This is a genomic window from Gardnerella sp. C0026F2 (genome assembly GCF_056590715.1).
Genome location: NZ_JBWPWR010000002.1, coordinates 461,372 through 663,959 on the forward strand (window position 1 = coordinate 461,372; position 202,588 = coordinate 663,959).

At 41.3% G+C, this 202,588-nt stretch carries 163 protein-coding genes, 7 tRNA genes and 1 rRNA gene (1 of these 171 only partly in view); 76 read left to right on the forward strand and 95 right to left on the reverse strand.

Annotated features, from left to right (window positions below):
* The 6 genes from AC1EK3_RS04525 to AC1EK3_RS04550 form a co-directional block, all read right to left on the reverse strand.
* A protein-coding gene (locus AC1EK3_RS04525; protein WP_480033109.1) for an Abi family protein crosses the window boundary here: on the reverse strand, positions 1-196 show its 5' end (the start). Its footprint begins 758 nt before the window's first position; only the first 196 of its 954 coding nucleotides appear in the window; the start codon lies at positions 194-196; the stop codon falls past the left edge of the window.
* Between the two features lie 235 nt (positions 197-431).
* Positions 432-1,508 carry an FAD:protein FMN transferase gene (locus AC1EK3_RS04530; RefSeq protein WP_480033108.1) on the reverse strand — a complete coding sequence of 359 codons (1,077 nt, stop codon included), beginning with the start codon at positions 1,506-1,508 and terminating at the stop codon, positions 432-434.
* A 30-nt stretch (positions 1,509-1,538) separates the two neighbouring features.
* A complete protein-coding gene (locus AC1EK3_RS04535) occupies positions 1,539-2,789 on the reverse strand; it encodes a Fic family protein (protein ID WP_480033107.1) in 1,251 nt (416 codons plus the stop codon).
* 380 nt (positions 2,790-3,169) lie between these two features.
* A complete protein-coding gene (locus AC1EK3_RS04540) occupies positions 3,170-4,156 on the reverse strand; it encodes a Fic family protein (RefSeq protein WP_480033106.1) in 987 nt (328 codons plus the stop codon).
* A 237-nt stretch (positions 4,157-4,393) separates the two neighbouring features.
* Positions 4,394-5,116, reverse strand: a complete 723-nt coding sequence (locus AC1EK3_RS04545; protein ID WP_480033105.1) for a Fic/DOC family protein — start codon at positions 5,114-5,116, stop codon at positions 4,394-4,396.
* 28 nt (positions 5,117-5,144) lie between these two features.
* Positions 5,145-5,327 (reverse strand): antitoxin VbhA family protein, encoded by a 183-nt coding sequence (locus AC1EK3_RS04550; RefSeq protein WP_480033104.1) that lies wholly within the window; start codon positions 5,325-5,327, stop codon positions 5,145-5,147.
* A 467-nt stretch (positions 5,328-5,794) separates the two neighbouring features.
* On the opposite strand from AC1EK3_RS04550, the gene AC1EK3_RS04555 reads away from it, so the two are divergent.
* Positions 5,795-7,078: an ATP-binding protein gene (locus AC1EK3_RS04555; RefSeq protein ID WP_480033103.1), complete on the forward strand. Its 1,284-nt coding sequence runs from the start codon at positions 5,795-5,797 to the stop codon at positions 7,076-7,078.
* A 698-nt stretch (positions 7,079-7,776) separates the two neighbouring features.
* On the opposite strand, the gene AC1EK3_RS04560 is transcribed toward AC1EK3_RS04555, so the two are convergent.
* The 9 genes from AC1EK3_RS04560 to AC1EK3_RS04600 form a co-directional block, all read right to left on the reverse strand.
* Positions 7,777-8,091 carry a F0F1 ATP synthase subunit epsilon gene (locus AC1EK3_RS04560; protein WP_032835331.1) on the reverse strand — a complete coding sequence of 105 codons (315 nt, stop codon included), beginning with the start codon at positions 8,089-8,091 and terminating at the stop codon, positions 7,777-7,779.
* A gap of 2 nt (positions 8,092-8,093) precedes the next feature.
* Positions 8,094-9,581, reverse strand: a complete 1,488-nt coding sequence (gene atpD, locus AC1EK3_RS04565; protein ID WP_415683210.1) for a F0F1 ATP synthase subunit beta — start codon at positions 9,579-9,581, stop codon at positions 8,094-8,096.
* A 6-nt stretch (positions 9,582-9,587) separates the two neighbouring features.
* Positions 9,588-10,592, reverse strand: a complete 1,005-nt coding sequence (locus AC1EK3_RS04570; protein ID WP_004574170.1) for a F0F1 ATP synthase subunit gamma — start codon at positions 10,590-10,592, stop codon at positions 9,588-9,590.
* 3 nt (positions 10,593-10,595) lie between these two features.
* Positions 10,596-12,257, reverse strand: a complete 1,662-nt coding sequence (gene atpA, locus AC1EK3_RS04575) for a F0F1 ATP synthase subunit alpha (RefSeq protein ID WP_012913755.1) — start codon at positions 12,255-12,257, stop codon at positions 10,596-10,598.
* Positions 12,258-12,273: 16 nt separating this feature from the next.
* Positions 12,274-12,855 (reverse strand): F0F1 ATP synthase subunit delta, encoded by a 582-nt coding sequence (locus AC1EK3_RS04580; RefSeq protein ID WP_415683547.1) that lies wholly within the window; start codon positions 12,853-12,855, stop codon positions 12,274-12,276.
* A gap of 99 nt (positions 12,856-12,954) precedes the next feature.
* The gene (locus AC1EK3_RS04585; protein ID WP_480033102.1) at positions 12,955-13,497 is read right to left on the reverse strand and encodes a F0F1 ATP synthase subunit B; all 543 of its coding nucleotides are present in this window, start codon (positions 13,495-13,497) and stop codon (positions 12,955-12,957) included.
* A gap of 60 nt (positions 13,498-13,557) precedes the next feature.
* Positions 13,558-13,791: an ATP synthase F0 subunit C gene (gene atpE / locus AC1EK3_RS04590; protein ID WP_004105752.1), complete on the reverse strand. Its 234-nt coding sequence runs from the start codon at positions 13,789-13,791 to the stop codon at positions 13,558-13,560.
* Positions 13,792-13,881: 90 nt separating this feature from the next.
* On the reverse strand, positions 13,882-14,736 hold the full coding sequence (gene atpB / locus AC1EK3_RS04595; protein WP_480033101.1) for a F0F1 ATP synthase subunit A: 855 nt from the start codon (positions 14,734-14,736) through the stop codon (positions 13,882-13,884).
* Between the two features lie 223 nt (positions 14,737-14,959).
* Complete coding sequence (locus AC1EK3_RS04600) at positions 14,960-15,991, reverse strand: homoserine O-succinyltransferase (protein ID WP_480033100.1); 1,032 nt, start codon at positions 15,989-15,991, stop codon at positions 14,960-14,962.
* A gap of 155 nt (positions 15,992-16,146) precedes the next feature.
* On the opposite strand from AC1EK3_RS04600, the gene AC1EK3_RS04605 reads away from it, so the two are divergent.
* Positions 16,147-16,220 (forward strand) — tRNA-Met (locus AC1EK3_RS04605).
* Between the two features lie 100 nt (positions 16,221-16,320).
* On the opposite strand, the gene AC1EK3_RS04610 is transcribed toward AC1EK3_RS04605, so the two are convergent.
* Genes AC1EK3_RS04610 through AC1EK3_RS04620 form a run of 3 tightly spaced genes read right to left on the reverse strand, consistent with a single transcriptional unit; the run spans position 16,321 to position 20,244 of the window.
* The gene (locus AC1EK3_RS04610; RefSeq protein ID WP_480033099.1) at positions 16,321-17,346 is read right to left on the reverse strand and encodes a tetratricopeptide repeat protein; all 1,026 of its coding nucleotides are present in this window, start codon (positions 17,344-17,346) and stop codon (positions 16,321-16,323) included.
* A gap of 41 nt (positions 17,347-17,387) precedes the next feature.
* Positions 17,388-18,452: a DUF8094 domain-containing protein gene (locus tag AC1EK3_RS04615; RefSeq protein ID WP_419398835.1), complete on the reverse strand. Its 1,065-nt coding sequence runs from the start codon at positions 18,450-18,452 to the stop codon at positions 17,388-17,390.
* Positions 18,445-20,244, reverse strand: a complete 1,800-nt coding sequence (locus AC1EK3_RS04620; RefSeq protein ID WP_480033098.1) for a hypothetical protein — start codon at positions 20,242-20,244, stop codon at positions 18,445-18,447. The genes AC1EK3_RS04615 and AC1EK3_RS04620 overlap by 8 nt, the downstream gene beginning before the upstream one ends.
* A 79-nt stretch (positions 20,245-20,323) precedes the next feature.
* Between AC1EK3_RS04620 and AC1EK3_RS04625 the strand changes: the two genes are divergently transcribed.
* Positions 20,324-21,313, forward strand: coding sequence for an FKBP-type peptidyl-prolyl cis-trans isomerase (locus AC1EK3_RS04625; RefSeq protein WP_415687104.1), 990 nt, complete (start codon positions 20,324-20,326; stop codon positions 21,311-21,313).
* 111 nt (positions 21,314-21,424) lie between these two features.
* On the opposite strand, the gene nucS is transcribed toward AC1EK3_RS04625, so the two are convergent.
* The 24 genes from nucS to AC1EK3_RS04745 form a co-directional block, all read right to left on the reverse strand.
* Complete coding sequence (gene nucS / locus AC1EK3_RS04630; protein WP_415687513.1) at positions 21,425-22,132, reverse strand: endonuclease NucS; 708 nt, start codon at positions 22,130-22,132, stop codon at positions 21,425-21,427.
* A gap of 36 nt (positions 22,133-22,168) precedes the next feature.
* On the reverse strand, positions 22,169-23,602 hold the full coding sequence (locus AC1EK3_RS04635) for an amino acid permease (RefSeq protein ID WP_480033203.1): 1,434 nt from the start codon (positions 23,600-23,602) through the stop codon (positions 22,169-22,171).
* 239 nt (positions 23,603-23,841) lie between these two features.
* Positions 23,842-26,595, reverse strand: a complete 2,754-nt coding sequence (locus AC1EK3_RS04640) for an ABC transporter permease (protein WP_480033097.1) — start codon at positions 26,593-26,595, stop codon at positions 23,842-23,844.
* A gap of 13 nt (positions 26,596-26,608) precedes the next feature.
* On the reverse strand, positions 26,609-27,310 hold the full coding sequence (locus AC1EK3_RS04645) for an ABC transporter ATP-binding protein (protein ID WP_004105770.1): 702 nt from the start codon (positions 27,308-27,310) through the stop codon (positions 26,609-26,611).
* A gap of 109 nt (positions 27,311-27,419) precedes the next feature.
* Entirely contained in the window at positions 27,420-28,040 is a 621-nt protein-coding gene (locus tag AC1EK3_RS04650) for a DUF5701 family protein (protein WP_004574183.1), read from the reverse strand.
* A 52-nt stretch (positions 28,041-28,092) separates the two neighbouring features.
* Positions 28,093-29,160, reverse strand: a complete 1,068-nt coding sequence (locus AC1EK3_RS04655; RefSeq protein ID WP_480033096.1) for an aspartate-semialdehyde dehydrogenase — start codon at positions 29,158-29,160, stop codon at positions 28,093-28,095.
* 101 nt (positions 29,161-29,261) lie between these two features.
* Entirely contained in the window at positions 29,262-29,831 is a 570-nt protein-coding gene (locus AC1EK3_RS04660; RefSeq protein WP_004105778.1) for an ACT domain-containing protein, read from the reverse strand.
* A gap of 63 nt (positions 29,832-29,894) precedes the next feature.
* Positions 29,895-30,659 carry an aspartate kinase gene (locus AC1EK3_RS04665; RefSeq protein ID WP_480033095.1) on the reverse strand — a complete coding sequence of 255 codons (765 nt, stop codon included), beginning with the start codon at positions 30,657-30,659 and terminating at the stop codon, positions 29,895-29,897.
* A gap of 129 nt (positions 30,660-30,788) precedes the next feature.
* Complete coding sequence (recR, locus tag AC1EK3_RS04670) at positions 30,789-31,397, reverse strand: recombination mediator RecR (RefSeq protein WP_004105782.1); 609 nt, start codon at positions 31,395-31,397, stop codon at positions 30,789-30,791.
* A gap of 6 nt (positions 31,398-31,403) precedes the next feature.
* Complete coding sequence (gene dnaX, locus AC1EK3_RS04675) at positions 31,404-33,809, reverse strand: DNA polymerase III subunit gamma/tau (protein ID WP_480033094.1); 2,406 nt, start codon at positions 33,807-33,809, stop codon at positions 31,404-31,406.
* Positions 33,810-33,914: 105 nt separating this feature from the next.
* Positions 33,915-34,319, reverse strand: coding sequence for an Rv3654c family TadE-like protein (locus AC1EK3_RS04680; protein ID WP_004574187.1), 405 nt, complete (start codon positions 34,317-34,319; stop codon positions 33,915-33,917).
* The gene (locus AC1EK3_RS04685; RefSeq protein ID WP_480033093.1) at positions 34,316-34,696 is read right to left on the reverse strand and encodes a TadE/TadG family type IV pilus assembly protein; all 381 of its coding nucleotides are present in this window, start codon (positions 34,694-34,696) and stop codon (positions 34,316-34,318) included. The genes AC1EK3_RS04680 and AC1EK3_RS04685 overlap by 4 nt, the downstream gene beginning before the upstream one ends.
* Positions 34,697-34,725: 29 nt before the next feature.
* On the reverse strand, positions 34,726-35,001 hold the full coding sequence (locus tag AC1EK3_RS04690) for a DUF4244 domain-containing protein (RefSeq protein WP_421785470.1): 276 nt from the start codon (positions 34,999-35,001) through the stop codon (positions 34,726-34,728).
* Between the two features lie 138 nt (positions 35,002-35,139).
* A complete protein-coding gene (locus AC1EK3_RS04695; RefSeq protein WP_480033092.1) occupies positions 35,140-35,787 on the reverse strand; it encodes a type II secretion system F family protein in 648 nt (215 codons plus the stop codon).
* Between the two features lie 3 nt (positions 35,788-35,790).
* The gene (locus AC1EK3_RS04700; protein ID WP_480033091.1) at positions 35,791-36,366 is read right to left on the reverse strand and encodes a type II secretion system F family protein; all 576 of its coding nucleotides are present in this window, start codon (positions 36,364-36,366) and stop codon (positions 35,791-35,793) included.
* A gap of 29 nt (positions 36,367-36,395) precedes the next feature.
* Positions 36,396-37,472, reverse strand: a complete 1,077-nt coding sequence (locus AC1EK3_RS04705; protein WP_480033090.1) for a TadA family conjugal transfer-associated ATPase — start codon at positions 37,470-37,472, stop codon at positions 36,396-36,398.
* Complete coding sequence (locus AC1EK3_RS04710; RefSeq protein ID WP_480033089.1) at positions 37,459-38,634, reverse strand: CpaE/TadZ family protein; 1,176 nt, start codon at positions 38,632-38,634, stop codon at positions 37,459-37,461. The genes AC1EK3_RS04705 and AC1EK3_RS04710 overlap by 14 nt, the downstream gene beginning before the upstream one ends.
* Positions 38,635-38,757: 123 nt before the next feature.
* Entirely contained in the window at positions 38,758-40,125 is a 1,368-nt protein-coding gene (locus AC1EK3_RS04715) for a ClC family H(+)/Cl(-) exchange transporter (protein ID WP_415683195.1), read from the reverse strand.
* 39 nt (positions 40,126-40,164) lie between these two features.
* A complete protein-coding gene (locus tag AC1EK3_RS04720) occupies positions 40,165-40,575 on the reverse strand; it encodes a fluoride efflux transporter FluC (protein ID WP_480033202.1) in 411 nt (136 codons plus the stop codon).
* A complete protein-coding gene (locus AC1EK3_RS04725) occupies positions 40,575-41,078 on the reverse strand; it encodes a fluoride efflux transporter FluC (RefSeq protein ID WP_480033088.1) in 504 nt (167 codons plus the stop codon). Before AC1EK3_RS04725 ends, AC1EK3_RS04720 begins: the two co-directional genes overlap by 1 nt.
* A 95-nt stretch (positions 41,079-41,173) precedes the next feature.
* Positions 41,174-42,475, reverse strand: a complete 1,302-nt coding sequence (locus AC1EK3_RS04730) for an adenylosuccinate synthase (RefSeq protein WP_480033087.1) — start codon at positions 42,473-42,475, stop codon at positions 41,174-41,176.
* 117 nt (positions 42,476-42,592) lie between these two features.
* Positions 42,593-43,648 (reverse strand): class II fructose-bisphosphate aldolase, encoded by a 1,056-nt coding sequence (gene fbaA / locus AC1EK3_RS04735; protein WP_119527269.1) that lies wholly within the window; start codon positions 43,646-43,648, stop codon positions 42,593-42,595.
* A 147-nt stretch (positions 43,649-43,795) separates the two neighbouring features.
* Positions 43,796-44,137, reverse strand: a complete 342-nt coding sequence (locus tag AC1EK3_RS04740; protein WP_415683193.1) for a chorismate mutase — start codon at positions 44,135-44,137, stop codon at positions 43,796-43,798.
* Positions 44,138-44,150: 13 nt separating this feature from the next.
* Entirely contained in the window at positions 44,151-44,612 is a 462-nt protein-coding gene (locus AC1EK3_RS04745) for an Lrp/AsnC family transcriptional regulator (protein WP_119527272.1), read from the reverse strand.
* Positions 44,613-44,910: 298 nt separating this feature from the next.
* Here AC1EK3_RS04745 and AC1EK3_RS04750 point away from each other — a divergent pair, with 298 nt between their 5' ends.
* Positions 44,911-46,116, forward strand: coding sequence for a pyridoxal phosphate-dependent aminotransferase (locus AC1EK3_RS04750; RefSeq protein WP_480033086.1), 1,206 nt, complete (start codon positions 44,911-44,913; stop codon positions 46,114-46,116).
* 108 nt (positions 46,117-46,224) lie between these two features.
* Here AC1EK3_RS04750 and rho read toward each other — a convergent pair whose 3' ends face one another.
* The 7 genes from rho to gatC form a co-directional block, all read right to left on the reverse strand.
* Complete coding sequence (gene rho / locus AC1EK3_RS04755; protein ID WP_480033085.1) at positions 46,225-48,195, reverse strand: transcription termination factor Rho; 1,971 nt, start codon at positions 48,193-48,195, stop codon at positions 46,225-46,227.
* 338 nt (positions 48,196-48,533) lie between these two features.
* Positions 48,534-50,153 (reverse strand): NAD(P)/FAD-dependent oxidoreductase, encoded by a 1,620-nt coding sequence (locus tag AC1EK3_RS04760; RefSeq protein ID WP_119527280.1) that lies wholly within the window; start codon positions 50,151-50,153, stop codon positions 48,534-48,536.
* Between the two features lie 91 nt (positions 50,154-50,244).
* Complete coding sequence (locus AC1EK3_RS04765; RefSeq protein ID WP_004105898.1) at positions 50,245-50,559, reverse strand: DUF2469 domain-containing protein; 315 nt, start codon at positions 50,557-50,559, stop codon at positions 50,245-50,247.
* Positions 50,559-51,467: a GNAT family N-acetyltransferase gene (locus AC1EK3_RS04770; protein ID WP_421790374.1), complete on the reverse strand. Its 909-nt coding sequence runs from the start codon at positions 51,465-51,467 to the stop codon at positions 50,559-50,561. The genes AC1EK3_RS04765 and AC1EK3_RS04770 overlap by 1 nt, the downstream gene beginning before the upstream one ends.
* Before the next feature lie 255 nt (positions 51,468-51,722).
* Complete coding sequence (gene gatB, locus AC1EK3_RS04775) at positions 51,723-53,222, reverse strand: Asp-tRNA(Asn)/Glu-tRNA(Gln) amidotransferase subunit GatB (protein WP_480033747.1); 1,500 nt, start codon at positions 53,220-53,222, stop codon at positions 51,723-51,725.
* Positions 53,223-53,255: 33 nt separating this feature from the next.
* On the reverse strand, positions 53,256-54,797 hold the full coding sequence (gene gatA / locus AC1EK3_RS04780; protein ID WP_480033084.1) for an Asp-tRNA(Asn)/Glu-tRNA(Gln) amidotransferase subunit GatA: 1,542 nt from the start codon (positions 54,795-54,797) through the stop codon (positions 53,256-53,258).
* A gap of 3 nt (positions 54,798-54,800) precedes the next feature.
* The gene (gatC, locus tag AC1EK3_RS04785) at positions 54,801-55,097 is read right to left on the reverse strand and encodes an Asp-tRNA(Asn)/Glu-tRNA(Gln) amidotransferase subunit GatC (protein WP_391496148.1); all 297 of its coding nucleotides are present in this window, start codon (positions 55,095-55,097) and stop codon (positions 54,801-54,803) included.
* Between the two features lie 495 nt (positions 55,098-55,592).
* On the opposite strand from gatC, the gene vly reads away from it, so the two are divergent.
* From vly to AC1EK3_RS04805, 4 genes are all read left to right on the forward strand, one after another.
* Positions 55,593-57,143, forward strand: a complete 1,551-nt coding sequence (gene vly / locus AC1EK3_RS04790; protein WP_421790378.1) for a cholesterol-dependent cytolysin vaginolysin — start codon at positions 55,593-55,595, stop codon at positions 57,141-57,143.
* A gap of 164 nt (positions 57,144-57,307) precedes the next feature.
* Positions 57,308-58,495, forward strand: coding sequence for an ATP-binding cassette domain-containing protein (locus AC1EK3_RS04795; RefSeq protein WP_415683187.1), 1,188 nt, complete (start codon positions 57,308-57,310; stop codon positions 58,493-58,495).
* On the forward strand, positions 58,492-59,622 hold the full coding sequence (locus AC1EK3_RS04800) for a hypothetical protein (protein WP_480033083.1): 1,131 nt from the start codon (positions 58,492-58,494) through the stop codon (positions 59,620-59,622). Before AC1EK3_RS04795 ends, AC1EK3_RS04800 begins: the two co-directional genes overlap by 4 nt.
* Positions 59,623-59,771: 149 nt before the next feature.
* Positions 59,772-61,985, forward strand: coding sequence for an ATP-binding cassette domain-containing protein (locus AC1EK3_RS04805; RefSeq protein WP_480033082.1), 2,214 nt, complete (start codon positions 59,772-59,774; stop codon positions 61,983-61,985).
* A 195-nt stretch (positions 61,986-62,180) separates the two neighbouring features.
* Here AC1EK3_RS04805 and AC1EK3_RS04810 read toward each other — a convergent pair whose 3' ends face one another.
* The 6 genes from AC1EK3_RS04810 to clpB form a co-directional block, all read right to left on the reverse strand.
* Positions 62,181-63,155 (reverse strand): ABC-2 transporter permease, encoded by a 975-nt coding sequence (locus AC1EK3_RS04810; protein WP_103013765.1) that lies wholly within the window; start codon positions 63,153-63,155, stop codon positions 62,181-62,183.
* Positions 63,152-64,144 (reverse strand): ATP-binding cassette domain-containing protein, encoded by a 993-nt coding sequence (locus AC1EK3_RS04815; protein ID WP_004136505.1) that lies wholly within the window; start codon positions 64,142-64,144, stop codon positions 63,152-63,154. Before AC1EK3_RS04815 ends, AC1EK3_RS04810 begins: the two co-directional genes overlap by 4 nt.
* A 146-nt stretch (positions 64,145-64,290) precedes the next feature.
* Positions 64,291-65,097, reverse strand: a complete 807-nt coding sequence (locus AC1EK3_RS04820) for a TrmH family RNA methyltransferase (protein ID WP_103013764.1) — start codon at positions 65,095-65,097, stop codon at positions 64,291-64,293.
* A gap of 64 nt (positions 65,098-65,161) precedes the next feature.
* Positions 65,162-66,010: a hypothetical protein gene (locus AC1EK3_RS04825; protein ID WP_480033081.1), complete on the reverse strand. Its 849-nt coding sequence runs from the start codon at positions 66,008-66,010 to the stop codon at positions 65,162-65,164.
* A 57-nt stretch (positions 66,011-66,067) separates the two neighbouring features.
* Positions 66,068-67,408, reverse strand: a complete 1,341-nt coding sequence (locus AC1EK3_RS04830; RefSeq protein WP_415683183.1) for a DNA recombination protein RmuC — start codon at positions 67,406-67,408, stop codon at positions 66,068-66,070.
* A 159-nt stretch (positions 67,409-67,567) separates the two neighbouring features.
* Positions 67,568-70,162 (reverse strand): ATP-dependent chaperone ClpB, encoded by a 2,595-nt coding sequence (gene clpB, locus AC1EK3_RS04835; protein ID WP_480033080.1) that lies wholly within the window; start codon positions 70,160-70,162, stop codon positions 67,568-67,570.
* 339 nt (positions 70,163-70,501) lie between these two features.
* On the opposite strand from clpB, the gene AC1EK3_RS04840 reads away from it, so the two are divergent.
* Positions 70,502-71,317, forward strand: a complete 816-nt coding sequence (locus AC1EK3_RS04840) for a fumarylacetoacetate hydrolase family protein (protein WP_480033079.1) — start codon at positions 70,502-70,504, stop codon at positions 71,315-71,317.
* 38 nt (positions 71,318-71,355) lie between these two features.
* Here AC1EK3_RS04840 and AC1EK3_RS04845 read toward each other — a convergent pair whose 3' ends face one another.
* The 3 genes from AC1EK3_RS04845 to AC1EK3_RS04855 form a co-directional block, all read right to left on the reverse strand.
* On the reverse strand, positions 71,356-72,168 hold the full coding sequence (locus tag AC1EK3_RS04845; protein ID WP_480033078.1) for a YggS family pyridoxal phosphate-dependent enzyme: 813 nt from the start codon (positions 72,166-72,168) through the stop codon (positions 71,356-71,358).
* Positions 72,169-72,203: 35 nt separating this feature from the next.
* Positions 72,204-73,280 carry a glutamyl-Q tRNA(Asp) synthetase gene (locus AC1EK3_RS04850; RefSeq protein WP_480033201.1) on the reverse strand — a complete coding sequence of 359 codons (1,077 nt, stop codon included), beginning with the start codon at positions 73,278-73,280 and terminating at the stop codon, positions 72,204-72,206.
* Positions 73,281-73,460: 180 nt separating this feature from the next.
* Entirely contained in the window at positions 73,461-74,195 is a 735-nt protein-coding gene (locus AC1EK3_RS04855) for an MIP/aquaporin family protein (protein WP_480033077.1), read from the reverse strand.
* Between the two features lie 639 nt (positions 74,196-74,834).
* Here AC1EK3_RS04855 and AC1EK3_RS04860 point away from each other — a divergent pair.
* Entirely contained in the window at positions 74,835-77,072 is a 2,238-nt protein-coding gene (locus AC1EK3_RS04860) for an RNA degradosome polyphosphate kinase (RefSeq protein WP_047923630.1), read from the forward strand.
* Between the two features lie 313 nt (positions 77,073-77,385).
* Here AC1EK3_RS04860 and AC1EK3_RS04865 read toward each other — a convergent pair whose 3' ends face one another.
* Entirely contained in the window at positions 77,386-78,834 is a 1,449-nt protein-coding gene (locus AC1EK3_RS04865) for a Sau3AI family type II restriction endonuclease (protein ID WP_480033076.1), read from the reverse strand.
* Positions 78,835-78,943: 109 nt separating this feature from the next.
* A complete protein-coding gene (dcm, locus tag AC1EK3_RS04870; protein WP_480033075.1) occupies positions 78,944-80,218 on the reverse strand; it encodes a DNA (cytosine-5-)-methyltransferase in 1,275 nt (424 codons plus the stop codon).
* A 586-nt stretch (positions 80,219-80,804) separates the two neighbouring features.
* On the opposite strand from dcm, the gene AC1EK3_RS04875 reads away from it, so the two are divergent.
* From AC1EK3_RS04875 to upp, 4 genes are all read left to right on the forward strand, one after another.
* On the forward strand, positions 80,805-82,430 hold the full coding sequence (locus AC1EK3_RS04875; protein ID WP_480033074.1) for an ATP-binding protein: 1,626 nt from the start codon (positions 80,805-80,807) through the stop codon (positions 82,428-82,430).
* Positions 82,431-82,522: 92 nt separating this feature from the next.
* On the forward strand, positions 82,523-83,656 hold the full coding sequence (locus AC1EK3_RS04880) for an NUDIX hydrolase (RefSeq protein WP_480033073.1): 1,134 nt from the start codon (positions 82,523-82,525) through the stop codon (positions 83,654-83,656).
* 46 nt (positions 83,657-83,702) lie between these two features.
* A complete protein-coding gene (locus tag AC1EK3_RS04885) occupies positions 83,703-84,356 on the forward strand; it encodes a thymidine phosphorylase (RefSeq protein ID WP_415687551.1) in 654 nt (217 codons plus the stop codon).
* 300 nt (positions 84,357-84,656) lie between these two features.
* A complete protein-coding gene (gene upp / locus AC1EK3_RS04890; RefSeq protein WP_004114100.1) occupies positions 84,657-85,295 on the forward strand; it encodes a uracil phosphoribosyltransferase in 639 nt (212 codons plus the stop codon).
* A gap of 133 nt (positions 85,296-85,428) precedes the next feature.
* Here the strand turns inward: upp and AC1EK3_RS04895 are convergent, their stop codons facing one another.
* The 6 genes from AC1EK3_RS04895 to ftsY all read right to left on the reverse strand — a co-directional run bounded on the left by AC1EK3_RS04895 (position 85,429) and on the right by ftsY (position 94,096).
* Positions 85,429-86,226, reverse strand: a complete 798-nt coding sequence (locus AC1EK3_RS04895; protein ID WP_480033072.1) for a type 1 glutamine amidotransferase — start codon at positions 86,224-86,226, stop codon at positions 85,429-85,431.
* Positions 86,227-86,231: 5 nt separating this feature from the next.
* Positions 86,232-87,650: a DUF1727 domain-containing protein gene (locus tag AC1EK3_RS04900; protein ID WP_480033071.1), complete on the reverse strand. Its 1,419-nt coding sequence runs from the start codon at positions 87,648-87,650 to the stop codon at positions 86,232-86,234.
* Positions 87,651-87,665: 15 nt separating this feature from the next.
* Positions 87,666-89,126 (reverse strand): replicative DNA helicase, encoded by a 1,461-nt coding sequence (dnaB, locus tag AC1EK3_RS04905; RefSeq protein WP_032835455.1) that lies wholly within the window; start codon positions 89,124-89,126, stop codon positions 87,666-87,668.
* A gap of 65 nt (positions 89,127-89,191) precedes the next feature.
* Complete coding sequence (locus AC1EK3_RS04910; protein ID WP_480033070.1) at positions 89,192-90,553, reverse strand: MATE family efflux transporter; 1,362 nt, start codon at positions 90,551-90,553, stop codon at positions 89,192-89,194.
* 419 nt (positions 90,554-90,972) lie between these two features.
* Positions 90,973-92,754 carry an ammonium transporter gene (locus tag AC1EK3_RS04915; RefSeq protein WP_480033069.1) on the reverse strand — a complete coding sequence of 594 codons (1,782 nt, stop codon included), beginning with the start codon at positions 92,752-92,754 and terminating at the stop codon, positions 90,973-90,975.
* Between the two features lie 160 nt (positions 92,755-92,914).
* Positions 92,915-94,096 (reverse strand): signal recognition particle-docking protein FtsY, encoded by a 1,182-nt coding sequence (gene ftsY, locus AC1EK3_RS04920; RefSeq protein ID WP_480033068.1) that lies wholly within the window; start codon positions 94,094-94,096, stop codon positions 92,915-92,917.
* 187 nt (positions 94,097-94,283) lie between these two features.
* Here ftsY and AC1EK3_RS04925 point away from each other — a divergent pair, with 187 nt between their 5' ends.
* Together AC1EK3_RS04925 and AC1EK3_RS04930 are read left to right on the forward strand one after the other, a co-directional pair.
* Entirely contained in the window at positions 94,284-94,544 is a 261-nt protein-coding gene (locus AC1EK3_RS04925; RefSeq protein ID WP_004105832.1) for a glutaredoxin domain-containing protein, read from the forward strand.
* 71 nt (positions 94,545-94,615) lie between these two features.
* Positions 94,616-94,688 (forward strand) — tRNA-Lys (locus AC1EK3_RS04930).
* A gap of 429 nt (positions 94,689-95,117) precedes the next feature.
* Here the strand turns inward: AC1EK3_RS04930 and AC1EK3_RS04935 are convergent.
* The 5 genes from AC1EK3_RS04935 to AC1EK3_RS04955 form a co-directional block, all read right to left on the reverse strand.
* Complete coding sequence (locus AC1EK3_RS04935) at positions 95,118-96,416, reverse strand: extracellular solute-binding protein (RefSeq protein ID WP_480033067.1); 1,299 nt, start codon at positions 96,414-96,416, stop codon at positions 95,118-95,120.
* Between the two features lie 60 nt (positions 96,417-96,476).
* Entirely contained in the window at positions 96,477-97,892 is a 1,416-nt protein-coding gene (locus tag AC1EK3_RS04940; RefSeq protein ID WP_480033066.1) for a DUF4032 domain-containing protein, read from the reverse strand.
* Positions 97,893-98,140: 248 nt separating this feature from the next.
* Entirely contained in the window at positions 98,141-99,268 is a 1,128-nt protein-coding gene (locus AC1EK3_RS04945) for an ABC transporter ATP-binding protein (RefSeq protein ID WP_004105828.1), read from the reverse strand.
* Between the two features lie 383 nt (positions 99,269-99,651).
* On the reverse strand, positions 99,652-100,632 hold the full coding sequence (locus AC1EK3_RS04950; RefSeq protein ID WP_480033065.1) for a DsbA family protein: 981 nt from the start codon (positions 100,630-100,632) through the stop codon (positions 99,652-99,654).
* Positions 100,633-100,772: 140 nt separating this feature from the next.
* Positions 100,773-102,632 (reverse strand): serine/threonine-protein kinase, encoded by a 1,860-nt coding sequence (locus AC1EK3_RS04955; RefSeq protein WP_480033064.1) that lies wholly within the window; start codon positions 102,630-102,632, stop codon positions 100,773-100,775.
* 165 nt (positions 102,633-102,797) lie between these two features.
* Between AC1EK3_RS04955 and AC1EK3_RS04960 the strand changes: the two genes are divergently transcribed.
* The 4 genes from AC1EK3_RS04960 (at position 102,798) to AC1EK3_RS04975 (ending at position 106,516) form a co-directional block, all read left to right on the forward strand.
* A tRNA-Thr gene (locus tag AC1EK3_RS04960) sits at positions 102,798-102,874 on the forward strand.
* Positions 102,875-103,320: 446 nt separating this feature from the next.
* Complete coding sequence (locus tag AC1EK3_RS04965; RefSeq protein WP_480033063.1) at positions 103,321-104,808, forward strand: aggregation-promoting factor C-terminal-like domain-containing protein; 1,488 nt, start codon at positions 103,321-103,323, stop codon at positions 104,806-104,808.
* A gap of 55 nt (positions 104,809-104,863) precedes the next feature.
* Complete coding sequence (rsmA, locus tag AC1EK3_RS04970) at positions 104,864-105,760, forward strand: 16S rRNA (adenine(1518)-N(6)/adenine(1519)-N(6))-dimethyltransferase RsmA (protein WP_480033200.1); 897 nt, start codon at positions 104,864-104,866, stop codon at positions 105,758-105,760.
* Between the two features lie 129 nt (positions 105,761-105,889).
* Complete coding sequence (locus tag AC1EK3_RS04975; RefSeq protein ID WP_415683165.1) at positions 105,890-106,516, forward strand: LytR C-terminal domain-containing protein; 627 nt, start codon at positions 105,890-105,892, stop codon at positions 106,514-106,516.
* A 57-nt stretch (positions 106,517-106,573) separates the two neighbouring features.
* Here the strand turns inward: AC1EK3_RS04975 and AC1EK3_RS04980 are convergent, their stop codons facing one another.
* Positions 106,574-108,046: a CCA tRNA nucleotidyltransferase gene (locus tag AC1EK3_RS04980; protein WP_480033062.1), complete on the reverse strand. Its 1,473-nt coding sequence runs from the start codon at positions 108,044-108,046 to the stop codon at positions 106,574-106,576.
* A gap of 42 nt (positions 108,047-108,088) precedes the next feature.
* Between AC1EK3_RS04980 and AC1EK3_RS04985 the strand changes: the two genes are divergently transcribed.
* From AC1EK3_RS04985 to trxB, 5 genes are all read left to right on the forward strand, one after another.
* Positions 108,089-108,865, forward strand: a complete 777-nt coding sequence (locus AC1EK3_RS04985) for an NUDIX hydrolase (RefSeq protein ID WP_480033199.1) — start codon at positions 108,089-108,091, stop codon at positions 108,863-108,865.
* A complete protein-coding gene (locus AC1EK3_RS04990) occupies positions 108,816-111,239 on the forward strand; it encodes a DUF6049 family protein (RefSeq protein ID WP_480033198.1) in 2,424 nt (807 codons plus the stop codon). Before AC1EK3_RS04985 ends, AC1EK3_RS04990 begins: the two co-directional genes overlap by 50 nt.
* On the forward strand, positions 111,236-113,032 hold the full coding sequence (murJ, locus tag AC1EK3_RS04995; protein WP_480033061.1) for a murein biosynthesis integral membrane protein MurJ: 1,797 nt from the start codon (positions 111,236-111,238) through the stop codon (positions 113,030-113,032). Before AC1EK3_RS04990 ends, murJ begins: the two co-directional genes overlap by 4 nt.
* A gap of 166 nt (positions 113,033-113,198) precedes the next feature.
* Positions 113,199-115,418, forward strand: a complete 2,220-nt coding sequence (locus AC1EK3_RS05000; protein ID WP_480033060.1) for a protein kinase family protein — start codon at positions 113,199-113,201, stop codon at positions 115,416-115,418.
* 35 nt (positions 115,419-115,453) lie between these two features.
* Positions 115,454-116,395, forward strand: a complete 942-nt coding sequence (gene trxB / locus AC1EK3_RS05005; RefSeq protein WP_480033059.1) for a thioredoxin-disulfide reductase — start codon at positions 115,454-115,456, stop codon at positions 116,393-116,395.
* 122 nt (positions 116,396-116,517) lie between these two features.
* Here the strand turns inward: trxB and AC1EK3_RS05010 are convergent, their stop codons facing one another.
* Both AC1EK3_RS05010 and AC1EK3_RS05015 read right to left on the reverse strand, forming a co-directional pair.
* Positions 116,518-117,870: a ParB/RepB/Spo0J family partition protein gene (locus AC1EK3_RS05010; protein WP_480033058.1), complete on the reverse strand. Its 1,353-nt coding sequence runs from the start codon at positions 117,868-117,870 to the stop codon at positions 116,518-116,520.
* Positions 117,870-118,841 (reverse strand): ParA family protein, encoded by a 972-nt coding sequence (locus tag AC1EK3_RS05015; protein ID WP_480033057.1) that lies wholly within the window; start codon positions 118,839-118,841, stop codon positions 117,870-117,872. Before AC1EK3_RS05015 ends, AC1EK3_RS05010 begins: the two co-directional genes overlap by 1 nt.
* A gap of 185 nt (positions 118,842-119,026) precedes the next feature.
* On the opposite strand from AC1EK3_RS05015, the gene AC1EK3_RS05020 reads away from it, so the two are divergent.
* Complete coding sequence (locus AC1EK3_RS05020) at positions 119,027-119,152, forward strand: hypothetical protein (protein WP_480033056.1); 126 nt, start codon at positions 119,027-119,029, stop codon at positions 119,150-119,152.
* Positions 119,153-119,618: 466 nt separating this feature from the next.
* On the opposite strand, the gene rsmG is transcribed toward AC1EK3_RS05020, so the two are convergent.
* From rsmG to rpmH, 6 genes are all read right to left on the reverse strand, one after another.
* Positions 119,619-120,329 carry a 16S rRNA (guanine(527)-N(7))-methyltransferase RsmG gene (gene rsmG, locus AC1EK3_RS05025; RefSeq protein ID WP_480033055.1) on the reverse strand — a complete coding sequence of 237 codons (711 nt, stop codon included), beginning with the start codon at positions 120,327-120,329 and terminating at the stop codon, positions 119,619-119,621.
* A 138-nt stretch (positions 120,330-120,467) separates the two neighbouring features.
* Positions 120,468-121,022: a Jag family protein gene (locus AC1EK3_RS05030; protein WP_415687574.1), complete on the reverse strand. Its 555-nt coding sequence runs from the start codon at positions 121,020-121,022 to the stop codon at positions 120,468-120,470.
* A 136-nt stretch (positions 121,023-121,158) separates the two neighbouring features.
* Positions 121,159-122,172: a membrane protein insertase YidC gene (yidC, locus tag AC1EK3_RS05035; RefSeq protein ID WP_480033054.1), complete on the reverse strand. Its 1,014-nt coding sequence runs from the start codon at positions 122,170-122,172 to the stop codon at positions 121,159-121,161.
* A complete protein-coding gene (gene yidD, locus AC1EK3_RS05040; RefSeq protein WP_004119706.1) occupies positions 122,172-122,492 on the reverse strand; it encodes a membrane protein insertion efficiency factor YidD in 321 nt (106 codons plus the stop codon). Before yidD ends, yidC begins: the two co-directional genes overlap by 1 nt.
* Positions 122,493-122,530: 38 nt before the next feature.
* Positions 122,531-123,028 carry a ribonuclease P protein component gene (gene rnpA, locus AC1EK3_RS05045; protein WP_480033053.1) on the reverse strand — a complete coding sequence of 166 codons (498 nt, stop codon included), beginning with the start codon at positions 123,026-123,028 and terminating at the stop codon, positions 122,531-122,533.
* Between the two features lie 21 nt (positions 123,029-123,049).
* Positions 123,050-123,184: a 50S ribosomal protein L34 gene (rpmH, locus tag AC1EK3_RS05050; RefSeq protein ID WP_004106067.1), complete on the reverse strand. Its 135-nt coding sequence runs from the start codon at positions 123,182-123,184 to the stop codon at positions 123,050-123,052.
* Between the two features lie 427 nt (positions 123,185-123,611).
* Here rpmH and dnaA point away from each other — a divergent pair, with 427 nt between their 5' ends.
* From dnaA to AC1EK3_RS05085, 7 genes are all read left to right on the forward strand, one after another.
* Positions 123,612-125,186 (forward strand): chromosomal replication initiator protein DnaA, encoded by a 1,575-nt coding sequence (dnaA, locus tag AC1EK3_RS05055; protein WP_480033197.1) that lies wholly within the window; start codon positions 123,612-123,614, stop codon positions 125,184-125,186.
* Between the two features lie 429 nt (positions 125,187-125,615).
* On the forward strand, positions 125,616-126,740 hold the full coding sequence (dnaN, locus tag AC1EK3_RS05060; protein WP_480033052.1) for a DNA polymerase III subunit beta: 1,125 nt from the start codon (positions 125,616-125,618) through the stop codon (positions 126,738-126,740).
* Between the two features lie 98 nt (positions 126,741-126,838).
* Positions 126,839-128,140 carry a DNA replication/repair protein RecF gene (gene recF / locus AC1EK3_RS05065; RefSeq protein WP_415687578.1) on the forward strand — a complete coding sequence of 434 codons (1,302 nt, stop codon included), beginning with the start codon at positions 126,839-126,841 and terminating at the stop codon, positions 128,138-128,140.
* The gene (locus tag AC1EK3_RS05070) at positions 128,140-128,607 is read left to right on the forward strand and encodes a DciA family protein (protein ID WP_391496116.1); all 468 of its coding nucleotides are present in this window, start codon (positions 128,140-128,142) and stop codon (positions 128,605-128,607) included. The genes recF and AC1EK3_RS05070 overlap by 1 nt, the downstream gene beginning before the upstream one ends.
* 180 nt (positions 128,608-128,787) lie before the next feature.
* A complete protein-coding gene (gene gyrB, locus AC1EK3_RS05075; RefSeq protein ID WP_391496115.1) occupies positions 128,788-130,863 on the forward strand; it encodes a DNA topoisomerase (ATP-hydrolyzing) subunit B in 2,076 nt (691 codons plus the stop codon).
* A gap of 69 nt (positions 130,864-130,932) precedes the next feature.
* A complete protein-coding gene (gene gyrA, locus AC1EK3_RS05080) occupies positions 130,933-133,563 on the forward strand; it encodes a DNA gyrase subunit A (RefSeq protein WP_415687580.1) in 2,631 nt (876 codons plus the stop codon).
* A 245-nt stretch (positions 133,564-133,808) separates the two neighbouring features.
* Positions 133,809-134,378 carry a DUF3566 domain-containing protein gene (locus AC1EK3_RS05085; RefSeq protein ID WP_391496432.1) on the forward strand — a complete coding sequence of 190 codons (570 nt, stop codon included), beginning with the start codon at positions 133,809-133,811 and terminating at the stop codon, positions 134,376-134,378.
* An 85-nt stretch (positions 134,379-134,463) separates the two neighbouring features.
* On the opposite strand, the gene mscL is transcribed toward AC1EK3_RS05085, so the two are convergent.
* Both mscL and AC1EK3_RS05095 read right to left on the reverse strand, forming a co-directional pair.
* Positions 134,464-134,874 (reverse strand): large conductance mechanosensitive channel protein MscL, encoded by a 411-nt coding sequence (gene mscL, locus AC1EK3_RS05090; RefSeq protein ID WP_415687582.1) that lies wholly within the window; start codon positions 134,872-134,874, stop codon positions 134,464-134,466.
* 63 nt (positions 134,875-134,937) lie between these two features.
* The gene (locus AC1EK3_RS05095) at positions 134,938-135,633 is read right to left on the reverse strand and encodes a phosphatase PAP2 family protein (protein WP_391496113.1); all 696 of its coding nucleotides are present in this window, start codon (positions 135,631-135,633) and stop codon (positions 134,938-134,940) included.
* A gap of 155 nt (positions 135,634-135,788) precedes the next feature.
* On the opposite strand from AC1EK3_RS05095, the gene AC1EK3_RS05100 reads away from it, so the two are divergent.
* From AC1EK3_RS05100 to pknB, 7 genes are read left to right on the forward strand one after another with little or no spacing between them, the layout of a single operon-like run.
* A complete protein-coding gene (locus tag AC1EK3_RS05100) occupies positions 135,789-136,490 on the forward strand; it encodes an FhaA domain-containing protein (RefSeq protein WP_004119721.1) in 702 nt (233 codons plus the stop codon).
* A gap of 33 nt (positions 136,491-136,523) precedes the next feature.
* Positions 136,524-137,060 carry an FHA domain-containing protein FhaB/FipA gene (locus tag AC1EK3_RS05105; protein WP_116442549.1) on the forward strand — a complete coding sequence of 179 codons (537 nt, stop codon included), beginning with the start codon at positions 136,524-136,526 and terminating at the stop codon, positions 137,058-137,060.
* Between the two features lie 3 nt (positions 137,061-137,063).
* Positions 137,064-138,728, forward strand: a complete 1,665-nt coding sequence (locus tag AC1EK3_RS05110; RefSeq protein ID WP_415683152.1) for a PP2C family protein-serine/threonine phosphatase — start codon at positions 137,064-137,066, stop codon at positions 138,726-138,728.
* A complete protein-coding gene (locus tag AC1EK3_RS05115) occupies positions 138,725-140,206 on the forward strand; it encodes an FtsW/RodA/SpoVE family cell cycle protein (RefSeq protein ID WP_391496111.1) in 1,482 nt (493 codons plus the stop codon). Before AC1EK3_RS05110 ends, AC1EK3_RS05115 begins: the two co-directional genes overlap by 4 nt.
* The gene (locus tag AC1EK3_RS05120; RefSeq protein ID WP_480033051.1) at positions 140,199-141,665 is read left to right on the forward strand and encodes a peptidoglycan D,D-transpeptidase FtsI family protein; all 1,467 of its coding nucleotides are present in this window, start codon (positions 140,199-140,201) and stop codon (positions 141,663-141,665) included. Before AC1EK3_RS05115 ends, AC1EK3_RS05120 begins: the two co-directional genes overlap by 8 nt.
* Complete coding sequence (locus tag AC1EK3_RS05125; protein WP_480033050.1) at positions 141,662-142,624, forward strand: serine/threonine-protein kinase; 963 nt, start codon at positions 141,662-141,664, stop codon at positions 142,622-142,624. The genes AC1EK3_RS05120 and AC1EK3_RS05125 overlap by 4 nt, the downstream gene beginning before the upstream one ends.
* The gene (pknB, locus tag AC1EK3_RS05130) at positions 142,621-144,624 is read left to right on the forward strand and encodes a Stk1 family PASTA domain-containing Ser/Thr kinase (protein ID WP_480033049.1); all 2,004 of its coding nucleotides are present in this window, start codon (positions 142,621-142,623) and stop codon (positions 144,622-144,624) included. Before AC1EK3_RS05125 ends, pknB begins: the two co-directional genes overlap by 4 nt.
* A gap of 402 nt (positions 144,625-145,026) precedes the next feature.
* Here the strand turns inward: pknB and AC1EK3_RS05135 are convergent, their stop codons facing one another.
* Together AC1EK3_RS05135 and AC1EK3_RS05140 are read right to left on the reverse strand one after the other, a co-directional pair.
* Positions 145,027-146,133, reverse strand: a complete 1,107-nt coding sequence (locus AC1EK3_RS05135) for a class E sortase (protein WP_415683149.1) — start codon at positions 146,131-146,133, stop codon at positions 145,027-145,029.
* A 45-nt stretch (positions 146,134-146,178) separates the two neighbouring features.
* Positions 146,179-146,934 carry a DUF881 domain-containing protein gene (locus tag AC1EK3_RS05140; RefSeq protein ID WP_391496106.1) on the reverse strand — a complete coding sequence of 252 codons (756 nt, stop codon included), beginning with the start codon at positions 146,932-146,934 and terminating at the stop codon, positions 146,179-146,181.
* Positions 146,935-147,011: 77 nt separating this feature from the next.
* On the opposite strand from AC1EK3_RS05140, the gene crgA reads away from it, so the two are divergent.
* A complete protein-coding gene (gene crgA / locus AC1EK3_RS05145; RefSeq protein ID WP_004106118.1) occupies positions 147,012-147,404 on the forward strand; it encodes a cell division protein CrgA in 393 nt (130 codons plus the stop codon).
* Between the two features lie 61 nt (positions 147,405-147,465).
* On the opposite strand, the gene AC1EK3_RS05150 is transcribed toward crgA, so the two are convergent.
* Together AC1EK3_RS05150 and AC1EK3_RS05155 are read right to left on the reverse strand one after the other, a co-directional pair.
* Positions 147,466-148,779, reverse strand: coding sequence for a THUMP-like domain-containing protein (locus tag AC1EK3_RS05150; protein WP_480033048.1), 1,314 nt, complete (start codon positions 148,777-148,779; stop codon positions 147,466-147,468).
* Positions 148,780-149,035: 256 nt separating this feature from the next.
* Complete coding sequence (locus tag AC1EK3_RS05155) at positions 149,036-149,740, reverse strand: rhomboid family intramembrane serine protease (RefSeq protein WP_480033196.1); 705 nt, start codon at positions 149,738-149,740, stop codon at positions 149,036-149,038.
* A 161-nt stretch (positions 149,741-149,901) separates the two neighbouring features.
* Between AC1EK3_RS05155 and AC1EK3_RS05160 the strand changes: the two genes are divergently transcribed.
* Positions 149,902-150,111 (forward strand): hypothetical protein, encoded by a 210-nt coding sequence (locus AC1EK3_RS05160; protein ID WP_004106126.1) that lies wholly within the window; start codon positions 149,902-149,904, stop codon positions 150,109-150,111.
* A gap of 208 nt (positions 150,112-150,319) precedes the next feature.
* Here AC1EK3_RS05160 and AC1EK3_RS05165 read toward each other — a convergent pair whose 3' ends face one another.
* The gene (locus AC1EK3_RS05165) at positions 150,320-152,809 is read right to left on the reverse strand and encodes a glycogen/starch/alpha-glucan phosphorylase (protein WP_415687052.1); all 2,490 of its coding nucleotides are present in this window, start codon (positions 152,807-152,809) and stop codon (positions 150,320-150,322) included.
* Between the two features lie 237 nt (positions 152,810-153,046).
* On the opposite strand from AC1EK3_RS05165, the gene AC1EK3_RS05170 reads away from it, so the two are divergent.
* Positions 153,047-153,463: a sterol carrier family protein gene (locus tag AC1EK3_RS05170; RefSeq protein WP_421784858.1), complete on the forward strand. Its 417-nt coding sequence runs from the start codon at positions 153,047-153,049 to the stop codon at positions 153,461-153,463.
* Between the two features lie 116 nt (positions 153,464-153,579).
* Here AC1EK3_RS05170 and AC1EK3_RS05175 read toward each other — a convergent pair whose 3' ends face one another.
* Entirely contained in the window at positions 153,580-153,960 is a 381-nt protein-coding gene (locus tag AC1EK3_RS05175; protein WP_415683145.1) for a DUF3073 domain-containing protein, read from the reverse strand.
* Between the two features lie 145 nt (positions 153,961-154,105).
* Between AC1EK3_RS05175 and trpS the strand changes: the two genes are divergently transcribed.
* The gene (gene trpS / locus AC1EK3_RS05180; RefSeq protein WP_415688941.1) at positions 154,106-155,197 is read left to right on the forward strand and encodes a tryptophan--tRNA ligase; all 1,092 of its coding nucleotides are present in this window, start codon (positions 154,106-154,108) and stop codon (positions 155,195-155,197) included.
* Between the two features lie 98 nt (positions 155,198-155,295).
* Here trpS and AC1EK3_RS05185 read toward each other — a convergent pair whose 3' ends face one another.
* Positions 155,296-157,017, reverse strand: coding sequence for a threonine/serine exporter family protein (locus AC1EK3_RS05185; RefSeq protein WP_480033047.1), 1,722 nt, complete (start codon positions 157,015-157,017; stop codon positions 155,296-155,298).
* A gap of 206 nt (positions 157,018-157,223) precedes the next feature.
* On the opposite strand from AC1EK3_RS05185, the gene AC1EK3_RS05190 reads away from it, so the two are divergent.
* The 13 genes from AC1EK3_RS05190 to AC1EK3_RS05250 all read left to right on the forward strand — a co-directional run bounded on the left by AC1EK3_RS05190 (position 157,224) and on the right by AC1EK3_RS05250 (position 171,074).
* Positions 157,224-159,980 carry a phosphoenolpyruvate carboxylase gene (locus AC1EK3_RS05190; RefSeq protein WP_415687048.1) on the forward strand — a complete coding sequence of 919 codons (2,757 nt, stop codon included), beginning with the start codon at positions 157,224-157,226 and terminating at the stop codon, positions 159,978-159,980.
* A 227-nt stretch (positions 159,981-160,207) separates the two neighbouring features.
* Complete coding sequence (locus AC1EK3_RS05195; RefSeq protein WP_480033046.1) at positions 160,208-160,867, forward strand: carbonic anhydrase; 660 nt, start codon at positions 160,208-160,210, stop codon at positions 160,865-160,867.
* Between the two features lie 55 nt (positions 160,868-160,922).
* Entirely contained in the window at positions 160,923-162,017 is a 1,095-nt protein-coding gene (locus AC1EK3_RS05200) for a permease (protein ID WP_415687046.1), read from the forward strand.
* Complete coding sequence (locus tag AC1EK3_RS05205; RefSeq protein WP_415687045.1) at positions 162,014-162,784, forward strand: TIGR03943 family putative permease subunit; 771 nt, start codon at positions 162,014-162,016, stop codon at positions 162,782-162,784. Before AC1EK3_RS05200 ends, AC1EK3_RS05205 begins: the two co-directional genes overlap by 4 nt.
* A 76-nt stretch (positions 162,785-162,860) precedes the next feature.
* Positions 162,861-164,156, forward strand: a complete 1,296-nt coding sequence (locus tag AC1EK3_RS05210; RefSeq protein ID WP_480033045.1) for a hemolysin family protein — start codon at positions 162,861-162,863, stop codon at positions 164,154-164,156.
* A gap of 57 nt (positions 164,157-164,213) precedes the next feature.
* Positions 164,214-164,693, forward strand: a complete 480-nt coding sequence (locus AC1EK3_RS05215) for a Dps family protein (RefSeq protein ID WP_012913682.1) — start codon at positions 164,214-164,216, stop codon at positions 164,691-164,693.
* A 126-nt stretch (positions 164,694-164,819) separates the two neighbouring features.
* Positions 164,820-164,893, forward strand: a tRNA-Ile gene (locus AC1EK3_RS05220).
* Between the two features lie 27 nt (positions 164,894-164,920).
* Positions 164,921-164,993 (forward strand) — tRNA-Ala (locus tag AC1EK3_RS05225).
* Positions 164,994-165,232: 239 nt separating this feature from the next.
* On the forward strand, positions 165,233-165,490 hold the full coding sequence (locus AC1EK3_RS05230) for a hypothetical protein (protein ID WP_480033044.1): 258 nt from the start codon (positions 165,233-165,235) through the stop codon (positions 165,488-165,490).
* Positions 165,491-165,784: 294 nt separating this feature from the next.
* Positions 165,785-168,082, forward strand: coding sequence for a heavy metal translocating P-type ATPase (locus AC1EK3_RS05235; protein ID WP_480033043.1), 2,298 nt, complete (start codon positions 165,785-165,787; stop codon positions 168,080-168,082).
* A gap of 325 nt (positions 168,083-168,407) precedes the next feature.
* Positions 168,408-169,886, forward strand: a complete 1,479-nt coding sequence (locus AC1EK3_RS05240) for an FAD-dependent oxidoreductase (RefSeq protein ID WP_480033042.1) — start codon at positions 168,408-168,410, stop codon at positions 169,884-169,886.
* Positions 169,887-169,982: 96 nt separating this feature from the next.
* Positions 169,983-170,870: a M48 family metalloprotease gene (locus AC1EK3_RS05245; protein ID WP_480033041.1), complete on the forward strand. Its 888-nt coding sequence runs from the start codon at positions 169,983-169,985 to the stop codon at positions 170,868-170,870.
* Between the two features lie 130 nt (positions 170,871-171,000).
* Positions 171,001-171,074: transfer RNA gene (locus AC1EK3_RS05250), tRNA-Gly, on the forward strand.
* A 283-nt stretch (positions 171,075-171,357) separates the two neighbouring features.
* Here AC1EK3_RS05250 and AC1EK3_RS05255 read toward each other — a convergent pair.
* Entirely contained in the window at positions 171,358-172,536 is a 1,179-nt protein-coding gene (locus AC1EK3_RS05255) for a lipase family protein (RefSeq protein ID WP_480033040.1), read from the reverse strand.
* A gap of 361 nt (positions 172,537-172,897) precedes the next feature.
* Between AC1EK3_RS05255 and ahpC the strand changes: the two genes are divergently transcribed.
* The 3 genes from ahpC to AC1EK3_RS05270 all read left to right on the forward strand — a co-directional run bounded on the left by ahpC (position 172,898) and on the right by AC1EK3_RS05270 (position 176,224).
* Positions 172,898-173,461, forward strand: coding sequence for an alkyl hydroperoxide reductase subunit C (gene ahpC / locus AC1EK3_RS05260; RefSeq protein ID WP_004119771.1), 564 nt, complete (start codon positions 172,898-172,900; stop codon positions 173,459-173,461).
* A gap of 135 nt (positions 173,462-173,596) precedes the next feature.
* Entirely contained in the window at positions 173,597-175,270 is a 1,674-nt protein-coding gene (gene ahpF, locus AC1EK3_RS05265) for an alkyl hydroperoxide reductase subunit F (protein ID WP_480033039.1), read from the forward strand.
* A gap of 51 nt (positions 175,271-175,321) precedes the next feature.
* On the forward strand, positions 175,322-176,224 hold the full coding sequence (locus tag AC1EK3_RS05270) for a LysR substrate-binding domain-containing protein (protein ID WP_480033038.1): 903 nt from the start codon (positions 175,322-175,324) through the stop codon (positions 176,222-176,224).
* A 163-nt stretch (positions 176,225-176,387) separates the two neighbouring features.
* Here AC1EK3_RS05270 and trpB read toward each other — a convergent pair whose 3' ends face one another.
* The 3 genes from trpB to AC1EK3_RS05285 all read right to left on the reverse strand — a co-directional run bounded on the left by trpB (position 176,388) and on the right by AC1EK3_RS05285 (position 182,036).
* Positions 176,388-177,581 (reverse strand): tryptophan synthase subunit beta, encoded by a 1,194-nt coding sequence (gene trpB, locus AC1EK3_RS05275; RefSeq protein ID WP_004106157.1) that lies wholly within the window; start codon positions 177,579-177,581, stop codon positions 176,388-176,390.
* Positions 177,582-178,163: 582 nt separating this feature from the next.
* Positions 178,164-178,745, reverse strand: a complete 582-nt coding sequence (dcd, locus tag AC1EK3_RS05280) for a dCTP deaminase (protein WP_004119774.1) — start codon at positions 178,743-178,745, stop codon at positions 178,164-178,166.
* A gap of 300 nt (positions 178,746-179,045) precedes the next feature.
* Positions 179,046-182,036, reverse strand: coding sequence for a cation-translocating P-type ATPase (locus AC1EK3_RS05285; protein ID WP_480033037.1), 2,991 nt, complete (start codon positions 182,034-182,036; stop codon positions 179,046-179,048).
* A gap of 228 nt (positions 182,037-182,264) precedes the next feature.
* Here AC1EK3_RS05285 and rlmB point away from each other — a divergent pair, with 228 nt between their 5' ends.
* Positions 182,265-183,257 (forward strand): 23S rRNA (guanosine(2251)-2'-O)-methyltransferase RlmB, encoded by a 993-nt coding sequence (rlmB, locus tag AC1EK3_RS05290; protein WP_480033036.1) that lies wholly within the window; start codon positions 182,265-182,267, stop codon positions 183,255-183,257.
* A 2-nt stretch (positions 183,258-183,259) separates the two neighbouring features.
* Positions 183,260-185,050 (forward strand): ABC transporter ATP-binding protein, encoded by a 1,791-nt coding sequence (locus AC1EK3_RS05295; RefSeq protein WP_480033035.1) that lies wholly within the window; start codon positions 183,260-183,262, stop codon positions 185,048-185,050.
* 150 nt (positions 185,051-185,200) lie between these two features.
* Here AC1EK3_RS05295 and AC1EK3_RS05300 read toward each other — a convergent pair whose 3' ends face one another.
* Entirely contained in the window at positions 185,201-187,018 is a 1,818-nt protein-coding gene (locus AC1EK3_RS05300) for a S1C family serine protease (RefSeq protein ID WP_480033034.1), read from the reverse strand.
* Positions 187,019-187,203: 185 nt separating this feature from the next.
* Here AC1EK3_RS05300 and tgt point away from each other — a divergent pair, with 185 nt between their 5' ends.
* The 12 genes from tgt to AC1EK3_RS05360 all read left to right on the forward strand — a co-directional run bounded on the left by tgt (position 187,204) and on the right by AC1EK3_RS05360 (position 200,777).
* Positions 187,204-188,529 carry a tRNA guanosine(34) transglycosylase Tgt gene (gene tgt, locus AC1EK3_RS05305; RefSeq protein WP_480033033.1) on the forward strand — a complete coding sequence of 442 codons (1,326 nt, stop codon included), beginning with the start codon at positions 187,204-187,206 and terminating at the stop codon, positions 188,527-188,529.
* A gap of 75 nt (positions 188,530-188,604) precedes the next feature.
* Positions 188,605-188,687, forward strand: a tRNA-Leu gene (locus AC1EK3_RS05310).
* A 175-nt stretch (positions 188,688-188,862) separates the two neighbouring features.
* A complete protein-coding gene (locus AC1EK3_RS05315) occupies positions 188,863-189,633 on the forward strand; it encodes an alpha/beta hydrolase (protein ID WP_480033032.1) in 771 nt (256 codons plus the stop codon).
* A gap of 81 nt (positions 189,634-189,714) precedes the next feature.
* Positions 189,715-190,170 (forward strand): nucleoside deaminase, encoded by a 456-nt coding sequence (locus tag AC1EK3_RS05320; RefSeq protein ID WP_480033031.1) that lies wholly within the window; start codon positions 189,715-189,717, stop codon positions 190,168-190,170.
* 390 nt (positions 190,171-190,560) lie between these two features.
* The gene (locus AC1EK3_RS05325) at positions 190,561-191,571 is read left to right on the forward strand and encodes a LacI family DNA-binding transcriptional regulator (protein ID WP_480033030.1); all 1,011 of its coding nucleotides are present in this window, start codon (positions 190,561-190,563) and stop codon (positions 191,569-191,571) included.
* Between the two features lie 218 nt (positions 191,572-191,789).
* A complete protein-coding gene (locus AC1EK3_RS05330; protein WP_480033029.1) occupies positions 191,790-193,283 on the forward strand; it encodes a sugar ABC transporter ATP-binding protein in 1,494 nt (497 codons plus the stop codon).
* A gap of 171 nt (positions 193,284-193,454) precedes the next feature.
* Positions 193,455-194,456, forward strand: a complete 1,002-nt coding sequence (locus AC1EK3_RS05335) for an ABC transporter permease (RefSeq protein ID WP_480033028.1) — start codon at positions 193,455-193,457, stop codon at positions 194,454-194,456.
* A gap of 264 nt (positions 194,457-194,720) precedes the next feature.
* A complete protein-coding gene (locus AC1EK3_RS05340; RefSeq protein WP_480033195.1) occupies positions 194,721-195,659 on the forward strand; it encodes a D-ribose ABC transporter substrate-binding protein in 939 nt (312 codons plus the stop codon).
* A gap of 293 nt (positions 195,660-195,952) precedes the next feature.
* Positions 195,953-196,348: a D-ribose pyranase gene (gene rbsD, locus AC1EK3_RS05345; protein ID WP_101885802.1), complete on the forward strand. Its 396-nt coding sequence runs from the start codon at positions 195,953-195,955 to the stop codon at positions 196,346-196,348.
* A gap of 46 nt (positions 196,349-196,394) precedes the next feature.
* The gene (locus AC1EK3_RS05350) at positions 196,395-197,441 is read left to right on the forward strand and encodes a ribokinase (protein ID WP_480033194.1); all 1,047 of its coding nucleotides are present in this window, start codon (positions 196,395-196,397) and stop codon (positions 197,439-197,441) included.
* A gap of 242 nt (positions 197,442-197,683) precedes the next feature.
* The gene (locus AC1EK3_RS05355; protein ID WP_004119821.1) at positions 197,684-198,652 is read left to right on the forward strand and encodes a ketopantoate reductase family protein; all 969 of its coding nucleotides are present in this window, start codon (positions 197,684-197,686) and stop codon (positions 198,650-198,652) included.
* 214 nt (positions 198,653-198,866) lie between these two features.
* On the forward strand, positions 198,867-200,777 hold the full coding sequence (locus AC1EK3_RS05360) for an alpha-glucosidase (protein ID WP_480033027.1): 1,911 nt from the start codon (positions 198,867-198,869) through the stop codon (positions 200,775-200,777).
* Here the strand turns inward: AC1EK3_RS05360 and AC1EK3_RS05365 are convergent, their stop codons facing one another.
* Entirely contained in the window at positions 200,778-201,548 is a 771-nt protein-coding gene (locus AC1EK3_RS05365; protein WP_480033026.1) for an SIR2 family NAD-dependent protein deacylase, read from the reverse strand.
* A gap of 535 nt (positions 201,549-202,083) precedes the next feature.
* Here AC1EK3_RS05365 and AC1EK3_RS05370 point away from each other — a divergent pair.
* Positions 202,084-202,230 (forward strand): hypothetical protein, encoded by a 147-nt coding sequence (locus tag AC1EK3_RS05370; protein ID WP_162861153.1) that lies wholly within the window; start codon positions 202,084-202,086, stop codon positions 202,228-202,230.
* Positions 202,231-202,422: 192 nt separating this feature from the next.
* Positions 202,423-202,588: ribosomal RNA gene (locus AC1EK3_RS05375) — 16S ribosomal RNA — on the forward strand; the annotation flags it as partial.

Consider the following 202,588-nt stretch of genomic DNA (forward strand, 5'->3'; position numbering starts at 1 on the left):
AGTAGTTGCAGTCATACAGCATACTTTTTAAATTATTTTCATCAGTAACTACTAATTCTCGAGTTTTCATGAGTTGAATCATATCGTCAATAGATTTTGGAGGCTTTGAATTAGCTGAAAAACAAGAAGAACCCCCAGGTTTGAGCACTGTTAGTAGGCTTAGGGGGCTGCTATTACTGGCAAGTTTAGCAAACATTTCTTACCTCCTCAATCTCTTCGGCGAGTCTCACTAGAAATGTAATTTATGTAAATTCTAATACTAAATACGCATTTATAGTTTGTTTTACATAAATTGTGCATAACCACATTACGCACGCTTGAAGGTGAGGAGCTGATCGCGATAGGACTCGTATTGTTTGCGTCTAGCTTCGATTTCTGCAGGCAAGTTAGCTCGCATAGTCATTATTGGGCATTAGTTAGCATCGCCAGCATTAGTCCGCAAAAAAGTGCGATGGGAAGGCAGACGTTGCGCGAACTTGGCAATCCGCGCGATTGGGCAGCATTACAGCAAACTCAGCGCTTGTAGTTTGCACGATTTTTTGCAAATCGCTTTCTTGCGATACGAACAACGCAGTTGCGAGCGCATCAGCGTAAGCAGTTGGAAAAGCGCAAGTTTTAGTAGGAACGTAAGTCCAGCTTGCAGAAAGTTTTTGCGAAGGAGTCCCATCTAAAGCGTTAATTAAGTGAGTTGCAATTAAATTAGATTCAAAAGCATTAGATGCAAGGCAATTTGCGTCTTTTACTTTCCAGCGTCTTCTTGCACTAGACGAAGCGCACAACGCTCCGCTTGCAATTGATGCCACTCCAACTGCTTGCGTTGCATCAAAAGGATTTTCCAGCGCAACTTTTATTTGATAATCTTCCTCGCTAAAACAAACGCGCATATCACCGCCAGCGTTTACCAAAAAATCAAAATCCGCATGCGAATCACTATTCGCAGTCGAATCACTATTTGAAAGCGAATCGCCACTAAGCTCCTCTTTAATAATCTGCGTTACAAGATCTACAAAATAACCCTTCCCAGCTGCCCCAAAATCAAGCTGCACTGGCTGATTTATGTGAAGCGTTGTTCTGCCGCTATCTTGCGAAATATCTGCCCACGTAAATGGCAGAGCGCGGCGATATTTGCTCCAATTGCCACTGACACTGACACTATCCTTGCTCGCAGTGCCAGCCGACTCCGGAACGAATTGCACAGAATTATCGTATCCAAGTGCAAGCAAATCCGCACCAACGCAAGCATCAAAAGCGCCGTGCGTTGCAGCATAAAACTCTTCATAAATCGCAAAAAGCGGCTGCGCCCACGTTGGAAACTCAAAATCGCCGCCATGCTCCGCACAAGCCATACGCGAAACAAGCGAATCCGCACGAAAACGCGAAAGCACCGATTCATACTCTTCAACAAAAGCTCGAATCCGCTGCTCAACGTGCTGCGGAATCGGCTTGCTGCTAGAGATAATAATCCCCGTGCCAAGCGCGCGCTCAATCGCCATTACATTCCTAAACATCACTTGCCTCACGCAAAAACATCACTTGCCTCACGTAAACATTTCATTCGCTTTTTTAGAAAGCTCATACCGAATAGGGCGTTCACCAATAGAATCAACCATTCCAAGCTCAATCAAACCGTTAAGCGCGCTCACAATCTTTCTCTCACCAACCTGCTCATCAATTGCGTTTCCAACGTATTCGCTTAATTGCTTGCGAGTCATTGGAGTTGGATTATACGAAAAAAGCTTATTTTGCAACAAAATGGTCATAACTTCGTACTGCACTTCAGAAATCGCTGTTTTTTTGGAAAACTTGAACAGCTTATTCATGCAGTAAAGGGTCTGTTTTAATTGCAAAATAATATTGTTTAACACTTCGTTCTGTGCTTTTTTAATATATTTCAACATTGTGCAGCAAAACATAGTTAAATCATTGCAATTAAACAGCTCCTGCGCTTTGGAAAAAGCAGCATAGTATCCAGATTTTTCTGCATAAATTATAGAGCTTAAGCTCAAAATTGTTGGCATTGAAAGCTGCTCATGCAATTGCAAGGCAAGCAAAAACCGCCCAGTTCTGCCGTTCCCATCATAAAACGGGTGCACGCTCTCAAAAGCATAGTGGCACATGCACGCTTTAATAAGCGTTGGGACTTTGTTGCTATTCATCAAACTCAATAACTCAGTTAAGTGCTCCTGAATTTCAGTTTCGGTTGCATCTCCATTGTGTATTACATTATCTGCACCATCACGAATACTTACTTTTCCCTTCCTAAAAATCTCACCATCTGGAATATAGCCTGATTCTAATTCACCCTGCATAATACTGTTGTAGATTTTTCGTATATCTTGCAAGGTTTGTGGAATCGAAGTGTCACATTCATTTGAATCTGCAAGCTCAAGAAAAAGCTTAGTAAATTCACTAAAACGCGTATGCTTATTCTGCTCACTCGCAGCATCAAGTGCTTTGGAAAGCTCTTTTCTAGTACTGTGAACGCCTTCAATAATGTTGGTATTTTGCACTTCTTTTGCAATAAGTTGCATTAAATACTCGCGCTGAGCAAACCGCGGCAACCTGCTCCACGCTTTTTCAACTGCTTTTTCAGTATTCGCAATATCATTCATATACGTTACAAGATCCGTTACGCACGTTGCAAAAATCTCATGCGCGTCAAATATGATTCCAGAACGATACGTTGCAGGATTATCAATGCGCAAGCGATATTCTTCTTCCGCAATATCGCAAGGTTTTGCATTACTTTTAGACATTGCAACTATCTTGCGTATTGTTTTGTAATCCATAATGCAGCTCCGTTTATGTTATTGCGTTTACGTTATTGCGTTTACGTTATTTAGGATTTTGTAGTAATGTCTTGCAATGTTTTGCTTGCGATATTTTTGCTTGCAATATTTTGCTTATGCGCAAATAACGCATTTATCAAAAAATGATTGCATAGCTAACGTAAAAATCTATTCTATACCGACATTTTGGCAAAATGAAGGCATAGCGAGTAAAAAACATTCGTCTATACCGACATTTTTAAAAAATAGCAGCATAGCACGCAAAATATATTCGTCCATACCGACATTTTCGCAAAAAAGCACCATAGAAGCATTAGCAGCATCGGCAGCATAACGCAATAAACACAACCCAACAAACCGAACACAACAAATAGAACGCGTTACAGCCCAAAAAGGTTCAACAGCGCGCGTAACATATCTTGACCATCATAGCAAGTTTCAACTAGGAATCCGCGCTCATTACTGTATTCTTTGAGACCGCGATAATAGTAATATTTCTTTCGATCCTCAATAATAAATGGCACGATATTATGCTTTAAGCATTCCTTAAAAGCAATCAAACGCCCAACTCTGCCATTTCCATCCTGAAATGGATGTATACGCTCAAACCTGTAATGAAAATCAACTATATCTTCTAGCTGCAAATCAGTTTTAGCAAGGTATTCTGCCAACAACCTGCCAATCTCCTCATGCACTTTTTTCGGATCGCAAGTTTGCACACCACCTACAACATTCGCACGCAACTTGTAGTCACCCACACGAAACCAAGGCAAAAGCTCGTCGCTTGTTCCGCGTTTAAGTAGCAAATGTAAATGCTTAATTATGTCTTCACTAAGAGGCTCTTCAGCAACATCAATGCAGTAATCAATCGCGCGAAAATGATTCACTGTTTCAACAATGTCGTCAACCCTAATACCTGTACTAGCATTTGCACCAGCAGATACACCTTTATTTTCGCTTTTGTTTTCACTTTCACTTGCGCCACCGCCGTCCACTTTTTCTTCGGAACCTATAGTGTTAGTTTCAAAAATTCGCCTAGTTTGATCTTCACTTAGCTGACTGCCTTCAATATGATTCGAGTTGTATGTCATTCGAATTTGAAGCTCGTGATAAATTCCACCCGGTATACGATGCTCCTTCTCTTCCCTAAGTCTTTGCAAAATAGGGTTATCAGAGATTACGCGATACAATTCGCTAGGCTTGCATTGTAAATAGTTGCTGATTTTCGCAATTACTGAATTTGATAGTTTTTCGCCTTTTGAGATTTTTGCAATCGTACGAGAAGAAATATGCAGTTCGGCTGCTAACTGAGATTTTTTAACGCCTTTTTCTTGTAGCCTGTTGTTAAATCCCGTGTAATCATACATTTTAACGGTTCTCTTTCTTCTGCCTGCATAGTTTTAATTGAGATAAATCATGACGAATCTAAATACTCACGCACTAAAATCTTTACTTATTTTCCCATAATCAACATCAAAAGTAAAGATAATTGCGATTTTACGCACGCAAAAGTAAAGATTCGCAAAACTATAAGCAAAAAGAAAGGGCATTCGCGCGCGAACGCAAGCAGGAAAACAAACAAGCGAACGCGACGAAAGCACTAATCAATCTATGCCGTAACGCGTTTTATACGCAGCGTAATCCTTATCTTGCAAAACACTAGCCACATTAGGCGCGTATTCGTATTCTTCTTCAACAAGATGCGCAAACTGCTGTTGAGCTAAAAGCTCAACATTCAAAGGCTTTGTAATAATGTGAAACATGTCTTCAAGAAGCTTAGTATCGTTAGCATCTTTAGCCTGGATTGAAGCTTCGTCGTTAACACGCTGCGTTATTAATCCCCAATCGAAATGGTATCCAGCATCTCGCGCAACTATATCCCAAAAAACGCGTTGCGTTCTACCATTGCCCTCACGAAATGGGTGTAAAACATTAAAATTATTGTAATTTACACTTAGCTTACTAATAAACTCGTCAATAGATAAACCTTGCAATAAATTATCATTTTTAAGCGTTTGCTCACAGTAACGAATCCCAGCACCCATGTATTCAAGCGGATGAAACGGCTCGCCACCGCCCTTAGACATGTCAATAGTGCGAATCTGACCAGCCCAATCGTAAACATCCTGGAAAAGATAATGATGAATCCACTGCAATTGCTTAACAGTTCCTTCTGCATGCGGCAAGTTTTCATACAACTTATAGCTACGAACTGAAACTAAATCGTTTTCAAAGAAATCAAGATCTTCCTGAGTTTGTACATTCAGTTTGTTCTTAAGCACTCGCGTATGAGGAATAAGATATGGGTCAAAAACTTCATCAACCATCATTAATCCTTAAACAAGTTAAGATTGATTATTCCAGACCGTAACGCTTACGAGTTAGAGATATAAGCTCATCAGCACTTATAGAACCTCGAATATATTTTCTTGTATCAGCCAAGCATGCAGAAGAAACCATGCCTCCTTCTAACTTTGCTGAAGATAATGCTATTGCAACGTTTTCTAGTCGGAACTTTTGCGTTTCTTTATCAATCATTTCTTCTCCCTGCCAACACACGCACCCAAATCAAAAATAACTACGCACTATTTTACTATTAGCAACGCATTTTGATTACTGCATATTTGGTTACAGCACGCTTTAGTTACAGCACGCTTTAGTTACGGTACATTTTACTTACAGCACAGTCTGCGATTTGACGAATCCACACAATTACAACAAGCATCGGCAATACCACACCACTCATTTCGTCGTAAGCAACGCAGCAGTGACATGCGCGCAAAAAGAAAGAGCCTTCGCGTGCGAGCGCAAGCAAGAAAACAAACAAACGCGCGCGAACGCAAATAGGCACTTACTTTCAAAAGTTAAAAAATATTACAGTTTTGAAAGTGAAAATGATATAATACTTTCAAAAGTAAAATAAAATTAAAGTTTTGAAAGTAGAAATACCTGTTTGCTTTCAAAAGTGAAAAATACTACGATTTTGAAAACGAAAGGCGATTGCAATGAAACTCATTGAGAGAACAGATTACTTAAATCGCCTAAAGCGCGTTAAAGGCACGCCAGACATAAAAATCATTACTGGCATTCGACGCAGCGGAAAATCGGAGTTGCTGCGCGCTTACCGCACGTATTTAGAAAATACCTACAGCAATCAAAGTAGCAAACTTTACGCGTCAGCAAAACATGCGCAACTTCCAAACGCACTACAGCAACAAGATAACTCAAACAACCAAGAACTTAACATAATCAGCATCGACTTTAATAACCTAAATTATGAAAATCTGAAAAATTACAAAAGCCTTTTTGCACACGTTGAAAGCCGTTATATACCAGATGCTTACAACGTTCTCATGATTGACGAAGTACAATTATGCCCAAAATTTGAGCTTGCGATTAATAGTCTTCACAATAGCAATAAATACGATATTTACTTAACGGGATCCAACGCATTCTTACTTAGCTCGGATCTTGCAACACTATTTAGTGGAAGATTTATTGAGATACCAGTATTCCCATTTAGTTTTGCAGAATATTGCGAATACTTTGAAATAACAAGCAACTTTAACGATGCTCTACAAAGGTATTTGCAACAGGGCGGACTTGCCGGCTCATACGTTTACGCAAACCAAGACGATGCTGAAGCGTACATAAAAAACGTGTATACAACTCTTGTTAAACGCGATTTAGTAGACAAATACGCAATATCGGAAGTGTCACTTCTTGACTCAATATGCGAATTTTTAATGGATAATATTGCAAATCTCACAACCGCAAACAATGTAAGCTCAATACTTAAGCAGAATCAGATTGAAACAACTCACATAACTGTTGGCAATTATCTAAAATATTTATGCAATGCATTCATGTTTTATAAAGTAAAACGCTACGATATTCGCGGCAAAAAATACTTAGAAACAAACGAAAAATACTATTTAGCAGATACTGCACTTCGCTACGCAATTCTGAGCACTCGCAACATGGATTATGGAAGAGCATACGAAAATATTGTGGCACTTGAGCTTATGCGAAGAGGGTACTCAATTTACGTTGGTAAACTTTATCAAAAAGAAGTAGATTTTGTGGCAGTAAAGGCGAGCGAAAAGCTTTATATTCAAGTTTCAGACAATATTAGTGACGATGCAACGTTGGAGCGCGAACTTTCGCCACTAAAAGCAATAAAAGACTCTTACCCTAAAATCCTGCTTGCAAACACTCGCCACGATTCTTACGACATTGAAGGAATCCGCGTAATAGACATAGCACAATGGCTGCTTAACGCAAACTGAGCACAACGCGAATGATATTGCATGTAGCTCACACAAAAATCCGCAAAACACAAAAGAAAAGGGCCTTCGCGTGCGAGCGCAAGCAAGAAAACAAACAAACGAACGCGAGCGCAAATAGGCACTCACTTTCAAAAGTGAAAAAATATTACAGTTTTGAAAGTGAAAATACGCATCTATTTTCAAAAGTGAAAAATACTGCATACTACGATTCTGAAGACAAAATTAACGATGATTCCAAATTGGAGCGCGATACTGCTAGTATCGCCAACACAATCCCAAAACTCAAACCAAAGCCTAAACGCAAACCAAACCAAAACCAAGGCTCAAACCAAAACCAAGGCTCATAACAAACCTCGCACCACTGCGCGGCAGAAACTGTGCAGCTGTGTAAAGAAACGGTCGTTTGCGCGCCAAAAAACGGCAGAAACTTTACAGCGGCGTAAAGAAAAAGTCGGCTACGCACCCACAAACGGCAGAAACTTTACACGCGTGTAAAATAAAGGTCGTTTGCACGCGAAAAAACGGCAGAAACTTTACGCGCGTGTACAGAAAAGGTCGGCTGCGCACCAAAAAACGGCAGAAACTTTACAAGCGCGCCAAAAACAAAAGGCAGGAGCTTGGATATCCAAACTCCTGCCCTGAAAGAGATTACTTAACTTGCGCAAGTTTATAAACTTACATAAGCAACAAAAGCAACCTTAAATCACCTTAGCGTTAGGCAGCACGTTGCCGTCTTTATCAACGTTACAACTATGCTCAACAGCAATAGTAATATGATCAGAATCAACAGAGAAGAAGCCGTCTGTCACTTTAAAAACGTGACGCACACCCTTCAAATCGTCAACCTTCACAAAACCGTGATCAATCAACGCAAGCACAGCCTCATGTCCAGGAAGCACGCCCATTGCGCCATTCACAGAAGGAATAACCACAAACTTGGCGTCACCTTCCCAAACAGGATGCCTGGCTGCCACCACACTAACGTGCAGCGATTTTACTTGCTTCTCCGACATAATCACGCACCAAACTCTTGCTGCATATCGTGCCAACGACGCTCAAGATCATCAATGCCACCGATACCAGAGAATGCCTGCTCAGGAATCTCATCGTAAACACCATCGCAAATGCGAGTGAATGCCTCAATGGTTTCGTCTGCTGGCACATAAGAACCTGGACGACCAGTGAACTTTTCAGCCACATAGAAGTTCTGACCAAGGAACTGCTCAATCTTACGAGCGCGGCTCACAGTAGTCTTATCTTCCTCACCAAGCTCATCGATACCAATCAAAGCGATGATGTCCTGAAGCTCCTTGTTACGCTGCAAAATAGCCTTAACGCGGTTTGCGCAATCATAATGAGCCTGACCAACGTAACGCGGATCCAAAATTCTAGAAGTAGAAGTCAAAGGATCCACAGCTGGGTAAATACCCTTAGCTGCAATATCACGTGAAAGCTCAGTAGTTGCGTCCAAGTGCGTAAAGGTAGTTGCAGGTGCAGGATCAGTGTAATCATCTGCAGGAACGTAAATAGCCTGAAGTGACGTAATGGAATGGCCGCGTGTAGAAGTAATACGCTCCTGCAATGCGCCCATTTCATCTGCCAAGTTTGGCTGGTAGCCAACTGCGGAAGGCATACGACCAAGCAGCGTGGAAACCTCAGAACCAGCCTGAGTAAAGCGGAATATGTTATCGATGAACAGCAACACATCCTGATTCTGCACATCGCGGAAGTACTCAGCCATAGTCAAAGCGGTAAGAGGCACACGAAGACGAGTCCCAGGAGGCTCATCCATCTGACCAAAGACAAGCGCTGTTTTCTCCAAAACGCCAGCATCAGCCATTTCACCAATCAAATCGTTACCTTCACGGGTACGTTCGCCAACGCCAGCAAACACAGACACACCACCGTGATTCTGTGCAACGCGCTGAATCATTTCCTGAATCAACACAGTTTTACCAACGCCTGCACCACCGAACAGACCAATTTTACCGCCCTGAACGTAAGGGGTAAGCAAATCGATAACCTTAATACCAGTTTCGAACATCTGAGTCTTAGACTCAAGCTGATCAAAAGCAGGTGGGTTACGGTGAATTGGCCAACGCTCAGTTACTTCAATGTGCTCGCCAGGCTTAGCATTCAAAATGTTGCCTGTAACATCGAACACGTGACCCTTAGTAATGTCACCAACAGGTACAGAAATTGGGCCGCCAGTATCTCGCACTAAAGCACCACGAACCAAACCGTCAGTAGGCTTTAAAGCAACTGCACGCACAGTCGAATCACCAAGGTGCTGCTCAACTTCCAGCGTGATCTCGTGAACGGTATCACCTTCCGTGTTACCAACGGTAGCAATATCGACTTTGAGAGCATTGTAAATATCCGGCAGATAGCCGACCGGGAATTCAACGTCAATCACGGAACCCTGAACGCGGGTTACGCGACCAGCTGTTGGATCGACCTCCTGCTCAGCTTCTGGAGGCGCTGTGGTCTGATTTTCAGCCATATGCTCCTAATCCTCCTCATTATTCAGCGCATCAGCGCTGCCGATAATCTCGGTAAGTTCTTGAGTAATGGATGCCTGACGAGAAGCATTAAGCTTTCTTGTCAAATCATCCACCAAATTGCGGGCGTTATCTGTAGCCGTATGCATAGCGTTCTGTCTGCTTGCCGTTTCGGAAGCAGCAGAAGTAAGTAAGCACTCGTGAATACGAGACTGAATATACTTCGGCAAAACAGCATCCAATACTTCATCCGGGCTTGGTTCGAAGCAATACTCCACAGCTTCTGGATTGCTGCGGCTCACTGCTTCTTCACGAGCCGAAACTGCGCTCGTAGACGACAATGCTGCTGAAGGACCAGAAGCTGCTTCATAGTCAGGACGATGCATAGAAAACTCTTCACCGTCCTTCAAAGGAACCAGCTCAACTGGCAGCATGCGTAACGTACGAACTTTTTGCCTCACCATATTTATAAATTCAGTGAACACAATATACAGTTCCGAAACTCCGCCTTCTGCTTCCGGCGTCATATAAGCGTCCATTAAAGTATCGGAAATCTTTTCAGCAATAGTAACGTCAGGATGGTCAGTAGAACCTTCCCAAGTACCTGCCACATCGCGATTGCGATACTTGTAGTAAGTTGCACCGCGTCGACCGTACACGTACAGTTCTGCATGCTTACCTTCTGCATCGAGTTTTGCAAGAAGTGCTTCAGTCTCACGAATAATCGAAGACGTAAACGCACCTGCCATACCACGATCAGAAGTAAGAGCTAAAACTGCTACGCGATTGCCGGCATGCTCTTTACCAAAAATAGGATGCTTAATATTTGCTTCGTGATGAGCTACCAACGCCTGCACGGCATCGAAAATTGCGTCACTATAAGGCTTAGCATTAAGCGCAATATCACGCGCTTTAGCGATATGAGAAGACGCAATCATTTCCTGAGCCTTAAAGATTTTACCCAAAGACTGTGTGGAAATAATTCTCGATTTCAATGCAAGTTGGGAGGACATACGCTACTTCCCCTCAGGCTCGCGACTGTCTGCTTTTGGCTTAGCTACAAGCTGTTCCTTCTCAACAGGAGCAGGGTTTTCAGCCGGCGGCAAAGAATCCTTTACAATCAAAGGCTTGCCAGCAGATGTCTTAAACGTCCTACGGAAATCATCAATGGCTGCATCAAGCTTGGCTTCAGTTTCCTTAGTGAAGTCTTCAGTATCGCGAATTACTTGCAAAATGTCGGTTCCTTTATCCAAGTAATCCAACAATTCGCTTTCGAAACGCAACACATCCTTCACAGGAATATCGTCAAGCTTTCCATGAGTACCAGCCCACACGGAAACAACTTCTTGCTCCATTGCTCGAGGAGAGAACTGCTTCTGCTTAAGTAGCTCAGTCAAACGAGCACCGCGAGTAAGCTGCGCCTTTGAGGCTGCATCCAAATCAGAAGCAAACATTGCGAAGGATTCCAAAGACTTGTAACGAGCCAAGGAAATCTTCAACATGCCGGAGACTTTCTTCAAAGCCTTAGCCTGAGCTGCGCCACCAACACGAGACACGGAAATACCAACGTCTACTGCTGGACGCTGACCCGCGTTGAACAAATCAGACTGCAAGAAAATCTGACCATCGGTGATAGAAATCACGTTGGTTGGAATGTATGCAGAAACATCGTTTGCCTTGGTTTCGATAATTGGAAGACCGGTCATAGAACCGCCACCCAAATCGTCAGAAAGCTTAGCACAACGTTCAAGCAGACGAGAGTGCAAGTAGAACACGTCGCCTGGGTAAGCTTCACGCCCAGGTGGACGACGCAAAAGCAAGGAAATTGAACGGTATGCTTCTGCTTGCTTCGACAAATCATCGAAAACAATCAAAACGTGCTTACCGTTATACATCCAGTGCTGACCGATTGCAGAACCAGTGTAAGGTGCAATGTATTTAAAACCTGCAGAATCAGAAGCTGGGCTTGCCACGATTGTGGTGTACTTCATAGCTCCTGCTTCTTCAAGGCTTTGACGCACTGAAGCAATAGTGGAACCCTTTTGACCGATTGCTACATAAATGCAGCGAACCTGCTTTTTTGGATCTCCAGTTTCCCAGTTAGCACGCTGGTTAATAATCGTATCTATTGCGATTGCAGTCTTACCTGTTTGACGGTCACCAATAATCAACTGGCGCTGACCACGACCTATTGGCGTCATTGCGTCAATAGCCTTCAAACCAGTAGACAATGGTTCATCGACTGGATGACGGTGAATAACGTCTGGAGCCTGGGCTTCAAGAATACGACGCTCACTGCACTCAATCGCACCCAAACCATCGATTGGATTACCCAACGGATCCACAGTACGACCAAGATAAGCGTCACCAACCGGCACAGACAACACTTCGCCCGTGCGGTATACTTCCTGCCCTTCCTCAATGCCTGTAAAATCGCCGAGAATAACGACGCCGATTTCGTGTGCATCAAGGTTGAACGCAAGACCCAAGGTATCGTTCTCGAATGTGAGCAGCTCGTTTGCCATGCAGCCGGACAATCCAGCTACGTGCGCAATGCCGTCACCAGCCGTAACAACATAGCCAACTTCTTGCGTTGGCATGTCGGTAGGCTTATACGAGTCAACAAACCCGTCGAGTGCCTTGCGTATCAGGGCGGGATCAATAGATAGTTCCGCCATAATTCTCCTTAATTTACTACTTCACTGCCTGTGTCCAAGCACCATTTCGTGCAGAACGCTGCAACTGCTTAAGCTGCATCAACATGGTGCGATCGGTTATTTGATCACCGATTTGTATACGCATACCACCAAGCACGTTTGGATCCACAATTGGGTTAATGTATGCACGATGACCCAACTTATCGCTGTAGATTTCAATCAAACGCTTAATTTGCTTATCTGTAAGCGGCTGAGCAGTAGTGACTGTAACCAATGTTTCTCCAGCTTCACGCTCAAATCCTGACCAAGCACCACCGAAGCTACCGGTTTTACCGCTTTCGGCACCTCCGTGCCAAGTTCCTACTAGATAATGCATAATGCGCAATACAACAGGGTGCGCCTTACCTCCAATAAGCTCGTCAATAAGGCGAGACTTATCTTCCGAAGACCTATTCGGATCAGTAATCGCATCAGAAAGCTCAGGATACTTATCAATCATGTCCATCATTGACGAAAGCTCGTCCGAAATGCGCTGCGCTTCATCGTGCGCATCTAAGATGGCCTGAGCAAGCGAAGAACGCGACAAACTATCGTTTGCTCGCGATGCCTTTTCTGGCATTCTTACCTCCTCGTTTCTGTAAAAAACGAAGTAATGCAAATAATACAAAATGAAATAACCGTAATTTTATTTTGCGATTATTCAGTTTTGCACATTACTTTACTTGCTTTGATCCGAATTTTTAGTGTCTCCAACTTCATCGATCACATGATCAATAATCTTGGAGCTGACGGTATCGTCATCCAATTTGGATGCAAGAATCTTGCCAGCTAAAGCTGCTGCAAGAACCGACACCTCTCCTTGGAGGCTGGACATGGCATGCTTATGCTGAGCCTCAATAGAATGCTGCGCTTCACTGATAATCTTCGCAGCATCTTTCTCTGCACGCTGTCTTGCTTCATCAACAATCTTGGAAGCTTGTGCACGAGCCTCTTCACGAGTCTTTGCAGCATCAGTTTGAGCTTGGGTGAGTTCTTCTTCCATCTGGCTCTTTAACTCATCAGCTTCACGCCGAACGTTTGCTGCTTTGGCCATTCCGCCTTCAATTTTTTCTGCACGCTCGTCGAGAATTGCCTGGAATTTAGGCGTAACGAACTTGTAGAAAAACGCTGCAAGAATAACTAAAATAACCAGCGACCATATAACGTCGTAAGGCTCCGGCAAGAACAACGCCAGTTTATTAGTTTCGGCTGCATATGCCATGGCTTGTCCTTTCTATTCTTTCAACACTTGTATGCGTTAGAACGAGTTGTTTCGTTCGGTTCAGCTTCCCATAATGTAAGCAACGAATCCGAGCAAGCCCAGAACCTCAATGAATGCCAAGCCAATAAACATGAACAACTGAATACGGTTGCCGACCTCTGGCTGGCGTGCAGTGGATTCCATAGCCTTGGACACAACCATTGCCATTCCGATAGCAGGGGAAAGAGTAGCAACGGCAAAGCCGAGAATGCTAAGGTTGCCCGTCAATCCTGCGAGAGCGATGATACTATTCATTGGTTTCCTTTCTTTAGGAACAGTAACCAGTTATAAACCCTAAGATTATTAAACCTGACTTATCTGTTTGCTTTAATTAGTTTTACCTATTTACGCAATAGCAACAGCAGATTTTTCTTCTTTCTCGGGGTAACTCTCCGAAATATATACAGATGCAAGAACGGTAAAAATAAACGCCTGCAAGCCTGCAACTATTATTTCGAATACTGTAAACAGAATGCCACCAAGCAGCCATAATGCACCGCCTAAGGCAAGGAGTTTATTGCTGGAATCCACCACAAAGAAGTTGGTGAATACTAAACAAGTGGCCACCAGCAAATGGCCAGCAATCATATTCGCAAACAAACGGATTGTAAGCGAAAGTGGTCGCACAATCAACAATTCCAGAAGCTGCAATGGCGTAAGAATAAAGTAAATTAGCCATGGCACGCCTGCTGGGAACAAGGATTCGCGGAAGAACGTTAGGAATCCTTTTTCTCTAATTCCAGTTATTAAGTATTGGCATACAACCCACAAAGCAAATACCATCGGACAAGCAATGGTTGCGGTTGCAGCCATATTTAATCCTGGAATAACTGAGCAAAGATTAAAGAAAAATATTGTTATAAAAAGAGTTGTTATCATTGGCACATAACGCTTGCCGCGCCCTTCGCCAATCATTTCGTAAACGATGTTATAGCGCACAAAATCCATCAAAATTTCAAGCACGCTTTGGAATCTGCCCGGAACAACTTTTGCTCGCATAGCACCAATGCCAAAAATAATCATAACGATTACGGCCATGATAAGACGCACCATAACAATGCGATTCATGGCAAATGGAGTGCCTTGGAACAAAATTTCTGGAGGCAAAAACTCATTAATATTAGGTAGCTCTGGTCTATTCGAAGCTACAGTAGAAGCTACAGTTGTGGTCTTCTGCAAAACATCAACCATCACATCCATAAGTGCCTCCTTATAGCAATTCGTTCACACGCCTAAATTCAGTGCCGCTCACTCGCATACTCAATTCAATCATTCTTGCGGCATATATATCAACTAGATCATATGTTTCATATTTCGTAAGGCGCGGGGCACGAAACGAAAAATATATCTAACTGCTGATTGTACTCTTTGCTTGTACATAATTACGCAACTAATTACGCAACTAATTACGCAACGTCAAAATTTATTTGTTCATACCGTACCTAATGCCTTCAAATGGATAAAAATTATCGGAGCGCGGAGAAGCTGGCTCATGCCTTATAGAACGTTCAGTTCCAAGCCTTCCAGCAGTTCTTAAATGAGGAATATCAGAAAGATTGTAAGGCGTAGTTTCGTACACCCAATTAAGCCAGTTGCGCCAAAGCAAATTCGCGTGTGCGCGCCAAGAAAATAGCGGCTCTAATTTTGGATCATCATTAGGGAAATAGTTGTAAGGGAATGGCACGTTGCTCAGACCTTTTAACATGTCACGTTCATATTCCTGCGCAAGAGTCATTTTGCTGTATTCCCAATGTCCTAGCGCAAAAACTTCAGAAAAATCACGCGTAGCAACTAAGCCCGGACCAGATTCGGGACCATACGTAAGAATTTGTAAACGCTTATCTGCAGAAATACTGTCAACATCAACACTCGCTATTCTAGAGTGTGGTTGTAAAGCGATTTCATCAAAACCATTTGTAAGAAAACAGTACTCATCCTGCAAATATTGCGGGAACACACCAAAAACTTTTTTGCTGAGAACATGCTTTTTTATGCCATATCGATAGTAAAGCGCACCCATTGCGCCCCAGCACAAATACATTGTTGAGAAAACGTGTGTTGATGCCCAGTCAAGGATTTGCGTAAATTCGTGCCAGTAGTCGACATCCTCAAATTCCATATGCTCAACAGGAGCTCCCGTCACAACAAATCCGTCGTAATAGTTGTTACGCAGTGCGTCAAGATTTTCATAGAATTTTACTAAATGATCAGCGCTAACATGCGTTGATACATGCGTAGAAGTTTTCATAAAATCGACGTCGACTTGCAAAGGAGACTTAGAGATGAGTCTCAAAAGCTGAGTTTCTGTCTCGATTTTTTTGGGCATAAGATTCAAAATCAACAAACGAAGTGGTCGAACATCCTGCTGTTCTGCTTCTGGGCGCTCCAACGCAAAAATTCGCTCAGCATCTAATATGCTTCGCGCTGGCAATCCTTCAGGAATCTTAATAGGCATGTGTTTATTATACTCCACACTTGTTTATGTTTATTGTGTCTATGTCACTCATGTGCACGAATCGTAAAATTCTAACCAAATACAGTAAGACACGCCCGAAAGTTGACAAATTTAAATTTGCACCTATCGTAGATAGAGCTGCTAAAAGTAGCCGACGCGGGGTGGAGCAGCTCGGTAGCTCGCTGGGCTCATAACCCAGAGGTCCATGGTTCAAATCCATGCCCCGCTACTAAAGCCAAGAATCACACAAATTTCTCACGATTGTTGTGGTTCTTGGCTTTTTTGTTTAATACTACATAAGTCGCCAAAAATGCATCATCGCGCAACAATCAATAAAGAAGAATTGCAAGACGGCGACGAGCACGAGCAAGACGCTCATCATCCGCAGGAAGCATTGCAAAATACTCAAGCATACGAGAACGAATAGCATCCGCATCGCTCTTATGACCAGCTGCAAGGAAGTCAAGCAGTCTCCCGAAAGCGTCATCAATATGACCGTCAATCATATCTACATCTGCTACTGCAAGCTGCGAATCTAAATCATCCTGATTATCGCCAGCAGCCTTTCTAACAGCAGCAACATCAGTATTAGTATTACGCGAAAGCAGCAAAGCCTTTGCATGCTCACGCGACGCAAGCACATCATGAGGATCTGCTTCCATTACTTTTGCATACTCGCGTGCAGCACCTTCATAATCACCCTTCATAGCAAGCGAATGAGCTTGCTCATGAGCAGGCGGAACACTCTCAACAGAATTATTCTCGGAACTATCTTGATCTGCGTCTTTAGATACTTCAGACTTTTCCTCAACTGACGCCTCCACAAAAGGAGCAGTTCCAGCAACGCCCGAGCGTTCAGCAACCTGAACCAATTGCGGCAAAATAGTGCTACAAATCTGCTGTAATTCCTCGTCGCTAGGTAAACCTTGCACAATAGGCATAGGACGCCCACCAATTAAACCGTAAATTGCAGGAAGCTGCTGCGCTTGCAAAGCTTGAGCAATACTTGGGCTTTCATCAGAGTCAATACGAGCTAACTGCATGCGACCGTCAAGCGCGTTAACGGAATCCGCTAATTTCTGCGCAACATCATAATAGGCTTCGTCACTAGCTTGCCAAAGCAAAATAACAATTGGGAAACTTACGGACGTTTGCACCATCGCTTGAAAAGACTGCTCATTAACATCGATTACATAGCCGCCAGCTTTTGGAGCAGAAGAACCAGTAGAGCCCGATGCAGCTTTAGCAGCTTGCTTAGCTTGAGCTTCTACGCGACGCTTTACACCTTCTAAATCTACAGCCCCAGCAAGCGAAAATCCGCCAGGATTCATGCCTTGCGCTTTGCTACTCACCATTTTTCCTCTTTTCCAAGCACACTAAATTGTACTTACAAAATTTATAAAGCTTCTACTTTAATAGGCTGACGCTCAGCACCAACAGGAATAATCTTCATATGAGAACTAGCTGGAGGAACTACTAGAGCAATAACATTTACATAAGTTACTCGCATAGTACCTTTTGCTTTACCGTCGCCAAATAATGCTTTTTCTTCATCAGAAGCAGGACGAGATTCACGCCCTTCGCCAGCTTTACGAGTCCACACAGAATCTATGCGAGCAACAACCAAATCGCTTCCATCGCTTGAACGCATAATGCTTATCTGTTTGAGATTTGGCGTAAAGACTTGTTCTTGGGAGCCTTTATTTCGCTCCATTCCAGCTTGCACTGCTTTAGAAAGTTCAACTAACTTTTTACGCAAATAATCGTCAGCAAAATGCTTTGCATACTTGCTGTTTTCACCATTTTGTAAAACGTCAGCGTACGCAGCTACTGCTTCGTCTGGAGTCATCACCAAACCAGTATCGTTAGATTTACCCATTGAAGAACCAATACTTGGCACAGCAAATTTAGGAAGATGCACTCCAGGGAATAAGCGAGCGACAGCCCAAAGTTTGTAATTCGAACGCGCTCTCTGTTGACGTAAAACTAGCAGACGTTTTGACTGCTGATCTTTAGTAGTAGTTGTAATAGTCATTAAATCTCTTGGCCAACCAGAATTAGTTGGCACAATGGTTTGTGCAGCTTCACGCGGAATAGTGGTCTTAGGATCTAAGTTCCCAGTTTTCTTTGCAATAGTGAGCTCGCTCGTGCGAATGTCAAGAGCAGGTCCAGAAACTGCTTTAGATAATGAATCCACATCTTTTTCGTCGTTTGCTTTTTCTAGCTCACGAAGCAAACCTAAGCGGATATCTTTTTCTTGAAGCATAGTCAAATTAGGTAACTCTTGACTACTGCGCGCTTCAGCAGGTTTCGGCACCTGCCCATCGCAAGCAGATAATCCAGTTACCATAACCGTTGATACAACACATGCTATTAATGTGACTATATTGTTGCGCAATACGCCTCTATTTTTACTTTTTACGCGGTGAATATCGACATTAGTATTACGCATTTTACTCATTTCCTCGCTCACTTGAAGAATTACCGCGGTAGCCTTTCACATTTTTTCTGTAGCGACCGTTACCGCCGTCTCCTCTAAACCCATTTCGTTTTATGCGAGACTGCTTATCGTTGCTATTTTTAGACGAATTTTGACGTTTATCCGATTCTGAGTTGCGATAGTTTTCGCGATCATTAGGCTTTTTCTTAGTAGATTCATGCGAAATCTTGCTACTAATATCTGAAGGCTTAGCCGTTTCCAAACGTTTCTTTGCAAACTTTTCAGAATTATTAGCATTGTTTCTATCATTCTGACGGTTACGTCTCTTGTTATTCTGCTGAGCATACTTATTTTGCTGCTGACGCTTATCCTTATGTTCGTTCAGATTATCGCTATATGACGCTTTTGCATAAGATTTTTTCTTATTTCGCGGAGTCTTAATATTTTGAGAATTTCGCTTATATTGCTTATTCTCTGGATTTTCTGATTCTGTTGGATTTTCAGAATATTTCGCATTTTCTGCATCTTCCGCGTTTGCAGAATCTTCCGCGTTTCCTGAATCATCCTGATTTTGTAAATCATTAAGCTCATCATCAGCATTATCTAAGTCATCTAAATAAGAATTATCGTCATGCTGTTGCATAAAGCGCGCAGCAAACGCAAGCATTTCATCTTGCGCAATAACAGTAGTTTCAGCCAAAGAATCAGTAGATGCAACTGCTGTAGAAGCAGACGCAACACGAGTTATTTGCATACCATTTGAGTCGCCACTTTGCATTGAATCTTTACGACGACGTGCATGAGTCCCATGCCTTGCGTGACTTCCAGAATCCTTCTTACGACGTTTGTGACCGAAAATACCAGACATAGTTCCAGAAATCGCCTCAGCAAAGGTAACTTCGTCACGCTGCGCAGACTTTACTGTCAACGCTCCTGAACGGCTAGCTATTAATTGCTTATTACGACGACGATGCGGAGCCATTGCAAAAATAGTTGCAGAAAGTATAGCTAATCCTGCAAAAAGCGCTCCTACAAAATATAACGGCGTTGCAAAATCTGGAATTTGATTACGACGCCACCGAAATTCTACGGAAGCTTCTGGTACATTATCCCCCAAATCAATTAACAAAACACGTCTAGCAGCCTGCGAGCGCAGTGTAGAAGAAGACGCATCATGACTATTTGACTTACTAGAGCGAGTGCCTGATTTAGGCATTGTGCCGTTTGCAACAGCATGATCATACGACGCAGAACCAGAAGATTGAACATAATCTGCAGTATTTATTGCCAATTTCGCTAAACCAAGCTGGCACGTAACTATAGGCCATAAATTAGATTCTTGGAACTTTACGTCAGGATCTTTAATGTCAACAGAGCCTTCCGCTTGCATAGAGGCTCTACCAGACATTTCAGAAACCGAAAGATTATTCCAATCGCGCAAACCAGTAATTCTTTGTACTGGAGAACCTGCCACCCAGCCTCTTACGTCTTTTATTAAACCTACGGCAACACAAATAGGCTTACGCGTATGCAAAGCAGCAACACTAATACGAACCCTGTTATCTACAAGATTCAAAACACCAGGATCAGTGACAATATAACGAGTTCCAGATACTTTAGCGTACGCAATAACCACGTTGCTAGGCTTCCAAAATGTTGCGTTAGCAACACCGAGAACAACACTTAATACTGCAAGCAAAGCAAAAAATGGAGCTACAACGCCGCGCATGATTTTACTGCGCAAAGTGAGCCGTCGCATTGGTCGTCGCATTGGTCGTCCTTCTGTATCAGAAGCATCTTCTATATTTGTCATAACGATACTATTCTACAATCTTTTAATATTACTTGCATGTTTTGATGTAAAAATCAGCGTCAGGCGGTAATGTGAGGCTATGAAAAAAATCACAACATTAGGACAAAAATCTCTTTTACTTCGCACTTTCGCAACTATTAGCGCAATAGCAATGTGCGTAGTGCTCGCTTCATGCGCAGAGAGTTCCAACAACAAAAACAATTTAATTGATGAGAACGCTCAAAAAGCTGGAATGCAGTTGATGGAAGGCATAAGCGCATCTGGAGAGCTTGGAAAAAAGCCTAAAATAACGCTGAAAACGCCTGTAAAAGTAAATCAAAATACTTACGCCGTTTTGCAACGAGGCAACGGAGAAGCAATTGAAGAAGGCGATCGTGTATGCTCTCAGGGCATTGTGTTCGACTCCAAAACCGGTAAAGAACTTATGAATACTTGGGAAAAAGGCAAAGTTGATTGCTCAATTTACATTAGTAAAAATTCTACAAGCCGCCCATATTACGCTTTGATTAAAGGCAAGAAAATTAATACGACTATTGCTTTGGGCGTAAGTGGAGGATATAAAAATCCTTCATATATTATGGTTCTTACAATGGTTTCGCGATCAAAGGCTATAACTAGAGCAACAGGCAAAGCTGTTGCGAATATTCCTGCAAATTTGCCGAAAGTAACTCTTGATAAATCTGGAGCCCCAAGCTTAGATACAAATAACTACGTGCCAGACGGAAAGCTTGTTTCTCAAACTTTGATTGAAGGAACCGGCAAAGAAGTAACTGCAAAAGACACAGTTTCCGCTCATTACACTGGCTGGACTACCGATAAAGACGGCAAACTGCATCAGTTTGATTCTTCTTGGATTCGCGGCATACCTGCAGACTTCCAACTTGCTGGAGGAGTAATCCCTGGTTGGACTAAAGGCTTAACTGGAAAGAAAGTCGGTTCCCAAGTTCTTTTGGTAATCCCACCAGAAGATGGCTACGGCAAAGAAGAAAAGAAGGACGCGCGCGGAAACGTAACTATTCCTGCAAACGCCACACTTTACTTTGTAGTCGATATTCTCTATGCTTCGTGAGATTTGTGAATTTTGCAAACTGTTGCAAAATTAACTAGCGATTCATAAATAACAAACCCCTCCTTCCCGAGGGGTTTTTACATATTTAGAACACATATTTAGAACACATATTTAGAACAGACGAAGATCGTTGGACTCAACTCCACGCATTTCATCGTAATCCAATATTAAGCAAGTAAATCCACGATCCTCAGCCAAAACGCGAGCTTGCGGACTAATAGTTTGCGCTGCAAAAATACCTCTAACCGGCTTAAGTAACGGATCTCGATTCAGCAACTCACAATAACGCGTAAGTTGCTCAACGCCGTCGATACCGCCATGCCGCTTAATCTCAATAGCAACATGTACACCATCCGCGTCTTGAGCCATAATATCCACTGGGCCGATAGCCGTAGGATACTCACGGCGCACCAACGTGGCACCATCGCCGATTCGTTCAATCTGCTCAGCCAAGTAGCGTTGCAAATGATCCTCAACACCATCTTTAACCAAGCCAGGGTCCTCACCCAAATCGTAAGTATTATCGCTATAAACATGCTCAAGCGAAATCATAAGCAAATCATCGCTTTTAGCGGCAGCAACACGCAAAATACAGCCATCTACAACAATGCCAGCATCAGATTCATCGCTATCTTCTTTGCGCAGAACACGCATAGTACAAGGAGCTACCATCCAATTAAGAGGTTTATACGCACCAAGCTCAGAAAAGATAAGTACGCTGCCATCTGCTTTAATAAGCAACACTCGCTTCGCTAAAGGAAGCGTGGCATTTAATCTACCTGTATATTCTGCACTGCAATCCGCAACAATAATTCGCACACAGCAAGCATAACAGAAATCAAGTAAAGAAGTACTCTACTTCCCCAATGCTTCAGCTAAATCGCGATTCTGCCAATGCTGATGCAAAGCGCAATATCCGCCGAACAATACGAGCCACACTAATCCGCCAATTGCAGAAGCTCGCGTATCGTCGCTAATAAACAAAGTCACATACACAAAAACAAAGAACGCTATAGTAATAGAATTCAAAAGCTTGTAATGCGGCATAACGAAGCCGTCTGGCATAAAATCAGCAGATTCACGGTACTTACGATGCGTAACCATAATCAAAATGTAAATCATGATTATTACTGCAGAAGAAGCAGAAGCAAACAAAATAAACGCGCCATGAATGCCAGGAATCGAATTAATAATTGGCGAAAGAAGAATTAAAGCAGACGAGAACAAAATCGCGCGAGCAGGAACCTTAGTGCGCGAAACCTTACGCAACTTGCCCAAAAGAGGCGAAGGAGACTCAAGAGCGATCTGATACATGTGGCGACCAGCAGAATATAGCAAAGAATTAAGCGCAGAAGATGCAGCCGTAATAACCACAAAGAACACAAGCGCAGAAGCCCAATGCAATCCCGCATACTGGAACACCATAATGAATGGTGACATAAATACGCCTTCTGCATTCGTAGCCTTAAATTGCTGCCATGGCACAATAAGCATAATCGCTATAAGAGCGCCGACGTAGAAAACCAGGACGCGCACAATAATCTCGTTAATAGCCTTTGGCAAAACCTGACGAGGATTCTTAGTTTCCGAAACAGTCACACCAACAAACTCAATAAGCTGGTACGCGTAAAACACCATTTGGAAGCTCATCAAGAAAGAAAGCCATCCGTTTGGCATAAGCGAGAAATTATTGAAAATATTATCTAATCCAGCGTGACCAGCAGGACTCATTACGCCACCATGCAAAGGAGTTGCAGAGTAATGGTAACCAATTAAAGCCATAACTACGGCTGTAACAATAAGAGCAACAATTAGCGTGATTTTAATCATTGAGAACCAAAACTCAGTTTCCCCAAATAGCTTTACAGCTACCAAATTTATGCACACTAAAGCCGCTAAAAATACTACTTCTATAAGCCATTTCCAATGACTTACGTCAATATCGAAAGTTTGGAAGAATGTGACGCAATACGTACTAACTGCCGTAATTTCGCTCATACCAATAAGTACAAGCACAAACCAATACGACCATCCGGCAAAATTACCCCAACCTCTGCCAAGATAACGCGTAATAAAACTAATAAAAGTATGTTGGTTTGGATCCTTGTACATTAGCTCACCAATGCCACGCATCAGCAGGAACATAATCAAGCCCACAATAATGTAAACGAATACAATACTCGGACCTGTTAAGCTAATTGATTTTCCGGAACCAAGGAACAAACCTGTTCCAATTGTGCCGCCAATAGCAATAAATTGCACATGACGCTTGGTAAGACTACGCTCCATTTGGTTTGTATTGCTACTTGCATTTTCTTGCGCAGATACGCTAGAAGATTGGCTTGAAGATTGATTATGAGAAGATGTGCTATTGTGCGTCTCTGCAGATTCTGTTTGCTTAGAACCTACATTAATGTCACTATTCACAGTCTCACTCATTATTACAACTCCGTTCTTTAGTAGCCACGAATTTCCAATTTTATAGGGAACCCTTAACTATTCATTTACGTATTCCACAATTCGCGCAACTATTCCACGCTTTTAAGCGAGCTTACTGGATCTATGCGGTCCAAAGCTGGGTTGGTAGCCCATTGCACAATTAACGCAAAAATTAGCGTCGCAACGCCAGCAATGCAATAGCTTAAAGGAGCTACTTCAACTTCAAAATACAAAGATGGCATACGAAGCGCGCTAGTCAACAATCCTGCAATAAACCTTCCTAATGGCAATCCAACTGCAATGCCGATAACAGTTAAAGTAAGCATTTCTTTATGCACATAGGAATGAACTTCTCTACGATAAAAACCAAGAACTTTCAGCGTAGCCATTTCGCGAGTACGTTCCGAAATATTAGTACTTGCAAGAGTAAAAAGCACAGCCAAAGCCAAGCCAGCAGCCAAAGTTACGATTAAAGCAACAACAGCATTCATAAGATCAAAACTAAAAGCATGCTTCATACGCGTAATATTCATAACAGCAAGCACACCGTCACGTTCAGAAACATTGTCTGCATATTTAATTTTATTATTATCGCTACCGCGCAAACGCAAAATTAACGCATTATGTTTCAAAAGCTTACTGTTTTCGCCATTAAACAAACGTTCGTAGCAACGTTCAGTCATGTAAATATTAGAACCAATAAGATTACGAACAATAGCTTTAACTTTAACCTTCGCACGCTTAAAACTAGTATTCGTCACATTAATTTCGCTACCACGAGTAATGTCCAAAGATGCAGCAGCGCTTTGAGAAAGCAACGGACCTTCATCTGTAAGTTTAATAGTTTGCAAATTATTGTTCACATCCTGCAAATTTACAAGATGAGACAAAGCTTTTGTGTCTTTTACAACAATAAACTGCACGTTTTCGGCATCCTCAACATGATGACTATGCGATTTATTTGATTGATTTTTAGCTATTTCTCCAGAGCCCACGTAAGCCGGAAGCATCGTTTCCACTTTATTATTTGACTTGTCTTGCTCAACGCTTTTCTTCATATTTTGGAAAGATCCTGGAGCCGAGATAGAAATCATATCGTATCGATAAATTCCCTCGTATTGGCGAATACCCAAGGTAGCAACAGTATCGTTCAAAGCAAGACCGCAAACAATAAGCGCAGTACAACCGGCAACTCCACCAATAGTCATGCACAATCTGCCTTTAAATCGCGCCAAATTGCGGACAGTAACCTTATTCAAGAAACTCATTCGTTTCCAAATCCAAGGCAACCTTTCAAGAAGAACGCGAGAACCAGCTTTTGGAGCTTTTGGCCTTAACAAAGCTGCAGGAACTTGCCTTGTTTCTCGCCAACTAACAACGATTGTGCATATTGCAACAGGAATCACAAATGCTAGCACACACAAAGAGCCATATAGCCAGTCATACTTCAAACTAACGTCTGGAACAGCGTATAAACCATGCAAGATTTTTAGTAAAAGCGAAGGGATTGCAAGAAAACCCATAATATCGCCAATTCCGCCGCCAACAAAGCACGCGAATATTGCGAAGAAAGCATGTCTTGTTACTGCAGTAGAACGACCGTATCCCAAACTTAAGTATGTGCCAATAAGCCCTCGCTCTTCTTCAACCATACGAGCCATAGCAGTTAAACTCATCATCATTGCTACAACAAGAAATACTGCTGGGAAAGCGTATCCAAGCGACTGTATTGAAGCAACGTCAGAACGCAAACTCGCATAACTATCGTTAGCTATGCGAGTAGATATATGCCATTGAGCTTGAGGAACACGTTTTTGAATCTCTGACTTAATTTGTTTACGAATTTGCTTTTTTGCTTGCTCTTTAACAAAATTTGGAGCGCGCTGAAGCCTAGGATCATTTGCAATAATATTTTTTAATTCTAAATTAACTTGTTCGTCGATAATTTGATTACGTCGAGCTGTTTCGCGTTTAGATTTCACGCGTTCTTGAATCTGTTCAGACGCATCGTCGACAATGCCACGATAATCTTTAGAAAAAACATTGACACGTTGAGCATCATTCAAACGCACCGATATTGCTGTATACGGCAAGCTAGTCACGTTATCAGGAGCAGCAGAAGTAAATATTGGGTATCTAGACGTCACAGAGTTACGAAATGCTTTAGATTGATAGCCATCAGGATTGTTTAAATCGTTGCTATCTAGCACGCTACCAGTTATGCGCAAACGATAAGTTTTAGACTTTGAATGAGAAGAACCAAGACTTCCAACGCCCGCATTTTGCTGCATATTGACTACTATCACATTGCCAATGCTCAATCCACTGTCGTGTAAAAATCGCTGAGTTACAACAGCTTCACTATTATTTTTAGGCATGTTGCCCTTAAGCAAATGCAAACGATTAAGATTTTTTTGCGATTCTACATAATGCACGAAATTCATTGCGTATGAAGACTTTGCATCATCTGTTGCGTGCGCTGTTGCTTTCCAAGAACGCTCTGCTTCAACTTCACTCACACTTGGCAACGCGCGTAATGCTGCAACATCGTCTTTAGTTAAACCAAGAGTAGATACGATTTGCAAATCATAAGCATGCAATTTCGCATACATATCGTTAGTAGCGAGAAACATGTCGTTGCAGCCTGCATAAATACCAGTCATAACAGCGACGCCAAGCATTGCAATAACCGCAAGAACGCAAAAGCGGCGCCATTCGCGAACCCACATTCTAATTGCGCTAATAAATACTATTGGCAGCAACGAATGCATGCGCTTAGCTTCACTGCCATTATTGGCATTTTTATTATTAGATTGCTTTGAAACTGCTGCTACTTTCCGCATAACAACCACCTAATCACCACTCAATATCGGCAATAGCCATAGGATGTTCTTGCACAGTTTCGTCTACAACTTTTCCAGAACGGAAACGAACAACTTTGTGAGCCATCGGAGCAATGGCAGCATTATGAGTAATAATCAGCACTGTCATGCCTTCAGTTCGGCAAATATCTTGCAATAATTGCAATACTGCCTTACCTGTTTCATAATCCAAAGCACCAGTAGGCTCGTCACATAGCAATAGTTTAGGTTTTTTAGCAAGAGCGCGCGCAATAGATACACGTTGCTGCTCACCGCCAGAAAGTTGCGCTGGGAAATTATGTAGCCTTTCTTTCAAGCCAACATCAATAAGCGTTTGAGCAGGGTCAAAATGATCTGCACAAATTTGCGAAGCTAACTCTACGTTTTCAAGAGCAGTTAAATTTGGAACTAAATTATAAAATTGAAAAACAAAACCAATGTCTTCTCTGCGGTAGCGAACCAAATTACGACCTTTTAGCTTAGTAACATCGCAATCGCCAACAACAACACGGCCGCTTGTTGCAGTATCCATACCACCCAAAATATTTAATGCTGTAGTTTTTCCCGCGCCAGATGCACCTAAAATTACTGTAAGCTCACCGCTTTGTGCAGTAAAACTGGCATCATCTAAAGCTCGCACAGCACCAGAGCCTGATGGGTATTCTTTCACTACATGATCAAAAGTTATATATGCCACAACGCACCTTCACAATATGAGAAACTATAAAAAATCAACTTCTATTTATTCGTATTATCTACCGTTATATTTCGTACTATTTTACTAAATGAGCGCAAAATTTGCTAACTTACTTCAGCGACGACACTCCACATCTTTCCATGCAATACGCATTACCAAGCCAAGTATGACGAGAATTTGGCCATACAGCACCTAAACGCGGAGCACATTGGCTCATCCATATACTTGGCACACGCCCATCTGCGCTTTGTGAACCAAGCAAATTAAATCCATTCTTGCTTTCAAGCCAATCTGGATGCTGTGTTGCAATAGCAAGCCCTTCCTCAAGAGTAAGAGGCAAACGTTCATCAGAATCAATAAGCTTACGAGCAACATCAGGCTCTCGATTCAAATACGATGAGCCAGTATGTGGATCGACGACTATATAGAACGGACCTTCAGGAAACTCATACCCGTCTTTAGGGAGAAAACTTATGATATCTCGCGGAGGCATAGTGGTGAATCCAGCCATGCGATTAATACTCGTACGAGAAATCAACGATTCAGGCGAAACTAATTCACGCGTAGGAACCAATAAAATATTCGCACCTAAACTACTATTTTCAAGCGCACACAATATAGGATTTGCCAACTTACGAAAAGCATCGGCACTCATATCAGCCACATCTGGATACCCAAGTGCCACTATACGATCGAGTTGCTGCTGTATTTCTTCAGATGCTATTGACATAATTCCAGTTTACGCAAAATCTTACATAATCGCGAGCGCAATATAACCATAATTAGTTTAGGAAATTACGTTTTTTAGCAATAATTTCAGCCAATTGCACAGCATTCAATGCTGCACCTTTTCGCAAATTATCGTTAGTGATGAAAAGTGCCAATCCCTTATTTCCATCTACTGCTTGATCTTGCCTAATTCTGCCAACATAACTTGCAGATTTTCCTGCCGCTAGCTGAGGAGTAGGAATATCGTTAAGCTCAACTCCCGGAGCATCGCTCAATACTTCGCGAGCCATGTCTGGAGTTACATCATGCTCAAACTCAGCGTTTACGCTCATGCCGTGACCAGTGAAAACACCTACGCGCACACAAGTACATGATGCTGCAAGATTTGGCAAATGCAAAATCTTACGGCTTTCATTGCGCAATTTTTGTTCTTCGTCAGTTTCTTCAGACCCGTCATCGACTATTGAACCGATAAAAGGCACTACATTAAAAGCAATAGTACGAGCAACTTTTGTAGGCTCAGGGAAATCTATTGCACTACCGTCGAAAACGAGTTTATCTGCTCCTTGGTTTAATGCAGCTTGTGCTTCGTTCATGAGTTGCAAAGCACCGGCTCGACCGGCGCCAGAAACAGCTTGGTAAGACGAAACAATTAAACGTTTTAATCCAAAAGCATCAGCGAGCGGCTTTAATACAGGCATACAAGCCATAGTTGTGCAATTTGGATTTGCTACTATTCCTCTTGGAATAGTATCTAAATCTTCAGGGTTTACTTCCGCAACTACCAAAGGCACATCGTTATGCATACGCCATTGCGAAGAATTATCTACTACAATTGCGCCAGCTTCAGCGAATTTCGGAGCCCAAATTTTTGAAGTTCCGCCGCCTGCAGAAAAAATAGCTATGTCAATTCCGTGCAAATCTGCTTTTTCTACATCTTCTACGACTACGTCTTTGCCACGATATTGCAAAACTGTGCCAGCAGAATGAGCGGAAGCCATAAAACGTAAATCTTTTATTGGAAAATCGCGCTCGTCAAGCACTCGACGCATTACCATACCAACTTGGCCAGTTGCGCCAAGTACTGCCACGTTCACGCCTTTTTCGTTGATAATTGTCATCGAGACTCCCTTAAAAGTAAGCACGTATAATTTCTACAGTTTTTACAATTCTACAACTCAAATAATTTAGTTAATTTAATAATTTAATAATTTAAATTGCTTCAGCGCCCGCTTCCGCCGTACACTACTGCTTCAACTTGGCTTGCGTCCAAACCGTAAGCAGTATGCAAAGCACGAACAGCTTCATCAATTTGTTCAACAGGAACCATGGCAGCAATACGAATTTCCGAAGTAGAAATCATCAAAGTATTTATACCATGTTCACTTAGCGCAGTGAAGAAGGTAGCAGCCAGACCTGAATGTGTTTTCATACCAACGCCAACAACAGCTACTTTTCCTACTACTGGAACGACATCCATAGAAGTAAATTTCAATTCATCATGCGCTTCTTCTAGAACTTTACGGACTGCTTCCATTGACGCTCCTGGAGCAGTAATAGAAATATCTGCTGTGCCAGTAGAAGCACTTGCTTGCGCAATCATGTCAATATTTACATTTGCTTTTGCAAGAGTTGTAAATACTTTCGCAGCCATGCCAGGAATATCTGGAATACCGCGAACCGTAATCATTGCCTCACTGCGATCATGAGCAACGCCAGAAATAACAGGAGTTTCCGGACCTAAATCAGGAAATAAATCGCCCATAGTAGAAAGAATATCGTGGTTTACCATTGTTACCGCCTTTAAGCTCGAAGATTATTTGACATTATCTATTAATATTTAGTTTTGTATTTTCTAACTCAGATTAGGCAAATCGTTCGGATTAATATTATTTGGAACTATAAGCGTTCCATTCCTATGTGAGAATGAACTTCTAACATGAAGAGGCATACCAAAACGCTGAGCGTACTCAACACAACGCAACGCAAGCACGCGCGAACCGCAAGATGACATTTCAAGCATCGAATCATAATCGATTACAGGAATACGTTTTGCAGTTGGCACAATACGTGGGTCTGCAGTAAATACTCCATCTACATCCGTGTAAATCTCACATATATCAGCACCTAAAGCAACCGCAAGAGCTACAGCTGAAGTATCAGAACCACCTCTACCAAGAGTCGTGTCATCTCCAACTTCGTTAATTCCTTGGAACCCGGCAACAATTGCAACACTGCCTTTGCTAAGAGCTCTTCTGACACGATCAGGCTTAACCGCACGAATATGCGCAGCTCCAAACTGAGTATCTGTCATAAATCCAGCTTGCGAACCAGTAAAAGAATAAGCATGAGATCCTTGAGCATGAATAGCCATTGCAAGCAAACTCATAGAAATTCGTTCGCCTGCTGTCATAAGCATATCCATTTCGCGAGCAGGAGGATGAGTATTTACACTCATTGCTTGATCAATTAAATCGTCAGTTGTATCTCCCATTGCTGAAACTACAACAGCAACATCATTGCCTGCTGCTTTTGTAGAAAGAATGCGTTTGGCAACACGTTGTATGGAATCTGTATCCGCTACAGAAGAACCACCGTATTTCTGTACGATAAGCGACAATTTTTACCCCTTGCTCATGTCAATATTGATAAACGCACAGGATATGCCAAATAATGGCTTCAATATCAGACTACCAACTATGCCCTATTTATTGATAATGACTTGTGCGCATAAAAACAATATTCAAAATTACACAGATTGACGACCAGAAAATGCACGACCTAAAGTGATCTCATCCGCATACTCTAAATCTCCACCAACAGGTAATCCACTTGCCAGGCGAGTGACTTTAATTCCTAGAGGATCGAGCAATCGAGCCAAATACGTAACAGTCGCTTCACCTTCTATATCAGGATCAAGCGCAAGAATAATTTCTTGAACTTTTGCATCTTTAAGACGTTCAAGTAATTGCGTAATTGCTAAGTCCCCCGGCCCAACATTTGCCATTGGGTTAATTGCACCACCAAGAACATGATAAACACCTGAATACTCATGAGTTCGCTCAATACTCATAATGTCTTTAGGTTCTTCAACTACGCAAATTTTGCTATGATCACGCCGAGGATCTGCGCATACTATGCAAGGGCTCTGCTCACATACATTTCCACATACATCGCAAAAACGCACACTTTCTTTCATGTTATTAATTGCGTCTATTAGTTCTTGAACATCTTTATCCGAGGAAGAAAGTAAGTAAAACGCAATACGCTGAGCGCCTTTAGGTCCGATCCCTGGAAGCTTTGAAAATGCTTCAATTAAGCGACCAATTGCTCCATCATATGACGATGAATTATGCACTGTAAACTACTCCTCTTGCTTTTTCTTAACGCTCGTAATCGCATTTTTAGGATTTTTAGGATCAGTGGAAGCAAATTCTTCAACAGATTTAACTTCAAAAATTTGTTTAAGCTCATCAGTGCTTACAGATGTTGCTGATTCTAATGAAGCATCATCCATTGAACATTCGTCAGCAGTAGCTCCATTCGTAGGAGAAACAGTAGTCTGAATTGATTCAGCAGACAATTCTGAAGTATTAGTTGCATTCTGAACTTGAGTTTGTAGTTTAGCTTGATCCAAGACACCAGAAATAGCTTCATCTCGGTTATGAGAATGCGAACTCTTCTGTATTTTAATCTCGTCATCATGATTCATAGGCTCATCTTCAATAGAAGAGTCTTTAGAAGAAGACTCTTCAGAAGAAGAGTTTTCTGGCATTGCAATCACATCAGACATAGGCATAGACGACATGTCTGCCCAAACATCATCATCCGCATTCGCAACATCACTTAACTCATCCGCAGTATTTTCAGAAGCTACTGATGCTGCGGAGCCATCAGCGCCACTAAAACCCGAAGATTCTTTTTTAGTAGGATTTTTATTTATTCCGCTGCTATCAGAATCAGTTTTATTACTAAAACCAGCAGATATACCTGTTTTACGCAATAAAATATCGCGCTTAACTTTTGCAAGCTTCTGCGGATCCATTCGAGCAACAGATTCTACTTGTTCACCATTAGCAGCAACTGGTGCAGGAGCAATCATTACTTGCGCTCCAAATATCTCATGCACTTCATTCATTACTACTTTTGGCACTTTTTGGCCATCATATGGAGAAGTAGTGCATACTGCGAGCGCAAACGCATGCTGACTCATAGGCTCATTAAAAGTCAAAATAAGACGCTGTCGACCTGATTGTGCTGAAGTAAGTTGCACTGTAGGAACATACTCACGAGTTACATATTCACGTACGTCATCAGGCAATTTTGAAACTACTTTATCCCACATTGCATCGGTATCCATGGAATCATTCTTTGAATTAGCATTATGCGCATCGTTCAAAAACGCTTTTTTAGATTCCATTTCTTTTGTGTTTGTAGTAGATTGCGTTTCTGCTTTAGCAATAGGCGATGCTGTAGCTTCAGAAGGTAGTGAAGAATTTGAAGTACTATTATTCTCACTATCTGCAGAAACATATTTCTTATTGCTTGTAGAACCTACAAAATGAGCACCAGAAGATACTTGATTTTGAATACTCTGCTTAGAAGTGGAAATATTTTGTTGTTGCACGTTATTGATGCGCAAATTAGTTGCAACAGTATTTGAAGTTTCGCTGTCTGCAAGCAAACGAGCAACTAAAATTTCCAAATTCATGCGAGGAGAAATTGCACTAGCCATTGCACTTAAAGCATCATTAATTGTTTGAGCCATACGTGCTAAATCATGCAATGTCATGCTTGCAGATTGCTTATTCAATATTTCCAAATCTTCTGGAGAAACATCATTAAGTAAGCTTGAAGCCGCTTTAGGACCTGCAGATACCATAAGCAACAAATCACGAACTCTACCTAATAAATCTTCTACAAACTTACGAGTATCGTAGCCTCCAACAATAACGCGACGAACTACATCGTATATCGAAGCACCATCATGATTAATAAGATCATCAATGAATTCGCTAATCAATGAATTAGGCGTAAAACCTAATAAAGCAACCGCAGAATCCAAAGAAATTGAACCATCAACAGCACCCACCATAAGCTGATCGAGCACAGATAACGTATCTCGCATTGATCCCGCACCGGCTCGCATAACAAGGCGAAGGACTCCCGGCTGTGGCAGAATACCTTCCTTTTTGCAAATATCTTCAAGATATGGAGACATTACCTCTGGAGGCACAAGCCTGAAAGGATAATGGTGTGTACGCGAGCGAATAGTGCCAATAACTTTATCCGGCTCAGTGGTAGCAAAAATAAACATTACGTGCTCAGGCGGCTCTTCTACAATCTTAAGCAAAGCATTAAAACCTTGCTGTGTAACCATATGAGCTTCGTCGAGAATAAAAATCTTATAACGGTCACGAGCAGGAGCGAAACCAGCACGCTCACGCAACTCTCTAGCATCATCGACACCGTTATGGCTTGCAGCATCAATCTCTACAACGTCGATAGAACCTGCACCGCCAGTAGCTAAATCTTTACAGCTTTGGCACTCTCCGCATGGGTGCGAAGTTGGTCCTTTTTCGCAATTAATGCAGCGAGCTAAAATTCGCGCAGAACTTGTTTTACCGCATCCACGCGGACCAGAAAATAAATATGCATGCGTTATTTTCCCTTGGTCTAATGCTCTAGACAAAGGTATGGTAACCTGATCCTGCCCAATAACACCATCAAACGTGTCAGGACGATATCTACGATACAGTGCAAGTGCCATGTTTCCTAACCTACCGCGACCTAACTATTTCCCCGATATATCTTAGTTAAGACTATCAGCAGCCGCCACCCGACTGCTGATATTTATATTCGTTTTTGCTACTTACTACTTATTGCAATCTTCTAGTCCTGCTCTAGCAGAAACTTCCACGTTAGAAGCAAATGGAATATTCAGCCCAACAGAAACACGAACAGTTACATCATTACTAGTAGAGTTGCAAGATTTCAAAAAAGCATTGCTTGAAGCAACAGTACGCGCAACAACCTCACACGCATTATCCTCCATCCTTTGCAACGCAGAAGCACCAGATAAAGCAGCAGAAGTTGCAACAGCATAAGCTTGATGTTTAGCTCCGAGAACATTACATAAAATAGCAGAAAGCACTAGTATTGAGCAGACTGCGATCACTAGCATAATGCCAAGCATAGTGCCAGAACCGCAGTCAATGCCCTTACATCGCTTATGAATGAAATTTATTGAATGCTTCACAAAATTCTTGCGCCTACTCATACTAAAACCTGGTTTACATGACTTTCCACTAGAGGCGGCAAAATATGAAGAGGATCAGGAATAAGAGGACATTTAACAACAATATTTGCCATATTATTGCTACGACTTATTTTCACCGACGCTCCTTGACCTGCGACTGACTGCACAATACTTGCGACAGCTTTATCGTCCTTATGAGTCACAAGATAATACGCAACTTGCGCAGCAGCATCATGACAATTCATAGCACATACAACTGCTCTACCTATGCCAATTAATACAAATAACAGCATTAATGCACAAGGCAAAACAATAGAAAATTCAGCAGTTACCGTCCCTCTGTCATAATCACTAATTTTGCGCAACAACCTTTTGCACACAATAACTTTCCGCATCATAAGCTCATTTCATCCGCTAAAGCATGCCGTTAGCCGATTTTCAATGCTTTTTTAACTAAATTTGTCAACGTTGTGCGAACCGTATCTGATTTCAAAATAGCAACTAGCAGTGCAGCAAAACCAGTAGCAGCAATAATAACTACTGCATACTCAGCTGTTACTGCTCCAGAATCCTTATTTTTAAGACAGTCAGAGTACAGTTTTCTTTTTTGACACAAACATGACTCAATATTCACTAATTGTTCATTTACTTGAAGCATAGACACAGAGCATCGTGCAACAAGTTTTTGCATTATCCCAACCATCATCTTGTACCTTTCACTTCAAACTATCCGAAATTTTCGGATAGAAATATTATTACAACTTGTTTTGCGAATGAAAATAAAAAAATTGCATTGTGGATAAAAGCTAATTTATTTTTCTAGAAATTTATTTTTAAAAAGCTAGCGCATAAGTGACATAACTGTTGGCAAAATTCCTATGCATATAAAAGACGGCAAAAAACATAATCCAACAGGAAGCAGCAATCGCACAGACAACCTAGAACTTTCTTGTCTAGCAATATTGGCCATATTCCTCTCATAATGTTGAGCAAGTGCAGACAATACAGGAACTGGAGATGAGCCATAACACCATGATTCTTTTAAAGATGTCATTAACCATCTAGCTAATATTTCTGAAGAATCTAAGTTTTTACGATTAGTAAATTTTGATTTATTTTCTAATTCAAAGTTATCTTGTTTAGTATAAGTAGAAGACCATGCTTCATGCCACGTATCCCCTGCAAGTAAAGCATTGGAAACAGAGCAAAGCCACATGCCTTGACCACAAGGAAACACTTGTCCAACAGCACTAAGAGCCCTAGTAATAGCAACACCACTACGAAGTGAAACAATAACCATATGTAAACCAAGAAGAGGATCTACATATGAAACTTTTGAATTACGCCATTCGTATTTAACTAGCATAATTTTACTGTTAAAGCGCATACGATTATCTAATGAATCGCACTCTAATTTCAAACTCACCCATTGCCAAACAATTACAACAAACAATGGGATGATAAACAAAAGCTGCTTTGTGGATTCCATAAATCATCCTTCCAGCGAAGCAGCATCCATTGAATGCTGAGATATTTGCAACATAGAACTAACCCACGCCAAACCCAATCCATAACATATTCCACCTATTGTTAATAAAATCCATCCATTTACTGTTGTAATTAACATCAAAATAGGATGCCCACCCAGTAATTCACCAGCAAAAAGAGCCAAAATAGGTAGAGCAGTAAGTAATTTTATTGTTGCTTTTGGCATTGCAGCTACGTCAGCACGTAAATCTTCTGCACGCTTCTGAGCATGATATGACGCTGCCGTAGCTTCCACACATTCTGCCATAGCGCAACCAAGAGTATTACTCAATTCATATGAAGCCATAAGACTTTCAGAAACAGTATGTATATGTTTTTCAAGCTGACGACATTGAGTCTTATTCATATTGCAGTTCTTTGGAAAACAACGTTCATAAAGCCATTTATAAATAATTTTTGTATTAACTGCACTACTGCAAATACATTTTTGAGACTTAGAGTCACTGTGAACAATCATTGCAAAAGTAGAACCAGAACGTAATGCAGCAATCATTCCAGCAAGAACTTCTTCAATATCCATTTTTACGCTCCAAGCAACACAATCGACTACTAATTATCTGAACTGTCAACACATACGCTTGCCATATTTTCGGGAAGATTCCAATAATTTGAAAACTTAACCCATGCAGGCAAAAATTTCATGACAATACTGCCGTCAATTCCACAAGATAATTGCAAAACTGGAACGCCACACAGCAACGAAGCGCTAGAAGCGTATTGCAAAATACCGAGTTCTTTGATCATTCGACGCCCGTTAGAGGATCTCTCTACATGAATAACAACATCGAATGCTCCTGCAGCTAAAGCACATAAAGCTGCAGGCTCCAACCCAGCCAATAACCCTAATGCCATAAGACGAGCGGGAACTTTTTCTATTTCATCTGCATGAAGAGTTGTCATTCCACCCTTATGCCCAGAAGTAAATACTCTCAACAAATCAGCAATTTCTTCCCCACGACATTCACCAAGAATAATGCGATCCGGACGCATTCTTAATGTTGCTTTTACTAATTGAGATAACCCAATTTCTCCTACACCTTCTACATTTGCCTCTCGCGCACTTAACGAAACATGATTTTGTGTCAACTCGCCAAGCTCTCTAATTTCTTCAACAGATACAATACGATCTTCGCAATCAGCAGCAGCCAACAAAGCCTTCATAAGTGTAGTTTTCCCAGATCCAGTACTTCCAGTGATCATTATATTTGCTCGCTTTTTAACTAGAACTCTTAGAATACAAGACAATTCTTTTGGGAACATGCCTTGATCACTCAAAGAAACAAGATCATAACGATTAACTGAAGGAAAACGAATTGACAATGCTGCTCCTTGAGATACAAGTGGTGCTAAAACAGCATGTATGCGAATGCCAGAAGCACTTGAAGCATCAGCAATAGGACACGCATCATCCAGTCTTTTTCCTAATTGTGCACAAAGCCATACAGCATATTCTCTTAACAAAGCAGGGTTGTTAAGCGGAACTCGAGTTGCGCGTTCCTTAAGACCTTGCCCACAATCTACCCACACACGACCGGACTCACTTACAACCATGTCTGTGACTCTTACGTCATTGGCGAATCCCTGCAAAATCCCAAAATCGATATCACGAATATTATTTACGATCATATTTACCTCTTGAATATTTCGAACGACGATATTGCGAACGACGATATTTAGTTACAGCATTTTTTGTATTTGATATAACATCTCCAATAAGCCAATTATTTATGCGTTGCATGGTTTCCTTCATTGAAGATGGCACATTTCGAATACCGTAGCCCCCTATAATGTCGGTGTACATGCGAGCATCGTGTTGCAATGAACCAAGAAATGTAGTTGATAAATATTCAGAAGCTTCATCGATACTTAAAACATAAGATTTTTGCGTTAAACCACGAGGAGACAATCCAACAACAGCAAATTTGTTGAACTTTACGCCAGAATCACACAAAGTATCTAATTTTTGTAGCAACGCTCTAAACCTTGCCAAATCAAGAACAGATAGCTCAACAGCAGCAAGAGTTGCACTGTCAATAAATTGCGGAATATTACGGTAAGACTTCATAGCAGTCTCGCCAGAACCTATATCTACAATAACTACATCAACAGCATCAGCTAAACCTCTAATAGCAGCCTCTAAAACCCAAGGTTCAGGATATTTACCATGCCATGGAGAAAATGCTAAAACATCCACATTGTCCCAATGCAATAGCTCATTGCGCAACACATAGCCATCGCATCTACCTAAGGGAGCATCAACTTCTTGCAACCTGCGGCCTTCATCTGATTCCAAACCAAGCAGAACGTCTAAACCGCCATGAGTTAAATCAGCATCTACAAGAGCAACACTATGGCCTTGTTCACTTATATAGCGAGAAAGAATAGATAGAGAAGTGCTTAGCCCAATGCCATCTGCAGCAGACATTCCAACCAAAATATTTTTAGGCAATGGATCTAAAAAATCACGCGCAATAAGATTATCTTCTTCAGCATTATTGAACATACGAGATTTATGCTTAATAGAAATATCTTGCGAGCGTTCAGTATTTTGAAAACTCCCCACATCTTGAGAACTCTTAGGCAAAAGAGTCATAACAGTATGATCGTCAGCTATACATGGCGCAATTTTTACACCATTAGACGCAGATTCGTATATAGATTTATCTGCAACTTGAGGAGGATAAACATAACGTTTAACATCTCTAAATGCGCCTACAGCTTCGCCATTGTTATAATTCTTATCAATCTGCTTAACGCCAATTGATTTATTGTTTACACTCATATTCATACTCATGCGCCTATTGAAACGCATACAGCAATGAGTTTTCAACAATATTCATGCAATGTGGTTAAAAGCTCAGGAAATATTAAGAATAAGCAAATATTGCACAAAAATTATCTATAAAAACATCTATTTTACAGAATTTACAGATGGCAATACTAAATCTTTATTAACTTTCATATAGCGTTCAAGTAACTCACCATAAATTGGCTTAGTTTTTAGAATATCTGAAATAAGCAATGCAATAAATGCAGAAGCTGCAACTGGGAGCGTATGAATCATAGTTCCAGACATTTCAACAGTAAGCAAAATCGAAGTGAGTGGAGCTTTTACAGATGCAGACAACGTGCCAGCCATAACGCAAACTGCAAACACAGATACAAATTTTGTATCAATGCCAAATGCTGAAACGCTAGTAATCCAGCGCGCAGCAACACCACCTGCGAGCGCACCTACTGCAAGAATAGGCATAAAAATACCGCCGGGAGCGCCACAGCCAAAACTTGTAGAAGTAAACAACACTTTTGCCACAAATAGCAAACAAAGCATTGCAAGACTTGCTTTTCCATATTCAGAAAGTCGCACTAAATTAGATCCGCCACCAAGAACTTCAGGCAGGAACAAGCCAACTGGTATTGCAATTAAGCAAGCAATAGCAACAGGCATCCACTTTGGCAAATATCCGTATAATGTTTGCAAACCAAGTAACGAACGATTCATTATTGAGCCTACAAAACCTGCAAAAATACCAAGAGGAATAATCCAAATATGCAAATTCATTGGCAAATCTGGGATCTGACCAAAATCAAGAACTGGACGCAATCCGAAACAAGTTTGCGAAACAAAATCAGCACATAAAGCAGCTGCAGCAGCTCCTATAAGAACAATTGAAGTTAAGCCGTGCTGAATCTCCTCCATAGCAAACATAACTCCAGAAAGTGGCGCAGAAAACGCAGCAGATAAACCGGCTGCAGCTCCAGCAGTTACCACATAATGCTCTTTAATATCGTCACGCCTACCTTTACGGAAAATTCGAGACAACATCTGAGCGCCACATGCACCTATTTGAATAGATGGACCTTCACGTCCAAGAGACAATCCAAATAAAGAACCAAGTAAACCGCCAACAAAACGCACTGGCAGAATCGTGTGCCATCGCATATTCAAACCGCGATTAACATATCCCACGACTTGAGGAATACCACTTCCAGAAGCCATACTTTCTTTACGACTCATCCAGCCAATAATTAGACCTGCAATTACAGCAAAAATTAAGCATGGTAAAATCCACCATACGTTATGCCGTATTTGTAAATACATCCAACGCGCAAAATCCGTACCGTATTCAATACCAAGCCTGTAAGAAGCTACTAATGAACCAGAAACAGCGCCGACAAATATCCCAGCTAATATTACTTTCCAACGAAGCTGGCAAAAAGTTTTTGATAGTTGCTTTAACTTATTACTCAAAAATCTCAATGCATTCTTAAACTTCACTACAACTCGATTCTGCGCACAACACTTAACTTCTAAATACTAAATTACGTACAGTAACAATATTTGCGAAACAATATACCCAACAGAAGCAGCAAAGAATGGAACAATAAGTTCTGCAAAAAGCAAGAACACTCCATCTTTTATGCGCTTTCTTTGAATAAGATCCACGCCTTCAAAAATTGCAGTAGAAAACGTGGAAAATCCACCCAAAAATCCCAAAATCATCAAATAAGCAAAACGTACTCCACATATTGCAGCTGCAACCATAAAAACATTAGACACAACACCTATAGCAAATGAAGCAACGCAATTGATAAATAGCGTTGCAACTGGAACTTCGCTTTTATGAGCAGCTGAAATTTTTTTAGTCATTGCGCATCTTAAAACAGCACCTAAACCGCCAAAAAAGCAAGGCAAAATAAACATAATAAAAACGTATAAAGAATTCATCACTTCATCACCTTAGTATTAGCTTCTGCAACAGATCGACTTTGCTTTTTGTTAATGCAATTCGCAATTCCTGTTCCAACCCAATTACCAACAAAAGCCATAAAAACGCCAAAAAGCAGCGAAAAAAGCATGCCCAAAACAACAAGCGTCATGCGTGGAGCCATAAAAGACATTGCACTTTCAAACGCGAAAGTAGACATAGTCGACAATCCGCCACAAAAGCCTGTTCCTAGCGCATATTTATACAAAGTTTGCTTTTCTTGCGTTAAAGCTTTAACAGATATTGCAGTAACAAGAGCAAAAATAAAGCATGCAATCATATTTGACAAAAAAGTTCCTAAAGTAAGCTGACCAAATATAAATGATTGTCCGTCTACTTGGTGAATCGTGTGCGCATAAGAAGAAATTACTGCGCGCACGAAAGCTCCACATGTACCACCAATAAAAACTAAAAAGTATAATCGACAATTATTTGTTTTATTTTTTCCGCTTGTTTTACTCATTTTCACTCTTTTTGAAATTACCGTCATAAACCAAAACGACACTCCCAATCGAGAAGTGCCGTTTTGATAAGTTGATCATAAAATGATAAACAATTTCAGTCAGTTAGTGAGTGAACACTAATGATATGATCACGCTGCGGACCAGTTCCAATAGCAGAAATACGGCAATGAGAAAGCTCTTCCAAACGCTTTACATAACTTTGCGTATTTTGAGGCAAATCTTCAAACTTATGAATTTGAGAAATATCCTCATTCCAGCCTGGAAGCATCTCGTATACTGGTTTCGCAGAAGCAAACAATGCTTGATCTACAGGCATTTCTTCCATACGCTGAACTGTTCCATCAGACAAAGTCACATCATAAGCTACGCAAACTGGGATTTCCTTCAAACCAGTCAAAACGTCAAGCTTAGTAAGAACAATATCCGTCAAACCATTTACGCGAGTTGCATAACGGCTTACTACAGAATCAAACCATCCACAACGACGAGGACGACCAGTTGTAACACCATATTCATGACCTTGCTCACGCAACCAGTCACCCTGCTCATCCAAAAGTTCAGTTGGGAATGGACCTTCACCAACACGAGTAATATAAGCTTTCGCTACTCCAATTACGCGCGTAATACGAGTAGGTCCAACACCAGTACCCGTGCAAGCGCCACCAGCAGTAGGGTTTGAAGAAGTTACAAATGGATAAGTGCCATGATCGACATCAAGCATTGTTGCTTGTCCACCTTCAAACAGCACAGTCTTGCCATTGTCCATTGCTTTATTCAATACTAATGAAGTATCAGCAACATATTTCTTCAAACGTTTGCCAAGCTCCACAAGTTGAGCAGTAACTGCATCAATATCAATAGGATGTTGATTATAAAGTTTTACAAGCATTTGATTCTTTTGATGCAAACTTGCTTCAACTTTGTCGCGCAAGTGATCAGCATTAAATAAATCATGCACTCGAATACCAACACGATTAATTTTATCCGCGTAAGTAGGTCCAATACCACGACCAGTCGTGCCGATCTTGTGTTTGCCAAGAAAACGCTCAGTTACTTTATCAATAACTCGATGATACGGAGTAATAACATGCGCAGCTTCACTCACAAGCAAGCGAGAGCAATCTACACCGCGAGATTCCAAAGCGTCAATTTCTTCAAGCAATACCTCTGGGTCAACAACAACACCATTACCAATTACAGGCGTAACATTAGGGCTGATAATTCCGCTTGGAAGTAAATGTAAAGCATAAGATTTATCGCCAACAACAACAGTATGTCCGGCATTATTACCGCCATTAAAACGTGCGACAATATCAACCTTTGAACCAATTAAATCTGTTGCCTTGCCTTTACCTTCGTCACCCCATTGAGCTCCAATAAGCACAATACCAGGCATGCCGCACCTCCATTTTTGAGCTAACGCTGCTCAAATAAGCACAATTCTTACCTGTTAAGACTATCTCTATGCCCCTACCGAATAAGAAAAAGAAATATATAAAATTAAAAAATTTTATTATTTCAGTGCTTTACCAGCAGAACCTAACTGCACACAAGCTTCTACTACACGCTGAGCCATAGCTTTTTCGGCTTCACGACCCCAAGATCGAGGATCGTATAACTTCTTTTCGCCAACTTCTCCGTCTATTTTAAGAACAGAATCATAATTGCTGAACATGTGACCAGCAATTGCACGAGTAAAAGCGTATTGAGTGTCGGTATCTATATTCATTTTAATTACGCCGTAACGCACAGCTTCAGCAATCTCTTGAGCAGTAGAACCAGATCCGCCATGAAATACAAGCAGGAACGGCTTTTTAGAAGCACCAAAGGTGCGAGTATCACAAATATTTTGATAGTTCTGATATACGGTTTTTTGAATTTCTTGCAATAATTTAGGATGCAATTTTACAACGCCAGGCTTATACGCTCCGTGAACGTTGCCAAAAGTAAACGCTGCCATATACCTACCGCGCTCACCCAAGCCAAGCTTATCTACAACGCGCAAAGCATCTTCAGGCGTAGAATATAATCTTTCGTCAATATCAGCACGATGCCCGTCTTCTTCTCCGCCAACAGCACCAATCTCAATTTCAAGAATTGTGCGAGATTTTTGTGAAGCATCAAGCAACTGTTCTGCAACGTCTAGATTATGTTGCAAAGGCACTGTTGAACCATCCCACATATGCGACTGGAATAACGGTTCTTCGCCTTTTTTGACTTGTTCTGCTTCATAAGAAATTAGTGGCTTAATCCAATCATCTAAATATTGCTCAGCACAATGATCTGTATGAAGCGCAATAGTAATATTAGGATATTGGGCTGCCACTTCGTGTGCAAACTTTGCAAATGCTATTGAACCAACAACACGATTATTGAGAGATTGACCTGAAAAATAAGCAGAACCACCGACAGAAACTTGAATAATGCCATCAGATTCAGCTTGAGCAAATCCCTGCAAAGCTGCATTAAGAGTTTGCGTACTAGTAACATTGATAGCAGGGTATGCGTAGCCACCTCGACTTGCAGCATCAAGCATATGCGCATAACGTTCAACAGTTGCAATAGTCATACTTGTATTATCCGCCTTTATTACTCAGATAGCCACGCATATGCACAAAAACATTACATACCGATATGCGAAAATCTATCTTCAAAATCTACAAACTGATTGTGATTTTATATTTCAACGCAATTAAAATAAAAGAAATATCTAATCTCAAGACTGCATTTGCTTATGACGTTTCTTAGCCTCAGTAACAACAAACTCGTGATATTTCAATGCAATCGAAGAATCCAACCCGGCATTTTCCGCAATATTTAGCAAACTTTCTATTTGCTGTTGCTCTCTTTTAGAATCCTCAGGAGCGAATCCAGCTTCGGCTTTCAACTCACCAATTCGTTTCGTAGTTTTAAACCGCTCAGCAAGCAGCGCAATTATTGCATTATCAAAATTATCAACAGATTGACGCAACACGATAATCTCTTCGGCAGCAACTTTGCAACATGTCGTAAGTGATGTATCGTGCGCGTCAACCGTTGTTTCAGAAAAATCACACATATTAAAAAGGCATTTAATCGAAATATGTTTGCAAAACCATAGTTGTTTCTGTACTGACAGGAACTATGCGATGAATGGTATTAATAAGTTCTTCTAATTTGCTTGGCGTAGCAACACGCACTACCAGCATAAAACTTGGACTACCAGTAATCGAATAGCAAGCTTCAATACCAGAAATATCACGCAATTTATTAGGTATTGTAGCTTCCTGACCAAAATCAAGCGGTGTAACAGATACAAATGCACTTACCGGTAAACCACGACGCTCATAATCAATTAATGCGCGATAACCGGTAATAACACCTTTACGCTCAAGCTTTTGCACTCGAGATTGAACTGCAGAAACAGACAAACCCGAAGCCTTCGCCAAACGAGTTAACGTCGCTCGACCATCATGTTCGAGAATATCAACAATGATTGCATCAGTTGAATCCATAGCTATACTAGCTTCAGCTTTATGAGGATTTCCAGCCATACGTCCTCCATTCTCCAGTCGACGCTGAATCGAGAATCCAAAACGAATCTATGTAGCGCCACATTGCAGTCACTTTCATGGTACAGTATTTTTTACAGAAAAAGAACAAATTTATTCAAAAAATGATAAAAAAATACAAATTATTACGTTAAAAATAATTTTTTCTTTTAACTTCAGCAGGAATAGTGTTGTACAATTCGCATAATAAGCGTATAAACGAAACCTATACATTTAAAAATTATTCTTATAAAACAAAGCAAAATTAAAATCGAAGCAAACAATCAAAAAGGAGCACAGCATGGCAAAAGTAGCAAAACATGCAATTTCAATACCTCGTTCAGGTATTAGAGATGTATTTGACCGTGTAGAACAAATACCAGACGCTATTTCACTATGCCTAGGAGAGCCAGGCGAAACTGCTTCCTCACACATTGTTGAAGCTGCATGTAACTCATTACGAGAAGGAAAAACAAAATATACAGACGTTTTAGGCATACCAGAATTTCGCAAGGCAGCTGCAAATTATACGAATAGAGTAAAAGGTCTAAACTACAACGCAGACACAGAAATTCAAGCCGTTGACGGCGCTACTATTGGATTATATTTAGCTATTAAATCAGTAATAGATCCTGGAGATGAGGTTATTATTCCATCTCCATACTTCACATCGTACGATGCAGAAGTTCTAATGTGCGAAGGAATTCCAGTAACTGTAGACCTTAAACCAGAACATGGAATGCATATTAATGCAGAAGAAATACGTAAAGCTATATCACCACGCACTAAAGCCATCATTATAAATTCTCCATGCAACCCAACCGGTGCTGTAACAACCGCAGAAGAACTCGAAGAAGTTGCAAAATTATGCCAAGAATTTGATCTTTGGGTAATTTCTGACGAAGTCTACCATCCATTCGTATTCGCAAGCAATCCAGAAACTGAACCTTGCGGAAATGCTGTAGCACCATCTATTGCAGCAGCTGAAGGTATGCACGAGCGAACTATTATTGTAGAAAGTTTATCGAAAACTTATGCAATGACAGGCTGGAGAATTGGATATATTCTTGCACCAAGCCAAGTTATTGAGCAAACAAGCAAAATTGCAGAAATGATGCATTCTTCTGTAAATTCTACAGCACAATATGGCGGAGTAGCTGCATTGACAGGTCCGCAAGATCACGTGCGCGAAATGAGAGAAGAGTATCGTGCAAAACGTCAGCTTGTTATAGACGGATTGGCAAATTGCAATGCATTACGTCTTATAGAGCCTCAAGGTGCATTCTACGTTTTTGTTGACGTTCGACCAACTGGTTTAAGTTCAGAAGAATTTAGCAAAAAACTTTTAGATGAAGAAAAAGTTGCTGTTGTGCCAGGAGAAGCCTTTGGCGCAGAAGGAAGCGGATTCGTGCGACTATCTTACGCTGGAAAAGCAGAAGAACTTAAAGAAGGCGTAGCTCGAATGAGCAAATTTGCACTTGTGCAACAAGCTTTACATGCTGCATAAGGTATTAGTTATTAATAAATATATAAATATAAATAAATATAAATAAAATTATTGCCCCTTGGTAGATAATCCAAAGGGCAATAATTTTAATTCCTTACGAAATAAAAACTACGCAACAGTCGTAGAAGGAGAATTATTCGTAGCAGTTCCAGTTTGTTGAGTTATAGCAGTTAAGAAATCACGATTTGAAGCAGTTTTCTTCAATCGAGGAATCAAAGTCTGATACGCTTGCTCTGCCTCAAGACCACCAAAGAGACGGCGCAAACGATAAATAACTGGCAAATCTGCAGCTGGAGTAATTAACTCCTCGCGACGAGTTCCAGAAGCATTAATATCTACAGCCGGGAAGAGACGCTTATCAGCCAAATCTCTACTCAAGCGCAATTCCATATTTCCAGTGCCCTTAAACTCTTCGAAGATTACTTCATCCATCTTAGAGCCGGTTTCAACCAATGCAGAAGAAATAATCGTCAAAGAGCCGCCGTCTTCAATATTTCGAGCAGCACCGAAGAACTTCTTTGGTGGGTACAACGCTTGAGCATCAACGCCACCGGAAAGAATACGACCAGAAGCAGGAGCTGCAATATTGTAAGCTCTAGCCAAACGAGTCATAGAATCAAGCAAAACCACAACATCCTGACCAAGTTCAACCAAACGCTTAGCGCGCTCAATAGCAAGCTCAGCAACAGTAGTATGATCCGTTGCTGGACGATCAAATGTAGAAGAAATCACTTCACCTTGCACAGTGCGTTCCATGTCGGTAACTTCTTCTGGACGCTCATCGACAAGCACAACCATAAGATGCACTTCAGGATTATTTGTAGTAATTGCATTCGCAATATTCTGAAGAGTAATGGTTTTACCAGCCTTTGGCGGCGACACAATCAAACCGCGCTGACCTTTACCAATTGGGGCAACTAAATCAATAACACGTCCCAACATGCGATTCGGAGTAGTTTCTTGCTTCAAACGCTCCTGCGGATATAACGGCGTCAACTTAGCAAATTGCGGTCGAGACTGAGCTTCTTCAACGCTCATTCCATTAATGCTATCGATTGTTTGCAAAGGAACAAACTTTTGACGCTGATTTCGACGATCGCCTTCGCGAGGAGCACGAATGGAGCCTTGAACTGCATCACCCTTGCGTAAGCCATATTTTTTAATTTGGCTCATTGAAACATAAACATCGTTAGGACCAGGCAAATAACCAGAAGTGCGAACGAATGCGTAAGATTCTAAGACATCAACAATTCCAGCTACTGGCACGAGCTCTTCCTGAGGCTCTTCACGACGAGGCTCGCGTAAATCATGCTCTTCGCGAGCATCGCGCGCATCACGTGCATCGCGATCAATACGAACGTTGCGATCGTTACGATCTTGGCGCTCTCCACGCTCAGCACGACGTTCATCGCGATCTTCACGTTCTACTCGATCCATGCGTTCTGAACGATTTTGTCTATCTGAATAATCCGAACGAGACTCATCGTAATCACGCGCACGACCACGCATACGGCGCTGGAAACGATCAGCACGATTTTGCTGTTCTTCTCTATCAAAGTCACGAGAAGCTACACGCTGACGACGCGGCTCACCATCTGCATGAGAATCTTCACCTGGCAATGTTGCCAAAATTTGATCCAACTCATGCGAATCCATGCCATCTTCTCTACGATCGCGATTATCATCACGATCTTCTGAGGAACGACGACGCTGGAATGTATTATTACGATTCGCATCGCGTCGATAATTTTTATTCCCAAAATCTTCTTCGTCTCTATAGCGACGATCTGAAGTAGTATTTGGAACCAAAACTTCTAACGCTTCTAAATCACTATTGTCTTTCGATGATTCAGCATCTTCTATATCTGTACTAGTATCTGCAGTTTTATTAGCATTCACAACATCACGAGGAACACGAACACTTACACCTGCAGGCGCTTCTCCCCCATTACGAGCAGCCGTCAGTGTAGCCACCAACTCAGGCTTACGCATTGTAGATGTTCCACGCAAACCCATTTGTTTCGCAAGATCTTTCAATTCTGAAAGCTTCATTTTTTCAAGATTCTGGCCTGTTGCCACAATTTTACCTTTCCTTAACTCACACGGAATAGAGCCCCGGCAAGTCTTTACATGGAAGATTACGGAAAAATCCGTCACGAACTCGTTGCTATTTCATAACAATTCATATGTACATAACAACGAACATTATGTATGCTACTACAGCTATACGACGCTGTACAACGCGACGCGCCATAGTATTTAGTATTTTTATTACAATTTTTATAAAGCTTTTAAAGCGATATTAGAATAAACAAAAAGCGCCAATAACATGGGCAATGCCCAGTATTATTGACGCTATATCGCTAAATTATTTGCGCTTTAAAATCAAACGCTCAAATTTATACGAGAATTAATTACTACTTCTTTTCGTGATACGACTTTTCAGTGTTAACAGACCACACGTTCTTCTTAGAAGTTTCTCCAGTTCGGATATCTTCTACAGCCTCAATAGCAGTTGCCATTGAATGATCTTGGTTATTATAACGATGCTGTCCATTACGACCAACGCAATACAAATTACCGAAGCCATCAAGATAATCAATCAATTCAGGCATCTGAGCGTATGTGTCAAAGTAAGCAGGATATGCCTTTGGAACTCGCTCGCGGTGAGAATCAAGAACGTCTTCTTCACCATTGATAACCTGCATACGAGTCAACTCGTCAATAGCCATCTTGCGAGCATCATCATCACTCATATTCCAGAAGTCGTCGCCTTCTTCGCAGAAGTACTCAAGACCGATCCAAACAGTATTATCAACATCCTTAACGAGATATGGGCTCCAGTTGTTGAAGATTTGCAAACGTCCGACTTTATATCCAGGATCCTGCACGTAAATCCAGCAATCAGGAACAATAGGAGGATTGCCAAGCGTTGGAATAGTGGTAGTATTACGCAGACGCACGCGCTTAACAAGCAAGCCTACAGTCACAAAATCGCGATAAGGCAAACCTTTGGCAACGCGTTGCATTTCTGCTGGAACTTCAGCCTTTTCGTCACCATTTGCACCCTGCTCAAGAGCAGCTACCAAATCCTTAATTGGCATAGAAGATATAAACTGGTCGGCGTGCAATTCTGAACGCTCTCCATTTGCATCTTCAACTACAACACTGGAAATCTTTCCGTCCGCTTGCTTAATAGCAACTACCTTTGCGTCTGTGCGCACAGTAGCACCGTTTTCGCGGCAACGACGCTCAACCGTTTCCCATAACTGACCAGGACCAAGCTTTGGATACCAGAATTCCTCAATTAATGAGGTTTCTACTTCCTTCTTCTTGCCTTTTTTCTTAGGGAAAAGCTTGGAAAAAGCGTTCTTCAATACTTCCACAATGCTCAAACCCTTAACGCGCTGAGCACCCCAATCGGCAGAAATCTGGCTTGGATGCCTACCCCAAAGCTTCTCTGTATAGCCCTCAAAGAACATGGAATAAAGCTTCTTGCCGAAACGATTAATGTAGAAGTTCTCGAGATTAGTTTCTGGCAACTTGTGAATCATAGACCACAAATAGCTGAAGCCAACCTTCATTGTCAAAATAAAGCCCATAGAGCGCAAGGTTGCTGCAGAAAGAGAAATTGGATAATCAAAGAAATGATGATTCCAGAAAATACGAGAAACGCGATGACGCTTCAACATCACTTCATCTTCAACTTCAGGATCAGGTCCACCTGCTTCCAAATCGTGATGACGACCAAGCTTTTTATCGTCATATGAAGGCGCACCCTGTAGAGGCAGCATTTCACGCCACCACTGCATAATACGGTCATCTTTTGAGAAGAAGCGATGACCGCCGATGTCCATACGATTGCCGTTATACTTCACAGTACGCGAAATACCGCCAAATTCACGCGTGGCTTCGAGCACTGTTACATCGTAGCGGCTAGATCCGCCATCCTTAACGAGTTCCCAGGCTGCCGTCAACCCTGCCGGACCACCACCAATAATTACCACAGATTCCTTTGGGGATTGTGTATCCGTCACTTGTCCTCCATCTTAATACGCCAAATTTTTACGAAAACACTTTGCGTGCTAGGTAAGCAATTTCTATATATCCTTATTGAGCATACGCGCATCACGCGATAGATTCAGGAATGTCAATGTCTGTTTTCTGTACTTCTTCAACATTTACATCTTTAAAAGTCACTATTCGTACATTTTTAACAAAACGCGAAGGGCGGTAAACATCCCATACCCAAGCGTCCGTAAGTTGAACATCAAAATAAACATCCTGACCCGCTGAACGCACATTAAAATCGACTTTATTAGCTAAATAAAATCGTCGCTCTGTTTCTACAACATAAGTAAAAAGCTTAATAACATCACGGTATTCTTTGTATAACGCAAGTTCTGCATCGGTTTCATAGTTGTCGAGATCTTCGGCGCTCATTACTTACCTTCCGTATTACGATTGCGTCCACGACCTATAATGCGCCACCAAGCTTTTTTTGATGAACTTCCTTCAGAGACGTTTGCATTGTACGGCCATGCTTCATCAAGATTATCACGATGCACAGGTATAGCCACAGAATGCTCATGCGCGCTCAAAGCTTCAACTACACCAGGATTTTCTTCAATAACGTGTAAACCAAACGCATCTAGCGAGCGAATTGCATCATATTCATCTACAAGAGTGTCCATTACAACAAAATCTTGATATTTTTGATTTTGAGCATCCCATAATGCGTCGCGCGCAGTGCCTGTTTTTACAAATCCAAGAGATTGATACACAGAAAGTGAGCGAGTATTAGTTGCCGGAACTCCCACCCAAATTCTATGCAACCCTAGACCAGTTGGCTCTGATGCAAAAGCATAAGTCATAACTCTAGGCATTGCGTCGCGCGAATAGCCTCTTCCTCGATAATTTTTGCCTAAAACAACTTGAATTCGAGCACTGCGAGACCATCCGTCAATATCTATAAGGAAAATCATGCCAATAATGTCGCCAGAAGTGTTATTTGAATCATCCAAAACATCAGGAACAATCGCCCACGCAATAGTGTGACGCAATTGAACATCGCCAGCAAAACGACAAGATTCAGAAGGATTTTCGCCAATAAGACTATCTTTAGTCCATTGCATTGAGCTTTCAACCCACGAATGAACCATAGAACGCTCTGAATTAGCATCCTTTCCAGTAATAACTGCAGCACCATCAAATGCGCACAAATCATCCATTCTTTGAAAATCATCGCACGTAGCTGGACGAAGGTGCGCCATCTCTCCACGAATTTGAGGAATTACTATAGATTTTGGTAACTCGCGAGAGTTAATAACACCATCATTGGTTTGTTGCATAGTCACCTACTTGTATTGTGCCTTTGAAAATTAAGCCCTTCGCATAATTCTCATGTCGCATAATATATGATAATCCAGAAGACGAAAAATGCCTCACAATGTTGATAAATAGTAAATTCTGCGCACCTGCTACACAAACAAATCTGATTTGAGCATGTAGCAAGTACGCAGCACTTACTTTGAATATTGATTACGCTTTTGCATTTATACATTGGCGTTATCAAATATTAAATTTTTCAGCTTTTACAGCACTTTTCAGCCTTTGATTTTTGCCATCACAATCTTAGTAACAGCCTTAGCATCAGCCTGACCTTTAGTTGCACGCATAACAGCGCCAATAATTGCACCCATCGGCTTCATATTTCCAGCCTTAAGCTTTTCTGCAACTTCAGGATCAGCAGCAAGAGCAGCGTCAACAGCAGCTTCCAAAGCGCCGTCGTCGTTCATAACCTTGAATCCGTGCTTCTTAACAACTTCATCAGGCTTACCCTCGCCAGCCAAAACGCATGCAACAGTTTGCTTAGCGAGCTTATCGTTAAGATTGCCGTCTGCAATTAGCTTTTCAACTTCAGCCACGTCTTGCGGAGTAATAGGCAATTCTTCCAAAGTCACGCCACGAGTGTTTGCTTCGCGAGCAAGCTCACCAAGCCACCACTTCTTAGCACCTGCAGCACTTGCGCCAGCCTTAACGGTTTCTTCAACCAAATCAAGAGCATCCGCGTTCAAAATATCGCGCATTTCAAGATCGCTAATACCCCATTCGCTTTGCAAACGGTTACGGCGCTCGCGAGGCATTTCCGGCATTTCTGACTTCATACGCTCAATATGCTCTTTAGTGATATGAAGCATAACCAAATCAGGATCTGGGAAGTAGCGATAATCGTCAGCATCCGACTTCACACGACCGCCAGCAGTAGTCTGAGTTGCCTCATCCCAGTGACGAGTTTCCTGCAAAATCTCGTTGCCTTCGCTCAAAATAGCAGCCTGACGACGAATCTCATATTGCAGCGTCTTTTCAATACCGCGGAATGTGTTCACATTCTTAGTTTCTGAACGCGTACCAAATGGATCGGTTGGCTTTCTGCGGAGCGAAACGTTCACGTCAGCACGCATATTGCCCTGCTCCATACGAGCGTGGGAGATGTTGAGAGCGCGAACAATATCGCGAATAGCACGCATATAAGCACCAGCAATTTCTGGAGCGCGGCTACCTGCACCTTCGATTGGCTTAGTTACAATCTCAATTAAAGGCACGCCTGCGCGATTGTAATCAACCAAAGAATGATTTGCGCCTTCAATACGACCGTCAGCACCACCAACGTGAGTATTCTTACCAGCGTCATCCTCAATGTGAGCACGCTCAATCGGCACGCGGAACACAGTGCCATCTTCAAGCTCGACATCCAAGTAACCGTTGCCATTAGTAGGCTTATCGTACTGGGAAATCTGGTAATCGCGAGGCATATCTGGGTACAAGTAGTTCTTACGAGCGAACTGGCTCCACTCAGCAATTTCGCAATGTAAAGCCAAACCGAGCTTAATTGCATAATCAACTGCAGTCTTGTTTACAACTGGCAAAGAGCCTGGCAAACCAAGGCTTACAGGAGTTAGCTGAGTATTTGGCTCACCGCCAAAAGATACTTCTGCTGGGCAGAACAGCTTCGTACGAGTGCAAAGCTCAACGTGAGTTTCCAAACCGAATACTGGATCGAATTGCTCAACAGCATCGGCATATTTCATAAGTTTTTCAGCCATTAGATATCCTTCTTACTTAAGCTTTACTTCACTTTACTTAGCCAATGAATCGAGCCAACCAGCTTTAAGCGACTTCCAAATTGGACCGCCCCACTGCTCTTCGAGCGCTGCTTCCAACGCTGCTGCAGGCTTGTACATCTTTTCATCATGGCATTGCGGAGCAATAATCTGAATGCCAACAGGCAAACCGTCGTCGCTTAAGCCAGCTGGGAGGCTCAAAGCAGGAACTCCAGCCATGTTTGCAGGAATTGTAGCAATATCGTTCATGTACATAGAAAGTGGATCATCCATCTTCTCGCCAAACTTAAATGCCGTTGTAGGGCTTGTTGGAGAAACAAGAACATCTACTTTCTTAAACGCTTCTTCGAAATCGCGAATAATAAGCGTACGAACTTTTTGCGCAGAACCATACCAAGCATCGTAGTAGCCAGCGGAAAGTGCGTAAGTGCCGAGAATAATACGACGCTTTACTTCGTCACCGAAACCAGCTTCACGAGTTGCAGCCATCATATTTGCAGCAGTCTGAGGCTTGTCTGCTGGTGGCATGACGCGCAAACCGTAGCGCATACCGTCGTAGCGAGCCAAATTAGAGCTAACTTCTGAAGGCATAATAATGTAGTAAGCAGCCAAAGAATAAGGGAAGTGAGGGCAAGAAACTTCCGTAACCTCTGCACCCATATCCTTAAGCAATTGCACAGCTTCATTAAAACGTGCTTCAACGCCTTGCTGGAATCCGTCGCCACTAAGCTCCTTAACTAAACCAACCTTCAAGCCCTTCAAATCACGGCGAGCGCCCTCACGAGCAGCTTGAGCCATTGGAGGAACAGGAGCTGGAATAGAAGTAGAATCGCGCCTATCGTTACCGCCGATAATTTCCTGCAAAAGCGCAGAATCAAGAACGGTACGAGAAACAGGTCCAATCTGGTCGAGAGAGCTTGCCATAGCGATTGCACCAAAACGGCTAACACCGCCATAAGTTGGCTTTGCGCCGACTGTACCAGTTAAAGCACCTGGCTGGCGAATAGAACCACCAGTATCTGTACCCAAAGCAATAGGAGCTTCGAATGCAGCAACAGCAGCTGCAGAGCCGCCGCCAGAACCGCCAGGAACACGCTCAGTATCCCAAGGATTGCAAGTAGTTTGATAAGCAGAATGTTCTGTAGAAGAACCTTGAGCAAACTCATCCAAATTAGTCTTGCCAAGAATTGGCATGCCAGCTGCCTTGAGCTTTTCAATAACAGTAGCATCGTAAGGTGGAACCCAGCCTTCGAGAATCTTAGATGCTGCAGTAGTAGGAATGCCCTTAGTGACAATCATGTCCTTAATTGCAATTGGCACACCAGCCAACTCAGGCAATCCTTCAGTCTCACCCTTAGCGTTCTTGGCATCAAAAGCATCTGCCTGCTCAAGAGCGATATCTGCAGAAACATGCAAGAATGCCTTAATTTCTGGCTCTGCAGACTCGATGACTGCCAAGTGAGCTTCAACAAGTTCGCGGCTAGAAACTTCTTTAGCTTTTACAGCTTTTGCCATATCTGCGGCAGAAAGTTTTACTAAATCTTGAGTATTAGTCATGTTTTATTCCTCCCCCAAAATTCGAGGCGCTACAAACATGCCAGACTCACTTTTAGGAGCACCAGAAAGAGCTTCTTCTTGAGTCAAAGGTGTAGCAGGCTCATCTGGACGCAAATAAGCTTCCAAAGGAACTGGATTTGCAGTAGGTGGCACATCTTCGCCAGCAACTTCCTGCACTTTATTAATAGATTCTGCAATGACGTTTAATTCGCCTTGCAAGCGACTGATTTCTTCGTCGCTTAAAGCAATCTGGGACAAAACTCCCAAATGCTCAATTTCTTCGCGTGTGAATGTAGGCATAACCTCAACTATATGTGTGATACGTGACCTTCGTTAGTAGAAAAAAGCAATGTGGATAAAAGCTTTATTAGAGTTATTTGTCGATTATTTTGTTTTATTGAGAAAGTGTTAGAAATTAATTTTTTAAGACTGCAGCAATTAAATACTCATGCGTAACACTAAATAATACTTGCACAAATATTTTGCATATATTTTCACAAAATTATCACGAATCAAAATACGTAAAATCCGCTCATTTTATCTGTCAACACGCCGAAACGACAAAACTGACGTAACCAAAAAGTGTTGGTATTTCAGCATTATTTAAACTTTTGTTTGAAACTTAAAAAATTATTTTAAACAATTATCGCATAAATAAAAAGTGTGTAATAATCATGTGATGTGAGAAGCTGAAGCTGATGCACTGAAGCACGCATATGCACTGAAGCACGTATTTGCAGCATCTCACTGAAAAAATAATTTGAAATAAAATCTAATAAAAATCGAAGGATACATATGAAGAGCACAAAGTTCTACCGTAATGCAGCAATGTTGTTGCTCGCGGGCGCGACTATTATTCCACAATGCTTAGCAGTTCCAGCAATGGCAGATTCTTCTGAAAAGCCTTCTGCACCAGCTGCATCTTGCGCAGCTAGCAAAGACTCGCTGAACAACTACTTGTGGGATTTGCATTACGATAAAACAAATATTCTCGCACGTCACGGCGAAACAATTAACAATAAATTCTCCAGCGACAGCTTCAACAAGAACGGCGAATTCGTTGTTGTTGAGCATCAGAAGAAGAACATCACCAATACAACATCAAACTTGTCGGTAACTTCGGCCAACAATGATCGCGTATATCCGGGTGCATTATTCCGCGCTGACCAGAATTTGATGGATAACATGCCAAGCTTGATTTCAGCAAATCGCGCTCCATTAACTTTGAGCATTGATTTGCCAGGCTTCCATGGCGGCGAGAGTGCTGTAACTGTGCAACATCCAACCAAGAGCTCCGTTACTTCAGCAGTTAACGGCTTAGTTTCTAAGTGGAATGCACAATATGCAGCAAGCCATCATGTGGCAGCTCGTATGCAGTATGATTCCGCAAGCGCACAGAGCATGAACCAGCTCAAAGCTAAGTTTGGTGCTGATTTTGCAAAGATTGGCGTACCGCTGAAGATTGATTTCGATGCAGTACACAAGGGTGAGAAGCAGACTCAAATTGTGAACTTCAAGCAAACTTACTACACAGTAAGCGTTGACGCTCCAGATAGCCCAGCAGATTTCTTTGCTCCATGCACTACGCCAGAAAGCTTGAAGAACCGCGGCGTAGACAACAATCGCCCACCAGTTTACGTGTCAAACGTAGCTTATGGACGCTCAATGTATGTAAAGTTCGATACCACCAGCAAGAGCACTGATTTCCAGGCTGCAGTAGAAGCAGCAATTAAGGGCGTAGAGATCAAGCCAAATACCGAGTTCCATCGCATTCTCCAGAATACTTCTGTTACTGCAGTGATTCTCGGCGGCAGCGCTGACGGTGCAGCAAAGGTTATTACCGGCAACATCGATACACTGAAGGCTTTGATTCAGGAAGGTGCAAATTTGAGCACCTCCAGCCCAGCTGTTCCAATCGCTTACACTACTTCCTTCGTAAAAGATAACGAAGTAGCAACTCTTCAGAGCAACAGCGATTATGTTGAAACCAAGGTTTCTTCTTACCGTGACGGTTATTTGACCTTGGATCACCGTGGAGCTTATGTAGCTCGCTACTACGTCTACTGGGATGAGTACGGCACTGATATCGACGGAACTCCATACGTACGTTCTCGCGCTTGGGAAGGAAACGGCAAGTATCGTACCGCTCACTTCAGCACAACGATTCAGTTCAAGGGCAATGTGCGCAACCTGCGCATTAAGTTGGAAGAAAAGACCGGCTTAGTATGGGAACCATGGCGCACAGTGTACAACCGCACCGATTTGCCGTTGGTTCGCCAGCGCACAATCAAGAACTGGGGTACAACCTTGTGGCCTCGCGTTGCTGAAACTGTAAAGAATGACTGAACTCATATTGCAATTGAGCATAAATAAATAAATAAATAAAAATGAAACAATTAAGGACTTTATCATGTAACTGGTTACAGGATAAAGTCCTTAATTTTTATATAAATATGATTTTTTTATTACATTTTTAGCAGTAAAATTTAGTTATGTTAGAAATAAGAAATATGACAAAAAGCTACGGAGAACAATTAGTAGTAAATAATGTTTCTTTTGTAGCAGAAGATGGTAAAGTTACAGGATTTGTTGGGCCTAACGGTTCAGGAAAATCAACTGCACTGTATTGTGCACTGGGACTAATGAAAACCAATAGAGGCAGAGCCTACTTCGATGGCATCCCTTATGAGGGTCTTCAATCTCCAATTGAAACAGTCGGTTCTGTGTTAGATATAAAGATTGAAGATTATAACAGAAGCGCTATTAATCATCTCAACGCTTTCGCAGCTGTTTATGGCATACCAAAAAGTCGTGTATTAGAAGTTCTGAATATTGCCGGAATCAGCTCCATAAAAAATATGGATATTAAATCAATGTCAGCCGGCATGCGCAAACGACTATCAGTTGCAACAGCGTTATTAGCAGATCCTCATAACCTTATTCTAGACGAGCCTTTCCATGGGTTAGATGCTGACGGCATTAGATGGATGAGAGATTTGTGTAAATATTATGCAAGACGCGGCGGAGCTGTATTGCTAAGTTCAAACACAATTAGTGAAATTGCTAACGTTGCAGACAACTTGGTTATTATTGCACATGGCAACATTTTGCAGCAAACTACTACTAAAGAATTTATTGAATCTTATTCGCAATACGCTTCAGTTAGAGTTATAACTCCAGAACCTGAAAAGCTTCTTGACATCATGCAGTCACAGTATAGAGAGTGCACTGTTACTAAAGTTGTTCACAAAAACGAAGATGTTCAAGCGGGCACGGCTTTTGTTATAAATAACGCAGATATTACATCTTTATCTCAAAGTTTTGCAAATAAACAATTGATTACTTACCAAATCAATAATGAACACATTCCTTTAGAGGACGCTTATTTAGCAATGACTGCTAAGCATGCAAGATTCGTATCCATGCCTACTAGCGCATATAAGAGCATGGAAAACGGCGCGACTGCTCAAACTCAATATATGCAGCAACAGCAGATGCAATATGTTCAGACGCAACCTGCGCAACCTGTACAACCTGCACAGCCTGCACAGCCTACAGCGCGACACAGTCAGCAATACAAGCAATCGCAATACGATCAACAACAATATGCACATCCGCAATTTGCGCAATCTCTAAAAGAACAGAAAACGCAATATATTCCACAATCGCAACAAAGCATTCAGGGAGAAGCACGATGAACGCATCAACTATGAATAGCCAAAATGCAGTAAATATGAACCAAATGCAAGCACAGATGCAATTTTCTGCATCTTTAAAAAGAAACACACGCTACCATTTAACTTTTGCTAATGTGCTTAAGTCTGAAACAATTAAATTGGCATACGCAAAGTTTACATGGTGGTGCACAGCACTGTTCATAATACTTCCAATTATTTCCGCATCCTTACTGTCATCTATTATTCACGCGCTTATTCCTGCAGGAATGAGTCCGTCTATACTATTAGCTCAAGGATATCAATCTGCGCAATCATGCGGCGGACTGTATAAATCAAATGGTTTCTGGCATTACCGTGACTGCAATGGAAAACAAAATTTTATTGACGCTGTAAAAAACGCCGCGTCATTCTTTTGCATTCCGCTCGCACTATCTGCACTTATAATCGTCATTGTTTTCGCAAGCAAAGCTGCAACTCAAGATCGCAAAAGAGGATCTATAAGAAGCTCTGTTATTGCAGTCCCACGAAGAAACCTACTTATATTTGCAAGATTAACTGTCGTAGTATTTTATGCATTCATTATGCAAATAATTTCTATGATTGTATTAAATATAGCTCTTTCATCTATGTTCTCTGATTTTTATATGCCATTTGACCCACAAAGAAAATGTCTATTTAGCGTATCAATTGAAATGATGATTCTTTCAGCAATATGCATGGTTTTGTCTGCAATTATGGGCTACGGAATAGCTTTAATATGCAAATCTGCAGCTGCTGGAACTTTATGGCTTGTACTATCGCAGATGGCTATTGCTTTAATAACTATTGTCGCATTAATAAGTACCATAATTAATGGCGTTACACATTTTTCTGCAATGTATTCATATGCCTTATACAGTTCATACGGCATGTCCAACCCTTTGATGTTGCTTATTTCAAATCCTGCAGTTACAGGTTCGTTGAATATTTTACAAATGTTGCCATCATATGCCGCAAGTAATTTCTTATTAGATGCGGAATTGCACTTAAGTAATTGGACTATTTTTATACCAAACTTCATGATTTCGCTTCTATACATGATTATTTGGGCAGCATTATTCTACGGAATCGGACATACCGTAGAAAGAATGAGAAATATTATGAAATGATATTAATGAGTTAGATAATACATTAAATTTAAAAACCTTAATTGCATAGACCCCATCCGGTTGCGAGTTCAACAAGAACCTAAAAAATCGGGTGGGGTTTAGTAATAATAATAATAGATTTATTTAAAATTACGCAGTAGGATTTAGTTATGTTAGAGATACAAAATATATCCAAGTACTATAAAAAACAGCAAGTACTAAATAATATTTCTTTTGTAGCAGAAGATGGCAAAGTCACAGGATTTGTTGGGCCTAACGGTTCTGGAAAATCAACCGCGCTATATTGCGCATTGGGACTCGTAAAATCCAATGAAGGTGAGGCATTATTCGACGGCGTCCCATACAAAAAGCTTAATTCCCCAATAGAAACAGTCGGCACTGTATTAGATTTAAAAGATAATTACAGAAATACTAGTGCTATAAAAAAGCTCACATTCGTTGCGAAATATTGTAAAATTCCAAAAACGCGCGTATCGGAAATTATGGATATTGCCGGAATCAGCTCTATACAAAATATGAAAATTAAAGAAATGTCAACCGGCATGCGCAAACGACTTGAGATTGCTGCAGCACTTCTCGCAGATCCTCATAATCTTATTCTCGATAATCCATTCTATGGCTTAGACGTTGAAGGAGTTAGATGGATGCGCGATATCTGCAAATACTATGCAGAACGCGGTGGTGCGGTACTTATCAGCACTAATAACATTAGTGAGCTTTCTCTTATTGCAGACGATCTTGTTATTATTGCGCATGGTAAAATTCTACAAAAAACAAGCGTGACAGATTTGCTTACTGCATATTCTCAGAACACTGTACGAGTTGTTACTCCTGAACCAGAAAAACTATTTGACATTATGCAATCGCAGCATAGTGAATGCTCTATTATGCAAGTTGAGCACAAAAACGAAGACGTGCAGGAAGGCGCAGCTTTCGTTATAAATAATGCAAATATTGCAGATTTGGCGCAATTCTTTAACGATAAACAATTACTTACATATCAGTTGAGTAAAGAATGTGTTTCACTTGAAGATGCGTATATGGCGACAATAGGAGACAACACAGCATACGTATCTAAATCTACATATGTTTATAACAATGAGCAAAAATACCAGAATCCTACAGGAATATATGTTCAAGAACAAATCCCTAATAATATCAACAATGAAACGACTCAGCTAAATTCACTACAACAATTAACGCAAGATGCGACAGTAGAGCCTCAATTGTTAACTGAGCCTGAACCGCAATTGATGTCTGAAAATGAGCCTGAGCCTCAACTAACGACTGAGCCTCAATTAACGACTGAGCCTGAGCCACAATTGACTCCTGAGCCTCAACTAACAACAGAGAATACAACTGTAGAGGCAGAAGTAGAGACAGCAGTAAAGGAAGAAGTAAAGGAAGAAGTAAAGGAAGAAATAAAGCCTCAGCTGGCGGAAGAACCTCAAGCAGTTGCAGAACCTCAAGCAGTTGAACCTAAGGCAACAATCGCGGTTGAAACGCATGTGACTACTGAGCCTGAGGAACAGGTATCCCCTGAGCTTGATACGCAGCCAATGGCAGAGCATGAAACAAAGGTAGCGCCTGAGCCTGCTGTGCAAGTAACACCTGAGCCTGAACCTGAGCCACAACCTGAGCCTGAGCCTGAGCCTGAGCCTGAGCCTGAACCTGAACCTGCACCTGAACCACAAGCCAAGCCTGAGCCTGAGCCACAACCTGCACCTGTGCTACACGCCAACGTAATAGAGGAAGCCTCTCAAACTGACTTGACAGCTCAAAAGGCACAACCTATTCAACCGCAGCAGGAGACTCCACAATACTTACAAAATCAGTATGCTCAGCAGCCGTACGCACAGCAGCCGTACACACAACAACCGTATGCTCAACAGCAACAACAAATCCAATACGGTCAGCAGTACGCTCAACAACAATATGAGCAACAACCGTACGCTCAGCAGCAGTACGCGCAACAAAATCAGTATGCGCAGCAAAATCAGTATGCTCAACAACCGTACGCTCAACAGCCGTACGCGCAACAACCGTACGCACAAAATCAGTACGCTCAGCAAAATCAGTATGCTCAACAACAATATGAGCAACAGCAACAACAAATCCAATACGGTCAGCAGTACGCTCAACAACCGTACGCACAACCACAATATTACAATCAGCAATACGGTCAGCAACCATACTATGAGCAGCAATACGCGCAACAACCTCAATATGCGCAACCACAGCAAGCTAAGCCTACAGCCGAGCTGCCATTGCCTGATACTTCATATATTGGTCCAGAGTATGCTCATCCTCAATTTGCTAAAAAGAAACAAGATGACCAGGATTCTCAAGAAAATGCACAATGAGTTTAGTGCCAGAATTAGTGCCACCTATTATTACTAGTTGCTTGGGCTATTGTGCTATTTGCAGCTGGGTGCTTTATTTCTAGCAAGAAAATTAGAAACTAGTATCGGCAAAAGTTGCAATAAATAAACCCCGCTCGTTTGCTCAGTAATGATTGCAATCGAACGGGGCTTATTTTTTATTTATACTTACTATGTTTAAATATCGCGATGCTTTTCAATAACGTAGCCAATTGCGTACATGATTACAGCCCAAGCAAGAACCACTAAACCGGACTGCCACCATGTAAAAACATATGCGTTTGGTGGAAGTTGCAGCCCAGAATTAGCGGAGGCTTCTAAGAATTGGCTTACAGCACTGCCTGGCAAAATCTGAATAAGTATTGAAGTCCACTTCGCAAAATTGCTTGCAAGCATAATAATGCTAACAATGGTCTGCAGAATCACCACGGCTCCAATAACGCACATAATTCCGCCAGCAGTTGACTTGCAAATCATGCCAAAACCGTAGGCCATTGCTGACACAACAACCATAATTGCAGGAGAGCCAAGGAACAGAGTAAGCGGCAATTTCCACACGTTGCTTCCCGATAATCCGGAAATGTTATCTCCCATAAAAGCTAATTCTGCAGCAGCTAGCGAAACTGTCATTGCAATAAGTTGGGCTACAAAAACGTAGATTGCAACCGCAACAAATTTAGCCGTAAAGAACATACCCCTTCGAGGTACAGCAGTAAGAGAAGCCTGAATCGAAGTTGTAGAATGCTCCGCGGTTACAGCAAGCACTGCAAAAATCGCCAAAACAATCAAAGATATAGAAGCAAAGCTAATAACTAAGCGGAAAATGCCTTCTTGAGATGCAATAAGATCACTTTTATCGCTCGGCCCAACGGTAATCGCAGCACTTGATTTGCTACCAGCTGCACCATTGTTATGAACGTCAACTTTAGACATTGCTTTCTGCACAAGCGCGATAATAAAACTAAAAATTACTGGCAAAACAATTGTTAATGCCATGCACCACCACGTAGACGCAAGTCCGCGCAGCTTAACAATTTCAGATTTAAGCGTGTGCATAAATGTAAGGCGTAAGTGCTGAGCGTTCATGCTGCGGCCTGTTTTGTAAGAATTGCTCGCCGGATATTCAACAGCTTGTTCAATTTGCCCACTCATTTTGCGCTCCTTCCATCTACATATTGCGTTCCAGTCGCAGCAGTAGTATTTGGCAATGCTTTTGTTACGTACTGCTCTTGACCGTGCGTAAGAGCCAAATATGCTTCCTCAAGCGAAGCATGCTCTTGATTCAGCTGATATACCAAAATCTGATTATCCGCAATTTCGCGCGCAATCTGGTTGAGCTCGCAACCTGTTATTCTGAGTAGCTCGCCTTCTTGAACGTCTTGAGGCGTGCGATTATCTGGCAAAATCTTGCATTCAGGATGATTCTGAACAAGCACAGACTTTAGCTTTTCACCTTCTGGCGTTACTAAACGTATAGCATGCTGAGAATGTGCGTCAACAAAATCTTGTACTGTTGTGCGCTCCAAAATTTCGCCATGCGCAATAATCACAAGGTTATCTGCAGTAAGCGCAACTTCGCTCATCAAGTGCGAACTAAGCAGAATTGCTCGACCTTGGCTTGCGTAATACTTGCACAATTCGCGAACCCACTTAACGCCTTCTGGATCCAAACCGTTAATTGGCTCGTCCAAAATAAGATTGTGCGGATCTGCTAAAAGTGCCGCCGCAATCGAAAGACGCTGGCTCATGCCGAGTGAGAAGGATCCCGCTTTGCGAGTTTTTACGCTAGTTAAACCAGTAATATCAATCACTTCGTCAACGCGCTTTTTTGATATTCCGTGAGTTAAAGCGAGCGAGTACAAGTGATTATATGCGGAACGACCTCTGTGGGCAGACTTTGCGTCAAGAACTGCGCCAACTTCCGTCATTGGGGATGCGATTTTTGCGTAAGGTTTTCCGTCAATAAGAGAAGTGCCACTATTGGCGTGAATAAGATTTAACGCGCAACGCATGGTGGTAGATTTACCAGCGCCATTAGGACCTAAAAAGCCCGTGACTTTACCGTCTTCGGCGACGAAAGAAACGTCGTTAAGCACTGTTTTTGCGCCGAAACGCTTTGTAATATGTTGAAATTCTAACATAAATTAACAATATCACAAATAAAAAAAAATACACATTAAATGTAAGCGTTTATGAGTACAGGCTGCTGCGTTTTAACTAATACTGCTGATGAGATTCTGCTGACAAAATTCTGCTACCGAAATTCTAATTAATATTTTATTAAGATTCAGCAATTTGGCACTGCATGTTGCGCAATCCACGCGTGCATGGAAACAGCTGCAGCTGCTCCCGCGTTTAGTGAGCGAACAGAGCCGAATTGCGAAATATAAACAACGTCATCCGCCATTTGTAACGCTTTTTTAGAAAGACCCGGACCTTCTGCACCAAAAAGCATAAGGCAACGTCTAGGGAACTTGTAGGTTTCCATAGCAACAGCACCTGGAATAATATCGAGCGCTATAACGCGAGCGTTTTTAGCATCTTGTTCCTTGATATTTGCGATTTTTTCGGCTTCTTTATTGCCTTCTGCCTGCGCTTTAAGCAAAAGTTGATGCGCTTCTTCTGCTTCCCGTGCTATATTTTCGCGCCAATTAGTTACTAGAGTTTCAATAGTTGGGCAGCACTCAACGTATTGGTAAAGCTCAGTCATTAACGAGCCTTTACGATTCCATTTATGAGGCCCTACAATATACACTTTTTTCGCTGTAAACGCGTTTGCAGTGCGAACCATAGAGCCTATGTTGAAATCGTGAGTCCAATTTTCTACAGCTACTTCAAACTCGTGGCGTCCTTTAGAATCGAGATCCGCTTTTATAGCTTCTACTTTCCAGTATCGGTAGCGGTCTAGGACGTTACGCTGGTCGCCTTCGTCTAGTAATTCAGTGCTAAACCGCGCATCATAATTTGGCGATTCTGGATTATCTGGACGAGGCTCACCTGGATGCTCTTCTTCCCACGGGCCAACTCCTATAGGTCGGAATTCTGGCTCATCGGAAGCTTTTGCAGCCAAAGTAATTGGATTCGGTTCGTGCATGTATAAGTTTTGCTCCAATTAAAGTATTGATTTGCGCTTGAGGCTTGGCAGCTAGGCTTTGCAACTAGGCTTTGCAGCCGTCAGTTGCGCAATCACCTGTGCAACCAGACTTGCAGTGACCGCCACAGCAGTTGTCTTCGCAGCATGGCTCAGTGCAGCCGTCATGCTTGCAATCACCAGTGCACTCTACCTTGCAATGGCCACCACAGCAGTTATCTTCGCAGCAAGGCTCAGTGCAACCGTCATGCTTGCAATCACCAGTGCATTTAACCTCACAATGACCACCACAGCAATGATCGTTGCAGCAATCGTCGTGATCTGCATCTGCACGTAATTCTTCTTCATCGAAAGCTTGAACAAATGCCATTTTAGTACTCTCCTCACTTATTGGATTTACTAATTGAAGATGCCTTGTGCCTTGTTCATCGGCGTCAACACCACCAATTAATGCAACTATAGCAAGAATTTGCGCGCCTTGCTGATTAACAATGCCAAAATCAAGACTTAATTCATTACCGTGTCGTAAAGTCACAAGCGAAGAAGTTTGAACATACGATTTTTCAGAAAGCCAAGAATCAAGCAACAGCACTCGCTTGCCTTTAACTGACGGGCCTTTTGTTGCAGGAAAAACAAAATCCATAACAAAGCCGTCGAGTGCAATTCCTTTACGTTCTGCAGCATGAATAAGCGCAAAAACCATTGGAACTGCGGCAGCAGTTAATGCACCAATAGCGTCAACATCGCGTTCTAACGAATACCCAGCTTTCTCAATTGCATCAAAAAGAACATCACCAACCAACTTGGAGCCACGCTGAGCAAATGTAACAGAAAACAGTTCGCTAAATGGTTTCGCACTCATATCTGCACAAAGCATGCGCTTAAGTTCCGCGCGTTCCTCTTGTAATTCTGCCATTTTGCACTCCTTAGCGTTTAGAGTTCTTCAATTTTTTATGCTTTAATGTTTTTATGCTTAACGATCTTCTACTGATACTTCTGGAGCGCTCAGCTCTTTAACATCAGCTTTATCAGAATCTATAAGATCTATTGAAGCAATAACTTTACTTTGATCTAACTTCTGAAGTTTACGCGCTGTTACCAACACTCGCGACTCAAGCGAAGAAGCAAACTTATTGTAAGCTGCAACTGTTCTTGCCAAAGATACGCCAAGTTTTGAAGCATTTTCCCCAAGAACCGCAAAGCGATCGTACAATTCTCTAGATAAATCGAAAAGTTCTTTTGCATCATCTGTAAGACTTTGCTGCTGCCATGCGTACGCAACAGACTTAAGCACAGCCCACAAAGTAACTGGTGAAGTGAGTGCTACTTTTTGCGCAAAAGCATCATCCATAAGCGTTGGATCCGCTTCAAGAGCCGCCTGAAGCAATGCTTCGTTTGGAATAAATGCAACTACAAAGTCTGGTGCTGTTTCAAAAGCCTGCCAATACGCTTTAGCTCCCAATACTCTAACGTGTTCTCGCAAAGCCTTAGCATGCGCTTTTAGAAGCTCGCTCCTTCTAGCTAATTCTTCGTCACTTGCGTTATCTGGGATTTCGCAAGCGCGCTGATAATCCGCATACGGAACTTTTGCATCAACTGGAATTGTTTTGCCTCCTGGCAGATGCACAACCATATCTGGCCTCTGCTGTTCGCCATTTACTCCAGTTACAACAACCTGCGTATCAAAATCAACATGCTCAAGCAAGCCTGCAGATTCCACAATATTCTTTAGTTGAGCCTCGCCCCAAGCTCCGCGAACCTTATTATTTCGCAATGCTGCAGAAAGCGAACTTGTTTCGCGGTCAAGCCTTGTTTGCTGCTCACTTAAGCCTTTAAGCTGAGTGCTCAGCACACCCATTTCTTGCTTACGCCCTTCTTCAATCTGCGAAACTTTATTCTTCAAAGCTTCGAGATTGTCTTTTACTGGAGCAAGCGCTTCCAAAACTTTACCTTGCTCTTTCAAAGTTTTTTCACGATTTAACCGTTCACGTTCTTCTCGCTCTGTGCGCAATTGTTCTTCGCGATTCACTCGCAATTGCTCTGCCTGCTGCGCTTTAGCAAGTTCTGCTTCAACAAACTTTAATCGCTCAGCAAGCTGCTCTGCTTGCGTGCGATACCGTATAGCCTGATTGCCATTTTCTTGAGCTTGAGCGCGCGCTTGTTCATACTGCGAGCGCAATTCGTTAAATTCGCGCTGGTTTACGCCATTAGCGCCTTGCGTTCCAGAGTTGTGCTTAACAATAGCCAGCACAACAATGGCGGTTATTACAACAGCAACCACCATTAAAACAAACATCACAATATTATCGAACATACGTTCTATTAAACACTATTGAGTTGACTTTTAAAACATAATTAGACACATGCATTATCTAATACAAAATAGCGTACTGTCTACTGAAAAATAATCCAATAAACAGCACGCTTTGTTCGATTTGACTACATTATTTAGCTACATTGAAGAATGCAGGAACTACGCAATCTTGAGAGTTACATGGTCGTCGCTCTCTGCGCAATCCGCAACTACGCGAGCGCCATCATGCACCTTGCCGGAAAGCAGCAATCGCGCAAGTTGATCGCCAATTTCCGTTTGAACCAATCTACGCAACGGACGAGCACCGTAAACTGGATCATAGCCATGCTCTGCAAGCCAAGCGCGAGCAGAATCACTCACATCCAAGCTAATGCGGCGATCACTCAAGCGTGCAGCCACTTGACGAACTTGAATATCCACAATTCCACCAAGCTCTTCGCGGCTCAACGGATGGAACATAACAAGCTCATCCAAACGGTTAATGAACTCTGGCTTAAACTCAGCGTGAACAGCGTTCATAACAGCCTTGCGTTTAGCAGCATCGTCCAAGCCCTCTTGCACAAGGAATTGCGAACCCAAGTTTGATGTCATAATCAAAATCGTATTCGTAAAATCAACCGTTCTACCTTGTCCGTCAGTCAAACGACCATCGTCCAAAACCTGCAACAAAACGTCGAATACTTCTGGATGCGCCTTCTCAACTTCGTCAAAAAGCACTACAGAATACGGACGCCTACGCACAGCTTCAGTAAGCTGGCCGCCTTCCTCATAGCCAATGTAACCAGGAGCAGCACCGATTAGACGCGAAACAGAAGCCTTTTCCATGTACTCACTCATATCAATGCGAACCATTGCGCGCTCGTCGTCAAACAAGAAGTCGGCAAGAGCCTTAGCAAGCTCAGTCTTACCAACGCCAGTAGGACCCAAGAATAGGAACGAACCGGTCGGACGATTCGGGTCTGCAATTCCAGCACGACTTCTGCGCACAGCATCCGCTATAGCCTGAATTGCTTCGCTTTGACCAACCACACGCTTAGAAAGCTCCTTTTCCATGTTTAGCAGCTTCTCATTTTCGCCTTGCATCAAGCGACCAACAGGAATGCCCGTCCATTCGCTAACGACTCCTGCAATAGAATCAGCATCAACCTGATCCGGAACCATTGGCTCTTTCGCTTCACTCTTAGCGTTAGAGGCCTCGGACTCCGCTTCTTCCAAAGCTTTTTGAATGCTTGGAATTTCGCCATACAAAATACGGCTTGCTTGTTCCAAGTTGCCTTCACGTGTGAATTTGTCGGCTTCTACGCGCTTAGCGTCGAGTTGCGCTCGCAAATCACCAACCTTGTTATGGCCAGCCTTTTCCGCATCCCAACGCGCTTTCAATCCAGTAAGCTTTTCGCGCGAGTTAGCTAATTCTTCTTGCAACTTTTCTAAGCGTTCGCGTGCAGCAGCATCTTCCGCTTTCTTTAATTGCATTTCTTCCATTTCAAGACGCGTAACTTTGCGCTGCAATTCGTCGATCTCTTCTGGCTGCGAATCAAGCTCCATGCGCAAGTGAGCTGCCGCTTCATCCACCAAATCAATCGCCTTATCTGGAAGTTGTCTGCCAGTAATATAGCGGTTTGAAAGCGTTGCTGCAGCTACGATTGCATCGTCACTAATCGTCACCTTGTGGTGCGCTTCGTAACGTTGCTTAAGTCCGCGCAAAATCGTCACAGTATCTTCAACAGAAGGCTCGCCAACAAACACTTGCTGGAATCTGCGTTCAAGCGCAGAATCCTTTTCAATATGCTCACGATACTCGTTAAGCGTAGTCGCGCCAACCAAGCGCAGCTCACCGCGCGCAAGCATTGGCTTAAGCATATTGCCAGCATCCATTGAACCTTCTGCAGATCCCGCGCCAACAACAGTGTGAATTTCGTCAATAAACGTAATAATTTGACCGTCTGATTGTTGAATTTCCTTCAACACTGCTTTTAAGCGTTCCTCAAACTCGCCGCGATACTTCGAACCTGCAACCATCGAAGCCAAGTCAAGACTGATAAGACGCTTGTTTTGCAAAGTCGTAGGCACATCCCCTGCAACGATTCGCTGAGCTAATCCTTCTACAACTGCCGTTTTTCCAACGCCCGGCTCGCCAATCAGCACAGGATTGTTCTTCGTGCGGCGAGAAAGAATCTGAATTACGCGACGAATCTCCTGGTCTCGTCCAATTACTGGGTCGAGCTTTCCTTCGCGAGCGCGCGCAGTCATATCAACAGAATACTTTTCGAGCGCTTTGTAGTTGCCTTCAGCATCCGGACTCGTAACTTTCGCACCTCCACGCACAGTTGGCACAGCCTTACGCAACACGTCTGCGGAAACGTTGTGCTTTTTGAAAATATCCGCAACAGCGTTTGGCGCGCTTGCAACCATGCCGATAAGCATGTGCTCCGTAGAAACGTATTCGTCTCCCATTGCGCGCATTTCTTTTTCTGCCTGGCTTAACGCAGCCAAAAGCTGACGACTTGCATCTGGCTTAGTTGTAGTTGAACCAGTAGATGAAGGCAATGCCACTAATGCGTTACGAATTTCAGCACCGATTTGTTGCGCGTCCGCCCCCGCCTGAGCAATAAGCGCGCGAACGACGCCTTGCTCTTGGCGAAGTAAAGCATCCGCCAAATGCAGAGTGTCAACTTGCGCATTGCCGGCAGCCGCTGCACTTTGCACAGCGTCGCTTAATGCGTCTTGCGCTAAGGTTGTAAACTTTTGTTCCATATCTACCTCATTTCCACGAAAGCTCTAAAACACATTTCAGTTAAGTCAAATCGCTGCAACTTTTATTGCAGCTTTTATTGCAACTCTCGCTGCAATTTCAAGCTTTTTGACGATACTTTCGAATTCTAACGAGCTTTCACTTTCATGTATCTGATACGTATAACAGATTTTCCTATAACTTTATTCCTAAAACTTGAGTGTACTAGACTCAAGTTTTGTTTTCAAGAACTTTCAATCGCAAATAATTTACGCAAATAATTTAATTAAGCAGCAAGCAAAGTTTAGTTAAGTATCGAGCAATGCTTAATTAAGTAGCAAATATGTCGTAATCTTAAAAGCATGAGAATTGCACGTTTTTCGTATAATGAAGTTCCACAATACGCTTTCGTTCAAAAAGACGAAACCGACGGTAAAGATTATTTAGTAGCGCTTGAAGGGCACCCTTTAAGCCCGCAAGGAGTTAAGCCAACTGGTAAACGTTACGCGTTGGATACGGATGGCGTGCGCTTGCTTGTGCCTGTAATTCCTTCAAAAGTTTACGGATTGGCAAAAAATTACGATACGCGTTCCGATGACGAGCGCGCTACTTCTCCTGCGGCTTCTTCGCATACCGCCGCAGATATGGTTATTTTTACAAAGCCGAGCACTTCTGTAATTGGTCCGGACGATCCGATTGTGATTCCTGCTTGCTCAAACGACATGAATTTTGAACCAGAAGTGGCAGTTGTTATGGGCAAAATCGCCAAAAATGTGACTGCAGATACCGCAATGAATTACGTTTTTGGCTTTACTTGCGTAAATGACGTAACTTTGCGAGATTGCGCAGGAAGCGACCCAATGTGGACGCGCGCAAAAGGTTTCGACACTTCCTGCCCACTTGGACCTTGGATTACAACCGAGCTAAATTGGCGCGATGCACATATTTCATTTACGCTTAATGGTGAAAATGTGCCAGAAGCCGACGGCACTACAGCTCGACTTATTCACAGTATTCCTGAGCAAATTGCTGCGATTTCAAGCTTCTCAACGCTTCTTCCAGGAGATGTGATTTTGACAGGAACTCCATACCCAGCTGGAACTTTACGCGCTGGTGACGAAGCGATTGTGCACGTAGATGGTATTGGCTCGCTGCGCAATGTGATTGTGCATGCGTAACTAAAATCATCAATTTGACTTGAAACTTTGACTTAAAACTACACAAATGCTCGTGGGCCAAAGATTGCCGAACCGATTCTAACCATTGTTGAGCCTTCGGCAATCGCCCACGCAAAATCGCCGGACATTCCCATCGAAAGCTCTAATTTTGCAGAGTTTCCATCATAATCTTGCGCGAGTTGTTCACTCACACAATCTCTAATTTCTCGCAATTTTGCGAAACCACTTCTCACTATTTTTTCATCATCCACGCGCGCTCCGAGCGTCATAAATCCGTGCAAATTAAGCGCCGGAAGACTAGATATAGCGAGCGCTTCGTCAATCGCACGTTCTGGCGCGCATCCCGATTTTGTAGCTTCTCCAGAAACATTCACTTCCAGCATAACGTCTGTGCAAAGTCCAAAATTTTGCGCGCGTGTAGATATTTTTTGCGCAAGTTCAATGCCGTCAACCGACTGAATACCATTTGCAAGCGGCAAAACTTTATTTATTTTATTGCTTTGCAGCTGACCTATTAAATAGAGCGGAATTTCGCTATTTACACCGCCGTTCACACTAACGCTTAAACCTTCTCGAGCAGCTTCCGCGCGTAAAATCTCGGCTTTTGCAACGATTTCTTGTGGGCGATTTTCCCCAATTACGCGCACTCCAGCTTTAAGCGCTGCCATAATTTCGCCAACATCTCGCGTTTTAGTTGCGGCAAGTAGCCTAACCGACTCAGCTTTGCGACCATAATGCGATTCGGCTTGAGCAATGGCGTCTTGCACACTGTGCACGCCGTCGGCAATTTGACGTGCACGAACACAATCAACCTCAGTATTCGCTAAATTTTTTTGTGTCATATACGCCATTTATTGCCCCAATCTATCAAACCTAACTACATAGTTTAGTCGAGGAAGGACACGGATTTGTCGGCTAGGTTTGCGCGAACAGAATCCCACGGCGTTTCATCGCTTTCAAATAACGCGAGCGCATCGGCAGCACTCATATCTACAGGCTGATTTTGACCAGGCTTTTTGTATCCCAAAAGATACATGCAGTAGCCGATCATGCGCTCTGCGCTCCAGCCAGATTCTCGAAGCGCGCCGACGTCTAGCGAGTGCTTACTTTTTGCAAGCCTCTCGCCTTGTGCGTTATCAATTAGCGGTAAATGCGCAAATTGCGGACGCACGTAATACACACCGTGAGCCGCAAAAAATCCCGACTTTTCAAGCAATTCACCAATCCAAATTTGAAGCGCAGCAGAACGAAGCAAATCACGTCCGCGCACAATATCATTTACTCCCGAAAGCACGTCGTCAACAACCACCGCAAGCTGATATGAAAAAACGCCATCCGCGCGGCGAATCACCATATCCCCCAAGTCGCGGTCAATATCAAAAGATTGCGCACCAAAAATCGCGTCTTCAAAACTCACATTTGCTTGCGGCGAATCAGCCGAGGGAACAGCAAGCCTTAAAGAATGTTGCCGATTATTTTGCAAACGCTTTTCGATTTGTGCCAGGCCTTCCGCAGTTTTGCGAAGATTTCTGCACGTACCCGGGTAGCGTATGAAACCGTCGCCTTCTTGCGGAGCTGCGATTGCGCGAATATCGGAACGCGAGCAAAAACAAGGGTAAATTAGCGAATTTCCGTCGTCGTCTTGCAAAGATTCTAGCGTCTCAAGAGCTTCTTGGTAAATTGCAGTTCGCTCATGCTGATAAGTCGGCTCACCAACCCAATCAAGCCCAGCCCAATGCAAGTCGTCAACAATTCTCGCGCTAGCATCCTTTGACATTCGCGCAATATCGAGATCTTCCAGACGCAAAAGCATTTGGCCGCCTTGCGATTTTGCAGAAAGCCACGCAGCCAACATTGCTACCATATTGCCAATATGCATACGCCCGGAAGGAGTAGGCGCAAAACGACCGACTATAGTAGATTTATTGGAATACGGCTCATAACTTTGATGATTTAGCAACATCTGCTTATTCTCTTGCGTCATAATTACTTATTCTATATTCGATTTTGTTTATACAGCATGAAGCATGCGCATTATCACTAAAAGTGAAATAAAAATTGCGCAAATCATTTTGTAAAAACTGAAAAGCAAAACAAAACGATTTACGCAATAATTAAATAGTTAATTAACTAGATTTTAGTGCTAAGCCTTAAACAAGACCTTGTACATAAGAACGCCCAATATTGCGCCAGCAGTAGGAGCAACAACTGGGATCCATGCTTCACCCCAGCGAGAAGAGCCCTTGTGTGAAATTGGCAAAATCGCGTGAAGCAAACGCGGCATAAGATCACGAGCAGGATTCAAAGCAGGACCAGTTGGACCACCCATAGAAGTCACCAAGCCCCAAACAACGAAGCCAACGACGATTGAGGCACCGGCCAAATTCTTCTCACCCCATGGGGAAGTAAGGCAGCAAAGAGCTGCCAAAACAAGCACAAGCGTGCCGAAGAATTCGTTAAGGAAGTAGTTAATTTTGTTGTTATACGCATCCGTAGTGCAGAAAGTGCCAAGAATTGCTTCTGGCTCCTCAGTTTCGTTGTAATGCGGCAAATAAGTTACATACACAATAAGCTGACCAACCAACGCACCCAAAAGCTGAGCGACAATATAAGGCGCAACGTTTTTCCACTCAAACATTCCGTTTACAGCTTGCGCAATTGTCATAGCAGGATTGATATGCGCACCGGAAATTCCGCCAAACATGAGCACTGGGAACATCACACCAAAACCGTAACCCATGGCAATATTGAGCCAGCCGGCATGGTGTCCTTTAGTATTTTTTAATTCAACGTTTGCTACAGCACCGTTTCCGAAAATCATAAGAATAGCAGTGCCAATAAATTCTGCAGCCAACATTGCCATAAACGAATGTTGCATGGTCCTTCGATCCTTCTTACCTGTTTCAAACTCCACACACGTAATCACGCGTCAATAAATTCACAACTCGCAATTGCGATTAGCACAGCATGGAACACAATACATTCTCATTTTCAAAGAAGCTAAGAAAATGAATTCCAACAATTATTCTTTGATAGTTTCCCTTATGCGTGCGACAGTCTGCGTGAGCAGTAAAATCGCCCTCACATCAAAAGAGGCCCGCCACTTTGGCGAGCCTCTTATCTACAAAAACAATATCTGCGGTTTCATCTTCACAACATCCTCGTTGCAACGGTTAAAGTCTTAAATATCCCGTCCAACGTCCACGGATTTCATATCCATACACTTTTGTGGGTTACCGCTATCTCTTTTTTGTTTTTGTAATTATTATTATCATCGTTTTTTATCTAATAGTAAAGAGCAAATTAGCCTTTGTTAACATATTGTCACTACTGTTCAATTGCACACGAAAAATCGTAACTCTTGCGGCATTTTGTGAACATGCAAAGGTTGTCATGTTAAATTACGTTCACATAAGACACGCTCCGGCGTGTCGCAAGATATTTTTCGAGCGCAAAGCAAGCAATAAAATCGACACTCATTCGCGCACTTCCCTTACAACGCATACAATTACAGAGTATGGTACAAATTTTTGACGCTCCCTCAAAGGCGATTCTGCGTGGTCAAATTGCAGAACATATCGCCGAAGATGAAAAGGCAGAAAAGCGTGAAGCTCGTGAGGGTGAGCTACCGTTGCCAAAAGATCGTTTCTTCGACCGAGAATTAAGTTGGTTGAAGTTCAATCGTCGCGTGCTTGAGTTGGCTCAGAATACAGATTTGCCACTTCTTGAACGCGCTAATTTTGCTGCTATATTTGCGTCAAATCTCGACGAATTCTTTATGGTTCGAGTTGCAGGATTAAAGCGCAGAATAGATTCTGGAATAGCAGTAACTGCAGCATCTGGTTTAAGCCCTCGCCAGCAGTTGCGCGCTATTAGCGAGGTAACTCACCGCCGTCAAGATGAGCACGCTCACTATGTTATTGAGCACATTCTTCCTGAGCTTGCCAAACAGCGCATTGTTTTGCTCAGCTGGGATAAGCTTACAGAATCAGAAAAAGCACGTTTGTCTGATTACTACAAAAAGCAAGTTTTCCCTGTTCTCACGCCTCTTGCAGTGGATCCTGCTCACCCATTCCCATACATTTCCGGCAAGTCTATTAACTTGGCTGTTATCGTCGAAAATCCAAATTCTGGAAAGTCGCATTTTGCGCGCGTAAAAATTCCAGATAATTTGAATCGCCTTGTACCAGTTGACGATTTAACAGACGAAGAAGGTCGCGAAGAGCGTTACGGCTTCATTACTATGGAAAAGCTGATTGCAGCACACTTGGAATCGCTTTTCCCAGGCATGATTATTAAGGAAGCTCGTTCCTTCCGCGTTACGCGTAACGAGGACATTGACGTTGAGGAAGACGATGCAGAAAACCTGCTCAACGCTATGGAGAAGGAACTCCTTCGTCGTCGTTTTGGACCGCCTATTCGTTTGGAAATTTCTAACGAAGCCAGCCCATTCCTTTCTCAGCTTCTTGCAAATCAGCTTCGTGTAAGCCCTGAGGAAGTATATCGCTTGCCTTCGCCGCTTGACATGACGGTATTGTTTGAATTACAGGCGCTTGATCGCCCAGATTTGAAGTATCGTCCGTTCATTCCTACTACGAACCGTCAGATTGCGGAAGTTGAAACTAGCCACGCGCAAGATATTTTCGCTTCGATTCGCGAGCATGACATTTTGTTGCATCACCCTTACGATTCGTTCTCTACTTCTGTGCAGGCTTTCCTTGCGCAAGCTGCTGCTGATCCGAAGGTTCTTGCAATTAAGCAGACTTTGTACCGCACGTCTAGCAATTCGCCAATTATTGACGCTCTTGTTGACGCAGCTCACGCTGGCAAGCAGGTGCTTGCGCTGGTTGAGATTAAAGCACGATTTGACGAGGATGCAAATATTGCTTGGGCTCGTAAGCTTGAGCGCGCAGGCGTTCACGTTGTGTACGGCATTGTTGGTTTGAAAACTCACTGCAAGCTTTCACTCGTGGTTCGTCAGGAAGCAGAAGGATTGCGACGCTACTGCCACGTTGGTACAGGTAATTACAATCCTAAGACTGCTCGCTTGTACACGGATTTGGGATTGCTTACTTGCGATCCTGTAGTCGGCCAGGATTTGACTCGCTTGTTTAATCAGCTTTCTGGTTATGCGCCGAAGTCTAGTTTCCACCGCCTTCTTGTTGCTCCTCGTACAGTTCGAACTGGTATTATTGCGCGAATTCAGCGCGAGGAAGCTGCAGCTCTTGCTGGAAAGGAAGCTTGGATTAAGATTAAGGTCAATTCTGTGGTTGACGAGAAGACTATTGACGCTTTGTATCGAGCTTCGCAAGCTGGAGTAAAGATTGATATCGTTGAGCGTGGAATTTGCTCGCTTAAGCCTGGCATTGAAGGATTGAGCGACAATATTCGCGTTCGTTCTATTCTTGGCCGATTCCTTGAGCACAGCCGCATTTACGCTTTTGCTAACTCTTGCGGTCCGCAGATTGGTGACGGTCCTGCAAGCGGTCCAGAAGTTTGGATTGGATCAGCTGATTTAATGCACCGTAATCTTGACCGCCGCGTTGAGACGCTGGTTCGCATCAGTGCGCCTGATCAGGTTGAAGCGTTGATTCAGTATATTGATTTACAAATGGCTGATTCTACTGTTTCGTGGTGGATGGATGGCGATGGCACATATACCTTGCATTCTCGCGATAAGGAAGGTCGTCCGCTAGTAGACAGCCAGGCTTACTTGATTCACACTCACACGCGTAAGCCTCGCGGTGCGAACTAATCGCAAGCAACTAAATAAACGATAAGCAAGAGCCAGATTCAGTAACATGTTTCTGGCTCTTGTTGTGTTTATTGCTCCTTCTAAACCGATTAAATTTCAAGCGTTCCAGCAATAGCCAAAATCTTCTACAGCACCATTTGCCAGTTTTAGGAGGTTTTTTAGTAATTATTTGCCAGTTTTAGGAGGTTTTATGTGACAATTGAGTATTAATATTGTTACGTACAATATAACAGTTCTATCCCTATCTCTTCTCAAGAATTGGAAGTTAGAGCTGGAATTACCCGATTATCTTGTGCACCAACTCCTGCGATATCTAACCAATATGCTCAGCAACTATTTTGGCAATGTACAGCCTATCTAACCACCAACATTGTTTTGTGATGGTTTCACCGTTTGGAAGTGTTATAACATCATTGCCATTTTTACCGTGTGGCCTCATATGAAATACGTGATTAAATGACATCTTAGGGAGCTTATTCTCATCCGTTCCATAGCCAGTAGATTCACCAGATATCATAATCTCATGCACTTTATTCCACGCAGGCGCAACATATTTTTCAATATCTTCTTCTGGCATATTCCATAGAAAACCACCAACTAAAACATCATCTTTATAGCAAGTTGATTTTCTATTTTTCCCGTTGCTTTTAAAAACAACAAAATAGAACTTATTATTCTCAAAAAACTTATACAATCGCGAATCATGCCACTGCATATTTGGATCTGCTAATTCAGCCCAATCATCCTCTTTTAACGCAGGAAAAGACATATTCTGCTCTGGTTTACCATCATCGTACAAAACAGTAGTTTTTAGTTGAGTCACACTCGCTGCAGCAAACTGTTCAATTTCTTCTATTCTGTTCTTTTTTACACCCAACATCTTCAGTGCAAGCTGCGAATTAAAAGAATAATGCGTTTTAAGCTTAACATTAAATTTATTGGCCAAATCAGAAATTTTAGAACCAACATATCGCCCAATCTTCTTTTCCACATAATCATTAAGATTTTCGTTAATAGACATTGGCAACCGTTCAAAAAGATCACCTTCACCTAAAACTCTTTGTGCAACAATGGTCATATAGCTAGGCTTATACGAAAACGCACGTTGTTTTGCACGTATATATTTACTTTCAAATCCACTTGGCGCAGGAGCATCTCTCAACGACTTTGCAGCCGTTTCTCCCTTAGTGCAAGCAGCAAGATAATTAGTATCGGACTCGCTTAACCTATCTGCATAACCAGAAGCTACTTTATTTTTTATGTATTCCCAATCTTTACGAATTGTTTCTAGCTCACCAGGTTCATATTTCAATACAAAAGAACCATAAATAGTGCAATCAAGTCTGGATTGGCTGGTTTTATCAGTCCTGTTATCAAGATAATAAATAATAATCATTTGACGCGCTTTTTGCCAAAATGATGAATTATCAAAAACCTCATTACACAGCGTCAAATAGTTGATAATATCAACAACCAAACGTTCTTTAGCAACTATCTTCTTTTTCTTGTTCGAACGAATCGGCGTGACTTTTAATTCATAAAATTCATCAGCAACCATAATATCCGGTTGTTTATCGGAATTTATAGAATACCCAAAAACTGATTCTTCAATAATATTGCCTAAAGAGCCCTTGTTGCCTGCTTTTTCACCACGACCAGTTTCATCAATCTCGCGAAAAGTTTTGCCATTGATTCCAGTAAGAAGAGCGGTTATTTCGTCAATGTCCGAAAACTTGCGATTGTCGCCTATATGATTAGACATACTTCCCACCATTCTGCATCTTCCCTGGCACAACTTTATTTATTACATTTTCCTATTAACTCAATTCCTACGCAACCTACAAATAAGCATAATTATTTAGATATGAATTTTATGCCGAAATGTCATTAGCGAGAACTTCGCCAATTTTATGCGGAATACCAGTAACCAACGCATTCCCCATACAAAACGCTCTATGACCATCACTCATTCCATCATTCGTCCAACCTTTAGGGAACATTTGCAACTGGTCTAGCTCATCTGGAACAAGTCTTCTCAATCTGCCATTTTGCATAACAACATGTTTGGTTCTACTAGCGCTTTTCCCACCTTCACCTGTAAGAATAGTTCTGCTTGGCGCATCAATTTTATCTGGAAAAGCAACAGGGCCTTCGGAATACATGTACTCAAATCCATTCGAAGCTGTTCGCAACTCCCTTTTACCGCCTTTAAGATACTGCCAAGAAGCAAGCTTATCTTCTTCAATCCAATATTCTTCAGGCACTTGATTGGCATCAACTAAAACGCTACCTAATGTCATTGCATTGCCAGAAAACACAGCATCCGTTTTAACGGTATAAACTATTCCATCTTGCATAACACCAGCATTCTGGAATAGGCTCACCTTAGCTTGTTTGCCAAAATCTTGAGATATAACATACGGATTGTCACTAATAGAAAATTCATATTGCGCAGCATTTTTTTCTGCAACAGATACTGGAAAAGCTCGTGCAATAACACCGTTTTGCAAAAGATGCTCTGACAAGTTATACCATTTCTTAGAATCATGTTCTGCAAAAACATATACTCGTCTACGTCTTTGAGGCATTCCATAGTCAGCAGCATTAATAACTCGCCACTCTACGCTGTATCCTAATCGAAAAAGACAAGAGAGAATAATGGCAAAATCCCTACCGCGCTGCGCGGCAGGTGATTTTAATAAACGGTCAACATTTTCAAGTAGAACATATTTAGGGTGACGCAATTCCAACATTTTATTAATACTCCACCACAGAACGCCTTTTTTGCCGTCAATTCCAGAAGACAATGCTAACGGTTTTGCCACAGAATAATCTTGACAGGGAAAACCGCCAACAAGCATGTCAAAATCTGGAATATCACATTCCCCGTGTTCAAATTTTTTGAGCACTTCTGCTATATCTTCATTAACACAGCTACCTTTGCCAAAACGCTTCTCATAGCATCTCCACGCAAATTGCTTGGATTCTTGCCCAGCAGGCTCCCACTGATTTGCCCAAACTGTTTTGAAAGGCCCCGCCGGTTCCGCAGTAAAATTGTTTCCATCAGAAGGAGTATACCCTTCAAGCCCAAGACGGAACCCACCTACTCCTGCAAAAAGTTCAGCAACTTTTATTGTCTTGGACATATAAACCCTCGTAACATTAGCAAATTTTCAATACACGTATAATTTAGTATAAATTCAATACACAAAAAGATCAAATTTTGCTAAACTGTGAAGCCCAACTCCGAATCTGATTTTCCAAGCAAATAGAACATATTTAAACCATTTGCCAGTTTTAGGAGGTTTTTTAGTAATTATTTGCCAGTTTTGGCATGTTTTTTGCGCTACGATTTGCCAGTTTTAGGAATTTTGGGTTATATAACAAAATATCTGATTTACGCAGAACGCGTGCATCACAGTCATAAATGTGGGTATCACAGTCACGGAAGTTAAAATGACTGTCATAAGTAGACACATCTCGGCCAAAATGCGAAAAATCACTGTCAAAATATAGTAGATGACTGTCAAAATCGAAAAAATGACAGTCATACATACAAAAATCACTGTCACAAACGAGAAAAATGACAGTCACAACACTTTTATCACAGTCATGACCGTGATAAAATAACAGTGACATTGTGATAGAGAAAACAAACTTAACAACAAAATATCAGCAAAATAATTATTCGAAAACTTCTACACCTAATCACAGTTAATCAAGGAGCGAGCAATGGCAATCGTAAACGAACAAATCAAAGACGCCATCGAGCGATTGCGCATGCAAAAAACAGACGACTCCAATTATGAGGCAAAAAGCTGTGATGCAAAGCTCAGCGTAAGCGTGTGGGAAACAGTAAGCGCATTCGCTAACACAAATGGCGGCACACTACTACTCGGATTAGATGAAAGCAATAATTTTTCCCCAACAAAAAACTTCGATATTAACAAAGTTCGTGATCAATTTATTGAAGGAATAGGCGACGGCGGCGTAAACGGAGTGCGGCTAACATATCCTCCAAGATATGACTTAGAAAGAGTGATTGTAGACAACAATTCTCAAATTCTAGCAATAAAAATCTACGAAAACCCTGCCGACAAAAAGCCTTGCTACATTACAGCTAAAGGAAGTAAAGGCGGAAGCTACAAACGCGTTGACGATAAAGACATTCGCATGTCGAATGACGAAGTTTACGAAATAGAAAACGCGCTACGCCCAAGCGATATAGATTTATCGATTGTTGAAGAAGCTACAAAATCTGATTTAAACAAGGATTTAGTCGAAAATCTTATAGCAAGACGAGCAAATTCCAAGGCTTTACGCGGCACTACAACAGAAGATGAAAAGCTCACGCGTCTTAATATTACAGATAAACAAGGGCGCATACGAATGGCAGGACTTTTAACTCTTGGAAATTATCCGCAACAATTCTTCCCGCGATTGTTTATTGACGTAACAGCTCACGCAGGAACAGAAAAATCTTCGACTGGAGTGCAACGCTTTATAGACCGCGAAGAATGCAGCGGAGCAATATCAGAAATGATTGAGGATGCAGTAAACGCGGTTATTAAAAATCTTCGAGTTAGCACATTTATTAACGGAGTCGAACGCATAGAAGAATCGGAGATTCCGCGCGAAGTTCTACGTGAAGCCATAGCCAATGCGGTAATTCACAGAGAATACCACGAATATTTTCAAGGTCAGCCTGTAAGCGTTGACATTTTCCCAGACAAGGTTGTTATAACAAATCCTGGAGGATTATGGGGAGGAAAAACGCTTGATAACATTGACGACGGCGAATCGAAGTGCCGAAATGCCGCACTTATGCAATTGGCACAATACACACCAATCGAAGCAAATAGGATTGGAGCAGGCCCAGTTGAAGGTCAAGGTAGTGGAATTGCGTTTATGATTAACGAAATGCAAGCATGGTCGCTGCCAAAACCACAATTTATACCTAAGCTTGGCTCTTTTAGCGTGATTTTGCAGCGCGCAAAAGCAAAACTTCCTCGCAACATGAATTATGTAAATTACGTAGACTACACAAACCGATCTGAGATAATGGATTCTAGCAAGAACTATTTTGAGGAACTAAGCAATACTGAACAAAAAGCAGGAAATTACACTCAAGAAGAACGCACACAAGCGGATAGCAAAAGGAATCTATTAAATGACGATATTTTGCTAGCGCTTATACCTGTTGACTCTACAATAACAACTCCAGAATTAGCTGAACTAACTAAAAAGTCTCCAGAAACAATTAGACGACATTTACGTAAGCTAATTGCAGAAAATAAAGTAAAAGCACTAGGAAAAGTAACAAGTAGACAGCGAAAATATACGAAAATCAGCAACTAAACTGACTCTAACCAAATAGGCAACTAATCGAATTGTAATAAATAACAAAGCACAACTAAAATTTGCGAAAGAAAACCGCTAAAATAGTGAATATGAGTGCAGTAACGACGCAATACGTTGAAGCAGCTGGCGGAATTATTTATCGCAAGCGCAATACTACAAACAGCTCAAATGCAAGTGGAGAGGCAAAAACAAGCAGCGACTCAATAAAGTCTAGCGACGATGATTTTGAGCTTTGCCTAGTCTACCGTCCTAAATATGACGATTGGAGCTGGCCAAAAGGAAAGAATGAGCCAAAAGAATCGCATCGCCACACAGCCGTGCGCGAAGTTGGAGAAGAAACAGGATATTCAGTCACGCTAGGCCCGCACATTGCCAAAATAGAGTATCCTCTTGAGCGCGAAGGCAAAAAGCAAACTTCTAAAAGCGGTAACACATCACGCAATTCTCAGCCGGAAGTAATAAAGCGAATCCACTACTGGATGATGCACTTAATCGATAAGCCAACCTCAGCAAAGCGTCTTCCTGCTTTCGGACCAATTAAGCCAGCTAAGCCTACTGAAATTGGCAATGTTTTATGGCTTACTCCTTCTCAAGCGCGCAAAAAACTTACGCACGACAGCGACCGCGAAGTGCTAGACGCTTTCTTAGAGAAGCTCCACGCAGGTCAAGGAGAATATAGCACGTTGCTTCTGGTGCGTCACGGAAAAGCTGAGTCTCGAAAAACTTGGCAAGGAAGTGAAGCGACTCGACCAATCACGCCTCTGGGTGCTGCCGCTTCATACGCTTTAGGCCGCGAACTTGCCTGCTACGCGCCGAATAAAATCATATCGTCTCCTTGGAAGCGTTGCTTAGAAACGGTTGCGGCTTTTGCGCGCGATTCTTCACTTCCTATAGAACAGGTTGCGGAACTTACAGAAGATTGTCACGAGAAAAAACCAAAATCTACATTGTCTGTGCTTATAAAAGAAATACAAAATCTTGAGCAAAATGAACAAAATGCGAACACAGTCAACAACGCAACAGTCATGTGCTTGCACCGCCCGGTTATTGGCACTTTCTTCGATTATTTGCGCGAAATAACAAAGCCTCGAGCACATAAGCGCGTACTCAGCCAAAAATCTCCATACATGCCTACAGGAAGCGCAATAGTTTTGCACATAATTAGTACCCCTAAAGGCGCTCGTATTATCGATATTGAAAAGGTTCTTCCAAGTGTCTACTAGTTTAAATTCACAATCGAGTTCTATTCATTCAAGCAGATCTGCTTTTATGCCAAGCCCCACAGGAGCCGCCCGTCCTAGCAGACCTGCACAAATGGATCCTGCGATGCTCGCGCAGATTGAAGGCGGCACAGATCCGCAGGTTGTAAACGAAATTAGCCACACTTCAGCCGCTGTTTTACTTAATCGCGTTCATAAAACGCAGTCGCCGGAAATCGTTGAGCGCGTGCTGAATTTGGTTGAGAATGAAGGCATCGAAGTTATTGCAGATTTGTGGAGTCACGCGGAAGCTGAGTCTATTCCTGGAATGTTGTGGCGACTATATTTATTGCGCATGTCGCTACGGAAACAGCGCGAAGCTTACGCTGAGTATTGGCGCCTTGGCGAGCCTGAAGCAACGAGCGCTTCAGCTATTACAGGAATTGACGAAGCTCCTACCGGAGAAGATATTGCGCGACTTGCAGACTCTATTCTTTCCGGTGCTTTTACAGGCGATTTTGCTGTAGCGCTTTACCGATCTTCAGCTTTTACTTCGATTATTGCACGCGGAATGCGAGTTTACGCAAAAAAGTTAGACGAGCAGGAAAATAAAATACACGCGCAGAAAATTGCAAAAATTTTGCACGTATCCGCTAATATGCACACGCTTTCGTTATCTTTTGCTAATGGAGCAAAATTGTGGCGCGCAGGAAAGTTGGAATAAATTATTTTCGATCAAAATTGTGCGGCGCGTGAAAACAGAAAACAAGGTATACTCAAAATGATGCTGGCTTGTGTTTAAGCCCCGGGCTCCATTTTTTGCCGCTGCGAGCGGCGTTTGCGCCGACAGGCGCTTTCGCAAGTCAGTATCGTTTCTGTTTTTGAATTTTAGATTTTAGATTTTAATTTTGTTAGATAAGTTTAAATAAAATATATATTTTTACTCAACATTTGTTTATATTTCGCGCAAAAATAACGGCACGCCGCTAGCTTAACGTGCAATGCTTGCACTAATCTAGAAGGTATGGATCTTCATGTTTTACATCATCCGCTGGTGGACCACAAGCTCACCGTTTTGCGTGATAAGAATACACCTTCTAATATTTTCCGCGAGTTGGTTTCCGAATTGGTAACCCTCGAAGCATACGAAGCAACCCGCAATTTGGAGGTTAGCGATCGCGAGATTGAAACTCCTATTTGCAAGATGACTGGCAAACATTTGAACCGCCCACGCCCAATGGTTGTGCCGGTTTTGCGTGCTGGCCTCGGTATGCTCGATGGAATGACTCGCCTTCTTCCAACCGCTGAGGTTGGATTCCTTGGCATGAAGCGCGACGAGCAGACGCTCGATATTGTCACTTATGCCAACCGTTTGCCAGAAGATTTAACTGGCCGTCAGTGCTTCCTTCTTGACCCAATGCTTGCCACTGGTGGCACTCTTATTGCCGCTACGCACTACTTAGCTGAGCGCGGCGCTAAGGATGTTACTGCTATTAACATTTTGGCAGCTCCAGAAGGCTTGGAACGCCTGGAGAAGGAGATTGATCCTTCTATTGACTTTAAGGTTGTTGTTTGCGCTGTTGATGAGCATTTGAACGACAAAGCTTATATTGTTCCAGGTCTTGGAGACGCTGGTGATCGTTTGTATGGCTTGATTGACTAATAGTAACTAGCTAACTAAATCAAACGAAAACTAGAATCAAAAACTACAAAAAGCCTGCTGATTTTGCAACACTTTGCGATTTTCAGCAGGCTTTTGTGTTTAGCGTTGACAAATTTTGCGCAGATAAATCTCTTTACCGCGGACGAGTTACGGCCACTTCGCGAGCGCGATCGGCTAATTCGTCTAATTTAGCAAGCTCCGCGCACTGAGAATCAGTCTGCTTTGGCGAAAATTCGCCGTAACGATTTTGCGCAGCAGTACGGATTAAAAAGTCAGCCAGACGCGGATTTTTTGGCAAAACTGAGCCGTGCATATACGTTCCAATAACATTGTATTTGCGCGCTCCTTCCGTGTGATCCTTGCCATTATTACCGCAATTTTCACTATCAACCGAGCCAAGTGGCTGCGTTCCATCTTCCAAGCTTGTGCGCCCAGAATGGTTCTCGTAGCCCACAATATCGCCAAAATCGTCGCTATGTTCCACAAGATTTCCAATCATGCGCACATCTTGACCAACCGTATGCTCGCCAAGTATGCCAATTCCTTTAAGCTTTTGACCCTCAACGGTTTCAAAATAGTCTCCAAAAAGCTGGTAAAGTCCACAAATCATAAGCATTGGAACGCCATCTTTTGCAAGCTCACGAATCGCGTCTGCGCGTGCAAATAAATCTTCAGTAACTCTGCTTTGCCCATGATCTTGACCACCGCCGCCAAGAATCATATCCACGCGCTCTGGCCATAAATCGCCAACATTGTACTCGTGAAGCACTGGCTTGTAACCGTACAATTCCGCTCGGCGCATAATCGTAAGCACATTGCCGTAGTCGCCGTAAATATTCATGTCTTTTGGATATAGCGACACAATATCTAGCACGCGATTTTCGTTTTCAAAAGTAGCATTTGCTTTACTAATATCACTGGAACCATTCATTACAATTACTTCCCAACTCCAACGTCTTTAACTTCCGCAAGTTGCGCTAAAGCCGCGCGCACGCGAAGCATGGCAGTATACGTGCAATATATGCGTTTAGCGTTTTTAGCGTTGCCACTAAAATCGCCGTTTACAAAAGCTTTAGCATCTTCTTCCAAATCCGTATTCACATTGCGAGCCGAGACTTTATCGTATTGCAGACGCAAAGCCATATCCCATGCGCGAGTACCAGAAACACACTCAACTCCAGTGCCGCTAAAGCTTGCAAAATCAACGTCCCACAGCCAGCTCATGTCTCTACCGTCCGCATATTCGTCACAAATTGCAATCATGGTATCGTGATTTTGCGGATGATCCGAAGCGATTGCAAGCCTAAAACCAATAGGATTCTTCACTAAAACAAGCTCAACAGGAGCACCATTAACTTCAATTACTTCGCCTCTACCAAAAGCAGGAGTCACGTGCGAAATCGCTTCCATAAGCGCGTCGTCGTCGAATTTTTGCAGCGCAGAATTTTGTTTTGCAGCGTCCGCCAAGATAGCGCGAACTACTGTTGCTGCAGCAGCAGCGTTGAAAATATTGTAAGCGCCGTCGAGTTTTACAGAAGTAGTTTTACGCTTGCCATCAAGTATAAACTCAGCCTCATGGTCTCCAACTTTTGAAAGCACAACGTCTGCTTTAGGAAGATTGTTAGCCTTGCTTTCTGCAGCATCTTCGCAATTTTCGCTTTTTTCAGTGCTATTGTGCAAATCATCATCCGTCGGGAACATGCTTTTTACAGCGTCATCTAAACCAAAATACCGCACACAAGTCCCGGAAGGAACAACTTTTGCAAGCGCACGAATACGTGGATCCTCACGGTTTAGCACTACTGTTCCTTCAGTTGCAGCAGCTACGTTGCTTAATAGTTTTGCAGTTGTATCAATTTCGCCGAATCGATCGAGCTGATCTCGCATAACGTTTAGCAATAAAGAGTAGCGAGGCTTGATTTGATTTACAAAATGCACTGCGTACGCTTCGTCGAGCTCTAAAACTGCAATATCCGCATTCAGCTTTGTGCCAAAAGCAGGCATAGTTTTAGCAAGAGCCGCAACTACTCCTCTAGTAAAGTTTGAACCGGTTGGATTAGTAAATACGTTAAGTCCTGCATCGCGCAGCATAGAAGTTACCATACGCGTTGTGGTAGTTTTGCCATTGGTGCCAGAAATCAACACTATTCCGTACGGCAATGCGGCAAGAGTGCGCGCCAAAAAGCCAGAATCGAGGCTCTCAATAACTTTCCCAGGCAATGCGCTTCCACCATGGTGAAGCACCCTAGAAAGAGCGCAAACAAGCTTTCCTACAGCAGGCATGGCAAAACTGTACCAATGCTTATGCAAATTTTGGCGCAACTTTTTATGCGATTCATGGTCGCGGCTTGACATACTAAATCACACCCCTTATTGCTGGTAGTCTTGCGGCATATCCATGAACTTGGAAGTTGCACCCAAGAAGGCAAGATTAAACGTGTCAGTAGGGCCGTTACGATGCTTTGCCATAATAATATCTGCTTCGCCTGGGCGATCTTCCTTATTGTAAAAATCAGGGCGATGCACTAGGAACACAACGTCAGCATCCTGCTCAATAGAACCAGATTCGCGCAAATCTGAAAGCTGTGGTTTCTTGTCGTTTCGCATTTCCGGTCCACGATTAAGCTGGCTCAAAGCCACAACTGGCACTTCAAGCTCTTTAGCAAGAAGCTTCAGCGCACGCGAGAATTCCGAAACTTCCTGCTGACGACTTTCCACACGCTTACCGGAACTCATCAGCTGAAGATAATCAATAACTACTAGCTTCAGATCATTAGTTTGCTTCAAACGACGGCATTTTGCGCGAATTTCCATCAAGCTCATATTTGGGCTGTCATCAATAAAAAGCGGAGCGTTTTGCATTTTTGTCCAAAAAGTATTAAGAGTATTCCAACGATCTGGAGTAATATCTTCCGCTCTTCGCATAGCAGCGAGTGGGATATTAGTTTCTGCAGCAATAATGCGCTGAGCCAATTCCACTTTGCTCATTTCTAGAGAGAATACAATAGACGTCATATTGTGGTGCAGTGCCGCCGAACGAGCAAAATCAATGCCAAGAGTTGACTTACCCATAGCCGGACGACCAGCAACAACAATCATTTGACCAGGCTGCAAACCCTGCGTAACTTCGTCAATATCTCTAAATCCAGTCGGTACACCTTGTTCAAGTTCGTGATTTTGCATTTTATCTAACTGATCAAGTGTATTTTGCAAAACTGGACCAATGGCAACGTAATCTTGACGCACTTTGCCAGCACTCATTTCATACACTTCTGATTGCGCAAGATTTACAATATCTTCTGCTTGCGCTCCGGAAGCAGAATAGCCCATTTGTGCAATTTTTGTGCCAGCAGTAATAACGTTACGAAGAACAGCATTTTGATGCACAATATCTGCGTAGTACATTGCATTTGCGGCTGTTGGCACAGAAGCTACTAGGCTGTGCAAATAGTCAGCTCCGCCAACTTTATCGAGATTTCCATCTTTCATTAATTCATTAGCTACAAGCACAACGTCAACAGGCTGTGAGCCAGCGAAAAGCGTAAGAATAGCATCGTAAATTGTTTGGTGCTGCGGTAAATAAAAATCTGATGTTTCAAGTAATTGAGACACTTCGCCAATAGCATCTTTGCTCATGAGCATTCCGCCAAGCACAGCCATTTCTGCATCAACATCGTGAGGAGGCACACGATCAAACAACGTAGCACCTACTTCGGCACCACGATTTGCAACGCCAGAACCATATGCAGAGGCGTCACCATTGCCACCACGATTGCTACCTGCGCGGATAACATTGCCTTTAGTAGATTGCCACATATCATTATCTGCCATAAAAACGAGTATAAACGCGCGCACGTATTATGAAAAAACGTAAATGCACTAACACAAAACTTTATTTACATTTTTAGCGCAGAATCCATCCACGTATCATTTCTTATGCGCAAACTATTGCCTATTGCACGTCCCCCAATATAAACAGCATTTAAAACAACCCATAAAGTAATAGTTCTTACCACGTCATTAGCGTCGATGACGACATCAAAAACGCTTGTGAGCGCCAAAAATGTTAAATACACGACAGCCATTACTGAACAAGCTTTTGCTAAGTAACGGTGATCACCTGCACCAATTAATACGCCATCTAGTGCCCACATCCATCCAGCAAGAGGCAAGAACAATCCTAATATTGTCATGCCTACAGAAATTAAAAACTGAATATCTGTATGCTGACTAAATAGTGGCGCGCAACTCCAACCCACGAAAATCATGAATAAACCGACCCCTACGCTGCTTACAGCTCCCACTTGAGCACAAATACGCGTAATCATTCCTGCGCGCTTACGACAGCCTGCACCTAGCGCTGCAGCAACAATAGTCTGCGCAGCAATACCAATTGCATCTAAAATATTCATAACAAAATTCCAGCAAGAATTAGCAACCTGATACGCAGCGAGAGTATTGGTACCGAGATGAGTCGCAGTAACAACCGTAGCTACCATGCACACGCGCAATGCAAGTGTACGGACAAACAAAGGCATACCAGTTCCAGCAGAATGTAGAATATGCTGAAAATGCGGTTTGAGACGCGCACCACTTTGAGTAGCCCAAATAATTGCAGGAATAGTAAGAACAAGTCCCATATACCATTGCGCAATCATTGTTGCAATACCAGAACCAGCAATTCCCATGTTGAGCCCAAATACTGCGATTATATCGAGAATAGTATTTAGAACAGCTCCACTTACAGCAGCAAATAATGTTATGCGCACGTTGCAAAGACCGCGAAATATGCCATTTGCTGCATATACGAGTAGCATCGCAGGCAATCCAGGCATAACCATTTGTGTGTACACAATAGCATTTTGCAACGTAGATCCACGCGCGCCTATTGCGTAGCATAACGGTTCAGCTGCAAAAATAAGTATGACTGTAAGAATTATGCCAAGCAATAATGCAAGCCACAATCCATCCATGCCAATGCTAAAACCTTCTCGACGCTTACCTGCGCCTAAAAGACGCGCAACCTGTGAAGTTGTGTTGTAAGCCAAAAATAAGCAAAGACCTGTAGTAGTAAGAAGTACCGTTGATCCAATAGAAAGACCTGCTAGAGCGCTTTTGCCAATGTGGCCAATAATAGCAGTGTCAATAAGTACAAATGCTGGCTCAGATATGAGCTGTCCAAAAGTTGGTACGGCTAGTAGCCAAATATTGCGCAGTACGTCTTTTTTGTTCTGGTTGTCCAACTTTTGATTTGTCATAATGCTTCATTCTACCGCTACTTTGTCACGCTTGTATAAAAGAAGATTGCAATTGCTAACAATTTTATGCAAAAACAATTGCAAGTGAAGTAACACAAATACGCGTAAATCGCAAATAAAAATATTATTTTAAAAAGTTATCCGCAGGATATCCACAATGTTATCCCCACTATGTGGATAAATTTGTGTGATATCCACGTAGACACGCCTAAAATGTGGATAACTTATCTTTTTTATCCACATCAAGCAATTCGTGCGTGTCATATTAATAACTTATTCACTAAAAATAAGTTATTCATTAAAAAAACTTGATTTTAAATTAGCAAAAATAACAAAACCGCATATCTTAGATAAGACATGCGGTTTATATCAAAATAACTAGAACTTGCTGCTAAACAATAGCGCTTACGAACATGCTTCTATTCTTTAGCACTATTATTTCGTTTTTCTGTTTTTTTATTATTTTGCGCTGATTTATCTTTTTCTACAGTTTCAGACTCTTCTTCAGAAGAAGACTCTTTTTGCTCAACTTCAGATTTAGTATCATCAGCCTTGGAATCACCTTGCTCAGAATTTGCCTCAGATTGATCAGCCATAAAATCAGATTGTTCAATCTCGTTTTCACTCATATCAATATCAACGGAAGTAAGAACAGCCATTTGAGTCTTATCTGCATCATCATCTGCAACAGCAACTACAGCGCCATCATGACTTTGTGCAATAGAAGAAAAATCGTAAGCACGCTCTCCTTGATCAGCTAAATCAACGCCTTTACGTTCCTTAGCTTCCGAGATTCGCCATCCAAAAAGCTTTTCAAGAACAAAAGCTAGCACTGCAGTTACGGCACCTGCATAAAGAACCGTAATTCCGATTAAGCACAGTTGTGCAACTAATTGATGCCAGTCGCCAACAGCAAGTAATCCGGAACCATCAGCAAATAAGCCTACTGCAAGCACACCAATAAGTGCAGCAACGCCATTAACGCTAACTACATGCAAAGCGCCATCGTAGCGCACAAAAGTACGAGAGTGAGTTACTAAAGAAGTAATAACACCAGAAAGAACACCCAAAACTAAAGCCCACAATGGAGCAATAACATCCGCGGCTGCAGCGCTTGCAGCTAATCCAGCCATAACGCCAGACGCAGCTCCTAAAGCAGTAAAGCATCCAGAGTGTAAACGTTCAGTCACACCCCAGGCAAGCATTGAAGCAGAAGCAGTTATTGTGGAACTCACCCAAGCATAACCTGCAACTCCAGGAACACCTGCAGAAGAACCAATCATTAACCCAAGCCAACCGAACCAAATCAGGAAAACGCCAAGCATAACGAAAGGAACATTATGCGGCTGGCGAGCAGCAACACCATTTTCAACTGCTGACTGCGTTGCAGTGGATTCAGCAGCAACTTCAGTTACTGTAGCAACTGGAGAGACAACAGTCTCACTAGCAGCATTTTTAGCATGCTCAACATCAGCCCACAATGCGCGCGATAAACGACTTTTAGTATTACGCGAATTAGTAGCTCCAGAATTAGCATTGCCACTCGTATGCGCAACATTCTTAATATGCAAAACAAAACGCTTAAGAGGGAAGTGAGCATGTCCGCCAATAATCATAACAATCGCAAAAGCAGAAACAGCCGCAGCGATATGCAATATAGAACCACCTGCGAAGTCATGCACTGAAATACCTAACGCCTGTGAAATAGCACCATTAGGCGAAAGTAAGCCACCACCGCACACCATATGTGCTAATGGAGCGAATACTAAAGTAATCCATACAGCCACGAAAATAAGCCAAATAGCGTAACGCACTCGACCGGCTAGAGCTCCGGTGATAAGAGCTACTGCAACAACAGCACATGCTAAACGAAAAGCTGCAGGAATGCCACCAGATAGCCCAGAATTCGCGTCCATAGACGTAAACACACCATGATCTGCCACCATCGAATCGCGGAATAGCAAACCACTCAATGGATCACCTATAACGCCGCCAGCCATATCTTTGCCAGCAAAAGCTAACGACCATCCCCACAGCGTCCAAACCAGTGTGGTTACAGCAATAGCGCCAGCTGAAAGCATCATCATATTCACCATGGAAGTAGCGCGTTCGCGACCTCCATAGAACAGGGCAATACCCGGCGTAATAATAAACACCAACGCGCCAGCCAACAATGCCCATTGCGGATCCATTGTGGTCATTTTTCACCTCAATTATTTGAAACAGCGCAACAATAACATCGTTGCTGCTTAAGTATATTTATATAACTATTGTACCGAGAAACCCTTATAGCCAAAACTCATAGAAGAACTTTAATGGAACATTAAAAACTACCATTCGTGCAGCTACAAATGTTCAGCATTAGGCAAGCAGACCGTCTACGAAGCTTTGAGCATCAAACGGAACCAAATCATCTGGTCCTTCGCCAAGACCTACTAGCTTAACAGGCACGCCAAGTTCGCGTTGAACAGCTATAACAATTCCACCTTTAGCGGAACCATCGAGCTTAGTAAGAACTACGCCCGTAATGCCAATAGCTTCAGCAAACACTTTTGCTTGAGACATGCCATTTTGACCAGTAGTAGCATCCAATACCAGCAATACTTCATCAACAGGCATAGTTTTTTCTATAACCCTACGAATTTTGCCAAGCTCTTCCATCAAATTTGCTTTATTTTGCAAACGACCAGCAGTATCCACAATCAATAAATCAGCTTGCTCTTCTTTCGCCTTATTTGCAGCTATAAAAGCAACAGAAGCAGGATCAGCACCGTCTTTATCTGCACGAACAACTGGCACGCTTACTGCAGATGCCCAAGTTTCAAGTTGATCAGCTGCAGCCGCACGAAAAGTATCTGCTGCAGCAAACATTACTGAACGTTTTTTAGCAATAAACAATCGCGCTAATTTTCCAGCAGTAGTGGTTTTACCGGTGCCATTAACGCCGACCATCATAATAACGCTAGGATGATGCGCATCTGATTTATCTGCGTTCAAGCGTCGATCAGCATCTTCATCTACTATTTTCAAAAGTTTCGTACGCAATGCCGAATGCACATCTTCTGCACTAGAGGTACCAGCAATGCGTGCGTCTTTGCGTAGATCTTCCACTAATTCTTCACTAGCTCGAGAACCAACATCGGCCATAAGAAGAGTATCTTCTACATCTTCCCAATCTTCTTCCGAAAGATGATCCTTGCTTATGATATTAAACAATGCACGACCAAATGGATTTGCACTATGAGACAAACGTTCGCGAAGACGCTTAATACGCGAAGAGGTGCTTTCTGGCAATGATTCAGACTTCGCTTCTTCATTGTGTGCAACAGCAACGTCACTTTCTATCTGCTTTTCAGATTGTTTTGTGCCGCGCGATTTAGATTTGCTCGTATCGATTGAGCTATCAACGCTTTCAGGAATTACTGGCCCATGACTATTGCCGTGAATGCGCAAAATCACTGCAACTGTTACCAATAAGATTGCAATAACAACAGCTGCAGCCGCAAACCAAATTAGCATGTTCATATCCATAACCATATTCATGACATCAAGACTATGAAAGTCAAGGGACACTAGCAATACATTTCACTATTTTTTCTCATCTTTGTCACACTTCAACATCAATATGCCTAGGTATACCTGCATCTATTACACTAATAAAAGTCGTAATAAATAGCGCTAGTTATTATTACGCAAAATTTGAATTCACTAAATAATTGAGGAGGATTTTATGTCAGATCAGCCTACCGTAAATGTATACGGTGCAGATTGGTGCGGAGATTGCAAACGTGCGAAGGCTGCACTAACCCAGTACGGCGTAGCATTTGTTTGGCATGATATTGAAACAGAAGAGGGAGCTGAAGAAAAAGCGATTGAAATAAGCAATCAAAAGCATATTCCAGTTGTTACTTTTGCAGATAATACTTTTATGGTTGAGCCATCAGCAACACAAATAAAAGCAAAACTTGAGTCACTCGGAATACTGCAATAAATATATGTAACACGCATAAGTTAACACGATATTCACTTCGTCGATTGAATGTAGTACACTTGGCATTTGTTGCCCCTTTAGCTCAATTGGCAGAGCAGAGTCCTTTTAAGTCTTGGGTTGTGGGTTCGAGTCCCACAGGGGGCACTTTTTTATACCTTAAGCACACAGCCGAGAGCGTATAAGTATGTTTATTACAACACTAATGGCTTGTAGATTAGTTAATCCAAATAATCGGCTAGTACAGAATCTTAGGGTTATAGGTCAAAAGCGTGTAAAGTGTGTAAGAAATCATGTTTTAGGTCTTGCAATACAAGCATTTTGCGATAATTAAATCTGTTTTCTGCACATTCGCCACCAAGACAAAAATGTGTAAAAATAAACTCATAACAACTACGGCAGTAGGGCTCGTAGTATATCGAATGCGGATTATTTTTATGTTCTGTGGCATTCGAAACATTCATTAGCTGAATATTTAACAATAAATCGTCACAAACTCTGTTACTAACGCAGAGTATCCATCAGCTGAGCTTTACACACTTTTGGAGCCTATAACCCGAATCTTAGTTAATTTAATTATCGGTCGGAATGGTATAATTGAAGTCCTTGATTTAAATCATCTATAAGTTTGTCAGCATCATCGTAACTTGCTTCACCTTTTGCTATTGTCTTGCCGAACTTTTGCATAGGATCCCAAAAAGCATACATTTCAGGTATTGTCGGCTGAAGAATAGAAGTGTGCGCAATAACTTTCATTTCTGCTTCGGCTGCAGCGTCAGCTTTACCAACAAACTTACTAAGCCTTTTATCTGATGGCACCGTGCCTGTTTTTTCAAAAGATACTTTTTGAGAGTTTTTTGACCCAAGAAATGCTGCAAATTTAGCAGCAGCTTTTTTATAAGAAGAGTTAGGATTGAAACCAAAATCACGCGATCCAGAAAAAGCTTTCATCTGGAATTCTCCAATCTTAGTTTTAAACTTTGGAAGGCTAGTTGCAGCATAGTTAGATCCAAGAATCTTTTTCACTTCACTTGCACTCCATGTTCCGGAAAAAATCGCGTCCACAGAACCTTTCCTAAGGCTTTTAAGCTCCCTTCCATTACCACCTAAAACAAAATTACTGTTTCTTGTTAGATCAATAATATATTGCGTTATAGCAACAGCTTTCTTATTGAACTTTATACCTTTACTTGCATCATTCCCATTTTTGCCAAAGAATGATACAGCCCCATCAGAATAGAATCCAGCAAGATACCACGCATTACTAATATCAAAAGCTACTTTGCCTTTTGCAATCATCTTATCTAAAGACTTAACATCGTCAGGTGTGAATTTTGATTTGTTGTAATACATTAGCCATGAGTTAGTTGTATACGGAACGCCGTATAGCTTTCCATCCGTGTAGGTAACTCCACGAACCACTACATCATCATTCTGCTTTTTTACTTGTTTAACAGCGTACGGCGGAAGTTCGCCCAATTTGCCAAGTTTTAATAACTCTATCATCATATCATTGCAGTAACAGAAAACATCAGGACTTTCGCTACTATTATTCATTTTTAATGCAGGATCCTGAGACTCAACCACGCTATTTTTAAAAGTTATTTTGTATTCCGGATGGATTTTCTGAAATTTTTCTTCCATCTGCGCAACCCAACTATTGTCTTTGCTACTTGACCATACGGTTAGATTAACGTCCGTAACTTTCTTAGGTTTAGTAGGTTTTTTCTTCTTGTGCTTTACTATTTTCTTACTACCACTAAAAGATATTTCGTCACTGTAAGACTGATTGACACTATCGTTACCACACGAAGAAAGGCTCATGAGCATTACTATTGCAAAAATGCTACAAAATAGTTTCTTAAATTGACTCATTTCACCCTCCCGATTATCTCTCTAGATACAATTCACCCGACTCAAGCAGAAAAATTAAACTCAACTCGCCCAAACACTAGCATCTTGATCATCTTCAACTATATCGTGACCTACAGGTGCTGGAGAAGAATACGTGTATTCATCATCCACAACGCCAGAATCAGCATCTGCATTAATAGCAGCAAGAACATGCTTATCCATTTTGTACTGTGGTAATACGTTCTTAATATAGCTAGTTACAGCATCTTGCATAGCAACGTCATGGCCAACTTTTTCTGCCATAAACCAACGATGATCCAACACTTCATGGAAGAACTGAGCTGGCTCAATTTGCGAACGGAACTCAGGAGGAATCATACGAACTGTTGGCTCGAAAATTTCACGCATCCAATCAGTTGCGACGATTTCCAGCTCTTCACCTTGACGCCATGTAGAAGTGCGATACGCATCCAAATCGTTCAGAAGCCTTCGAGCCTGATTCTCTTGAACGTCCAATCCAGTAAGACGAAGAAGCTTGCGGGAAGCATAACCAGCATCCACAACGCGAGGTCGAACCAAAACCCTTCGACCATCTTCTGAAGTCTTCATCTCCAGCTCATCAACATCGAAACCAAGCTCATTTAGACGATTGACACGACGTTCAATTCGCCACATCTCATCAGGACTGAACTTATCAACGTCAGTAAGCGTACTCCAAAGCGAATGATAGCGATCTACTAGACGATTGCCTATACTGATTTCATCTACTTCTGTCGGCAAAAGCTGACCGGAGCTCAAATCCATAAGCTCACCAATAATGTTGGTTCGAGCTAAATCGATATCGTATTCTCGTTGACCTTCTGTTAAGCTTCCGTGCAAATCACCAGTTTCTGCGTCAACTAGGAAAGCAGAAAAAGCATCTGCATCTCGCAAAAACAGCACATTAGAAAGCGATACATCGCCCCAATAGAAGCCAGAAAGATGCAAGCGCACCATAAGAACAGCGAGCGCATCAATAAGACGCTCTGCGGTATCCGGTCGCAAAGTACGAGCAAATAACGCACGATATGGCAGTGAGAACTTCAAATGTTTCGTAACTAACATTGCCTCAAGCTTTTCACCATTAGCATCATGGCGTCCTGCAACAACAGCTATAGGAGTAACTGTAGGCAACTCAAGTTTACGAAGCCTACGCAAAAGCTCATACTCACGTTCTGCAACTTGACGAGTAATTTCCTTCATTGCATACACTTCATCGCCAACGTGAACAAATCGCACAACGTGACGAGAAATACCACGCGGTAAATTCACGAATAAATCAGCAGGCCATTGAGAAAGTGGTAATTCCCAAGGCAGTGTAAACATTTTTGGATTTGAACTAGCCGCAGTAATCTTAAGTGCCTGCGGCTCTTGAGACGACGCATTCTCGTCCTGTGCAGATACCGAAGTTGCTTGCACAGCACGCGGGTCTAATTGAGGAGCGTCATTCCATTCCATAAAGTTTATTTACCAATCAAGCTCATGCCAACGATATCACTGCATTCAATATAAACACAGCTTAACCACCGGCGAATTATTGATAACAACTATATATAATAAGCGATGCATTGTAATGATGTATTATTGCACACTTATTATGCTGCTTTTTTGTGCCAAAAACGGGGTTCGCGTCATATTGCGAACCCCGCTATACCTTATACCGAAAGTTTGCTTATTAGCTCATATAAGCAGGCAAACCAACGCTCTTAGTTCAAACGCAACTCCGTAGAAGGTGCGAACAGATGCATCTTAGATGGATCAATCTTGATCTTCACGGTGTCGCCAACCTTTGGAAGAGCACGTGGGTTCACGCGAATAGTCGTGAGCTTGTTTTGATCAGACATCATCGTAGATGCTTCTTCAGGAGAACCATCGGTGATGATATTGCCGTAGATATAGCCATCAGAACCGAGATCTTCCACGTTCATTACCTTCAAGGAGAACGCATTTGGATCATCGGATGTTGCCAAGCTTGCGTCTTCTGGACGGAAGCCAACAATAATCTGTCCGTTATCCTCTGCAGTGAGCTTATCAACAGCCTCAGCTGGAAGAACTATAGAATCCTCACCGATCTGAGCTCGACCATTTACAACTGGATGCTGATTGATGTTCATGGATGGAGAACCAATGAAGCCTGCGACGAATACGTTTGCAGGGCGGTCATAAAGCTCAGTAGGAGCTCCAACCTGCTGCAATACGCCAAGCTTAATCACTGCAATGCGATCACCCATGGTCAAAGCTTCAGTCTGATCGTGGGTAACGTACAGAGTAGTAACACCAAGCTGACGCTGCAAAGCAGCAATCTGAGTACGAGTCTGAACGCGGAGCTTAGCATCGAGGTTGGAAAGAGGCTCATCCATAAGGAAGACTTTTGGTTCACGAACAATTGCGCGACCCATAGCAACACGCTGGCGCTGACCACCAGACAAAGCCTTTGGCTTACGATCCAAATACTCTGTCAAATCCAACACTTCTGCAGCTTTTTCAACACGCTTGCGGATTTCTTCTTTAGGAACACCTGCAATCTTCAAAGCAAAGCCCATGTTGTCAGCAACTGTCATGTGTGGATACAGTGCATAATTCTGGAAGACCATTGCAATATCGCGATCCTTTGGCTGCATTGTAGTAACATCTTGACCGCCGATGAGGATACGTCCTTTGTTAACCTCTTCAAGACCTGCCAACATACGCAAAGTAGTTGACTTACCGCAACCAGATGGACCAACGAGTACGAGGAACTCACCATCTTTAATAGTCATGTTCAAGTCATCAACCGAAGGCTTATCGTTGCCCGGGTATATACGAGTCACATGATCAAATACAACTTCTGCCATGATATGTCCTTTCATCGGCAGGTACGTGCCGAACGATCCGTAGTGAAGGGTGTGCACTCATGACCCCAATTCCTACATCGGCGGGTATCAATCGTCCACAGTTTACTTACCTGGTCCATTGAAGGTTCTCTTCGTTGAGCCATGCCTTAATATATCATGTTTATCTTAGAAAAACAGCAAAAAATCAGTATTTTCTCAATACTCGGCGTGTCGAATATACAAAAAGTTACTAATAAATAATTAAACAATAGTTGGTTTTCACCACAAAAAAATGCGCAATCATATAATCATTTGTTTGCATTAATTGCGTCTATTCCTATACAAAAACGGACGTTAAGCATAAGCCTAGCGTCCGTTATTAATTAAATAATTTATTTTATTAACTATAGATCAATAGGGGAGCCAGTACTAGAGACTTTAGGCATTTGGCCTTCAACTCCAACCTGATTTTTATTCAAACCGATGCAATGCAAAATTGCATCAAGCGTCTTCATATTCTTTTCACTAACAGCATTCATGTCAAGCAACTTACCGTTAATTGTTACGGTTGGCGTTGTCATAGAACCCTTGCTATACCCAGAAACATTTAACAGCTCTTTGAAATCAGGAATGCATTCGTTAATCAAATCCTGCCACTCCAAATATTGTCTGTCAAAAGCTTTACTCGCGACTTCGTCTGGAACGCCAGATTTTTTAGCCAGATTAATCAATTCTTCATTGCTTACAGGCTTATAATTTCTTCCTTCTTCCGGCTGGAATTTTTTACTAAAAATGTTATTAACAAACTGAAGCAGATGCTTTGGATCGTTGTCGTGTGAAGCAATATAAATAACAGCACCGGTTACGCGAGTCGAGTAATGGTCAACAGTAAACCTATCCAAGGATGACATTGGGTGAAGTTCTAGGTTAATTTGACCTGCTTTAACCATTGAAATCAGTGCTTTGTCTGATTCACGGTTAAAGCTTCCACAACCAGGGCACAAAGGATCAAAATAGCTTGCAACCGTTGGAGCTTTAGCAACAGGCTTATTGTAGCCAAGCTTGCTTATAAGAATTCCGCCCTCAGAATTGACAACTTCCGGCTTATATTTAGCGCCATCTTTCTTTAGTCGCTTTTTAGCTTTCTTAGAACGCTCAATTTGCATTTGTTCAGTATCGCTCGGCTGGAACAAAGCTTGATAAGCTGTAACACCAACTGTAACCAGTATAGCCATAGCAATAATCGTTACGATAGCTCCGATAATTGTCTGCTGACGACGCTCACGCTCTTCACGCTCTTCACGCTCGCGTTTTTCTATAATTCTTTGTTGGCGAGCAGAAGATGGATTCTTCTGCTTATTATCACGCATCTGAATTTTAGGCATTGCTATCCTTCAACCCTTTATTTTCGCACACTAAGACTAGTTCCTAGCAGCATTCTTGCTAATGGAATAATAACCTCATCACAGTTTAGTAGATGGCATCAACGGAAAATAAACATTACGCATCGTACTATTTTTATTTTTTATTTTTCAAATGATTTTCCAGAATAAAATAACGCACCTAATCCTAAACGGAATTTTGTAGTCCACTTAACTACAGCAAAAACAACCCATGCAACCATAAATCCTAGAGCATATCCAAATGCAGTATTTGAAAAAATATTAGGTGAGTAAGCTGGCAAAAGAATACGCAAGGATCCAGCATCTATAGAAAGTAATTCAGGATTATCACCACAGAGAAATGGATATATAACAGCTCCAATACCTCCAGAAACCACAATAGCTATAACTCGTGGAAGCATGTAAACGAATCCTCGAATAATATGCCACGGCAAAGTTGCAATACGCACTACAGAATCGTGGCGAGGAATTATCCCATCGTTAAGTTGCAATCTTCGCAAACTTGATGAAATACTGTAGCCGGATGTTGCACTAACCCACATAAAAACCATCGTAAAACCAATAGAATCGAGAATGCTTAAGCAAGCAATGGCTAAATGAAGAATTATACAAATCAGCAGTATCCATGTTCCTTTACGCACATAATCATGTTGATTAAGAGTATGATCTACAGAAAGCACTTCATCACTTTTAACATGAAGAGAATCGCCTGCTTCATTTTCAATATTGTCATTATCAAAAACGTTATTAGAAGCATGAATAAGTTTTGAAGATTGTGCAATACGTGAATTGTTTGAATTATCGTCCTGTATATTCTGAAAATCTACATCGTTTAACGCATTAATTCGTGTTTTTTCATCTACACAAAATGTTTTATCGTCTTCACTATCTAATGAATGCGGCATAACAGTAGTAGAACGAACAGTTACGGTTGGCGTTTCTCCATCAGAGTTAAGATTTGCTATGCTATCTGCACCAACTGTACCAGCTGCATCGCAGGCACGAGAATTTGTTAGTATAGCAGTTTTTTCTTTTGTTACACGGCTTGTTTCACGGCTTGTTTCACGCCACATTTCACGCATAGTTACGTTAGTGGCGTTACGATCAAAAGGGCGGTTCATCTCCGGCCAAGCTAAAGGATCCATAGCATCTTGACTAATTGCATTTTCTAAATCAGATGGCACGCAACGCTGCTCTCGAATAGGGTTCAAAGCTTTACGGAAAGCAGCCATTGTTCTAGGAGGCAACCCCGTTAAATCTGCATTTCCTGAAGCAGCACGCTCCAAAACAGCCATCATAGGCTTTGTTCCAAAAACAGGCTTACCGGTAGCTGCAAACGCAAGCACAGCGGCAACAGACCACCAATCTGTAAGTTCATCTGAATCCCCGCCTTCAATAATTTCTGGGGCAATAAAACCAGGAGTGCCCATCACTAATCCCGTGCGAGTAACATGGCTTTCACCTTCACCCATTGCAATCCCAAAATCTACTAATACTGGTCCAGTAGCAGAAATCATTACATTAGTTGGTTTAATATCGCGATGAACAATACCGGCTTCATGAACTGCCTTAACAGCTTCAATAAGCTTATGCGCAAGACGCTCTAAATCATCTGCAACATAAGGGCCATTCTCATCCACATCTTCGCGCAAATTATGTCCTTCAATCAACTCTGTCACAATAAAAGCGATTGAAGCATCTAATTCCATATCCACTATCGCGCAAACACCTGGATGATGAATCCTCTGCAAAGCCAAAGCTTCACGTTTTAAACGCATTCGAGCACGTTCCTGCTCAGAATCCTCATCTTCACTCTGTTTTGCATTAACAGAAGCACGTAATATTTTCATAGCATATTGATTGCCGCCATCGTCATTAACGCGCCAAACTGACCCCATTGCGCCGCCGCCAAGCCTAGAAATAAGAGTGTATCCGCCTACATTATTCCCTGGTTGCAAATCGAACATGCTTGTATCTTCCATACTGCATTATGTTAATGCCTTATATTGCCAAATATGCAAATATACGCAACAAAAAACACGCCGTTTCTATATTCAACATCGCCGTAATTTTGTAATGACGTGGCATATGGTACACTAATCAATTGTTCTACTTAGCATGATTCGTTATGCTAATGAGAAAACATCGCCTCCTTAGCTCAGATGGCCAGAGCGGCCGCCTTGTAAGCGGCAGGTCGCCGGTTCGATCCCGGCAGGAGGCTCCATTTTTATTCCGCTCATTTCGTGAGTATTTGTTATTTTCTATTCTCATATTTCAAAACTACAGTTTTGTTATCTTTCGTATCACATATAATGACGTGAAATGATTAAAGCAGAGGGGATAGCAGCTAATTAACTATTCAAAATAGAAAAAATTTCTACTTTTCATATGCAGTACCAAATTATGGCGTATTATGAAAATAACAAATCTATATCTGCGCACATAATCATCTTTATAACAAAACTTTTCGCGAGTAAGAACTCGGAAGCCTTCCCCCAACTCAGGGTTTCCGAGGTGAGAGTGGAGCGTCCCCCAACCAGCTCCACCTCATAGGGGGCGGGAATATCCCCTTCTCTCCCGCCCCCACTTTTATTTTGTTTTGCACTCAATTTTGAATGCAATATTGAAGGTATAATAGAAAAGTTAGCGTTATTGCGAAGGAGTGATTGTATGGCACGTCGATGGACGCCTAGACGATTAATAGTAATGCGTCGTGCAAGAATAATTGCATGCGTTTTAGCTATATCACTCACAGCAACAAGCTTGTTTATATTTACAGCTAAAAAATCTGTTGCAATGGTCGTAAATGGAAAAACGCGCATTGTAAGCACTTATTCAACAAATCCAATACGCTTATTAGAAGAACAACACGTTCCAGTAAAAACTCACGATCAAGTTATTTCTTCTTCTGGAGATATTCTCACAAATCATTCTACCGTAACAGTTCGCAGTGCCTATCAAACTTCTATCACTGTAGATGGAGTAACTATACCGTTTTGGACTGTTGCAACTAGCGTCGATCAATTAATCGGCTTTTTTAAAGCTAATGCTAAAAACGCTTCACGAATTACAGTAAATTTGCAAAATATTTACGATAAACTAACTTGCGGCTTATCAATTAATAAAAAAGGCCCAATTAGCGTTATCGCTGACGGTAAAACACGCGTCGTACAAAATGGAGATTTACCTGCGAGCGCAATTCTTGATTCTCAAGGTATAGTTCTCGGCAAGGAAGATCGCGTAAGCGTAGAAGAAGATGATGGAAATACTATTTTACGTATTTCTCGAGTTACTCATGGTAAAGAAACTCGCACAGTTTCGCTACCTTTTGCCACACAAACTGTAGTAGATCCTAAACTTCCAGCAAATTCTCGCGTTGTACAACAAGCCGGCGTGAACGGTGAGCGCGAAGATGTTTATAACGTTACGTACGTAGATGGAAAAGCAGAAAGCGCAACCCTAGTTTCGCAAAATTTAGTAAAGCCTGCAGTTAATCAAGTTATTGCTGTGGGTAAAGCTGCTCCTACACCAATTCACAAAAATAATACGAATACACAAAATCCAAAACAATCCAAGCAGCAAACAAAATCTCAACCAAAAAAGCAGGATGCTGAGCAATCTGCAAAACAAGAAAAGAAAAACAGCCAACAGCAGACTCAACAAAATCAGAATAAAACGCAAAATCAGGCTCAAAATAAAGACCAGAACAGTAGCAATGTGAAAAATACTACTAGCAACAATGGTGCACAAGCATCACAAACTCAACAACAAACCGTATCTGTTGCTCCCGCACCTGCAGCTAATCCACCTGCACCTGCACCAACTTCTAATCCTGATAGCCTCGTACATGCTACTCCAGAACAAGCTAAATTATTTGCTCAAGGCGCAGCTGCGCAAATGGGTTGGACCGGTAAAGAATGGGAAGATCTTTTATGGCTATGGAATAGAGAATCTGGATGGAGATGGAACGCAGAAAATCCTAGCTCACACGCTTATGGCATTCCTCAAGCTCTTCCTGGAGATAAGATGAGCAGCGCAGGAGCTAATTGGCATGAAGATGCAGCAATACAAATTAGCTGGGGTATAAGTTACATTAAAGGCAGATACAAAACACCTAGCGGAGCAGTAAAACATTCGCGCGAAATTGGCTGGTATTAAAAGGCAGCAGCGTGTTTTAACGCACTTTGGCGCAACGGGTTAATTGTTACGAAATTTGGATGGTAAAACTTTGACAGAAATCAGCATTGAAAATGAAGGTCAGCTTTTAGGCGCAGCAGATATTAGACGTATCGCTGCTGAGGAAGGCATTACTCCTACCAAAAAGTTTGGTCAGAATTTCGTTATTGATCCTGGTACAGTGCGAAAAATAGTAGCAGCAGCTGAAGTTAAACCTGACGATACCGTTATGGAAGTAGGACCTGGTCTTGGTTCTCTTACTCTTGCAATATTGCAAACAGGAGCACAGCTTACTGCAGTAGAAATAGACCCTCCGTTAGCTCGACGATTGCCGCATACTGTAGAAGAATTTATGCCTAAAGCAGTGCAAAAATTTAACGTCATTCTAAAAGATGCTTTAACAGTAAATACCGATGATGTTCCACAAATTGCACAGGCTAAAAAATTTACTCTTGTTGCAAACCTGCCATACAATGTTGCGACGCCTATTATTCTTACTTTACTAGAAAAATTTAGCAACTTACAGAATTTTCTAGTTATGGTTCAAAAAGAGGTAGCAGATCGTTTATGCGCACAACCTGGGAATAAAGTATATGGCACACCAAGTGTTAAGTTGGCGTGGTATGGAAAAGCCCAACGCGCAGGGCTTATCGGTCGTAATGTGTTTTGGCCAGCACCAAACGTTGATTCAGCATTAGTTTCTTTTACTCGCGATTGCACAAGCAAAGGCGACAACAATGAGCGTGAGGGAGTATTCGCTTTAATTGATGCAGCCTTCCAACAACGACGTAAGACATTGCACGCAGCTCTTAAAAATCAAGTTCCAGAAGAAGCATATAAAAATTCTGGAATTGACCCAACTAGACGCGGCGAGACGCTTACTTGCGATGAATTTATTGCTTTATATCGCGCATGCAAAGATTGTAAATTATAAATAAAACACATATTTATTCGTTGAATAAATATGCAAAATAAAATATTACGCAATGAAATATTACGTATATTCTGCAGCTTGTGTAAACTTGCTGCTAACAAAGTTATAAACCACAGATCGGAAGTGAACATGACGCAAGAATACGACGAACGTATTGCTCGTAAAGCTTTCATGTATCAAAGAAAAAGATCTGTACTCACTACAGTGAGCGTAGGCTTAGGCGTAATTTTTATATTTGCTTTACTCGTGCAATTCCACGCTTTTGGCATAAATTCTGTGCGCGCTCCAAAAGATAACCCAAATTACGGCGTTCCAGCTCCATGCGCAATAATAGGAAAAGAAGGAGCCAAGGCCCCTTACGTAGATAATAGAGCTGTGACAATCAGAGTTCTAAACGGCACAAAGTTCCGCGGTTTTGCTCGCGCTGTTGGCGAAGCTTTAAATGCTCGAGGATTTAACTTAACAGAAGTTAACAATAACAAATCAAGCAATATCAAACGAACAATTATTTACTTTGGAAAAAACGCCATTAACGAAGCTTATACAGTAAGCGCTAATTTTGCCGATGCAATTATGCGAATGGACGATAGGCAAGATAAACTCGTCGATATTGTGCTTGGCTCGACTTTTAATAATCTTCGCCCTAAAGTAGATGTTCCAGCAGCAGGCGCAGCAATACATGAAGTGCAAGGATGTATAAGAGCTGACCTTATGAAAAACATTCCTAAGGCAATTCAGCATAAGGAAGTTAGATAAAAAATAGTAGCAGTAAAATATTTTATACTGCTACTTTTTATTTAAACGAGTAAACTTTTACTTTTTGTACGTTTCTTCATACCATCGTTGTAATTCTTCTACAGCAATATCATGATCTACCGGACCATTATCGAGACGATAATCAAGCATATGCTTATAAGCCTCACCAACTATTGGACCTGGTTGCAAATGCAATAATTGCATTATTTCGTTACCGTCTACATCAGGTCTAATAGCGTTAAAATCTTCCTGCTTTTTAAGCTCTTTTACGCGCTCTTCCATCTCGTCCATCGCATGTTCAAACATTAACGATTTGCGACGATTCTGAGTGGTTGCGTCTGCTCTAGTAAGTCGATTCAATCGCTCATACAGATGTCCTGAATCTTTTACGTAACGACGAACTGCAGAATCAGTCCACGGTTCATCAACATACCCATGAAAACGCAAATGCAAATTCACTAATTCAGTAACATCGTCGATAAGATGATGATCAAAATGCAATGCTTTCAAACGTTTACGAGTCATTTTTGCGCCAACAACATCATGGTGGTGAAAACTAACTTTTCCTCCATCTTCAAATTTTCGAGTTTTTGGCTTCCCAATGTCATGCAATAAAGCAGCTAGACGCAATGTTAAATCTGGAGATGGCACTGGACCTTCTTGATCTGTTTCCAAAGCGATAGCGCGCTCAAGAACCATCATTGTATGTTCAAAAACATCCTTATGACGATGATGCTCGTCAATTTCAAGCTGTAAAGCTGGAATCTCCGGAAGAACTCGCTGAGCTATACCAGATTCAACAAGAGCTTCTAACCCTTTACGAGGTCTGTCCGAAAGTAACATTTTAGCAATTTCGTCGCGAATTCTTTCAGCAGAAACAATATCTAACCTATCTGCCATGTCTACAATCGCTTCAGCAGTATTTGCTTCGATACTAAACCCAAGTTGCGCAACAAAACGAACTGCACGCATCATACGCAAAGGATCGTCATCAAAAGATTGACGAGGATCAACCGGCGTTCGCAACACGCCTTTAGCTAAATCACTAGCACCGCCAAAAGGATCTACAAACTCTAAATCTGGCACGCGCAACGCCATTGCATTGACAGTAAAATCACGCCTAGAAAGATCACCTTCTAAAGTATCACCGTATTGCACTTCAGGCTTACGAGAATCTGGATCGTACACATCAGAACGGTATGTAGTAATTTCAACTTTTACTTCTGTACCATCAGCACGTCGACGCATAGCTCCCAACGTGCCAAATTTACGACCCATATCCCAAAAACCATCATGTCCCCAGCGACGCAAAATATGTTCAAACTCTTCAGGCCGAGCTGATGTACAAAAATCAAGATCATGCGACACGCGATGCAGTAGCATATCTCTTACAGGACCACCAACTAATGCAAGTTCATAATGACGCTCAGCAAAAAGTCGCCCCAACTCTATAGCTTCAGGCCAAACTTCGAAGTTCTCAGTCACCCTTACCGACACCCTTTCAGCAAAAATCAATCTATATTCCAGCATACCGTTACCCCAATGCACAGCGGATTGAGTAATGTTGACTATATGATTACTCCTGCAGACTTACGACGTACGCTCGCCAAGCTTGCGGATAATCATGCCCAAAATCAAGCTGCTCCTGTTATTACGCCACTTGATTTAGCTAAAATGCATAGAAAAAAGTCTTGCCAGCAAGACAGTTGCGAAGAACAAAATATTGTTGATATTCCGCTGTTTTCTAAGGATGACAGCAATGCGCAAGACTCAGAATCACCGGAAGATAATCTTCAAAAAACATCTTCTTTCTCAGGCGTATCTCCAGCACTTATGCCACCACGCAGACAGGCAGATACTCCTACAACTTTTGCTTCTTTAGACGCGCAAGACTTGCCAATTATTCGAGAATATTCCGCAGGCGGTTTAGTATTTGACTCTCTCGGGCGTGTCGCAATTATTGCTCGTCATTCAAGAAGCGGACACCTTGAATGGTGTCTACCAAAAGGACATATAGAAAAAGGTGAAACACCTCAAGAAACAGCAGTTCGCGAAATTCATGAGGAAACGGGTATAGTTGGCGAAGTAGTAGATTCGATTGCCACAATCGACTATTGGTTTACAGGCACAACGCATAGAGTACACAAGCTAGTGCACCATTTTGCGTTACGTTACGTAAGTGGCGACTTATCTGTATTAGGAGATCCTGATCACGAAGCAGAAGATGCAATATGGGTGAATTTTAAAGAACTTAATGCAATATTAAGCTATCCAAATGAACGTAAAATTGCATGGCTTTATGCCAAAAAAGCACATAGGCGGTCTAACAGTGAAGAAACTCACGCGTAAACATCAGACCACAAATGCGTCTACTGCTCTAAAGCAGAAGTCACTTTCATACGTATTTTCTCTATTACGAATTACGTTACATACTTGCTTAATTTCTGCGCGTTTTATTTTTATATTATTCGTAGTATTTGCAGCAATTTTTGCTTTTCCAACAGCAAAATATGCAGGATTAGCAAATTACGCATATGCAAACACGAAAAAAGCAGATTTATCTGACAAAACTTCTACAAGACAAGATAAAAAACAATCTACGTATGAGAATCCGCATAGCAAGGGCATTGAAATAGATATAACTCAAGCAACGCCTGTAGTAACAGATAAAAGCGGATACCACCTTACTGCAACACTAAAAGCCGTAAAAACGGCACTTCCAGAAGGCACTTTACAACTTTCTATAAATTCCAATTACACTTTTGTTTCGCGCACGGACGTGCAAAATTGGTCGCAAGAGGAATCTCTTATACCAACTCCTCAAATTTTAGATTCCATAAAAACTCCAAGTTTAGCTTCCGGTCACACGTGCACTCTTAGCTTTAACATACCTGCAGATAAACAAGAATTACGTTCCATCCTGAATTGGGGTCCAAAACCATTAAAAATTACGTATTTCTCACAAAATTATTCAAAATACAAATCGATACATTCTTTTTTGACAAGAGCAAATGTTGGCATGCACTCAGCTAACTTACCAGCGATGAAACTTACTGCGCTTATGCCAATATTAATTCGTACACAAAACGATTTACGCAATTTTAAAACTAATAACATTCAGCCTAGCGATAATTTAGAAACGCTACTTAGAGCCGACAAAGATAGTATTCACAACATTATTGAGAAGGCTGATTTAGCAAATAAACACTCAAAATTACAAACAATTGCAGATTTAAGCACAATACAAGCGTCTCATTTAACACTCAAACCAAGCGCTTATATGCAACAATCTGGTTTTGATATCAGCGCTTATGCAGACGACAATAATGACGATTTGTACAAATCGGCAGGAATTACTAAAGAAAAATGGTCTGCAAAAAATTCGCAATTGCAAAAAAATACTACTAAAGCAAATAATTCAAAACAAACAGACTCAGCTAATCATAATTTAAATAAAGCTTATGCATGGCAAACATACGGCAAGTGGACTATTCATGCACTAGAGCAAGCGAAACGTAATGGATATGAAACTGTTATTGCAACAGACGAATTTGACAATAATGCTTCAAAGTTTGCTGTTAGAAATGGCATATACGATATAGATACGCCCGCAGGGAATGTGCGAGTTTTGTCACCTCAGTCAGTGCTTACTCTTTTAGCAAATGGAAAACCTACAAGCGATAGCGCAACAAGCGAACGAACTCAGGCTGGGCGCATTAATCGTTTAGTGGCACAAAGCGCGTTCTACCAAATGGAACAGCCGTATGTTGATAGGCATATTCTTATTACTTTTTCGAATAATGCATCTAATTCAAATATTGATGCTGTTATGAGCGCATTAGAACAATCTCCTTGGCTGTCGCTAAGCGACTTGCAAACAATGGCAAATACAAAGCAAGACGCCTTGCCTGACTGGAAGAAAAATTCCATAATACGTGCAATATCTAGCAACAGCTCTATAAGCGCGAATATTACTAAAACAAGACGCTCTTGCCTAAACGATTTGTCACATTCAAGGAAAGACGTTTTACGTTTTACTAAGAATATTCTCGATTATAGTGCCGCTAAGCATCCTCATAATACTGAAGGTGACGCTCAAGCACTTGCAAAACAAACAGCCAAAACAAAAAAACTTATTAACATAAAAGACTTAGAAAAGTATTTATTACGCTTATACGACGATATTTCTTTGCACGAATTTACAAATAATACGATCGAGCAGCAAGATCCAGCCAAAACTACTGCACACAGCAAGCAAAATAACAAATCTTGTATAGGTAAAAATACTGCTAAGAATTTTGCAAATACGCTGATGAATGGAATCCGCATAATCCCACCGCATGATATTACTGCCGTAAGCGAAACAGCAAGCATGCCTATTACGATAAGTAACACATACTCTTACCCTGTGCAAGTGTATTTATCTGCAAATACTCATGCTATGGAAATTGTTACGCGCCGTAAAACTTTAGTAAAAATTCCAGCTAATAGCGAAACTCAAGTAACTTTACCGTTGAGAATTACTACATCAATTCACACAAAAGCTACTTTTGTGCTTGAAGACAATCAGCATCGAGCATTTACAAAAGAACAGAGCACGCTTATTACTAGTACACTGCAAATTAGTGATAAAAGCGGTACGATTATTATAGTATTTGCTTTCATTCTTGGTCTTCTTGGCCTTTGGAGGCAATTCCACCGTAAGAAGGATCCAGACGAATGAGTTCAGTAGGTCGAAATTCTGTAATTATGGCTAGCGGAACAGCCGCATCGCGCATTACAGGTCAAATACGTACTATCTTGTTAGCAGCAGCCCTTGGAACAACAGGTTTGGCAGCAAACGCATATCAAGCTGGTTCTATGATTCCACAGCTAATATATACGCTTGTTTCAGGTGGAATTTTCAACGCTGTATTAGTACCGCAAATTGTTCGCACTCTCGAAAAGAAGAATGCCGAGGAACGCTTAAATAAACTTATTACATTTGCAATTCTTTTGCTTCTCGCACTAACAGTTCTTATGTCTATAGCAACGCCTGTGCTCACTATGCTATACGCCGGCGGAAGCGCAGAAATGCAAACATTAACTTGTTCATTTACTTTGTGGTGCATGCCTCAAATTTTCTTTTACGGCATTTATACGGTACTTGGGCAAGTTTTGGCAGCAAAAGAACATTTTGCCATGTACGCGTGGAGTTCAGTTGCAGCAAATATTATTAGTTGCTTAGGGTTTGGCGTTTTTATCATCATCTTTGGCAAAGCAAATAAGATGCCATTAAGTTTTTGGAATGGCAATACTCTTTTACTCACTGCAGGATTCTGGACTATTGGCGTAGCAGCACAAGCTTTAGTGTTATTCCTACCTCTTATGAAATGCGGAATACACTACAAGCCAAGTTTTGGCATACGAGATATCGGCTTAAGATCGATGGGTCCTGTTGCTGCATGGAGCATGGGCATTGTTATTGTTACACAAATAGTTGTAATGATTACTACGCATATAACAACAAGCGTCCCATTTGTTGCCGAACAACGTTTAGGCTTAGACCAGTTTGAAGTAGCAGGTAATGCTACTTATCAAAACGCTTACACAATGTTCCTATTGCCATACTCTTTAGTTGCAGTATCTGTCGCAACAGCGATTTTCCCTAAAATTTCACGCTCTATTGCATCTCACGATTTAAATAGCGCGCGCAATGACTTAAGTGAAGCTTTAAGGCATGTAAGCATAATTATGTGCTTCTTTACAGTTGTCTTTATTGTTATTCCAACACCTATTTCGTTAGCTTTAATACCATCAATAAGCGTTCAAGAAGCAAACCTTATGTCTGCACCTTTAATGATGCTAGCTTTTGGCTTGCCTTTAACTAGTAGCTATTTGATTATTCAACGCACATTTTTTGCTTTTGAAGACGGTAAAAGTCCTTTTATTTTCGCAGCAGCGCAACTTCTTACTGAGCTTTTTGCCTTTGTCTGTTGCATTAATGTACTGCCGCCTACTTATTGGGTTACGTCTTTAGGCTCGTCGGTTTCAATAAGCTACTTCTTGACTTTCCCTGCGCTTGTTCACATGCTTCGAAATCGTTTCAACAATAATTTAGATGATCGAAATCTTATAATTACACATATAAAAATTATCATTGCTTCAATAGTATCTATTATTGTTGGCTTCTTAATAAGTAAACCATTATTGCACGTTCTAAACTTTACTTCTCCACACATGCATGGAGCGTTAAGGTGGGTATACGCAATACTTATTTGCGCAATAATAACAATTATTATTGCTGTTGTTTATCTGTCAGCACTCTTACTTTTGAAGACCAGAGAACTTGTAGATTTGTCTGCTCCAATAATTAGTAAGCTTGCCCAAAAGATTCCTGCTCTCATTCCTCTTGCTAAAATTTTTGAAGAAACTGCAAGAAATCAATCACATAACGAACAGAAAAATCTTAGAGTTCCGCGTAGAATACAATCCGGCGCAAAATATAATGATCCTTCTAACGGTAAAAACTTCTAAGCGCCTAGTTTCATATTGAGCTTTTCCTTAAAATATGTGATTATTTGGGAAATTATTTCAATAACAGCAAAATGCTGTACATAACATGACGACTCACCAGTACAATTATGTGTTAGTAAAAAATGTTAAGTTACTTATTGCACATGCGTAGGAAGATGAGGAACAAATGGAACCTCGGTTAGGAGACATTGTACTAAATCGATACGTATTAGTATCGCTTTTGCGCAACGAAGCAGGCTTGCAAGTGTGGCAAGCAAATGACCGCATACTTACGCAGGATTGCCAGCTTTTTATTGTACGAGATTCACGTTTTTTGCCGCAAGTAAATACAATTGCATCAACCTTGGCTTTATCGCATAGCCGCAAGTTTACGCAAGTACTTCAGTTACAGCATCATGATTCTGTTGCAATTATTGTTACAGCTTTAGATCGTGGTGTTACTATAAATGATTATTTAGCTCTTAAAAAAGCACCTTTAAGTTACGAAGCAATAAGAACTATCGTTGCAGAAACTGCACAAGCTTTAAGCAGATTACTTGCTAGCAATATTACTCACCATGCTATTTCTAGTGACACTGTTCGCATAAGTTCTTCAGGAATTGAGTTAGCAGATACTCCAGTAAGTCCTCTTTTGGAAGATGTAACTCAAAAAGATGATGATCAAATTCCAAGGCAAAATGTTGAACATACTGCAACTAGGCAACTTGCATCATTGTTATACACTTTGATTACTAGAACTTCTTCTCGAATACAAGCTCGTTTTGATGCGTCTCTTTTGCCAGATAATACTCCTTCAGAATTTAGGATGATTTGCACAAGAAGCCTAGCTACAAATAAAAATAACAACGTAATACCTATGGCATCTATTGCAGAATTAGTAGCATTATTAGGTTCATACACGCCGTTATCGAAGCTCACAACAAAAGATATTGTGCTTGATAGTAAAACAAGTGCTGCTTCTATTAGCAATGTTCGACTTCGCGAAGCAAAAGATGATTTTATACTACCTTTGCCTGAAGGTCTTTCACAAAGTGAAGAAGAATTCGATGCGCAATTAATGCAAAGAAATAATCAGGATTCTAACGATTTTTCTTCAACTAATTCAGCCAACACTATTTCAAACAATACAAATGGATCCGCTAAATTAAGTAATAGTTTCAAAAATGCTGGGAGAACATTAGGATCTCTTCTTAAAAGAAGCAACACTAACTCAGATTCTGAAAACGGTGACAAAAATAATTTTAGCGACGAAAGTAACACCAATACAGATATAGATTTTCATGATATTGCAGCAGCAGAAATGGCTAGCATTCTCGCTCCTACAGAACTCGATACAGACGATGCTATTTTCCCAACATTGTCTGCCTCATATAAGCATTTTCCTGATACTGCTACGTCTAAAAATATTTTTGATCACGCTGAAAATACAAGAAATCAAATCGCCAAAAATGCTATTAGCGAAACAGGCGTAGTTAGCAGTTTTGATTTTGGGCATCTTCTTACTGAAAATAATCAGCACACAGAATTAATGTCAAGACCACAAAACTTAACTTCAGAAGGCGAATCTACTGGTCGCGTTCCTGTTGTTGATTCTCACGGAAGATTTGTAGCTCCTGGAGAGGAATCAGCAAGAGCGCTTAGAGACGAAATAAACAGTGGTCAAGACGACGATAGTCAAGAAAATGGATCACATTCTTTGCCGCCAAGCTTCCAGCCTCTGGAACAATCCTCTACTTTGCACAAACAAAAGCAGAATACACAAAATAACAACACTATTGCAGATGCTAAGATTTGGTGGGGTCTTTCAACCAAAGTTATTGCTATCGGAACTGTTTCATTGCTTCTTGTAGCTGGATTAGCTTTGGCATTACATGGTTTATTTGGAAATCATGAAAGCGCAGATACCTTCGGAAACAACGGCTCATGGGATAGCACTAGTCAAGAAAATGTTCCGTTTGGCAGCCAAGGTATTCTTCCTCAAGAAAAGCAACCTGCTAAGAAAAATATGGGTCGTAAGCAAGTAAAACCTGTGCCTAAGCCTAAGATTCCTACTAATAACGTTGCTTACGAAGCTGATCGTTATCAATTCTTAAGCTTCCCAGCTAATCAAGCTGGATACGGGTACTATATTCACTTAACTGAACCACAAACTGTGTATCGCTTCGTTGTTTCGATACGTTCTTCTGGCGGTCACGCATATTTGTTGGCAAATACTAAGAATGATCCAACTAAGGGAACTCAAGTAGCAGAATTTACGTTCGACGAAAGTGGAACAACAGACGTAAAGCTTAAGAAGGTTGTAAAATCTCAAGATTTCATGCTCTGGGTTCCAAAAGATAGCATGCCTAAGAACAGTTTGTACATCAATTCTGTAAAACTGTACTGAATCTCTTACAATAATTGCTTTTAAGGAAATAAGTAATGGAAAATAAGCTTCGAAAAGTTATCATAATTGGATCTGGACCTGCAGGATACACTGCTGCAATATATTTGGGTCGCGCTGGGTACAAGCCACTTGTTATTGCTGGAGCTCTTACTCCAGGCGGTCAATTGATGAATACAACAGAAGTAGAAAATTATCCAGGATTCCCAGAAGGTATTTTAGGTCCTGACTTAATGGAATCTATGCAAAAACAAGCTGAAAAATTTGGCGCAGAAATATTGCTAAACGATGTCACTTCTGTAGACTTTAAAAGCGCTGTAAAGCTCGTTACTACCGACGACGGTATAACTTATGAGTCTGACGCAGTTATCGTCTCTACGGGCTCGCAAGTGCGCAAATTGGGCGTTCCAGGAGAACTAGAGTACTCCGGCAGAGGTGTATCTTATTGTGCAACTTGTGACGGCTTCTTCTTCCGAGGAAAGCCGATTACTGTAGTTGGTGGAGGAGATTCTGCTTTCGAAGAAGCATTATTCCTCACGCGATTTGGTTCTTCTGTTACTTTAATCCACCGCAGAAATGAGTTCCGCGCTTCAAAGATTATGGTTGACAGAGCAAAAGAGAACGAAAAAATCAAATTTATTACAAATAGTGTTGTAGATGAAGTGCACGGCAACGATGTAGAAGCTACTTCACTTACTGTTCGCAATGTTATTACAGGAGAAACTCAAGAAGTTGAGTCAGCCGGATTGTTTGTGGCAATTGGTCACACTCCTGCAACAAAGTTCTTAAACGACCAATTAAAGCTTAATGAAGATGGAACGATTGTTGTTGATGGCGCAACTACTCGCACTTCTGTTGAAGGCGTTTTTGCTGCTGGAGATGTTGTTGATAGCATATATCGCCAAGCAATTTCTGCAGCTGGAATGGGATGTAGAGCGGCTCTTGATGCTCAAGCTTATCTTAACGAAAAATACGCTTAAATCTTACTTATTACACAAAGGCTTACTAAAAGTAAAAGCAAAATACAATTAAATTTACGTGTGACATTACAGTCTAAGCTATTATATTGTAGACAAATGTCACACGTATTTTATTAAAACTACTATTCTTTTTTAGAAACAAGTAAACCAATAATTCGTTGCATTTCTTCAGGAGAAGAAAATACGATTTCAATGCGACCGTGATTTTCTGTGCCCTTAATAGAAACTTTGGTAGCAAAATGCTCCTCAAGCTGCTTGCGCACAGGCGAAGAAGACCACTGATTATTGCGACGCACGCGCGTACGCACTACTCCATTAGATGTATCTTCATTCTTCAACGAAACAATCTCTTCGGTACTACGAACCGACAATCCTTCTGCAATAATGCGCTTAGCTAGACTTTCCATATCTTCTGGATTTTCCAAGCCAAGTAATGCTCGTGCGTGACCTGCAGAAAGCACGCCTGAGGCGACATGTTTTTGCACGCTAGCAGGAAGATTAAGAAGCCTTAAAGTATTGGCAATCTGTGGGCGTGATTTTGATACAGATTGAGAAAGCTGAATCTGCGTTAAACCAAAATCATCTATCATCTGAGAATATGCTGCAGCTTCTTCAAGAGGATTAAGAGCAACGCGATGAAGATTTTCAAGCAATGCATCTCTTAACATATTTTCATCAGCAGTTGTGCGCACAATCGCTGGAACTGTATCAAGTTCAGCTAGCTGAGAAGCACGCCATCTTCTCTCACCCATAATAAGTTCATAATGTGCAATTTGTTCATCATTTTTATCTGCATCAACAATAGGTCGCACAACTATAGGCTGTAAAACGCCAACTTCTTTAATAGATGATGCAAGTTCTCGAAGCTCATCTTCATCAAAAATTGTTCGAGGTTGGTGTGCATTAGGAACAATATCTAGCGGTTTAAGATAAGCTAAATACCCACCTTTTACTGGCTTCAAAGGCTCATTTTCTGCGGTTTTATTTGATTTTTCAGCAGCGTTATTTTTTTCACCAATAACGGTTTCTTCATTATTTTTTGCCTTAGACGACATAAATGTCGTTGATGCTGAATCTCCAAAAAAGAAATCCATAGGTCTAGTGACATCTCCAAGAGATGGCATAGTTGAACGTTTGTGAGAATGCTTGTTAGCATTAATTGACGACACGGTTTCACGTGAAACATTCTTTATTTTGTTATTATTCTTATCCGCGTGAGGAGCAATTGAATTGCTCATGCTAGGGACCTTTGTTTCATGTGAAACATTTTTTGATTGATTATTATCTTTATTTAACGTTTCACGTGAAACTTTTGCTTGTTTTTCTAACTGACCATCCACAGATTCGGATTTTTGTGTTTCATGTGAAACATTAAATTGCAAATTATTAGATGCATCGGCAAGCGCATCCTCGCCAGGCAAAGATGGGAACAAAGCACCTAAACCTTTACCCAGGCGAGACTTATTTCCACTCATTATTTATTCTCCTGTTGTTGTTCTTGTCGATTAGCATCTTGCTTTGCTGCAATAACAGATAATACAGTCTTAGATCTTTTCGCAATTTCTAACGCAGCTTCGCGATAAGAAACCGCTCCTGATCCATGAGGATCATAAGTAATAACACTTTGATTAAAACTTGGCGCTTCAGGTATTTTCACAGTACGAGGAATCGTAGTCTCAAGCACAATATTTGGATAATGTTTTTTAACTTCTTGGAAAACTTCTCTGCCTAATAAAGTTCGCTTGTCAAACATAGTAACAAGCATTGTAGAAACAACTAAAATTGGGTTGTAATGTTGCTGGACTAAACCAATAGTTCTTATAAGTTGCCCTAAACCTTCAAGAGCATAATATTCAGCTTGAATTGGTATAAGCATTTCACGTGCAGCACACATTGCATTAATAACTAATAAGCCAAGCGATGGAGGACAATCGATAAAAACATAATCATAGTGTTCGCTGCTATTATCAAGATATTCTTGCAAGGCATCCTTTAACAGATTATTACGATTATCCATATCTGCAAGCTCTAATTCAGCACCGCTTAAATCAATAGATGCTGGAACAACATCAAGTCCCTCAATATCTGGACAAGCATGTTTTACTTCAGCGATACTTTTTCGCCCTTCAAGAACATCGTAAACTGACAAATCACCAGAAGTATGAGGAGCGTTTAATGCAGTTGACGCATTCCCCTGTGGGTCCATATCAATAAGAAGTACTTTTGATCCACTCACAGCCATAGCTGCAGCAAGATTTACAGCAGAACTTGTTTTTCCTACTCCACCTTTTTGATTAGCAACAGCAATAAAACGCGTTTGCTTAGGCTTAGGATATTTCGCCTGTTCAATGGAATGAAAACGAGATGTCAAATCTGCCAATTCAATACCTAGGGAGGATTTTGAATCTCCAAAAATTCGTTGAATCGTTTCAGCAGCTGATTCCACGATGTATCACCCCCAATTAAATATGCGAAACTCTTAAAATAAAAATATCGTGTTTTAAGTTTCGTCGTTTCTATGGACATAAAAAGCACAAATTTTTTGATGTTTCACATGAAACATCAACACCTTATTCCATAACTAACTACATATTTTTCGATTTTTCGCACTGCTCGGATGCTTGCACGTTCATGAAGCTTTGCACCAGTGCTTCAGCGAACGCTGTTTCTGTAGCTTTGCTCCAGTGCTCTGCAGACGCTGTATCTGTAGCTTTGCTCCAGTGCTCTGCAGACGCTGTATCTGTAGCTTTGCAGTAATGCTTTGCAAACGTCGATTATTTATTGCTTAGTGAACTTTAACAGTATCGCTCTGCAGACGTTGAGTCTTATTGCCTAGAGAACGCTAACATCCGTGCTGCTGCAAACATCACGCCAGACGCACCTACCACACCACAGAACAACGGTGGGTGAATTTACGAGTGGGAGATAGGAATTGCTTGGTCGAGCAATATAAAAGCGGAACGATAGTAATAATCTTATTGACGAATACTATTTTTGCAGAAAAAGTAAGTAAAAAACTAAACTTAACTACGCAACCTTTAAGTCCAAATAAGGTATAAGAGCGGAGCGCTGCGAGACAAGTAATTCCTATCTCACACAGCCACTCCAGAAACCCGCCAGCCAAACACCAGCCAAAACTCATAGACGAAAGCCAAGAACATCGAAAACAAACTCGCTCCACATTAAACGATAACTCGCGCAAACACAAATTTTAATTAAAAAATTAGGCTTTATCGATTAATACGACTGTAGTCGGCTGCAAACCAGATGCAACTGGCGCTTCAAGAATGCGAGGATTTGTGCCACCAGCTTTTCGAATCATTTTTACAGCTTTTTCTACTTCTGCTTGAGCAGATTTACCCTTTAATGCTATTAATTTCCCGTGCTTATTTAATAGAGGAATAGTCCATCCAGCTAATTTCGTCATAGGAGCTACGGCTCTGCATGTTACTACATCAAACGCTGGAATTTCATGTGACTTAATTTTGTTAATAACTTCATCTGATCTGCCGTGAAATATAGTAACATTTTTTAATTTCATAAGAGCAACGCACTCACGCAACCAGTCAACACGACGCTCCATAGGTTCAATCAAAGTAACGTCATAATCAGGTAAGCACGCAGCTAAAACTAGACCAGGAAAACCTCCGCCGCTACCTACATCTGCAACTCTTTTATTTTTTCTACCAACTACTGCTTCTTTAATAAAAGGAACAACTGCTGCAGAATTTAATATATGCCTTTCCCAAAGAATATTCATATCTCTAGGACCGATAAGACCTCTTACTAATCCTTCTTGCTGAAGTTTCACGTGAAACAGATTGCACTTTTCTAATGCTTCACCTAAAACTTCACTTAACAATGGGGATCCTTCTAATTCGTCCGCTACTTTTTGTGCATCTTCCTCATATTTTTTATCTAAACTAGCTTCCATATTTTCCCCAAAACAAATAAAAGAAATATAATAAAAAATAAATAAAAAGTAACACAACAAAACATTTTTTGTTTCATTGTGTTACTTTTCATTTTATTTCTCTTTTCCTTTGAAAAGAAACAATTAAATAAAAATTAATTATTCTTCAGAATATTCGCCGTCTACATCGTCAATTTCGTCAATATTTTCATCTTCAGAAGCAACTGAAGGCATGTAAACAGTTACATAGCGATGTGGTTCTTCACCATGTGAACGGGAACGCAAACCTTCGTCACGAACAGTATCGTGCACAACTTTGCGTTCAAAAGAATTCATTGGCTTCAAATTCACAGGTTCACCAGTTTCACGCACATCATCAACAGCATCTAAAGCAATATCGCGCAAATGTTGGCGCTTACGCTTTAAGAATCCATCTACATCAACTATAAGATGAGAACGATCACCGGTTTTTTGCTGAACAGCAAGACGGCTTAATTGTTGCAAAGCATCGACAACCTCACCATTGCGACCAATTAAATTCTTAATATCAGTGTCATCATCTGCAACAATCTGAATCATTGGGCGATTATTGCGCACACCCATCTCAATATCACCCTCATAATCAGCAATATCGAGTAAGCCTTCTAAATAATCTGCGGCAATATCAGCTTCTTCATTGAGTTGATCAACCGTCCTCTTCTCATCTTGTACCATTAATTACTCCTTATCGTGAGAAAATTCACGTTTTAAAAATTTCTGAAGTCTAGTTTAGCGGATAATAAAGCCAAGTTACTAACTTATTTTCAAGTCATAAAAATGACTTTATATATCCGCAAAATGTATCTAAATATTAGCGCTTTGCCACCTTACGCTTACGTTGTGGCTGCTTGCGTTGGAATCCCTCAATCTCTCTACGCTCAGCTTCCTCACGAGCTTTTTGAAGATTCTCTTCTTCAATAGAAGGCAAACCTTCGCGCTCACGACGAGCAGTTTCTTTTTGATAGTCACGCTTTTCTTTTTCTTCAGCTGCAGGAGATCCAGGAGTTGGGAATGCGTAAACCTGCCAAATTGAACGCAACATATTTATAACGTTGTTTACTAACCAGTAAACCAACATTGCAAAAGGCATAGCAAATGCAGAGAAAACGTAAATCAACGGGAATCCCCACATCATAAGCTTTTGTACAGTATATTGGCTACCCTGCTTAGACTCAGGCGGAAGATTTTTACGAATATTATTGAATTGCATGTACCACATTGCAGCACACATAAGTACAACAAATACAACTATGACAATTTTACCTTCGCCAGCAGTTGTCATAAAAGTATCTGCAACACCAACCCCAAATACGCGAGTTTTAACGAATTGCTGTGCTGTTGCAATGTCAAAGGCACCAAGAGCCGCATGCTTGCCACGAGCAATAAATGGAATAACGGAAAGCGTATACCAAATACTCATAAATGCAGGACCCTGAATCATCATAGGCAAGCACGAACCAGCAGGATTAGCTTTGTTATCTTGATAAAGCTTCATCATTTCACGCTGCATAGCTTCTTTACTTGCAGGGTCATTTTTACCTTTATATTTTTGCTGTATTTTCTTAACCTTAGGCGCAATAGCTTGCATTTTGCGCATGCCTTTAATGCTTTTAATAAATGCAGGGAAAATGCACGCATGCACAACTAATACCAAGAATACGATGGAAAAAACCCACGAAAAGCCAATTTCATTCATTCCAAGAAGAGTTAATAACTTGTGGAATAATGACATAATTTGAGTCATAAGCCACTCAACTGGCGTCAAGATTTTATAAAACCATCCAAAGAATCCATTATCAAGTATGAAGTTATCTTGATTAAACATTAGTTTTCCTTGTCTTCTTCAGCCAAGGGAGTTAGCCGTGGCTCTTCATGTGCTTTAGACCAAGCACATCTGTAAAAAATCGAATATTTGCGGGGTACATCATCAATACTGCAGCTTGTCCAAGGTCTACAGCGTAGAAGGCGTAATAATGCAAGAATACCACCTCTAAACGTGCCATATCTAGCAATTGCTTCAATAGCATAACGCGAACACGTAGGATAGTATCTACAGCAAGCTGGTCTATTTGCAGAAATCGTGCGCTGATACCATCTAATTGCACTAATCACAAACTTAGAGCTTAAACTTTTTTTACTACGCATAACAATAACCACCATCTACTCAAAATAATATATTTCAATTATCCTTGATTCTGATTATTCTCATGCATTTTGCAATTTTGTGTAGAGCATAAATCTGCACCAATTTTGCCAAAAAGCTTTTGTATCTGGCATTGTAACGAATCAAATGAAGATTGAGCTGCAGAAGGTTTTGCTCTTAACACTACGTCACAACCTGCAGGTAATAAAGATTCATAATTTTTTGCGATTACTCGTAGACGTCTTTTTACCTTATTGCGAACTACAGCTTTCCCCACTGATTTAGATACAGCAAGACCTAGCCTCTTTACATGTTCAACTTTTTGATCATGTAAGAAGGTATCAGAAAATGCCGCGGGAGTATCACTTTCAAAACCCGTGGCAATATAATCTAAACTTGCACTTCTATCTTCGTTAAGTGTGCTCTGCACGGCTATATCGTCACGCATAATGTAATGCGCGACGATATCCCGGGAACTCACCTTGCGCCGTTTTTTTAGCACCGCAACAAAATCACGGTGGCTTTTCAGCCTTTCCATGCCTTACGACGCTACCTTAACTCAGGCAGACAGTGACTTGCGGCCCTTGGCACGACGACGATTGATTACTGCGCGACCTGCACGCGTACGCATGCGAACGCGGAAGCCGTGCTTCATGTGACGACGACGATTATTCGGCTGAAATGTCCTCTTCATAACTAATGCTCCTGTATTCAGCCATGCAAAAGCATGGCCCCGTATGAGTCAAGCTATACCAAAATACTATTACCCCTCACCAATGCTCAAAACTCCACATTTTCTTATTAAAGAATCAACATAGTCAGATATAAATAAAAATGATTTATTCACATTTCTATTACAATTTATTGTACTCGCAAAATCGTTGAAAAATAGCCAAATCTCAGCTTTAAACTTATCCACAAATTACACACATGTTATTCACAATTAAACAATTTCAACACGCTAGACTGTGGATAACTTCGTAGGGTCAGAGTAAACATATCTTACTGATACTTATTACACACGTGCGCGCGTAAAAAGAATCAGCATTATTACATGCGCTAAATGCAAGTTTGGGGGTGAAATGGCTGATACATTAGGCGATCCTACATCGCAAGCTGCTTTGGTATGGTCTAATACGCTTACTGTTTTACAGCATAATGCCCTTTTAACTGCGCGCGATAAAGGTTGGTTTGAAGGTGTTAAGCCAGAAGCAATCTTTGGTACAACCATTGTTTTGTGTGTATCTAATGCTGAAACGCAACAAGCTTTGCAAAATGAATTAAATTCTCCTCTACTTACAGCATTAAAGATTTGCACTGGTAAGGATATGTTTCCTGCTTTTAGGATTGTGCCTCAATCTGAATATCAGGAAAAAACTGCACAAAGTCCTTCAAATTCTTTATCTAATCAAGCACAGAACAATACTATTTTAAATAAAGTAGCAACTGATAATACAGTTTTGCCTGTTGATAATATTTCAGTTTCAGCATCTAATGATTTGCCATCGGTTACAGCGAATGATGTTTCTCCTGTACAACCAGATTTTGATCATGCAACTGGAATATCTACTCTTAAACAAACTGATATTTCTAATGAACAAGTTGCACAGCAAAAAATGCCTGTTTCTGTTCAGCGCGATGCAATTACACATTTAAATACGTGTGCAACGTTTGATACTTTTGTGCCTGGAGACTCAAATCGTTTTGCAAGAACTGTAGCTTTGGCAGTTGCAGAGGGTTCAGGAAGAGATTTTAATCCTTTATGTATTTACGGCGGCTCAGGTCTTGGTAAAACCCATTTACTTAATGCAATTGGCAATTATGCTTTGGTAAAAGATTCTTCACTTAAAGTTCGTTATGTAACAAGTGAGGAATTTACTAATGAATTTATTGAAGCTCTTCAAACACCAAATCAAAGTCAAGGTCAAATTGCTGATTTTAATAGGCGATATCGCGAAGTAGATGTTCTTCTTATTGACGATATTCAATTCCTTGGTGGAAAAGAAGCAACACTTGAACAATTCTTCCATACTTTTAATTCTTTATACCAAGCAAATAAGCGAATAGTTATAGCTTCAGATGTTGCTCCAAAAAATCTTAAGGGCTTTGAAGCGCGCTTAATTTCCAGATTTGAATCAGGTCTTACGGTTGATATTAAACCGCCAGATTTGGAAACTCGTATTGCAATTCTGAGAATGATGGCATCAATGAATCACTGTAATGTTCCAAGTGACGTACTTGATTTAATTGCTGAACGTTTTACAGAAAATATTCGTGAACTTGAAGGTGCGTTGACGCGCGTTACTGCTGTAGCATCTTTAAGCAATCAGCCTGTTAGTAAAGCTTTAGCTGAACAAGCATTACAAGATTTCTTTGCTACAGATATTGAAGTTCGTCCAACTGACATCATTAGTCAGGTAGCTCAATATTTCCACATGACTTTTGATGAACTTGTTGGTCGACAGCGCACAAAGAACGTTGCTCTTGCTCGTCAAATTGCAATGTATCTTGCAAGAGAGATGACAAGCATGAGTTTGGTTGATATTGGCGAAGTTTTTGGCGGTAGAGATCATACTACAGTTATGCATGCTTACACTCGTGTAAGTGGCGAGATGCAAGAAAAGCAGGAAATTTATAACTACGTTATGGAATTAACTGTTCGCTTGAAACAAAATCCTACTGATCGTAGAAAATAATCTTCTTTTCCACATATTTATGAAGAAGTGTTTAAAAGTTTATAAAAAGTTATCCACATACTTAATAACAAATGTGGGTAAAAGCTGAGCATAACTCGTGGAAAACGCCGTTTAAAAATGTTATTAAGTTGTTTATAAGGCATTTAAAAATGTGGAAACTTTAAAAAATAGAAAAAACTGTGGATAAGTTGGCTAGTTGTGCACATTGTTATTCTGACGTTATCCACATCTTTTAAATGTTAATAAGTCTTTTTAAAAGCGGTTTTTTAATCACTTTTCCACATATACACAGTCTTTATTACTACTTCTATTTATTACTTATTTAATAAGAAAAATAATAGATACAAACGCACTGTAGATATTTAAAAATCTTTTTGTAGGCAGCATCATACTGTAGAATAAATGCAGACTTTACAGAAAAGAGGAAGCATGAAAGTAGAAGTCAACTCTGCATCATTTGCTGATGCTGTAGCTTGGACTACACGCGTAATTGACACACGCCCTGCAAACCCTATTCTTGCAGGCTTAAAAATTGAAGCAGCAAATGGCACATTGCAACTTTCTGCATTCAACTATCAAATTTCTAGTTGCCATCATATTGAAGCTGGTGTTGACGAAGAGGGAAGCATACTTATTTTAGGTAAACTAATGGCAGATATTACTAAGTCTCTTCCTGCAGAAAAAACTTATCTAAAATCTGAAAATAATACTTTAACTATTACTTCCGGCAAATCAACATTTACTCTGCAACTTATGCCTCTTGGAGAATATCCTGATTTGCCTAAATTGCCTAATAAATTAGGTCAGGTTGATGCGCCAACATTTATTCAAGCTGTAAATCAAGCATCTGTTTCTACATCTAGAGAAGAAAATAGGCCGGTTCTAACTGGAATTAGGATCCAATTTGAAGATGACACTGTTACTATGACTTCTACCGATAGGTTCCGTCTATCTAGATCTACTTTTAAGTGGACACCAGAACATAATGACATTCATTCAACCACTCTCACTCGTGGATCATTGCTAAGAGATATTGCTCATTCTCTTGACGATCATCAAAATGTTATTATTCATTTTAACGAGGAAGATAAGTCACTTTTAGGTTTTGAAAATTCCGGTCGTACAAGTACTTCACAAATAATTGATGGAGAATTCCCTTCTGTAGATCGATTATTTGTAGATGAATATCCTATTCATGCAATTATTAATAAACAATTATTGATAAATGCAATTAAGCGAGTATCTTTAGTTGCCGAAAGAAATGCTCCTATTCGAATGATTTTTTCAAATCAAGAGTTGACTTTGAGTGCTGGTACTGCTGACGAATCGCAAGCAAAAGAAGTACTTGATATCGATATGGATGGAGAAGACATAACTGTTGCCTTTAATCCAAACTACTTACTTGAAGGTTTAGGAGCTATTCCAGAGCCATTCGTTCATATGAAAATGGCAACAGCTGTAAAACCTGTTGAATTTAATGGTCAACAGGAATCAGATGGTGATGAATCAACAGATTATCGCTATTTGCTTGTTCCTATGCGTTTTAATAATTAATATTGTTGCGATATTGCATTGTATTTTAGATTATTTTTTGATGTACAATGTAATATCGCATTTTTCTTTTAAAACTATTAAGAAAGGGTAATTAGGCAATGTATATTTCGCGAATTGCCCTTGATACATTTCGTTCTTGGAATCATATAATTTGTGATTTTAAACCTGGAATAAATGTTATATATGGCAATAATGGTTTAGGAAAAACCAATATTGTAGAAGCATTAGAAGTTACTGGTACTGGAATAAGTCACAGAACATCTTCGACATTGCCTCTTATTAAAAAAGGCTGTGAAAAATCAATAATAAGAATAAATACAATTAATAACGAAATAAATTATAAAAAAGATGAAACAAATACTGATTTAAATGATATTTCATCTTTAGAAAGTAATTTAGATCAAACAACTTATGAAATAGATCTTTACTTAAAAGGTTCTAATAGAGCACATATAAATTCTGGTAAAGCATTATATGTTAAAGACATTATTGGATTGTTGCCAATAGTTTCTTTTACTCCAAGAGACCAATTTCTTATAATTGGTGATCCTAATGTTAGGCGTACTTTTATCGATCAAGCTGGATCTTTGTTAGTACCAAATTATGTGCAAATATTGCAAGAATTTAAGCATATTTCTAAACAGCGTGCTGCACTGCTAAAAAATATTAGAGATTATTCATACAAAAATCAGACAGTTTCATTATCCGGATTAGAAATTTGGACTGGTAAATTTATTGAAAGTGGCATTAACTTAACAAAAGCACGCCAAGAAACTGTGCAAATTATTAATAAATATTTCAAAAATATAATTAAATCTTTTACTAATGAAGAAAATACGGAAATAATATATGTTCCTTCTTTTGAAGAAGTATTATTTGAAAAAAATAGTGATGAAAATATTGAAAATAATAACGAGCTTTTTTCTAAAATAAGTGAGCATTTTCAACGTATTTATGAGGGAGAGCTAGCTAGAGGATGCAACCTTATTGGCCCTCATCGTGATGATATTGACTTTGTTATTAATAATATTTCTGCTAAAGATTTTGCTTCGAATGGTGAATCTTGGACAATTGCAATAGCTTCAAAAATGGCATTATGCAAGGCGTTAGAAGAAAAAAATAATAATAAACCTATTGTTATTCTCGATGATGTATTTGCACAACTTGATGAAAATAGGCGCATAAGAATATTAAATTTTGCACTTAATCAAGGTCAAGTTTTTATTACTACTTCTTCTCTTAGTGACATTCCTAATGAAGAATATATTAAAAAAACGAATCTTATAAATATTGGAAAATTATTAGAAAAAAATAATGAAATTAATAATTTTAGTGAAGAGCATAATAATATTTTGCTTGATTTAATAGAACAAAGAAAAAATAAGCAGGAGGAAAAGTAATGATTCCTGTCAATATTCTTTTAAAAATTGATACTCGAAAATTGCCTGCAATTATTTTTGATCCTATTAATAAGAAAGCTGAACGCGAAAATAATCGTGAAAAAAATGCAGAACAAGCTTGGGAAAATTTTGGAAAACCTGGTAGAGATCCTAAATTATTCTGCGGTATTTTAAAAAATTTTGCTTCTGAAAGTAATTGGAATAGTCAACTTTCTATAGCAAAATTACGTTCTTCTTGGCATAAAGTAGTGGGGGAAAGCATTGCAAAACATTGTGAAATAAGTCAAGTTGTAAATGGTGTGCTTATTGTTCGTGCTCAATCAACAGTTTGGGCAACTCAACTTTCTTATTTAATTCCACAATTAAAAGAAAAAATTAATAATAACCTTGAAAATATTGAAATAAAAGAAATTAAAGTTATTGGTCCAACAACGAGTGGATTAGGATTTTTAAGAAATAAATTTTAATAAAATTATTATATTTTTTAAAAATAGTAAAAATGCCTCTTTCTGAAGAGAGGTCATACTATGTGTGTAGAATGTCATGTATTATGGCTAAAACGCTAGAATCCCCTTTTATGTGCTTTCTAGCATGTGTTGGCTCTATAAATGCCTTTTAATATGAGGCAATTTGTGAAGGGACCTAAAGTGGCAAACACGGAAGATAATTCGATGGATGATGCCGTTGAAGAGCATAAACTCGATGATGCTCAACTCGATGATTCACTTGCTCCTGAACATTATGATGCGAGTGACCTTCGTGTTCTAGAAGGATTAGAGGCAGTTCGTATTAGACCAGGTATGTATATTGGTTCTACTGGTCCTCGTGGATTGCATCATTTGGTTTATGAGATTGTTGATAATTCTGTTGATGAAGCTTTGGCAGGATATGCTTCGCATATTGAAGTAACAATTTTGCCTGATAATGCTATTCGTGTTGTCGACGATGGTCGAGGTATTCCAGTAGATGAAGTGCCAGGCGAAGGTGTTTCTGGTGTTGAAACAGTTATGACTAAACTTCACGCTGGTGGTAAGTTTGGCGGCGGCGGTTATGCTGTTTCTGGTGGTTTACACGGTGTAGGTATTTCTGTTGTTAATGCACTTTCTACTCGTGTAGAAATTGAAGTTCGTCGTCAAGGATTCCACTGGACTCAAACTTATGTTGATCAGCATCCAACTGCTCCTTTGGCAAAAGGTGAGCCAATGGCAGAAGGAGAATCAACTGGAACTTCTGTGACTTTCTGGCCAGACGGAACAATTTTTGAAACAACAGTTTATGATTTTGAAACCTTGCGTTCTCGTTTCCAACAGATGGCTTTCTTAAATAAAGGTTTGAAGATTTCTTTAACTGATTTACGTAAGCCAGATGAAGCTGGAGATGAAGTTGCAGGTGATTCTGAATCTTCTAGTGAAGAAAAGCATAGAAGCGTAAGCTACAGGTATGAGCATGGTATTAAAGACTATGTTGATTACTTGGTTAAATCTAGAAAAGCTGTTCCTGTAGAGCCAGATGTTATTGACTTTGAGGCTGAAGATCTTGAAATTGGTATTTCTGCGGAAATTGCTATGCAATGGACTGTTGCTTATTCTGAAGCAGTTCACACTTTTGCTAATACTATTTCAACTACTGAAGGCGGTACTCACGAAGAAGGATTCCGTGCAGCACTTACTACTTTAGTTAATCGTTATGCTCGCGAAAAGAATATTCTGAAAGAGAAAGATACTAATCTTTCTGGTGATGATGTTCGCGAAGGCTTAACAGCAGTTGTTTCAGTAAAGCTTACAACTCCACAGTTTGAAGGTCAGACTAAAACAAAGCTTGGTAATTCTGAAGCTAAGACTTTTGTGCAAAGAGTTATGACAGAAAAGCTTGGAGATTGGTTTGATGCTCATCCAAATGAAGCAAAAAATATTATTCAAAAAGCTATAGAAGCTTCTCGTGCTCGACTTGCTGCTAAAAAAGCTCGCGAAAATACTCGTCGTAAGTCTATTTTTGAAACTGCTGGAATGCCAGATAAGTTGAAGGATTGCCAGTCAAGTAATCCTGAAGAATGTGAATTATTCATAGTCGAGGGTGATTCTGCAGGTGGCTCAGCAATTCAAGGTCGCGATCCTATTACGCAAGCAATTTTGCCTTTGCGCGGTAAGATTTTGAATACCGAACGCGCTTCAATCGACAGAATGATGAAGTCTGAAACTATTGAATCCTTAATTACTGCTGTTGGTGGCGGTTATGGTGAAGACTTTGATTTAAGTAAGGTTCGATATCACAAAGTTATTATTATGGCTGATGCTGATGTCGACGGTGCTCATATTGCTACTTTGAATTTGACACTATTCTTCCGCTATATGCGTCCTATGATTACTGCAGGATATGTTTATGTTGCTATGCCACCTTTGTACCGTTTGAAGTGGAGCAAGGGGGCACATGACTTTGTTTATACGGATGCTGAGCGAGACAGAGTTTTAGCAGAAGGTAAAGCTGCTGGTCGTCAACTTCCTAAAGGTGAAGGTATTCAGCGATACAAGGGCTTGGGTGAGATGAGTTATCAGGAGTTGTGGGAAACAACAATGGATCCTGAACATCGTATTTTGAAGCAAATTCATATTGAAGATGCTGCTCGAGCTGATGAAACATTCTCCATGCTTATGGGTGATGAAGTAGAGCCTCGTAGACTCTTCATTCAAAGAAATGCTCATGATGCAAGGTTTATTGACGCTTAAAAGTATTAATTTATTCGAAAATATAAAAAGAAAAAACTTTAATTTTTATAAGATTAAGAAGGAATTGAAGTGGTAGACGAAATAAATTCCGCTAGTGATGATGCTGAGCGAGATCAGCTTCCAGATGGTTCAATGGAACCACAGAGCCCTCAGGAAGCAGATAATACTGATTATGGCTTAATGAAGGGTGCTCGCGTAAAGAACATGGATTTGCAGCAGGAAATGCGCGAATCTTATTTAGCTTACGCATTATCTGTTATTGTTGAGCGTGCTTTACCAGATGTTCGTGATGGTTTGAAGCCTGTTCACCGTCGTGTTATTTATGCAATGTATGACGGAGGATACAGACCTGATCGAGGATATAACAAGTGCTCTCGCGTTGTTGGTGATGTTATGGGTAAGTATCACCCTCATGGTGATTCTGCTATCTATGACACTTTAGTGCGTATGGCTCAGTCTTGGTCAATGCGCTATATGCTTGTTGATGGTCAAGGAAACTTTGGTTCTCCTGGTGACGATCCTGCAGCAGCAATGCGTTATACGGAATGTCGTATGGCGCCATTGGCTATGGAAATGGTACGAGATATCGATAAAGATACCGTTGATTTCCTGCCAAATTATGATGGTAAAACTCAAGAGCCTACAGTTTTGCCAGCTCGTTTTCCAAATCTTTTAGTTAATGGTTCTGCTGGTATTGCTGTTGGTATGGCAACCAATATTCCACCTCATAATATGCGTGAAGTGGCTGATGGTGTGCACTGGGCTTTGGAGCATCCTGATGCAAGCAATGAAGAACTTCTTGAAGCTTTAATTCAGCGAATTAAAGGACCTGATTTCCCTACTGGAGCAACGATCTTAGGGCATAAGGGAATTGAGCAGGCGTACCGTACAGGTCGCGGCTTAATTACAATGCGAGCAGTAGTTAATACTGAGGAAATTAAGGGACGTATGTGCTTGGTTGTCACCGAGCTTCCATACCAAGTTAATCCTGATCGCTTAGCTGCTTCTATTCGTGAAGCTGTACGAGATGGAAAAATTCAAGGTATTGCAGATATGCGCGACGAAACGTCTGGACGTACTGGTCAGCGTTTGGTTCTTGTTCTTAAGCGCGATGCTGTTCCAAAAGTTGTTTTAAATAACTTATATAAGCATTCGCAATTGCAGCAAACTTTCGGCGCAAATATGCTTGCTTTGGTTGATGGCGTTCCTAGAACTTTGAGTTTGGATGCTTTTATTCGTCATTGGGTAAATCATCAGCTTGAAGTAATTGATAGGCGTACACGTTACTTAAAGCGTGAAGCTGAAGAGCGAGATCATATTTTGCAAGGCTATTTGAAAGCTTTGGATATGATCGATGAAGTTGTTGCTTTAATTCGTTCATCTAAAGATGTTGAAACTGCTCGTACTGGTTTAATGAATTTGCTTGATGTTGATGAAGTTCAAGCAGATGCCATTCTTGCAATGCAACTTCGCAGACTTGCAGCTTTGGAACGTCAGAAGATTCTCGACGAGCATGAAGATTTGATGATCAAAATTGCTGATTACAACGATATTTTGGCAAGCCCAGAACGTCAGCGCAAAATTGTTGGCGATGAACTTGATGAAATTGTTGCAAAATATGGTGATGATCGCAGAACTAAGATTCTTCCATTCTCTGGTGAAATGAATGTTGAAGATCTTATTGCTGAAGAAAACGTTGTTGTAACCGTAACTCGTGCAGGCTATATTAAGCGCACTAAGGCAGACGAGTATCGTGCTCAACACCGTGGTGGTAAAGGTATTAAAGGCGCTAAATTGCGTGAAGATGATGTAGTTGATCACTTCTTCTTAACTTCTACACACAATTGGTTGCTCTTCTTTACTAATCGTGGTCGAGTTTACCGTCTGAAAGCTTACGAACTTCCAGAAGGATCTCGCGATTCTAAAGGTCAGCATGTTGCTAATCTGTTGCAATTTACTCCAGGAGAAACAATTCAAGCAGTATTATCAATTCCAAATTATGATGTTGCTAAATACTTGGTATTGGCAACTCGTTCTGGAAAAGTTAAGAAAACTGCTTTACAAGAGTATGATTCTCCACGTCAAGGCGGTTTGATTGCTGTACGCTTGATGGCAAATGAAGAAACAGGTGAACCTGTTGATGAGCTCATTGGTGCAGCTTTGTGCAACCCAGAAGATGACATTATTCTTGTTTCTAAGCTTGGAATGAGTTTGAAGTTTAGAGCAGATGATGAACAACTTCGACCAATGGGTCGTCAGACTGCCGGTGTTCAGGGTATGAGATTCCGTGAAGGTGACGAATTACTCGATATGGACGTTGTTGCAGCAGAAACTAGTAAAGATCTTCTTGTTGTCACTAATGAAGGTTTTGCTAAGCGAACTGCTATTGAAGAGTATCGTTTGCAAGGAAGAAACGGCTACGGTGTTAAAGCTGTTCAACTTGCAGAGGGTCGCGGTTCTTTGGTTGGTGCCTTGATTGTTGAAGAAACAGATCAAGTAATGGCAATTATGAAGTCCGGTAAGGTAATTCGTTCTGACGTTAATGAAGTGAAGCGCACTGGTAGAACAACTCAAGGTGTGACTTTAGCTAAGCCAGATAAGGGCGATGAAATTATTTCTATTGCTCGTAATGAAGAAACGGATGACGAAGAAAATCAATTAGAAGAAAAAGAAGCTACTTCAGAAAATGAGGAAGCTTAAGAAACTTCTTATAAGGAATAATATTAATAATATTATTTCGTAAAAATTTGAGAGTACTAATAAAAACTGTTCTAGTCTGTTTTTATTGGTACTCTCATTGGTATAATGACACTGATTATAAGCAAATTAATAAGAGAAGGAACACTGAGATGAGCGAAAATTTTGAGCCATCGCAAAATCCGATGAATATGAATGAGGAATCTGCAGGATTTTTGTCTAATAACACAGAATTATATGCAGAAAAAATGGTTCCTTCTAATGAAGCTAATCATTCAAGTGAAGAAAATAATTTTGATGAAGTATCTGGTAATTCTTCTTTAGGAAATATCGTTAAAAATTCATCATCATCTGCACGTGTTAGTGGTAGTTCCAATACGTATCGTCGTACAATTGGTGGCGTTGCTTCATCCATTTCCAATAAATCAAACGCAACAAAATCAGGACGTGTTCCGCGTGCTCGTCGTATGAGTCTTTCTTTAGTAAGAGTAGATGCATGGTCCGTAGCAAAAGTAACATTCCTTCTAAGCGTTGCAGGAGGAATTATTCAAGTTATTGCTGCAGGTTTGATATGGTTGTTCTTGAATATGATTGGTGTATTTGATCAAGTAACGCAGATTGTTTCTTCTACAGGCTTGGATAGTAACGGTTTTAATCTTGCAGATGTGTTCTCACTACCAACAGTATTAAGTGCTGTAACTATTTTTTCAATTGTAGAAATAGTCATAATAACCGTATTATCTGCAATAATCGCACTTCTATATAACGTTGTTGGTTCATTAGTTGGAGGAATTCACATTACTTTAGGTGACGACTGATAGTGTGAATAATTTAGTTTTGATTAATAAAATTCCCACTGTTTACTAAGAAGCAGTGGGAATTTTTATAAGAAAAATAAAGAAATTAGCGTTTCACTAGTTCGTCACGAATATCTTGTAACAGTTGAATAGTTTTTTCTTCACGTTCTTTTCTTTTTTCTTCTTCAGTTTTTTCATGTTCAATTTGCAACAAATCTGCACCAATTTCACGTAATTTATTAATAGGTAAAACAATGCAGAAATAAACTGCTGTAGCAATAATAAGGAAATTCAATAATGCTCCAATTACTGCGCCGAAAGAAATTGTTGCACCATTCATACTAATAGTCAGAACGCCATTAAGTTCTGGCTTTCCGCAAATCATTGCAATAAGAGGATTAATAATATAATTAACTATCGTTGTTACTACTGCAGTTACTGCACTACCCATAACAACACCGACAGCCATATCGATTACGCTGCCTCTTAAAATAAATTTTTTAAATCCTTTTATCATTAGTATTTCCTTACTTTTATATTATTGGATATTAGATTTTGAATTAGAATCTAGTACTTGTTCTTAGTAAGTAGATTTGTCATTATTTCTGTTGTCAATATATAAATTATGACGCTGGAATGAGCGCAAAATTGCAACAGAAAGTAGCGGATATATAATTGCTGCAGCTAATACATCCGTAGGGAAATGAGCAGCGACAATAATACGTGAAACAGCAACTATAACAACAAGAATTGCGCTAAAAAGTAATCCAAATTGAACTGACGATGGTTTATTAATGTAAAGAATTAACATTGCCATAACGCAAACTGCTACAGCTGCTGAAGTATGACCACTTGGGAAACTTGGATCAGGTGGTAATTTAATATTCAAACCAATGTACGGACGCGGACGATTTACAGCAAATTTAACTGCAAAAATATAAATCATAGGAAGAAGCGAAATTAAAAGTTGAATTATTGTAATCTTCCAATTTTTATTTATAAATAATGAAAGAGCTGCTAATAAAACAAGTATTGCTATGCAACCTTTAGTTGAAAAAATCAAAGCTAATATTTTTGAAATACTGAGAATTACAGATGGAACGCTTTTATGGAACCAAGCGACTATTGAAGATTCGTAAGTGCGCTCTTTACTCGTAACTAGCAATGCTTTTCCTAAGCACGGAATAACAACTGCAAGTAATAGTGTAAAAATGGTAGCGGAATTTCTAGTGAAAACCGATAATCCGCTGTGATTACTGTTATTTTTCTGCATCATACTTGTTAAGATTACACGCACAATGATGTAAATGCACGTTGGAGAGTACGAAATAATATGTATAAAAAAGAAAATATATTAGAAGAAAAGCGTGTGGGAGTTGAACACCGTACCCGGTGACGAGTACTATGATGAACAGATAGAAAGGGTTTACCATGAGTGTGTTTGACCGATTTGAGAAGAGCGTGGAAGGTGCAATGAACGGCGTCTTCGCAAAATTCGGCTCCAAAGATTTACAGCCAGTCGATTTTTCGAGTGCTTTGGAACGTGAAATTGACGCTGAAGCTATGCCAATTGGCAGAGATCACACAGTTGCTCCAAATGAGTACCGTTTTAAGCTGAGTACGCCTGATTTTGATCATATTGAACAATGGGGCAGTGAAGCATTAGCTAATGAGCTTGCAGATAATCTTACTCAATATGCTAAGAGTCAGCATTATGCTTTCGTAGGACCTGTAGTTGTTATTTTTGAAGAGGATTTGGAATTAACTAAAGGTAATTTCCATTTGACATCCGAATCTGTTCAAGGTAATGCTGTTCCTGTTACCACAGATGATCAGCAACAGAATCATCCTATGCTTGAAATTAATGGTAACCAGTACTTGCTTACAAAGGATCGTACTATTTTAGGACGTGGATCTGGTTGCGATATTGTAATAGATGATCCAGGCATTTCTCGTCATCATCTTGGTATTGATATAACTCCTGACGGTGTTATTGCTCGTGATCTTGGATCTACTAATGGTACATATGTAGAGGGTCATCAAGTTCCTGCAGCAACATTAGTTGATGGTAACACTATTACTATTGGTCGTACGCGTATTCTTTATTGGGCATCGTCTCAAGACCAGGAGTAGTGAGTATTTCCGAGCTAGGAGACGATAACGCGCATGATGTTCACTGAATTAACGTTCGCAATACTTAAGTATGGCTTTCTAGTCTTACTTTGGATTTTTGTATGGTGCGCTATCCGTTCGCTTCGCTGCGATATTGAGGTATTTAGTCCTAAAAAATCTCGTTTTTGGAAGAAAAATTCTCGTCGTAATTCTCGTGAAGCAAAGTTTTCACAAGTTGTGCAAGTACATGAAACGCCAGTATTTACAAAAGCAGAAAATCAAGAAAATACGTACGGTTCTCCAACTTTGTTAGTTGTTATTGACGGACCTTTGGCAGGCTCTTCATTCCCATTGAACGCTGCTGGTGTAACTCTTGGTCGTGCTGCGTCTAATACAGTCGTATTAAACGATGAATTTGTATCTTCGCATCATGCTCGTGTTTATTTTAATCAGTCAGTTAATTCTTGGGTTCTTGAAGATTTAGGCAGCACAAATGGAACCATGATTGGTCATAATCGTGTTACCGAACCTGTTATATTAGCTCCACGTACTTCTGTGCGAATTGGAGCAACAATGTTTGAATTGAGGTAATAAATGAAACAAATCAATTCAAACGACGAAAAAGAAATTCAAACTGCAGTTACTGGGCAAATAGAAAAAATATCATCTATAACAGATAAAAATGATATTAAAGAAAATTGCGCGAATTCTGTAGAAAAAATACTTTTTATGTATGCTACGGCTGTCAGTGATGTTGGAACTGTTCGTAGTAATAATCAAGATTCTGCATTTGCTGGTGAACATTTAGCTGCAATTTGCGACGGAATGGGTGGTCATGCTGGAGGAGATACAGCTTCTACTATAGCGATTCGTTCTCTTGCACATATTGAACAAGATTCAAGACCACATGATGTTAAAACTGTTTCTTCGATGATGGAAACATCGATTATGGCTGCTCATGATGCGATTGTTGGTAAAGCTAAACGTGAGCGTCGTCTTGCTGGAATGGGAACGACAGTTACTGCAGTAACTCTTGTAAAAGGATACTGGGTTCTGGCTCATTTAGGCGATTCTAGAGCGTATTTACTAAGAGATAATCATCTTATGCGCATGACTACTGATCATAGTTATGTTCAGCATTTGATTGATACGGGTCATATTACGCCTGAAGAGGCGCGAAATCATCCTCAACGAAATGTTGTTATGCGAGTGCTAGGTGATTTTGATATAGATCCTCGCCCTGATATTGCTTTGCGTTCGGCGCATCCTTCTGATCGTTGGCTTCTTTGCTCTGATGGATTGTGTGGAGTTCTTGAAGATTCAACTATTCAAGATGTGATGAGTAGTATTTCTAATCAAGAAGAGTGTGCTCAAAAATTAGTGTCTATGGCACTTCGTGCTGGTAGTACAGATAATGTTACAGCCGTTATTGCAGATGCAACGCTTGCACTTGATGCTGATGCATTTGATCTTCCACATCAAACTCCGCTTATTGGAGGAGCCGCAAGTAATGATCTCGAATCAATTGCAGATATAGTAAATAAAGCAGTAGCTTCATCACCAGCATTGCGCGAAGATAAGAATTCACCAGCTCAAAGAGCAGCCGCGCTAGCTCAAGATGACGATAATTCTGAAAATACAAATGAAGGAACAATATCCATTACAAGAATTGTGCAACCTTCACATATTCGCGAAGAAGATGGAGAATTACATACACCTGACACTAATGAGATTCCTATAGTCAAAAAGAAGAATGGTAAAGTTTCCACGGATCCTCATGATCCAGATGTTGCTCGTGCTGTTAAACATGAGCAGGATGAGGCGCATCGTGCTCATTCATTGAGGCGCAGGTGGACTCGCATAGGAATATCTTTGGTAATATTGCTAGTATTATTTGTTATTTCTGCAATAGGCTACGGAGTATATGCGTGGACTCAAACGCAATATTATATTGGAAAAGACAGTAACAAAGTTGTTATTTACCAAGGAGTTCCAACAAATATTTTTGGTATTGCATTATCTCACGAAGTGGAATCTACCAACATTCCTGTTAATAAACTAGATAAATCTTGGCAGGATCAATTAAAAGAAGGAATTAGTTTTGGCAGCTTAGCTGAGGCTCGTGGTCATGCTTCGTTAATTCGTCGAGAAATGCGTGCTCGAGAACAAGAAAAACTTAATGAACAGAATCAAAAGAAATTAGAAAATAAAATAAATAAAAATAAAGATAACGCGAAGCAGGAGGGTAAAACCTCATGAATATGATTGCTACGCGTATAAGACAGATAGCATTGTTGCTTTTTGCAACTCTACTTTCTGGAATGGCGTTTTTACAGATGTTTTTCCGTGTTGACGGTTATATTTCTGCTAATTATGCAGCAATGTTGATTCTTGTTATGGTGCTGTTTTTTGTATTTTGGGGTGTTCTTCTTGTTAAACAGCCATATGCAAGTCAAGCTATTTTACCTTGTATTATGCTTTTAACTGCAATTGGAACAGTTCTTATAGCTAGAATCGACAGACAAAATAATACAAATGTTGCAATAAAACAAATGGTGTGGATTTGTGCGGCACTAGTATTATCAATTATTTTCGTTATTCTTTTGAAAGATTATCGCATTTTAAGGCGTTTTTCTTATGTGAATATGGTTATAGGCTTAATTCTTTTGCTTTCGCCTATGGTTCCTGGGTTAGGTAAAGAAATTGGTGGAGCGAGAATTTGGATAGGTTTTGGCGATCACACAGTGCAGCCAGGAGAGTTTGCTAAGCTTTTCTTGTCGTTCTTCTTTGCAGCCTATCTGTTTAATCATCGTGATCGACTTGCTGTAGGTGGAAATAAAGTTTTGGGAATTCACCTTCCTCGCTTACAAGACATGGGGCCTATTGCTTTAGTATGGGCCGCATCAATGGGCGTGCTTGTTATTCAGCATGATCTTGGAACGTCGTTGATGTTCTTTGCAATGTTTGTGTCGATGTTGTATGTTGCAACAGGTCGCAGAGGGTGGATTGCTGTTGGAGGTATTGCTTTTGTAGCTGGATGTTTGATGGCAGTAAAGTTATTCGCACATGTGCAATATCGTGTGGATTCGTGGCTTCACCCATTCGACAATGCTGTTTATAATCGTTTCCCTGGTGGTTCAGCGCAAATTGTATCTGGATTGTTTGGTTTGGCTGCTGGAGGAACAACCGGAACAGGTTTAGGACAAGGCCATCCTTCTATAACACCGCTAGCTAATTCTGATTTTATTTATGCTTCTGTTGGTGAAGAGCTTGGTCTTACTGGGCTTCTCGCAGTATTAGTTTTATATTTAATTATTATTGCATCCGGAATGATTACTGCAATGAAAATTAAAGATGGCTTTGGAAAATTATTAGCTTCAGGGCTTGTTTTTACTATGGCTTTCCAAGTGTTTACTGTTGTTGGTGGAATTACTTTGGTTATTCCATTAACCGGTTTAACTTTGCCTTATATGGCAGCTGGAGGCTCTTCTTTAGTTGCAAATTATTTGCTTGCATCTTTGCTTATTGTTATTTCTCACGCTGCAAATAAGCCTGAATCTGCTCCTGTTTCAGATACTTTCCAATACGCTGCCTTAGCAGCATTGCGCGAGCGTGAATTGCAAGAGCGAGCTAAGACAAATACAAATAATAACGAATATAACAATACAAATTATGAAAATAATATAGATTCTTCTGCTGTTATTTCCTCTTCAGAAAGAGGTGATAACAATGAATAAAAGTCTTAGAGAACTTTTTACTGCAGTATTGGTACTTTTTGTAATACTTGGTATTTCTAGTACACTTATTACTTCTATTAAAGCGAATGCTTTGAATTCTGATCCTCGAAATCGCAGAGCTTTATACCATGAGTTTGGTGCTCCGCGTGGAGCAATACTTACATCAGATGGCACAGTTATAGCGAAATCTGAACCATCTAAGGATGCTTTTGTGTATCAACGTCAGTATTCTAACGGATTAGTATATGCTCCAGTTACTGGATATTTTTCTATTAGCCAACGTGCAGATAGAGGAATTGAGGCTTCTCGCAATAGCTTATTAAGTGGAGAATCAGACGCTTTGTTCTGGCAAAAATTCCGTTCATTATTTACTGGAGCAACTAATCGCGGAGCTTCTATAGAGACGTCAATTGATTCACGTTTGCAAAATCTTGCTTACAATATTCTTAAAGGCAAAGATGCAGCTTTAGTTGCAATTGAGCCAAAAACCGGAAGAATTCGTGCTATGGTAAGCACTCCAAGTTATGATCCAAATGATCTTGCTCTTCACAATATTAATGAAGTAAATAAATCGTATGAGAACATAACATCAGATGTGTCAAATCCTATGCTGAATCGTGCTGTTTCTGAGCTTTATGCTCCTGGCTCTACGTTCAAAACTGTTGTTGCTGCAGCAGCATTAGAATCTGGAAAATACAAACCTGATACGAAAATACCTGCCGGTGAGAGCTATGTTTTGCCTGGAACCAAAACGTCTCTCACAAATGTCACTTACCAAGCAAATGGTGTTGATGGAAAAATATCTTTTGAGGATGCTTTAGCATATTCGTCTAATACTGCTTTTGCTCAATTGGGTAATGCTTTAGGCTCTGACGCAATTGTAAAGCAGGCAAGAAAGTTTGGATTCTTCGATTCGCTGACCATTGATGGTTCTGATTCTACTGGATTCCCAATGCGATCCGTGAAATCTACTTTTTCTATTAAGCCAACTCCAGATAGATTAGCTCTGGAATCAATAGGTCAAGGTGATGCTAAAGTTACACCTTTGCAAAACGCTATGATTGCGGCAGCTATTGCAAATAATGGAACATTGATGAAGCCTACTCTTGTTGATTGTGTAAGATCTAGTGATTTGTCAGTATTGTCACAAACTAGACCAACTATTATGAACCAAGTAATGAGTAGTGACAGTGCATCTAAATTAACTTCTATGATGCAGGCTGTTGTTACAAAAGAAAATCCTAATCTTGCTTTACCTAATATTCATGTTGCGGCTAAAACAGGTACTGCACAGATTGGAATGTATAATCAAGCTGCTAATGGTTGGGTTATTGGATTTGCTCCTGCTGAAAATCCTAGAATAGCTATAGCAGTCATAGTACATAACACAAGCACATTTGGTAGCTATGCGGCAGGACCTATTATGCAACAAGTGATGAAGGAGGCGCTTAAACAATGAAACTCGTTGAAGGACAGTTAGTTCATCATCGTTATAGACTTGATCGCCGCCTTGCTCAAGGCGGTATGGGAGAAGTTTGGAAAGGCTTTGATATTCAACTTGGGCGAATTGTTGCTATTAAAGCGTTACGTACAGATACAGTAAACGTTGAAGCAAAGTTACGCCGTCTTCGTGCTGAAGCGCATAATTCTGCCAATTTAGCGCACCCTAATATTGCAGCATTATTTGACTATTATGAGCACGATGGTATTGGATTCCTAATTATGGAATATGTGCCAAGTAAATCATTGGCAGATTTGTATCATAAAGAAAAAATTATTGAGCCTACCAAGTTACTTCCTATTCTTATTCAAACAGCTCGAGGACTTTTTGTAGCTCATTCTCATGGCGTAATTCATCGCGATGTAAAACCTGCAAATATTATGGTTTCTGATACTGGCAATGTGAAAATCACAGATTTTGGTGTGTCATATTCTAGCGACCAGGAACAAATCACTCAAGATGGAATGGTAGTTGGAACAGCTCAATATATTTCTCCAGAACAAGCGCAAGGTGAGCAAGCTACTGCACAATCTGATATTTATTCGTTAGGTGTTGTCGCATATGAAGGTTTGTGCGGACATCGTCCATTTACAGGAGCAACGCCAGTAGATATTGCTGCTGCACATGTTAATGATCCTGTGCCACCTTTGCCAGAAAATTTTGATTTGCAATTGCAACAGTTTATTATGTCTATGCTTGCAAAGAATCCAAAAGATCGTCCAAAAGATGCATTAGTCGTGTCGAAAGTGTTATCTCGCATTGAGCGCAGATTGCTAGATCAAGAAACAGCCTTCAACAATACAACAGGAGTACTTTCTACAAATTTGCGTCAGCGAAGATGTATTAAGAGTATGCCTCAAAACCAAGTAAATATTATTAACATTTTTAATACCAATGATCGCAAGGAGCAGCAATGAATACCACAATGCCTACCTCATTAGCGAATGGTCGATACGAATTAGGGGAGCTTATTGGTCGCGGTGGCATGGCAGAAGTGCGTGTTGCTGTTGATAAGCGCTTAGGTCGTACAGTTGCTGTGAAAATCATGCGTTCTGATTTAGCGAACGATGAGATTTTCCTTTCGCGATTCCGCAGGGAAGCGCACGCAATTGCGCAGATGAACAATCCTAATATTGTAAATATTTACGATTCTGGAGAAGAATCTGTTATAGCAGAAAATGGCTTAGAAGAGCGTTTGCCGTATCTCGTAATGGAATATATTAAAGGAAAAACATTACGTGATGTTCTAAAAATGAATGGAGCTTTAAGTCAAAGAGACGCTGAACAAGTTATGCTCGGCGTGCTCAATGCTTTAGAGTATTCACACAGAATGGGTATTATTCATCGCGATATTAAGCCTGGAAATATTATGATTTCCGAGCAAGGCTTAGTAAAAGTCATGGATTTTGGAATAGCTAGAGCTCTTGATGATTCTGCAACAACTATGACACAGTCTCAAGGTGTTGTTGGAACAGCACAATACTTGTCTCCAGAGCAGGCTCGCGGTGAACAAGTAGATATGCGCTCTGACTTGTATTCTGCAGGATGTGTGTTGTATGAAATGCTAACTGGGCGCCCTCCTTTTATTGGAGATTCAGCTGTTGCTATCGCATATCAGCATGTTTCAGAAGTAGCGACTCCTATTAGCACACTTGTTCCTGGTATGCCTGCTATGTGGGACAAGATTTGCGCTAAAGCAATGGCAAAAGATAGACAAAACAGGTATGCCACAGCATCAGAATTTAAGAATGACATTCTAGCGTTTATGAATGGCGGAGTTCCTGTTGCAGCAGCGTTCAATCCGTTGACTGATTTAGCTAATATAAAGGCGCGTAAGCAGGCTGAGCAGAATGCTGCAAATATGGCTATGGGAATGACAGATGGTGCTGCAACTCAATCGTTTAATCCTATTACTGGTCAAGTTGAATCTGCAAATATTGCATTTTCTCCTAGCACGCGTGCGTCGCAAAGAGCGACAATGCAAGCGCAACGTCGTAAACGCGTAGTAATCGGATCTATGGTTGGAGTGTTGGTAACACTATTAGTTCTTCTAGGTGTACTGTTTATGCTCAATCGAAGTCGTGCTACTGGAGATGTTGTAGTTCCAACATTTATGGAAACAACAACTCAAGATGCTGCCCGTGAAAAGTTGCGTGCACTTGGTTTGGTTCCAGATATTCGTGAAGATGATCACTCTTCTCAACCTGAAGGAACTTTCACTAAGCAATCGCCGCGTGGAGGTGAGCATGTTGCTTCTGGATCCAAGGTGACTGTATGGTTCTCGGTTGGACCACAATCAACTCGCGTGCCAGATGTGAGTGGTAAAACGCAAGAAGCTGCTCGTAAAATGCTTGAACATGCTGGATTTAAAATTGCTAATGTTCGAGTAGAAGATAGTGCAGACATCAAGAAAGATCATGTAACTCGCACGGATCCTGACGCAGATTCGTTTGCTGATAAGGGTACGTTAATTACTTTGTATATTGCATCCGGATTAACTAAAATTCCTGACGGTCTTGTTGGACAAAGCAAAGACATTGTTATCAGTCAATTAGAGAATTCTGGTTTTACTACGGATGTAGTTAAGGAAGATTCAGATAATGTTCCTGAAGGTTCTGTAACTCGACTAAATCCAACATCTGGTTCCTCTGTTAAACCACACAGCTCTGTTACTGTGTATGTTTCTCAAGGTGCTCCAAAAATTGAAGTTCCTAGTATAGATCTTGGCGCTGTTACATTCAAACAGGCAAAGAAAATACTTGAAGCAAAAGGCTTGAGAGTTGTATCTGATTCAATGGCAAAAGATGACGATATAGTCATTAGTATGTCTGAGGAAGCAGGAAACAAGGTTGAGAAAGGCAAAGCAATTACATTAATTACACGCCCAAGCCTTAGCTCCCCGTCTGATTCAGACTGATTAAGACTGATTCAGATTTGTTTTAGATTGAATCTGTAAAAATAAATAATATATATATGCTGCTTGTGCTACAAGAAAAGTAGAACAAGCAGCATTTTTGTATATCTAATGAGAATCCGTATATAGCTTATAAAAATTAATGCGTGAAAATAGATCTGCAAAAATAGATTTATATTAAGTTGCAGAGCATGTTATAAAACGAAAAAATAGCTGTTTAAGATATGTTTATTTGTTTAGACATAGTTTTACAGCAATGCATGATTTTATACGTTTCTATAGGCTTTTATTTTATTAATAAAAACAAAAGGCGACTGCGCTTAATACGCAATCGCCTTAAATGTTTTTATTTTGCAAGTTTTAAAGTAATTTAAGAATATTTAAAACTTACTATTCAATCCATTGTCATATAGTTGTTGAGTAATTAGACATCTGCTGAAGTAATGGAATTGTAGATGCAGCCCAAGGGAAAATCCACTGGAATAGCACTAACACAATGAAGAAATAAATCAGAATCGAAAGAATCCAACGAATCACTGTGATGCCTGGCTGTATGCGCAAAATGCCGCCAAAAATGCTTATGTCAGGCTTTCTCTTTAATCCAGCGCGAATAGCGCGAAGTTCTGGCCATTGCCAAGCGATTGCTCCTGCTGCGAAAATCATCACATATACTAACAGAACAAACACCATAATTGGCACTAGTGAAGAAAGTTGAGAAGCTAGAGATTGTTGTTCATTGTTAATAAACTTCACTTTTCCTTGCTCGTCAATAGTGGAAAGTTCTTTTGGAATACCATCGCTAATCTTTGCCCAATAAGCAAACGTTGCGTAGCTAATCCAGCGATGAGTTGCAGCAGTATACTTAGGCTCACAAGTTGTAAGAGTAAGCATACGTTTTGTTGGTTTCTCACCAGGATGCTCAGGATTTGCATCAACAACTTCACCGTGATCTGGTGTAACAATCTTGTAAGAAGTGTATTTATAGACGAACCAATAATCCTTTGTGCGAACCACTATTGGGTCGCCAGGTTTCAGTAAGTCTACGTCTCCCAATGGCTGACCATAGCCATTTCGGTGTCCTGCTACTGCAAAATTACCCATTGCGCCAGGCATTTGCGTGGTTGGATAATGACCCAAACCGCGTTTGCTTAATATTTCTGGCGTAATTCCTTCTACAACATTTCGTTCCCACTGATTTCCAAAACGTGGTACATACAAACGAGCTATAAGGTCATCAGACTTTGGTTTTTTTAAGGCTGGCGGGTCAGTATTCTGAGGTAAAGCAATCTTTGTTTTATCACCAGTTTTTGGGTTTTGCCAAGATATTGCTTGACGATCCTCTACTTGAGTGTGCTCAGCCTGCTCTCCAGTCCACCACATTTGCCATGCAATGTACAGTGCGCAAATAACTGCAAAAGCTATCAACAGTTCGCCAATAACTCCAGCGGCTTGCCACCAGAAATTCGAGCTGCTACGCTTCGTTTTTCTTTCCTGCATATTAGCAGATTGCATAGTGTGCTACTCCTTTATTGATGTATGAAGACTTTGCAACATATTTTATTTGTTTAGCACTTTAGGAACTGTTGCGTACCTTAATGGTTGCAACAAAGCCGATGCCTCAGGGAATCGCAGATTATTCTTTTTCTCCACTTTCCATCCTAATCCAAACGAACTTACGTACTCCTTGTAGGTGTTTATGGCTGGTGAATTGTTTAGAGCATCGACCATGCCATCCATTGGACCAATAGCAGATATTTTATACGGTGGCGAGTACTGATGACCTTGCAGCATAAGAACATTACCAATACAAATAACTGCGGAATTAAATAATACTCGCTGATCTTGAATAGTTATTGCTTCTGCGCCGCCGCGCCACAAAGCATTTACTACAGCTTCAATATCTTGTTGGTGGATTACGTAATCATTAATATTTCCGGATGTTCCGGAACCATTAACCGCTCCTTTCCAAAGAGGAGAGTCGTTAAGAGTTACAACAATTCCAGGTCCTTCAAGTTTTGGAAGTACAGTACTGCTTCCAGTATCAGAAGATTCTTTTCCTTCACTAGTGCTGCTGCCAAGCGTTTTATTAAGTAAATTAATTTTAGAATCTAAAGATTTTATATCTTCTCGTAAATTTTTTGTGCGCTGCGAATTTCTTTCAACCATTTGACTTGTATTAGAAGTCACAAAAGCAGAGCGGTTTACGCGCAAGTTAAGAACGAATAAATAGCCGGTAAGAAATACTGCGACAGCAACAGCAAAACTGCTTAACAGCGAGTGTTGAGCACGATGTTTCCCAGTTCTCTTAGCCATATTTCGCCTTCATTCTTCACGCGTTCGAGTGTAACCACTATTATAGCGTGTAGCCGATTGATTGGAGAGTTACAGTTATGGCTGATGAAGAATTGCACACGACTGCAGCTGACGACGCTGCAAAGAAGAGCGATACGTCAAATGAGAATACTTATGGCGTTCCTATGGACGAAGTTGAAGCAGTGTTGAATGCTACTGCGGATAAAGCAACGCTTTCTCCACAGATTCAGCAAATGATGCAGCGACAAGCTGAAAATAGGCGACGCGTCGAAGAAAGCATTAAAGGCACAAAAGCTAATGCTGCATGGTTTGTGCCGCTGTTCTGCACATTAATGGTTGTTGGATTAATTTGGGCTGTTGTTTATTATTTGAACCCTGTGCTTCCAATTCCTGGAATTGGTGCATGGAATTTAGTTATTGCATTAGTAATAGTAATGACTGGGTTTATTATGACAATGTGGTGGCGTTAGTCTGTAAAACAAACTGTTTAATATGTTTTAAAAGTAGCTATGCAAATTGTGTAGCTACTTTTTATTTTGTTGCTGCTACTGCGCGAATAAGTATATGATTTTTATTGCTATCAGTTGTTGCAATAATTCTTGTGTTTCCGCCATCTTGTAGGTTTAATTTTTTTCGCAATGCTTCTACTGGTATTGGAAAGTTACGAGTAACAATATTTGCATGAGTAATATCAGCAAAAGTTTGTTTTATCTCGCGTTTATTCATGCTGCATACATTTTCAATTTTCCATATTTTTCCCGGAAATTCTGAGTAGTACTCTTTCGATACGTAAACATGACTATTTGCACTGATTTGTTGTATATTGTATTGAGTTTCTAACAATGAAAAACAACCAGCTTTCATGATTGCTGCATTCGGTTCATAAACGTATTGCGACCATTCTTGCCAGTTATTTATATCTAAATTTTCATATTTTTTATTATTTTCTTCTATATTATTTAAAACATTTGATTCAGGCTGTATTGATACCTGATTTGTTGAAGTATTGTAAGTTGCTTGTATAACAGTTATCTGATTGTCGTTTACGCAATATACTGGTACTTTTGTGTGCTGAGAGTTGCTGAGTATTATCAATAGTTCCTTGCACTCGTTACTATGTGCGACTATATGTACGGCTTCTACATTGCCCTTAAAATCGCTAACTGTTTTGTGCCAATCAAGCATTGGAGAAAGTTTAATAATCACTATTTCTGCTTTAGCGAGCAACTGATTTTTAAGATCTAATACGTTTGGAGTGCAATCTTCAATAGCGTATGTGCGAGATCCTTGTTTGTCACGACGAGCTGGATCGACGTATATTATCGTTGACTTAGGAATATTTTTGAGTGCATCAAGGCTATTGTTGTTGTAGCATTTTACGTTTGTAATACCAAGTGCATTCATATTGTGATGTGCAATGCTAGAAAGTTCGTTTTGCTGTTCAATACAAATAGCAGAATCGAAAACTTCAGACATTATTGCGCAATCAACACCAAAGCCGCCAGTAAGATCCACAAGTGTGCTACTAAAATTTTCTGAATTTAATTTGTTGAGTAATTCTTTTGCAACATTTGCTTTGTATTGTGCTGTTGATTGAGAAGAACACTGTTCCATAGAAATGTGTGCAGGATATATGACTTCGTTGCATGAAGCCCATTTTGGCAGTTTTTGTTGTGCTATTTGTTTACCTGCTATTTGGTTAATTGCAAAAGGTATGTCGATATTCGCGTTGCGGGGTGCTTTAAGAGCAGCTTTGCTTGGTGACAATTGTGCGTTTTCTTTAATAAAAGTGAGTGTAGAAGCGTTTGCTGGTTCGATTGTTTTTGGAACTTGAAGTGTAGGCATGAATCTTATTCCTTATTGGGGTGTAGAAAATTTTAGAGCAAGTAAAGTTTAAAATTATTTAACCAATAGGTTAGTCCACAAAAAATTTAAATTGTGGATAACTCTTATACACTTGTGCACAGGTTTGAAAAAGGCAAGTTATCAACGTTTGTGATTAACTATGTGGATAACTTATATAGTTGTCACCAATTTAGGCACAACTTATACACAATCCTGTGCACATTGGTGGAAAACTACACGCATGTAATTTAACAAATTATGCCTTCAAACAAAACATTGCACAAGCAGTGAGAATAGCAAATAGTGATACAAAATATACTAAGAAACGCGTATTAAACGAAGCTTTTTTAAGCAGTGGATTTTGCACTCCGAGCAATGCTGCAATTGCAGTGCCCGAAACTAAACCTCCAACGTGTGCTTGCCAAGCGATATTAGGTACAATAATTGGCATAGCGAGAGTAATAGCAATCCAAATAATTGTTCCTCGCATGTTTTCCCCTAGTCGCCATTGTGCTACGAGAAGTGCGCCTATAAGTCCCATAATAGCTCCTGAAGCACCGTATGAAGCAACGAACCAATTATTAGTGAGTTTGCACCATACGATATCAGCTACGCTTCCGCCAAAGCCGGATATTAAATATAATCCAAAAAACTTCCATTTACCGAAGAATCGTTCTAATTCAACTCCGAGTGACCAAAGACATAGCATATTGAAGAAAATATGGGTTAAATTTGGTGCGTGAATAAACAGTGATGTGAACCAAGTCCAAGGTGTTTGCAACGCAGTAATTGGAAGAAAAGCAGTATAGCTTATTAGAGTCAAATAATAATTTGGGTATGCAAAGTTTAGTACCATTTCCAATATCCAAATAAAAATGCATGAATATACTAAAATTGCTGTGGTCGTGTTACAACGAAGTCTTATATTATTTAAAATATTTTTAATATCAAAGTTGTGCATATGCTTATGATATCGGTTTTGCTTCACAAATTTAATCAATAACATTATTTAAAAAAGATGCAACTCTGAAGAAAAGCAACTATGATAGTTATTACGCGACAAAAAGCGGTATAGATTGTTGACTTGGACGAGCAGGTCAGCTTAACCGGAAAGGAGCCATCATGGAGAACAGATCCTCTGGCGGTTGGAAGTTCTTTGCACTGCTCTTCGGAGCACTGCTCGCAGGTATTGCTGCGTTGTATGTGTACAAGCAGCATAATCCTGATTATGACCCTTGGGAGGAACCATGGGAGAACAGTTCTTCGCCAATTGACCTAGGGTTAGAAAAAGAAGAGAAAGAAGCTAACGATACTCCTGCCGCTGAGGCATAAGTGACATTTGCTTTATAAAGTTTATAAAGTCCAAAATGAAGGCGATTGCGTATATTCGTAGTCGCCTTTGTCTGTAACTACTAAAGAAGTGTTGTAAACAAAAGCGCTTGTCTTGTACGCAATTTAACTAAAAACTAAACAAAAGGCGGAAACTGATTAACAGCTTCCGCCTTTTATTTTTTATGTATTGCTATTAGAGAATACTCAATTACTCAGCAACAGGTGTTGGAAGAGCACCAGTGTGCCAAATGCGATCGAGGTAATCTTCGATAGAGCGGTCAGAAGAGAAGTAACCAGAGTTGGCTACGTTCAAAACTGCCATGCGAGCCCACTTCATTGGATCGCGGTAAGTTTCCTCAATCTGAGCCTGAATATCCATGTAAGAGCTGAAGTCAGCCATTGCCATGAAGTAATCATGTGTAAGCCAATCGTTAACGAGTGGCTCATACACGCTCTTGTCACCGTTGGAGAAGGTGCCGTCAGCAACCATATCCACAGCAGTCTTCAAGCGAGGATCAGACTCATAGTACTTACGGGATCCGCCGTGATCATAGCCTTCAGCGTAGAGCTTCTCAACCTCGTCAACGGTCATGCCGAAGAGGAAGAAGTTCTCAGCGCCAACGCGCTCACGAATCTCAACGTTTGCACCATCGAGAGTACCAACAGTCAAAGCACCGTTCAAAGCGAACTTCATGTTACCGGTGCCGGAAGCTTCCTTACCAGCCTGAGAAATCTGCTCATCCAAATCGGTGGCAGGAATCAAGTTCATAGCAAGTTCAATGTTGTAGTTCTCTGGGAAGAACACTGCGAGCTTGCCCTTGCATGCTGGATCGTTGTTCACCACGCGAGCAACATTGTTGATGAGCTGAATGGTGAGCTTTGCCATAGCATAGCCTGGAGCAGACTTAGCGCCGAAGAACACGGTGCGTGGAAGCATCTTGTCTACGTCGATTGTGCCATTCTTGATTCCAGCGTATGTGGAGATAACCTGGAGGATCTTCATGGACTGGCGCTTGTACTCGTGCAAACGCTTAACAATGGTGTTAAACATAGTGTCTGGGTTGATTTCAAAGCCATACTTGTGCTTTGCGAAATCAACGAAGGCAAGCTTGTTCTGCTTCTTAACTTCAGCAAACTTCTTAACGAATGCCTTGTCGTCAGCCAATGGCTTCAAACCTTCGAGAAGCTCCAAATCACCCTGCCATGCGTCAGTACCCAAGCCCTCAGTAATAAGAGCAGACATGCGTGGGTTGCTCAAGCGCACGAAGCGACGAGGAGTTACGCCGTTGGTGACGTTCTTGAACTTATCTGGGTAAACGCTGGAGAAGTCCTTCAAAGTGACATCCTTCAACAACTCAGAGTGAAGCTCAGCAACACCGTTAACGTAAGAACCGCCGTAGGTAGCCAAGTAAGCCATACGAACTACAGCACCTTCGCCATTTTCGTCAGCGTCGGTAGCGATGCGCATGCGCTCAACCTGATCCTCAGCAACGCCCTTACCACGAAGCTCGTTGCGGAACTGCTCGCTAATGCCTTGAATGATTTCAAGGTGGCGTGGCAAAAGTTCGCCGATAAGCTTGGCTGGCCAAACTTCCAAAGCTTCTGGAAGCAAGGTGTGGCAAGTGTAGTTGAAGGTCTTGGTGGTGATACCCCAAGCGGTGTTCCAATCGTAGCCGTACTCGTCCATAAGAACGCGCATAAGCTCTGGAATGCCGATAACTGGGTGAGTATCGTTCAACTGGAAGTTAATCTTGCTTGGGAAGGTGGTGAGATCCGGCTTATCCTGACCTGGATAGAATACGCGGATAGCATCATGAATAGAAGCAGCTACGAAGAAGTACTGCTGCTCAAGACGCAAAGCCTTGCCTTCTGGAGTGGAATCTTCTGGATAAAGAATCTTAGAAATGTTTTCCGCTGCAACCTGTGGCTTAACAGCGTCCAAGTAATCAGACTTATTGAAGGTGAGCAAATCAAACTCGTCGTAAGATTTAGCAGTCCACAAACGAAGAGTGTTTACGCGACCAGAATTATAACCTGGAACCATGTAGTCAACTGGTACTGCACGGACAGACCAAGCTGGCTTCCAAACGCGCTTGCCGTTTTCTTCTACAACTTCACCACCGAAGTTGACGCGCTGGTCACGACCATAATCAATGTGACCCCATGGCTCTTCATTGCTAAGCCAGTAATCAGGGGTTTCAACCTGCTTACCTTCTTCATCAAAGCGCTGCTTGAAGATGCCGTAACGATACTGGATGCCGTAGCCAAATGCTGGAACGCCAATAGAGGCGAGTGAATCGATGAAGCAGGCTGCGAGACGACCCAAACCGCCGTTACCCAAACCTGGTTCATACTCAGCATCGATAACAGCCTTTGGATCAAAGCCAAGCTTAGTAACAGCCTTATTGAATTGGTCAGTGAGACCAGCGTTCAACAAAGCGTTCTCAAGCTGCTTACCCATCAAGAACTCTGCGCTCAAATAGCCCACAGCCTTGGTATTGCCATTAACCATGTCATGCTGAGTCTGCATCCAAGAGTCCATCAAGTGACGACGAACTGCGGTAGCAGCGGCAACATACACATCTGCCGTAGTGGCCTGCTCTGGCGTTACACCCTGGGTGTACTTGAGGTGCTCTTGAAGTTCTTTGGCAAATGCCGTCGCAGTAGTTTTGGCTTTCGGCGCGACGTGTTTAGTCATATTTGACTCCTTGTGCCGTTTGATATATTTCCTAAAAGTGTGCAGCCTAAAACTTTGTGTTTAGACAATTAAACCATCACCATTTTGCAGATAACTTTTTCAGATAACTACAAGAGGCATGTGAATGCACACGATAACCCCAAGAATACCACAACCTAATCCCTTTAAATATTTGTATATAACGTCTTAATACAAATATATTGCTGAAAGTAGGTTGTTTAGAAGATAATAAAAAATATGTCAGTAATACTTGAACGAGATATAAAACGAGGACAATGTGCTTGGCAATCCTGGTGCGAATCTTCTATTAAAGCGCTTAGCAATGGCGTAGAAGCCACGCAAATAAATAGTAATATTTTAAATATCTCTTTAAGCGACGAAGCTTTAGCAGTTAGATATTCTCTATATCTTCTTGAAAATAAGGTGCCTGGGTGTGCAGTAGAAGTAAGAGTTGCGCCTTTTGGTGCAGTAAAAATTTTGGAAGGACCGGCTTCGGATCCGCATAATCTCACGCCACCAGATGTTATTGAACTTGAGCCTAAAGTATGGCTTCGATTAGCGAGTGGTGTTACTAAATGGCATCAAGAACAGGACTTTGGCAACATAAGTGCAATTGGCGAGCGTGATGATTTAAGCGATATTTTGCCGTTGTAAGTTGGCTTTATGCAGCTTAATTGCGTATTTGCAGCGTGTATTTACAAATATCCTGGGCAAACAATATTTCGAATGCCCAGGATACGTAAATAAAATAATTTTAATAAATTTAATTTTTAAATGTCGTGTTTATGTATGAAGTTTGGAATTGGCATAGGGATATGATGATGCACTGGCGTGTGCGCTCCCGAGTTTGTAGAAGAGTTTTCGCTGCTCACAGCTTTTGCAGCTGCTTCCGCAGCCCACTTGGCATACTCGTCTAAATCATCTTCGTTTGAAGCATCAACGGCATCATTTTCTTGATCTGTGTCATTCTCTTCTGGAAGATATGTATCTTCCTCATAGCTTTCGCTCGACGCAAATGGATCGAAGGATCCTTGTCCGGGTTCGCTGGAGTTAAGTTCCTTAGCAAGCTCGTCATAATCCGTATCGGTCGTCAGGTATTTGAGCTTACGGGCAATTTTCTGTTGCTTTGCCTTCTGTCGTCCGCGGCCCATCTGACCCCCTCTAAAAATTAAGTAACAATCAGTTCATCACACAAGAGCGTACCACTTAACCGCAACCGAGTATATTGTCTGTGTAAACTTTTACCATAAAAGCCATATTTTCAGCGTAAAAATACGCACAATTAAGGAGCCTAAAATGCCGGAAGAAGCACAGGTCACAGCTGCTGGTAATGAGATGAGCGCGAGCTTCCTTGCAGCGCGTAAACGTTCAGATGCAACGCTTGAAAAGTTAAAAGCTAGCCCTTCGTCTTTTACTATGCTTACTGGAGATCGCCCAACTGGTCGTTTGCATTTAGGACATTATTTTGGATCTATTCGTGAGCGTGTTGCAATGCAGCAGCGCGGAGTAAAAACCAATATTATTATTGCAGATTATCAAGTAATTACCGATCGTGACACCACTGAGCATATTGAAGATAATGTTTTGAATTTAGTGTTGGATTATATGGCTGCCGGAATTGATCCTGAAAAAACAATGATATTTACTCATTCCGCAGTGCCTGCAGCAAATCAGCTTATGTTGCCTTTCCTTTCGCTTGTTACAGAAGCAGAATTACACAGGAATCCTACTGTAAAGTCGGAAATGGAATCATCTGGACATGCTTTAACCGGATTGCTTCTTACGTACCCAGTGCACCAAGCTTGCGATATTTTGTTCTGCAAAGCTAATGTTGTGCCGATTGGTAAAGATAATTTGCCGCACGTTGAAATCACTCGTACGATTGCGCGTCGTTTTAATGAGAGATACGCAAAAAAGAATCCAGTGTTCCCAGAGCCGGCAGCAATTTTGTCTGATGCTCCTGAAATTCCAGGATTGGACGGACGAAAGATGAGCAAATCTTACGGTAACTCGATTATGCTCGGGGCTACTGCCGAAGAAACTGCCAAATTAATTAAGAAGAGTCCAACTGATTCTGAGAGGATGATTACTTTTGATCCAGTAACTCGTCCGCAAGTTTCTGCGCTTCTTACTACCGCAGGCTTAGTTACAGGCAGGGATCCTAAAGATATTGCTGCAGAAATTGGTAACGCTGGTGCTGGCGCATTGAAAGCTTACGTAATTGAAAACGTAAATAATTTCTTGGCACCTCACCGTGAGCGTCGTGAAGAACTTGCAAAAGATATGGATGCTGTTCGAGACATTTTGCATGACGGCAATAAGCGTGCAAATGCTATTGCAGAAGAAACGCTTTCTCAAGTGCGAGATGCTATGGGAATGAAGTATTAATTAAATTTCAATAAGTAAATTAATAAAAAATAAAGCCGCTCGCAAGAAAACTTGTAAGCGGCTTTTTGTTAAAAATTAACGGGCTGAAACTTAGAACATCACACGTCGTAACGCCAATTTTTATCTGTAATAACGCGTGCTACAGCAAGACCAATAGGTAAGCAAATAATTACCATGAAAGCGCGGAAAGTCCAGTCTAACGCTGGAAGCGTGTGAAATTGACCAAGATAAAACATTGCGCGATACATATAAAGTCCAGGAACCATAATTACGATAGATGGAACCGTAAGACCTATTCGTGGATAACCCAAATATTGAGGCGCTAATCCGTGACGAACGATAGCTCTCCAAGCAGAAGCTAGCAAGCCTGCCAATAAAGCACCGCTGAAAGCTGCAATTTCGGCAGCGACTCCAAAATCTGTCATAGTTAAGCGAAGAGTATCTGTAATAGCTCCAATAACTCCTGCAACTATGCACATGCGTTGTGGAGAATTAAACAGCACTGAGAAGCCCCATACTCCAGCAAAAGCTGTAATAAGTCGAAGAACTGCGTTAAGCCAAGGATTTAATCCGAGAGGAGGGAAGCCTTGAGGATTGAGCTGTACAAGGCTTGCAACCGTCCATCCTGCAAGAGTTCCCATCAAAATAATCGCTAACGTGTAACACAGTCGTTGAATTCCTGAAGGGAAATCAATTTTTGCAATATCTAAGCCGCCTGTAATAAGAGGGAATCCAGGAATAACAAACAACACTGAGCCAATGTATGCAGTTGTATGATTGAGCGCGCTAGGGTCAAAGAAGCCAATAAGACGCAAAGCCCCAATGCATGATAGTGCACCTATTGCAACAGCTACGAATGTAACTACAAACTGGTTTAGATGCTTCATAAACATTCTGCGACGAATATAGTGACCGATTCCTGCACCAATAAAAGCACCAATCATGTCGTAAATACCGCCGCCAAGCAAGAACGCAAAGGATGCGCAAGCAACTGCCGAAGCAAGACCAGCAAACCACGGTTTGTATAGTGGTTTCCTATTTTTAATCAAATCAAGACGGTCGTGTACTTCCCTAACTGTAAGAGGATGATCATTTTTAGATTCGTCATTACTGTTGGATGCGTTTACGTGCGAAAAATGTTCAGCGTAAGCACTTTCTGGTTGCAATGCAAAAATTCCGCGCGGCTTTTCTTTTTTTATAGCTTCTTGCAATGCTTTCTTTTTTGCAATTTTAGTAGCATTTTCTTCAGACTGCTTAGCTGTTCGTACAATAGTATGTTCGTCGTCGCTCGCTTGCAAAGTGTCAACTAATTCCTTAGAAACAGCAGCTTTAGAGTGATATAAAGAATCGTTTCCAAGCTTGACGTTAAACCAATCTGCAAAATGTTCTAGAAGCCAAATGCGCTCAGTGTTAACACCTGTGGTTGGAAGATCTACAACTTCAGTAATTCGCTCATGCTTATCAGTGCAAGTTGCTTCAATATCTGTGAGATTCACGTCCGCGCGCACGTGTACGCCCATCGGTTCGCCGATTCTGTGCATAAGCTCGCGAACTCGGTAGCTTCCTGTGCCTGCTCCTAAGCCGAGTGCACCGACGCGAATAATAATACTCGATTTCGCAGCAATTCCTGCTTGTGTAACTGGCTTATCCCAATCTCGCTCAACATCGTCCATATCGAGTGGAATAGCATGAGTATGAAAACGCCCAGAAGGTTTTCCAACTATATGACCAGTCGAAAGAATTTCAGGCTTATCGCAATCGCAGTTGTCGGTGCTGTTGTCGTGTGTATTATTCTCAATATTATTCTCTGCTGTACTCACAATTTTTTAGTATACGCAACCCCGTTGCCGAGTTATATTTTGTTGATAAATCAGCATTCTTTAAGACGTCCGGTGGTAGTTTCACAATTAACTTGGTATCTCGCTGGAAACAAGGCTGTGGGCTTGCAACTTCTGACCTACATAACCGCGGAGGAGCCGCGGAAGTCAGACGACCAAGCAACCTTAGTCTGGCGTAAGGAGGTCTGATGGCAACAGAAAATCAGCAGGTTACTCCGGCAGACGCAACTATTGTTACGTCTGGTTTAGGGCGAAAAGGCCCAGAGGAGCGTGACCTTCCAGCATCACTTAAGCAAGACATGGATTTGTGCTTGCATATTCTTCGCGATGTTCTTGGCGAATTCGATGAAAAATTATTAGCAGTATTCGACGATGTGCGTTTGAATGCTGTAGAAGCTAGTGCGGCTCATTTTGCGCAAATGGTAGACGCAAAAGTAACTGCAGATGATGGCTTAAGTAAAGCTGTTAGCAAGCTCAACGGAATGAATTTGCACGATACGCAGCTTTTAGCTCGTGCTTTCGCAACATATTTCCACTTGGCAAATTTGTGCGAGGAAAATTATCGTGTTTCTGTACTTCATCAGCGTGAATGTGAAGTTGAAGATTCATTGCCTGTTGATCCAGTTAACGAACTAACTTGTGCTTATCACAAGTTGCTCACTGAAATGAGCCCTGCTGAAGCGAAAGAATTGCTTGCAAAGCTTGAGTTCCATCCTGTATTTACTGCGCACCCAACCGAAGCTCGTCGTAAAGCCGTTGCAGGTAAGATTCGCAGAATTTCGCAATTATTAAGCGAACATCATCGTTTAGGCGGATCTGATAAGCGCGAAAATTATCGTCGCCTCTATAACGAAATCGATGCGCTTCTTCGCACTTCTCCGATTGCTTTGAAGAAGCCAACTCCGGTTGAAGAAGCGGATACTATTCTTGACATTTTTGACGCTACATTATTTGACACTATTCCAGTCGTGTATCGTCGATTTGACGATTGGCTTCTTGGCAAGAAGGCTGGATTAGTTCCTCCGCGTTGTCCTGCATTCTTCCATCCAGGAAGCTGGATTGGATCGGACCGAGATGGCAACCCTAATGTGACAGCTAAAGTGAGCCGTCAAGTCGCTCGAAAGTTTAGCGATCACGTGCTTGCAGCTTTGGAGAATCGTACTCGCGAAGTTGGCAAGTGCTTAACTATGGAAACTCGTACAACGCCTCCAAGCGTAGAGTTGCTTGAGTTGTGGAATCGTCAGCGCGAAATGAGCGAACAGCTTACAGAAAACGCTTCAGATGTTTCTAATAGTGAGCCGCATCGCGCTGTAATGTTGGTAATGGCTGAACGTTTGCACCGCACTATTAGCCGCGATACGGATTTGATGTATCATTCTTGCGAAGATTTCATTGAGGATTTGCAAATTGTGCAACGCTCTTTGGCAGAAGGTGGAGATCCTCGTGCTGCATATGGTCCTTTGCAGGATTTGATTTGGCAGGCGCAAACTTTCGGATTCCACATGGTTGAAATGGAATTCCGCCAGCATTCTCTCGTGCATTCTCGCGCTTTGGAAGATATTCGCGAGCACGGATTGCATGGCGAACGCGGTCCGCTTCAGCCAATGACTCGTGAAGTGCTCGACACCTTCCGCGCTTTGGGCGCAATTCAAAAGCGCAACGGAATGCGTGCTGCTCGACGCTACATTATTTCCTTCGCAAAATCTGCTCAGCATGTGCGCGACGTATTTGAGCTTAATCGTCTTGCTTTCGCTCACCCACAGGATGCGCCAACAATCGACGTTATTCCGCTGTTTGAGCAGCTTGAAGATTTGCAGAATTCCGTAAACGTGCTTGAGGAGATTATTAAAATTCCTGAAGTGCAGGCTCGTCTTAAGGCTACTGGTCGCAAGATGGAAGTTATGCTTGGCTACTCGGATTCTTCCAAGGATGCTGGTCCTACTTCCGCAACGCTTGCTTTGCATTCTGCTCAGGAGCGAATTGCTCAATGGGCTAAGAAGCACGATATTGATTTGACATTGTTCCACGGTCGCGGCGGCGCTGTTGGTCGCGGTGGCGGTCCTGCAAACCGTGCAGTGCTTGCTCAGCCAGTTGGTTCCGTCAACTGCCGCTTCAAGCTTACTGAGCAGGGCGAAGTTATTTTCGCGCGATATGGCAATCCAATTCTTGCTATTCGTCACGTTGAATCCGTTGCTTCTGCAACTTTGCTTCAGTCTTCGCCAAGTGTTGAGAAAACTAACACTGATATGACGAAGAAGTACGCAGATATGGCTGCAAAACTTGATGTTGCAGCTCATGAGCGCTTCCTTGACTTGTTGCAAACGGATGATTTTACTCCATGGTTCTCCACGGTTACGCCGCTTAGTGAGATTGGATTGCTTCCAATCGGTTCTCGTCCAGCTAAGCGTGGTTTGGGCGCAAAGTCTTTGGATGATTTGCGAACAATTCCGTGGGTGTTCTCCTGGGCTCAGGCTCGAATCAACTTGGCAGCATGGTACGGATTGGGTACGGCTTGCGAAAAGTTTGGCGATTTGGAAACTTTGCGCAGAGCTTACGAAGAGTGGCCGCTGTTTAGTACTTTTATTGACAATATTGAGATGTCTTTGGCTAAGACAGATGAGCGTATTGCTCGCATGTACTTGAGTCTTGGAGATCGCGAAGATTTGAGCGATAAAGTACTTTCAGAAATGCAGCTTACTCGCAAGTGGGTTTTGCAAATAGTCGACGACAAATGGCCTTTACAACATCGTCACGTGCTCGGTCAGGCTATTCGCGTGCGCTCGCCTTATGTTGACGCGCTGTCTGTAATCCAGTCGCTTGCATTGCACAAGCTTCGCAACAAGGTAGACAAAGAAGAGCTTAGCGAAAGCCAGCAGGCAGAGTTCATCTACCTTATTCTTTGCACTGTTTCTGGTGTTGCTGCAGGCTTGCAGAATACTGGATGATTTTATAAGTTTATGTGATTAAGAAAAGCCTTCGTACTGATTTATTAGCTGTGCGTTGGCTTTTCTTTTTATAATCATATTTTATAAATTTTGTTAGCTTTTATAGCATATTTTCTATTTAACACAGTAACGATAGAATATGTTTTATAAGTCGAAGTGTTTTCAAAATTTGTTGATAGCTTGTATTTGTCACCTTTGCACAAGCGCATCAATACAAGGAGGTAATAATGCACGAGACAGTCAAAGAAGATCTTTTAAAAGAAGATTCACTTTTGGCTACATCTGTGTGGAGCGCGATGCTAGCTGGTAATCGTAAGTTTGCAGAAGGCTCATTAAATTGCCATGGACTTAGTGAAGAAACAAGATTATCTCTTATTGAAGGTCAGCATCCTGGGGCTGTTGTTCTTTCCTGTGCTGACTCGCGTGTGGCTCCAGAATTTGTGTTTGGTGCTGGCTTAGGTGATATTTTTTCTGTTCGCACTGCAGGCGAAGTGCTTGATGATGCTGTAATTGCATCTTTAGAATACGCTGTAAGCGATTTGGGAGTAAAAGTGCTTGTTGTTCTTGGACACGAGCATTGCGGTGCTGTACAAGCCGTTTTGCCGAATGTGCAAAAGCTGGTTTCTAAATACGGCGAAGATGAAGCAAGCGAAATAATTGAGTCTAGCGAGTCAATATTGCTTCGTTCTTTAGGGCCGGCTGCGCTCGCAGGTATTGAAGAAGACTTGAGCACGGACGATATTGAGCGCATTCACGTGTCTAATATGTTGGCTGAAATTTGCGATAAATCTCAAATTATTCGTGAAGCCGCTTTTAACGATAACCTTATGCTAGTTGGCGCTAGATATAGAATGAGTGATGGTTTGGTAGAGGTTCTTTCATGCTAAGTAGCATGTAGTCGCATTTTTAACAGAATTATTAATACGTTGTTAGGTTACAGATATGAATCAATCATCTAAAGATACGCTTGATGCAAATTCTGCAAATTCCACTAATTCTGCGAACTATCTTTTCTTGCTTGTCGGAGCTCCTTTAGTAGCTTTTATTATTGCAGCTGCTCCTGCTTTACAAGGGCAACATCCTTGGTTTCTAATTGATACAACAATTCGAGGTGTTTCCGGATTGTTGCTACAAGCTATACCTTTTACGCTCATAGGTGTGCTTGTTTCTGCTGCAGTAGAAACTTGGGTAACTGCTGATTTTATCGAGAAACATGCTCCAAAATCCACGGCAAATGGTTTCTTGGCTGCCATATTGGCTGGCGTTTGCGTGCCTGTTTGTGATTGTGTAGTAGTTCCAACATTTTCTCGTTTAGTCGCAAGAAAACTACCTTTGCCGTGCGCCATAACTTTTTTATGTGCAGTTCCTGTTGTAAATCCAGTATCTGTATTGGCAACATTTTATGCGTTTTCTGACGCTCCAGCTGTTGCTATTATGCGTATTGCTCTAGGTGTTGGTATTGCATTATTGGTTGGATTAAGTTTTGTTATATTCCCTTCGAAAACCAATATTTTGCGTAAGAAAATTTTAGTAGAAAGCGAATCTTCTTTACATTGTTCTTGCGAATTGAATAACGAAAGTGATCTCACAAAAAGTAATATTGAAAAGCCTAGTATTTCTGCACAAATTCGCAAATATGTGCAGCATATACATCAGGATTTAATAAAATTAATTCCAATTATTGTGTGTGGAACTATAGTTGCTTCTGTAATTCGCGCATGGCTCGGAGCTGATCCTGCTTCTCGCGTGCAAGTGAGTAATGTTTTCATTGCTATTCCGGCAATGATGGCTATTGCGTACGCAAGCTCTCTATGCTCAAGCTCAGATGCTGTAATTGCAAGAAGTTTAGCAACATCATTGCCTATGTCGTCAGTGCTAGTATTTCTGCTGTTTGGTCCTATGCTTGATTTAAAGAATACGCTTATGCTCGTTGAGGATTGTCGTGGTAAATTTGTGTGGCGCTTAACATTAACTATTGCTTTTGCGTGCTTCCTAGCGTCGTTATTAGCTCAATGGGCTTGGGGGTTCATCGCATGAAAAAGCAAAAATGTGCTGAGCATAATGCTTGTAAAAAAATCACTTTAGCTCAATTTGTAGAAGCTATTTTATTGCTATTTTTTGCAATCATAATTGCTGAAGTTGCTTTAAGCGGTCAATATACGCTTTTTACTACGCCTAGAGCATATTATTATTTGTTAATTGCTGCTATTTTGCTATTTATTTTGTCTATATGTGCTGCGATTGGATGGTTTTCTGTTTCTTCGCGAGATGCTTGGCGTATGCTTGTAGCTTTCGTTGTTCCTGCGCTACTTATTATTATTCCTTTGTGTTACGCTCAAAATATTAGTTTAGATGGATTCGACCAGTATGCTGGTGGTCGTGCTATTGCTATTCGTAGCCAAAATTATCCTTTGCCAGGATTGCAGGAAAAGTCTCGTGAGATAACAGTTGATGATGATGATTTTGGCTCATGGTATGACGAAATTGATCATAATGCTGCAAAATATGATGGATACACAATTACTCTTACAGGTTTTGTTAGCAGAGATTCTACGTTGAATGCAAATCAATTTAGGGTATCTCGTCAGCTTATGTCATGCTGTATTCTCGACATGTCTCCGTTTGGATTAGTTGCAGAAAAATCAAATATTGGCGAAATTCAAGATCACGAATGGGTGCGTGTTCGTGCGCGCGTTTCTAGGGGCAATATTGGCATTCCTGGATATCAGCATTCTGGAGTTGTGCTGCACGTTATATCAATGCAAACAGCTCAAGCTCCAACTGGATATTTTTATCGCCCATAAATAATTTATCTTCGTTAATGATGATAATTATTTTAGAATTGTTGATATCGCATAGAAGTAAACTAAGATAACAAGTATGGCGATTGGTTTTAATATTCTACTCATTATGATTTTTTTGCTATTTGGTTCCGTATTTGCGGCAACCGAATTAGCTTTAGTGAGCTTGAGAAGTTCGCAAATTGATCGCATGGAATTGCAGGATGCGCGTGGCGCTAGAGTTGCAAAAATTGCTCGCGACCCTAACACTTTTCTATCTGCTCTACAAATTGGAGTAACTCTTTCTGGCTTTCTTTCTGCATCGTTTGGTGAGTCTGCTTTAGCTCCGTATGTTGTGCCGGTTGTATGTTCATGGGGTGTTTCTTCGCACGTCGCTGGCCCACTTACAACAATCTTTCTAACTCTTGTTATTTCTTACTGTTCTATTGTTATTTCTGAATTAGTTCCAAAACGTATTGCTATGCAGCGTGCTGAGCAGATTGCTAGATCAGTGGTTCCGGCAGTTGATGTTTTTTCAAAGATTTGCAAGCCTTTAATTTGGCTTATTGGAAAGAATACTAACGGTTTTGTGCGCATTCTTGGCTTTGATCCTAATGAGAAGGAAAGCGAAGTTTCTGACGAAGAACTGCGTGTGCTTGTCAATAGCAATAAGCGTTTAAGTCAAGATGAGCGCACTATTTTGGATGATGTGTTTGATGCGTCTGAAACTATTGTTGCTGAAGTAATGCGTCCTCGTGCTGATGTTGAGTTTTTGGATGGCTCGTTGAGCCTTGAAGAAGCTGCGGCGAAAATTCGTGAGCTTCCATATTCCAGATACCCTGTTATTGGCAAGGATTTTGACGACGTTATTGGTTTTGTGCATGTTCGCGATTTGTTAGATGTGCGTGATCCAAATGCAAAAACTGTTGCAGATGTAACTCGCGAAGGAATTAGTCTTCCTGGAACTTCAAAACTATTGCCGAGCCTAGAGCTGCTTCGAAAGCGCGGAATCCATTTGGCTATTGTCATCGATGAATATGGTGGAACTGACGGAATTGTAACTCTTGAAGACATGACAGAAGAGTTGGTTGGAGATATTCGTGACGAATATGATTTGCCGGATGAAACTGAGCAAAGTAATGCGAATAAAACAACTGCTTTTGTAAATGGTGTTGCAAAAATTGATGGCGGTATGACCATTGAAGATTTTGCTGACATTACAGGCATTGAGCTTGAAGATGGACCTTATGAAACTGTTGCAGGCTATTTCTTAGCGCATACTGGTTCAATGGGAAGTGTTGGAGCTGTTTTGCATGATGCGGATGGTTACGATATGACTGTGACTGCGGTTGATGGTAGACGTATTGCGACGATTGAAGTGCGTCGCCGCGCGTAGTTTAAGCCATAGCAGTAGAATAATAACGGTATTAACAAACCTAAGGAAGGATAGAACATGGCTTTGTTGCATATTTTGCCAGGTCTCGACGAAGCGGCCAGTGAAAAGGCTGTTGCCATTTTACAGAATCGTTTAAGCCACGAGCAGGAAGCTGCTTTGGTGCTTAAGCATGCGCATTGGAATGTTACTGGTCCAGATTTTATTGCAGTGCACGAAATGCTTGATCCGCAGGTTGCTGAAGTTTTGGCGCAGGCGGATGAAACTGCTGAGCGAATTGCAACTTTGGGTGGTTCTCCACTTGGACGTGCTGATGATGTTGTTGCTGCTCGTACATGGAAGCGTTTTGCTTTAACTGGTCGCAAGTCCACAAAGGAGTATTTGCAAGCGCTTATTGAATACTATAACGATATGATTGCAGACGATCGCAAAGCTATTGCAGAGCTTGATGAGCTTGATTTAGTTAGCTCAAATATTATTCAAGATCATGTTCAACAGTTGGAAAAGTTCCAGTGGTTCATGCGTAGTCATCTTGATTAATTAACCTCTGTTTAATTTTTTTGATTCAAACCGCAACATGCTGTTTTCTTTTTATGGCGTGTTGCGGTTTGACATTTTCTGTGTCTGTGCTAATGTAACTACTTGTATGTTTTAGGCATACAAGTTGGGCCCGTAGCTCAGGTGGTTAGAGCGCATCCCTGATAAGGATGAGGTCGGAGGTTCAAGTCCTCCCGGGCCCACGATAGAATGGTTACATTCTTTCAAATGGGGCTATGGCGCAGCTGGTAGCGCATCTGCTTTGCAAGCAGAGGGTCAGGAGTTCGAGTCTCCTTAGCTCCACAAACAGAGTTCTGATTGATTTTTCAATCAGAACTTTTTTGTTTATCAATTTCTTTCTTGCCGCGTGCCCATCCAATTTTTGGGGAATAACCCAATTTTTTACTGATTACCCCTAATAAAATTAGGGTGATACCCTGATATTTGTCAGTGTTGCAAAAAAATATGAAAAATGCTTAAATAGTTGAATCTCCTTGCAAAGATTACGGTATATATTCTGCTGTAACAAAATGTAGTCTCACGTGCACAACTTGGGCAGTGCAACAGGCTCTCAAATTAGCTGGAAGGGTGTAGAAATGATTTATAAGATAAAACAAAATATTGCTGATATTTCTGCTGGCGTAGTTTCTTTACTAGTAGCTTCATTTGTTAAAGGTCAAGGTTGGAATATTCAAAATATTATGATTTGGCTTGCAACATTCGCAGCAACATATATCACATTACGTCTATTATTTATGCTTTTCAAAATCGTAAGAACTCTTCTCACTAAAAAACAGTAAATTTTAGGGTTATAGGCCGAATTTGTGTATCGACAAATGATGAGTTTAGGTAGAGCTTTATTGCGATTTTTTATTGGAACTCATTATGGTGCTTTTTTGGAAGCATGATATTTACATGAGAACGCTTCTCATCAATGGTTGTTGTTAATATATTCATTAACAAATAAACATAAGTATCTTTACGCCGTGTATTGAGTGCGCTATTTAAGTTGCTCTTGGTGGGTTAACAAGGCGTGAAATCGTGTGTTAGCAGCGTTTTAAGCGTAGTTAACCTGATCAGCGTAAGGAAAGTGTATGCGTAAACTTTTAACATATTGCCGTCGTGCACCACAATTAACAGTCGTAATTCTTGCTTTTCCGTTTATTGCGGCTTTGTACTCGTATAATTTGCCTATATTAACCACTTTCTGTGAGCAAATTTCTAATTTTTCGCAGCAAATCTTTGATTTCTTAAAAATTAATTGTGATATTGCAATAAGTCTTAGTGTTGGCAAAACTATTATTGCTATTCTCGTTTTATATACGAGCGTTATTTCTTTGCGTAACATGATTAAAAATTTATTGCGTGGAACTTTAGGTATTGATTTACTAGCTTTTGTTGCATTGCTTGCAACACTTTGTATTGGTGAGTTTTGGGCGAGCTATCTTATTGTTGTAATGGTTTGGACGGGAGAGGCAATTGAAGATTTTGCGCATATGAAAGCTCAGCGCAATCTATCTCTTTTAGTAAGCGCAGCTCCAAAAACTGCTCATCTTATGACTTTGCCAGGTATTGAGCATGGAATGAATCATAATCAAGCAAATGATGAATCCTACGAACCGCCATGTTTGAGTGAAAATCAGTGCAAGCCTAGCTCGTGTGTTCTGTGCCAGCATGCTGAATTTAGAAAAGTAGATGCCGCTAATTCTAAGCAATCTAATAGTAGCGAGCAAAATTGCGAAAGTAATTGCGAAAATAATAACTTGCAAAATTGCAACTGTAAACGAAATAATTGCCCATTTTTGCAAGCATCTACAGACAGCGAAATCTCCTCAAATTTGCAGCGTTACGCTACAGTTGCAGTCGATGATTTAAAAGTTGGAAACGTAATTATTGTGCTTCCTGGCGAAACAGTGCCAGTTGACGGTGAATTACTAAGCGGTTCTGCAACTCTTGATACAAGTGCTATTAATGGCGAATCTGTGCCTAGAGAAGTGTTTGCAGGAGCTTCAGTGCTTTCAGGCTGCGTAAATGGCGGCGTTGTGCTTATTATGCGCGTAACAAAGCTATCTGAGCATTCTCAATACCAGAAGATTATGCAGTTGGTTGAATCAGCTAGGTCTTCTAGGGCAGCTGTAGTTCGTTTTGCAGATATGCTATCCGTGCCGTTTACTGTGCTGTCTTTTGTAATTGCCGGTTTTGCTTGGGGCTTTTCTGGTGAAGTGTTGCGATTCGCGCAAGTGCTAGTCTTGGCGACTCCGTGTCCGTTGTTAATCGCAGTGCCGGTTGCGTGCATGGCTGGTACTGGGCGTTTAGCAAAACTTGGAATTGTTGTTAAAAGTCAGGATGTGCTTGAGCAATTAAGTCGTGTAACAGACGTGTTTTTCGACAAAACTGGCACGTTGACAGTTAAGCAGCCGCAAGTTGTGAACGTAGAAGTAATTGATACTGCACAGAAAGCCGATCGAATTGTGATGCTTGCAGGTGTGCTAGAAACGTATTCTCAGCATATTCTCGCTGGAGGCATTGCAAAAGCAGGTTCAGTTTTGTGGGAGCGCACACATCCATCTTCAACTCCGCAATTGCCTAGCGTTAGAGAGTACCCAGTAGTGCATAGTGTGAAAGAAACTGCAGGTCAGGGTATTCAGGGCGTTGTAGACGGCGTTCTAGTGCGCGTTGGGCGTAAAAAGTATGTTACAGAGCAAGCTGATGTCAATGAACATGGCATGAATCATATTGCGGCACAATATGTAGTCAATGCGCTCGCTGCAGACGAAATGGCAACCTACGTTTCCTTTGACGGAGTGCTGGTTGGTCGGATTGTGTTAAAAGACGTGCCTCGCGATAACGCGAAATCAACTATTGACGCATTGCGTACGCTTGGTGCGCGCTCAATAGCTATTCTTACTGGAGATAGTTTGCAAGCTGCAACAACAATTGGTAAAAGCGTTGGAATTGACACAATATATGCAGATTTGCTTCCGCAAGATAAATTAGCGTATGTAAAAAAGCACAATTACAATGCAGTTCGAAGTAAGAAAGATTCGACTGTAACAATGATGGTTGGAGACGGTGTAAACGATGCTCCAGTTCTTGCTGCATCCGATATTGGCGTAGCAGTAACAGATGGCACAGATACGGCAGCATCTGAGTGCGCACAGGTAGTTATTATGAACAACGATATTTCTTCTGTTGCAAGCGCAATAAGAGTAGCAAAACATACTAAACGCGTCATGGTTCAGTCAGTATTGATGGGTATTGGATTGGCAATTATAAGTATGCTCTTTGCGGCTTTCGGTTTTATTCCAGCAGTTATTGGCGCAATGATGCAAGAAGCAATTGATGTTGTTGCTATTATGTGGGCTTTAACAGCATTGCGCGAACGAAAATAAAAATATTTTTGGCAATATCTTTAAGATATTCATTACGACACCTTTAACAATATTCGTTTGAGCATTTTATCTATTTAATTGTTTTATTCGTTTGAGCATGTTGTAAGACGAAGTAATGCGCTAGTCTAATTATGAAAGCATACGAGTTAGCTTCAGACGGTAATGGCTCAAGCTTGTACGTAACTTATTTTTGGCGAAGAATTACATATAAACGCTTTACAGTTACTCTGCTGAGTGGATTGAGGCAACCTATGCTTGTAGGCCGCGCTAAATAGCGCGAAAACGGTGAAAAGTGCCGTAGATAAAGCTCAATATGGGGATAATAATGGAAAAAAATAACTTAAACGAAAATGTTTCACAAGAAACATCTCAACTGCGTCTTGCTGTAATAGGAGCAGGCCCTGCAGGAGTGTATTCTTCCGATATCTTCTTACGTCAGATTGCAAAGCGTGGAGAAGAATTGGGATTAGGCTCTAGCGCTCGCATTGATCTTTTTGAAAAATTGCCAGTGCCTTTCGGATTAGTGCGTTACGGAGTGGCTCCGGATCATCCAAGTATCAAATTTATTGCGGATGCGCTTGAAAAGACGCTTGATAATCCAAATATTCATCTTTATGCAAATGTTGAATTTGGTAAGGATATTGCATTAGAAGATTTATTGGAACGCTACGATGCTGTGCTATTTGCAACCGGCGCTGTGAAAGATAGGCCTCTTCGAGGAGTTCCAGGCGCCGATTTAAACGGAGTGTACGGAGCTGCAAAATTCGTAGAATGGTACGACGGGTATCCAACTAGCAATCGAGAATGGCCGCTTGAAGCTAAAGAAGTAGCTGTTATTGGCGGTGGAAACGTTGCAATGGATGTTGCTCGCGAGCTTTTACGAGATCCTGATTATTTGCGCGCTCATACAGATATTCCAGATGATGTGTATGAGGGATTGCAAAAAAATCAAACTCAAACCTTGCATTTATTTATTCGCAGAGGCGTAGCTCAAGCGAAATTCTCTGTTCAAGAATTGCGCGAAATGGAAAAGTTATCCGGAGTGCAAATTGTTATTAATGAGGATGATTTTGAACTTGACGATGAGACGATAGAAGTTGCCGGTAACGATAAGCTCACGCGCCAAATGGTTGAGGAGCTTTTCGCTATTCGCGATATGGCTGAAGATATGGAAGATGGCGGAAACGTTGATTTTGAGGGGAATCCAGCCAACAAACGCTATATTATCCACTTCAACTGCGCGCCGGTAGAAATTCTTGGTGAAGATGGGCGTGTAAAAGCAATACGAGTTGAGCGTACAACTACAAGCGCGGATGGCACAATGACTCGTACTGGAGAGTTCGAGGAGTATGCCGTTCAAGCTGTTTACCATGCCATTGGCTACCATCCTGCAGAAGTTGCAGGAATTGCTTACGATGAAAAGCGTACTTTGCTTGCAAATATTGATGGACGAGTAGTGACGTCTGTAGAAAATGGCGAAGTCCGTGAGCGATTGTATGCAACCGGATGGGCTAAGCGTGGGCCGGTAGGATTAATTGGCTCTACAAAATCTGATGCTCTTTTGATTGTTAATAATATGCTTGAAGATTTATCTAAAGCTAGCAATGCTGGACGAATCGCACCTGATCGCGATGAAAATTCTATAGATAAATTATTGGCAGAAAAAGGCATTAAACCAATTGATTACGCTGGTTGGAAGAGAGTTGATTCTTATGAGCGTGAGCTTGGAGCCAATGAGCAGAGAACTCGAAAGAAAGTTGTTTCAGCTTCTGAACTTGTAAATATTGCTTTAGGTAGCAAGTAATGCTCTAAATAAACTGAAAATATTACTTAGTATTTAAGTTTGTAGTTAGTAAATACGCAGTATATATTCAGAAAAATTTAAGTTCGCATTATTAAGATGGCTCATATGTTGAAAGGCTTGAGAATACACTATGGCAGCTTAAAAGCCGCACTATTTTTTGTTATTGTGTGGCTTTTTCTTGCCTTATGCTGGATTCTTGCTGGCTCGCGTCTTTCGTCACTAATATGGTTCATTATTCCTGGTATCACATTTAGCGTTTTTGCTTATTGGTTCTCAAGTAATTTTGCGATTATTGCTATGCATGCTACAGAAGTTAGTGAAGAAGAAGAGCCTGTGCTTTACGCAATGGTTAGAGATTTATCTGCTCGAATTGGTAAACCTATGCCGCGAGTAATGGTTTCTCCCTACGAAAGTCCTAATGCTTTTGCAACCGGTAGAAGTGAGCGTCATGCGAGCATATGTTGTACTCGTGGTTTGATTAATATTCTTAACGAGCGCGAGTTGCGTAGTGTTATTGGTCATGAATTAACTCATATTTATAATCATGATATTCTCGCTTCTTCGCTGGCTACTGCTACAGCAACAGTATTAACGTACGTTGGTTCTTGGCTTGTTTATGTCGGGGATACGTATCGTCGTGATATTCGCAAGTATTGCAAATTTATCGGTAAGTTTTTGAATATTTTATTCGCTCCTATTGCTTCTGTTATTGTCAATGCAATTATTCCTGGTTCGCGTGAATTCGACGCAGATAAGGGAGGTGGCGAAATTACTGGAGATTTTGCTGCGCTTGCTTCCGCGCTTAATAAAATTACTTACGGCATGCAGCTTCACGAGATGAAATCTACTGCCGGATTGCAGGCTGTTGCTTCTTTGATGATTATTTGCCCATGGAATGATAATGCTTCTGCGCTTGTGCGTTTGTGCACTGCGCGTCCTACTGTTCAGGATAGGATTGGGCGTTTAATGAGCATTGCTGCATGAATATTTTATTTGTTAAACTTGCTTGTCTTGTTTATTGAGTGCATAAACCAATTCTTAAATGTTGAAGCGGTAAGCTGTGCATGATACCCTTAGATGGTTGTTGAAACTAGTTTGCTTTTAATTACAACATGCGGATGTAGTTCATCGGTAGAATGGAAGCTTCCCAAGCTTCAGAGGCGGGTTCGACTCCCGTCATCCGCTCCATTCAGATTGTAAATTTGCATAAGTTGTAGTTTTTGTGCATTGGATGTATAAAAACTACAACAGCTTGGCATTGGTTTGAGTCAGAATAGTCCTGAGCGGTTTTGAGTAGTCAAGTACTTTTTTGACGTAGCTGTCGCCCCTATACACAAGCTACATAAAAAGCGCTGAGATACTTATGATATTAATGAATCATAAGTAAATCAGCGCTTATCTTATTATTAACAAATTACACGAGATAGCTATCTATTGATGGTGCTAATTAATAATCATTAATTAGCAATAATTAGAACGTGCGAACATCGTAGAAGTTGTTAAGTTCTTCCATCCAACGTCCAGTGCCAGAAATATCTCCTCGAGTACCTACGGTGAAACCTGGGAAATTGTTCATACGAGCCTCAAGATAGCTTCTAGAGCTATGTCCTTGCGCAGAATTGCCGACGCTTATAGCTCCAGCAAAATTGCCAACAGAACGAATAACCTTGTCATTGTCTACTTTGTAATGAACAGCGTAACCTTCTCGAGTGAGCTTATTGCCAGTATTGGCGACTGCACGTAACCAACGGTTGAAAATATTTCCCCAAATTTGTGGTGAATTGAATGTGTAAATTTTCTTAATCCAGTTGTAGCCTTTGCCTTTAGCACGAATTAAAGCACGCTGTGCAAGATATCCTCCGAGTGAATGTCCGGTAATATACAAATTGCTAACAGTATTTTCGCGACCATAACGCTCAATCAACTGCTCAACATCTTTAGCTTGATCTGGGTTATGACCTACAGCTATTGCAAAATCATCATCGTAATCATTAAATTGGGAAGTTCCACGAATTGCTAGTACTTGAACAGTGCCTTGTTCTAAGAATGGGTATGGACTTACATTTTCAAACAAAACAGCATCAAATCCTCCCCTTTTGTGGTAGGTTTCCTTAACCTTCCAGAATGGTGCGATCTCATTGTGCATAAGGCGGTACTCATTGCGATTTTTGTAAATGTCGTGAAGCGGTTTAGTGTAATCGAGTACCTTATTTATGTAATTATCATCTCGATAAGAAAGTTCAGAGAATAAAACCATATCGCGAGGGCTAATATCCCACCTGCGAGGATTGCTGTCTTGATTATCTGGAATACCATCGCCATCGGTATCGTTCATCATAGGGTGAGAATTGTACCCATAATAAGTCTTACCGTCTTTAGTGTAAGTGTAAATTTCCTGGCTATTAGTTAAGCCGTCACCGTCTAAATCAGCTTGTGGATCAAGAGGCTTCTTGTGATATAAAGACATATCCAAAGCACCAGGTAAATCTAAGCCTATAGTTCCATCTGCGATTTGTTTAGCTGTTTCAGCAGTAAGTGGAGTTTTTGCATAATTATCCGCGGTTGTCGCCATTGCTGGTGTTGTGAAAGCAGATAGGCTCAAGAGCATGCACAGACTAGTTAAGAGCCCTGTCGCCGCATTGCGTTTCATAGTACCTCCCATATTTTGTTTAGTTTTGTAGTCAACAAATGTATAGGGCGACTGTTTCTTATTATAATTACGATTTGTAGCACCTCTTTGTTAACTACGTGCGTTATATAAATTACTCGAAATTTATTTTGCCGCCACAATTACTATTCTACACGGTTCAATTGTATAGTCTACATAAACAAAAGTCCATACTTCTAAATAAATGTTGTTGCTTCTTTTTTGTTCATTAAAATCATTGACGATGTGTATAAGCTCCATAGAAAACATCTATATAACTAGAGTTATGAATAGCCATAATCTATTCTTAATAATGAAAATAAAAGCGCGACGAATGCGCAAATGACCTATTTAGGAGAATGATATGAGTTTAATGAACACGCATATTCTTCCATTCAAAGTAAATGGTTATAAGAATGGCGAATTTGTTGAAGTAAGCGATACTGATGTTCTTGGCAAATGGGCAATTTTCTTCTTCTATCCAGCTGATTTTTCATTTGTATGCCCAACTGAGTTGGAAGATCTTGCAAATCACTATGAAGAATTGCAAAAGCTAGGCGTTGAAGTTTACTCAGTTTCTACTGATACGCATTTTGTGCACAAAGCATGGCATGACGATTCTGAAGCAATTGCAAAAGTAAAGTACACTATGTTGGGCGATCCTTCTGGAGCTCTTTCGCGTAACTTTGATGCTTGGAATCAAGAATCTGGTTTAGCTCACCGTGCTACGTTCCTCGTGGATCCGCAAGGTATGATTCAGTTCTTTGAGATGACCGCAGATGGAATTGGTCGTAACGCAGACGAGCTTCTTCGTAAAGTTAAAGCAGCACAGTATATTGCAGCGCACCCAGGCGAAGTTTGCCCAGCAAAATGGGAGCAGGGCGAAGAAACCTTGGAACCTTCTATCGATTTAGTCGGCAAAATATGATTTTTGCAATTAAATATTAAATATTAAAGAATCTTCTTTAAATAATCATCTCAATGCGTAGGGATCTACGTCCATAGTTTCCTACGCATTTCTCTTATTTTTGCTTGTGACTAAAATTGCAGAAGGAAGTAAACTATGTCTTTGTTGAATGCGTCATTAACTGCTCAGCTTTCAGAATTACTAAAAAAGATGGTATCTAAAATAGAAATCATTTCTTACGTTGATAATTCTGAAACCTCTCAAAAAGTCAAAGCCTTGTTAGAAGAAGTATCTCAACAAAGCGACAAAATTAGTATTTCTGAAGTAAATAATAATGAAATCAACAATTCGAAGCGTAAGCCAAGTTTTGAATTGCGTAGAAAACTAGATAATCCAGTAAATGGAGAAGATACTGTATCGGTTAGTTTTGCAGGATTGCCTTTAGGACACGAATTCAGCTCTTTAGTATTAGCGCTTCTACAGGTAAGTGGCTATGCGCCCAAAATTAGTGATGCGCAGCGCAATGCAATACTAAAGCTTGGTTCACATAATGTGACAACGTACATGTCGGTAACTTGCTTAAATTGCCCAGAAGTTGTGCAATCGCTTAACACCATTTCTATTATTAACCCTAAAATTCAGCATACTGTAGTTGAAGGTAGCGCTTTCCGCGAAGAAGTAGACAAACTCGGTGTAATGAGCGTGCCAGCAGTTTTTGAAAATAGCAAACTTATTTCCTCTGGACGAGCAGGAATTGACGAACTTGTATCTGTGCTCGCAGCACAAGAAAAATCTGTTGAGCAGAATGAGGATGGCAATAATGATAATAGTGTTTCTTCGGCAAATGTTGCGCTCGCAGAAAAAATGAATTCACAAAATCCATACGATATTGTTATTGTTGGTGGCGGTCCTGCTGCTTCCACTGCCGCAATTTACACTGCTCGCAAGGGCTTGCGTACGGCTATGATTATGGATCATCGTGGCGGCCAGGTTGTAGAAACTGAAAGTATTGAAAATCATATTTCCCAAACACATACTACTGGTTCTCAACTAGCAGCAGATTTAACTAAGCATATTTCTCAATACGATATTGACGTATTTACTCCTGATTGGGCAGACTCGCTCGATTTATCTAAGGAACCATATGGGTTGCATACTATTCATGCGCGTTCTGGTGGATCTTTGAAAGCGCGTGCAGTGATTATTGCAACTGGAGCTACTTGGCGTACGTTGGGCGTTCCTGGAGAAGATGAGTATAGGAATAAAGGCGTATCATTCTGTCCTCATTGCGACGGTCCACTTTTCAAAGATAAGAATGTTGTCGTTGTTGGCGGCGGAAATTCTGGTGTTGAAGCTGCTATTGATTTAGCAGGAGTTGCAAAACATGTGACGGTGATTGAGTTCATGGATGTGCTTAAAGCGGATCAAGTATTGCTTAATGCTTTGCATAAATTACCTAACACTGAAGTTATTACAAGTGCTGCAGTAAGCAGTATTGAAGGCAATGGTAGTAAAGTTACTGCAATACGTTACATAGATCGCAATAAAGCAAACAATGATGAAAACAGAGAACATATTGTTGAAACTGATGGGGTTTTTGTGCAAATTGGTTTGGCTCCAAATACTCGCTGGCTCGCAAATCAGATTCCTCTAAATAGTAGAGGAGAAATTATTACAAATCGCGCTGGATGCACTGATACTCCGGGTGTTTTTGCTGCTGGAGATTGTTCAGACGAACCGTATAAGCAGATCGTTACAGCGTATGGAACGGGCGCAAATGCCGCATTGTCTGCATTTGACTATCTTATCCGCAGCACGCAAAATAAATAATTTGTAAGATTTATTATGTAATAAACGTAATAAACAAGGGGGAGACGTCTTATGAATATTAGAGCGTTAGAATATCTAATAGCTTTTGCACAAGAAGGAAGCTTTACCAAGGCGGCTGCTCGTATGCGCGTCTCTCAGCCTACTCTTTCAACACAAATTAAAAAACTTGAAGATACTTTAGGCGTAGAACTTATTGAGCGTACACCCGGAAAACAAATCTTAACTCCTGCTGGGAGGGAAGTGGTTTATTACGCTAAACGTATTCAGGCAGATATGTCACGTATTCGACAAGCTGCAAGACGCTCAGAAGATCCATGGTCATCTACAGTGGTTTTGGGTGTGTTTCCAACATTAGGACCATACTTACTTCCGCGCATTATGCCTGTTCTCAGACGTTTAAAACCAAAACTTACTATTCGTTTTATAGAAGAAAAATCAGCAAAACTTATTGATTTGCTAGATAGCGGTCAAGTTGACGCAGTTATATTAAGCGAAAGTTTGAATGCGCCTTCAATAAAAGTGTGTCATGTTTTTGACGAAGATTTTCTTCTTGCGGCTTCTACAAATTCTTTGCTAGGACACGAAAGTAAACCAATTGAACTTTCAGATTTGTCTACTCAGAAAGTGCTTTTATTAGAAGATGGACATTGTATGCGTAGAAGCATGCTCGACGTATGTCAAAAAGTAGGTGCGAAGCAATCTGAATTTAGAGCAACATCGTTAGAAACTTTGCGATATATGGTTATAGGTAGCAAAGATGTGACGTTATTGCCGCGTCTTGCAACTGTACCTCCAATTGTGCAGCCAGCTGGTTTGATGTTGCGTGAGTTTAAGAATCCTAAACCTTATCGATCACTATATTTGAATTGGCGTGCAGCTTCTCCAGTAGACAAAATTATGGAAGGATTGTGCAAAATAATTAGTTCAGCATGTTCTGATTTGCATAAAGAATAAGTAGGATATTCTGTTTAAAAATAAAAATAGGCACTTCTGTTTGCTAAGTTAGCTACAGAAGTGCCATATTCTTCTTCTCTTACTTTTCTTTTATTCTCACTTTATTTTGAGAATTACTACCTCGTTTTATTTGCTATGTTTTATTTGTTGCTAAATTAATGATTTATAATTCAATGCCAAGATAGCGTGCTACTTGATTTACGTCCTTATCTCCACGACCGGAAACTGTTACTAAAACAATGTCATCCTTACTCATCTTTGGAACCATCTTCATAGCTTGTGCTATTGCGTGTGAGCTTTCCAAAGCTGGGATGATTCCTTCAACTCTAGAAAGTGCGCGGAAAGCTTGAACTGCTTCATCATCAGTGATTGCGTAGTATTCTGCGCGACCAGAATCCTTTAAATATGAATGTTCTGGGCCGACTCCAGGATAATCCAATCCTGCAGAAATAGAGTAGGCTGGAAGCTCGTTACCGTCATCGTCCATAAGAACATAAGTTTTCATGCCGTCCGTAATGCCAATTTTTCCATTCGTCATGGTAGCAGCATTTTGAGGAGTATCAGCGCCTTTACCCGCGCCTTCAGCACCAATCAATCGCACAGACGGATCATCAATATATGCTGCAAAAGAACCAATTGCATTAGAACCGCCACCAATGCAAGCAATTACAGCATTCGGTAATCTGCCTTCTTTTTCTAGGATCTGCCTTCTCGACTCTTTGCTAATAACGCTTTGAAAATCGCGAACCATTTGTGGATAAGGGTAAGGTCCCACTGCGGAACCAACGATGTAGAAGGTATCATCCAAGTGTTGTGCATAATCCATAAATGCTGCAGTTACAGCATCTTTTAAAGTTTTTGTGCCTTCTTGAACAGCATGAACTTTTGCTCCGAGCAAAGTCATTCTAAAAACGTTAAGTTTTTGTCGTTCGCAATCAAGTGCGCCCATAAAAATTTCGCATTCCATGCCGAATCGTGCTGCTGCGGCAGCAGTGGCAACGCCGTGCTGGCCGGCTCCGGTTTCAGCGATAATGCGCTTTTTGCCCATGCGCTGAGCGAGTAAAATTTGTCCGAGAACATTATTCATTTTGTGAGCGCCGAGATGGTTTAAATCTTCGCGCTTTAAATACACTTTTGCGCCGCCTAAATATTTTGTGAAAGATTCAGCATAGTATAAAGGTGTTTCGCGACCGTCGTAATCTTTTAATAATCCAGCCAATTCATTGCGGAACTCTGGATCGTCTTTGTATTGTAAGTAAGCTGCTGCTACTGCGTCGAGTGCTGGACGAATCATATCTGGTACGTACTGTCCACCGAATTCACCGTAATACATGTTTTGTTCAACTGCGTTTACCATAATTTTGCCCTTCTTGTGCGTGCCGAGGGAATCGGCATTATTTGTTATCTGTTATTTGTTATTTGTTGTGTTGATTATTTTGTAAATTTGAAGGGCGTGTGCTCAGATAACAAAAAAGCTGGATGGCAGCTTATATGCCATTCAGCTCAAATAATGTTGATGATGAATCCGGCATAGCCCCGTTGATTGTTTAAAATCAGCAAGCCCACACCGATATGTGAACTCGCTTTTAACTACGCCAGCTGCGCCAGAAACGAGTATTCATGTTCATCAACCTCCAATCTTGTTGCACAAGTTTAGCCGTAGCTGTGACAATGTCAACCTTTTAGTGTTAATTCGGCGTTTCGCGCGGAAAAAATTTAACCCCGGCGTCTATGCGCCGGGGAAATAAAGGAGAGAAGAAAAGAATAATTTTTTAGGTGCTTTGCACCTGTCTTTTTGTCGACAATATTATATAATCACACTATTCTGAGCAGAACAGTAACGCTAACTGATAATTACCTGAGAATTATATACTTTTCTTCTAAATCTTGCTATTTTAGGAGGTAATTTTCTAAAAACGGAATCATTTTTCTAAAAATACTATTCGCTTAAATCAGCACGATAGAAATGTTCATACGAACGTGACGGAGTTGGACCGCGTTGACCTTGATAGTGTGATCCGTTAACAGCTGAACCGTATGGGTTTTCGCATGGTGAGCTTAACTGGAAGAAGCACATTTGGCCAATCTTCATGCCAGGCCAAAGTTTAACTGGCAAAGTGCTAACGTTTGAAAGTTCCAAAGTAATATGACCTTCGAAACCTGGATCGATGAAGCCAGCTGTGGAATGTGTCAAAATACCAAGACGACCGAGCGAGCTTTTGCCTTCCAAACGTGCAGCAATAGTAGCATCAAGTTTTACATACTCCCACGTAGCTCCGAGCGCGAACTCTCCAGGATGAAGAATCCATGGCTCGTCAGGAGCTACCTCGAACTGTTCCGTAAGCTCTCCCTGATTTTCTGCAGGATCAACATACGTGTAAGCATGATTGTTAAATAATCGGAAGAAACGGTCGAGGCGCACGTCAATTGACGCTGGCTGTACCATTTCCGGGGTCCACGGGGTCAAATCAATGTGACCCTCATCATGAGCTTTGAGAATGTCGCGATCAGACAACAGCATGACGTCAAATCTCCTTGCAATAAAGCTTATACATCAGCAACTTCATTGTTCGCACGAAATATTTATTGCTATTTTGCGCGAAAAATACAATACGCACAATTGTAGCGCGTGCCGCGGTCTGTGAGTATGATGCAAGCTATTTCCTGAAAACAAATAAATATTCATGAGCAATAAGCAAAAAATTATATAGAAAATAAAAACACAAAACGCGGCACAGAGACGTAGGTTATGTAAGAAAACTACGTACTGTACCGCGTATTTATAAATCAGCTGATATTTTCTTAGCTAATTGCTTGCTTTTTAAGCAACTGCAGTTAAGGATTTAGCCGCTCTACGCTTAGCAAGAGAACGCAAGAAGCACTTTCTAAGTTCGGAAGCAATTAACACGACCATTGAAAGACCGAGGCACTCGAACCATTCCGTTACGCTCAAAGGAACAGTGCCAAATGGCTCGTTTAAGAACGGTATGTAAATTACAGCCAACTGAAGCACAACAGAAACTGCTATAGCACCCCAAAGCCAACGATTTGCAAATAAGCCTACAAATACGCTTTGTGAGTCTGAACGAGATGCTAACGCATTCAGCATTTGCGCAAACACAAGAATTGTGAAGCCCATTGTGCGAGCGTGAGTAAGCTGAGCAGCGTGATCCATAATTCCAACAGAACGGTCCGTAAAGAATCCGCCTGCCAAATGCATATCCATGCCGATTAAAGTGATAGCAGCCATGATTATGCCGATAAATACAATATCTCCCCACATTCGTCGGTCAATAACGCTATCGGTAAGCTTTCGAGGCTTTCGATCCATTACGTCGTCAGTTTGCGGATCAACGCCCATCGCGAGTGCAGGGGCTGCATCCGTAAGCAAGTTAATCCACAAAAGCTGAGTTGCGAGCAAAGGCAAAGTTACACCAACAGAGTTTGGCTGCGTAATTCCAAGCGCGCCAGCAAAAACTACGCCGCCGAAAACCGTACAAACTTCACCAACGTTAGAACTGAGCAAGTATCGCAAGAATTTACGAATATTGTCGAAAATTCCGCGACCTTCGCGCACTGCTGCAACAATTGTCGAGAAATTATCATCAGCCAAAATCATCTTGGCGGACTCTTTAGTTACTTCTGTACCGGTAATGCCCATTGCTACGCCGATATCGGCAGATTTTACTGCAGGAGCATCGTTTACGCCATCGCCTGTCATAGCAACGATATTTCCTTGACGTTGAAGCGAAGAAACGATAGCTAACTTGTGCTCAGGAGCTACTCGAGCGTACACGCTAGTTTTACTGATTGCTTCGTCAAAAGCAATGTTGTCGTCGTCGCGTGAGAGCAACTCGTCAAGTTCGTCGCCTGTAAGCGCATGCTCATCTTTTCCAATAATTCCAAGATCTCGAGCAATACGCGTAGCCGTAAGAGGATGGTCGCCTGTAATCATAACAGTACGGATTCCAGCGCGATGAGCTTGAGCTACACTATCTCGAACTTCAATTCGCGGAGGATCAATAATTCCAACCATGCCGTTCCAAATCAAATCAGATTCTAATACGTCACTTTGTTCCGCGACGTCCGCGATTTGACCTGCGGCGTTAGAAACCATGCCATCAACTTTTGAAAGACTATCGACTCCAAGCGGCCTATAAGCCATTCCAAGCGTGCGGTAGGCTTCTCCGGAAAGACGCTCAACAGTTGCTAGAATATCTTCGCGATCGCCGTCAGTAAGCGGACGCACGGCACCAGCTACTGCAATACGCGTGCAATAAGAAAGCAGCACGTCTGGAGCACCTTTAGCGCAAACAATCAGATTTCCAGAATCCGAACCATCTTTAACAACAACAGACATACGTTTGCGCTCAGAAGTAAAAGGTACTTCCGCAACTCGAGTTAAATGAGCGTAACGCTTATCTGCCTTTGTTTTACGCGCTGCTACTACTAGCGAAACTTCTGTAGGGTCTCCCACAGGCTGCCAACTTTTAGTAGTTTCGTCATAGTGTAAATCGCCGTCGTTAGCTAAACATCCGGAGCCTAACGCGCCTAATACTTCTGTAGCAAGATTTTGCGGTACTGCTAAGTCAGCATCTGCAGAACCAATTAATATCATGCGACCTTCAGGCTTGTAACCGCTTCCTGTAAGCTGAACTTCGCCGCTAGGTGTTATTACGCGCTCAACAGTCATCTCGTTTCGAGTTAAAGTACCTGTTTTATCGGAGCAAATAACAGAAGCAGAACCAAGAGTTTCCACAGATGAAAGCTTTTTTACAACAGCATGATGCTTCACCATTCGTTGCACGCCAAGCGCAAGAACTACTGTCAAAATCGCAGCTAAACCTTCTGGAACAGCAGCAACGGCTAGGGAAACAGAAAGCAGCAGAGAATCAATAATATCTTGAATACTGTGGAAGCCTTCAATCAGCCACATCGACGCAAGAACAACAGCCGCAATAATGCACACCGCAATTCCAAGAACTTTAGAAACGTGTACCATTTCTTTCTCGAGAGGTGTTGCTTCGTCATCTGATTTTGAAAGCATATCCGCGATTTTGCCAACTTGCGTGCGCATACCTGTAGAGGTGACTATAGCGCGACCGGTTCCTTGCGTAACAGCAGTTCCGTTGAAAACCATATTTGTACGATCGCCTAAAGCTTTTGCAGACGAAAGCGTATTCGGGCGTTTGCTTACTGCCACAGATTCGCCTGTAAGACTTGCCTCGGCTACGCGTAATGAAGCCGCTGCTATAAGTCGACCGTCTGCAGACACAGCATCGCCTTCGCCAAGCACTAAAATATCGCCTGGCACAACTTCTGCAGTATTAATGCGCACCACGCTGCCGTCGCGCAAAACTGAAGTTTGCGGAGCGCTCATTCTAGCTAAAGCTTCGACTGCTTCTTCTGCGCGCGACTCTTGAATGTAGCCAAGAACTGCGTTTGCAATCAAAATAATGATAATTACGATTGAATCAAACGGCAGAATCTCCCCACCGCTGTTTCCTTTATGTTGTGCGCGCTCAACAAACCACGCGATTGCAGAAATAATAGTTGCTGCAATAAGCAAGTAAACGAGCGGATCTTTAAATTGATCAAGGAACCGTTTCCATGCTGGAATTTTAGGAGCAGCAGCAAGCGCATTCGGACCGAATTGATCAAGTCTTTTTGCAGCTTCCTCAGAGCTTAAACCGCATGAAATATCTACGTTAAGCGATTTAGCTACTTGTTGAACATCACACAATGATGGATCTTTGCTATTAGCTGAAGAATCAGCTGTTTTATTGGATTGATCAAGAGTGTGATCAACCATATCTTCCCCCTTGGGAGTGCCGCGGAGTAGTCAATAATCGCAATGCTAACGCCATTTTTAGCGCTTTGTATTGTAACTATTGCGCGGTTGTGGAATATTGCAATAGTTTGCAACAATTAAGTACCGTTCTATTATGCCATACAACGCGCCGAGCTTAGAATCAGCAAATTTTTCCGACTCCAGAAATCCATTAATAGCAATGCCTCGGGGGCATGTGAGAATAGGAGTATGACTACGAAAAAAGGACCGACCAAGGGGTCGGGTGGAAAACATCGCAATGCTTTACGCGGAAAAGGGCCTACTCCGAAGGCTGAAGATCGCGTGTATCACAAAGCTTATTTTGCTAAGAAGGCTGCTATTAAGCGCACGTTTGCGGATCCTCGTTTGGCTGCGCGCCGTCGCGTGGATAAGCTTGGTAGCGATTCAGACGAGTTGGTAATTGGTCGCAATGCTGCTTTAGAGGCTTTAAGAGTTGGAGTTCCAAGCACGCAATTGTATGTTGCTAATCGCATTGAGCACGACGATCGCACGCGCGAAATCGTTAAGTTAGCAGGCATGCAAGGTTTGCGTTTGCTTGAAGCAGATCGCCTTGAGATGGATCGTATTGCACATAGCACGAATCATCAGGGCATTATTTTGAAAGTTCAGCCTTACCAGTATCACTCTTTGCAAGAGTTGGTTGAACGCGCTGAAAAGAAGGCGCGCGCAATGGAAGCTGCTGATTCAGATTCTGCTCGCATTAATGCTCGACCACTATTTATTGCTTTGGACGGCGTTACAGATCCTCAAAATTTGGGTGCTGTTATTCGTTCTGCAGCAGCTTTCGGTGCTAATGGCGTAATTTTGCCTGAGCGCAGAAGTGCTTCCGTAACTGCTGCCGCTTGGAAGGTTTCTGCCGGTGCTGCAGCTCATTTGCCGGTTGCTCGAGTTGTGAATTTAAATAAGGCAATTCAAGGTTTGCGCGAGCGCGGATGGTATGCAATTGGTCTCGATGGCGGCGGCGATAAGCTTGTCGGAGAAACTGGTTTTGAAACTGATCCGCTAGTTGTTGTGCTCGGATCTGAAGGTAAGGGCATGAGTCGTCTTACGCGAGAAGCGTGCGATGCAATTGCTGGAATCCCAATTTCTAGCGCGGTTGAGTCTCTTAACGCTTCTGTTGCAGCAGGCATTAGTTTGTATGCTGTTGCTAATGCTCGTCGTTTGGCTGCGAAAACAGAATAGCTATGAGCGAAAATACTACTGCGAATGCTAATTCAGTTACTACAGACGCAACTGCAATTACGAATACGACTAAAACTTTAAATAATTCGAATAAACTATGGTTTTTAACGCATGTGCGCACGCTTATTTTTATTGCGTACATGGCTGTTGTCGTAGTAGTGATGTGCTTCCATGAGCCTTGGTTCGATGAAGCTCAAAGTTGGCTTATTGCGCGCGATTCTTCGTTTGCAGATTTGTTAACTCTTCGCCCACATTATGAAGGCCATCCACCGCTTTGGACTTTGCTTCTTTCAATCCCTGCAAAAACAGGAATTCCATACGAAATTGGTCTTAAAGGCGTGCAGATTTTATGCGCTGCGCTTTTGGGCGGTTGGCTTATTTTCCGCGCGCCTTTTAGTAAATTGGCCGTATTTTTGCTTCCGTTTACGTATTTTTTGTGCTTCCAATACGGTGTTACTTCGCGTCCGTATGCTCTTCTTTGCACGGCTTTGTTCATGGTTGCGCATTATTGGAAACAATCTGATTCTAAGCCTTCTGATACTTGGAAACTCGCTTTAAGTCTTGTACTTTTATGTGCAATCAGCGCGTACGGCATTGCTTTAGCAGCAGGTTTTGCTTTGGCTTGGATTTGGCGAGTTGCAAAATCTGAAGGAATTAGAAAAGCTTTCGCTGAAGTATTCTCTAATGTTAACAGATTAGTGAGCTGGATAATCCTTGCTTTAGTCGGAATTGCAAGCATTATTTGCATTTGGCCTGCTTCTAACGCTTTTGCATCACGTGAAACATTCGACGGAAATTCTTCTCTTACGCAATTCTTGTCGTTTATTTTCGTCATGCCATCAGAAAGCATGTTCACTCAATTTGCAGGAGATGTTTCTTTACGTAGACTCACACTAAGCGTACCTTCCGCAATTATTTGCGTTATTATTTCGATTTTAATATGGGCTTTCGCTATAAGAATTGCTTATCGAAGGGGCATGCTTGTTTCTTTGATACTCCCTTACTTGACTTTTGCAGCAATTGCAACGCAATATTTCACTTTGCATCACGTAGGAATCGTTTTTGCATTCTTCATATCTCAGCTTTGGATGTGCATTGCGCGTAAGCCACTGGAATCTAAAGATATGCCGACGATTATTTTTAGGTTATTCAAAGCTGAGAATAAAAATACAAATAAAACTGAAAATAGCAACGAAAATAGCAATAGTAAATCTGCAAGTAAATCTACAAGTAAATCTGCCGGAAGCAAAGTTATTGCTGGCATTATTACTGTTGTTTTATTGTACCCAAGCTTAGTTTGGAACGCGTATTCTTGCGTTAATGATATTCGATTTGACTATTCAGGCTCGCGTGCACTTGCGCAATTTATTAAGCAAAATCATGCTGAAAATAAGCGATTCGTAACGTCTTGGCTGCATCAGGACGAAAAAACCGATAAGCAAGGTAATGTTATTGTCCCGGAATTTGAAGATATTCATCAATACTCGTGGAAGCTTATTACAGCAAATCCTTATTTCTCAAAGAATCTTATTGATTGCAGTTATAAGAATAGCTCGTTTATTACAAATGAGCGACCATCTAAAGAACAAGCATCAAATGAAATGGCTGTTTGCAAGGCAAAGAAAGAGCCAGAATTCTTCGTTACGGAATCAAGCAAACCTTGGTATTACTTTGTTTCGTTAAATTACAATATTGACCATTACACTGAGCGTACTATTGCTAAAACAAAATCATCTTGGAAAGAAAGAACCTCAGAAGGAAGAATTATTGTATACGAGCGTAAAAATAATTAGCGCATTTATGTAAACATTTAAGTATATTTAAGTATATTTAAGTATATTTAATTACACTATGAAAATGCCCCTGCGTAAGTTAAGTAACTTATTTAGGGGCATTTTTTATTACAATGTTTTACTTTTTAACAGTAAAACATGCGGTTTTATTTACCAGAAACCGAATGGATCAAATATTCCACCATCGTCACCGTCGTCATCTCCGCGCTGCTGTAAATCGTCATCATCATCCGACTTACTGTTGCTGCGTTTTTTACTAGGCTTCTTTTGGTTTTTCTTTAGCTGCTTTTCTTGCTTGTTTGTGCCATTAACAGCAGCTTCTTCTTGGTCGAATGTGATTTGCAACTTAAGTGTGTTGCCGTTACGAACTATTGTAATCGTAGCTTTTTGGTTGAACGCTGTTGCTCTCACATAGCCGAGAAGTGCGTAATTATTAGATACAGGCTTATCGTCAAATGCAACAATAGTGTCATTGGCTTTGAGTCCGGCTTTTTCAGCAGGGCTTCCTTGATTTACAGAAACAACTTGAGCTCCTCCGCGAGTAATTCCTTCAGACTCAACTGCTGTGCTTTTAATCATGATTCCCAGAGCTACATGCTTTACAGAACCATTTTTAATAATTTCTGTAACTACTCGTTTTACCAAATTTGCTGGAATTGCAAAGCCGATACCGATAGATCCTGTAGCTTCCCCTTGGATTGAGGTTGCTGCAATAGAAGAATTAATACCTATGACTTTTCCGGCAGCGTTAAAAGTTGGACCGCCAGAATTTCCTGGATTAATAGCTGCATCAATTTGTACAGCATTAGTTACAACTTCAGAGCGGCTTTGATCATCCATAACTGATACTGGACGATTCAGAGCAGAAACAATGCCTGTAGTAGCCGTATCGTCATATCCAAGCGGATTTCCGATTGCCATAACCGGTTCGCCAACGGAAAGTAGATTAGAGTCAGCAAATTGGACTGTCTTTAAATTACTTGGTGAATTGTCTAATTTAAGTACTGCTAAATCAGTTGTTTTATCCGCTCCAACTAATGTGGCTGAATAAATTTGACCGTTAGAAAGTGTTACTTGAATTTCTTTTGCACCAGAAATTACGTGATTGTTTGTTACAACGTAACCTTTTGAGTCAATGATTGCTCCAGAACCCTTTCCCATGCCTTTTTCTAAACGAGTTTGTATAGAAACAACGGCTCCAGAAACATTTTTTGCAACTCCTTGCCAATCTGGAGCTTGACCGCCTTTAACTACTGCGGTTCCAGGACCAGAAGAATTAGATCCAATGTTTGCGAAAGAACTGCTTTGTGGGATTGAAATAAGACCTTGCGAGATTGCAAACAGAACTACAACTACGCAAACTATTGCAGAAATTGCGGAGGATAGAATGGCAACAAAAACAGTTGATGAAGATCTTTTTGTTTTTCTTTTGTTACCTTTCTTATTTGTGCTCTTTGTATTGTTTGTGTTGTTTTTATTTTCTGCGGTTGTGTTAATAATGCTCGTTTTTGCTATATTTTCATTTTCTTCGTTACTTGCATTATTCCCAAAATTCTGTTGTGCTGGTGTTTGATTGCCAACTTCATTATTTGGGTAAGAATTATTGTCTGTGCCGTAATTATACGTATTTCCGAAGCTATTAGAATTATTATTTCCGTAGTAATTTTGCGATCCGGTGTATTGCGTAGGAGCATTGCTGATATTTGTATTATTCGCATCGTTATTTTGGTTTACAGCGTAATTGTTAGCTGGATACTGTGTAGTGTTTGTACCAGCTTCGTTTTCGTTATTTGTTGGACCGTAAGCTCCGAATTCAGGAGCTGGGCTATATGTTTGTGCTGGTTGTGATGCTTGCGTTGGTTGTGCTGGTTGCGTTGCTTGCGTCGGCTGTTCCTGCTGCTCGTAATATCCATTATTTGCAGTTTCATTGGATTCCTGCTGATTTGCACCATACATATCGTCAGCCATCCATCCTCCTTACAAAAGACTCTTAACACACCATAATAAACCATGCCGTTATCTATGTAATAGCTAGTATGTTTTTTTATAATTTTTTAAATAATTTGCTTTATAAATTTCATAAATTTTGCAAATTAATTGGATATTGTCACATAAAAATATAAATTGTGCGTGTTTTTTGATTTACGCTCGTCATGCCTTCTAATAAAGTAAATGTTATGACAAGTCTTCTTGAACATCCACGCGGAGCTGAGCCGGGGAAACCTGGTGACCGCAAAGAATTTTCTTTTACAACAAAAACGCGACTTTCCAATACTGCTGAAGGTAAAGGTCGTGACGGCGCTCGCTACGGGCGCACTGGCGTAATACACACTCCTCATGGGGATATTCATACCCCAGCATTTGTGCCTGTTGCAACTCAAGCTGCAATGAAGGCAGTATTGCCAGAAAGCATTAAGGATTTGGGTGCGCAGTGCATGCTTTCAAATGCTTTTCACTTGTATGAGCGTCCGGGAGCGGATGTTCTTGACGAAGCTGGCGGATTGGGAAAGTTTATGAACTGGGATAAGCCAACCTTTACGGATTCTGGTGGTTTTCAGGTTCTTTCTTTGGGTGCTGGTTTTAAGAAGACTCTTGCAATGGACGTTACTGGCATGAAGTCGGACGACGTTATTGCAGCAGGTAAGGAGCGTATGGCTTTTGTTGACGAGGATGGTGTAACTTTTAAGTCTCCTCTTAACGGAGCTAAGCATCGTTTTAGTGCCGAAATTTCTATGGGAATACAGCATAAGCTTGGCGCGGATATTATGTTTGCTTTCGATGAGCTTACTACTTTGATGAATACGCGTCGCTACCAGGAGGAGTCGGTGGAGCGCACGTTCCGCTGGGCTAAGCGTTGTGTTGCTGAGCATCAGCGTTTAACCGAGGAACGTGCGGGCAAGCCTTATCAAGCGTTATACGGCGTTGTGCAGGGCGCGAATTATGAGGATTTGCGTAGGCATGCGGCCGAGCAGATTGCTTCTTTAGATTTTGATGGAGTCGGAATCGGCGGCGCTATTGAGAAGCGAATTATTGGTGATACTTGTGCATGGATTTGCGATGCTATGCCGGAAAATCGACCTCGTCACGTGCTTGGTATTGCCGCAGTTGACGATATTTTTGCGTGTGTTGAAAATGGTGGAGATACTTTCGACTGTGTTGCTCCTGCTCGCTGCGGAAGGAACGGCGCAATTTTTACTCGACATGGTCGCTACAACGTAAAACGTGCTGAGTTTAAGCATGATCAGCGTCCTCTTGAAGAAGGCTGCGATTGCTACACTTGTACGCATTATTCCAGAATGTATGTGGATCATTTGCTGCGCGCCAGTGAAATGAACGGATTTACGCTTGCAACTATTCACAACGAGCGTTTCTTTGTGAAGCTACTTGACGATATTCGAGCTTCTATTGACGGCGGATATTTTGAAGAGTTTCGCGATGAAACTCTTGCTCATTATTACGAAAAAGGTTCAAAAGGCTGAGAGTAGTTTTGAGCGCAAAATGCTAGGCTAAATATTGCGAATTTATGTTAAATATGATAGCCTTGCACTTTGTATGCGAACGTGGCGGAATGGTAGACGCGCTGTCTTCAGGTGGCAGTGAGCGTATGCTCGTGCGGGTTCAAGTCCCGCCGTTCGCACTCGTCAAAAAGGCTGGAATTGCAAGGGTTTTGCCTCTTACGATTCTGGCCTTTTGTGCAAGTATAGTGCAAATATAAAGCAGCTATATTGCAACTGCAGTGCAAAAGTGCGAATGTTGTACAAACTTCTCGAGTATTGTACAAACTTCTATTTATTACAAGCGACGGTGATGTAATGAACGCTAACGATGAACTAAATATCAATAATGCAAATAACAATTCTTACGAACAGCATATTGGTCGTGAATCTCACGTTGTGCCTGGTCATTTTGGTGAGCCTTTAAAAGTTACGAATGCACAGTATTCGCAAGGTAATGCTTCAGCTCATCCAACGCATCCGCTGCTTTTGCTTCTTCACGGTTGGGGTTCTAACGAGGAAGATTTATTGGATTTGTTGCGAGTAGTGGCACCATATAATGATGCAATCGCTTTACGTGCTCCGCTTAAGCTGGCGGAAGGCGCTTACAGTTGGTTCCACGATGCTGTACCTCAGCGAGAAGATTTAGATTACGACATGTATGCTGCCGCCGTCTCAATCGACGAGTGGGTGCGTGAAAATATTCCAACAAATCGCGACATTGTGCCATTTGGTTTTTCGCAAGGTGCTGCGCTCGCGGTGCACGTTTTGCGTTTGAATCCTGCGCGTTATCGTGCAGCCGTTTCGCTTTCCGGATTCATAGCTCCTAATGTTCCTACTTCTGCATCTGAAATTGCTTTAAAAGATGACGATTTAGCTGAGCGTAATACTCCTGTATTTTTCGGCTACGGATTAGAGGATGGCGTGATTCCTCCTTACGAATTTTCAGCTGCTGCAGCGTGGCTTGAGGAGCACACTTGGCTAGAAGAACGTCGTTATCGCGGACTGGATCATGCTGTTGATATGAACGAAATTGGCGATATTCGCAAGTGGTTCGTAACTCACGATATTTCTTCTGGGCTTATGTAAATTTACTTAGATTTATGTAGATTTATTCGATTTCGTTTATTTCTTAATTTGTAAATTAATCTGTAAAGTGATTTCACGAATATGTGCGATGAGATAGTATTTGCAATGAATCAAGCCTTGGATTTGGCTCGAGAGTCTGCTTCTGCAGGCGAAGTCCCAGTTGGAGCAGTTGTGCTTGATAGCGGTGGTAATATTATTGGCAAAGGCGCAAATATGCGGGAGCAGAGCGCTGATCCTTTAGCTCATGCTGAAGTGCTTGCTATGAGAGATGCTGCTATCTCGCGTAAATCTTGGAATCTATCTGACTGTACTCTGGTAGTAACTCTTGAACCTTGCCCTATGTGTGCTGGGGCTGTGCTGCAAACGCGTCTTAAACGCGTAATTTTCGGGGCGTGGGATGCCAAACTTGGTGCGTGTGGGTCTGTGTGGGATATTTTGCGAGATCCTCATGTTGGCTCACGTCCGGAAGTTATTGGTTCAGTATGCGAATCTGAGTGTGCTCAACTCTTGCGAAACTTTTTTGCGCATCAACGTTAGATAAGTGTTGCATTATTTTTTAATGTTGCGTTTAATTCAAGATAACGCAGTGCATGAAAAGTAATTTTTAGCGTGTTCCCCTTGTGTTCATTCTAGCAAAATGTTATAGTTGCGGTAACGTTACCGCATGAGGTAAGTTGAAGAAACCGACAATTGTGGGAACGTTATCTCAATTTGCGGATTCTATTCAGCGCTGATGAAGCTGCTCATTGAGAATAAGATTGCACAGAGGCTCTTATGCATGGTTGCATAGTGCTGTTTTTCTCCAACGAGAGGAGTATATGGAAAAACGTAGTATAAAACATGGAGTACAAGCTAAAATCAAAACATATCGATAACAGTGCAAAATTGTTAACACTGGTTGAGCATAAGAGATGAGCTGGAGGTGTCATGTCGTACATTACGATTTGCGATGTTGCGCAACGTGCTGGTATATCAGTATCAACTGTTTCTCGCGCATTGAATAATACGGGTCGTATATCGGCAAACACTAAGGCGAAAGTTGAGCGTGCAGTTGCGGAACTAGGTTATATACCAGATTCTCGCGCTCAGGCGATGCGGTCATCTCGTACTAAGACAGTGGGGTTACTTGTGCCAGATATACGCAATGCGTATTTTGCTGAGCTTGCGTATACTGTGCAAGACTCGTTGTTTGATGCCGGCTATTGTGCGTTTATTGGAACATCTTCTGAGAGTGCAGCTCGTCAAGATTCATTCATTACAAGTATTCTCTCTCAACGCATTGATGGTGCGATTATTGTGCCTCAAGGTGAGGAAACTGATGCTATGAGAATGTTGATGGAGCAGCATCTTCCACTTATGTTTATGGATCGCCATGTGGAACCTCGGACTGGCGATTTGACGCATGTGCCAGTTGTGGATTCGGATCCAGAGCAAGGTATTCGTGACGCATTATTGGATGTTAAACAACATGGTTTTTGCTCAGTTGGCTACGTGTCGGGTCCAATTATCACTTCACCGTCACTGCAAGAACGTGAACAAGTATTTCGTACAGTGGCTTCGGAGATATTTGGCGAAGAACATGTATTTGTAGAATCTACGGGATTTGAACAATCCTCATGTGCTAGCGTGTTGCATCGCATGATTAGCGTTGGTGTAAAAGCGCTTATTATCGGCTATTCGCCAGATGCGCTGCGAGTGATGGATGTAATGGCTCGTGAAGGATTAGTGATAGGCAGTGATATTTCACTTATCTCGTTTGATGATGTTGAAATATTCCGCTTAGCAACGCCGCGTATTTCTACTATTTCGCAACAAGTTCAGCGCATTGGTCGTACTAGTGCTGCACTTTTTTTGGATATGTTAGAACATAATGTTGATGTTCAATCGCAGCGAGTAGAAACTATGTATATTCCGCGTGAATCGTTAGGAAATGCGTAGCTGTAAAGCTGTTATTCTATAGCTTGACACTATTGTTATTGATTTTTGTACCCCGTGACTTTGTAAGCGTGTGCAGCAATCGCCTGAGCGTACCGTTGTTGTTACGTTTTTGCATGCGCATTGCGGCATAATTCTCATCCAAAGCACAAGCGTAATGTAGCGTAATTTATTGCATTTTCGTGGCAGCAGTGGTGCTGTAGCGAAGAAAGAGGTAGGACATGACGGAACTATCGCTAGTAGGAGTATCGAAAATATTCGGTAATTCTACGGTAGTTGACAATGTGTCTGTAACAGTAAAACCAGGTGAAGTGCATGTTCTCCTTGGTGAAAATGGTGCGGGCAAGTCAACAGTTATTAAGATGATGAGTGGCATTTATCAGCCAGATAAAGGTCATATTGAGATCAATGGTGAAACAGTGCGAATTCCTAATGTGGATACTGCTCGCAAATTGGGCATTGCTGTGATTCACCAAGAGTTAAATTTGGTGCCAGAACTTTCTATTATGGAAAATTTGTTCCTTGGTATGCTTCCTACGAAAGCTGGTTTTGTTAGTCGGGCGACGATGCGTGCTCGTGCGGAATCTGCATTGCAAGTTATCGGTTTAGATGAAGATGTCAATAAGCCAATGGGACAACTTGGTGTAGCTCGTCAACAAATGGTAGAAATAGCCAAAGCACTTATGCAACATGCATCTATCCTTATTCTTGATGAACCAACAGCTGCTCTAACAAAACCAGAATGTGAACAGTTATTTAACATTATGGAAGATTTAAAATCCAAAAATGTTGGAATGGTGTTTATTTCTCATCATTTAGATGAAATTGCGCGTATTGGTGATGTTGTAACTGTACTTCGCGATGGCAAATACGTCGATACTGTTGATGCGCAAGTTCCTGAGAAGGAACTTGTAAAACTCATGGTAGGTCGTGATATTACAAATCAATTCCCTCATGGCAAACGTAGTCAAGGCAAAGAGCTGCTAAAAGTAGAAGGCTTAACGCGAAAAGGTACGTTAGAAAATGTATCCTTCAGCGTTCATGCTGGCGAAGTTGTGGGTCTTGCAGGTTTGGTAGGTGCTGGTCGTACCGAAGTTCTTCGTACAATATTTGGTGCAGATAGTTATGATTCAGGTTCAATAACTGTTGATGGTAAATCTATTGCGAAAGCGAATATTGCAGGAAGCATCGCAGCTGGTCTTGGTTTAGTCCCAGAAGATCGTCGAGTACAAGGGTTGATTCTTGAAGCATCTGTTGCAGAAAATTTGGGAATTTCTACATTAGTTCCTACAGCACATGCGGGATTTGCGGATTTGAAAGGGCAGCGTACTCGCGAAGAAGAAACTGCAAAAAAATTGCGTATTCGTATGGCAAACATTGATCAACTCGCTGGTTCGCTATCTGGCGGTAATCAACAAAAAATCGTGTTCGGCAAATGGTCTATGGCGAACGTGAAAGTGCTATTGCTGGATGAGCCTACTCGTGGTGTTGATGTTGGTGCTCGTGTAGAAATTTACGAGTTGATTAACAGTATCGTAGAAAATGGAGGTGCTGTGCTGATGGCATCCTCAGATTTGCCTGAAGTGCTTGGCATGTCAGATCGCGTATTGGTGATGTCGAACGGCAGAATCAGCGGTGAATTAGCTGCAAGCGAGGCTACGCAGGAAAGTGTGATGGAACTTGCAGTGACTCACCTTAATACATCTGGTATTTGAGCATACGGGAATGAGTAAAACCTTACTGCTTTCAATATGAAACTGATATATGAGCCATATTGAAATCTTAAAAATTAAAGTTACCAATCAAACGTAAAACTTGCATACAACAATTTATTGCACACAGCAGTGCAGTGAGTTATAGCAAAATTTGTTAAAGGAGTATAAATTATGGCTGCTACGAGTAGTGCAAAATCTGAGCATTTGGGATACGGTTCAGTTGATAAAGGATTTTTGCCTGCAGCGAAAAAGTTTGCGTCACGTAATGGCGCTCTTATCGGCTTGATTATCTTGTGTGCTGCGCTTTCGTGCGCCACGCCAGCATTTTTGACAAGTATGAATATTCTCAATGTGGGTATTCAAGCTGCGACAGTTGCTATTTTGGCATTCGGTCAAACCTTTGTCATCGTGTCCGCTGGTATTGATTTGTCAGTAGGTGCGGTGGCTGCAATTTCTAGCATGTTGGTTGCGTATACAGGCGTTTCTATGGGGTTGCCGCCAGTGTTAACTGTTGTTGTAGGTATAGTAACCGGTGCGCTTTTTGGTCTTATTTCAGGTGTTGCGAACGCTTTTCTTAAGTTACCATCGTTTATTGCTACATTGGCAATGATGTCTGTTGCGCGTGGACTTACCCTTGTTGTTTCAGACGGTCGTCCTATTTCCACCTCAGGCATGGTGAATTTCTTTGGTGCCAACATATTAGGTATTCCAATGCCAATCGTGATGATGATTATCATGGGTGTTATTGCTGCAGTAATACTGAACTTCACCACTACTGGTCGTTCTATGTATGCTGTTGGTGGAAATATGGAGGCCTCTCGCCTTTCTGGTATCAATATTCATAAAACACAAATTATGGTGTTTATTTTTTCCGGTATTTTCGCTGCCATCGCTGGTTTAGTTATTGCCGGTCGTTTACATTCCGCTCAGCCTCAGGCTGCCACTGGCTATGAAATGGATGCTATTGCTTCTGTTGTTATCGGTGGTGCTTCGCTTTCAGGCGGTAAAGGTAAGATTTCTGGCACTTTCGTAGGAGCAATTTTGCTGGCTGTAATTCGTAATGGCTTGAATATTTTGAATGTTTCCTCCTTCTGGCAGCAAGTAGTTATTGGTTTGGTTATTGCCTTTGCTGTGAGCCTTGACACTTTGCGCCGCAAGGAAGATACGCACTAACAGCAAATTAATACTTTTTATAAACTTGATCTTCTCGTAGGAAGGAGGTGAATCTTGCAAATGTTGATTCGTAAGTGGCGAGTAATCAATATTTTCAGCAAGAATTGAAACGATTTGGAATATTATAACTGAACTTTATAACTCAAAACTACGTAACAATAAGGTAAAGAGATGGTGAAACATCAGCCTTATGTCACTGCAACATTGTGGATTTATCGAACTAAAAACTTGCGGTAGCACAGGGCAATAATCAAAGGAGATATGATGAATTATCCAATTATGCGTCGAGGCGTAAAGATTGCTTGCGCGGTTGCAGCAGCATCTGCACTTATTGTCAGCATGAGTGCATGTGGTAGTACTAATGGTGGCGATAAAGTCGCATTGCTAGTTTCTACTTTGAACAATCCGTTCTTTGTGGATTTACGTGATGGTGCCCAAGCTGAAGCAAAGAAACTTGGTGTTGATTTGCAAGTTTCCGACGCTCAGAATGATTCTGCAAAGCAGCAGGATCAAGCGCAGAATGCTCAATCACAAGGTGCAAAAGCTGTTATTATTAACCCTGTAGATTCTGATGCTGCTGGTCCTGCAGTTGCCCCGTTGCTAAGCGCGAACTTGCCTGTGATTTCTGTTGACCGTTCTGTAGCTGGTGAAAAAGTTACTTCGCATATTGCTTCCGATAACGTTGCTGGTGGTGCTCAGGCTGCTGACACGCTAGCTAATAGTATGGGCGAAAAGGGTGAAGTTTTGGTTTTGCAAGGTATTCCTGGAGCGGCTTCTACTCGCGACCGTGGCAAAGGATTCAAAGATCGTATTAAAAAATATTCAAATATTAAAGTTGTAGCAGAACAAACTGCTAACTTTGACCGTGCTGAAGCATTAAATGTGGCTACTAATTTGTTGCAATCGCATCCGAATGCAACTGGCATTTACGCCGAAAATGACGAGATGGCATTAGGTGCCATTCAAGCATTAGGAGCTAAAGCTGGTAAAGAAATTAAAGTAGTAGGTTTCGATGGCACTGCTGACGGTATGAAAGCTATTAAAGCCGGCACAATGGCTGGAACAATTGCTCAGCAGCCAAAGGAACTTGGTCGTTCTGCCGTTGCTGCTGCTGTAAAAGCTATTAAAGGGCAAAGTGTTCCAAAGACTGAGCCAATTACTGTGAAAACAGTGACAGTAAAGAATGTGGGTGATTTTGAGTAATACATATTTGCATAAAACTATGTAATTCTGTGTATAAACATTAGAGTTTATGTTGAGTAGTTTTATGGATTAATATAGCTAATGCAAAATTTATATGGCGCTGAGAGCATTCATGATGCTTTCGTGAAAATAATTGTAACAGTAAAATTTATTAATACCGTATGATTTAGCGTTCTCAACGCCATTGTTTTCTTATTAAGATTTTTATCATATATGTTCGTAGTGGCGCATTTGTTATAAAGGTGATGATCATTGTTGATGTCACTTTCATGAGCCACGATATGGGGTGAATTATGTTAACTCATGGTATTTTGAACGCACAATTAGCAGCTGCTATTGCAAAATTGAGGCATAAGGATCAATTTGTTGTTTCTGACTGTGGCTTGCCTGTCCCAGCTGGCGTAGAAGTTATTGATTTAGCCTTGGTTTTTGGAATACCGCGATTTCCTGATGTGCTTGCATCAATAAAGGACGATCTTGTTCTTGAGTCTGGTATTATGGCGGAAGAAGCTTGTGATGATGTTCCAGAAACATGGGTCAAGGATTTGCTTGGTGTGCCATTGACTTATGTGCCTCATGATGGCGAACAAGGATTTAAGGCTCTTGTTTCGCAAGCTAAATTCGTGATTCGAACGGGTGAGACTACTCCGTATTCTAACGTGTTGCTGCGTTGTGGTGTTCCATTCTAAGCTTTGTTTTGCGCAATATTTAGGGAGAATTATGTGTAGTTATCATATGCTTGACTCGTTGGAGAGTTTAGAAAAGATTAAAGTCATTCAGCCTGTTAACGTGGCTTTGCAACATGAGACATTGCCTGCGTTACGAAATATGAAGATGCCTACTGTAGCGATAGTTGGTTCTATGAATGCGGATTATACTATTGTTGCTAATCGTCTTCCTATGCCTGGTGAGACCATTAAAGGTGACGAAATACGAATACTGCCTGGAGGTAAGTCAGGTAATCAGGCAGTATCTGCTGCAAAGCTTGGTGCGCACGTATGTATGTTCGGTGCTGTAGGTAATGATGCTAATGCTGATTTTCTTACTGGTGCTTTGCGAGAATCTGGTGTTGATACGACGTATGTACGTCATGTACCCAATTGCAACAGTGGTGCAACAGTGATTACAGTGGATGCGCAAAGTGGCGAAAATACTATTGTTTATGCGCCTGGATCTAACTCGCAAGTTGATATTGATTATATTCAGTCGTCATCTGTGCAAGCTGCTATTACTAATGCAAAAGTATTAGGGCTTTGCTTGGAAAGTCCATTAGAATCGGTTACGATGTGCGCTCGCTTAGCACATGAGCATGGCGTAAAAGTTTTGCTTAATAATTCGCCTTTTTTGGATACATTACCGCGAGATCTTATACGATCTGCAGATATCTTACTGGTTAATGAGCATGAAATGGCACAGCTATTGCATATTTCAGAACCAGATAGCGGTGATTGGGATTCATTTGATTGGAAGCATACGCTTCATGCAATGCATGAGTTTGGCTTTAATGAGGCAATAGTAACACTTGGCTCACGTGGGTCTATGGTTTTGGATTATGCGGATAATTCGGTGCATCGAATTATGTCTCAGCATGTCAATGCCGTTGATACTACGGGTTGTGGCGATGCTTTTATGGGTACTGTGCTTGCGTGTTTGTCTGTGGATATGCGGTTGGTTGATGCAGCGTCACTTGCTTCTTATGTAGCTGCATATGCTGCTACTGGATTTGGTGCACAAGCTTCTTACGGTACAGTTGCTCAAATTCGTCAATTTTTTCACTTGTAAGTAGGTGATGCATGCATAAATTGTAAGTATATTCAGTTGACGTTCGCGCCTTGCCGATGTACAGAATTTTGACATTCTTCTAAAACTGTGTAATATGCTATAAAAACCAAAAAGCAGTTGGCTGATTTTAGTCACTACAATCAGCCTTACTGCTTTTTACTATATTTACAGTCGCTTTGACGAATTTCCATGTATGCACGAATTTCGCCTAAGCACATTTTTATCTAAAAGGAGGTGTCACTATGAGTGGCATGAAATATGCAATGATCGGTTCGGGAGCTATGGGATATCGCTATGGCGTTTTGTTGCAGGAAACGGCTGGCATTCATGTTGATTTCATTGATGCCTGGGATGAAAATGTGAATAAAGTTCGCGAGCAAGGCGGAGTAATGGTGAGCCGCGACCATGAAAACCGTCATTTAGTGCCGATTAATATGTATACGCCTGAAGATTATGATGGCGATCCAGACGTGTGGATCGTGTTTATGAAGCAGATGCAGCTTGCGGAAATGTTGGAGCGTTGTAAGCATTTGTTTAAAGAGCATCAGGTTGTGTTTGCTGCTATGAATGGTTGGGGTCATTTCGAAAAGTTGCAGCAATATTTCCCGGATGACCATATTTATGGTGGAACTGCAATGATTGCAACCGTTTTGAACGGTCCAGGCGACGTTGATTTTATTGGTAAAGTTGGCGTTGGAACAATGAATATGTGTGCGTTGAACGAGCAGGTGAGCGATGTTGAGCTTGCTATGCGAGACGACTTTAAAGCTGCAGGCTTGAATCCTACTATTACGGAAGATTTTAAGGGTACGTGCATGGCGAAGGTAGTTTTCAATTCTGTAGTTAACACTTTGTGCACAATGTATCAGATTCAAATGGGCCAGTTTATTTCGTATCCTGGGGCTATGGATATGGCTCGACAGCTTATTAATGAAGCGTACGACGTGTGCGATCGTGCCGGAATTCGTATGGTTAATACGCGTCAGCAGGAGTTGGAGGCTATCGATTACGTAAGTCGTGTTGCAAATCCTCTGCACTATCCTTCTATGTACCAAGATATGAGTCGCGGACGAAAGACTGAAGTCGATTACATCAACGGATATATTGCAAAGCTCGGTCGCGAAAATGATTACGTTTGCCGCACTCACGAATTCTTAACGCACGGAGTTCATCTGGCGGAACTCGCGTTCAAGCTTCATAATCAGCAATAATTTAGAGAGTATTCCTATAGCTCTTGCAATGAATGAGAAGGAGGCGCGGCTCGCGGTTTTTACTGCGGGCCGCTTTTTATTATCCGCGCGTAACATCTAATATGCTGATAAAATTTAGAGTCTAAAATCATAAATACCATTAAATAAATAAAATTATTTGTAATAAATAAAACTGTAATAAAAATACTTATTAACGTAAATTAATGGGGATTAAATGACTACTTTTGACAGAGCAAACTTGCCAGAATCAGTGCGCACAAACGGCGCTACGCCAAACCCTTGGTGGGCGAATGCAGTAGTGTATCAGATTTATCCGCGAAGCTTCCAGGATACGAACGGTGACGGAATCGGCGATTTGAAGGGAATCACTTCGCGCCTCGACTATTTGGCTGATTTAGGCGTTGATGTGCTCTGGCTTAGTCCTGTTTACAAGTCTCCGCAAGACGATAACGGTTACGATATTTCCGACTATCAAGATATCGATCCGCTTTTCGGAACTTTGGAAGATATGGACGAACTGCTGGCTGGAGCTCACGAGCGCGGTCTTAAAGTTGTGATGGATTTAGTAGTAAATCACACTTCTGACGAGCATGCTTGGTTCCAGGCTTCTAGGGATGCTTCTAGTGACTACGCGGATTGGTATTGGTGGAGGCCGGCGCGTGAAGGTTGTGTGCCTGGTGAGCCGGGTGCGGAGCCAAATAAGTGGGGCTCGTATTTCGGCGGTTCCGCGTGGACTTACGATCCGAAGCGCGGAGAATACTTCCTTCATCAGTATTCGCCAAAGCAGCCAGATTTGAATTGGGAAAATCCTGCGGTTCGCGCTGCCGTGTACAAGATGATGAATTGGTGGATGGATCGCGGAATTGACGGCTTCCGCATGGATGTGATTACGCAAATTTCCAAGCATGTTGATTCTGAAGGTCGTTTGCCTGGGGAAGTTGGCTGCCAGATTGAAGATTTGCCGGCTGGTGCTGACGGCTATTCTTCTCCATTCCCGTTCTGCTCGGATGGTCCTCGTTTAGACGAATTCTTGCGTGAGATGCGTGCAAAAGTTTTCGAGGGGCGCGAAGGTTTCTTAACTGTTGGTGAAGCTCCGGGAATTTCTCCGCACCGTAATACTTATATTACTGACCCTACTCACAGTGAACTCGACATGTTATTCCTGTTCAATCACGTGGATATCGATTGCGAAAACGGCACTAAGTGGAACCCTGTGCCGCTAAAGCTTACGGAATTAAAGCGCGTGATGGCAGAGCAACAGCAAGCGGTAGCGGATGCTGGTTGGGCAAGCTTGTTCTTTAATAATCACGATCAGCCGCGTGCGCTTTCTCGCTGGGGTAGTGAGGCTAGCGAGGAGATGCGTGTGCGCTCTGCTAAGGCGATTGCCATGCTTCTTCACATGCATCGTGGTACCCCTTACGTGTACCAAGGCGAGGAAATAGGCATGACTAACGCGCACTTTACTCGTCTCGAGCAGTATCGCGATTTGGAAGCGTTGAATATGTTTAAGCAGCGCGTAGAAGAAGCGCATATTCAGTCTGCTGAGTCGATGATGGATGCGCTCGCAAAGCGCGGTCGCGACAATTCTCGAACTCCAATGCAGTGGAATGCTTCTAAATATGCGGGATTTATGCCTTTTAATGTTTCGTCGCAAAATAACGCAGAGCCATGGATTAGTGTGAATCCTAACTATGTGGATATTAATGCAGCTGAGCAGATGGAAGATTCTGATTCCGTTTACGCTTTTTACAAGTATTTGATTGCTTTGCGCCATTCGGAGCCGATTGTTTCTGCTGGCTCTTGGAATTTGGTCGATGCGGATGATGAGTGCGTGTACGCTTTCGTGCGCGAGCTTAAATCTGATTGCGAAAAGCAGGATGACTCTGCAGAGACTGCTGCGAAATCTAATGCGGAATCTACAGAACGCATGCTCGTAATGGTTAATATGACTGATTCAACCGTGCCTATACCTACGCAGAGCGCGCAATTGTTGCAGAATCGCGCCTCTAACGCTTTTGTGGGGCGTGACGTAATGGTTACAACTTACGACGTGAATCACGCGCTTACATCGCTTAAAAACGGTACGCTTGCGCCTTGGGAAGGTATAGCTGTTACTTTGCAATAATCACTTTGCAATAGTTTCGTCTACTAATTTTGGCAGAGCTTTCGCAATATCTTCGCGAATAATATGCTCTGCCAAATAGTCGTATTGTGTAGAGCCCAAGTTCATTATCGTAATAGGCACTCCTGCACGCGCGGCTAACGGTACGAGGCTGGCAGCTGGAAATACTTCTAACGTGGAACCAATAACCCACAGCTCGTCCGCTTTAACTATTGCTTGCGCGCTGCGTTCCATAGCGCCTTCCGGAAGCGCTTCTCCAAAATATACGACGTCTGTTTTGATTAAACCGTTGCAAGGCATATTTCCGCGGTACGGCAGAGCGCGCCTGCAATGCGGATCTGGATGATCGTCTAAATCTGCCATAATATCGGCTGTTTTATAGCTCGCGTGGCAGCTCATGCAGTGTGAAGTTCCAATGCTTCCGTGCAAATTCACTATAATGTCTGGGTTATTGCCAGCTTTTTCGTGAAGTGCGTCGAAGTTTTGGGTGGCGATTAAATCTAGCATTCCAGCTTTCTCAAGTTTTACAAGTGCCTTGTGTGCTGTTCCTGGCTGAGCGTTCCAAACAGGTGACTCTTTTTGCCAGCACCAAGAGTAAATGCGTTCTTCTTCACTGCTTAAAAACGCGTCTATATCGTAAACACTCATTTGCTCTGGGTGCTTAGTCCATACGCCATCTGGGCCGCGAAAATCAGGAATGCCAGCGCTTGTGGAGATTCCTGCTCCGGTTAGTACAACAATATGGCGTTTGCTGTTCGATTGCTTGTTGCCCATTCTTCTGCTCCTTCTTTTTATTAATGTCTGTTAATATCCTATTCTTATTTTCTTATTTTCTTCTTTTTATGCGCTTTACGCTTTTTGTGTTTTTATGTGCTTTGTATTCTTTATAAAAGTTTATTTAATAAGTATCTATTTATATAGGTATTTCTTATTTCATAAATAGAGCTCAGTATTTTGCGTGTACTGCTGCTGAGTTTGCGCGAGCGTTGTAAAGCAAGCGCTACCGCATTAAGCTCACTTTAAGTTAATCTTCTTTGGTCGTCAGATTACGCTTTCTTAATTAGTTTAAAGAAAGCGTAATCGTTTGCGCGCTTGCGCGGAAAGCACACTGTGCTTTCTGCATAAGCAAGCGCTACCGCATCGGGTTGCTTTTCGCGCTACGCTTTAAGCGAAAAGCAAGTCGATGCGACACTCCCGGTTTTGAGGTTTTTGGGGCTATTTTTGATTATTTTTTGTTGGTTTTGATTATTGTTCCTGGTTCTGTGTTGGTTTTTGGGTGCTTTTTCGCGATTTTCGACACGCCGGTGTTTTGGCTTGTTTTCAATGGTTTTGGGGTGTTTGTTTTTGGTGGGTTTGCGTTTTAGCGTGGGTTGGTGTAAGTTTATCTCTTGCTGCTCAGCGCGGCTGGTTCTCCTCGGTTGAGGTTGATGAGCCGGCTGGTGTGGTGGTGGTTTGAGAACTCAAGAGCGTGTCTGTACTACTTATTAGTTAATTATTGCCAGTTCATTGCCTGCCTTGCAGATTGCAGGGTGCCTGAGAGATGGTTAAATGGTGGTGAGGTTTTTTGTTGGGATGTTCTTTCCTTAAAGAATGTCTCGTCTTTTTCTTTTTAATATTGGAGCCTTTTGTTGGCTCTTCATTGAAGTTTTTCGTGGAGGGTTCGATTCTGGCTCAGGATGAACGCTGGCGGCGTGCTTAACACATGCAAGTCGAACGGGATCTGACCAGCTTGCTGGTTGGTGAGAGTGGCGAACGGGTGAGTAATGCGTGACCAACCTGCCCCATGCTCCAGAATAGCTCTTGGAAACGGGTGG

Bases quoted from the DNA above. Each gene is read 5' to 3' on its own strand.
- AC1EK3_RS04530 (WP_480033108.1), bottom strand. From the start codon at position 1,508: ATGTTTAGGAATGTAATGGCGATTGAGCGCGCGCTTGGCACGGGGATT.
- AC1EK3_RS04535 (WP_480033107.1), bottom strand. From the start codon at position 2,789: ATGGATTACAAAACAATACGCAAGATAGTTGCAATGTCTAAAAGTAAT.
- AC1EK3_RS04540 (WP_480033106.1), bottom strand. From the start codon at position 4,156: ATGTATGATTACACGGGATTTAACAACAGGCTACAAGAAAAAGGCGTT.
- AC1EK3_RS04545 (WP_480033105.1), bottom strand. From the start codon at position 5,116: ATGGTTGATGAAGTTTTTGACCCATATCTTATTCCTCATACGCGAGTG.
- AC1EK3_RS04550 (WP_480033104.1), bottom strand. From the start codon at position 5,327: ATGATTGATAAAGAAACGCAAAAGTTCCGACTAGAAAACGTTGCAATA.
- AC1EK3_RS04555 (WP_480033103.1), top strand. From the start codon at position 5,795: ATGAAACTCATTGAGAGAACAGATTACTTAAATCGCCTAAAGCGCGTT.
- AC1EK3_RS04560 (WP_032835331.1), bottom strand. From the start codon at position 8,091: ATGTCGGAGAAGCAAGTAAAATCGCTGCACGTTAGTGTGGTGGCAGCC.
- atpD (WP_415683210.1), bottom strand. From the start codon at position 9,581: ATGGCTGAAAATCAGACCACAGCGCCTCCAGAAGCTGAGCAGGAGGTC.
- AC1EK3_RS04570 (WP_004574170.1), bottom strand. From the start codon at position 10,592: ATGTCCTCCCAACTTGCATTGAAATCGAGAATTATTTCCACACAGTCT.
- atpA (WP_012913755.1), bottom strand. From the start codon at position 12,257: ATGGCGGAACTATCTATTGATCCCGCCCTGATACGCAAGGCACTCGAC.
- AC1EK3_RS04580 (WP_415683547.1), bottom strand. From the start codon at position 12,855: ATGCCAGAAAAGGCATCGCGAGCAAACGATAGTTTGTCGCGTTCTTCG.
- AC1EK3_RS04585 (WP_480033102.1), bottom strand. From the start codon at position 13,497: ATGGCATATGCAGCCGAAACTAATAAACTGGCGTTGTTCTTGCCGGAG.
- atpE (WP_004105752.1), bottom strand. From the start codon at position 13,791: ATGAATAGTATCATCGCTCTCGCAGGATTGACGGGCAACCTTAGCATT.
- atpB (WP_480033101.1), bottom strand. From the start codon at position 14,736: ATGGATGTGATGGTTGATGTTTTGCAGAAGACCACAACTGTAGCTTCT.
- AC1EK3_RS04600 (WP_480033100.1), bottom strand. From the start codon at position 15,991: ATGCCTATTAAGATTCCTGAAGGATTGCCAGCGCGAAGCATATTAGAT.
- AC1EK3_RS04610 (WP_480033099.1), bottom strand. From the start codon at position 17,346: ATGGTGAGTAGCAAAGCGCAAGGCATGAATCCTGGCGGATTTTCGCTT.
- AC1EK3_RS04615 (WP_419398835.1), bottom strand. From the start codon at position 18,452: ATGAGTAAAATGCGTAATACTAATGTCGATATTCACCGCGTAAAAAGT.
- AC1EK3_RS04620 (WP_480033098.1), bottom strand. From the start codon at position 20,244: ATGACAAATATAGAAGATGCTTCTGATACAGAAGGACGACCAATGCGA.
- AC1EK3_RS04625 (WP_415687104.1), top strand. From the start codon at position 20,324: ATGAAAAAAATCACAACATTAGGACAAAAATCTCTTTTACTTCGCACT.
- AC1EK3_RS04635 (WP_480033203.1), bottom strand. From the start codon at position 23,602: ATGGAGCGTAGTCTTACCAAGCGTCATGTGCAATTTATTGCTATTGGC.
- AC1EK3_RS04640 (WP_480033097.1), bottom strand. From the start codon at position 26,595: ATGCGGAAAGTAGCAGCAGTTTCAAAGCAATCTAATAATAAAAATGCC.
- AC1EK3_RS04650 (WP_004574183.1), bottom strand. From the start codon at position 28,040: ATGTCAATAGCATCTGAAGAAATACAGCAGCAACTCGATCGTATAGTG.
- AC1EK3_RS04655 (WP_480033096.1), bottom strand. From the start codon at position 29,160: ATGACAATTATCAACGAAAAAGGCGTGAACGTGGCAGTACTTGGCGCA.
- AC1EK3_RS04660 (WP_004105778.1), bottom strand. From the start codon at position 29,831: ATGGTAAACCACGATATTCTTTCTACTATGGGCGATTTATTTCCTGAT.
- dnaX (WP_480033094.1), bottom strand. From the start codon at position 33,809: ATGGCACTTGCACTGTATCGTAGATATCGTCCTGACACGTTTGATGGT.
- AC1EK3_RS04680 (WP_004574187.1), bottom strand. From the start codon at position 34,319: ATGAGTAGGCGCAAGAATTTTGTGAAGCATTCAATAAATTTCATTCAT.
- AC1EK3_RS04685 (WP_480033093.1), bottom strand. From the start codon at position 34,696: ATGATGCGGAAAGTTATTGTGTGCAAAAGGTTGTTGCGCAAAATTAGT.
- AC1EK3_RS04690 (WP_421785470.1), bottom strand. From the start codon at position 35,001: ATGGTTGGGATAATGCAAAAACTTGTTGCACGATGCTCTGTGTCTATG.
- AC1EK3_RS04695 (WP_480033092.1), bottom strand. From the start codon at position 35,787: ATGGAATCCACAAAGCAGCTTTTGTTTATCATCCCATTGTTTGTTGTA.
- AC1EK3_RS04700 (WP_480033091.1), bottom strand. From the start codon at position 36,366: ATGGATATTGAAGAAGTTCTTGCTGGAATGATTGCTGCATTACGTTCT.
- AC1EK3_RS04705 (WP_480033090.1), bottom strand. From the start codon at position 37,472: ATGATCGTAAATAATATTCGTGATATCGATTTTGGGATTTTGCAGGGA.
- AC1EK3_RS04710 (WP_480033089.1), bottom strand. From the start codon at position 38,634: ATGAATATGAGTGTAAACAATAAATCAATTGGCGTTAAGCAGATTGAT.
- AC1EK3_RS04720 (WP_480033202.1), bottom strand. From the start codon at position 40,575: ATGAATTCTTTATACGTTTTTATTATGTTTATTTTGCCTTGCTTTTTT.
- AC1EK3_RS04725 (WP_480033088.1), bottom strand. From the start codon at position 41,078: ATGAGTAAAACAAGCGGAAAAAATAAAACAAATAATTGTCGATTATAC.
- AC1EK3_RS04730 (WP_480033087.1), bottom strand. From the start codon at position 42,475: ATGCCTGGTATTGTGCTTATTGGAGCTCAATGGGGTGACGAAGGTAAA.
- fbaA (WP_119527269.1), bottom strand. From the start codon at position 43,648: ATGACTATTGCAACTGTTGAACGTTATGCGCATATGCTTGATGCTGCA.
- AC1EK3_RS04740 (WP_415683193.1), bottom strand. From the start codon at position 44,137: ATGTGTGATTTTTCTGAAACAACGGTTGACGCGCACGATACATCACTT.
- AC1EK3_RS04745 (WP_119527272.1), bottom strand. From the start codon at position 44,612: ATGGCTGGAAATCCTCATAAAGCTGAAGCTAGTATAGCTATGGATTCA.
- AC1EK3_RS04750 (WP_480033086.1), top strand. From the start codon at position 44,911: ATGGCAAAAGTAGCAAAACATGCAATTTCAATACCTCGTTCAGGTATT.
- AC1EK3_RS04765 (WP_004105898.1), bottom strand. From the start codon at position 50,559: ATGAGCGCCGAAGATCTCGACAACTATGAAACCGATGCAGAACTTGCG.
- AC1EK3_RS04770 (WP_421790374.1), bottom strand. From the start codon at position 51,467: ATGCAACAAACCAATGATGGTGTTATTAACTCTCGCGAGTTACCAAAA.
- gatB (WP_480033747.1), bottom strand. From the start codon at position 53,222: ATGGCTGAAAAACTTATGAAATATGCCGATGCTGTTGAGCAATTCGAT.
- gatA (WP_480033084.1), bottom strand. From the start codon at position 54,797: ATGACTAATACTCAAGATTTAGTAAAACTTTCTGCCGCAGATATGGCA.
- gatC (WP_391496148.1), bottom strand. From the start codon at position 55,097: ATGCCTACATTCACACGCGAAGAAATTGAGCATTTGGGAGTTTTGTCC.
- vly (WP_421790378.1), top strand. From the start codon at position 55,593: ATGAAGAGCACAAAGTTCTACCGTAATGCAGCAATGTTGTTGCTCGCG.
- AC1EK3_RS04795 (WP_415683187.1), top strand. From the start codon at position 57,308: ATGACAAAAAGCTACGGAGAACAATTAGTAGTAAATAATGTTTCTTTT.
- AC1EK3_RS04800 (WP_480033083.1), top strand. From the start codon at position 58,492: ATGAACGCATCAACTATGAATAGCCAAAATGCAGTAAATATGAACCAA.
- AC1EK3_RS04805 (WP_480033082.1), top strand. From the start codon at position 59,772: ATGTTAGAGATACAAAATATATCCAAGTACTATAAAAAACAGCAAGTA.
- AC1EK3_RS04810 (WP_103013765.1), bottom strand. From the start codon at position 63,155: ATGAGTGGGCAAATTGAACAAGCTGTTGAATATCCGGCGAGCAATTCT.
- AC1EK3_RS04815 (WP_004136505.1), bottom strand. From the start codon at position 64,144: ATGTTAGAATTTCAACATATTACAAAGCGTTTCGGCGCAAAAACAGTG.
- AC1EK3_RS04820 (WP_103013764.1), bottom strand. From the start codon at position 65,097: ATGCACGAACCGAATCCAATTACTTTGGCTGCAAAAGCTTCCGATGAG.
- AC1EK3_RS04825 (WP_480033081.1), bottom strand. From the start codon at position 66,010: ATGGCAGAATTACAAGAGGAACGCGCGGAACTTAAGCGCATGCTTTGT.
- AC1EK3_RS04830 (WP_415683183.1), bottom strand. From the start codon at position 67,408: ATGTTCGATAATATTGTGATGTTTGTTTTAATGGTGGTTGCTGTTGTA.
- clpB (WP_480033080.1), bottom strand. From the start codon at position 70,162: ATGGAACAAAAGTTTACAACCTTAGCGCAAGACGCATTAAGCGACGCT.
- AC1EK3_RS04840 (WP_480033079.1), top strand. From the start codon at position 70,502: ATGAGAATTGCACGTTTTTCGTATAATGAAGTTCCACAATACGCTTTC.
- AC1EK3_RS04845 (WP_480033078.1), bottom strand. From the start codon at position 72,168: ATGGCGTATATGACACAAAAAAATTTAGCGAATACTGAGGTTGATTGT.
- AC1EK3_RS04850 (WP_480033201.1), bottom strand. From the start codon at position 73,280: ATGTTGCTAAATCATCAAAGTTATGAGCCGTATTCCAATAAATCTACT.
- AC1EK3_RS04855 (WP_480033077.1), bottom strand. From the start codon at position 74,195: ATGCAACATTCGTTTATGGCAATGTTGGCTGCAGAATTTATTGGCACT.
- AC1EK3_RS04860 (WP_047923630.1), top strand. From the start codon at position 74,835: ATGGTACAAATTTTTGACGCTCCCTCAAAGGCGATTCTGCGTGGTCAA.
- AC1EK3_RS04865 (WP_480033076.1), bottom strand. From the start codon at position 78,834: ATGTCTAATCATATAGGCGACAATCGCAAGTTTTCGGACATTGACGAA.
- dcm (WP_480033075.1), bottom strand. From the start codon at position 80,218: ATGTCCAAGACAATAAAAGTTGCTGAACTTTTTGCAGGAGTAGGTGGG.
- AC1EK3_RS04875 (WP_480033074.1), top strand. From the start codon at position 80,805: ATGGCAATCGTAAACGAACAAATCAAAGACGCCATCGAGCGATTGCGC.
- AC1EK3_RS04880 (WP_480033073.1), top strand. From the start codon at position 82,523: ATGAGTGCAGTAACGACGCAATACGTTGAAGCAGCTGGCGGAATTATT.
- AC1EK3_RS04885 (WP_415687551.1), top strand. From the start codon at position 83,703: ATGCCAAGCCCCACAGGAGCCGCCCGTCCTAGCAGACCTGCACAAATG.
- upp (WP_004114100.1), top strand. From the start codon at position 84,657: ATGGATCTTCATGTTTTACATCATCCGCTGGTGGACCACAAGCTCACC.
- AC1EK3_RS04895 (WP_480033072.1), bottom strand. From the start codon at position 86,226: ATGAATGGTTCCAGTGATATTAGTAAAGCAAATGCTACTTTTGAAAAC.
- AC1EK3_RS04900 (WP_480033071.1), bottom strand. From the start codon at position 87,650: ATGTCAAGCCGCGACCATGAATCGCATAAAAAGTTGCGCCAAAATTTG.
- dnaB (WP_032835455.1), bottom strand. From the start codon at position 89,126: ATGGCAGATAATGATATGTGGCAATCTACTAAAGGCAATGTTATCCGC.
- AC1EK3_RS04910 (WP_480033070.1), bottom strand. From the start codon at position 90,553: ATGACAAATCAAAAGTTGGACAACCAGAACAAAAAAGACGTACTGCGC.
- AC1EK3_RS04915 (WP_480033069.1), bottom strand. From the start codon at position 92,754: ATGACCACAATGGATCCGCAATGGGCATTGTTGGCTGGCGCGTTGGTG.
- ftsY (WP_480033068.1), bottom strand. From the start codon at position 94,096: ATGAATATGGTTATGGATATGAACATGCTAATTTGGTTTGCGGCTGCA.
- AC1EK3_RS04925 (WP_004105832.1), top strand. From the start codon at position 94,284: ATGTCAGATCAGCCTACCGTAAATGTATACGGTGCAGATTGGTGCGGA.
- AC1EK3_RS04935 (WP_480033067.1), bottom strand. From the start codon at position 96,416: ATGAGTCAATTTAAGAAACTATTTTGTAGCATTTTTGCAATAGTAATG.
- AC1EK3_RS04940 (WP_480033066.1), bottom strand. From the start codon at position 97,892: ATGGAATGGAATGACGCTCCTCAATTAGACCCGCGTGCTGTGCAAGCA.
- AC1EK3_RS04945 (WP_004105828.1), bottom strand. From the start codon at position 99,268: ATGGCAGAAGTTGTATTTGATCATGTGACTCGTATATACCCGGGCAAC.
- AC1EK3_RS04950 (WP_480033065.1), bottom strand. From the start codon at position 100,632: ATGCCTAAAATTCAGATGCGTGATAATAAGCAGAAGAATCCATCTTCT.
- AC1EK3_RS04955 (WP_480033064.1), bottom strand. From the start codon at position 102,632: ATGGAAGATACAAGCATGTTCGATTTGCAACCAGGGAATAATGTAGGC.
- AC1EK3_RS04965 (WP_480033063.1), top strand. From the start codon at position 103,321: ATGGCACGTCGATGGACGCCTAGACGATTAATAGTAATGCGTCGTGCA.
- AC1EK3_RS04975 (WP_415683165.1), top strand. From the start codon at position 105,890: ATGACGCAAGAATACGACGAACGTATTGCTCGTAAAGCTTTCATGTAT.
- AC1EK3_RS04980 (WP_480033062.1), bottom strand. From the start codon at position 108,046: ATGCTGGAATATAGATTGATTTTTGCTGAAAGGGTGTCGGTAAGGGTG.
- AC1EK3_RS04985 (WP_480033199.1), top strand. From the start codon at position 108,089: ATGATTACTCCTGCAGACTTACGACGTACGCTCGCCAAGCTTGCGGAT.
- AC1EK3_RS04990 (WP_480033198.1), top strand. From the start codon at position 108,816: ATGCCAAAAAAGCACATAGGCGGTCTAACAGTGAAGAAACTCACGCGT.
- murJ (WP_480033061.1), top strand. From the start codon at position 111,236: ATGAGTTCAGTAGGTCGAAATTCTGTAATTATGGCTAGCGGAACAGCC.
- AC1EK3_RS05000 (WP_480033060.1), top strand. From the start codon at position 113,199: ATGGAACCTCGGTTAGGAGACATTGTACTAAATCGATACGTATTAGTA.
- trxB (WP_480033059.1), top strand. From the start codon at position 115,454: ATGGAAAATAAGCTTCGAAAAGTTATCATAATTGGATCTGGACCTGCA.
- AC1EK3_RS05010 (WP_480033058.1), bottom strand. From the start codon at position 117,870: ATGAGTGGAAATAAGTCTCGCCTGGGTAAAGGTTTAGGTGCTTTGTTC.
- AC1EK3_RS05020 (WP_480033056.1), top strand. From the start codon at position 119,027: ATGAAGCTTTGCACCAGTGCTTCAGCGAACGCTGTTTCTGTAGCTTTG.
- rsmG (WP_480033055.1), bottom strand. From the start codon at position 120,329: ATGGAAGCTAGTTTAGATAAAAAATATGAGGAAGATGCACAAAAAGTA.
- AC1EK3_RS05030 (WP_415687574.1), bottom strand. From the start codon at position 121,022: ATGGTACAAGATGAGAAGAGGACGGTTGATCAACTCAATGAAGAAGCT.
- yidC (WP_480033054.1), bottom strand. From the start codon at position 122,172: ATGTTTAATCAAGATAACTTCATACTTGATAATGGATTCTTTGGATGG.
- yidD (WP_004119706.1), bottom strand. From the start codon at position 122,492: ATGCGTAGTAAAAAAAGTTTAAGCTCTAAGTTTGTGATTAGTGCAATT.
- rnpA (WP_480033053.1), bottom strand. From the start codon at position 123,028: ATGGAAAGGCTGAAAAGCCACCGTGATTTTGTTGCGGTGCTAAAAAAA.
- rpmH (WP_004106067.1), bottom strand. From the start codon at position 123,184: ATGAAGAGGACATTTCAGCCGAATAATCGTCGTCGTCACATGAAGCAC.
- dnaN (WP_480033052.1), top strand. From the start codon at position 125,616: ATGAAAGTAGAAGTCAACTCTGCATCATTTGCTGATGCTGTAGCTTGG.
- recF (WP_415687578.1), top strand. From the start codon at position 126,839: ATGTATATTTCGCGAATTGCCCTTGATACATTTCGTTCTTGGAATCAT.
- AC1EK3_RS05070 (WP_391496116.1), top strand. From the start codon at position 128,140: ATGATTCCTGTCAATATTCTTTTAAAAATTGATACTCGAAAATTGCCT.
- AC1EK3_RS05085 (WP_391496432.1), top strand. From the start codon at position 133,809: ATGGTTCCTTCTAATGAAGCTAATCATTCAAGTGAAGAAAATAATTTT.
- mscL (WP_415687582.1), bottom strand. From the start codon at position 134,874: ATGATAAAAGGATTTAAAAAATTTATTTTAAGAGGCAGCGTAATCGAT.
- AC1EK3_RS05095 (WP_391496113.1), bottom strand. From the start codon at position 135,633: ATGATGCAGAAAAATAACAGTAATCACAGCGGATTATCGGTTTTCACT.
- AC1EK3_RS05100 (WP_004119721.1), top strand. From the start codon at position 135,789: ATGAGTGTGTTTGACCGATTTGAGAAGAGCGTGGAAGGTGCAATGAAC.
- AC1EK3_RS05105 (WP_116442549.1), top strand. From the start codon at position 136,524: ATGATGTTCACTGAATTAACGTTCGCAATACTTAAGTATGGCTTTCTA.
- AC1EK3_RS05110 (WP_415683152.1), top strand. From the start codon at position 137,064: ATGAAACAAATCAATTCAAACGACGAAAAAGAAATTCAAACTGCAGTT.
- AC1EK3_RS05115 (WP_391496111.1), top strand. From the start codon at position 138,725: ATGAATATGATTGCTACGCGTATAAGACAGATAGCATTGTTGCTTTTT.
- AC1EK3_RS05120 (WP_480033051.1), top strand. From the start codon at position 140,199: ATGAATAAAAGTCTTAGAGAACTTTTTACTGCAGTATTGGTACTTTTT.
- AC1EK3_RS05125 (WP_480033050.1), top strand. From the start codon at position 141,662: ATGAAACTCGTTGAAGGACAGTTAGTTCATCATCGTTATAGACTTGAT.
- pknB (WP_480033049.1), top strand. From the start codon at position 142,621: ATGAATACCACAATGCCTACCTCATTAGCGAATGGTCGATACGAATTA.
- AC1EK3_RS05135 (WP_415683149.1), bottom strand. From the start codon at position 146,133: ATGCAATCTGCTAATATGCAGGAAAGAAAAACGAAGCGTAGCAGCTCG.
- AC1EK3_RS05140 (WP_391496106.1), bottom strand. From the start codon at position 146,934: ATGGCTAAGAGAACTGGGAAACATCGTGCTCAACACTCGCTGTTAAGC.
- crgA (WP_004106118.1), top strand. From the start codon at position 147,012: ATGGCTGATGAAGAATTGCACACGACTGCAGCTGACGACGCTGCAAAG.
- AC1EK3_RS05150 (WP_480033048.1), bottom strand. From the start codon at position 148,779: ATGCCTACACTTCAAGTTCCAAAAACAATCGAACCAGCAAACGCTTCT.
- AC1EK3_RS05155 (WP_480033196.1), bottom strand. From the start codon at position 149,740: ATGCACAACTTTGATATTAAAAATATTTTAAATAATATAAGACTTCGT.
- AC1EK3_RS05160 (WP_004106126.1), top strand. From the start codon at position 149,902: ATGGAGAACAGATCCTCTGGCGGTTGGAAGTTCTTTGCACTGCTCTTC.
- AC1EK3_RS05165 (WP_415687052.1), bottom strand. From the start codon at position 152,809: ATGACTAAACACGTCGCGCCGAAAGCCAAAACTACTGCGACGGCATTT.
- AC1EK3_RS05170 (WP_421784858.1), top strand. From the start codon at position 153,047: ATGTCAGTAATACTTGAACGAGATATAAAACGAGGACAATGTGCTTGG.
- AC1EK3_RS05175 (WP_415683145.1), bottom strand. From the start codon at position 153,960: ATGGGCCGCGGACGACAGAAGGCAAAGCAACAGAAAATTGCCCGTAAG.
- trpS (WP_415688941.1), top strand. From the start codon at position 154,106: ATGCCGGAAGAAGCACAGGTCACAGCTGCTGGTAATGAGATGAGCGCG.
- AC1EK3_RS05190 (WP_415687048.1), top strand. From the start codon at position 157,224: ATGGCAACAGAAAATCAGCAGGTTACTCCGGCAGACGCAACTATTGTT.
- AC1EK3_RS05195 (WP_480033046.1), top strand. From the start codon at position 160,208: ATGCACGAGACAGTCAAAGAAGATCTTTTAAAAGAAGATTCACTTTTG.
- AC1EK3_RS05200 (WP_415687046.1), top strand. From the start codon at position 160,923: ATGAATCAATCATCTAAAGATACGCTTGATGCAAATTCTGCAAATTCC.
- AC1EK3_RS05205 (WP_415687045.1), top strand. From the start codon at position 162,014: ATGAAAAAGCAAAAATGTGCTGAGCATAATGCTTGTAAAAAAATCACT.
- AC1EK3_RS05210 (WP_480033045.1), top strand. From the start codon at position 162,861: ATGGCGATTGGTTTTAATATTCTACTCATTATGATTTTTTTGCTATTT.
- AC1EK3_RS05215 (WP_012913682.1), top strand. From the start codon at position 164,214: ATGGCTTTGTTGCATATTTTGCCAGGTCTCGACGAAGCGGCCAGTGAA.
- AC1EK3_RS05235 (WP_480033043.1), top strand. From the start codon at position 165,785: ATGCGTAAACTTTTAACATATTGCCGTCGTGCACCACAATTAACAGTC.
- AC1EK3_RS05240 (WP_480033042.1), top strand. From the start codon at position 168,408: ATGGAAAAAAATAACTTAAACGAAAATGTTTCACAAGAAACATCTCAA.
- AC1EK3_RS05245 (WP_480033041.1), top strand. From the start codon at position 169,983: ATGGCTCATATGTTGAAAGGCTTGAGAATACACTATGGCAGCTTAAAA.
- AC1EK3_RS05255 (WP_480033040.1), bottom strand. From the start codon at position 172,536: ATGAAACGCAATGCGGCGACAGGGCTCTTAACTAGTCTGTGCATGCTC.
- ahpC (WP_004119771.1), top strand. From the start codon at position 172,898: ATGAGTTTAATGAACACGCATATTCTTCCATTCAAAGTAAATGGTTAT.
- ahpF (WP_480033039.1), top strand. From the start codon at position 173,597: ATGTCTTTGTTGAATGCGTCATTAACTGCTCAGCTTTCAGAATTACTA.
- AC1EK3_RS05270 (WP_480033038.1), top strand. From the start codon at position 175,322: ATGAATATTAGAGCGTTAGAATATCTAATAGCTTTTGCACAAGAAGGA.
- trpB (WP_004106157.1), bottom strand. From the start codon at position 177,581: ATGGTAAACGCAGTTGAACAAAACATGTATTACGGTGAATTCGGTGGA.
- dcd (WP_004119774.1), bottom strand. From the start codon at position 178,745: ATGCTGTTGTCTGATCGCGACATTCTCAAAGCTCATGATGAGGGTCAC.
- AC1EK3_RS05285 (WP_480033037.1), bottom strand. From the start codon at position 182,036: ATGGTTGATCACACTCTTGATCAATCCAATAAAACAGCTGATTCTTCA.
- rlmB (WP_480033036.1), top strand. From the start codon at position 182,265: ATGACTACGAAAAAAGGACCGACCAAGGGGTCGGGTGGAAAACATCGC.
- AC1EK3_RS05295 (WP_480033035.1), top strand. From the start codon at position 183,260: ATGAGCGAAAATACTACTGCGAATGCTAATTCAGTTACTACAGACGCA.
- AC1EK3_RS05300 (WP_480033034.1), bottom strand. From the start codon at position 187,018: ATGGCTGACGATATGTATGGTGCAAATCAGCAGGAATCCAATGAAACT.
- tgt (WP_480033033.1), top strand. From the start codon at position 187,204: ATGCCTTCTAATAAAGTAAATGTTATGACAAGTCTTCTTGAACATCCA.
- AC1EK3_RS05315 (WP_480033032.1), top strand. From the start codon at position 188,863: ATGAACGCTAACGATGAACTAAATATCAATAATGCAAATAACAATTCT.
- AC1EK3_RS05320 (WP_480033031.1), top strand. From the start codon at position 189,715: ATGTGCGATGAGATAGTATTTGCAATGAATCAAGCCTTGGATTTGGCT.
- AC1EK3_RS05325 (WP_480033030.1), top strand. From the start codon at position 190,561: ATGTCGTACATTACGATTTGCGATGTTGCGCAACGTGCTGGTATATCA.
- AC1EK3_RS05330 (WP_480033029.1), top strand. From the start codon at position 191,790: ATGACGGAACTATCGCTAGTAGGAGTATCGAAAATATTCGGTAATTCT.
- AC1EK3_RS05335 (WP_480033028.1), top strand. From the start codon at position 193,455: ATGGCTGCTACGAGTAGTGCAAAATCTGAGCATTTGGGATACGGTTCA.
- AC1EK3_RS05340 (WP_480033195.1), top strand. From the start codon at position 194,721: ATGAATTATCCAATTATGCGTCGAGGCGTAAAGATTGCTTGCGCGGTT.
- rbsD (WP_101885802.1), top strand. From the start codon at position 195,953: ATGTTAACTCATGGTATTTTGAACGCACAATTAGCAGCTGCTATTGCA.
- AC1EK3_RS05350 (WP_480033194.1), top strand. From the start codon at position 196,395: ATGCTTGACTCGTTGGAGAGTTTAGAAAAGATTAAAGTCATTCAGCCT.
- AC1EK3_RS05355 (WP_004119821.1), top strand. From the start codon at position 197,684: ATGAGTGGCATGAAATATGCAATGATCGGTTCGGGAGCTATGGGATAT.
- AC1EK3_RS05360 (WP_480033027.1), top strand. From the start codon at position 198,867: ATGACTACTTTTGACAGAGCAAACTTGCCAGAATCAGTGCGCACAAAC.
- AC1EK3_RS05365 (WP_480033026.1), bottom strand. From the start codon at position 201,548: ATGGGCAACAAGCAATCGAACAGCAAACGCCATATTGTTGTACTAACC.